This is a genomic window from Methylobacterium hispanicum (assembly GCF_022179285.1).
Classification (GTDB): domain Bacteria; phylum Pseudomonadota; class Alphaproteobacteria; order Rhizobiales; family Beijerinckiaceae; genus Methylobacterium; species Methylobacterium hispanicum.
The window spans coordinates 1-163091 of the sequence record NZ_BPQO01000013.1 but is presented as its reverse complement, the minus strand read 5'-3'; the positions used below and the strand labels follow the sequence as shown (position 1 = coordinate 163091).

Genomic DNA, 163091 nt, shown 5'->3' with positions numbered 1-163091 from the left:
GCGCTTCGTGACGCCCCTGCAGGGCCTGCCCAACGTGATCCTCACCCCGCATATCGGCGGCTCGACGGAAGAAGCGCAGGAGCGCATCGGCTCCGAGGTCGCCCGCAAGCTCGTGGACTATTCCGACATCGGCTCGACGGTGGGCGCCGTCAACTTCCCGCAGGCCTTCATCAGCACCCGGCCCGGCGGGGCGCGCTTCGCGCACCTGCACCGCAACCTGCCAGGCGTGCTGGGCCGCATCAACGACGTGTTCGCGCGCGCGCGCATCAACATCGCCGGCCAGATGCTGCAGACCGACGGCGATCTCGGCTACGTGGTGATCGACACCGATGCGGGGCTGGCCGACCCCGACGCGGTGCTGGGGGAACTGGCCGCCATCGAGGGCACGGTGCGGGCGCGCCTGCTCTACGAGCGGGGCTGAGGCGGCTTGCCGGGTGAAGCGTTCGGGTCCGCCGAGCGCTCGCCTTCCGCGCCGATCCTCTCCGGCTCGAGCGCGGGTCCCCTCTCCCGTGCGGGAGAGGTCTGCTCTCGCAGAGAGCCGGGTGAGGGATGAGAACTGTCAGAATCGGGTGCGACAGGCCCGCTCGGCAGCGTCTCGCCCTCTCCGTGGAGTTCTCGTCCCTCACCCCAACCCTCTCCCGCACGGGGGAGGGAGCGCGTCGCGGTTCGCGCCGGAGCTTCCGAACCGATCGGTCGGCGGCCGTACCAGATGGCCGGAGGCAGGCCGCCCCCACCCCTCCGCCGCGTTGACAGCACCGGGCCCCGCGGCGGATACCGCCCCGGCCCATGCTGCCGCGCCCCGCCAAGAGTCCTGCCAAGAGCCACGCCAAGACCGCCGTGATGGTCGTCCACGACCTCGTGGCGACCGCGCTGGCCGTGCTGCTCACCTTCTGGTTCCGCTTCACCGGCGCGCAATTGGACGAGCGCCTGCACGCGCTGCCGCTGCTGCTGCCGCCCTTCCTCCTGCTCGCGGGCCTCGTCTACGCGCGGCTGCGGCTCTACCGGACCAAGTGGCGCTTCGCCTCGCTGCCGGACTTGGCCGCGATCGTGCGGGCGGCGAGCGTGCTGGCGCTGGCGCTCCTCGTCACCGACTACGTGCTGGTCTCGGCCGACCTCTACGGGTTCTACTTCTTCGGCAAGATCGCCATCGTCCTCTACTGGGTGCTGCAGATCTTCCTGCTCGGCGGGGCGCGGCTCGCCTTCCGCTACCTGAAATACACCCGCTCGCGGCAGTCGAGCGCGCGGGCCGCCACGGTGCCGACGCTGCTGCTCGGGCGCGGCTCCGACATCGACGTTCTGCTGCGCGCCATCGAGTCCGGCTCGGTGAGGAAGCTCGCGCCCAAGGGCATCCTGTCGCCCCGCGCCGACGAGACCGGGCAGATGATGCGCGGCGTGCCCGTGCTCGGCGGCTTCGACGACCTGGAGCGCGTGATCGCGCGGCTGGCCGAGCGCGGCCAGCCGGTGCGCCGGCTCGTCGCCACGCCGAGCGCGCTGGAGGCCGAGCCCGACGCGCTGGTGGCCCAGGCCCGCCGCCTCGGCCTGCCGCTGGTGCGGGTGGCGAGCCTCGGCGAGGGCGCGCGCGAGGCCGAACTCGCGCCGCTCGAGATCGAGGACCTGCTGCTGCGCCCGACGGTGGCGATCGACCGGCCGCGGCTGGAGCGCTTCCTCGCGGGGCGGCGCGTGATCGTGACGGGCGGGGGCGGCTCGATCGGCTCCGAGATCTGCCTCAGGGCGCTGGCCTTCGGCGCCGCCGAGGTGCTGGTCTTGGAGAATTCCGAGCCGGCGCTGCACGGCATCCTGAGCCACCCGCTGGTGCTCGCCGCCGGGGGCCGGGCTCGCGGCATCATCGCCGACATCCGCGACGCCGCGCGGGTCCGGGCGATCTTCGAGGGTTTCGCGCCGGACTACGTCTTCCACGCCGCCGCGCTCAAGCAGGTGCCTTACCTGGAGCAGGACTGGAGCGAGGGCATCAAGACCAACGTGTTCGGCTCGATCAACGTGGCCGACGCGACCGTCGCGGCGGGCGCCCGCGCGCTCGTGATGATCTCGACCGACAAGGCGATCGAGCCGGTCTCGCAGCTCGGCGTCACCAAACGCTTCGCCGAGATGGTGGCCCAGGCCCGCGACGCTGAGCAGGCGGCGCTCCCCGGTCACCCGACCCGGCTCGTCGCCGTGCGCTTCGGCAACGTGCTGGGCTCGGTCGGCTCGGTGGTGCCGGTGTTCAAGGCGCAGATCGCCCGCGGCGGGCCCGTCACCGTCACGCACCCTGAGATGGTGCGCTACTTCATGACCGTGCGGGAGGCCGCCGACCTCGTCCTCACCGCGGCCTCCCACGCCGACGGCGAGGCCCGGGCGCCGGGCGAGGATGCCGACGACCGGCACGCGGCGGTCTACGTGCTGAAGATGGGCCAGCCCGTGCGCATCCGGGATCTCGCCGAGCGGATGATCCGGCTCGCGGGCTTCGAGCCGGGCGAGGAGATCGAGATCGCCTATTCCGGCGCGCGGCCGGGCGAGCGCCTCAACGAGATCCTGTTCGCCCGCGAGGAGCCTCGGGTCAGCCTCGACGGGATCGACGGGGTGATGGCGGCACGCCCCGTCTTCGCCGACCGCGCCCGGCTCGACGCCTGGGTGGCGCGCCTCGCCGCCGCGGTCGAGGCCGGCGACCGGGCGGCGGCCGACGCGGTCTTCGAGGCCGCGATCCCGCATTTCCGCGAGCGCGGCGTGGGGCGGGCGGGCGCGGCGGCCGGGATCGTCGCGGGCGAGGCCGCGCCGCTGCCGGCCGTCCCGTAGGGCGCGTGCGGCCGCTCACCGCGGCGCCTCCGCCGGCCCACGATGATCCGGCGCGTCACGGGGGGCGAGGACGATGGACGGGCTCACGGATCCGGATCCCGAGGTGCGGCGCGTGGCCCGCGCCCTGCACCGCTTGGAGGCGCTCGCCGCCCGCCGCCGCCTGCGGGTGCGGGTGATGCGGGGGCTGCGCGGCATCCTCGGCGGCGGCGCGACGCTCGGCCTGCTGATCAAGGCGAAGGTCGCGGGCTCGCTCGGCCTGAAGGTCGCGCTGGCGGCCCTGGTGGGCTTGGGGCTCGCGTGGCCGGCGCTCGTGCTGCTCGTCCTCGGCCTCGTCGGCGTCCTGCTCGCGATCCTCAGCCTGTTCGACGGCGGCGGCTCCACGCCTCTCGATTGCGACTGCCCCTGCGACTGCAAGCGCAAGGAGGAACGGGCGCTGCGCCTGAAGCGGATGATCGCCCGGCGCCGGGACTGGCTCCAGGCCCGGCTGGGCCCCGCCCCCGGCCGGGAGGCGCCCGCGCGCTACGCGCCGCGGGTGTGAGGGCGTTTCCGGATGATAGTTCCGCATTCCCGCGCATCCCCCTCTCCCCGCCATGCGGGGAGAGGGGGATGCGCGGCGCCCGCTTCGATCGAACGGCGACGGGGATGAGGGGCTTCACGGTCCCGCGCCCGCTTGCGGCGACCCGTCCCGATGCGCCACCGTTCGGTAGAGCCCCTTCACGCGGGCGGTGGGAGGTGACGTGTGACGACGATCAGCCGGCCGGGTCGCCTGCGCCGGGCCATCGCGGGCACCGTACCGCTCGCCCTCCTGGGCCTCGCGAGCGCGGCCGAGGCGGAGGAATCCTGCCGGGCGAGCCTCGGCCCGAGCCGGGCCGCGACCCTGGTCGCCCGCTGCGTCGCCGTCTCGCCCACCCCCCTGCCGCTCTGCCACGCCGGCAACCCCTGCGCGCTGATCGAGGCCGAGATCGCCCGCGGCTGCGACGACCTCGACGAGGACGCGCCCGACTTCTGCCTGGCGTACCGGAACCGCTGAGCGGTCAGCCCCCGTCCCGGGCGAGCCGCGCCAGGCCCTCGGGCGTCGTCGCGGCCGGGCGCCAGCCGAGCGCCGCGAGCCCGTCGGCGCGCGCCACCAGCCCGCCGCCGAGCCGCGCATAGGCCTCCTGCCGGCCGGCGAGGCGGCAGGCGAGGCCGAGGAGCGCCGCCGGCACCGGCACGAGGCCGGGCGCGCGGCCGAGGCCGGCGCGCAGGGCCGCCACCATCTCGGGCAGTGTCTGCGGGTCGGGATCGGCCGCGACGAGCGCCCGGTTCAGGGGCGCTGGCGCCCGCAGCACCGCATCGACCGCCGCCGCGAGGCTCTCCGCCGAGATCAGCGAGCGCCGCGCCGCGAGCGCGCCGAGCGGCAGCGGGTAGGGCGTGCGGGCGAGCCGCAGGAGCGCCGCCATGTTGCCCTTCACGCCTGCCCCGTAGACGAGGACGGGCCTGAGCGCCGCCCAGTCGAGCCCGGTCTCGGCCAGCGCCCGCTCGGCCTCGAGCTTCGAGCGGCCGTAGGCATCCGTGGGGGCGGGCTCGTCGGAATCGGTGAGCACACCCGGCGCGCTCGCCCCGCACTGCGCCCGGATCGAGGAGAGGAAGACGAAGCGGCGCACCTTGGCGCGGGCGGCGGCCTCCGCAAGGCGGCGCGTCGCCTCGGTGTTGAGGGTGCGGTAATCGTCCTCCGGCGCGCCCGACATGGCGTGGGCGAGCCCGGCCGAGTGCACCACCGCGTCCACGTCCGAGAGGGCGGCGGCCATGTTCATCGGCCGCGTCAGGTCGCCGACGACGGCGCTCGCGGCCCCTTCAGGTACCTCCACGGGGCGGCGCAGCAGCACCCGCACCCGGTAGCCCCGGGCGGTCAGGCTATGCAGGAGGTGCCGGCCGATGAAGCCCGTCGCCCCGGTGAGCGCCACATGACGGATCTCGTGACTCACGGTCGGTCCTGGCTCCGGGCGCGGGCGAAACGGGCGAGCAGCCCCGCGACGAGGATCGCGCCGAGGGCGAGTGCGGCCACGGTGACGGGCCAGTTCGGCCAAAGCAAGGTCGCGGCCGCGAGCCCCGCCAGCGCGAGGTTGAGCGCGAACACGCGCCCCACCACGCCGGGCACCGAGAGCCCGTTCACGGTCGCCCGCTGGTAGAAGTGGCTCCGGTGCGCCTCCCAGACCCGCTCGCCGGCCCGTATCCGCCGCAGCAGCGTCAGGGTGGCGTCGGCGATGTAGTAGAGCGGCAGCAGGATCGCGGCGGCCAAGCCCCCGTCGAGGGCGAGCCGATAGAGCAGCCACGCCACGATCAGCCCGATCGGCAGGGAGCCGACATCGCCGAGGAAGAGCCGCGCCACCGGCCGGTTGAACGGCGCGAAGCCGAGCATCGCCCCGAAGAGGCCGGCCGCCACCAGGGTCGGCAGCACCGGCAGATGGCCGAGCGCCCCCAGCGCGAGGAGCGCGCCCGTCACCGGAACGATCTCGGCCACCGTCATCCAGTCGAGCCCGTCCATGAAGTTGACGAGGTTCACGAACCAGAGGCCGGCCAGCACCGCCAGCGCCCGCTCGACGGGCAGCGGCAGCCACGGGAGGAGGTGCCCGCGCAGGGTGGCGACCAGCGCGGTCACCACCGCGGCCTGCACCGCGAGCCGCAAGGCGGCCGGCAGCGGCCGGATGTCGTCCACTGCGCCGAGCACGGCCAGGACCGTGGCGCCGCCGGCCAGCGCCAGCCACTCGCCGACATCGCCCACATCCGAGGTGCGCAGAACGCCGGCCGCGAACAGGGCCGCCGTCACCACCGCGATGCCGCCCCCCTGCGGCGTCGGCTCGGCGTGGCTGGAGCGGGCGTTCGGGCGGGCCAGCGCGTAGCGCACCAGGAGCGGGCGCAGGCGCACGATCAGGCCGGCGGAGAGCGCGGCGGCGAGCGCCACGGCGACGAGGGGGCTGAGCATGGCCTGGCCGATAGCGCGGAAACGCCGCGTCGGCGAGCCGGAACGACAATGACGCTTGCAAGCTGATTGTGCACAATTAAAGTGTTTCCAGGGGAGCCGCTCCCCGCCGCCCATCCGCGGCACAACGACATCTGGGAGACGCTCATGACTTGGCTCCGCACGCTCGCCGGTCTCGCCGCCGCGACCGCATGCCTGCAGACCGCCGCCCGCGCCGAGGAGACCGATCCCGGCGCGATCGTGGCCGCCCAGTTCGCGGCCGGCGGCAACCAGGCGGGCGTGCGCGCCAGCGGGGCGAAGGGCGTCTGCCTGAAGGGCGAATTCGCCCCCGCCCCCGGCGCCGCCGCCCTGTCCAAGGCGCCGCACTTCACCAAGACCGTGCCGGTCACCGCCCGCTTCTCGATGGGCGGCAGCAACCCGAAGGTCTCCGACAAGGCCAAGCCCGTCACCCGGGGCTTCGCGATGCGGATGGAGGATCCGGCCGGCGACATGGTGTTCGTGGTGATCTCGGCGCCGGTCTTTTCCACGAAGACCCCGGCCCAGCTCCTCGAATTCCTGCAGGTCCGCGCCCCCGGCCCGGACGGCAAGCCGGATGCCGAGAAGATCAAGGCCTTCTCGGCCCAGAACCCCGAGACCACCCGTCAGGCGGCCTGGCTCAACGCGCGGCCGGTGCCGGCGAGCTACGCGGGCGTCGATTACTGGGCGGTGCACGCCTACACGCTGACGAACGCGAAGAACGAGGCGAAGGTCGCCCGGCTGAAATTCGTCTCCGCCGACAAGGCCGGCCTCACGGACGACGAGGTGAAGGCCAAGCCCGACAGCTTCTACGTGGACGAGCTGAAGGAGCGCCTCGCCAAGAGCCCGGCCCGTTTCGACCTGGTGGCGATCCTGGCCGAGCCCGGCGACCCGACCGCGGACCCGACCGCCTCCTGGCCCGAGGAGAGCCGCAAGACGGAGACACTGGGCACGCTCAGCATCACAGCGATCGCGCCGGATGCCACCTGCGATGCCCGCACCTTCGATCCGGTGGCGGAACTGCCCGAGGGCGTCGCCGGCCCGACCGACGACCCGATGTTCGCGATCCGCTCGCCGGCCTATGCGGTCTCGGTCTCGCGCCGGGCGAACTGAGGATCCGCAATGCCCGTCGGCCTGTCCAGGCCGGCGGGTATCCTTCGTCTCAGGCCGCGTCCAGGTCGCAGGCGGCCCGGCGGAGCGCGTCGTTCATCCGCGTCTGCCAGCCGGGGCCCGTCGCCTTGAAGGCCTCCACGATCTCGGCATCGAGCCGGATCGTGACCGGCACCTTGCGCGACTCGGATCTTGGGCGCCCACCGCGCCGGAAGGCAGCCGCCATCGCGGGCGGCATCCCATCGGTGCCCCGGCGGGCTTGGCCGAGTTCGGCATCGGTCAAAGCGGGATTGTCCGACACCGCGTCCCAATCCGCCTGCGTGTAGGCAGCGTTCGGCACGTAGCCGGGGGCGTGCTCAGGCTTCGGCATAGAAGGCCCTCTCCTTCGCGTTGGCGGGCCGGACGCTGACGGTATCGATCGCCTCCGACCCGAGCGGTGAGACGATGGCGACAACGACTACCCGGCCTTGCCAGGATCCGATCAGCTTGTACCGGATCCGTCCGGTGCGGCTCGGCTTCGTCGGAATGTTGAGGAAGCGGTCGAAGCTGAAAGAGCCCTCAAACTCAGCCTAGTCGATGCCGTGCTTCGCGATATTCGCTTGCCGCTTCGGCTCGTCGTACGTGAACCGCATGCGCACGTACAAAAACCCTGGGTGTCAAGGTTTTTGTACGTACGAGAAGGGGGTGCCGCGCCGCTCTCAGTACACCTGCCCCCCCGCCGCCTGCGCCCCCTCGCCCTTCTGCCGCCCGTCCAGCGCCCGCTCCACCACCTTGGCCAGCCCCACCATGATCTGGTCGATGGCGTAGTCTTTCGGGGTGTAGACGGCGCGCACGCCCATGTTCTTCAGGACCAGCTCGTCGTCCGGCGAGATGATGCCGCCGACGACCACCGGCACGTGGTCGAGGCCGGCCTCCCGCATCTTGGCCCGCACGTCCCGCACCAGCGGCACATGGCTCCCCGACAGGATCGACAGGCCGACCACGTGGGCGCCCGTCTCCTTCGCCTTGGCGACGATCTCGGCGGGCGTCTGGCGGATGCCGTCGTAGGTCACGTCGAAGCCGACGTCCCGGGCGCGGAGCGCCACCTGCTCGGCGCCGTTCGAGTGGCCGTCGAGGCCCGGCTTGCCGACGACGAGCCGCGGCGTCTCGCCGAGGCGCTCGCCGAGATCGGCGATCAGGAGCTTGGCCTCCTCGGCCGCGCCCGACGAGACCGTCTCCAGGGTCACGCCGGTCGGCGCCCGGTACTCGCCGAAGACCGCGCGCAGGCAGGCCCCCCACTCGCCCGTGGTCACGCCGGCCTTCGCGGCCTGGATCGAGGGCGGCATGATGTTGGCGCCGGAGCGTGCCGCCTGCTCCAGGTCTTCCAGGGCCCGACCGACGGCGCGCGCGTCGCGCTCGGAGCGCCAGGCGCGGATGCGGGTCTCGGCCTCCATCTCGACGGTCTCGGAGACCGTGAAGATCGCCCCCTCCCCCGCCGTCAGCGGCGAGGGCTCGCCCTGCTGCCACTTGTTGACGCCGACGACGATCTGCTCGCCGCGCTCGATCGCCGCGATGCGGCGGGCGTTCGACTCGACCAGCGCCCGCTTCAGCTCGCCCGCCTCGACCGCCGTGACCGCGCCGCCGATCTCGGCGATGCGCGCCAATTCGGCCCGGGTCTGCGCCTTGAGCTCCGCGACGCGGGCCTCGATCACCGTCGAGCCGTCGAAGATGTCGTCGTATTCCAGGAGGTCCGTCTCGAAGGCGAGGATCTGCTGCATGCGCATGGACCATTGCTGGTCCCAAGGGCGGGGCAGGCCCAGCGCCTCGTTCCAGGCGGGCAGCTGCACGGCCCGCGCCCGGGCGCGCTTGGAGAGCGTCACCGCCAGCATCTCGATCAGGATGCGGTGGACATTGTTTTCGGGCTGCTGTTCCGTCAGTCCGAGGCTGTTGACCTGCACGCCGTACCGAAAGATCCGCTTCTTGGCGTCCGTGATGCCGTAGCGCTCCTGGGCGATCTCGTCCCAGAGCTCGGCGAACGCCCGCATCTTGCAGATCTCGGTGACGAACCGCATGCCGGCGTTCACGAAGAACGAGATCCGGCTGAACACGTCGGCGAAGCTGGCCTCGTCGAAATCGGGGTCGTCCCGCACCGTGTCGAGCACCGCGATCGCGATGGCGAGCGCGTAGGACAGCTCCTGCACCGGCGTCGCCCCCGCCTCCTGCAGGTGGTAGGAGCAGACGTTCATCGGGTTCCACTTCGGCACGTTCCGGGTCGTGAACAGGATCACGTCCTTGGTGAGCCGCAGCGAGGGCGCGGGCGGGAACACGTAGGTGCCGCGCGAGAGGTACTCCTTGATGATGTCGTTCTGGGTCGTGCCCTGCAGGGCGGCGAGCGGCGCGCCCTGCTCCTCGGCCACCGCGAGGTAGAGCGACAGCAGCCACGGCGCCGTGGCGTTGATCGTCATCGAGGTGTTCATCTGGGCGAGCGGGATCTGGTCGAACAGCGCCCGCATATCGCCCAGATGCGCGATCGAGACGCCGACCTTGCCGACCTCGCCGCGCGACAGCTCGTGGTCCGGGTCGTAGCCGGTCTGGGTCGGCAGATCGAAGGCGACCGAGAGGCCGGTCTGCCCCTTGGCGAGGTTGCCCCGGTAGAGTTCGTTCGAGGCCGCCGCCGTGGAATGGCCCGCATAGGTGCGGATGATCCAGGGCTTGTCGCGCTTGGTCTCCGCCGGCTTGGTCTCGGCGACAGCTGCCTGCCCGCTCATTCTCGTCCGCTCCCGATCTTGGTCGCGCGGGCAAAACCCCGCCCGCGGGCGGGGGCCGACGCATCTTTGGGCCGTAACCTAGAGCGGATTCCGCCGGGACGGAATCGACTTTCCTTGCCCGGTCCCGCGCGTTTTCTTCAACATTGGTCCTATGCGCCCGCTCCGCCCGGGTGCGGCGGATGATCGTCGGTTGGTATAAGGTCTACCAAGATTTCGGTGCCGCGCGGGCCGTCGGATCGCGGGTGGCGGCGTCCGAATAGCGGCGGACAGCGGAATAATTCTGCAGTGCACCGCAAATTGGATTTGATTCCGCCCGGCCCGCGCAGGGGGCGGGCCCCGAAAATCGGTTCTATCCTGCCGTGTTGGCCTTTCGGCCCACTTGGAGGCTTACCGCATCGCAGCTATAGCGCAGGAGAGCGAGAGCGCGGCCCTTTGCGAGAGGAACCGCGCCGGACCGACGAGGAGAACGACCATGGCAGCCAGCGCGGCGGTGCAGACGGGGACCGAGGTCAAGGACCTCTACGAGATGGGCGAGATCCCGCCGCTCGGGCACGTGCCGGCCAAGATGTACGCCTGGGCGATCCGGCGCGAGCGCCACGGGCCGCCGGAGCAGTCCCACCAGCTCGAGGTCCTGCCGGTCTGGGAGATCGGCGACGACGAGGTGCTGGTCTACGTCATGGCGGCCGGCATCAACTACAACGGCGTCTGGGCGGGGCTCGGCGAGCCGATCTCGCCCTTCGACGTGCACAAGGGCGCGTACCACATCGCGGGCTCGGACGCGTCGGGCATCGTCTGGAAGGTCGGCGCCAAGGTGAAGCGCTGGAAGGTCGGCGACGAGGTCATCATCCACTGCAACCAGGACGACGGCGACGACGAGGAGTGCAACGGCGGCGACCCGATGTTCTCGCCGACCCAGCGCATCTGGGGCTACGAGACCGGCGACGGCTCCTTCGCGCAGTTCTGCCGGGTGCAGTCGCGCCAGCTCATGGTGCGCCCGAAGCACCTCACCTGGGAGGAGGCGGCCTGCTACACGCTGACGCTCGCCACCGCCTACCGCATGCTGTTCGGCCACGCGCCCCACACCGTGCGCCCGGGCCAGAACGTGCTGATCTGGGGCGCGTCGGGCGGCCTCGGCGTGTTCGGCGTGCAGCTCTGCGCGGCGTCCGGCGCCAACGCCATCGCGGTCATCTCGGACGAGTCGAAGCGCGACTACGTGATGAGCCTGGGCGCCAAGGGCGTCATCAACCGCAAGGACTTCGATTGCTGGGGCCAGCTGCCGAAGGTCAACAGCCCCGAGCACCATGCCTGGACCAAGGAAGCCCGCAAGTTTGGCAAGGCGATCTGGGACATCACGGGCAAGCAGGACGTCGACATCGTGTTCGAGCATCCCGGCGAGGCGACCTTCCCGGTCTCGGCGCTGGTGGTGAAGCGCGGCGGCATGGTGGTGTTCTGCGCGGGCACCACGGGCTTCAACATCACCTTCGACGCCCGCTACGTCTGGATGCGGCAGAAGCGCATCCAGGGCTCGCACTTCGCCCACCTGAAGCAGGCATCCGCCGCCAACCAGTTCGTGCTCGACCGCCGCATCGACCCCTGCATGAGCGAGGTCTTCCCCTGGGACAAGATCCCTCAGGCCCACACCAAGATGTGGAAGAACCAGCACCCGCCGGGCAACATGGCCTGCCTCGTCAATTCGCCGCGCGCCGGCTTGCGCACGGTCGAGGACGTGATCGAGGCGGGGCCGCTGCGCCGCTGAGAGCAGGCTGCCGAACCTGACGACGAAGGCCCTCGTCCCGCCCGGGACGGGGGCCTTTCCGCGTCATGGGCCCCTCAGCGGCAGGACCGGCCGTGCGCTTCGCCCCCTTGCCTTCGCCCGGCCGGAGCGCGACAAGAGCGCGCATCCTGCGAGGAACCTGAGCTTGGCTGGCGACGACGACGCTTACGTGTACGACGAGGCGACCGGCGAGTGGCGCCCGCCCAGCGCGGTAGCGCAGGCCCCCGCGCGCCCGGAGGTTCGCGACGCCTCCGGCAACCTGCTCGCCGACGGGGACGCCGTCACGCTGATCAAGGACCTCAAGGTCAAGGGCGCCGGCCAGACCCTGAAGCAGGGCACGGTGATCCGCGCGATCCGCCTGACCGACGACCCCGCGGAGATCGACTGCCGCCACGAGACGATCAAGGGCCTCGTCCTGCGCACCGAGTTCGTGCGCAAGCGCTGAGTGCGTCAGCGCCGCCGCGGCTCCTCCTGCGGCAGGTGGCGCCCGTAGGTCTCCTGCTTGCTCTCGCGCTCCTTGATCAGGTCGGCGTAGGCCTGCCGCATCTCCGGCGACACCGCCACAGACTTGCCCTTCAGCGGCTTGCGCTTGGGCGCCCGCTTGAAGGTGTTGTCGCTCTCGCTCATGCCTGCCCCCTCCGCTCGGAGCCGGCAGGATAGCGCCATCCCGCGACGCGGGCGAGACGGTCCTCAGGCGCGCGGCACCGGCTCGATGCCGCCGCGGTCGAGCTTGGCCAGGGCCGCCGTCACGCTCTCGCCGCCGATGACGAGGTCGGGGGCGATCTCGGCGAGCGGCACCAGCACGAAGGCGCGCTCGCGGACGAAGCGGTGCGGCAGGATCAGGCGCTCGTCCGCCACCGTCGCCCCTTCGTAGGAGAGCACGTCGATGTCGATCACCCGCGGGCCCCAGCGGCGCTCGCGCACCCGGCCGAGCGCGCGCTCGACGTCGAGGCAGGCGTCGAGGAGCGCGTGCGGGTCGAGGTCGGTCTCGACTCCGAGCGCCCCGTTGAGGAACCAGTCCTGGTCGGTGTCGCCCCAGGGGGGCGTGCGGTAATCGGCCGAGCGCGCGGTGACGCGGATGCCGGGGCGTGCGTCGAGGCCCGCCACAGCGGCGTCGAGCATCGCGGCCTTGTCGCCGATATTGCTGCCGATCCCCAGATAGGCCTGCGTCACGGGCGCGTCTCCCGCTGGCGGGTGATCGAGACGCCGACGCTGTCGAGGATCGCCGGCACCGGCGCGCTCGGCTTGTCGACCGCCACCGTGATCGCCCGGATCCGCGGGAAGCCCGCCAGGATCTCGGCGGCGACCGTCTCGGCGAGTGCCTCGATCAGAGCGAAGCGCCGCTCGGTCGCGACCGCGACGACGATCGCCGTGAGGTCGGCGTAGCTCACGGTCTCGGCGACGTCGTCGCTCCGGCCCGCCGCGGCGAGGTCGAGTTCAACGTCCAGCGAGATGTAGAAGCGCTGGCCGAGCCGCGCCTCCTCGGGCAGCACCCCGTGGCGGCCGTAGACGGCGATCCGGCTCACCCGGATATGATCGCTCACGCGCGCGTCTCCGGCCGCATCACCGCGTCGACCACGCGCATCGCGTCGACGTGGGCGGCGACGTCGTGCACCCGGACGATGTCGGCCCCGAGGGTCGCTGCCAGCGCGTGGGCCGCGAGCGAGCCGTGCAGCCGGTCGGCGGGCCGGGTCTCGCGGTCGTGCAGGCGCCCGAGCAGGGATTTGCGCGAGACGCCGACCAGCAGCGGGAAGCCCAGCGCCCGGATCTCGGGCAGCCGGCGCAGGGATTCGAGGTGCTGCTCCCAGCTCTTGCCGAAGCCGATGCCGGGGTCGAGCACGATGTCGGCCTCCAGGATGCCGGCGGCCCGCGCGATGCCGAGCGAGCGCTCGAAGAAGCGCAGCATGTCGGCGACGATGTCGATCGCCGGGTCGATCGTCTCGCGGTTGTGCATCACGATCACGGGCGCGCCGTGCTCGGCCGCGACCCGGGCGATGTCGGGCTCGCGCTGCAGGCCCCAGACGTCGTTGACGATCGTGGCGCCCGCCTCCAGCGCGGCCTTGGCGGTCGAGGCCTTGTAGGTGTCGATCGAGATCGGCACGCTGAGCCCCGGCGCCAGCGCCCGGATCACCGGCAGGACGCGGGCCTGCTCCTCCGCGGCGGGCACCGGCGTGTGGCCAGGCCTCGTCGACTCGCCGCCGATGTCGAGGATCGCGGCGCCCTCCCCGACCAGCCTCTCGGCCTGCCCGCGGGCCGCCGCCTCGCCCTGGAACAGGCCGCCGTCCGAGAAGGAATCCGGGGTGACGTTGAGGATGCCCATCACCAGCGTGCGCCGCCCGAGGCCGGGCAGCAGGCGGGCGAGGGCGGATTGCGTCTGGCTCACGCGGGCAGGTCCTGGCTCGAGTCCCGGCTGACGGGAGCCCGGGTTTGTCAGAGGCTCCGCCCGCGCGCAACAGGATCGGTTCAGCGGTTCATGGTGCGGAAGCGGCAGACCCTGCCGGTATCCGTAAAGCCCGCCGGGCAGCGGCCGACGCAGGCGCCGGCCGCGTATTTCAGCGGCGGCCGGCAATAGCTCTGCTTGAAACGGGTGTCGCCCCGGTCGCGCGGCGCGGCCTCGGCTATTGCGAGGGGAAGGACGGCGAGCGCGAGGGCGAGCAGGCGGCGGGACATCGGGGGCTCCGGACCGGATCGTCCGTCAACGCCGGTGCCCGGGTTTCGCTGCGGGATCGGCCGGATGTCCGTCGATGCCGGTAGGCGCCCGGGACCGCCTGTGACATGGTGCCGGCCGATGCCGATACCGGGCATGCGTGAGGTCGCCGCGATGGCCATCGGTCCCGTCACCCTGTCCGGGCGGCATGTCGAACTCGTCCCGCTGTCGCCCGCGCACGCCGACGCCCTCGCCGAGGCGGTGCGGGACGGCGAGGTCTGGCGGCTCTGGTACACGGCCGTGCCCGCGCCGGAGCGGATGGCGGCCGAGATCGACCGTCGCCTCGGCCTGCAGGCGGCGGGCTCCATGCTCCCCTTCACGGTGCTGGACGGCCCCGGGGGCCGGCCGGTCGGCATGACCACCTACATGAACATCGAGCCCGCCGGGCCGCGCCTGGAGATCGGCTCGACGTGGTACGCCGCCCGCGTCCAGCGCACGCCGCTCAACACCGAGGCCAAGCGCCTGCTGCTGGCGCACGCCTTCGACGGCCTCGGCTGCCTCGCCGTCGAGTTCCGCACGCATGTGATGAACCACGCGAGCCGGCGCGCCATCGAGCGCCTGGGGGCCCGGCTCGACGGCATCCTGCGCCATCACCAGCGCCTGGCGGACGGCTCGTTGCGCGACACCTGCGTCTACAGCGTCACGGCGCCCGAATGGCCCACGGTGCGCGCCCACCTGACGTGGCAGTTGGAGAGGCCGCGCTGAGCCGGCCACGGGGCGAAGGCCCGCGGCCGAGAAGGCCTCAGCCCCGGTAGCAGCGGATCTCCGCCTCGGCCTGGGCCCGGCGCAGGTCCGCCACCTTGTCGTCGAAGACCTTGGTGGAGCGGAACTCGTTCGAGCGCTGGCCGATGCCCTGGCGCATCGACAGGATCGTGCTCGCCTGCACGTACTTGTCGTAGGGCAGGATCGCGGCGAGCTGGTCGAGCGAGCACGCGCATTTCTGCATGTTCTCGCGGGTCTGGCCGTTGGCCGCCATGCAGGCAAAGACGTAGTCGACGCGCGCGTCGGTCGGATAGTCGTTCTCCTCGGCGCGCGCCGCGAGGGTGAGCCCCGCCAGCGCCAGCACCGCGAGGGCCGCGCCCTCAACCCGCCTTCTGATCATAGCTCAGCTTCTCTTCCAGCAGCTCGCCGCCCTCGGGCGTCTTCGACTGCGCCTCGATCGAGACGATCTCGCCGGGAACGCTCGGGGCCGTGACGAAGGTGTAGGTCATGTTGGCCATGCCGCGCATGCGCTCGGTCATCGCATCGCCCTCGAAGGGCTTGGTCTCGACGCGCCAGGCATCGACCTCGCGCCCGCCCACCGTGACCTTGGTGGCCGTCACCGTGGCCCGGTCGCGCAGGCCCTTGCGGATGGCGTTCTTCAGGTAGCGCGGGTTGGCCTCCAGCACCTTGGCGAGGCCGCGCAGGTGGTTCTCGAGGAACAGCGAGATCACCGGATTGCCCGGCATGTCCTCGAACGGGCCGGCGGGAACGCGGTTCATGCCGGAGAACATCTCGACGCGGATGTTGCGGGCGGCGGCGTCCTTCTGATCGTTGGCCGCCTCGACCCGGAAGGTGATCGTGTCGTTGAGCGGCGGCCCGAACGGCCCCTTGCTGATCCCGGAGCGGCGCAGGTAATCGTAGGTGAGGGTCGAGCCCGGGCCCACGTTCTTCATCTGCGGCTGCTCGAAGAGCAGGTCGGCGGCACTGGGCGGCGCGGCCGCGTTCACCTGTGTGGGCGCCGGAGCGTCCTCGGCAGAAGCCGGGGCCGCGGCGAGCGCGAGAGCCAGGACCGAAATCGCGAGACGCGTCACAGCGGGGCTTCCTCCTTGAGCGGTGAGCGGACGTTGCTGCCGATCGTCCGGTAGACGTAGTCGGGCGGGTTCTCGGCGGCCTCCTCGACCGCGAGCGCCCGCACCTTGGCGTGGAGCGGCGAGAGCGAGCAGGCCGGGTCGGTGGCCGCCGCGTCGCCGGCCAGCGCCAGCGCCTGGCAGCGGCAGCCGCCCCAATCCTTCTCGCGCCGGTCGCAGGAGCGGCAGGGCTCCTGCATCCAGTCGGTGCCCCGGTAGGCCGTGAAGGCCGGGGAATCCGCCCAGATCTCGGCGAGCGAATGGTCGGTGACGTACCAGAACTCCAGGTTCGGGATCGTCTCGGCGGCGTGGCAGGGCAGCACCTTGCCCTGGGGCGTCACGTTCATCAGCTTGCGGCCCCAGCCGCCCGCGCAGGCCTTCGGGTACTTCGCGTAGTAGTCCGGCACCACGAGGTCGATGACGAGCTGGCCCTTCAGGCGTTCCCGCGCCGCCTCGACGATGCGGATCGACTGGTCCACCTGGGCCTTGTTCGGCATCAGCGCCGCTCGGTTGACGTAGGCCCAGCCGTAATACTGGGTGTGGGCCACCTCCAGCCGCTTGGCGCCCATCTTCACGGCGAGGTCGATGAAGCCCTCGACCTCGTGGATGTTGCCGCGGTGGATCACCGAGTTCAGCGTCAGCGGCAGGCCGAGCGCGACCACCTTCTCGGCAAACACCATCTTCTGCGGCTGGGCGTTCTTCAGGCCGCCGATCTTCTCGGCGTTTGCCGCGTCCACACCCTGCACCGAGAGCTGCACGTGGTCGAGGCCGACGTCGTAGAGGGCCTGGAGCTTGTCCAGCGCGCCCCCGACGCCCGAGGTGATCAGGTTCGAGTACAGCCCGAGCTTGGCGCAGGTCTGCGTGATCTCGACGATGTCCTGCCGCGCGGTCGGCTCGCCGCCCGAGAGGTGGACGTGCAGCACGCCGAGCGCCGCAGCCTCGGTCAGCACCCGCTGCCAGGTCTGCGTGTCGAGCTCGCGCGAGCGCCGGTCGAGTTCCAGCGGGTTCGAGCAGTAGGGGCAGCGCAGGGGGCAGCGGTGCGTCAGTTCCGCCAGCAGCCCGACGGGGGCCGGGGCGGCCGTCCGCTGCGGCGTGACGGCGTTCATCGTTCCAGGACTCGCTTCTCGGCCAGGTCGTTCAGCATGACGAGGATGTCGGTCTCGATGACCTTCGCGTCGGCCGCGTAGGTCTCGGCCAGCTGCTCGGCGATCCGCGTGACGCTGCGCTGGCCGTCGACCAGCGAAAGCACCGCCACCGCGTTGTCGTCGAGGTCGAAGGTGCGCTCGGGGGCGAGCAGCACGTGCTTGTCGCGGGCCTGATCGAAGCGCATTCGCACGCCGCGGGGCAGGCGCGGCACGTCGCCCGCGACGAGCTTCACCGCGCCGCCGGGCGCCCGCACGGGTGCCGTTTCCTGCACCAGCCCCTCACCCGGTTGCCACGCGTCCGGCGGGATCATGCCGGGGGCGACGTAGGCGAAGTACAGGGCGTCGAGCTGCGTCCAGAGCACGGTGCACTTGAAGGTCAGCGCGCCCATCGCGGCGCGCTGCAATTCCGGCGTGGTGGCGTGGCGCTTGACGTAGTCGAGGGCGAAGTCGGCGTCGCGCGGGGCCTGGGTCAGGCGCTTGTCGAAATAGGCCAGCGTCTCCTTCGTGATGAAGTCGTAGTTCTTCAGCATCCCGGCGACGCGCTCCGAGATGATGGTCGGCGAGAACATCTCGGTCAGCGAGGAGGCGATGGCCTCCAAGAGGCTGCGCTCCGAGACGAAGTGCACGTAGGCATCGACCGAGAAGCGGGTCGCCGAGAGGATGCCCTTCGTGGAGAGCACGTAGTCGCGCGCGAAGCCGACGCCCTCGGCGAGCTTCAGCCAGCGCTCGATGCCGCCGTCGCCCTCGTGGTCGCCGTCGTGATCGACGATGCGCTGGCGCCAGATCCGGCGGAGGCTCGCGTCCGGCAGGCGGGCGAGCAGCGCGGCGTCCTTCACCGGGATCATCGCCTGGTAGTAGTAGCGGTTGAGCGCCCAGGCCCGGACCTGATCCTTGCTCAACTTGCCATCGTGCAGCAGCCGGTGGAACGGGTGCAGGTTGTGGTAGCGCCGCGCGCCGATGTCGCGGAGCGCCGCCTCCAGCTCCTCGGGGCTGAGGAGCCGCTGGGTCTCGTCTGCGCCGGGATTGGGGAAGGCAGCGTTCATGGCGTTTCCGGACGTCCTCTCGCGCGGTGCATTATTGTTCTGTCGCCGGTGCCTGAACACCACCGGCGCGTCGGATCAGAGATAGGACCGCCCCGACCCGAATGCCACCCGGTAGCGGGGATTCCGAAGGGGCGAGCCCCTTTCGGCGCCCAAGGGCGCTGCAGGCGGAGTCTGGGGCGGAGCCCCGGGATTGGCCTCGCCGATCCGGCAAGGCCGGTGAGGCCAAACGCAGGGCTCTGCCCTGCACCCGCGAAAGGCCTGAGGCCTTTCGAAACCCTGACCTTGGGCCGCTCGCCTTCAGAGGCTGAGGGTCAGCCCATCATGCGCGACGGTCCAGCCCGCCGCCTCGACCGCGGCGCGCTCGGGCGAATCCTCGACCAGCACCGGATTGGTGTTGTTGATGTGCACGAAGACGCGGCGGCCGAGCGCCACCTCGGCGAGCGCCTCCACCGAGCCGCCCTCCCCCCGCATCGGCACGTGGCCCATGCGCCAGCCGGTCTTGGTGCCGACGCCCGCGCGGATCATGTCGTCGTCGTGCAGCACGGTGCCGTCGAACAGCAGCGCGTCGACGCCGGCGATCCGCTCCTTGAGCTTGTCCGTGACCCGGGCGCAGCCCGGGATGTAGGCGAGCCTGCGGCCGTTCGCCTCGATCATCGCGCCGACCGTGGTCTCGGTCTCGGCGCCGATCTCCATGGTCTCGTCCTCCAGCCAGAGCGGCACCTTGCCGGGGACCGGGAACAGGGTGACGGTGAGGCCCGGCAGCGGCGCGAAGGTGCGCTCCATCGCGATGGGTTCGCGCGCGACGACGCCCTCGGCCATCACGTCGAAGACGCGGTTGGCGTTGACCGAATCGAGGATGCCGGCTGTGCCGTAGAGGGTGAAGGTTTGGCCCTCGCGCAGCGTCAGCAGGCCGGCGACGTGATCGACGTCGCCGTTGGTGAGGAGCACGGCCTTGATCGGCGAGTGGCGTAGGCCCGCCTGCGGGTGCATCGCCGGGTTGTCGAAGAGCTGCTGCCGGATGTCCGGCGAGGCGTTCACCAGGAGCCAGTCCGTTCCGTTCGGGGAGACGGCGATGCTCGACTGGGTGCGCGGGCGGACGCGGTGCGGCTCGGTCCGCGCCAGCGTGCAGATGGGGCAGCGGCAGTTCCACTGGGGCAGGCCGCCGCCGGCGGCCGAACCGAGGATCACGACGCGCATGGGCTCGCCCTCGCTGCCTGCAATCCCCGGCCCGGCGCTCACACCTCAGTTGAAGGTGTCGATCTCGGCGGACTCGTACGAGGTGACTTCCATGCCGACGCAGATCTCGGAAACGACGGGAGCAGCCCACTTCATGGTGTTTCTCCTGAGACTTCGCTTCACCACGCCAGGGCAACCTTAAGGGAACCCTAAGACATTGATGGCGCACCTGTTTTCGGGCGCCGGGCAGGTATCGGCCAATCCGGCGCCCGCTTCAAGCACTAAATTGCCGGATCATCCCAAATTTTTCGTGATTGCCTCGTGCGCGATATAAAAGCGCGCTTGATATTGTGGGCGCCCTTGCTGCGACAGGGCGCGCCCTTTTCCCGGACGCCCGGAGCGTCAGCGGAGGGTGATCCGGGACCCAGAGGGAGAAGTGCCGCGCAGCGGCGCGATCTCGGGCGCCGTCGCGGGGGACGGGCGCTTCGCGTCTCCTTGTGCTGGGTCCCGGGTCGCATTCCGCTGGCGCTTCATGCGCGCAGGCCCGAAGGGCCCGGAAAGGGCGCGCGCGGCCTCGCGGAATGACGGAGGGGAAGCGGCGCCGTCGTGCGGCCTTCCCCACCCTCAGTGCCGGAACTCCTGACCCTTCACTTCCAGCATGAAGCCGCGCCCGCGCACGGTGGTGAGCACCGGGCCGCCGTGTCGGACGAAGTCGGACATCTTCGAGCGCAGGTAGCCGATATAGACGTCGACCACGTTGAGCGAGAGCCCGCCCTGGCTCGCCCAGAGCTTCTCGAAGATGTCGGCCCGCGAGACCGGGCGGTTGGTGCTCTCCATCAGCATGGCGAGGAGTTCCGCCTCGCGCGGGGTTAGCCGCACGGCGGCCTCGCCGCAGGAGGCCTGCCGGGTCTCGAGGTCCAGCACCAGCTTGCCGGCGCTCACCGTCTGGCGCGGCGCCTCGGCGTTCCGCCGCCGCATCAGATGGGTGCGCAGCCGCGCCACCAACTCGTCGAACACGAAGGGCTTCACGATGTAGTCGTCGGCGCCGAGCGCCAGCCCCTCGACCCGGTCGCGCACCTCGTCGCGGGCGGAGAGGAACAGGATCGGCCCCGGATAGCCGCCCGCCCGCAGGGAGCGGCAGACGTCGTGCCCCGAGCCGTCCGGCAGGGTGATGTCGAGCACGACCGCGCCCGGGGTCTCGGCGCGCGCGGCGGAGAGCGCGTCGTCCACGCAGGCCGCGGTGCCGACCTCGAACCCCTCCGCCTCCAGCCCGCGGGCGAGCATGCCACGGATATCGATGTCGTCCTCGACGATCAGGACCCGGGTCATGCGGCGTCATCCTTCTGCTCGTGAGACTGGGCGTGGGCCCGGGCGGGGTCGAGGGCCGGCAGTTCGAGCCGCACCTGCGCGCCGCGCCCGTCCGGGCCGGGGCCGAGGCGGATCGTGCCCGCGTGCTGCTCCACCACCCAGCGGGCGAGCGCCAGCCCGATGCCGAAGCCGCCCTCCCCCGGCCGCGCGCCCCGGCGGAAGCGCTCGAAGAGGGCCTCCTGCGCGGCGCCGAAGCCCGGTCCGTCATCCGTGACGGTGACGATGGCGGCGGGCGCCCCCGCCGCCTCACCGGCCTCCAGCGCGACGGTGACGCGGGAGAGCCCCGTCCCGTGCCGGAGGGCGTTGTCGATCAGGCTCTCCACCACCTGCCGCAGCCACTCGCGGTCGGCGGAGATCTCGACGTCCTCCCGGCCCGGCTCGAAGATCAGCGCGACGCGGCGGCGCGCGGCCTCGGAGGCGGCGTTGTCGATCGCCTCGGCCAGCACGGAAGCCGCGCCGAGCGCCCGCCGGTCGAGCTCGATCTCGCCCGATTCCGAGCGGGCGACGCGCAGGAGGTCCTCAACCCGCAGCTTCAGCCGCTGCGCCCGCTTGCGGATTGTGGCGAAGGCCGGCCCGTGATCGACCGGGCGCTCGCCCGCTCTCGCCGCCGTGCGGGCGGCGAGGTCGCACTCGCCGAGGATCACGGTGAGCGGCGTGCGCAGCTCGTGGCTGACGTCGGCGAAGAAGCGGCGGCGCGAGCGGTCGACCGCCTCGAGCCGGGCGTTGGCCGCCCGCAGGTCGGCGGTGCGGGCCTGGATCGTCTCCTCCAGCGCCGCCCGGTCGGCCGCGACCCGGGCCTCGCGGCGGCCGAGCCGCGCGGCCATGCGGTTGAAGCTCGCGACCAGCAGGCCGAGCTCGTCCCGGACCGCGACCGAGAGCCGGATGTCGAGCTCGCCCCGCCCGACCGCGATCGCCGCCCGCCGCACCGCCTCGATCCGCGCGAGCGTCGGCCGGATCAGGCTGCGGTAGAGCACGAGCAGGATGGCCAGCGCCGCCCCGACCGCCAGGGCCGCTGCCAGCCGCAGCCGGTCGGCCAGCGCTCGGGCCTCCTCGGAGCCCAGCACCATGCTGCGCCGCTCCGCCTCGATCAGGAAGGAGAGCGGCTGCCCGGTCATCGCCCCGAAGCCGTTGAGCGCCCCCTTGATGGCGTTCTGGCGCTGCTCCGGCTCGGCTGCGCGGCGGGTGATCTGCTGGACCTGCCGGTCGAGGATCGCCCGGGCGGCGCGCAGCTGCGCCATCGGCCGGGTGCGGGCGGCGTAGGCCATCCGGTCCTTCGGGTCGTCGCTGACCTGGATGCTCCGGGCCAGGGCCTCGTCGACGGACGCGAGCGCCTTGTCGGCGTTGGCGCGGGCGATCGCCATCGCCTCCGGCTGCGCGTCGGGGCTGCCCACCGTCTCGACCGCCGCGAGGCCGAACTGGGTCAGCCGGCCGGAGAGTTCGGCCAGCAGTTCCAGCCGCGCCTGCGCCGCGAGCGTGCGGTCGATCGTGCGCTCGGCGGCCGCGATCGAGGCGAGGACGCCGAGGGCGGCCAGCACGACCAGCAGGGCTGTCGCGCCGAGCAGCAGCGCGAAACGGACCTTGAGCGAGCGCATCGTCCCCTTTCGGGCCGCCTCGCGGGCGGCTCACGCGGAGCATGGCATCCGGGGCGGTGCGGGCCAAGGGGGGGGCCGGGAGGGGGGCCGGGAGGGAGCGCCGGAGCGATCGCCCATGGCCCCAACGGCGCAAGCGGCCCGGCCGCGGTGGTCGATTCCGGCAACGGCGCCGGCCGGGAGGCACCGGGAGGACCGTCCCGCATGGACCTTGACGGGTGAGCGCCGCCGGGCAATCGCGGCCGAGATCGGGGGAGGCGGAGCACGGGATGGCCGAGAAGACCGGGATGCCGGGGCAGGACGCCGGACCGCCAGGCTCCGCCGTACCGCCAGGCTCCGCCGTACCGAACGGCTTCGCCGCCGTGCTCGGCTTCGTGGCCGGCTTCGTGGACGCGGCCGGGTTCGTGGCGCTGGCCGGGCTGTTCGCCGCCCACGTCACCGGCAACTTCGTGCTGATCGGCGCGGCGCTCGTCGGCGAGGCGGGCGGCCTCGTGGCCAAGCTCCTGGCGCTGCCCGTCTTCGTGCTCGCGGTCGCGGCCGCCCGCCTCGCCGCCCTCGGGCTCGAGCGGGCCGGACGGCGCCCCCTGCCCTGGCTTCTCGCCGCGGAGGCGCTGCTGCTCGCGGGCTTCGGCGGCGCCGGGGTCGTCCTCTCCCCCTTCGCCGGGGCGGACAGCCCAGGTGCCCTCTTGGTCGGCATGCTGGCGGTCGCCGCGATGGGCGTGCAGAACGCCCTCGGGCGCCTCTGCCTGCCGACCCTTGCGGCCACCACGGTGATGACCGTCAACGTCACCCAGGCGGTGATCGACGCGGTCGACTTCGCGCTGGGCCGTACGGCGGACGCGGCGGCGCGGGCGCGCCTGCGGCGGATCCTGCCGGCCGTGCTCGCCTTCGCGGCCGGGGCGCTCGCGGGCGCCCTCGGGGTCGCCTACGGGGCGTTCTGGTGCGCGATCCTGCCGGTCGTGCTGCTGGCCGGCCTCGCGGCCGCGGCGGCGCGGGGCCTCACACGAGGCGCAGTTCCCCCGGCTTGAGCTTGAGCCGGCGCACCATGTCGCGCGAGAGGCCGCCCACCACCTGCAGGCGGGCGCTCTCCACCGCGTGCTCGCCGAGCGCGGCGAGCGCCTCCGCCTCGGAGGCCGCCACCACGGCGTAGATCCGCGCGGCCTCGCGCCGCTGCGCCACCGCGACGAGGTAGGCTTGGCGTTTGCTCCGCTTCCCCTTGGTCGGCATGGGGCGCCTCAGGCCGGGGCCCGGCGGGGTCTCGGCGGGAGACGTGTACCCGTAGGCGGAGCGCCGCGCACCGCCCGTGCCGCCGCGCCCGCGCGCCCGGAGGCGACGTCCTGCGTCATCCGTGGTCTCCCGCGCCCGTCGCGCAGGGCCAACCGGGCCGCGCATACGCGGTTCCGGCTATGGTTAGCCGGCAGAGCAAAGGCAAGGCGATATTTCGCCTCTCGCCCGACCACCGATTGGGCAATCCGGCGCGGGCGGTTCCGCCCTCCGGCGGCGCCCCAACGGCACGGCCCGCGCCGGGGACTGGCGCGGGAGGCGCTTTCGTGTATGGTGCGCGCGGCCTCGAGCCCGGCGACGGGCGGGGCCTGAAGCCGCTTGGGCTCAACGACCGTGCTGGACGACATCCCGGCACCGGCCCCGCCCAGGCTCATGCAGGCGCGCTGCGTCAAGGCAGCCGCCTCCCGCACATCCCAGAAAGGCCACGCGATGTCGATCACGGCAGAGCGCAAGACCGCGCTCATCAAGGAATACCGCGTCGATCCCAAGGACACCGGCTCGCCGGAGGTCCAGGTGGCGATCCTCACCGAGCGGATCTCGAACCTGACCCAGCACTTCAAGACCCACGGCAAGGACAACCATTCCCGCCGCGGCCTCCTGAAGCTGGTCTCCTCGCGCCGCTCGCTGCTCGACTACGTCAAGCGCAAGGACGAGGCCCGCTACCGCTCGCTGATCGAGCGCCTCGGCATCCGCCGCTAAGGCTCCGTGCGGGGCGCCTCCTTCCCGAGCGGAAGGGTGCCCCGGCCACGGCGGCCTCAGGGCCGCCGCAAGCGCGACCGCGCGCCGCCGCCCGTACGGCGGACCGCCTCCGGTGCGACAGCATCGGAGGTAACCAAGGAAGACCTTCGGGGTGCCGGAATGGGTCCGGCCTCCTGAACACCCGGGGCGACTTCGAGGCGCCATGTGCCGGGGACAGGATCGCGCGTCCCTCCGACGGGAGGGACGCGCAATCTTGCCCCTGGCGGCGCCGGGTTCGCCCACCCGCGGCCGGGAAGGCCCGTCCGCGGGATATGCCAAGGATGAGAGAGACACGCATGTTCGACGTTCAACGCGAAGAGCTGATCTGGGGCGACCGCAAGCTCGTGCTGGAGACCGGCAAGGTCGCCCGCCAGGCGGACGGCGCCGTGATCGCCACCTACGGCGAGACCTCGGTGCTCGCCACCGTCGTCTCGGCCAAGGAGCCGAAGGCCGGCATCGACTTCCTGCCGCTCACCGTGAACTACCAGGAGCGCGCCTACGCCGCCGGCCGCATCCCGGGCGGCTACTTCAAGCGCGAGGGCCGTCCCTCCGAGAAGGAGACGCTGGTCTCCCGCCTGATCGACCGGCCGATCCGCCCGCTCTTCGTCGAGGGCTGGCGCAACGACACCCAGGTCGTCGTCACCGTGCTGACCCACGACCTCGAGAACGATCCCGACATCGTCGCGATGGTGGCGGCGTCCGCCGCGCTCACGCTCTCCGGCGTGCCCTTCATGGGCCCGATCGGCGCGGCCCGCGTCGGCTACGTCAACGGCGGCTACAAGCTGAACCCGCTCGTCACCGAGACCAAGGACGATTCGACCCTCGACCTCGTCGTGGCCGGCACCCAGGACGCCGTCCTGATGGTCGAGTCCGAGGCGAAGGAACTCTCCGAGGACGTGATGCTCGGGGCCGTGATGTTCGGCCACAAGCACTTCCAGCCGGTCATCGAGGCGATCATCCGTCTGGCCGAGAAGGCCGCCAAGGAGCCGCGCAACTTCTCGCCCCCGGAGAACGCCGAGGTCGAGAAGGCGGTGCTGGAGATCTGCGAGGCGGAGCTGCGCGACGCCTACAAGATCACCGTCAAGCAGGACCGCTACGCGGCCGTCGACGCCGTGAAGGCGAAGGTGGTGGCCGCCCTCTGCCCGGCGGACGGCGAGCAGAAGTTCAGCCCTGAGAAAGTCAAGGCCGCCTTCAAGGAGGCCCAGTCGAAGGTCGTTCGCTGGAACGTCCTCGATACGGGCTCGCGCATCGACGGCCGCGACGTGAAGACGGTCCGCTCGATCGTCTCGGAGGTCGGCGTCCTGCCGCGCGCCCACGGCTCGGCGATCTTCACCCGCGGCGAGACGCAGGCGCTGGTCGTGGCGACGCTCGGCACCGGCGAGGACGAGCAGTTCATCGACGCGCTGGAAGGCACCTACAAGGAGCGCTTCCTGCTGCACTACAACTTCCCTCCCTATTCGGTCGGCGAGACCGGCCGCATGGGCTCGCCCGGCCGCCGCGAGATCGGCCACGGCAAGCTCGCCTGGCGCGCGATCCGGCCCGTGCTGCCGCCCGCCCACGAGTTCCCGTACACGATCCGCGTCGTGTCCGAGATCACCGAGTCGAACGGCTCGTCCTCGATGGCCTCCGTCTGCGGCGGCTCGCTCTCGCTGATGGATGCGGGCGTTCCGCTGCGCCGGCCCGTCGCCGGCATCGCCATGGGCCTGATCCTCGAGGGTGAGCGCTTCGCGGTGCTCTCCGACATCCTCGGCGACGAGGACCATCTCGGCGACATGGACTTCAAGGTGGCCGGCACGGACGAGGGCATCACCTCGCTCCAGATGGACATCAAGATCGCGGGCATCACCGAGGAGATCATGAAGATCGCCCTCGCCCAGGCGAAGGACGGCCGCGCCCACATCCTGGCTGAGATGGCCAACGCGCTGACCGCCGCCCGCCCCGAGCTCGGCGAGTACGCGCCGCGCATCGAGACGATGCAGATCCCGACCGACAAGATCCGCGAAGTGATCGGCACGGGCGGCAAGGTGATCCGCGAGATCGTCGAGAAGACCGGCGCCAAGATCAACATCGAGGACACCGGCATCGTGAAGATCGCCTCCGCCGACGGCAAGGCGATCAAGGCGGCCTACAACTGGATCCGCTCGATCGTGGCCGAGGCCGAGGTCGGGGTGATCTACGACGGCACCGTCGTGAAGACGATGGAGTTCGGCGCCTTCGTGAACTTCTTCGGCGCCAAGGACGGCCTCGTCCACATCTCGGAACTCGCCGCCCAGCGCGTCGCCAAGGTGACGGACGTCGTCAAGGAAGGCGACAAGGTGAAGGTGAAGTTCCTCGGTCAGGACGACCGCGGCAAGATCCGCCTCTCGATGAAGGTGGTCGATCAGCAGACCGGCGAGGACCTCACCGAGAAGCTCAAGGCCCAGCGCGACGCCGAGCGGGCCGAGCGCGGCGAGGAGCCGCGTGAGCCCCGCGAGAGCCGCGAGGGCGGCCGCTCCCACCGGGGCGAGCGCCGCCGCGACGCGGGCGAGTAAGCCTCTCCTCACAACTGAATGATTGCGAAGCGCGGCCCTCCGGGGTCGCGTTTTTCATTTGGCGGTTCCTGTTCTCCCGTCACGCTCTCGGATGCGGTTGGGGAGATGACGAATCACGCGCGCTTCCATAATCAGAAGTTGCATAGCTTGGTCTATGCGACGATTGTTCTGGAGGTGGACATGCGGGTCGGGTTCTGGATTTTCGGTTGCTGTCTACTGGTCTCGCCGGCGCAGGCCCTCGACACCAAGGACATCCTCGGCACGTGGCGTCTCGCGACGGCGCAACGGACGATCGTCGATACGGGCGAGGTCGTGGATTCCTACGGCGGCCCGCGGCCGAACGGCTGGATCAACTACGACGCGTCCGGCCGCGTCATGGTCGTGGTGGCCTACCAGGGGCGGGAGAAGCCGGCGGGCGCCGCGCCCACCGACGCCGAGCGCGCGCGGCTGCACCGCTCCTTCTTCGCCTATGCGGGCACCTACACCTTCGACGGGAAGAGCATCACCCACGCCATCGACACGTCTTGGAACGAGGCCTGGACGGGGACGTCCCAGGTGCGCGACGTCGCCTACGCGGACGGCAAGCTGGTCTACACGACGCGCCCCGCGCCGTTCAGCGGCGACGGCAAGGTGAGCGTGGTCACTCTCGTCTGGGAACGGCCGAACTGAGGGATCGCCGCGGGGGCGTGACGGGCCGCTTCCCGGGCGCCCCCGCATCTGCTTGAACGCTCCCGCCGGGGACGAATCGCCGGCAGGGAGGCCAGATATGAGCGAAGACCTCGTCCTCTACACCACGCCCATGTCGCGCGGGCGGATCGCCCGCTGGATGCTGGAGGAGGTCGGTGCGCCCTACCGCGCCGAGATCGTGAGCTTCGGACCCGGCATGAAGGACGCCGCCTTCCGGGCGATCAACCCGATGGGCAAGGTGCCGGCTCTCCGCCACGGTGCCGCGGTCGTGACCGAGACGGCAGCGATCTGCGCCTACCTCGCCGACGCCTTTCCCGAGGCCGGGCTCGCCCCGCCGCCGGGCAGCCGTGAGCGCGCGGCCTATTATCGCTGGCTGTTCTTCGCGGCGGGCCCCGTCGAGGCGGCGGTGACCAACAAGGTCCTGGGCGTCACCGTGCCGGACGATCCGCGCATGCGCGGCATGGTCGGCTACGGCTCGCTGCCCGAGGTGCTGGACGTGCTGGAACAGGCCGTCGCCGGCACCGACTACCTCGCGGGCGAAAGATTCTCGGCGGCCGACCTCTATGTCGGCGCGCATCTCTCCTGGGGCATGGCCTTCGGCACGATCGAGCGGCGGCCGGCCTTCGAGGCCTACACCGCCCGCCTCACCGGGCGCCCCGCCGCCGTGCGGGCGCGGGAGATCGACGACGCTCTGCTCGCCGAGCGGGAGCAGGCCTCCGGCTGAGGCCGGTGGTGCGGCGCGGCACGGTGGCCGGGAACGCGGCCCCGCGCCCCGCGTTCGCCCGGCGATACCCCTTCACGGAGACGAAAGAAGCCCGATGGCGACCCAGATGATCAACGAGATCGCCCACGATATCTTCAGCGGCGAGCCGAACCTCACCACCACGGAGCGGGCCGTCTCGGTGGCGCTCGGCCTCGGCATCGCGGCCGCCGCCGCGCAGCCGCGCCCGAACAAGCTGCTCAGCCTCGCCGCGCTCGTGGTCGGCGTCGGCCTCGCGCTGCGGGGCGCCACCGGCCACTGCGCGATGAAGGCGGCCTCGCAGCGTCTGTAAGGCCTGATCCTCGATCCAGCCTTCGGGGCCCGCCGTGCATCAGCGCGGCGGGCCCTCGTTTTTGGTCACGGTCCGGGCGCAGAACGAGGCCCGTGCCTCTGAAGAGCCTCAGCGCCGAAACAGGCTTGCCGCCAACAAGAAAGGGCGCCCTCGCGGGCGCCCTCCTCCGTCCGACCCGGCTGTGCTGATCAGTAGGTCGAGGTGCGGCTGCTGCGGGTGGCGATGAAGCCGTAGATCGCCAGCACGATCACCGCGCCCACGATGGCGCCGATGAAGCCCGCGCCCTGGTTCGGTCCGTACCAGCCCACCGCCTGGCCGATGAAGGTGGCCACGAAGGCGCCGACGATGCCCAGGATCGTGGTGAGGATGAAGCCCGCGGGCTCCTTGTCGCCCGGCATGATGAACTTGGCGATGACGCCGGCCAGGAAGCCGATGATGATGGTCCAGAGAATTTCCATGGCAAACCCCTGCGCGTAGGTGCGAATGTCCACTGAACGCATCAGCGGGGCGGCAGGTTGCCGCGGAAAGCTTGGGCGGACGGATTTTTCGTACCGGAAGCTTTCGGCGCTTCGCCGGGGCCGGTCCGGGCTGCCCGCGCTCGCCGCCGCCGATAGGGATTGGCAGGCTTGGGCGCTGCCGATAGTGCTGGCCGCCGCAACGGAATGGGGAGTGGTGTGATGACGATCGAGCGGGTCGAGCCGGGCAAGCGCATGTCGCAGGCGGTGGCCTACGGGGAGACGGTCTACCTCGCGGGCCAAGTCGCGGCCGACACGGTGGGCACCGGCGTCACCGCGCAGACCCAGCAGATCCTCGGGCAGATCGACCGTCTGCTCAACGCGACCGGCAGCGACAAGGAGCGCATCCTCTCGGCCACCGTCTACCTCGCCGACATCGCGACCTTCGCCGAGATGAACGCCGCCTGGGACGCCTGGGTCTCCACGGAGAACCCGCCGGCCCGCGCCACCGTCGAGGCGAAGCTCGCCGGGCCCGAGTATCTCGTCGAGATCGTCGTCGTCGCGGCGCGGACCCGGTGAGCGGCCGGCTCCTCCGCCGCGCCCTGCTGGGCGCGGCCCTCGGCGGGCTCGCCCTTCTGGGCGGCGCCCGGGCGGAGGAGCGCGTCGTCAACATCTACAACTGGTCGGACTACATCGACCCGAAGGTTCTGGAGGCCTTCACCCGGGAGACCGGGATCAAGGTCGTCTACGACACCTACGACAACAACGAGATCCTGGAGACGAAGCTGCTCGCCGGCCGCTCCGGCTACGACGTGGTGGTGCCCTCCGGGCCCTTCCTGCAGCGGCTGATCCGGGCCGGCGCCTTCCGGCCCCTCGACAAGACGAAGTTGCGCAATCTCGGCAACGTCTGGCCCGAGATCGCCGGGCGGCTCGCCGCCTACGACCCCGGCAACGCCTACGCCGTCGATTACATGTGGGGCACCACCGGCATCGGCTACAATCTGGGCGCGGTGCGCGAGCGCCTCGGCGCGAACGCCGCCCTCAACTCGTGGAGCGTCGTGCTCAACCCGACCTCGGCCAACAAGCTGAAGGAGTGCGGGATTATGATGCTCGACAGCCCCGAGGACCTGATCCCCGCGATGCTGCCCTTCTACGGGCTGAAGAGCGACACCCGGCGCTGGGACGACATGACCCAGGTCACGGACGCGCTCTACAAGGTCCGCGGCGCGGTGCGGAAGTTCCACTCCTCCGAGTACATCCAGGCGCTGGCCAACGGCGACCTCTGCGTCGCGGTCGGCTACTCGGGCGACGTGATGCAGGCGAGGAAGCGGGCGGACGAGGCCAAGACCGGCGTCGAGATCGGCTACGTCGTGCCGAAGGAAGGCTCGATCATGTGGTTCGACGCCTTCGCGATCCCGAAGGACGCGCCGCACGCGGCCGAGGCCCACGCCTTCATCGACTACATGCTGCGCGCCGACGTGGCGGCGGCCAACAGCAACTTCGTCTCCTACGCGAGCGGCGTGCTGCCCGCGAAGGCGCTCGTGAAGCCCGAGATCCTGAACAACCCGGGCATCTACCCGGACGAGGCGACGATGCAGCGGCTCTCGGTGAACACCGCCTGGGACGACCGGACGCAGCGCTTCATCACCCGGCTCTGGACGCGGGTGCGGACCGGGCGGTGATCGCCGCATTCCCCCTCTCCCGCAGAGGGGCGAGGGAGGGCCGCGCGCTCACCAAAATCCCTCCCCTCCCCGGCGCGATCGTGTAAGACGGCCGCCATGACTGCGCATTCGAACCGCGACGCGAAGGAACGGCCCCGCGTCGCCGTCACCGGCATCGGGCTCGTCACCTCGCTCGGCCAGGGCCAGGCCGACAACTGGGCGGCGCTGACCGCCGGGCGCTCGGGGATCCACGCGATCCGGCGCTTCCCCACCGATACCTTGCGCACCCGCATCGCCGGCACCGTCGACTTCCTCGACACCGAGCCGCTGGTCGCCCCCCTCCTCTCCGAGCGCTTCGCCGCGGAGGCCGCCGAGGAGGCGGTGGCGCAGGCCGGCATCGGCCGGCGGGGCGACTTCCCCGGTGCCCTGTTCATTGCCGTGCCGCCGGTCGAGATGGAGTGGCCACAGCGGCAGGCACTGGCCGAGGCGTCGGGCCAGAACGGCGAGGTCAGCTACGCGGGTCTCCAGGCGGCCGCCGCCACGCGCCGCTTCGACCCCTGGCACGACCTCTTCATCTTCGGCACCGTGGCCGAGCGCATCGCCGAGCGCTTCGGCACCAAGGGCTCGCCGATCTCGCTCTCGACCGCCTGCTCGTCGGGCGCCACCGCGATCCAGCTCGGCGTCGAGGCGATCCGGCGGGGCGAGACGCGGGCCGCGCTCTGCATCGGCACGGACGGCTCGGTGAACCCGGAATCGCTGATCCGCTTCTCGCTGCTCTCGGCCCTCTCGACCCAGAACGACCCGCCTTCGGCCGCCTCCAAGCCCTTCTCGAAGAACCGCGACGGCTTCGTCATGGGCGAGGGCGCCGCCGCCCTGGTGCTGGAGGACGCGGACGCGGCCCTCGCCCGCGGCGCGACCATCCTCGGCTACGTGCTGGGCTGCGGCGAGAAGGGCGACGGCTTCCACCGTACCCGCTCGAGCCCCGACGGGGCGCCGGTCGTCGCGGCGATCCGGGCGAGCCTGGAGGATGCCGGCCTGTCCCCGGAGGACATCGACACGGTCAACGCCCACGGCACCTCGACGCCGGAGAACGACAAGATGGAGGCGCTCGGCCTCGTCGCGGTGCTCGGCGAGCGCGCGGGCCAGGTACCCGTCACCTCGAACAAGTCGATGATCGGCCACACCCTGACCGCGGCCGGGGCGATCGAGGCGGCGTTCTCGCTCCTGACCATCCGGCACGGGCGCATCCCGCCCACCATCAACCACGCGGTGCCCGACCCCGCGATCCCGCTCGACATCGTGGGGCAGGCCCGGGACGTGCCCGTCTCGCGCGTCCTGTCGAACTCCTTCGGCTTCGGCGGGCAGAACACCTGCCTGATCCTCGGGGCCGAGCCCGCATGAGCGCCGGGATGAGACGCGTCCTCGTCACGGGGGGCGCGGCCGGCCTCGGCGCCGCGATCGTGCGGGCGCTGGCGCAGGCCGGCCACGGGGTCGACTTCACCTACCGCGCCTCCGGCTCCGAGGCCGAGGCGCTGCTGGCGGAGCTGCGGGGGGCGCATCCGGGCGCGGCCTTCGAGGCGCACGCCCTCGATCTCGGCGACCGGGCGGCGCTCGACGCCTTCTGCGCGGCGGCGGAGGAGCGGGGCTATTACGGCCTCGTCCACAATGCGGGCCAGTCGGCGGACGCGCTCGCGCTGATGCTCGACCAGGACCGGCTGGAGGCCGCCATGCAGGTGAACTTCACCTCGCTGACCCGGCTCGCCAAGGCGCTGACGCGCGGCATGATCCGGGCGCGGACGGGCCGCGTCGTGGCGATCGGCTCGGTCGCGGCGCTCAGGGCGAATGCCGGCAACGCGGCCTACGCCGCCACCAAGGGCGCGCTGATCGCCTATTGCCGCACGCTGGCGATCGAGTCGGCGAAGCGCGGCGTCACCGTCAACGTGATCGCGCCGGGCTTCGTGGATACGCGGATGATGGCGCCCTACGCGGCGCATCGCGCGGGCATGGAGCGCCAGATCCCGGCCGGCCGCTTCGCCGACCCGGCGGAGGTCGCCGCGCTCGTCCGCTTCCTGATGGAGGACGCGGCCGGCTACATCACGGGCGCCGTCCTGCCGGTCGATGGCGGCCTCACCGCCATGATGGGCGTGCACCGCGCCTGAGACGCCGCCGATGCGCCCCCTCCTCCTCGCCGTCCTCGCCGGCTCCCTCGCCGCCCCTGCCGCGGCCGACCCTCAGGCCTACCGGGTCGAGGGACTGCCCCGCGGCGAGGCCCTGAGCGTCCGGGCCGAGCCCGATCCCGCCGCCGAGCGCGTCGGCGAGGTCCGCGGCCGGGTGCTGGTCTTCGGCTGCACCAACGAGACGCCGAGCCGCACCACGTGGTGCCGCGTCAAGGACGGCCGCACGCTCGGCTGGGCGAGGCGGCGCTACCTCGCGCCCGAATAACCGCGCCTTGATCGGGACATAGGCTGTCCCTAAGGCGCCGACGTGCCCCTCATCGGAGAGGGCCGTGCCACCCTATCGGGCCGTCGGAGCCCCGGGAACGATCGATGCGAGCCCTGCAACTCTTCGGCGACCGCGACCTGCGCCTGACCGACGTGGCGGACGCCCCCGCCCCCGGGCCCGGCGAGGTGCGGGTGCGGGTGCGCGCGGTCGGCCTCAACTTCATCGACGTCTGGGGTTTTCGCGGGATGGCCTTCGCCAAGCGCCGGCTCCCGCTGACGGTGGGCGCCGAGGCGGCCGGCGAGATCGCCGCGCTCGGCGAAGGCGTCACCGGCCTGCGAGAGGGCGATCCCGTGGCCCTCTACGGGGCGAAGACCTGCGGGCATTGCCGGGCTTGCCGGGAGGGCCGCGACAACCTCTGCGAGGATGTGGGCGGCGTCTACGGCTTCCATATCGACGGCTTCGCGAGCGAGTTCGTCACCGTGCCGGCCCGGCTCGTGGTGAAGGCGCCCGCGGGCGTGAGCTTCACCGACGCGGCCTGCGCAGGGATCGCCTTCGGCACCGTGCAGCACATGCTGTTCGACAACGCGCGGCTCGAGCCCGGCGAGAGCATCCTCGTGCATGCCGGCGGCTCGGGCATCGGCACCAGCGCGATCAAGATGGCCAAAGCGCTTCAGTGCACGGTGTTCACCACGGTCGGCGACGACCGCAAGGGCGCGATGGCGGGCGAGCTCGGCGCCGACCACGTCATCAACTACCGCGAGGAGCGCTTCGAGGGCGAGGTGCGGCGGCTGACGAAGCGGAAAGGCGTCGATGTGGTCTTCGAGCATGTTGGGCCCGACACCTGGAACGGCTCGCTGCTCTGCCTGAAGCGCGGCGGTCGGCTCGTCACCTGCGGCTCGACCTCGGGCGTCTCCACCACCATGAACCTGATGCAGCTGTTCCAGCAGCAGTACCGCATCACCGGCTCGTTCGGCTGCCGCATCGAGAACATCCGGCAATCGCTGGACAAGATGGCGACCGGCATCACGCCGGTGATCGACACGGTCTATCCGCTCGGCGACTTCGCGGCGGGGTTGGAGCGGCTCGAGTCACGTCAGGTCTTCGGCAAGATCCTGGTGAGCCTCTGAATGCTTCCCCTGCTCACGCGGAAATGATCTAAGGCGCTTGAATCGCGGCATCCCGGCTCCGGCCCTGCCCGCCGCCGGAGCCCGAACCGCTTGCTGCGTCTCGCCCTCGTCCTGAAGCGCTCGTTCCCGCGGCTCGCGGGCTACGCGATGCTGCCCCTGATCGCGGCCGTGTTCCGCCTCGCCCGCGGGCTCGGCCCCGAGCGGGCCGGCGCCTGGGGGGCGGCGCTCCTGCGCGGGATCGGCCCGTGGCTGCCCGCGCACCGGACCATGCTGGCGAACCTGCGCGCGGCCTATCCGGACCTCCCGGAGGCCGAGCGCCGGGCGATCGCGGCCCAGGCCTGGGACAATCTCGGCCGCACGGGGGCCGAGTACGCCCATCTCGACACGCTGTTCAGCTTCGATCCGGACGATCCCGCCACCCAGCGCATGGAGGTGGTGGGGCTGGAGCACTTCTACGCCCTGCGGGACGACGGAAAGCCCGGCCTGATCTTCTCGGCCCATCTCGGCAACTGGGAGCTGCCCGCGATCGCGGCGGCGAAGTTCGACCTGGAGGCGACCGCGGTGTTCCGGGCGCCGAACAACCCGGCGGCGGCCCGGCTCGTCCAGGCGGTGCGGCAGAAGACCATGGGGGGGCTGGCCGCCTCCGGCCCCGGCGCCGCCTTCGCGATGCAGGGCGTGGTGGAGCGCGGCGGCCATCTCGGCCAGCTCATCGACCAGCACTTCACCCGCGGCGTGGTGGTGACGTTCTTCGGGCAACCCTGCCTCGCCAACCCGCTGCTCGCCAAGCTCGCCCGGAACACCGAGTGCCCGGTCCACGGCGCCCGGGTGGTGCGGCTGCCCGGCGGCCGCTACCGCCTCGAACTGACCCCGCCCCTCGACCTGCCCCGGGCCGCGGACGGCACCGTCGACGTGCCGGGCGCCATGCAGGCGATGACGGCGGTGGTGGAGGGCTGGGTGCGCGAGAATCCCGGCCAGTGGCTCTGGATGCACCGGCGCTGGCGCCCCGCGATGCTGCCGGCCGGTCGCGCGCCGGCCCGCGCCGACGCTCTCAAGCCAACGTGATTTCCCTCGGCACGTCCGCCGGCGCTGTGATGCGATGATGGTTCCGGTTCCCCGACCCGTCACCCGACCTGCCGCCCGGCTCGGCGCCGCGCTCCTCGCCCTGGCGGGGCCTTGCGCCGCGCCCGTCCGCGCCGAGCCGGTTCATGCGGAGGCGGTCCGTGCGGAGCCTGTCCGTGCGGAGCCTCTGCGGGCGGTGGTCGAGCTGTTCACCAGCCAGGGCTGCGCCGCCTGCCGCGGGGCCGACCCGGTGTTCCGGGACCTCGCGGGCCGGCCCGGCATCGTGGCGCTCACCCTGCCGGTGACCTACTGGGACTATCTCGGCTGGAAGGACACGCTGGCCCAGAAGCCCTTCACCGAGCGCCAGCACGCCTATGCGGGCCCGCACGGCATCCGGCAGGTCTTCACGCCGCAGGCCATCGTCAACGGTGCCGCCTCCGTGGTGGCCTCCGACCGGGCCGGGCTGGAGCGCGCCCTGGCGCGCGAGGCGGTCCAGCCCGGCGGCCTGTCGGTGCCGGTCCGCGGCGAGGAGCGCGGCGACCGCATCGTGATCGATGTCGGGGCGGGCGGCCAGCGGGGCGAGGTCTGGCTCCTCTCCGTGCTGCGCCGCCGCCCGGTCGCGATCGAGCGCGGGGAGAATCGGGGCCGCACGGCGACCTACCTCAACGTGGTGCGCGGCATACAGCGGGTCGGGCCGTGGAGCGGTCAGCCGGTCCATTACGAGGTGCCGCTGCCGAGCGCCCGCGCGGCCGACGCCGATGCCTGGGTCGTCGTGCTGCAGGGGGCGAGCAACGGCAAGCCGGGCCGGATCTGGGGCGCCGCGAAGGGGCCGGGGCTGTGAGGGGGCCGCGAGGCCCGCGCGACCCGTGACGGGACGCCCGGCCCGTGAGATGCTGACGGCCCGCTCCCCCGATCCCCGTCCCGAGAAGTCCCGATGTCCCTCTACGCGCTCGACGGCCACGCCCCGATCCTCGCCGATGCCAGCGTCTGGGTCGCGCCGGGCGCGCACGTCATCGGGCAGGTGCATCTCGGAGCGGGGGCGAGCGTCTGGTTCGGCGCGGTGCTGCGCGGCGACAACGAGCCGATGCGGGTGGGTGCGGGCAGCAACATCCAGGACGGGGCGGTGCTGCACTCCGATCCCGGCTTCCCCCTCACGATCGGCGAGGGCGTCACCGTCGGGCACCGGGCGATCGTGCACGGCTGCACCGTCGGCGACGGCACCCTGATCGGCATGGGCGCCACGATCCTCAACGGGGCGCGGATCGGCCGCGGCTGCATCGTCGGCGCCAACGCCCTGGTGAAGGAGGGGGCGGAGTTTCCCGACGGCAGCCTGATCGTCGGCATGCCGGCGAGGGCCGTGCGCAGCCTCGGCGAGGCGGGCGCCGCGGATCTGCGCCGGCTGGCCGAGCACTACGTCGCCAACGCCCGCCGCTTCGCCGCGGGGCTCGTGCGCCAGGACTAGCGCCGTTCCCGATCGGGTTGCCATCGGGCCGATCGGGTTGCCATCGGGCCCGATCGGGTTGCCATCGGGAACGGCTCCAACCTCTTGTATGAACGCGCTCCCTTGCGCCGAACCGGCGTCCGCTTCGGCGCAAGAGCGCTCCAGGCGGCGGACGCGAGGAGCCCCCGCCTCCGCCCCGGTCGTCCCGTTCTCAGGCGAACCAGCCGCTCTGGACGGAGCTTGCCGCGACGCCGTCGAGTTGCACGGTCCCGCCGCCGGACAGGAGCAGGATCGTGCTGCCGTTGCTGTCGAAGGCGGTGGCCGTCTGGCCGTTCAGGGCGATGCGGTCGCCCTCGCCCGCGTTGAAGTCGGTGATCCGGTCGGCGCCGCTGTTCTGGCCGAAGGTCGCGCCGGCGAACACGAACCGGTCCGCGCCGGCGCCGCCCGTGAGGATGTCGTCACCGAGGTTGCCGAAGAGCGTGTCGGCGCCTGCCCCGCCGTTCAGCACGTCGTTGCCCTGGCCGCCGAAGATCCGGTCGTCCCCGGCGCCGCCGCGCAGGATGTCGTCCTGCATGTTCCCGTAGATGATCTGCGCGTCGCTGAAGGCGGAGTAATCGACCAGATCGTTGCCCTGGCCGGCGTACACCGTGTCGCGCCCCAGGGAACCCGCGACCGTGTCGTTGCCCTGGTTGCCGTAGATCAGGTCGTCGCCCTGGCCGCCGTTGAGGTAATCGTTGCCGAAGCGGCCGAACAGCGTGTCGTTGCCCCGGTTGCCGTAGATCATGTCGCTGCCGTCGCCGCCGTCGAGCACGTCGTTGCCGTCGCCGCCGTCGAGCACGTCGTTGCCGTCGCCGCCGTTGATCCGGTCGTCGCCGCCGCCGCCGACGAGCAGGTCGTTCCCAACCAGGCCGTTGATCAGGTCGCCGACGGCCGACCCGAGCTGCAGGTTGACGCCGGCATCGACGGTGAGCGTGTTGCCCTCCGGGGTGAGCAGGCTGGTGAGCCCGTTGACCGTATCGGCGACCGGCAGGTTCTCCAGGACGCCGACGTCCAGGACGGTGTTGCTCGTGTTGCTGTTGGTCCCGACGCTGACGAGATCCAGGATTTTCGTGCCGCCGAGAAGATTTCCCGGCAGGCCAAGATTGATGAGTGCCACTGCTGTCTCCTCCTTGAGCCTGTACAGTGACTAGGTAGGTCGGGATCCTGGCGGGGGTGGAGATGGATTTCGGGAAAGCACCTTTCCATTTCTGGGCGATCCGGTTCGATGCGCTCTCGAACACGGATTGCCGTGGGAAAAATTCGATCCGGATACTGCCTAACGGAAGCTTTCCAAGATGCACGACGCAGCCGTGGGGCGGCTCCCCGTCCGCCCGGCCGCCCCCGTATCGCGTCCTGCCGGATACGAGGGGATGCGACAGCCGGGGCTTCGCGTCCGTGGACATCGAGCGGCCTGAAGGTCCGCGCGTTGCATGTCTACGCCGAGGGGGCCATCGCGGCCGCAGGATACGGCGCGGCCTGATCGGATCCGGGGCGTGTTCCGGGGCCCACGTCGGACGAGCGCCGCCCCGCGTAGAACGCTTGACGGCAGATTGTCGGCGACGCAGTAAATATCTTCTCCATAAAAACGGTTCGGGAGGATATTTCGCGTGTTCGAGTCGAGAAGCCTGCATCGACGACGCTTCCTCGCCGGCACGGCCGCGGGGGCCATCGGCGCCGCGTCGTCCGTGTCCTGCGTGTCCGCCGCGCGCGCGCAGGCGCCCGCCGGGGATGCGGTCAAGCCCGAGGCCAAGCTCGAGGCCAAGCCGCTGCCCGGCTACGTCGCCTGGAAGGACCCGAACGCCTTCATCGTCCACTCCAACCAGACCGTGGAGACCAAGCGCGGGCTCGTCGGCAGCGGCGTCGTCACGCCGATCAACCGGCTCTTCATCCGCAACAACGTCAACCCGCCCCCGGACAGCATCGTCGCCGACCGGGACGCGTGGCGGGTCGAGATCGCGGGCGTGGCCGGCCCGAGGACGCTGACGCTGGCCGAGCTGAAGCGCATGGGCCTCGCGAGCGTCGCGACCGTGCTGCAATGCTCCGGCAACGGCCGGAAATACATGCAGGACGCGCTGCAGCCGGGCCAGAAGATCTCGGGCACGCCCTGGACGGTGGGGGCGGCCGGCTGCGTGATCTGGAGCGGCGTGCCGCTCAAGGCCGTGGTCGAGGCGCTCGGCGGCCCGGTGGCCGGGGCGAAGTTCGTCACCGGGACGGGCGGCGAGGAGCTGCCCGCGGGGCTCAAGCCGAAGGACGTGATCGTCGAGCGCTCGGTGCCGATCGCGACCCTCGACACGGTGCTGCTGGCCTGGGAGATGAACGGCGAGCCCATCCCGCTGGCGCATGGCGGGCCGTTGCGGATGATCGTGCCGGGCTACTCGGGCGTGAACAACATCAAGTACGTCAAGACGGTGGCGCTGACCGAGGCGGAGACGGACGCCAAGATCCAGGCGGCGAGCTACCGCATGCACGGCGTCGGCGAGAAGGCCGGGCCGGCCCAGCCCTCGATCTGGGAGCAGCCGGTACGCTCGTGGATCACCGCCCCCCTGGAGGGCGGCGCCGCCGGCCGCGTGCTGGTCACGGGCGTCGCCTTCGGCGGCACGAACGCGGTGGCGCGCGTCGAGGTGTCGGCCGACGGCGGGCGGACCTGGACCGATGCGCCCTTCGTCGGGCCCGACCTCGGGCGCTACGCCTGGCGGCTGTTCGCGCTCCCGCTCGACCTCCCGGCCGGGACGCACGTCCTGGTGAGCCGGGCGACCGACGCGGCGGGCACCGTCCAGCCCGAGGATACGGCCCCGAACGGCGGCGGCTACAGCTACAACGGCTGGCGCGGGCCGGCGGTCACGCTCAGGACCGCCTGAGCCGTCCCCGTCCTCCCCCGGCCCGCGTCACGGCGATGCGGGCCGCCCGACCCACGGCCTCGCGAAAGCCCCCGATGCACGCTCCCTGCCTCGTCCCGAGCCTTGTCCTGAGCCTTGTCCTGTCCCTTGCCGCCGCCCCGGCCTTCGCGGATCCGGCGCGCCTCGAACTCGGCAGGCGCGTGTTCACCGAGCTGGCCGAGCCGCGCTGCGGGGTCTGCCACACCCTGGCGGATGCCGGCACGACGGGGGAGGTCGGACCCGTCCTCGATACGTTGAAGCCGTCTGCCGACCGGGTGGCGACGGCGGTCGCGAACGGGATCGGGGTGATGCCGGCCTTCGAGGACCTGACCCCCGAGCAGATCGAGGCCGTCGCGCACTACGTGGCGAGCGTGACCGGCGCCAAGTGAGCGATCCGGCCTCCCGCGCGGCAGCGACGCGGCAGCGCCCGGGCCTGCAAGATCGCCGTCGGGCCGGCCCACCGGTTCCGACCCGCGCGCCCGCCCGGCGCGTGGTCACCGTCGATCGGGCTTGATGAACTTGCACTTCCCCTCGAGAGACCAGGGACCCTCGACCGCGAACGCCGCGCAGAAGTCGTCGACCGCGCGGGTGACGCCGGGGAAGCGGCCGCCGAGGCGATCGTAGTCGTCGGCGACGAGCAGGCCGCCGGGCCGCAGCACCGGCCACCAGGCCCGCAGGTCGGCGGCGACGGAGGCCTCCTCGTGGCCGGCATCGAGATGGATCACGTCGGCCGCGACGCCGCGCAGGCGCATCAGCGCGGCCGCATTGACCGAGTCGAGCGGCAGCGGCACCACGCGCTCCGCCAGCCCCTCGCGCAGGACGTTGGCGAGGAAGGTGCGGTACAGGCTCGGGAAGCCGTGCTCGGTCGCGAGCTCGGCGAACAGCTCCTCGTCCGCCCAGTGATCGACGGCACCGAGCCAGGTATCGACCGCGATCACGGTGCCGGGGATGTCGCGCGCCGCCATGGCGCGGGCCATGGAGAGCGCGCTCGCCCCCTTCCAGGTGCCGACCTCGACGACCACGCGGGGGCGGAACCGCTCCACCGCCTCCTCGAGATAGGGGTGTTGGCTGCGCCAGCCCTGCAGGTCGAGGGGACGCAGCGCCTGCGGCGGGTCGGCGAAGGGGTCGCGGCCGTGCCAGAGCGCGGCGATGAGGTCGTGTCGGGTCATGTCCGGCTCGGGCTGCGTGAGGATGCGCGCCGGAGGGGCCGGCGCGGTCGGGAGCGCGTCAGGCCTCGCGGGCCCGAACGTAGAGGGCCTCGCACCGGTCGAGCCAGCGGTCGCGGGTGAACAGGCGCAGGACCCGGCGGCGCGGGACCGCGCGCGGGATCGCCAGCGCTTCGACGGCGGCGCGGGCGAGGGCCGCCTCGTCCCCGGGGGGAACGAGACGGCCGGCCTCGCCGACGACCTCCTCGGCCGCCCCCCTGGCGAACCCAGCCACCGGCAGGCCGCAGGCCATCGCCTCGACCGCCACGAGCCCGAAGGGCTCGTCCCAGCACGGGGTGAACAGGAAGACGGAGGCGCGGCCGATCTCGCGGGCCAGCGCCGCGCCGCCGAGATGTCCGCCGTAGCGGATCGCGCCGCCGAGCCGCGGGGCGATCTCCTGCGTCCAGTAATCCGGCTCCTCGACCGGGCCGAACAGGGTCAGCGGCAGGCCCGCCCGCCGGGCTGCCGCGACGGCCAGATGCGTGCCTTTGACGGGCGCGATGCGCCCGCACCACACGGCGCTGCCGTCGCCCTGCTCCTGGAAGGGCCAGGCGGCGGGATCGATCCCGTTGTGCAGGACCGACACCTCCGGCGGCGCGCCGGACGGCCACCACGCCCGCGCGTGCGCCCGCGACGTCGCGGTGATCCGATGGCCGGGGGCGAGGCTGTCGTGCACGAACCAGCGCAGGGCGTCGTAGGGCGGCACGTGCAGCGACGTCACCGTCGGCACGGCGGCCGTGCGGGGGCGCTCCAGCGGCAGCCGGCTCAGGCTGTTGTTGTGCAGCACGTCGAAGCCGCCGGCGGCGATCCGGTCGCAGGCGGCACCGTAGCCGGCATCGACATGCGCCTTCAGGCCCGGGTCGCCCCGGTGCTCCATCCCCGGAAAGCCGTGCTCGTGGTGCACCGGGATCACCGGGTCGATCGCGAAGCGCCGGTCGCTGTCGCCGGCGGCGAACAGCACGACCGCATGGCCGCGCGCCGTCAGCCCCTCGGCGAGGGTCCAGGTATAGGCCTCCAGGCCGCCGGCGAAGGGCGGCGCGATCGGGTGGCGCAGATGGGCGAGGAGCGCGATCCTCATGCCGTCCTCATGCCGTCTCCGGCACGGTCGGCGGCTCTGCCGCGTCCCGCTCGCGCGCCTCCAGATGCCGGATGACGGAGGCCGCGTTGGTGTAGGGCTGGTGGGCCTGCTGCCCGGTGAGCGCGAGATCCGCCGCATCGGGGCGGCGCAGGATGCGGATCGGCCTGTCGGGCGTATCGTCGATCAGGCCCATCGCCTTGAAGGCGTAGAGCCAGTGGCCCATCGTGCGGTAGCCCCACTTGGCCTCGAACAATTCGGCGTTGCGCACCACGCTGTCGAGGTGGTGGATCGGCGGCATGTGGTGCGGGTGGTACTGGTGATAGGCCAGCGCGCCCTTCATCCAGGCGATGGGAATGCCGCGCCGATCGAGGATCTTGCCGAAATCGGTGTCCTCGCCGCCATAGCCGGTATAGCGCTCGTCGAAGCCGCCGACCGCCTCGAACGTCGCCCGCCGGATCGCGAAGTTGAGCGACCAGAAGCAGCGGTAATCGGTGCAGATCTCGAGCCCCGAGGCCGGCGGCCCGCGCCGGTCGGAATGCTTCTCCGCGACCCGCGCGAGGTCGGGATAGTCCCACGCCCCGAGGGTGGCGCGCTCGGGCAGGTGCAGCACCTCGCCCATCAGCAGGCCGTCGAGTTCGCCGAGCCCCCGCGCGTAATCCGCCACGAAGCCGGGCGTCGGGATGCAGTCGACGTCGAGGAAGGCGATCATCGCGCCGGAGGCCGCCGCCACGCCGGCATTGCGCGCGGCGGCGAGGGGAAGTTCGGCGCTCCTCACCGGGATCTGCCGCACGGGAAAGCCGACCTCCGGCAGGTCGTAGGGCGCGTCCTGCATCACCGCGACGATGAACTCGGCGGGCTTCTGCGTCTGGCGCTCCAGCCCGCGCAGGACGTTGCGCAGATGGGCGGATCGCCCCTTGGCCAGGGTGACGACGGAAACGCTGGACATGCGGCGCACGGGCTCCGGCAATCGGGGGGACGAGATTGGCCGGTCAGCCGGCCGCGACGGCGCGCGGCGGGGCCGGCGCCTCGGCGGCCGGCCAGCCCTGCCAGAGCGCGTCGGTCAGCCCTTCGAGCCAGCCGGCCGCGCGCACGGCCGCGTCCGGCGCGTAGAGGCCGCGCAGGACGCTCCCGTCGAGGCCGCGGGCGCGGTCGAGGAGGTCGCGCCAGCCCTGGAGGTCGCCGGGCCATCGCGGCGCCTCGACCGCGGCGCCGAGGCGGACCAGCGCCTCGGCCTTGCGCGTCTGCTCGCCGAAGTAGCGCCATTCCGGCATGACGACGAGGCGCCCGCCGACCCGGGCGACCTCGTGCACGGTGTTGTCGCCGGCCGACGCCACCACGATGTCGGCGGCCGCGAGGTAATCGGTCACCGAGGGCACCCAGCCGAGCTCGCGCAGGTTGGCGAAATCGGTCTCGTGACCCTCGCGATGGGTCGGGCCCAGCGTCAGCCAGAGCGCGTCGGGCACGGCGCGGGCGGCGACCGTCAGCGGCGCGTAGGGCGTGCCGCTGCCCCCGCCCCCGGTGACGGCGACGACGATCTCGCGCTCCGGGTCGAGGCCGAGCCGGGCCCGGGCCTCGGCGCGGTCGGGCACCCGGTCGAGGCTGGTGCACAGGCCGCCGCTGTAGAACGTCTTCCGGCGCAGATGCGCCGGGTAATCGTCCTGCTCCAGCCGCTCGTCGAAGGGCGCCAGCATCCCCACGCAGGCCTCGTAGGCGCCGACATGGCCGATGTCGTTGCGGTCGCCGTGCATCCGGATCTGCACCGCCGGCACGCTGGCGATGCGCGCGAGCAGCGCGATCTCGGCCGAGACGTCGACCACGAACAGGCCCACCTCGCGCTCGTCCAGGTGGTCGAGGATCCGCCGCATCGTCCGGCGCATCTCGGAGAGCCCCAGCGGGACGCAGTGCATCACCGGCGGGGTCGGCTCGGCGTGGAGGCGGCGGGTCGGCACCACGGCGCCGATCATGTCCGGCAGCGCCACGATCTCGACGTCGCGGGAGAAGCCGTCGAACAGGTGCGGCCCCGCGGTCAGCACCGAGACCGGGCGGTCGCGGGCGAATTCGGCGGCCACCGCCATCGTGCGGTTGGCGTGGCCGCGGCCCTGGTGATGGACGAAGAACGCGATGGGCTTCTTCATGGTCTCGCTGTCGTCAGGAGAAGAGGGCGTCGGGCCGGAGCGCGGCCGCGACCTCGTCCGGGCGCGGTGGGCGAAGGAGGCGGATCGCGGGGGCGGCGGCGTCCCAGTCGATCAGCCCGGCGGCGCGGAACTGGTCGAGCCAGTAGGTCATGCACCAGCGGCCGTGGCGCGCCCGGAAGCGCTCCGCGTTGGCGAGGATCGCGTCGAAATGCTGGAGCGGGGGCACGTGGACCGGGTGATGCTGGTGGTAGGCCCGCGCCCCGGCGACCCAGAAGGTCGGGAGCCCGGTCCCCGCCAGGCGGGCGGCGAGATCCGTCTCCTCGCCGCCGTACCCGACATAGGCCTCGTCCATGCCGCCGACCGACCGCCACGCCCGCGCCGGCAGGGCGAAGGACAGGCCCCAGAGCTGCCCCGCATCGGGCTCGGGCCGCAGGCCGGATTCCGGGATCGGCGGCCGGGCCGGGTGAGCGCGGCCGAGCCGGTCGAGCGCGGCCGGGCCCGGCGCCGCGCCGCCCGCGGTCGCCTCGGGCGGCAGGTAGACCACCTCGCCCAGGAACAGGCCGGTCCCCGCCGCGGCGGCCGCCGCGTAGGCCGCCACCAGGGTCGGACCCGGTATGCAATCGACGTCGAGGAAGACGAAGACCTCGCCGGCGGCCGCCGCGGCCGCCCGGTTGCGCGCGGCGGCGAGCGGCATCGGCTCGCCCGGCACGTGGAGATGGCGCACCGGGCAGCCGGGATCGGGCAGGTCGGGCGCCCGGTCCGGCTGCATCCAGGCGATCACCAGCTCGCCCGGGGGCACGCTCTGCCGGGCGAGGCCGCGCATCAGGTTGCGCAGCCGGTCGTCCCGGCCGCGGACCAGGGTGAGCACGCTCGTCGCGTCGCCGGAGGGCGCCCGAGGACGGGTCACGCCGCCGCCCGGTCGTGCCGCCTACGGGGCATAGGCCACGGCCCGGCGAAAGTGCAGGACGCCCTCGATGATGCCGCGGGCATGCGACGCGCGGGCGACGTAGGAGTGCTTGAGCGCCGCGTTGGCGGCGAGCCCGTCGGAGTAGTTGGCGACGATGATCGCCTGGGCGCGAGCGCGCAGCATCTCGACGTCGTTGCCGGAATCGCCCGCCACGTACACGGCCCGCTCGGGCAGGCCGTAGAGGGCGCGCACGTGATCGACCGCCGTCCCCTTCGAGGCCGTGGCCGGCAGCACGTCGAGGTAGCGGCCGTGGCTGTGGATCACGTTCGCCGCGAGGCCGGCCTGCGCGAGGCGCTCGCGTACCCCGCGGGCGGTCGCCGCGTCGCCGAAGAAGCTGAGCTTGTGCGCGCGCTGCTCCAGGGGGCCCTGCGGCACGAGCCCGTCGAGACGGCGCAGCGCCGCGCCGACGGCCGCCCGGTCCCAGGCGCCCGCGACCGTCCCGCGCCACGCGGCGTCCGCCGTGTAGGTCACGCCGTTGGCGTCGAGATGGTAGATCTCCGAACCGACCGAGGTGATCATCACCTGCGGGCGCGGGCTCGCCTGCTGCTCCAGCACCGCCATGGCGCTGTGGAAGGAGCGGCCGGTGGCGACGCCGAAGGCCAGCCCGGTCTGGCGGCTGCGCCAGCGCCGGAAGGTCGCGAGCGCGGATTCGCAACCCACCAGCGTGTTGTCGATGTCGCAGATCAGCAATTGGCGCGGTTCCCGCAGGGGCGGGTTGCGGGCGAGCAGCGCGCCGAGAAGGTCGTGGTAGCGCGCGGCGTGCCGGTCCCAATCGTAGGCGGCGGCCGCGCGCGCGCCGCCCGCGACGCAGGCGGCGCGGAAGGCGGGTTCGCTCAGGATGCGCAGGCAGGCGGCCGCGATCGAGGCGGGCGCGCGCGGATCGACCAGCAATCCGTTGCCGCAGGTCTCGACGATGTCGTTGGGCCCGCCGCTGTCGGTGGCGACCAGCGGCAGCCCGGCGGCGGAGGCCTCCAGCAGGGTCAGGCCGAAGGGCTCGTTCAGCGCCGGGTTGACGAACAGGCCGCCGCGCTCCCGCGCGTAGGCGTAGATCGCCGGCACGTCCTCCGGGCGGTGCGTCTTCGGGTAGGCCACCCGCCCGTAGAGGTCGTAGCGGTCGATCAGGACGAGCAGGTCGCGCAGGGTCGCGCCCATGTCGCCGTCGAGCCGGTCGATGTCCTCGCGGGTGCCGGCGACGATCACGAGGTTGGCGCGCGCCTGCAGTTCGGGGCTCTCGCCGTAGGCCCGCACCAGGGCCGCGAGGTTCTTGCGCGCCACCGGACGGGCGAGCGCCAGCAGCGGGGGCTTGCCCGGATCGTGCAGGAACCGGTCGATCATCGCGTCGACCCGCGGGTGGGGACGGCCTTGGGCGAAGCGGGCGAGGTCGCTGCCCGGCGGAAGCACGCGGGCGCGGCCGGGATCGTAGGATCCGTAGCCGGCATACTGCACCTCCGCCTCGTCGCGCGACGAGGCGATCACCAGGCTCGCCCGCGCCAGCGCCGCCTCCTCGGTCGCGATCCGGCGCGCGAGTTCCGGCGCGCGCGCGGCCGCGCCGCCGAGCAGGGCCGCCTTCACCCGACCGAGGGAATGGGCCGTGAACACGAAGGGGATGCCGAGCCGCGCCTCGACGAGCGCGGCGACCGCGGCGGCGTCCGCGTAATGCGCGTGGACGACGTCCGGCGCGCGCGCCTGACGGCCGATCCAGGCGATGAGGTTCTCGGCGAAGCTCGCGACCTCGCCGTGCATCTCCTCCTTCGACCGGTAGCCCGGCGACGCGCTCGCGAGCCGCACCAGCTCGACCTTGTCGGAGACGCGCTCTTCGGGCACGGCGTAGTCGGGACCGGGCGGCCCCTGGAACCGGCGCGTCGCCATCACGATCCGCGCGACCCGGGCATCCTGCGCGGACGCCCCGACCAAGTCGAGCAGGTACCGGATGTGACCCCCGGTATCCGAGGTGAGGCCGTAGGCGACGTCGCGGCCGCGCAGGCAGCCTTGAAGCGCGATGTGCAGGACGAACATCAAGCGCGCGCCGGATTTTTCGCACGCATCCGAAAAACTAACCTAGGTAAAGAGAAGATCGTGATTCGTGTCGCCCAGGTCGCGCCCAACATTTTTCCCGTGCCCCCAGAGCATCATGGCGGCACGGAGCGGGTCATTCACGACCTCAGCTCGGCACTACGAAGCTTGGGTGTTGACGTAACGCTGTTCGCGCCCTCGGACAGTGCGACAGACTTGCCGCGGGTCGGCGATCACCTGAGCCTCGCGGCTCTGGAACGACGCCACGGGCGCGTCGCACCCGGGGTCCCGGCCGCGCTCGACGCCCTGCAGCTGGAGGCGCTGCGCCTGCGGCGCGACGATTTCGACATCGTGCACTGCCACGGCGAGTTCGCCCACGCCGCCCTGCTCGGCCCGCGGCGCCGCCGCAGCCTGACCACGGTGCACTGGCGCGTGGACGAACTCGACCGGGCCCTGTTCTTCGCGGGCTTTCCCGACCTCCCGGTCGCGGCGATCTCGGCCGCGCAGGAGGCCGGCATCCCGGCCTCGAACCGGGCGGGCATCGTGCATCACGGCATCGCCCGGGACCGTTACGCCCTGCGCGCCGAGCCGGGCGCGCACGTCGCCTTCGTCGGCCGGATGACCGACCAGAAGCGGCCGGACACCGCGATCCGCGTCGCCCGCGCCGCCGGCCTGCCGATCCGCCTCGGCGGCACGATCGACGTCGGCAACCCGGACTATTTCGAGCGGCGGGTGCGCCCCCTGCTCGGGCCCGGCGCGGACTATCTGGGGCCCGTGGACGACGCGGCGAAGGGCGATCTCGTGGGGGGCGCCCGGGCGCTGCTGTTTCCGATCGACTGGCCCGAACCCTTCGGCCTGGTGATGATCGAGGCGATGGCCTGCGGCACGCCGGTGGTCGCCTGGAACCGCGGCTCGGTCCCCGAGATCGTCGAGGACGGGGTGACGGGCTTCGTCGTCGCCTCCGAGGCCGAGGCCGTCGCGGCGCTCGCCCGGATCGACCGGCTCGACCGTCGGCTGGTGCGGCGCCGCTTCGAGGCGCGCTTCACCGCCGAGCGCATGGCGCGCGACTACCTCGCGATCTACCGGCGCCTGCTCGCCGCCTGATGCGCACCGCACTCCTGGCCTGGGACTACCCGCCGGCGCCGAGCGGGCTGTCGAGCGCGGCCCGCGAGATCGCCGAGAGCCTCGCGGAATCCGGCGCCGACGTGACCGTCTTCACCCTCGACCGCGGCGGGCGGGAGCGCGTCGGCGGCGTGACCGTCGAAGGCCTCGCCCTGCCGCCCGGCGGCGGGCTGGCGCGCCTGCGCGGCTGGGGCTCGATTGGGCATCTGGCCGCCCCGCTCGCCTTCCGGCGGGCGGTGCTGGCCGCCCACGCGCGGGCGCCCTTCGCGGTGATCGAGGCGACGAACTGGTACGCGCCCGCGGCGCTGCTCGCGGGCCGCCGCGGCCTGCCCCTGGTGACGCGCAGCTCGACCCCGGCCGCCCTCACCCGCGGGGCCGTGTGCGGCCCGCGCGACCGCCTCGACGGGCTCACGGCCGACGCGCTGGAGCGTCGGCAGGCGCGGGGCAGCGCCGGGCTCATCGCCAACACGGCCGCGCACGGGGCGGCGATCGCGCGGGCCTATCGGCTCTCCGGGCGGCAGCCCTCCGCGGTGATCGGCCTCAGCCTGCCGCCGGAGATCCTGCGCGGCGCCCGCGCCGCCGCCTATCCGGAAACCGACGCCCCGGTGCGCCTGCTCTTCGTCGGGCGGGCGGAGGCGCGCAAGGGCTTCGACGTCCTGCTCGACGCGGTCGCGATCCTGGCCGAGGAACAGGCGCGGGGTGATCTGCCGCCCTTCCGCCTCGACCTCGTCGGGGTGCCGCCGGGGGATCTACCTCCGGACCTGCCCGCATCGGCGCGCCGGCGCATCCGCGCCCGCGGCCGGATCGACGCGGCGGCGCTGGCGCGGGCCTACGCGGACGCCCACGCGGTGCTCAGCCCCTCGCGCTACGAGAGCTTCGGTCTGGTCTACCAGGAGGCCATGGCCTACGGCCGCCCGGTGGTGGCCTGCGCCGAGGATGCGAGCGCGCGCGCCTTCGTCGGCGCGCCGGGGGCCGGGCCGCTCGCGCGGACCGCGACCGGCCCGGCGCTTGCCGAGGCCCTGCGCCCGCTTCTCGTCGATCCGGGCCTGCGTCGCGCCTACCGCGCCCGCGCCCTCGCGGCGGCCGGGCGCTTCGACCGGGGGAGCCTCGGGCGCGAGACGCTGGCGCTCTACGGGGCCGCGATCGAGGCCGCGCGCGATCGCTGACCGGCTTGGCCGGACCGCCGGGGCTCCGCCCCGGACCCGGCGGGATCGCGACCCCCGGAACCCGGATTCAGTCGCGGTAGGGCCGAAGCAGCGCCGCCGCCTCCTCCGGGCGCCCGCGGCCGGGGTCGAGGGTTTCGTAGCGGTGCGAGCGCGCCTCGACATGGGCACGGCGCAGGCGATGCTCGATCGCTCCGTGCAGCGCGATGAAGCTCTCGGGCCAGCCGCCCGCGAGGCGGGGCCGCTCGTGCACCCGGCCGGCATAGGCGACGTCCGCGCGGTTCAGCCGGTACTGCACGTCGGGAAACATGTCGGACAGGACGCCGTCGACGCGGTTGCGGCGCGCCAGGCCGACCGAGCGCACGGCGCCGGCCTCCGCCATGGCCGCAAGCGCGGGCAGCAGGCGACCGGCGGCGGGGTCGAGCGCCTCGTCGGCGTCGAGCTGCAGCATCCAGGGACGGCGGGCGAGCGCCTGGAGCGCGTTGCGCTGCGCGGCGAAATCGCCGGCGAGCGGCCGGGCGGCCACGCGCACCGCCCCCTCCGGAAACCCGGGCACCGCCGCCGACCGGGGGGGCGCCGCCTCCGCATCGAGCAGGATCGCGACGTCGGCGGTCCAGCCGCCGTGCGCCGGCAGGGCGGCCAGCACCGCGTCCCGCTCGGCCGGGCGGCAGAGCAGGCCGAGGGAGACGGCGCAGGTGTCCGCCGCGTCGAGGTCGTACAGGTCGGCCTGCGCGGCGCGCTCCGCGTGGGGATGCATCAGCGCCGCGCGATCCTGCGCGTCGATGGGCCGGATCCCGCGCCCGAACCGGGTCGCGGCGATGCGCAGGGTGTAGAGGTCGAGCCCGTACGGCGCTTGCCGGTCGGACACGAAACGCCGTGCGGCGAGCGCCCCGGCCAGATGCGCGCGGCAGTCGGACGCGTTCGCCCCCGGTTCGAGCAGAACGCCGCAGGACGCGCACGCGAGCGGGAACGGGCGCCGACGTCCGCCCGGAAAGATCAGGTGCCGCCCGCTCGGCGCGAGCATGTCGGCCGCGCAGACGAAGCAGCGGCGAAGAATCGTCACGTCGAAGAGCCCTCTCGCGGCGCGGCTCTGGTCGCGTCGGACCGGCGCCTTACCTTGGCGGTTGCTCGAGCGATACCCGCAAACCCCCGACGCAAACCCCCGACGCAAGTGCCCGCCGACATCGATCGCTTCCGAGCCGGTCCGGCGTGTTGTGCCGCCACCGCATCCCTGGCCATCGTCGGCAACGCGCCGGAGACCGGCGCGGCGGAGGCGATCGACGCGGCGGCGTGCGTCGTGCGCTTCAACAACGCTGCGGGCTTCGGCGGTCGCACCGGCTCCCGGGTCACGCATCTCGCCCTGGTCAACCGCGGCGGCCAGATGCGGGAATGGCTGCAGGACCGGTCTTTCCTGGACCGCCCGGTGGTCCGCGCGGCGCAGGCCTTCATCCTGCCCTTCCCGATGCTGCCGGCCGCGCAGAACGGTCCCGAGCCGATCTGCTGGACTCGGGAGGCCCTGGCGCTGCTGCGCCCCTCGGGCCGCCCGATCCACATCCTGCCGGAGGCGCTCCATGACCGGGCCCGGCATCTGCTCGGCCCCCGCACCCGGGGGCGCCCGAACCCGAGCACCGGCTTCCTCGTGACGCTGGCGCTGATGCTCGGCCGCGCCGCCGACGCGGACCCGGCCCGAGCCTACGGCTTCGGGTTCGACGGTTGGCCCGGCCACCCATGGGCGGCCGAGCGCGCGTGGTTCGCCGAGGCGCACGCCGCCGGGCGCCTGCATCTGCACCCCCTCGAAGGATGAGCCGCGCCCCATGTCCACACTGATCACGGTGCTGAAGGGCGGCGGCCGCTACGACGCGTGCTGGGTCGAGCGGCTGGCCCGGGGCGTGCGGTGCCACGCCCCGGCCTTCACGCGGATCCTCTGCCTCACCGACGGGCCGCTCGCCCTCGACGGGGTCGAGCGCGTGCCCCTGCGCCACGATTGGCCGGGCTGGTGGGCGAAGATGGAAGCGTTCCGCCCCGGCCTCTCGGAGGGCACGACGCTGCTGTGCGACCTCGACACCGTCTTCACCGGCCCGGCCGACGCCCTCTCCCGGCCCGGCCTCGCGGCGATGGAGGACTACTTCCACGAGGGCCGCCTCTCCAGCGCCCTGCTGCGCTGGGACGGCGATGAACTCGCCGGGCTCTATGAGCGCTTCGCGGCCGAGCCCGAGCGCTGGATGACCGCCGGCTCCTGCGGCCCGGTGCCCAACGCCGTGCACGGCGATCAGGTGGTGATCGATCACCTCCTCCGCCGAGAGGGCGTGCGCCCGCGCTTCTTCCAGGAGATCGCGCCGGGTCTGCTCGACTTCTACGATCCCCGGCGCGACGCCCACGGACCGGTCGTGATCTTCATCGGCGAGGCCAAGCCCGACACCGCCCGCGGTTCGGTCCACGCGGCCTGGGCCGGCGCCTGAACGGCGCGGCCCGTCCGCATCGCGCCCGGCCTCCGACGGTGCGGCGCCAAGCGCCGGTCCGACCGGGCTGGCGGACCGGCTCGACCGCGGCCGGAACGGTGGGTCGGCCATTGCGGTCGAGGGAAGCGGGCTGGCTCCCGACAGCCCTCCCCGGCGAGGCCCGTTAGCACCGGGTCGACGGAGACGGCGTGCGCCATGGTCGAGCATCGGCGCGACCTGAACTGTCATGCAGGCGATCGGGCCGTGTCACATGACTTTGCAGGGACCCCCGAGAGCGCTCTCCGACGAAGTGGACGCCGGTTCGGCACAAGAGAGCGCGTTCATACGAGAGGCTAGAGCCGTTCCCGATTGCAACGCGATCGGGAACGGCTCTAGCCCGAAAGAAAAATTGCCAATCGAGGGTCGTTTCGTAGCTTTCCAAAGAGCAGACGAACGGGGCGACGGTCCGTCGGCGCCTGATCGGTGGTCGGGGCGTGCCAGCCTGCCGGCTTCGATTGCCTGACGGATAGAATCACCCTCGCCAGAGACGGAGCCGCCCATCGCACTTCTCCCTTGCGTCCCGGAGCGCGTTCGTCTCCGGCCTCAAGGCATTTTTGTACAAGTGCTCCGGAGTGAGGATCGAACGAGATGCGATGATAGTGGGTCCTATAAAAGTCGATTACACATTGTCGTATGACGCCCTCTCGTCGATCGCCATCGGACAGGGCACCTATATCGGGCGAGATTTCAGGGTATCCACGTACAAGAGCGAGATATCCATAGGGAAATTCTGTCAGATCGCGTCCGAGGTAAGCCTGGAGACGAATACGCACGCGATCGAAGAGCGAAGCGGCCCTTACCGCGTTCGTATCCAGAAGCCGATCGTCATCCATGACGGTGTCTGGATCGGTTCGAGAGCCCTGATCCTTCCCGGCGTCACGATCGGTCGAAACGCCATCGTCGCCGGCGGGTCCGTCGTCACGAAGGACGTTCCGGACGATACGTTGGTCGGAGGATCCCCGGCCAGGATAATAAGGAGCCTGCAATCCGCCCGGGTGGATCCCTGCGAGCTTCGAACGCCGGCCCGGTTCTAGCGCGCGAACGACATGCCTCCCCGCCGCCGAGGCGCCGCCGTCCCGCGTCGGCCGGAGTCCGGGACCGGGCCTTCTGTCACAGCGCGAAAGCGGGCCCGGCCGACCATCTTCCGGCCATGCGATCAGCCCCCTTCACCATCGTCATCTCCGGCAAGCGGTACGAGTGCCGCGTGGCCGGCGACACCGAGTCCGAGGCCGCCGACACGGCCGAGCGCATCCTGCACCAGCTCCGACGGGACGACCGGGTCTGGCCCGCGCAGGTGAACATCGACTGCGCGGACTTCGAGGCGGGAAAGCGCCTCGCCGCGTACTTCGCCGCCATCACGGTCGAGCCCGACCTCGACTGATCCTGCCGCGATGCGGCCGGATGCCGCCGCGGCGCAATCGCCGGGGCGCCTTCACAGTGTCGCCGTGTTCCGGGCGCCTCATCGTCCGGTGGGCAAGCCATCGAAGCCGGGTTGGCCCTTGGCTCATCAGAGAGTGCGCGCGTTGATCAATGCCCTGGCCGCGGTCCTCACCGTCATCGCCGTGCTCCTCCTGCGAGCCGTGCTGAAGCTGGCGCTCCTCCCCTTCCGCGCCCTGCGCAGCCTGTGGCGGGGGCGAGCGGCACCGGCCTGACATCGCCCGGGCGTGACGCCCCGACGGCGTGGTCGTCGGTCATGGTGGGCCGACACGGCGCCCTCCCGCACCCGGGCGGGCGCGTCGCCGCAGCCGCGACGGGTCGCCCCGCTGGCCGTCCACTCCGGACAAGCGACCCTGCGAAGCGGGGGGCGGCCTCGCCATCAGGCGAAGTCGCCGAGCTTGTCGCCCGCGTCGCCGGCCTTCGTCAGCGCATCCGAGCGGCCACCCTTCGCGGGCGGTGTCGCCGGCCCGGGCGGCGGATCGCTTTCGGGTGCCCGGGGCGGCGCCGGCGGATCGCCGGCCGGCTCGGGCGTCTCGTCGGGCCTCGGGGTGTCGGATCCGTCCAGCATGGTGGTGCACCGTGGCGATAATCGGCGGGAACCAAGCCGTGCATCGCATCTTCGTTCCGGCAGATCGCGCGCCCGACCGGTTGGCGAGCGGTTGGCGAGCGGTTTCGAGCTGAACCGTAGGGGGGACGAATGCGGCGACCCATCCCCTTGCCGGTCGGCCCCGGCCAGGAAAGCGTGTGGGACTATCCGCGCCCGCCGCGCCTCGAACCGGTGCCCGAACGCCTCCGGGTGATCTTCGAGGGCGTGACCATCGCCGATACGGTGCGGGGCTGGCGCGTGCTCGAGACGAGCCACCCGCCGACCTACTACCTGCCGCCGGGCGACATCCTCCCCGGTGCGCTCGCATCAGCGGGCGGCGGCAGCGTCTGTGAATGGAAGGGGCGGGCGGCCTACTTCGATGTCGTCGGGCCGCAGCGGCGTGCCGAGCGGGTCGCGTGGGCCTATCCGAAGCCGACCGAGCGCTTCGCGGCGCTCGCCGACCACGTCGCCTTCTACGCCGGCCCGATGGATGCCTGCTTCGTCGGCGAGGAGCCCGTCATCCCGCAGCCGGGCGGCTTCTACGGCGGCTGGGTCACAGGGCGGATCGTCGGGCCATTCAAGGGCGAGCCCGGCACGATGGGGTGGTGAGGGACCGTCCCGACCGGCCGGGCTGGGAAGTCCCGGGCGCGCCTCGCGCGATGCGAGCGCGGTCCTCGGCGGCCGGCACGAGCGGCCGCATCAGCGCCGGCCGCGCTCATGCGTGGGCGGGGACGAACGATTGCCGACGGCGCGCGTTTAGGGCCATGCTTGCGCGACCTCCCATCCGATCACCCTACGCCACGGCTGCCGGGCCGGCCAATCGCGTCGAGGCAGCCGACGTCGCGGCCGGACTCAAGCTTGCGCGCGCGAAGGATCATCCCGCCGTGCGCGCGCTCGCACGAGCGAGCGAGGTCGGAAGCTGGCAATCCCTGCTGGCTCTCTCCGCCGGCACCCTGGCCTGGGGCATGGTGGCGCGCGATCGCCGGCTCGCCGAGGCGGGCCGGCACATGCTGCAGGCCGGCATCCTGGCCGGCATCGTGAAGACGAGCCTGAAGCGGGCGGTGCACCGGACCCGCCCGAACGTCCTCATGGACGAGGGAGTCTACGCGCGCGGGTTGCGGGGGACGGGCGTGGGACCGTGGCAGTCCTTTCCCTCGGGGCATTCCGCCCTGAGCGCGGCCGTCGCCCGTGCCGCCGCTCGCGCCTATCCGGACCTGAGGGGGCCCGCCTATCTCGCCGCGGCCGGCGTCGTCTCGGCTCAGGTCGTGCGCGGGGCGCACTTCCCCGCGGACGTGCTGACGGGTGCTCTGATCGGCGTTGCCGCGGAGGCGGCCGCCCACAGGCTCGCGCGCCGACGGCCCGGCGCCGGGACGTCCGGCCCCGCGTAGCCGGCCGGCGCGGGGGTCCGATCGAGCTTCACGACCCAGACCGACGCGCCCGCGACGCGCGGCCATCCTTCGGGCCTCGTCCGCTAGGCGCGGCCCGATCGCAGGCGTGCGACCGCGTCGGCCCCGAGTTCGAGGTAGAGGCGGATCGCGTCGTCGACCAGGGCGTCCGGCGTGACGCCCGCCGCCTTCGCGGCCCGGGTGACCTGGAGGCCGAGCGCGAGATCGACGCGCAGGACGGCACCCTGGGCCGGCGGAGCCGGTGCGGCGGCAGGGGCAGGGGCGGAGCTGTTCCGCGACTCGAGCTTGCCGAGCTTCGCTTCGCGACGGCCCCGGTGGACGAGCGCGTCGGCGCGCTCATTGAGCGGGTCGCCGGCATGACCCCGGACCCAGGTCCATTTCACGTCGCGCGCCGCGTTCAGCACGTCGAGGCGCTTCATCAGATCGACGTTCTTCACCTCGCCCGTCGTCGTGCGCCAGCCCCTCGCCTTCCAGCCGCGCATCCACTCGGTCACCGACTTGACGACGTACTGGCTGTCGCACCGCATCTCGATCGCGGCTCCGGCCGGGAAGTGCTCGAGGCCCCTGATCGCCGCCGTCAACTCCATGCGGTTGTTGGTCGTTGTGCCGGGCTCTCCGCCGAACAGCTCGACCGTGCCGTCCGGGGCCGCGATGACGACCCCCCAACCACCCGGCCCGGGGTTCGGGTCGCAACCGCCGTCGGCATAAACGATCGTTCGCATCGTGGCGTCGGCTCTTCCGTGTGGGATGGTCGATGGAGATCGCCATCGATGCCCGAAATTGACTGACAGATGGTATCCCCGCCCCGGGCCGCCACCGCCCGAGGGGCGAGCCGGGCACCGCATCGCCCACCCGCGCCCGGTCGCGCCCCTGGTCCGTGCCGCCCAGGACAGGCCTCACGGTTCCGTCGCGGGTCGATCCCGCCGCGAAGCCGTGTGGGGGCCGGATCTCCGCCCGCGCCGGGTGCGGGGCCGCCCCGTATGCCGCCTGCCGGGATGCGTGCATCCGCCACGCCCGCACGCGCGCGGATCGGTCCTTGATTTCGGCGCCGACGGACAGATTTCGCATCGGCGCCGGGGCCGATAGGTCGGGGCTCCTAGGGTAAGCATCGCAGGTCGCGCACCGTGCGGGGCGCGACTCACATCGAACGAGGGAAGCCATGAGCGAGATGGCGGCAGACAAGACCGATACCGCGACCTTCAGGATGGAGGGACGGTGTCCGTTCGGCGGCGACCGGATCGGCGGTGCGCTCGGCGACCGCCCGGCCCTGGAGAACTGGTACCCGCACCGCCTGAGGGTCGAGCTCCTTCACCAGAACGGCCTGGCGGCCGACCCGCTCGGACCGGACTTCGACTACGCGGCCGCGTTCGCGACGATCGACTTCGCGGCGCTGAAACGCGACATCAAGCAGTTCCTGACCTCGTCCGTCGCGTGGTGGCCGTCCGACTACGACAATTACGGCCCGCAGATGATCCGCATGGCCTGGCACGCGGCGGGCACCTACCGCATCGCGGACGGCCGCGGGGGCGCCGGCACCGGCATGCAGCGCTTCGCGCCGATCTCGAGCTGGTGGGACAACGGCAACACCGACAAGTCGCGCCGGCTCCTGCAGCCGATCAAGCACAAGTACGGCAACGCCCTGTCCTGGGCCGACCTCATGGTCCTGACCGGAAACTGCGCCCTGGAGATCATGGGCCTGCCGACCTACGGCTTCGCCGGCGGCCGGCTCGACGCCTGGGAGGCGGACAACGCCACCTACTGGGGCCCCGAGGTCGTGGACATGGGCGAGGTCTCGAGCTTCGACGACATGGTCAACCGCGACAAGCGCTGGCGGGGCCGGAACGGCGACGCCGACTACGACCTCGAGAACCCGCTCGCCGCCTCCCACCAGGCGCTGATCTACGTCAACCCGGAGGGCCCCTACGCCAGCGGCGACCCGCTGGCCTCGGCGCGCGACATCCGGATCACCTTCACCCGCATGGCGATGAACGACGAGGAGACGGTCGCGCTGATCGCGGGCGGCCACGCCTTCGGCAAGAGCCACGGCATGGTCCCGGCCAAGGAGATCGGGCCGCCGCCCGAGATGGCGCCGATGGAGGCGATGGGCCTCGGCTGGCACAACCCGAGGGGGACCGGCGCCGGGCGGGACACGATGACGAACGGCATCGAGGGCAGCTGGACGCCGGATCCGACCCGGTGGGACAACGCCTATCTGGAAAACCTCTTCCGGTTCGACTGGGAACAGACGCGGAGCCCCGCGGGGGCGCTGCAGTGGAAGCCGAAGGACGCGGGCGCCCCCAAGACGCCCGACGCGCACGTGCCCGGGCAGATGCACGACCTGATGATGATGACCTCCGACATCGCCCTCAAGGTCGATCCGGATTACCGCAGGGTCTGCGAGAAGTTCCTCGCCGACTTCGACGCCTTCACGCAGGCCTTCTCGAAGGCCTGGTACAAGCTCACCCACCGCGACATGGGGCCTAAGCACCGCTACCTCGGCCCGGAGGCGGTGATCGAGGACGGCCTGCTGTGGCAGGATCCGCTGCCCGAGCGCGACTACGAACTCGTCGGCGAGGCGGAGGTCGCGGCGCTGAAGCGGGCGATCGCCGCCACGGGGCTCACGGTCTCGGACCTCGCCTTCACGGCGTTCTCGGCGGCGGCGACCTACCGCGACAGCGACAAGCGCGGCGGCGCCAACGGCGGCCGCCTCGCCCTCGCGCCGCAGAAGGACTGGGCGGTCAACCGCCGCGCCGTGCCGGTCGTCGAGGCGTTGCGCGGCGTCATGACGGCGTTCAACGACGGGCGGGACGACGGGAAGCGGATCTCGCTGGCCGACCTCATCGTGCTCGGCGGCTGCAGCGCGGTCGAGACCGCCGCCCGGGATGCCGGCATCGACGTCGCGGTACCGTTCACCCCCGGCCGCGTCGACACCACGCAGGAGCTGACGGACATCGAGATGTTCCGGTGGCTCAAGCCCGTCGTGGACGGCTTCCGCAACTACGTGGACGACGAGTTCGCGCAGATCACGCGCCAGGTCTCCCCGGAGGAGCTGTTCCTCGACAAGGCCAACCTGATGACGCTGACCGCGCCGGAATGGGCCGTCCTGACCGGAGGTCTGCGCGCGCTCAACGTCAACCACGACGGGTCGAACCGGGGCGTCTTCACGGACCGGGTCGGGGTGCTGACGAACGACTTCTTCCGCAACCTGACCGACACGGACCTCGTCTGGGAGAAGGCCGACGCCGACGGGATGGCGTTCGTGCTGAAGGACCGCGCGAGCGGGGCGACGCGGTTCGAGGCGACGCGCAGCGATCTCGTCTTCGGGGCGAACGCCCAGCTCCGCTCGATCGCCGACGCCTACGCGGGAAGCGACGGCCACGGCCGCTTCGTGGCGGACTTCGTCAAGGTGTGGGACAAGGTGATGATGCTCGACCGCTTCGACGTGAAGGGCCACCGGCGCTACGGCGCCATGGCGGCCTGACCGCCGCCGGCGGGACGCTTCGCGTGATGGACCCGCCGCCCGACCGGGCGACGGGTTCGCCACGACCTATCCGTGGGACCTGCTCCGCGCCTCCGGCCGGCCTTGGCGATCAGGGCCGCGTCGCGCCGCGGCGGACCGGCGACGAGAGGGCAACGGGCCGGACGCGTGCCCGGAGTGACACATGCGCCCGGCCTCGCGGCCGTGCCGAGCCCTGATCGGGCGAAAGGCCCGGCACAACCTCGGAAACGTGCGGGCCGCGGACATCCCGCGCGGCCGACGAGGCCTATGTGGAGCCGGGCCGCTCCGGTGTGATGAGACGGGCGTACCGGTATCCGGCCTTTTTCCGGGCGCGGGCCTCGCCGGCCCCGCTCCGCCGTTCGTGCCGCCGCAGGCGCGGGATCTTCAGGGTCGAAGCCCCGCCGAGGCCCGCCGACAGAGGGCGCCGCTACGCCAGCAGGGCTTCCGCTGATGCGTCGATCGCACGCGCGTACCGCGAAGACTGGCTACAAAATACAACTTCGAGATAGTATTTACGCGGTCGGTCCTGGGGCGGGCGGCCCGTTTCCAAGGTTGCGCGCGCCGCCTTCGTGCCTTGGTCGATGGCATGCCAATCGTATCCAGATCTGCCTCCGCGCTCGTGGCCGGGATCGCGCACGAAGATCCTGCAGGCGCGCGCAACGTCTGCGCCGGGCCGGTCCCTGGTCGATAACGTTTGCGTCAATAATGCACCTATACCAGTGAATGCGTGAGATCGGGTGGAACCGGCTTGGGCGCAATCCGTTTGTGCACCGCTGCCGACCGGGCAGCGGAGCGGACGAGGGAGCGCTGCGAACCGTGACGGCGGACATCGATCGGCATCAGCCCCGACAGTCCATCGCCTGCGCCGACGCGGCCGCCCTCGCCACGCAGGGTGCCGCCTCCATCGACGCGCCCGGCTTCCAAGAGGGCGCCGGGCCCGGTGGTAAGAGCGGATGTCGAGCCGCACGTCCGATGAATGAATCCTATTCTACTGGTACGAATGCATCATTGAACGCACTGAACAGGCCCACATCTGCCTGAAGGTCCAGGGTCTTCTCACGCACGACGAGGTGCCCATGACCGACGACAAGACTTCAGCGTCCGCCGAGCAGCTCAAGGGCTCGGTGAAGGAGGCCATCGGCAAGCTCATCGGGGATGCCCGGGTCGAGGCCGAGGGCCGGCGTCAGAAGCGGGAGGCTCCGCCGCGCGGAGCGGGCGCGGTGCGCGGCCGCTGATGCGGCACCGTCGGGCGCCTTCCCGTCCAGCAAACGCGTCCTCACGCGACAGGAACACAGGAGAACGACATGATCGACACGAATCGCATCACGGGTGCCGCCAAGGAACTCGGCGGCAAGGTGCAGGGCGCGGCCGGCGACCTGACCGGCTCGAGGCAGGATTCGGTCGAGGGCCGCCTGCGCGAGGCGGGCGGCCGGGCCGAGAACCTCTACGGACAGGCCAAGGACGCCGTGCACGACGCGGCCGAGCACGTCGCCGACACCGTCCGCGACCTCGGCGGCAAGGTCCGCGACGCGGTCGGCAACCTCGCCGGCTCGGACGACGTCGCGGATCGCGCCCGCCGTGCCCAGGGCGCCGCGGAGGACCACTACGTCCGCGCCGAGCGGGCCGTGCGCCGGGTGGCCGACGAAGCCTACGACGAGGCCGAGGACGCCTACGAGCGCGGCGGCCACTACCTGCGCCGGGGCACCCGCGAGGTGAGCCATCAGGTCGCCGAGTACCCGCTGGCCTCCCTGCTGATCGCGGGCGCCGTCGGCTTCGGCCTCGGCCTGCTCGTCAACGCATCCCGCGACTGACCATCCCGCGACTGAGCTTCCACCGCCTCCACGACGAACCAGCAACCCACCGGAGTGAAAGTGTGACCATCCAGACCACCACAGCCCCCCTGGCCACCGCTGCGGCGCATGCCGACACGCGCGCCGTCCTTCTCAACGAGGTATCCTGGGGGGCGATCTTCGCGGGCGCCGTCACCGCGCTGGTGACGCAGGTCGTCGTGAATCTCGTGGGCGTGGGCGTCGGGCTCGCCTCGGTCGGCCCCACGGCCGCCGACAACCCGGCCGCCTCCACCGTCTCGCTGGGCGCGGGGCTCTGGTTCGTCGCCTCGGGCATCGTCGCCTCGCTCGTCGGCGGGGCCATCGCGGGCCGCCTCTCGGGCAAGCCCCTGCCGGGCGCGGCCGCGCTGCACGGGCTCGTCTCCTGGGCGGTGACCACGCTGGTGGTGCTCTACCTGCTCACCTCGGCCGCCACCGGCTTGGTCGGCGGCACCCTCGGCACTGTCTCGGGCGCGCTGGGCGGCGCCGGCAACCTCGTGGGCGGGACCTTGCAGACGGCCGCCCAGGCCGCGGCGCCCTCGCTCGCGAAGGTCTCCAACCCGCTCGACGGCATCGAGCAGACGGTGCGCCAGCAGGCGGCCGGGCAGGACCCGCAGGCGGCCCGCGACGCCGCCGTGGCGGCGGTGCGCGCGGTGCTGACCGGCGACCCGGCCCAGAAGGAGCAGGCCAAGACCCGGGCCGCCGACGCGCTGGCCAAGGCGCAGGGCATCGCGCCCGACCAGGCCAAGGCGCAGATCGACGATTACCAGAAGCAGTACGAGCAGGCGGTCGCCACCGCCAAGCAGAAGGCCGAGGCGGCGGCGCTGACCGCGAAGTCGGCCGCGACCCAGGGCGCGTTCTACGCGGCGCTGGCGCTGATCCTGGGCGCGGCGGCCGCCTTCTTCGGCGGCCGGCTCGGCGCCCCGAAGCCCGCCACGCTGCTCGGCGCCTACGACGCGCGCCGCATCTGATCCCGCAGATCGGTCCCCGCCCGCGGGCGGGGGCCGTCCCCGGGCCGGCACCGCCGGCCACCACACCGAGACACCAGAGAGGAGCAACCCGATGAGCAGCACCACCGACAAGATCAAGGGTCTGGCCAACGAGGCTGTCGGCAACGTCAAGCAAGGCGTCGGCAACCTCACCGGCAACGACAAGCTCGTGGCCGAGGGCAAGGCGCAGGAGCTGAAGGGCGAGGCGCAGAAGACGGTCGGCGACGTGAAGGACGGCGCCCGGAACCTCGCCGACAAGGTCACCGGCAAGCGCTGACCACCCCTCGGAGGCGCCGGGTCCGACCGGCGCCCCGGCCTCCGACAGGCTCGTTCAACCCCACGGGAGACCCACATGAACCGCGACCAGATCCGCGGCGCGTCCCGTCACCTGAAGGGTCGCGCGCAGACCGCCCTCGGCGGCATCGCGGGCGATCCGGCACGCCAGGTGCGCGGCGCCGTGAACCAAGTGGCCGGCGGCGCGCAGTACGCCTACGGCCGGGCCCGCGACCGGGCGGACGACCTCGTCGAGGACGGGCGTCACCTCGCCCGCGAGGGACGCGATCTGGCGCAGGAGGCGCGCCGGCGCGGCGCGGCCTACGGCCGCCGCGCGGTCCGCTACGCCGACGCCAACCGCACCGACACGCTCGTGGGTCTCGCCGTGCTCGCCTTCGCGGCCGGCTGGCTCGCCCGCCGCACCCGCTGACGAGGAGATACCGTCGATGCTGCGCAAGATCCTGACGGCGTTCATCGTGCCGAAGGTCATCGCCTATATCGGGCGCCGTTACGGGCGGCGCCCGCCCCGGCGGACCTACTGAACCGCCGGATCCCTGCCCGCCGGGTTCCTGCCCGCGGGAGGGCCTGACCGTCACGGCCTCCACGGACGGGGGCATCGCCACCGCGGTCCCGCCGTGGACGCGGTGGCGGCGCGGGTTCCTCGCCTCGCGGAGCGCGGCGATCATCCGCCGGAAGGGCGCGTTGTCTCGGCGCCCGCGCAGGATCGCATTCATCCGGGCCGGGCGGCCCTGTGCTGCCGCCGTGGCGCGGCCGGGATCGAGGACGAGGGCGGCAAGGTCGCGCGCCCCGTCGGCGGATGCCGCCCGGGCCAGGGCGGCGAGGTCGGCCGCGCAGCGCTCGTCGTACCCGCCGGTCATGGGCGCCCCGTGCGCCTCGCCAAGCCCCTTCCCCCATCAGACGCCGGCGCCCCGGGCCGCCCATCGATGGCCGCGGGCTCGCGCCGCGTCATGCGCCGCACCCGGGCGCCGCCTCAGCGGCCGACGATGCGCGGCGCCACCGCTCGCACAACGGTCTCGCCGGTGAAGCCGGCATCGGCCCCGACGACGAGCTGGTGCTCCGGCCCGATCCTGCGCCTCACAAGGTCGCGGTTGCGGGAGAGCGCCTCCAGTCCGTAGCCGTTGGAGCGGCCCTCGCGCACGCCGCGGCGGGCAGGCCCGGGCCGGTCGCGCGAGACGGCGCACGGGCGCGCCCTTGACATATATGCAAAACGCGTCTTAGTTATTCGCACGATGCGAATAAGAGGGCGCCATGCACGAGGACGCGTTTCTCGCCGCCTACGACCCGACCCCCTACGGACGCCTCGCCCTGACGGTCGACGCGGTCCTGCTCGGGCTGCTCGAGGGTCGCCCCGCCGCGCTGCTCCTGAAGCGGGACGAGCCGCCCGGGGCCGGATGCTGGGCGCTTCCGGGCGGCTTCGTCCGCGTCGACGAGACGCTCGATGCCGCGGCCGAACGGGTGCTGCGCGAGAAGGCGGGGCTCGCCGGCCTCCACATGGAGCAGCTCTACACCTTCGGCGCGCTCGACCGCGATCCGCGCATGCGCATCGTCTCCGTGGCCTATCTCGCGCTGCTGCCGGAGCACGTCTTCGCGGCGGCGGCGCGCAACGGAGCGGGCTTGCTGCCGGCCCCCATCGACGTGCCGTGGGCCGGCGAGGCGGGCGGTCCCGTCGCGGTGCTGCCGCCCGCGGGGAGCGCGGAGAGCGGCCCGCTGCGGCTGGCCTTCGACCACGCCGACATCCTCGCCCTGGCGATGCTGCGGCTGCGGGGCAAGCTCGACTATTCGGAGGTCGGCTTCGCGCTGCTGCCCGAGCGCTTCACCCTGCGCCAGCTCCAGGACGTGCACGAGGCGATCCTCGGCACCGCGCTCAACAAGCCCGCCTTCCGCCGCCGGATGCTCGACCGCGGCTGGCTCGAGCCCACCGGCGAGCGCGAGGCCGGCACCTCGTTCCGGCCGCCCGAACTCTATCGCTTCCGCAAGCCCCGCTGATCCCGTCGAGGAGAATGCCATGGCCACCATCCGCACCATCGGCCCGGTCGCCCAGCTGAGGAGCGAGGCGAGCCGTCACGTCGTCCGATACCGGAACGGGCGCCTCCGCCAGAGCGGGCGCGGCCTCGTCTTCTGGTTCCGCCCGGAGACGGCGAGCATCAGCGAGCTGCCGATGGACGACCGCGAGATGACCCTGTTCGTGCGCGGGCGCAGCCGGGATTTCCAGGCCGTCGCGGTGCAGGGCACGATCGGCTGGCACGTCGTCGATCCCGAGCGGCTGGCGAGCCGCGTCGACTTCTCGATCGACCTGCGGACCGGGAAGCTCCGGGGCGAGCCGGTCGAGCGGATCGAGGCGCGCCTCAGCGGGATCGCGGGGCAGGCGGTGCTGCACCACCTCGGCGCGAGCCCGGTCCGCGCCCTGCTCGACGCAGGGCCGGATCCCCTGCGGCTGATCCTCGAGGCGACCCTTGCGGAGGCTCCGGCGCTCGCCGAGATCGGTGTCGGTCCGGTCTCGGTCCGGCTGACCAACCTCGCGCCGACGAGCGAGCTGGAGCGCGCCCTGCAGACGCCGACCTTCGAGGCGCTGCAGCAGAAGGCAGACGAGGCGACCTTCGCCCGGCGGGCGCTGGGGGTCGAGAAGGAGCGCGCCATCGCCGAGAACGAGCTCGCAACGCGCACCGAGCTGGCCCAGCGCGAGTCGCTGCTCATCGCCCGCGAGGCGGAGAACGCCCGCGCCCGTGCGGCGGCGCTCGCGGAGGCGCGGGGCCTGGAGGCGGCGGCGGAAGCCGGGCGCATCCGCCTCGTCGAGGGGGCGCGCGCCGAGGCCGAGGCGCAGCGCGTGGCGGTCTACCGCGACCTCGCCCCGGCGACCCTGCTCGGGCTGGCGGCGCGCGAGCTGGCAGGCAAGCTGGAGACGATCGAGCACGTGAACGTGACGCCGGACCTTCTGGCGAGCCTCGTCGGCGAGGTCCGCCGGGCGGCCGCCCCGCTCGCCGCACCCCGCTGAGGCGCGGACGATGGCGGCGATCACCCCGCGCGCCGTGTTCGTCACCCGCGACACGGATTACGAGCTGCTGCTCGCCCGGCACGCGACCCGCGGGCAGGCCAAGTTCTTCCTCGAGAGCCGCGGGCAGTCGCTCGGCGAGGTCGAGGCGCGCCACGCCCGCTTCCAGGCGGTGCTGGCCGAGGCGCGCGCCGCGGTGCCGGCGGGCTGGCGCCAGACGCTGGCGCGCCGCGCCGACCTCGACCGGTTCCTGTTCGCGCCCGAGGACGTCGTCGTCGCCGTCGGGCAGGACGGGCTGGTCGCCAACGTCGCCAAATACCTTGACGGGCAGCCGGTGATCGGCGTCAACCCGGCGCCCGACCTCTACGACGGCGTCCTGGCGCGGATCGCCGTCGCGCGTCTCGGCGCGCTCCTGCCGGCGAGCGTCGCGGGCGCGGCCCGCATCGAGCGGCGCACCATGGTGCAGGCGGTGCTCGACGGGGGCGAGCGGCTCCTGGCGCTCAACGAGATCTTCGTGGGCCATCGCGGCCACCAGTCCGCGCGCTACCGGATCGAGACGGGGGAGGCGGCCGAAGACCAGGCGTCGAGCGGGGTCATCGTCGCGTCCGGCACGGGGGCGACGGGCTGGGCGCGCTCGATCAGCGAGGCGACCGGCCTCGGCGTCCCGCTCGGAGCCGAGGAAGCCGCGGTCGGCTACTGGGTGCGCGAGCCCTTCGCCAGCGTGGCCACGGCGGCCCGGCTGCGGGCGGGCAAGCTCGCCGCGGCCACGCTCTCGCTGGTCTCGCGGATGAACGAGGGCGGCGTGGTGTTCGCCGACGGGATCGAGCAGGACTTCATCGCCTTCGACTGGGGCCGGCGGGTGGAACTCGGCCCTGCCGCGCGCGGGCTCAACCTCGTGGTCCAGTAGAGCGCTCTCCTCGACGTGGACTCCGGTCCGGCCAGGGAGAGCGTGTCGAGACACGGGCCCGGGGACGGGTCCGATCGCGTTGCGGTCGGGAACGGCGCCGGCCGTGGTCGCCCCGGATTTTCCGAACTCCGCGCGGCCGTGCGAGGATGGCGGCCGGAGGACGCGACATGCACGAGACAGGCGACGGCCACACGCACCACCACGACCATGAGCACGCGCCCGACCGCGGGCAGGACGTCCCGGCCGAGCGCTGGAAGCACGACGGCGTGCGGGTGATCCCGGGTGACCGGCTCGACCCGAACACCGCCCAGACGCCCGGCATGTTCCGGCAGGCGGCGGTCAACGCGGCGCGGGTCGGCGCGCAGAGGATCTGGGCCGGCACCGTGGCGATCGAGCCCGACGCCAAGACCGGGGTGCATCACCACGGCGCGCTGGAGAGCGTGATCTACGTGGTCTCGGGGCGGGCGCGCATGCGCTGGGGCGAGCGGCTCGAATACGTGGCCGAGGCGGGGCCGGGCGACTTCATCTTCGTGCCCCCGTACGTGCCGCACCAGGAGATCAACGCCTCGACCGACGAGCCCCTGCACTGCGTGCTGGTGCGCTCCGACAACGAGGCGGTCGTCGTCAACCTGCCTGACGTCGCGGCGGCCGAGCGCCCGGAGGCCGTCTACTGGGTCGATCCCATCCACGCGCGTCCGTGACCCCGCAGGCCGGGGACGGAGGCGTCCGTCGGTGCCATGGCCGGAACGTCCGGGGTGGCCGAGTATCCGGAGCGGGGTTCCCGCGCCGAGCAAGGGTGTCCGACAGAATGGCCGACGGCTCCCCCCGGGACGAGCTTCACCGCCGCCTGCGGCGGAGCGAGGAGCTGCGCCGCATCGCGCTCGAGGGCGGCGGGATGGGCGCCTGGCGCTGGGATACGCGCCGGCGCCTGGTCCGGGCAGACGACGTCTTCCAGGGCCTGTGGGGCGTCGCGTTCTCCGACCGGCCGCACCCGGTCTCGGTCTACGCCGACCTGATGGAGCCGGACGGCGCGGCCTTCCTCGAGGCCGTGATGACCCGGGCGATCGCTCCCGCGGAGCATTTCCACGATCAGGTCAAGGTGGCCGCCGGCCCGGCCGCCGGGCGCTGGATCCAGTGGCGCGGCCGGGCCGAGCGCGAGAGGCCCTGGATCATCAACGGGGTGAGCTTCGACATCACCGCGCAGAAGCTGGCGGAGCAGCGGCTGCGCGAGAGCGAGGAACAGCTCCGCCTCGCCACCGAGGCGGCCGAAATCGGCCTCTGGGACGTGGACGTCGTCAACGACACCCTGTTCTGGCCGCCCCGCGTGAAGGCCATGTTCGGGATCTCGGCGGACGTGCCGGTCTCCATGGCCGACTACGACGCGGGCCTGCACCCGGACGACCGCGCCGCCACGCGGGCCGCCTACGCGGCCGCGGCCGACCCCGGCTGGCGCGCCGTCTACGACGTCGCGTACCGCACCGTCGGGAAGGAGGACGGCGTCGTGCGCTGGGTCTCCGCCAAGGGACGCGGCGTCTTCGAGGGCGGGCGCTGCGTCCGGATGATCGGCACCGCCATCGACACCACCGCGCGTCGGCGGACCCGGGCGGCGCTCCTGGAGGGGGAGGCCCGCCTCAAGGCCGTCTTCGCCCAGGCCAGCGCCGGGTTCGCCCTCTGCGACCTCGACGGCCGCTTCACGGAGGTGAACGACACCTACTGCGCCCTCGTCGGGCGCCCGCGCGACCGGTTGCTCGGGCGGCTCATGCAGGAGATCACCCATCCGGACGACCTCGCGCGCAACCGGCCCCTGTTCGAGGCGGCGGCGCGCGACGGGAGGGCCTTCGACATCGAGAAGCGCTACCTGCGCCCGGACGGCGACGAGGTCTGGGTGCGCAACAGCGTCTCGGCCGTGCGCGCGGACGACGGCACGATCGCCGCGATGCTGGCCGTCAGCGTCGACATCACCGGCCGGGTCCGCGCCGAGGCGGCCCTGCGCGAGAGCGAGGCGCGCCAGCGCGCGCTGATCGAGGGCGTTCCCCAGCTGGTCTGGCGCGCGGCGGGCGACGGGCGGTGGACCTGGGCGAGCCCGCAATGGACCGCCTATACCGGGCAGCCGGAGCCGGAGAGCCGCGGCCTGGGATGGCTCGAGCCGATCCATCCGGACGACCGGCATCGCGCCCTGGCGGCTTGGTCCGAGGCCCCGCGGCGGGGGTCACTCGACGTGGAGTACCGCCTGCACAGCGCGGACGAGCGGCGCCACTGCTGGTTCCAGGCCCGGGCCGTCCCGGTCCGCGACGCGGGCGGCGTGATCCGGGAGTGGCTCGGCACCGCGACGGACATCGACAAGCTGCGGCGCCTGCAGGAGCAGCAGCGGGTGATGGTCGCCGAGCTGCAGCACCGCACCCGCAACCTGATCGCGGTGATCGCCAGCATCGCGCACGAGACCCTGGCCCGGACCGGGCCGGGCGCGTCCTTCGTGGTCCAGTTCGACGACCGGCTCGCCGCGCTCTCGCGCGTCCAGGGCCTGCTCTCCCGCTCGGCCGAGTCTCCCATCACCCTCGAGGCGCTGGTGCGCATGGAGCTGCAGGCGCTCGGCATCGGCGAGCGGCCCGTCGGCCTCGACGGGCCGCCCGTGGTGCTGCGCCGCTCCACGGTGCAGACGCTGGCGCTCGCCATCCACGAGCTGGCGACCAACGCCCGCAAGCACGGCGCGCTCTCGACGGCGCGGGGCAGGCTCGCGGTCGGCTGGCACACCCGCGTCGCGGACGAGGGCGGCGGGTCCCGGCGCTGGCTGGTCATGGACTGGGTCGAGACCGGGATACCGGACGGGGCCGACCGGCGCGCCTATCGCGGCTACGGGCGCGAGCTGATCGAGGAGGCCCTGCCCTTTGCGCTCGGCGCGCGCACGCGCTACGAGCTGGATGCGCGGGGCGTGCTCTGCCGGATCGAGCTGCCGCTCGACGGACGCGGCGCCACGGGGACGTACGAGTGACCGCCTGTCCTGCTGCTTCTCCTCCCGCCGCGCTCGCGGGCCGGGCCGTCCTGCTGGTCGAGGACGACTACTTCATCGTGAAGCAGCTGCGGCGGTGCTTCGAGCAGGCGGGGGCGCTCGTCCTGGGGCCGGCCTCGAACGTGCCGGACGCGCTCGCCATCGTGCGCAGCGCCCCGCGCATCGACGGGGCCGTCCTCGACGTCAACCTCCAGGGCGAGATGGTCTTCCCGGTCGCCGACGCGCTCGCCGAGCGCGGCGTCCGCTTCGTGTTCGCCACGGGCTACGATCCGGTCGAGATCCCGCCGCGGCACGGGGCCGTCCGGCACTGCGGCAAGCCGGTCGATGCGGCGCGCGTCGCCGAGGCCCTGTTCGGCTGACCGGGCTCAGGCCGGGCCGAGATCCTCCAGGACCCGGCCGACCCGCTCGGCGAGCGGGAAACGGATCGTGCAACGCAGGCCGTCCGGCTCGTAGGCGAGGGTCGTGGCGGCCTTGAGCTCGTAGCGGATCGTCTCCGTCAGCACCTCCGTGCCGAAGCCGCTGCGGCCGGGCTCGGCGATGCCGGCACAGCCCGCCTCCTTCCAGATGAGCGTCAGCGGCAACCCACTCGCCTCGGGCTCGACGCTCCAGCGGATCTCGAGTGATCCGCTCGGCTGGCCGAGGCAGCCGTGCTCGATCGCGTTGATGGTCAGTTCGTGGACCGCGAGGACGAAGGTCTGGGCGGCGGCGGGCCGCAGCCGCACCGCCGGTCCCGTGAGCGTCGCCTGTCCGCCCTCGTGCACAGTGTAGGCCAGGAGCTCGCTCCCGATCAGGTCCGCCAGATCGACCTGCCCGAAGATGTCGATGGCGGCCTGCACGCGCGCCACCGCGTCGAGCCGGTCCTCGAGATGCGAGACGTAGGTCTCCAGATCCTCCGCCGGCTCGGCCGAGGAACGGATGAGCATGCGCAGCATCGCGAACGTGTTGCGCTGCCGGTGGCGCAGCTCGCCCGGCGCGTTGCGCGCGTCGAGGAGTTGCCGCAGGCGCGCGTTGTCGGCCTTGAGCGCGGCAAGCTCGGCCTCCAGCGCGGCCGTGGGGTCGGGTTGCGCGTCGTGTGTCATGCGGTGTCCCGGTCTGCCTTGTGATCAATCCGTCCGGCCCCGCAGCGTTCAGTGCGCGGCCGCGGGGAGCGCCCTCCGGTGAGGCCGCCCGCCGGCGCCGGAGCGCATAGGCAGACGATTTCATATTGATCGGGCCCCACATGATGTGGCGTGTCGGCCCGCCGTCCACGTCGTGCCGGCAGCGTCCCGCCGGGTCGAATGAGCATTGCACCCCCCGTCCGTCTCGATGAGGTCGTCTACCGGGTCGGCGCGCGCACGATCATCGACCGCCTCGACGCGGCGATCACCGCGCCCGGCATCACCGCGCTGATCGGTCCGAACGGCGCCGGAAAGAGCGTCACGCTCCGCCTGATCGACAACCTCCTCCTGCCCGCCTCCGGCACGATCCGCATCGGCACGGGCCGGGCGCACGTGCGCCGGGCCTTCGTGTTCCAGCGCCCGGCCATGATCCGGGCGAGTGCCGCCTACAACGTCGCCCTCGGGCTGTCCGATCTCGGCCTCACGCGGCGCGAGCGGGACGCGCGCGTCCGGGCCGCGCTCGCGCGGGTGGACCTCCTGGCGCGGGCCGACGATCCCGCCACGAAGCTGTCGGGCGGCGAGCAGCAGCGCCTCGCGCTCGCCCGCGCGCTGGCGAGCGCGCCGCATCTCCTCCTGCTCGACGAGCCGACGGCCAACCTCGACCCCGCGGCGACCGAGGTGATCGAGGGTCTCCTGCGCGAGGCCGCGCGCGCCGGCACCAAGGTGCTGCTCGTCTCGCACAACCTCGGCCAGGTCGACCGCCTCGCCGACGACGTCCTCGTCCTGTCGGAGGGACGCGCCGTCGAGCACGGCCCGACCCGCCAGGTCCTCTCCGCACCCCGCTCCGCGGAAGCCCGCGCCTACATCAAGCGAGAATTGCCATGGACATCCTACGCCGCAGCCTTCTGAGCGCCGCGCTCGCCCTCCTGGCCGCCGGGCCGGCGCGGGCCGAGCCGCAGGCGACGATCACCGTGGCCTCGACCACCTCCACCGAGCAGTCCGGCCTGTTCAAGCACCTGCTCCCCCGCTTCACCGCGAAGACCGGCATCGGCGTCAAGGTCGTGGCGCTCGGCACCGGCCAGGCCCTCGATGTCGGCCGCCGGGGCGATGCCGACGTGGTCTTCGTCCACGACAAGGCCGCCGAGGAGGCGTTCGTGGCCGAGGGCGCGGGCGTGCGCCGCCAGGAGGTGATGTACAACGACTTCGTCGTGGTGGGCCCGAAGGCGGACCCGGCCGGCGCGAAGGGGCAGGACGTGACGGCGGCCTTCACCCGCATCGCCGCCGCCAAGGCGCCCTTCGTCTCGCGCGGCGACCGGTCCGGCACGCACGCGGCCGAGCTGCGCTACTGGAAGGCTTCCGGCATCGAGCCGGGGACCGGGCGGGACGACTGGTACAAGGAGATCGGCCAGGGCATGGGGCCGGCCCTCAACACCGCCTCCGCCATGAACGCCTACCTGCTCAGCGACCGCGGCACCTGGCTGTCGTTCAAGAACCGCGGCGACCTCGCCGTCCTGGTCCAGGGCGACCGGCGCCTGTTCAACCAGTACGGCGTGATGCTGGTGAACCCGGCCAAGCACCCGCAGGTGAAGGTGAAGGAGGGCCAGGCCTTCATCGACTGGCTGGTCTCGGCGGAGGGCCAGCAGGCGATCGCCGACTACAAGATCGACGGGGAGCAGCTGTTCTTCCCGAACGCCGAGGCCGTCGGGAAGCCCTGATGCGGGCGATCCTGCGCGCCGTCCTCGGCCTCGCGAGCGCCCTCATGGCCTCCCTGCCATCGCCCGGGCAGGCGGCGGACGCCGTCCGGCTCCACGCGGCCGGGAGCCTGCGCGCGCCGCTGACCGAGGTGGCGCGCGCCTACGAGGCGGCCGGCGGTCCGCGGGTGGACGCGACCTTCGGCGCCTCCGGCCTGCTCCGCGACGCCATCGTCGGCGGGGCGCCCGCCGAGGTCTTCGCCTCCGCCAACATGGAGCACCCGCGGGCGCTGGCCGAGGCCGGGCGCGGCGGTCCGGCGGTGCTGTTCGCCCGCAACCGCCTCTGCGCGCTCGCGCGTCCCGGCTTGGCGACGACCGGCGCCGACATCGTGGACCGCATGCTCGATCCGCGGATCAAGCTGGGCACCTCGACGCCGGGATCCGACCCGTCCGGAGACTATGCCTGGGCGGTCTTCCGCCGGATCGACGCGCAGCGCCCCGGCAGCCTGGCCGTGCTCGCCGGCAAGGCGCTCCGGCTCACCGGAGGCCCGGCGAGTCCGAAGCCGGCCACGGAGCGCAGCGTGTACGGCACCCTCGTCGAGCGGGGCGAGGCGGACCTGTTCCTGACCTACTGCACGAACGCGCGCGTCGCGGCGCGCGAGGTCGCGGGCGCCCGGGTGGTGGACCTGCCGGAGGCGATCGCGGTGGGGGCCGATTACGGCCTCGCGGTGATGAACGGCGCCGCCGAGGGGGCCTATCGCCTCGCCCTGTTCATCCTGTCGCCCGAGGGCCAGGCGGTCCTGGCGCGGCACGGCTTCACGGCACCCAACACTCCGATGGAGGAGCGATGACGATGCGGCGTCCGACCAGCCTCCTGCGCGCGGCCCTCCTTTGCGCGGCAGGCTTCGCCGGAGCTCTCGTGGGGCTGCCGATCCTGTCGGCGGCCCCGGCGGTGGCGCAGGAGGTTCCTGCCTGCGAGCGCTTCGCCTGGTCCGTGCAGCGCGAGCTGGCCGCCTTCGCGGAGCCCAGCCTTCCCGTGCTCGCGCCGGGGGCGTCGCTGCCCGCCGGGACGATGGCGGTGAGCCTGCGGCTGAGGCCCGCCGCCGAGGCGAACTTTCCGGTCCCGCCCGAGCGCGCGCCGAAGCCCGACACCTTCGGCGGCTTCGTCACGGCGCCCGCGGTGCCGGGCGGCGTCTACCAGGTGACCGTCTCCAGCGAGGCGTGGATCGACGTCAGCCAGGACGGGCGGACGTCGCTCAAGTCCCTCGGCCAGAGCGGGCAGAAGGGATGTCCCTCGGTCCGCAAGAGCCTCCGCTTCCGGCTCGAGCCCGGGCCGGTGACGATCCAGCTCAGCGGCGCCCCGGTCGATCAGGTCGCCGTCGGCCTGTTCCGGGCCGATTGATGGGGCAGGCCCTCCCGGCCCGCGCCGCCACGGCGCACCCTCGCCCACCATCATCGACCTCTCAACGGAAGGCGTGTTCATTTCGAGCACGTAGAATCTGTCTTTCACGACCGGATCGCCGGGCCGGGGGGACGGTCGCGCCCGGTGCCGGGCGGCGGCCGGAACGCTCCCGTCCCGTGGTGCGGCGCGTATGAATCAGGTTCACGTCGCCTCCCAGATCGATCGCGACGCCGACGGCCGCGCGCCGCGGACGCTACCACCTTCGCGCAGGTCGCCCTTGCCCTGAACGAAGGCGGCGCGCCGAGCGCGCGGCGACCGCTGGTACCCGTCGTCGCAGGTGCGCCGGGTCGCGCAGCACATCGCGTCGGTCGCCTGAGCCGATCCTCCGCACCGCTCGCCGCGGCAGGTGCCCGGCGCCTGCCGAGCCCGAGGCTCCCGCCGGCGGGCGGAACCGGGATCTTCCCCGATCGCGGGCGGTCAGCCGAGCGTGGGAAGGCGCCCGTCCGGCGAGTAGCGGTCCACCGCCGCGGGCAGCTCGCGCGACAGCCGCGCGAGCAGCTCGCTCCGGCTCAGGCCGGTCCGCTCCTCGAGGGATGCGAGCGTCTCCGGCCCGATGACGCGCTCCAGCTCCGCCGCCCGGATGTCCCGGTTCGGCCCCGGGTTGATCCAGGACTGCGCGGTCTCGCCGTGGCCGCCCTTGCTGAAATGATCGACGAGCTCGCCGAGACCGCTCGCGATCAGGCTGCCGATGCCCGCCGATCCGACGCCGCCGAGCAGGCGGTCCAGGTTCGCCGGCATGCCGGTCGCGGGCGCGGCGTTCGGCACCTGCGGCACGGGCGAGCGGTGCGTCTCCCCGGCCTTGCCGCCGAGCCATTCGGCGATCTTGTCCCGGTTCTGGTAGCCGGCCACGGCCAGCAGGCCCAGCAGGGCGGTCATCGACGGATATCCCTTGCTCATCGGGTCGCCTCTCTCGTGTTTCGGTGTGGTTTTCGGTGTGGTGGCCGGCGGTGCCGGCCGGGGGACGGCCCCCGCCCCGGGGCGGGGACCGGTTCGCGGGATCGGATGCGGCGTGCGGCGCACGCGACGATCCTCCCCGACGACATCGCGTCGAGATGGATCGTGCGGGCATCGCCTGCGGCGACGGGGAGGCGCCGGACGTCGGTCTCACGCGGGTCGTCCGGTCCTGCGCGGGTCCTCCGGTCCCGTGTCGGGTCGGTGGCAGTCGGACGGGAGGGCGTGCGTCAGAGCTTGCTGACGAGCAGGCCGAGACCGAAGCCGACGAGGCCGGCCACGAGCAGCGAGGCGTGCGGGTAGGCGGCGGACCGGTCGTGGCCCTCGCGCAGGTAGTCGCGGCCGCGCTCGTAGGCATCCTCGGCGTGGTCGTAGGCCTCGTCCGCCGCGTGGCGGACCGCGTCCTTGGCCTGACCGTAGAGGTTCTCGGCCCGGCCGCCCGCCTCGCGCAGGCGGCCCTCGACCGAATCCTGCCTCGAGCCGGCGATATCGCCGACGGCGCCCTGCACCGCACCCCCGAACGCCTTGGCGGCACCCGTGATCCTGTCGGTATCGATCATCTCGTTCTCCTCTGGTGTCGATCGGGGACGGCGGCCGGAGGCTCCGGATGACGCCGCCCGGCCTCGCCCCGGGCATTGCCGGTGCACTGGCCGATGGCCTGCTCCGCCGAGCACCGGAGCGGCTCGGCGGAAGCGGATTTCGCGTGCGCGATCACGGATGCCTCCTGCCGCGAAGGGGGCCCGGATAAGCCTGACGTGTGCGCGATCCGCGGATGGTCAAGGATACGAAAATACCAGTTCCATGGACTTCAGAGGCTGCCGACCTGATAGGGGAAGCCGTTCTCGCGTCCCCAGACCACCGCTTCCGTACGCTTGTGGATGCCGAGCTTGCGGTAGAGCGCGGCGCCGTGGTTGCGCACGGTGTTGCGCGACAGGCCGAGCTTTCTGGCGATCGCATCGTCATCGAGACCGGAGCAGATCAGGTTCAGGATCTGGCGCTCGCGCACCGTGAGGTTGGGGGCCGCGGCGTCGCCGCTCTCGCGGCCCGGACGGCGCAGGTTCGCCAGCTTCTCGATCAGCCCGCGACTGAACCACGAGGTGTCGGCCATCACCGTCTCGATGGCCTCGAACAGCTCGCGCTCGCCGTGCTTGCGCTCGGTGATGTCCTGCAGGACCAGCAGAACGAAGACGGCGTCGCCGATCTCGACCCGTTCGGCCGAGACCAGGCAGTCGAGCTGGGCCCCGCTCTCGTGGCGCAGGCAGACTTCCGCGCCGAGCACGTGGCCGGCCCGCGCCAGGGCGGCCTCGAAGGACTGGCGCTGGGTCTGCGCGACCCAGAGCCCGGTCTCGACGAGGGTGCGACCGACTATCCCGTCCTCGCCCAGGCCGAAGACGCGGGTGAAGGCCTCGTTGATGCCGGTGACCTGGAGGTCCTCGCAGCGGGCCAGCACGGTCGGCACGGGGGTGAGCCGGAAGGCCTTTGCGAAGCGCTCCTCGCTCTGGCGCAGGGCCGTCTCGGCCTTCCTGCGCAACTCGAGGTCGGCGAAGGTGAAGAGCATGCAGGGCTCGTCGCCCATCTCGATGGGCTGGCCCGCCACGATCACGAAGCGGCTGGCGCCGTCGGGCAGGTCCAGGCACGCTTCCATCTGCGGGATGGTGCCCCCCTGGTGCAGGCGCGAGACCGCGAGATCCCGGTTGCGGGCGTTGGCCAACACGTCAACCTCGTAGACGCTGCGGCCGATGACGGCGTCGCGGGTGTGCCCGGTCATCTCCAGGAAGCCCGCGTTCACCTTGACGTGGCGCAGGTCGGAGAGCCGCGTGATGACGGCGGGCGCCGGGTTGGCGTTGAAGGTCCGCTCGAAGCGCTCCTCGGCCTCGAACTGGCCGGAGACGTCCTTGAGGATGAGGGCGAGGCAGCTCGGCTTGCCCGCCCGGTCGGTGGCGACCAGGCTCCTGAGCGAGTGCACGAAATCGACATCCGGCCGGTCGGGGCGGGTCACCTCGACGACCACGTCGTGGAAGCGCTCGCCGGCCACCACCCGCTCCATCGGGTAGGCGTCGGGGGCCCGGTTGTTGCGGTAGCGCAGGCAGAAGCGCTCGCGGTAGGCATCCACCGTCGCCCCGAGCTCGTCGATCGAGGCGGCGCCGTGCATGGCGAGGGCGGCCGCGTTGGCGTAGGCGATGGTCTGGTCGGGCTCGACCAGGATCACGCCCTCGCTCAGGCCGGCGATGATCTGCCGGAGTTCATGCCGGTCGACGTCCGCCGTCACGGTTCGCAGCGCTCCCTCGTCCGCAACGCTGCCCGGTCGGCAGCGGTGCACAAACGGATCGCGCCCATGCCGGTTCCACGCGGCTTCAGTCGTTCACTGGTATAGCCGTATTATTGACGCAAACGTTATCGACCAGAAATAAGTCGTCGCCCGGATGGAACCCCGGGGCCCGAGACGGGCGCCCTCTTCCGGTCCGCCACGAGTGACCTTCCCGTGATGCAGAGCGACCAACAGGTGCCGGAGCCCGCCGAGCGCGGTGCCGTGATCCCGATCGTTCGCGCCCGGCTCGGGCAGGAATTGCGGGAATACTATCCAGAGGTTGTTTTTTTAGAGATTGATTCTCGTCTTGGGCGAGTCGTCGAGCGCCTGTCGGGCGCCCTCGACGCGGCCGAGGCCGAGGGACAGGTGCGGGCGGGTTTCAAGGACGCGCTGATCGGAGCGCTGCCGCGGCTGCGCCGCTACGCGCTCGCCCTGACGCACCCCGACCTCGCGCAGGCCGACGACCTCGTCCAGACCGCGCTGCTCAGAGCATGGGAGCACCGGCGCGGGCTCCCGCCCGGCGGCAGCCTCGTCGCGTGGCTGTTCACCGTCCTGCGGGCCGCCTTCGTGGACGGCAGACGCGGCGGCCGGCCCGAGGCCCTCGGTGGAGCCGCGACGCCCGCCGGCTCGCCCGGGCAGGAGGCCGGGCAGGAGGCCGGGCAGGAGGCCGGGCCGGATCCGCGCGACCTGCGCACGGCCCTCGACCGGCTCGATCCCGCGCAGCGCGAGGCGCTGCTCCTGATCGTGGTCGAGGGCCTGTCCTACGAGTCCGCGGCCGCCATCATCGGCTGCCCGTCCGGCACGGTGAAGAGCCGCGTCAGCCGGGCGCGCGAGCGCCTCGCCGCCGAACTCGGCCGGGCGTGATGCCCGCCCGGAACCGATGACGGACCGGCGGCCTTCCGGATGCATCCGGAAGGCGCCGGCCGCGTTGGCGCACGCACATTCCCCCCTCAGCACGTCGAACCGAAGGATCCCGATGACCCGCCACGCCCTCTTCCCGGCGCTCCTGCTCGCCTGCGCGTCCGTCCCGGCCCTTGCCCAGACCTCTGCGCAGACCCCTGCCCAGCCCGCTCCCCAGACCCCTTCCCAATCCCAGGCCTCGGACGCCGTGCCCAGCGCGCCGGCGACGTTGGACGACGACCTGAAGGCGAAGTTCGTGGCCCAGGCACCCGAGGACGTGGTCGCCTCCAAGCTCATCGGCACCAGCATCCGCAACGGCGCCAACGACACGATCGGCTCGGTCGCCGACGTCGTGTTCGACGACAAGCGCGCGATCAAGGCCTATGTGGTCAGCGTCGGCGGCTTCCTTGGCCTGAACGCCAAGTACGTGGCGGTGGCCCCCGACACCCTGCGGCTCGCGCGCAAGGACGGCGGGGCGCTCGACGCTGTGATCGAGACCGACAAGGACCAGCTGCGCGCCGCGCCGGAATACGTCTATCTCGGATCCCAGCCGAAGCGGTGAGGCGGCCGCACGCGGGCCCGAAAATCTTCGCGTACCGGTAGATCCTGCTCAGGGCGGGCGGCCCCGGCATGCCTACCTACGACGGATGGGGGCCGGAGCCGCGTCCCCGCGAGGCGGCGACGCGGTCGTGCCGGCCCCGCATGCCCGTCCGGGAATGCGGCCGGTCCCCGATCCCTGTCCTGGAGACGAGGAGCAGCGATGGCCGAGCTGGGCCAGCCGAACCCGTCGCCGGCCGAGCCCGGCCCGCGACCTCTCCCGCGCGATCGCCCGCTCGGTCCGGACGAGCCCTGCGCGCCGGTGGACGTCCCGCCGGAGGCGCCGCGCCCGGGCATCGGACCGGACGTTCCGCCCGGCGATCCGAGCGGATCCGACATCCGTGCCTGACGGCGTCCCCGGGAAGGGCCGGTCCGGCGCGGAGGCGCGGCTCTACGCCGACCGCGCCATGCGGGAGGCGACGGAGGCCGGCCTCACGCCCGGCGAGCTCGCCGACCTGCTGCGGGGCGGTGCCGTCACCGAGGCCGTCCCGCCCTGGCCGGGCGAGGATCCCGACGCCTACGCGGACCGGGCCACGAGCGAGCTGCTGACCCGCTATCTCGCCGCGGGCGCTGACGATCCGCCGCCCCGCCCCTGATCTGCCGCAGGAAGGGCGGCGGCCCGACGCCGCCGTGCCGGCGAGGGTCCGCTCGCGCGGCCGGCAGCGGCCTTCACGGGTCCGTCCGGTTTTGATCTGGCTCAAGTGTCCCTGCGCGCGGCGGGTCTAGCCTGTCGATCGGGCGGACAATCCGATCGCCCCCATGATGTCGCACGCCATGATGGAGGTGTCGTTATGAGCGGCACGGCAACCTTTGGGAGCGCGCCGGCCGGCGCGGGGCGCGGGCGTGGCTGGTTCGTTGCCGTGGGCAGCGTGCTGCTGTTGCTCGGCATCGCCGGCCTGTTCATGGTGGTGACCCTCACGATCGCCAGCACGCTGTGGTACGGCGTGCTCCTGCTCGTGGCCGGCATCGTCGAGATCGTCGAGGCGCTGGCCAAGCCCGGGGAGAGCGAGGCCTGGCGCTCGCGCGCCGTGCGGTTCCTCGCCGGCCTCCTGTACCTCGTCGGCGGCCTCTACGCGGTCTTCCAGCCGCTCGCGGCCTCGCTCGCCCTCACGCTCGTCCTCGGCCTGACCCTGATCGCCTCGGGCGTGGCCCGGGCGATCTGGGCCGTCGCCCACGACGCGCAGATCTCCCGCGCCGCGGTGATCCTCTTCGCCGTGCTCTCGGTGCTGCTGGGCGCCGCCATCATCGCGCAATGGCCGTATTCGGGCCTGTGGGCGATCGGCCTGTTCGTCTCCTGCGACCTGATCGCGGCGGGCCTCTCGTGGTGCTGGGTCGGGCTGTTCGGGAGGCCGCCGGTCCCTGCGAACCGCTTCACGCCCCGCGGCGGGGTCGCGGCGCGCTGAACGGCCGCTCGCGGCGGGAGACAGGCCTCCTGCCCTCGCCCCCTGCCCTCGCCCCCTGCCCTCGGCCGGACGCCGGCATCCGACACGGGAGGATCATCATGGGACCGCTGCATCGTCGATCGCCGTCTCGTCGCGCCGTGCTCGGAGGCTTCGGCTCCGCGCTCGCGGCCGCCGCCGGCCTGGCCCTGATGCCGGGCGCCGCCGAGGCGGTGCTCCTGAGGGCGGGACCCGTCGGCGACGTCCCCCTCGGCGAGGCGCCTCCCGGCGACGCTCCCGTCGCCGCGGACGACGCGCGCGTCGAGAAGGCACAGGTCGTCGTCGTCCCCCGCCGCCGCCGCCGGGTCTGCTGGTGGCGGCGGGGACGGCGCGTCTGCGCCTGGCGCTGACGGCCTCACGCGGGGTTGCGCGCCGCGACGACGCGAGGCCCGTCGAGATCCGCCTTGCCCGGAATCTTGCCCGGGATGGAGTTCGGCCGATGGCGACGAGACGCGCGTTCATCAAGACGCTGCCCGGCGTGGGGATGGGCATGGCCCTGGGGACGGCGTTGTCGGTCCCGGGCTCCTTCACGGCGGAGGCGGCCCCGGACCGGGCGGAGGCGGGCGAGGAGGCGGGCGGGCAGGTGGGCGCGGCCCTCGCCCCGGGGCAGCACTTCCATCCGCGGGGCAAGCCGCCGTCGGCCTTCACCCGCGAGGTCCTGGCCCGGGCCCGCGCGAGCCTTCCGTTCGCGGACGAGCGGGACTTCGAGGAGCAGCGCCGGGGGCTGATCGCCCCCATGAGGGCCATGACCATCCCGGCCGAGGCCGGCCACGCGGCCTGGGACATGGAGCAGTTCCGCTTCCTCGACGAGGCGGACGCGTTCGACAGCATCCATCCGTCGCTGGCCCGCATCGGGCGGCTCAACAACAATTACGGTCTCTACGAGGTCGTCCCCGGCATCTACCAGGTGCGCGGCCTCGACCTGTCCGATCTCACCATCGTGCGGGGCCGCGCCGGGTGGATCGTGTTCGATCCCCTCGTCAGCCGGGAGACCGCGCGCGCCGCCTGGGCGCTGTTCCAGGAGCATGTGGGCGCGGGACGGCCGATCTCGGCGGTGATCTACTCCCACACCCACGCGGACCATTGGGGCGGCGTGCGTGGCCTCGTCGACGAGGCGGACGTGCGCTCGGGCCGCGTGCCGGTCATCGCGCCCGCCGGCTTCATGGCCCACACCGTGGCCGAGAACGTGTACGCGGGCAACGCCATGAACCGGCGGCTCTTCTACCAGTACGGCCTGCTGCTGCCGGCCTCACCCCACGGCTATGTCGGCCAGGGCCTGGGACAGCGCGTCTCGGCCGGCGCGGTCGGACTGATCGCCCCGACGCGCTCCGTGGCGGAGCCGATCGAGGAGATCGAGGTCGACGGCGTCCGGATGGTCTTCCAGAACACGCCCGACACCGAGGCGCCGCGGGAGATGAACACCTACATCCCCGAGATGAAGGCGCTCTGGATGGCGGAGAACGTCGTCGCGTCGCTGCACAACATCTACACGCTGCGGGGCGCTCCGGTGCGCGATCCGCTCAACTGGTCGAAGTACATCAACGAGGCGCTCCACCGCTTCGGCCTGGAGGCCGAGGTGATGTTCGCCTCCCACCACTGGCCGCGCTGGGGCAACGCGCGGATCCAGGAGGTGCTGCGGGCGCAGCGCGACCTCTACGCCCACATGAACAACCAAGTGCTCCACCTCGCGAACCGGGGCGTCACGATCAACCAGATCCACACCGTCTACGCGCTGCCGAGGAGCCTGCAGCAGACCTGGCATTGCCGCGGCTACCACGGCTCCCCGGAGCACAACAGCCGCGGCGTCATCCAGCGCTACCTCGGCTTCTGGGACTGCAACCCGGCGACGCTCATCCCCCTGCCGGCCGCCGAGAGCGCGCCCCTCTACGTCGAGATGATGGGCGGAGCGGACGCGATCCTCGCCCGGGGACGGCGCCTGCACGAGGCGGGACGGTATCTCCTGGCCCAGGAGATCGTGAACACGCTGGTCCAGGCGGAGCCGCGGAACGAGGCGGCCAAGGACCTCCTGGCCGACATCTTCGAGCAGATCGGCTACCAGCAGGAGAATCCCGGCCTGCGCAACAGTTTCCTGGCCGGGGCCTACGAGCTCCGGAGCGGCATCCCGGAGGGGGAGACGGCGCGTTCCAGCAGTCCCGACGTGGTCCGGGCGATGACGACCGAGATGTTCCTGAACTTCCTCGGCATCCGCATGGACAGCCGCAAGGCGGAGGGGATGCGCTTCACCATCAACCTCGTGACGCCCGACACCGGCGAGCGCTTCATCGTGGAGATGGAGAACGCGACGCTGACCAACATCGCGGGCTTCCAGGCCGAGAAGCCCGACCTGACCCTGACCATCGACCGCGCGGATCTCGAGCGGACGATGGCCGGCGCCACGACCCTGGAGGCGCAGATCGCCGACGGGACCGCGACGGTTCAGGGCGACGCGCGCATCCTGGCACGGCTGGCCGCGACGATGGTCGATTTCGATCCGCGCTTCGAGATCATGCCGGGCACGCGATCGGCCCCCCGGGAACGCGCGTGCGCCGACGCGTACCGGGCCGATCCCGGCCGGGCGGTCGCCGAGTAGCCGAGGCCGGCCCGATGGCGGGGATGCTCCCCGTACGATCCCGATCCGGGCGGGGAGCATCCGCTCCAGGACATCCGGGCCCCGTCCCCGGATGGCAGGATCGCGTCTTGACGTGAATCAACGCGAAAGCGCGGTCGGCGGGGATGCTGGCCTTGCCGGGCGCATCGTCCTCCAGGGGCGCGCCCGACAGGCGCGACGGCGCCGGTCCCCGGGCTCGAGAAGGAGTGAGGGCACATGTGCAAGATCGACCGCAGGATCCGCGCGCTTCTGGCCGCGGGCACGATCCTGGTCCTGCCGATGCTCGCGACCGCCGCGCCGGCTCTGCCGGCCGGCCCCGCGCCCGCGGACGGGGTGGCCGGGCGGAGCCTGTCCACGGCCGGCGTCACCGTCGGCCGTTCCAGGGCACTCCCGAACAAGAAGCGCCTCCATCAGGAGCGCAAGGCGCGGTCCTGAGGCCGGCGGGCCACGGGGCGCGTCCCCGGCCCGACCGGGCGAGATCGCCGCCGGATCGGCCGGGCGCCGCCCGAACGCGCCGGTGTCCGCGGCCGGAAGCGAGGTCGGGAGCGCGAGGTGACGATGCGAGACGCCGAGCCCGTGCCAATCGAGCCCGCCGCGACCGATCCCGGCCGGTCGAGTCCGGACGGCCCCGGTAGCCGCCGGCCGGGGCGCCGGGGACGGGGCCGCGCGCTCGCCGCCGCCGGGCTGCTGCTCGTCGCAGCCGCCGGGTTCGCGCTCGCCCACGTCTGGTCGCCGCACGCCAACCTGCGCATCACCACCGGCCCGCCCGGCAGCACGGCCTACCGCTTCATCGCCGCCTTCGCGTCCGTCTCGAGCGTCCAGCATCCCCGCGTCAGCCTGACCCTCGTGCAGGTCGACGACCTCGCGGGCAGCGCCAAAGCTCTGGAGGAGGGCCGGACCGACCTCGCCATCGTACGCAGCGACGCGGGGCCGCCGCCCAACGCCCAGACCATCGTGATCCTGCGCAGGGACGTCGTCGCCTTCGTCCTGCCGCCCGGCAGCCATGTCGGCTCCGTCGCGAACCTGGCCGGAAAGGCGGTCGGCATCCCGGCCGGACCGCTGCAGGAGGCCAACGCCCGGGTCCTCGACGCGGTGCTGACCTACTTCAACATCGCCGCCGCGGACGTCCGCCGCGTCGTCCTGCCGCCGGACGAGCTGGCGCAGGCCGTCCGGCAGAAGAAGCTCGCGGCCATCCTCGCGGTCGGCCCCGCGGCTCCGGGCGAGGCCGTGGACGCGGTCGCCGCGCTCGCGCGCGCGACGAAGGGAACGCCGGGCCTCCTCGCGCTCGACGAGGCCGAGGCCATCGGCCGGCGCTTTCCCGGCTTCGAGCCCATCGACGTGCCGGCCGGAGCGTTCCGGGCGAGGCCCGCGGTGCCGCACGACACCGTCACAACGCTGGCCGTGACCTACCGGTTCGTCGCCTCGGAGCTGATGCCCGACGTCGTCGCGGCCGCGATCGCGCGCTCGATCCTGACCACGAAGGCCAAGGTCGCGGAGGTCTCGCCCCTCGCCAACCAGATCGAGGCGCCCGATCCCGACCAGAAGAGCCCGATCCTGCCCATCCATCCGGGCGTGGCGGCCTACCTCAGCAACGGGGACCAGAGCTTCTTCGACCAGGTCCAGCGCTACCTCACGGTCGGCGGCCTCGTGCTGAGCCTGGCCGGGTCGCTCTTCGCCGCCGCGGCAGCCCGCTGGACCCGGCGCCGCTCGGAGGCCGACTGGCGCCCGGTTCGGCGGCTGGTCGAGATCGCCGAGGCCGCGCCCCGCGCCGACCGGGACGGGCTCGCCGCGCTGGAGGACGAGTTCCACGGACTCGTCTCGGCGGTGCTCGCCGGCTCGCCCGCGGCCGGGAGCCCGGAGCGCATGTCGGCCTTCTCGACGGCCCTCGTGCACGCGCGGCACGCCCTCGACCGGCGGCGCGCCGGCCTCGGGCCGGAGGCGGGACACCAGGCCGGCCCCACCCTCGTGGTCGCCCGCTGAGGCCGCACGAGCCGGGCGGCCCTCGCTCGACCCGCACGCGCGCCGTCCCGTCGCGCTTCCCCTGCCCTTGCCCCTTGCCCGTCTAGCCGGACTCGCCCTCGCCGAACCTCTCGCCACGCCCCTCGCCAAGCCCCTCGCCACGCTCCTTGCCGAACAGCAGGGCGCGCAACCTGTCGGCACCCAGGGCACGCCCGAGCGCCCGGTAGGCGAAGTACGGGACGAGCGCGACGAACATCACCCAGGCGAAGGACGCGAGGCCGCGCGGGCCGCCGGCCAGCTCCGGCAGGACGTCGCGCGGCGAGCGTCCGCGCCAGGCCCCGAGCACCACCTCCTCCAGCACGTAGGCGGCCACCAGCACCACCGTGAACAGGAGGGCGCGGTACAGGATCGCGTAGGCGAGCGGCCCCCGATCCAGGCGCCGGCCGATGGCGAAGGATCCGAGCTTCGCCGCCTCGGCGATCAGCATGAACTTGGCGAGAACCAGGGCATTGATCAGCCCGATCGCGTAGAAATGGTGGCGCGGATAGTGCTGAACGTCCCGGTCCGCGCGCGCGTAGACGTTCAGGCTGAAGAGGATCAGGGTGCCGAAGATCACCAGCAGGTAGGCGGCGAGGCCCAGGTAGCGCTTCGTCTCGGCGGCCACCCGCGCGGCGATCGAGCGCTGCCCGTGGGCGGGTCGGTCCCGGTAGGCGGCGGCGAGGGGCGGGGTCGCGTCGCCGTCGCTGCGGGGGGCGGGGCGTGGGGCAGGCACTGGCAACCTCCGGTCGATCTCGGGTCGGTGCGTGCGCGGCCAGCCCCGGGCGGCCCCGGGTCCCGGCTGCCCCGGCGCGCCGGCCTCACATGCCGTCGGCCGCCTTCGCGGCGGGCGGATTCCAGCTGCCGTCGAGCACCTCCGGCCGCGGCCAGTAGAGGCGCAGGTTCAGCGTGAAGGGGCCGGCGGCTGGGGCCGGCAGCCAGTTCGCTTCCTTCCCCGCCCCGGGGCTCTCGCGCTGCACGTGGAGATCGAGCGAGCCGTCGGGGTTGTAGGTCAGGCGGTCGCGGTCGCCGATGGCGTAGCGGTCGATCGGGTTCTGCGCGAAGAGCTGGCGCGCGTCGTACAGGGTCAGGGACCAGAATCCGCGCGCCGGCGGGATCTCGCCCTTCTCGAAGTGGATGGTGTAGCGCCTGTCGCTGTCGAAGGGCCTGCCGTCCGCATCGACCAGCCCGGTCGGGTAGACCGCATCCTCGATCGTGTTGGCGCCGAGGCCCGCATAGGCCACGCCGGCCCGGTGGACGTAGTCCGCGCCGTAGGTGCCGATCGCCGTGTAGTTCGTGCGCCAGCCGTTCACGAACCGGCCCGCGGTTCGGAACACGCCCTTGATGCGCGCCAGGGCCGGCGCCTTGGCCTCCGCGAGGGCCTGGAGCACCTCCGGCCGCAGGCTCCGGGGATCGATCGCGCCGGGAACGAGGCCGATCCGCCGCATGCGGTCGAGGATCGGGTGATCGACGGCGTGCGGCGGGTTGGCCTTCGCGACCTCGCTGAAGAGGGCGAAGAAGGCCGGCGCTTCGAGATCCTCCACCTGCTCGACCGGCGGCTTGTCGCTGCGCGGGGCCGGGCTCGCGGGGCCGGGCGGCGGGGTGCCGCCCCCCTCCCACGCGCTGAGGGGGGCGACCCGGATCGCCCGCTGGAACCGGTGCACCGCCGCGTAGTCGGCGGGACCGTCGGTCCGCGTGCGTCCGATGATCCAGCCCATACCGGTGGGGCTGCGCACGCGCTGGACGCCCTCGGGCAGGGTGCCGTTCCAGTCCGGCCCGACGAGCGCGAAGGTGTGAGGGGCGTTCCCGGTCGTGCGCGAGCCCGGCGATGCGAACACCTCCGTCCACATGTCGAGGATCGGCAGGAGGACGTAGCGGCCCTCCGGGTTCGGGATGCCGATGACCAGGGGCTCGGCGGTCACGTCGAACCAGAGCGAGGAGTAGAGCGTGTCGGCGTTGGGCCGCACCACCGCCGTGAACCGGGGATCCGGGAAGGCCTCGAGATGCGCGAAGCGGTTGACCGGTGCCGCCAGCGCGGTGGTCGCTTCCGCGACGCTCGTCGTCTGACGGCGGGTGAGTTCCATGAGGACCAGCGGGTAGGCATAGATGTAGGCGTCGGCGGCGATCTCGCGGACCTCGTCGGACGGCGGCAGGGCGGGCGGTGCGGAGTCCGCGCGCGCGCAAGTGCCGACGAGCAGAAGGCCGAGGACGCCCGGCGCGGACAGGATCGGCCATGTGCGCATCCGTCTCTCCATGGGGCGCGGGGCGGTTCGGCGACGCGCCGAGCACCCGCCGGATCATGGCGGTCCCCCGCGGGAGCGGGGCTGATCCAGATCAAAGGCCTGCGCACCCATGCGAAGAAGCCCGCTCCGGCGGAGGCCGGGCGGGCTCTGGGACGGCTCCCGGCCGCCGCGGACGAGCCTCCGGAACCCGTCGGGTCCGGAGGGGCGCTCCTCAGTTGCAGCCTTCCTTGTGGACGGTCTTGGAGTTGCCCATGCCGTCCTCCTTGTGGACGGTCTTCGAGCCGCAATCGACCGTGCCGGTGGTGATGTCGCGCCGCTCGACGACGCCTTCCCGGCGCTCCACGGAGACGCTCGGAGCGCTGTCGCGGCGGATCACGGTGGTCTCCTCGGCCGTGGCGGGCGCGGCCAGGCCCGCGAGGGCGGCGGCGACGAAGCCGAGGGTCATGACCTTGCGCATGGGGAAGTCCTTTCCTGTACGGATGCTGGAGGACGATGGACGCCCAGGAACAACGAGCCCGGCGATACGGTTCCGTGCCGGTTTCGAGGCGGCCCGGTCGGCACCCAAGACTTTATGAATGCTGTCCGGGCCTGCGCCGGAATCGTCGCCGGCCGCCTCGCGGCCGCGGGCTCACCCGCGCGCCTCGTCGCTTCTCGACGTGCCGTCCGGCGGCGAGCCGGCACCGGGACCGCCCCGCCCATCGACGGCCGACCGCGGAGCACCGCTGGACGGACCCAGCGGCGGCGCCCGCGCAGGATCGGCGGCGACCGGCCGGCCTCTCACCGCCCTGCGGCGGATCGACACATCAAGGTATCAACTTGAAAGAAACTTGCGCGATTTGGATCAAATCTTTGTCACGAGAGCCGTCATCTTGGGAGATTCAGGGCTTGATAACGCCGTCTAGGCTATGACTGCCTCTGAGCTCTAAATAATTTAACACAGGTTGCCATGCTCAGGGTCGTCGGTTGCTTCGTGGGCGCGCATGACCTGTGGCTGGTCGGCTTGGCCGCCCTGGTCTGCGGTCTCTCCGGCGTCGCCTGCGTCGAGCTCCTGCGCCACGCGAGCCGGGCGGCCGGGCGGCTTCGTGCGACCTGGCTGTGCGTCGCGGCCGTGGCGGGCGGGTCCGGCATCTGGGCGACCCACTTCATCGCCATGCTGGCCTTCGAGCCGAGCGTGCCGAACGGCTACGCCCTCGGCCTCACCGCGCTCTCCCTCGCCTACGCGATCGTGCTGACGGGCGCCGGCCTCACGCTCGCGCAGCATCGCGCCGTGCCGCTCGCGCCCGTGCTGGGCGGCGGCGTGCTCGGCGGCGGGATCGCCGCGATGCACTACACCGGCATGGCCGCCTACGAGGTCGCCGGCCATCTCCGGTGGGATCCGGCCCTGGTCGCCGCGTCGCTGGGGCTCGGCGTCCTCTTCGGCGGGGCCGCGCTGCAGGTCGCCCTGTCGGGCCGGACCGGTCGTGCGCGCGGCGCGGGGGCGCTGCTGCTGCTGGTCGCCATCTGCAGCCACCACTTCACCGCGATGGGCGCCGTCACCATCGTGCCCGATCCCGCGATCCCGATCTCGGAGAGCGCCCTGCCCTCCCGCTGGCTCGCCGTCGGCATCGGGCTCGCGAGCCTCGCCATCCTGCTCCTCGCCTGCGCGGCGCTCGCCCTCGACATCCGCGAGCGGCGCCAGGCCGCGCTGGAGCGCGAGCGGCTGAACAGCCTCGCCAACGCCGCCGTCGAGGGGCTGGTGGTGTGCCGGGGCGACCTGATCGTCAGCGCCAACGACAGCTTCGGCCGGCTCGTCGGCCTCGCCGCGACCGCCCTGCCCGGCATGGCTCTGTCCCGCTTCCTGCCGGCGGCCCGCGCCGGCCAGGGCGGCCCGCCGGACCAGCCGGTGGAGGCCGAGCTGCACCCGGAGGCCGACGGCCCGATCCCGGTGGAGCTGATCATGCGGCCCGTCACCTACGGCGACCGGCCGCACTACGCCGTCGCCGTGCGCGACCTGCGCGGCCGCCGCAAGGCCGAGGGGCAGATCCAGTTCCTCGCCCATCACGACGCGCTCACGGGCCTCGCGAACCGGGCGAGCTTCAACCAGCGCCTCGACCACGAGCTGCGGCTCGCCGAGGCGACCGGGCGCAAGCTCGCCGTCCTCTGCCTCGACCTCGACCGGTTCAAGGAGGTCAACGACCTGTTCGGTCACGCCGCGGGCGACACCCTGCTGGTGAGCGTCGCCCAGGCGGTCACCGCGCTCCTCGACGACACGCAGATGATGGCCCGCCTCGGCGGCGACGAGTTCGCCATCCTGGTGCCCTGCGAGCAGGCGGTGGCGGCCGGCCGCCTGGCGGAGCAGATCCTCGAAGCCCTGCGCGGCGGCGGCACGGACGCGGCCGGCCCGGTGATCGCCACCAGCATCGGCATCGCGCTCTATCCGGACGACGCGGAGGAGCGCGCGCTGCTCCTGAACTACGCCGACACGGCCCTCTACAAGGCCAAGTCGGAGGGGCGCGGCACCTACCGCTTCTTCGAGGCGAAGCTCGGCATCCAGGTCCGCGAGCGCCGCCTCCTGGAACACGACCTGCGCCACGCCATCGCCCGCGGCGAGATGCACTTGGTCTACCAGCCGCAGACCGACGTGCGGACGGGCGCCACGACCGGGTTCGAGGTTCTGCTGCGCTGGCAGCATGCCGAGCGCGGCCCGATCTCGCCGGCCCTCTTCATCCCGATCGCGGAGGAGAGCGGCGCCATCCTGCAGATCGGCGAATGGGTGCTGCGCGAGGCCTGCCGCGAGGCCGCGGGCTGGCCCAACCCGCTCGCGCTGGCGGTGAACGTCTCCGCCGTGCAGGTGCTGGCGCCGCACTTCGTGCAGATGGTGCACGAGGTGCTGTTCCAGACCGGCCTCGCGGCCGCGCGGCTGGAGATCGAGATCACGGAGACCGCGCTGATCCGCGATCCCGCGCGCGCCCAGTCCACGCTGCGCCAGCTGAAGGCGCTGGGCCTGCGCATCGCGATGGACGATTTCGGCACCGGCTACTCGTCCCTCTCGAACCTGCGCACCTACCCCTTCGACAAGATCAAGATCGACGGCTCCTTCATCCGCTCTGTGGACGGGAGCGAGCAGACCAAGGCCATCGTGCGCTCCGTGCTGGGCCTCGGCCGCGGCCTCGGATTGCCGGTTCTGGCCGAGGGCGTCGAGACGGCGGCGGAATTGCGCTTCCTCGCCGAGGAGCAGTGCGAGGCCGCCCAGGGCTACCTGATGGGCCGCCCCGCACCGATCGAGGCGTTCGCGCAGCTCACCCATGGCGGCCGGGCGCGGGACGCCGCCGAGCCGCGGGGGCCGGAGGAGTCCCGCGCCGGGCCGCCGGACGCAGCGGGATCCGGACGGGACGCAGCGGCCGCCTAGCGCGTCGTCCTGCACATCGGATCCAGGACGATCCTCCAGGCCGCGGCGGGCCCCGGGCGGCCCGGTTCCGGGCGGTGCGTCAGGCCGGCACCCGCGCGGCGACGTGCTCGGCGATCGCGCCCGCCGTGGTCAGCCAGACGGCCTCACGCCGGGCCGCGATGTGGGCAAGCGCCTCTCGGAGCGGGCGCAGGCGGTGCGGCTGGCCGACGATGTAGGGGTGGAGCGCGATGCCCATCACCAGCGGCGCGGTGCGGGACTGTTCCAGCATCTCGTCGAAGCCGTCCACGATCGCCTCGGCGAACTGGCGGCCGGTGTCCTTGCGGGCGACGATGGCCGGGATGTCGTTGAGTTCCTGCGGGTAGGGCAGCGCGAGGATGCGTCCGCCGCCGCGCGTCGCGAACCAGGTCGGCTGGTCGTCGTGGCACCAGTCGAGCAGGTAGCGGTAGCCGGCCTCGGCCAGCAGGTCGGGTGTGACCCGCGACTGCGAGATCCAGGGGCCGAGCCAGCCGGCGGGCGCCCGGCCCTCCTCCAGCGCCAGGATCGCGGTCGCCTCGGCGATCAGCGCCCGCTCCTCGGCCTCCGAGAGCGTGCCCTGGCGCTCGGCGTTGGTGCGCCCGTGCCCGACGATCTCGTCGCCGCGCGCCCGGAAGGCCTCGATCAGGCCGGGGCAGTCCCGGTAGAGCCGGCTGTTGACGAGGACGCTCGCGGGCACGCCCAGGCCGTCGAGCAGGTCGCGCAGGCGCCACGCGCCGACCCGGTTGCCCCAGTCGCGCCAGGCGTAGTTCAGCACGTCCGGCTGCGGACCGCCGGGCGCCAGCTCCGCCCCGAGGCCGGAGCCGAAGTCGAAGGTCTCGAGGTTCAGCGCCACGTAGACCGCGAGGCGCCTTCCCCCCGGCCAGTCGTAGACCGGGCGGTCCGGCAGGGCGGAGTAGGCGTAGCGGCCGTGGCCGGCCGGATCTGGCGTCGTCATCGGGGTCCCGGTGTGCGTGTCGTGGATGGCGTCGTGGATGGCGTCGTGGATGGTGTCGTGGGCAAAGTCGCGAGGCGTCAGGCGGCTCCCAGATAGGCGGCCTCCAGCCCCGCATCGGCCCGGAGCTCGGCCGCCGTGCCGGAGGCCGCCACCCGCCCCTGCTCCAGCACGTAGCCCCGGTCGGCGACGGTCAGCGCCAGCGCCGCCATCTGGTCGACGATCAGGATGGTGGTGCCCCGGTCGCGCAGCTCCGCCACCACCGCGTAGAGGTCGTTGATGATCGCCGGGGCGAGGCCGAGGGAGGGCTCGTCGAGGAGCAGGATGCGCGGGCGCGCCATCATCCCGCGGGCGATGGCGAGCATCTGCTGCTCGCCGCCCGAGAGCAGGCCGGCCCGGCTCTCCGCCCGCTCGCGCAGGCGCGGGAAACGGTCGAGGAGCGCCTCGACCTCGGCCGGATCGACCCGCCCGTCCCGGCTCCCGGACCGGCTCCAGGCGCCGAGCCGGATGTTCTCCACCACGGTGAGTTCGGGGAAGACCTGCCGGCCCTCCGGCACGAGGGCGAGGCCGAGACGGGCGACCGCGTGGGCGGGGAGCGCCCCGATCGCGGCGTCGGCCAGCACGATCGATCCCTCGACCGGGCGCAGCAGGCCGGCGAGCGCGCGCATCGCCGTGGACTTGCCGGCGCCGTTGGAGCCCAGCAGCGCCACCGCCTCGCCCGGCCGAACGGCGAGCGCGATGCCGTCGAGGACGGGGGCGGCGCCGTAGCCCGCCCGCAGGCCGTGGGCGGCGAGCACCGGGTCGGCCGGCCCGGTCCAGGGCTCGGCCCGCGGCCGGGCCGGGGTGTCGGCGGCGCCCAGATAGGCCCTGAGCACGGCCGGGTTCCGGCGGATCTCGGCGGGCGGTCCCCAGGCGATCGGGCGGCCCGCATCCATCACCAGGATGCGGTCGGAGACGCCCATCACCAGCGGCATGTCGTGCTCGACCAGGATCACCGCGATGCCGCAGGCCGCGATCCGGCGCAGCAAGGTCCCGAGCCGATCGGTGTCGGCCCGGGCGAGGCCCGCGGCCGGCTCGTCGAGGAGCAGCACGCGGGGGGCGCCCGCGAGCGCGCGGGCGATCTCCACGAGGCGGCGATCGACATGGGCGAGCTCGGCGGCCGGCCGGTCGAGGGCGCCCGCATAGCCCACGAAGGCGAGGAGCGCGGCGGCCTCGGCCCGGTCCTCCGGCCCTGCCCGGCGCAGCAGCCGGCCGGGGGCGCGGGCGAGCGTCACGTTCTCGATCACCGAGAGCGAGCCGAACAGCCGCGTGGTCTGGTAGGTGCGGGCGATGCCCGCGCGGGCGACCGCGTGGGCGGGGGCGCCGGCGAGGTCGCGGGATCCGAGCCGGATCGTGCCGGCGCTCGGGCGATAGAACCCCGAGACCATGTTGAGCACAGTGGTCTTGCCGGCCCCGTTCGGGCCGATCACGCTGGTGACGGCCCCGGGCGGCGCTGCGAAGGCGACGCCGTCGGCCGCCCGGATGCCCCCGAAGGCGATGCCGAGGCCCTCGACCGCGAGCGCCTCGCGCTCGGCCCGGCGCAGGAAGGCCGGCGCCCCGGCCCCGGAGGCGGGCGCGGGGGCCGCGCCACCGCGCGGGAGCAGCCGCGCGAGGCTGCCGACGAGGCCCGCGGGCACCAGCCAGAGCACGACCAGCGTGGTGAGGCCGAAGAAGAGCAGCCGGTACTCGGCGAGCCCGGCCAGAGCCTCCGGCAGCAGCACCGTCACCAGGGCGCCGAAGAGCGGGCCCAGCACCGTGCCGGCCCCGCCGACCACGACGGAGAGCACGAACAGGATCGACTGCGAGAAGGGAAAGGAACTCGGCGCGATGAACAGCATCAGGGGCGGCAGCACCGCGCCCGCGAGCCCGGTGAGCGCCGCCGAGATCGCGAAGGCCGCGGTCTTCACCCGCACCGGGTCGAAGCCGAGGGAGGCTGCGGCGACGTCCGCGTCGCGCACCGCCCGCATCGCCCGGCCGAGGCGGGCGTCGCGCAGGCGATGGAAGCCGTAGAGGCTGAGGCCCGCCGCCAGCACCGCGAGGAGCGCCAGTTCGCGCTCGCCGAAGGTCTGCCCGAACAAGCTCGGGGGCGCGGCGGCGACGAGGCCGTTCTGGCCGCCGGTGAGGTCGCCGCCCTCGATCAGCGCGTGCTCGACGAGGAAGCCGAAGGCGATCGTCACCATGGCGAGGTAGGGGCCGCGCACCCGCATGGCCGGCACGGCGAGAGCCGCGCCCACGAGGCCCGAGAGAGCGGCGGCGGCCGGCAGCGCCGCCCAGAAGCTCACGCCCTTGAGCGTCAGGATCGCGCTCGTGTAGGCGCCGACCGCGTAGAAGCCCGCATGGCCGAACGAGATCAGTCCGGCGAGCCCGAGCAGGACGTTGAGCCCGGTGCCGGCGACCACCGTCAGCGCCACGAGCGCGATGACGAAGTGGCTGTAGCCGCTCGTCGCCCCGACGAGGCCGAGGCCGGCGAGCGTCAGGGTCAGGATGGCCAGCGGCATCGCGGCCGGCGCGCGGGGGGAGAACGCTGGGCGCATCGGGTCAGACCTTGTTGACGGCGGCACGGCCGAGGAGGCCGTTCGGGCGCAGGGCCAGCGCCAGGATGATCACCGAGAACACGACGATCTGGGTGGCGCCGGAGCCGAGGGTGGCGGTGACGCCGGCCTCGACGAGGCCGTAGAGGAGGCCCGCCAGCACCACGCCGGTGGCCGAGCCGATCCCGCCGAGGATCGCCACCGCGAAGGCCTTGATCCCGAAGAGTGCCCCCATCTCGGCCGAGACCGAGAAGAGCGGCGCGATGAGGAGCCCCGCCGTCCCTGCGAGCACCGCCGAGAGCGCGAAGGCGCAGGCGATCGTGCGACCGACATCGATGCCCATGAGGCGCGCGGCCTCGGTGTTCTGGGCCACCGCCAGCAGCACGCGGCCGAGCTCGGTCCCGCGGAACACCGCCCGGATGGCGAGCGCCGCCGCGATCCCGACCGCGGGAATCGCGAGCTGCAGGGGGTAGATCCCGGCGCCGAGCACCTGGACCGGCGCCGCCACCAGGGCGGAGGGGAGGCTGCGCGGCTCCTTGCCGAAGGTGAACAAGAGGGCGTTGTCGAGGATGATGCCGCCGGCCACGGTCGCCAGCAGCCACGCGTCGGAGCCCCGCGCCACGAAGGGGCGCACCAGCAGGCGCTCGACGGCGAGCCCCAGCAGCGCGCAGCCGGCGAGCGCGGCCGCCGCCGCCAGCGGCATCGGCCAGCCGAGCCGCACCCCGAAGGCGTAGCCCAGCACCGCCCCCAGCGTGACGGCGCTCCCCTGCGCGAAGTTCACGGTGCCGGAGACCGCGAAGGTGATGTGGAAGCCCAGCGCCACCAGCCCGTACATGCTGCCGAGGCCGAGCCCGCTGACGAGGATGCCGGTCAGCATGACGCCCGCTCCCCGTCTCGTCCGCCGCGCCGTCCGCCGGGCCCCGTCATTGCGCCACCGCGACGATCTCGCCGTTGCGGAAGCGGGAGAAGACGTAGTCGGCGGGTCCCAGCGCGTCGTGCCGGCCGGGCGCGAAGGGCGTCTCGTAGGTCTTGATCAGCCCCGGATAGGGCGCGACCTTGTAGAAGCCGTCGCGGAGCTTGGGGCCCTCCGTCGAGCCCGCCGCCCGGATGGCCAGGGCGATCAGGTGCGTGGCGTCGTAGGCGTTGGCGATGCCCACCGCCGGCGTGACGTCGGCCATCGACTTGATCGCCGGGTACTTGGCCTTCAGCGCCTCCAGCACGGCCTTCGCCTTCGGGTTCTCGTTGCCCGCGAAGGTGAAGGTCTGGACGAAGTGCACCCGCGCCGCGCCGGGGCCGGCAAGCTCGTCGAAGCGCCCGCCCGCCGGGCCCCAGTGGGAGACGACCGGCACGTCCCAGCCCATCCGGTCGAGGGACTTCACCACCTGGGCCGAGGGGCCGACATTGCCGACGAGGAAGAGCGCGTCGGCGCCCGCCTCGCGCAGCCGCGTGAGCTGGGGCACCATGTCGAGGTCGTTGGCCTCGTACTTCTCGATCCCGGCTGAGGGCAGGCCCGCGGCCTTCAGCGCCGCGACGATCCCCTGCTGGTTCGACTCGCCCCAGGCGTTGTTGACGAGGATCGCGCCGGGCTTCTTCGCCCCGTAGGTCTTCTGCGCGTAGGCGACGAGCGCCTCGTCCACCAGCGCGTCGACCGCCGAGACCCGGAAGACGTAGTTGTCGGCCGCCCCGTTGCGGGTGATGCCGGTGCCGGCCGCCCAGGGACCGACGAACGGCACCTTCATCTGGTTGGCGATCGGCACGATGGCCATCGAGACCGGGGTGTCGAGGCCGCCGATCAGCGCGACCACGCCCGCGCGCTGGATCAGCTCGCGGGCGGCGAGAACGCCCTTGGAGGGGTTGGCCTCGTCGTCGCGGGCGACGAGTTCGAGCGGGCGCCCGAGCACCCCGCCCTGCTTGTTGATCTCGTCGATGGCGAGCCCGATCCCGCGGGAGATCGCCTCGCCGGACTTGGCCGACTGGCCGCTCAGCGCCGTGACGAGACCGATCCGCACCGGCTCGGCGGCCCGGACGGGGCCGAGGTCGAAGCCGAGGCACGCGACTCCCGCCAGCAGGGTGCCGAGGGCGAGGCGACGGGTGAGGCGGGCGGCGTGGGGGCGCTGGGGCATGGCGGTCCGGGCTCGTATGTGGTCGACCGGGTTCCGCAACGCCCGTGCCAGGGTGCTCGCCCCCACCTCGCGGCCATCGCTGCGCGCGAACCGCCCGATCGGCGCGCAGCGTGTGCACAGGTCCGCGCCAAAGTGCATACACTTTCTGCATGCATGCCGCGCGCGCCTCGGCCATGCTGGGCGCCGACCGAAAGACGGAGCCGGAGCGATGAGCGTGGATAGGGAAGCGGCGGAGCGGGCGGAACGCGACGCGGCGGTGGTGACCGCCTATCTCGAAGCCTCGATGGTGCCGGACCCCGAGACGGCGGCGCGCCACATGGCGCCCGGCATCGCGATCGTCTTCACGGGAGGGCGCGTTTTCCGGCACCCGCGCGAGGTCACCGCCTTCAACGCGGGACGCTACGCCTGGGTGAAGAAGCGCATGGAGCGCCTCGACGTGGTGTTGGGCGACGGCATCACGACGGTCTACAGCCTCGGCACGCTCTACGGCGCGTGGCCGGACGGGGAGGCCTTCGAGGGCAACCGCTACGTCGATCGCTTCACCGTGCGGGACGGGCTGATCGTCTCCATGGAGGTCTGGAACGACTCGGCCGAGCGCCTGCTCGACCGGCAAGCGCGCTGACCGCTCAGCCCTCGACGTAGGGCGCGAGCAGCCGGATCAGGTCGCGCTCGCGCCGGGGTTCCGAGACGATGCGCGCCCGCTCGGCCACGGCGTCGAGATGGTGGTCCATCAGCGCGGTTGCCCGCTCGGCGTCGCCCGCGACCAGCGCCGCCACGATCTCCCGGTGCTCGCTCACGGCGCAGTCGGAGGAGTGCGGCCGGCTGTAGAGCGAGAGGATCAGGGCGCAGCGGTAGCCGAGCTCGGCCACGTAGCGGGCGAGCACCGGGCTCCCGGTCATCTCGGCGAGCAGCAGGTGGAACTCGGTGGCGAGCCGGATCGAGCCGGCCTCCGGGCCGCCGCTCGCCCGCGCCTCGCCCGCGATATGGGCCTCGAGCGCCGCCCGCTGCGCCGCGTCGAGCCGGCCCGCGAGCCGCCGGACGACGAGCCGCTCCAGGCTGATGCGCACGTCGAAGGTGTCGCGCGCCTCCTCCCAGCTCGGGCTCGCCACGACCGCGATGCGGTTGCGGCGCAGCTCCACCAGTCCTTCGCCCGCGAGCTGGCCGAGCGCCTGGCGCGCGATGGTGCGGCTGACGCCGAAGCGCTCGCCGAGCGCGTCCTCCGGCAGACGGTCGCCGGGCGCCAGCGCCCGCTCGACGATGGCCCGGCGCAGGGAGCGGCAGATCGCGCCGACGCGATCGCTTCCGCCATTCGCCCCCGCCTGCCTCATCGCGCTCGGGACTTCCGCGGCAAGGGATGCTCCAAGAGACGTTTCAAGGGACGTTTCAAGGGACGCTCCGCGCTGGGTCCGGTCGGAGGCGGATGCGGATGCAGGGACGGTGCCGGAGGCGGGTCCTGCGATCCGCGCCCGGGGGCCCGACGACGACGCTCGCGCCGGAGCGCCGACGAAGGGCGTGCACGGCCGTCCGGGATGTCCGCCGCGCGGCGGCGACGGCATCCTGGAGACCGACCCGGTCGCCCGCTCAGATCTTCCGCACGGCGCCCTTGGCGGCGCTGGTGGTCAGCGCCGCGTAGGCCCGGAGCGCCGCGCTCACCTTCCGCTTGCGCGGCTGGGCCGGCTGCCAGCCCCGCCGCTCTTGCGCCTGCCGCCGCCGCTCCAGCTCGGCCGGATCGACCGCGAGGTGGATGCGCCGGTTCGGGATGTCGATCTCGATCGGATCGCCCTGCTCGACGAGGCCGATCAGGCCGCCCTCGGCGGCTTCCGGCGAGACGTGGCCGATCGACAGGCCCGAGGAGCCGCCCGAGAAGCGCCCGTCGGTGACGAGTGCGCAGGCTTTGCCGAGACCCTTCGATTTCAGGTAGCTCGTGGGATAGAGCATCTCCTGCATGCCGGGGCCGCCGCGCGGGCCCTCGTAGCGGATCAGCACCACCTCGCCGGCCTTGACCCGGCCGTTGAGGATGCCGTCGACCGCCGCGTCCTGGCTCTCGAAGACGTGGGCGGTGCCGGTGAAGGAGAGGATCGAGGCGTCGACGCCCGCCGTCTTCACGATGCAGCCGTCCTCCGCGAGGTTGCCGAACAGCACCGCCAGCCCGCCGTCGCGCGAGTAGGCGTGCTCCGCGTCGCGGATCACGCCGCCCGCCCGGTCGAGGTCGAGCTCGTCCCAGCGCGCCGCCTGACTGAAGGCGACCTGGGTCGGCACGCCGCCGGGCGCCGCCCGGTAGAACTCGTGCACCGCGGGGCTCGCGCTCTGCCGCACGTCCCAGCGCGCCAGGGCCTCGGCCAGGGTGCCCGCCGCGACGTTCCCGGCGCGGGCGTCGAGGAGGCCGGCCCGGTCGAGCTCGCCCAGGATGGCCATGATGCCGCCGGCCCGGTGCACGTCCTCCATGTGGACGTTGGCCACCGCCGGGGCGACCTTGCACAGCACCGGCACGCGCCGCGAGAGCCGGTCGATGTCGGCCATGGTGAAGGGCACCTCGCCCTCGTGGGCGGCGGCCAAGAGGTGCAGCACCGTGTTGGTCGAGCCGCCCATGGCGATGTCGAGCGTCATCGCGTTCTCGAAGGCCGCGAAGCTCGCGATCGCGCGGGGCAGCACGCTGGCGTCGTCCTGCTCGTAGTGGCGGCGGGCCAGATCCACCACGAGGTGGCCGGCCTCGACGAAGAGGCGGCGGCGGTCGGCATGCGTGGCCAGCACCGAGCCGTTGCCGGGCAGCGCCAGCCCCAGCGCCTCGGTGAGGCAGTTCATGGAATTGGCCGTGAACATTCCCGAGCACGAGCCGCAGGTCGGGCAGGCCGAGCGCTCGATCGTCGCCACGTCGTCGTCGGAGACCCGGTCGTCGGCCGCCGCCACCATGGCGTCCACGAGGTCGAACTTGCGGGTGATGCCGTTCATCACGACCTTGCCGGCCTCCATCGGCCCGCCCGAGACGAACACGCACGGGATGTTGAGGCGGAGCGCCGCCATCAGCATGCCGGGGGTGATCTTGTCGCAGTTCGAGATGCACACCATCGCGTCGGCGCAGTGCGCGTTGACCATGTACTCGACCGAGTCGGCGATCAGCTCGCGGGAGGGGAGCGAGTAGAGCATGCCGTCGTGGCCCATCGCGATACCGTCATCGACCGCGATGGTGTTGAACTCCTTGGCCACGCCCCCCGCCTGCTCGATCTCGCGCGCGACGAGCTGGCCCAGATCCTTCAGGTGGACGTGGCCCGGCACGAACTGCGTGAAGGAGTTGACCACCGCGATGATCGGCTTGCCGAAATCCGAATCCTTCATGCCGGTGGCGCGCCAGAGGCCGCGGGCGCCGGCCATGTTGCGGCCGTGGGTGGTGGTGCGGGAGCGGTAGGCGGGCATCGGCGTCTCGGGGAGGGATTTTTGTTGGAGGAATTCCAGGCCTTCTCCGGCTTCGGGCGGCCGGGTTCAAGCGTCTTCCGGGCGGTGCGGGCATGCAGCGTGACCGGGGGCCGTTCCGGCGGCTCGGGTCCGCGCGTTCTCCCTCCCCCCTCTGCGAGGGAGGGTGGGCCGGCCGTCAGGCCGGGTCGGGAGAGGGGAGCCCGGCTTCCGGAGAGGACGCGACCGGCATGAAGGGCCGAGCCCTGTTCTGCACCGTCGCTCCCCTCTCCCGTCGCCCTTCGGGCGCCACCCTCCCCCGCAGAGGGGGGAGGGAGAGCGCGGGCGCCACCGTCGGCCCGTGTCGGGCGACGGGCGCATCTCACTCGGCAGCGCTCAGCGGTCCGGTCGCAGCGGCGAACTGGGCCGCGTGCAGGCGGCGGTAGTAGCCGCCGCGCGCCAGCAGGGCCTCGTGGCGGCCCTCCTCGACGATGCCGCCCTCGGTCACCACCACGATCCGGTCGGCGTGCCGGACGGTGGCGAGGCGGTGGGCGATCACGAGCGTCGTGCGCCCGGCCGACAATTCGGCGAGCGCCGCCTGGATCTCCCGCTCGGTCTCGGTATCGAGCGCCGAGGTCGCCTCGTCGAGGATCAGGATCGGCGGGTTCTTCAGGAAGACCCGAGCGATCGCCATGCGCTGCTTCTGCCCGCCCGAGAGCCTCACGCCCCGCTCGCCCACCACCGTGTCCAGCCCCTCGGGAAGCCCCGCGATCAGGTCGCCGAGGCGCGCGCGGCGGGCCGCATCGAGGATCTCGGCCTCGGAGGCGTCGAGGCGGCCATACGCGATGTTCTCCCGGATCGTGCCGGCGAACAGGAACACGTCCTGCTGCACGATGCCGATCTGACCGCGCAGCGAGGCCAGCGTCAGGTCCCGGATGTCGTGCCCGTCGATCGTGATGCGGCCGGCCTCGACCTCGTAGAAGCGCGGGATCAGCGAGCAGAGCGTGGTCTTGCCCGCCCCCGAGGGACCGACGAGCGCCACCGTCTCGCCGGGCGCGACCGCGAGGTTCAGCCCGCGCAGCACCAGCCGATCCGGGCTGTAGCCGAAGGCGACGTCCTCGAAGCGGATCGCGCCGGCGAGCGGCCCGGCGGCCACCGCGCCCGGCCGGTCGGCGATGTCGGGCTCCGTGCCGATGAGGCCCATGTAGCGCCGGAAGCCCGCGATGCCCTTCGGGTAGGTCTCGACCACCGCGCCGATCTTCTCCAGCGGCCGGTAGAACACGCCGACGAGCAGCAGGAACCCGATGAACCCGCCCGCCGTGAGGTCGCCCCGGACCACGAAGGCGGCGCCGCCGAGGAGCACCACGATCTGGACGAGGCGCATGCCGAGGTAGTTGATCGACAGGCTCGCCGCCATGATGCGGTAGGCCTCGAGCTTGGTGGCGCGGTAGCGAGCGTTGTCGGCCGCGAAGAGGGCGCGCTCGTGCGCCTCGTTGGCAAACGCCCGCACCACGCGCACGCCGCCGACATTCTCCTCGATGCGGGCGTTGAAGGCGCCGACGCGCCCGTACTGGGCCTGCCAGTTCCGGGTCATGCGCCCGCCGTACCGCAAGGTCACGAAGGCGATCACCGGGAGGATCGCGGCCGTCAGCAGGGCGAGCGGCGGGTGGACCCAGGTCATCAGCCCGAAGGCGCCGACCAGCGTCATCACGGCGATGAACAGGTCCTCCGGCCCGTGATGGGCGACCTCGCCGATCTCCTCCAGGTCCTTCGTCACGCGGGCCACGAGGTGGCCGGTCTTCTGGCCGTCGTAGAAGCGGAAGGAGAGCTTCTGCAGGTGGTCGAAGGCGCGGGCCCGCATCGTGGTCTCGATGTTGATGCCGAGCACGTGGCCCCAGTAGGTCACCACCACCATCAGGCCGGCGTTGGCGACGTAGAGGGCCGCGAGCCCCGCGGCGGCCAGCACGATCAGGCCCCAGTCCTGCTGCGGCAGCAGCCGGTCGACGAACAGCTTCACGGCGATCGGAAAGCCGAGTTCGAGCAGGCCCGAGAGCACGGCGCAGCCGAAATCGACCAGGAACAGGGTCCGGTGGGGCCGGTAATAGGCGAGAAAGGCCTTCAGCATCGGGGTCTCGCGAGGGGCGCGGGCCCCCCTGATAGGGGCAGACGGCCCGGCTGCCCAGCGCACCTGCCGCCGCGCCCGCTCAGCCCTGCGCCTTCAGACCGTAGCTCTTGAACTTCTCGACGTTGCGGGCGATCTCGTCGTCGGGCAGCACCACCGGCGTGCCGACCTGCAGCGCCACCGCGTATTGCCGGCACAGCGTCTCCAGCTCCACCGCGAGCCAGAGCGCCTTCTCGAGATCCGGCCCGGTGGCGATCATGCCGTGGTTGGCGAGCAGGCAGCAGGTCCGGTCCTCCAGCGCCGCCAGCGCGTGGGCGGAGAGTTCCTCCGTGCCGAAGGTGGCGTAGGGCGCGCAGCGCACCGTGGGGCCGCCCGCCGCCGCGATCATGTAGTGCACCGCCGGGATCTCCCGCCGACACATGGCGAAGGCGGTGCAGTGGATCGGATGGGCGTGCACCACCGCGTTGACCTCCGGCCGGGCCGCCAGGATGTCCCGGTGGAAGCGCCATTCCGAGGAGGGCTTGAGCGGGTGCTCGTGCGTGCCGTCGAGGCGCATGAACACGATGTCGTCCGGGCTCATGCGGGCGTAGGGCAGGCCGGACGGCGTGATCAGCAGCCCGTCTTCCCAGCGCTGGGAGAGGTTGCCCGATGTGCCCTGGGTGAGCCCGAGCGCGTCGAGGCTGCGGGCGGCCTCCACGATCGATTGCCGGACCCGGAAGGCGTCGTGGCGCGCCATGCGCGTTCCCCGCGAGACGAGAAGACGTGACGAGAAGACCCGGCACTGCCACGGGCGCCGGGACCCGTCTAGGGCCGTTCCCGATCGCGCTGCGATCGGGAACGGCCCTAACCTCTTGTCTTGACGCGCTCTCTCGCGCCGAACCGGCGTCCACTTCGGCGCAAGAGCGCTCTAGCCCGGGACCCGCGTCGTGCGCTGGCCCGCGCGAGCCGCTGGACGAAGGCTTCGACATTTGGCATTCCAAATGCCAATATGCGCTGTCCACGAATGCCGCCGTTGTGGGCACCCGGTCGGGGCGGCTTTGAGTTGTCCGCGCTTTCGGCTAGGTCTCGGTGCAGGAAGCGGCGCGGCAGCCGGCGAAGTCTGGATTCAGGATGTCCAACAGCGACCAGTTCAGCATCAAGCCGATCGTCGCGAGTTCGAGCCTGCGCACGTTGGCCTACGAGGCGCTGAAATCCGCCATCACCAACATGGACCTCTACGGCCGCCCCGACGAGGTGCGGCTGGACGAGCGCAAGCTCTCGCAGGATCTCGGCGTCAGCCGCACGCCCGTGCGCGAGGCGCTCACCGTGCTGGAGCAGGAGGGCTTCGTGCGCTCCGAGGCGCGCCGCGGGATCTTCGTGATCAAGAAGACCCGGGCCGAGATCGTCGGCATGATCCACGCCTGGGCCGCGCTGGAGAGCATGGCGGCCCGCCTCGCCTGCGAGCGGGCGACCGATGCGCAGCTGCAATCCCTGCGCACCGAGTTCCCGGAATTCTACGAGGGCCGCCCCGCCGAGCATCTCGACGAGTACTCGGACGCCAACATCCGCTTCCACCAGAAGATCATCTCGCTCGGCCAGTGCGAGGCCATCGCGAGCCTGTCCAGCAACCTGCTGATGCATGTCCGCGGCATCCGCAACACGGCGTTGCGCCAGGGCGAGCGGGCCGAGAACTCGATCCGCGAGCACGTGGCGATCATCAAGGCCCTGGAGGCCCGCCAAGCCGAGCTCGCCGAGCGGCTGGTGCGCGAGCACGGCCTGGGCCTCGCCCGCCACGTGGACACCTACGGCCACTATCTCGACTGATCCGGCGGCAGGGCCTGCAGGCCGCCGGGACCGGTGTCATGCGGTTTCCGAGGGAGGTGCGGGTCCCCTCTCCCTATGGGCAGGGCGATCGCATATGGCGGGGGTCGTCTCCTCGATCGCCACTGGAACCGCACCGCGCCCCCTCTCCCATAGGGAGAGGGTTGGGGTGAGGGGTATGACCTTTCAGAGCTGAGCACGCCATCGACGCGCGTTCAGCACCGCGTTTATCCGGAAGCCTCATACCCCTCACCCGGCTTTCTGCGAAAGCAGACCTCTCCCTATGGGAGAGGGGACCCGCGCCTGACCGGGGTTAGGCTCGCTCGGCATATGCGATCGCCCTGCCCTGTGGGAGAGGTGGCACGGCACGGTTCACCGCACGCGGCCGAACCGATCGACCGGAGGCCGTGTCACGCGTCCTGCGCGCCCCAGCCTTCTCGGATACCGGAATCCCGTAACACACCCAGAGGTCGGGCGATCATCCATGCGCCGCGGGCATAATTGGCATGCCAAGCTTGGCATGCCAAAGTGCAATGCAGCATGCGATTACGGCGGTGCAACATCACCGCTCAAGCACGCTCGGTCCGAACCCATGTTCCTTGCCCTGCCCTTCATCCTCGCCGCGCTCGCCGTCCTGGTCGTCGGGGTCCAGATTCTCCTGGTCGTCAAGGTGGCCGACCTGTTCGAGGCGCCCCGGGACGAGCGCCAGGACGTGCGCAAGGTTCACGCCCGCTACCCGGCCGTGCCGGCCGGCCGCTACGCCTGACGCCACCGGACACCGCGAAGCGCCCGCGGGGACGGGCCGAGCGCTATCACGGCGCGCTCGGCGCAAGGTTTCGCTCACCATTTTGGTGATAGGGTCAACAAATCGTTGATCCAGGCGACCCGAGGGCGCTGACGTGGCACTGGGCGCCCAGATCCCGGACGAAGGTTTCGTCCTCCTGCTGTCGGATCGCCCGGCCGAGCGCCGGGCGCTCGCGCGGGCGATCGGGCTGGTCGCGGCCTGCCGGGCCGCGGGATCGGGCGACGGCCTGCCGCCGGGCCGTCCGCGCCTCGCGGTGCTCGACCTCGACACCTCCGCCCTCGCGGCCGCCGACGCGGCCCTCGACCGGGCCGTGCCCCGCCTCGTCCTCGCGCGCGGTCCCGGCGGACCGGCGGCGCCCTCCCCGACCGCCCGGATCCTGCCCCCGAACGCCCCGCGCGAGACGGTGCTCGCCGGCATCATCGCGATGCTGGAGAGCGTCGCCCTGGCGGAGCGGACCCGCGCCCGCGCGCTCGCCGCCCGCGGCGGCGCCGCGACCGCGCTGGTGGCCGAACTGTTCGACAGCGCGGCGCTCGGCGCCCGGATCGACCCGGCCGAGATCGAGCGCGGCACGGAGATCGTGGTGGAGGCCGTGGCCGAGGCCGGAATCCGCGACTGGCTGCACACCGTGTGGCGGCACGATGCGGGCGTCTACCAGCACACCCTGAGCGTGGCGGGCTTCGCCGCGGCGTTCGGCGCGGTGCTGGGCCTCGGCGGGGCCGACCACCGCCGCTTCGCCCGCGCGGCCTTGCTGCACGACATCGGCAAGTCGCGCATCCCGGCCGAGATCCTCAACAAGCCCGGCCGCCTCACCCCCGAGGAGTGGCGGCTGATGCAGCGCCACCCTGCCATCGGTGCCGACCTGCTGGAAGAACAGGGCGGGACCGAGCCGGAGGTGATCGCCGCCGTGCGCCACCACCACGAGCGCCTCGACGGCGCCGGCTATCCCGACGGACTCGCGGGCGCGGCGATCGCGGACCTCACCCGCCTCGTGGCGATCTGCGACGTGTACTCGGCGCTGACCGAGCGGCGCGCCTACCGCGCCCCGATCGCGCCGCTCGCCGCGCTCGCCCAGATGGCCGGCGAGCGCGGCCATCTCGACCCGGCCCTGCTCGCCGCCTTCCGCCCCGTCGCGCTGGCACACGCGGGGTAGCCCGCGGATCCCCGAGGGTGTCAAATCCCTTCGGCGCCTGAAGGCGCTGCAGGCGGGGTCCGGGGCGCGCAGCCCCGGGGTCGGCTCCCCTCGCTCGGCGGAGCCGAGCGAGGGGAGCCGGCGCGGGCTCTGCCCTGCACCCGCCAAAGGTCTCGACCTTTGGGATCCGGGACCACCCGTGGTTCCGGTGCCACACCGGGCCGCGATCCGTGCACCGACGGAGCGTCCGCCCCGGTTTCGCCGCAGGCGCGCCGGAGGCAGGCGTCCCGCCGCAAGCCGTGACCCCTGCCGTGCCGATCCGACCCTTCGCCCGCATCGCCGCGCTCGCCCTCCCGCTGATGCTCGCCGCCTGCGGCACCTCGGCGATCCTGCCGGAGGTCACCGCCCCGACCCTGCCGGTGATCCTCGACGAGACGGCGGCGGCCGCCGCGATCTCGCGCTACCGCGCCCAGCACGGGCTGGGGCCGGTGGTGGTGGATGCGGGCCTGACGCGGGCCGCCGCCTTCCAGGCCGGCAACAACGCCCGCGCGGGCCGCCTCAGCCACGATCTCGGCGGCACCTTCACCTCGCGCATGGCCTCGGCGGGTCTCGCCCGCGCCTACGCGGCCGAGAACCTCAGCGCCGGCTCCGAGACCTTCGACCAAGTGCTCGCCCGCTGGAAGGCCTCGCCCCAGCACAACGCCAACATGCTGATCCCGCAACTGCGCCGCATCGGCGTCGCCCGGGTGGACGCGCCGGAGACGCGCTACCGCCGCTACTGGGCGCTGGTGATGGCGGGGAACTGAGCCCCTACTCGACCCGGTTCGGCTCGACCACGTTGCCGGTGCCGTTGTCGCCGTCGTCGGCGCTGCTGCCGAAGGGGTAGCCGCGGTCCTCGCCGCAGTAGAGCCGCCAGCCGCCGCGGGAATTGACCACCACCGGCGCCGAGCCGAACAGCCCCCGCCCCCGGAAGACGTTGCCCGTCACCACGTTGTCGGAGGGCGTCTGGTGGCGCACCGTGCCGCCCTCCCCGCAATTGCGGTAGAGCCGCACGCCCCCCTGCCCCCGCAGGTCGAAGCGGTTTCCGGTGATGCGGTTGCGGGCCGAGCCGTCGACCGCCACGAGTTCGCGCCCCGTCTCGGTCGCGATGGCGTTGTCCGCGATCCGGTTCTCGGCGCTCTCCGCGTCGAGGTAGAGCGCGGTCGAGCGCGAGCGGCCGTCGAGCCGCGAGCCCTGCAGCGTCACCCGGGTCACGCCGGGCCCGAGATAGAGCGGGATGTGCCCGAGCGCGGTGATCGTCGTGCCGAGGATCGCGACCTCGGTCGGCGCGGCAGCTTGCGCCCGCTCCGTATGGCCGGGGCCGTGCGAGGATTCGCGCACGGCCGCGCCCTGCCCGTTCACCCCCATGCCCCAGATCCGCACGTGGCCGAGGATCCGGCAGTCGCGCACGGTGATGTCCGAGGGCCGCTCGAAGCCGCCGCCGGGCAGCGGGCGCGAGCGGATCGCGATCGCGAAGGCGTCGGGAGCGGGCGGCGGCTCGGCCTGCCCCAGCGTCGCGCCCGCGCAGTCGAGGGTGATGCCGGAGGCGGCCGCGCCCTCCAGCACGATCCGCTTCGTCACCCTATCCTCGGGCCCGAGCCGGAGGCTGCAGGCCAGCGCCACGCTCTCCGCGCCCGGGGCCGCCGGGGCGAGGACCCGCGCGCGGGTGGCGGCGTCGCAGGGGGCGGCGGCCGCGCGGACGAGGGCCGGCGGGTCCGGGGGCGGCAGGGGCGGCGCGAGGAACGGCATGGGGCCGCTCTGCCGCGCGAGGCCGGCATTTTCGGGACGCCGACGAAAATCCGCCCGACAATCCTCCGCATCCCGGCATCGCGCGGCCGTCAACGCGCCTATATCGAGCCGGCCCCTCCCGTACCCGGTCGCGTGACGTGTTGAGTTCCTTCGAAGACCTGCTGCTCCGCTGGCTCCAGCCCACCGCCGCCCTGCGGGCCGACATGCTGGCGGCGGTCGGCACCGCGCTCGCGGTCGCGGTGACGCTGCACGCCCTCCTGCGCAAGCGGCGCGTCAGCGTCGCGGTGGCCTGGGTCGGGCTCGCGTGGCTGTCGCCGATCTTCGGCTCGGTGCTCTACCTGATGTTCGGCATCAACCGGGTGACGCGACGGGCGCGCAGGCTGCGCACCAAGCCCTCGGAGGCGCTGGAGGCGCCGAGCCTCGAGGACGCGACCGTGCCGCACACCCTCTGGCCCCTCGACCGGGCGGTGCGCCGCATCACCGGCCTGCCCGCCCTCGTCGGCAACCGCGTCGCGCTCTTCCGCAACGGGGACGAGGCCTATCCGGCGATGCTCGCGGCGATCGCGGAGGCCCGCACCAGCCTCGTCCTCACCAGCTACATCTTCCGCGACGACCCGACCGGGCGCCTGTTCGGCGCGGCGCTCGGTGAGGCGCGGGCGCGCGGCGTCGCCGTCCGGGTGATCATCGACGGGATCGGCGGCGGCTACTTCCGGGCGAAGGCCTACCGGCGCCTCAGCGCCGCCGGGGTGCCGGCGGGGCTGTTCATGCACTCGGCGCTGCCCTGGCGCATGCCCTTCCTGAACCTGCGCAACCACAAGAAGCTCCTGATCGCCGACGGGCGGGTCGCCTTCACGGGCGGCGTCAACATCTCGCAGCCGAACCGCCTCGCCACCCGGCCGGACCACCCGATCCGCGACACCCATTTCCGGGTCGAGGGCCCGGTGGTCGAGCAGCTGATGGCGGCCTTCGCCAGCGACTGGGCCTTCGTGGACGGCGAGATCCTCGACGGGCCGGACTGGTTCCCGGACCTCGCGCCCGTGGGCCCCACGGTCGCGCGCGCCGTGACCTCGGGGCCGGACGCCGACATCATGAAGATCGAGTCGGTGATCCTGCACGCGCTCAACGGTGCCCGCGAGCGGGTCGCGATCGTGACGCCCTACTTCCTGCCCGACGAGGTGGTGATGGCGGCGCTGGCGCTCGCCGCCGAGCGGGGCGTCACGGTCGACGTGGTTATCCCGCGCCGCTCGGACCACGTCTTCGTCGACTGGGCGACCCGCGCGCACGTGATGCCGCTCCTCAGGAGCGGCGTGCGGATCTGGCTCGACGAGCCGCCCTTCGACCACTCGAAGGCGCTGGCCATCGACGGGGTCTGGTGCTTCGTTGGCAGCGCCAACTGGGACATGCGCAGCTTCCGCCTGAACTTCGAGCTGAACGTCGAGCTCTACGACGCGCGGATGGCGGAGGAGATCGAGCGCTTCATCCGGGCGAAGATGGAGACCCGGCTGACGGAGGACGACCTGCGCGCCCGCCACCTGCCCGTACGCCTGCGCGACGCAGCCGTGCGACTGCTGCTGCCATACCTCTGACCGCCCGCGCCGGCGATTCCGGCGCCGGGCGCAGGTGCACCACGATCGGCCGGTGGTCGGAGGGCCCGCGCGGCAGCACCGCGTGGCGCTCGCAGACGAGGCCGCGGGCGAGGCAGCGGTCGAGGCGCAGCGGCACCATCCGACCCATGGCGTGGGTCGGGCTGCGCGGGCCGACATCGTGGAAGCCCGGCATCAGGGCGGGGCCGACGATGTTGTAGTCGCCCAGCACCGCGGCGCGCTCGGAGAGCGCCCCCATGACCCGGCGCAGCTGGCGCCGGTTCAGCATCTGCCCGTGCGAGAGGTGGACGTTGGCCACGGTGAAATCGCCGAGATCCAGCACCTGCGAGACCCGGTGGAACATCGCGCCCGAGGGCAGCGGCACCACCAGCGGCGGGCTGTCCCAGGGCTTGGGCGCCCACATGGCGAGCCCGTGGATGCGGTCGGGCAGCTGCGCCCAGGCGTAGACCCCGCCGACGCGCTCGCGGAGCGCCGCGATGCCGCGGGTGGCCTCCTGCATCAGCAGCAGGTCGGGCTGCTCCTGCTCGATCAGCGCGACGAGGTCGGTGACCGCCGCGCCGGTGCGGCGCAGGAGGTTCCAGCTCACGATCTTGACGGTGCTGGCCTTCCGGTCGGCCCGCGCGAGCGGTTCGCCGGCGACGGAGCCGAGGCCGGGCGGCCGATGGGGCGCGGGATCGAGCATGCCGGATTCGGGATGGCCTTGAGACGGACGGGGCGCGGGACAACGCGGCACGGCCCGGCCCGTTCGACGGGGGCTAGGGACGAATCGCGGCCGAACGGTGATCCGAGGGCGGGCGCGCCGCCCCTACCCGGCCATCGTCTTCTTCACGGTCTCGACGAGCTGCTTCAGGCTGAAGGGCTTGGGCAGGAAGTTGAAGGCCTCGCCCTCCGGAAGGTTCTTGCGGAAGGCGTCCTCCGCGTAGCCCGAGACGAAGATCACTTTCAGGTCCGGCAGGTGCTTGCGCACCTCGCCGAGCAGGGTCGGCCCGTCCATCTCGGGCATCACCACGTCGGAGACGATGAGGTCGATCACGTGGTCGCCGGAGCGGACGATCTGCAGCGCCTCGATGCCCGAGGCCGCCTCCAGCACCGTGTAGCCGCGGGCGGCGAGCGCCCGGCTGTTGACCGCCCGGACCGGATCCTCGTCCTCCACCAAGAGGATCGTGCCCTGCCCAGTATGGTCCGCCGAGGGCTTGCGCGGGGCGGGCCTGGGCGCGGACGGCGCAGGGGCGGTCTCGGCGTCCTTGGCTGCCGGGTAGCTCGCGGGGGGCAGGGTCGGCACGGCGACCTCGGCCGCGCCGGACCCGGCCGCCCCGGACCCGGCCGTCCTCGATCCGGCCTCGCGCGCGCGCTCCGGCGGAGCCTCGGGCAGGGCCTCCGGCACGATGTCCGGAACGACCTCGGGGACGTGGCGCGGCAGGTAGATCTTGAAGACGGTGCCCTCGCCCACGACCGACTGCACGTCGATCGTGCCGCCCGATTGCTTGACGATGCCGAACACCGTCGAGAGGCCGAGGCCCGTGCCCTTGCCGATCTCCTTGGTGGTGAAGAACGGCTCGAAGATCTTCTCCATGATCTCGGGCGGGATGCCCTCGCCCGTGTCCTGCACCTCGATCAGCACGTGGTCGCCGGGCGGCGGCCCGCCGCGGCCGTCCGCGACGGCGTCGGGGCCCGGATCGGCCACGTTGGTGGTGCGGATGAAGAGCTTGCCGCCGCCCGGCATCGCGTCGCGGGCGTTGACCGCGAGGTTCACGATCACCTGCTCGAACTGGTTGACGTCGGCCTTGACGGGCCAGACCTCGCGGCCGTGCTTCAATTCCAGCCCGACCCGCTCGCCGAGCAGCCGCTTGAGCAGCAGCGTCAGCTCGGAGAGCGACTCGCCGACGTTCATCACCTCCGGCCGCAGGGTCTGGCGGCGCGAGAAGGCCAGCAGCTGCCGCACCAGGCCCGCGGCCCGGTTGGCGTTCTGCTTGATCTGCATGATGTCCTGGAAGGCCGGGTCGGTCGGCCGGTGGCTCGCGAGCAGGAGGTCCGAGTAGCCGATGATCGCCTGCAGCACGTTGTTGAAGTCGTGCGCGATGCCGCCCGCGAGCTGGCCGACCGCGTTCATCTTCTGCGACTGCGCCACCTGCTGCTCGAGCTGGCGCTGGGCCGTGGTGTCCAGCGCGTAGAGGATCACCGATTCGCGCTCGTCCTCGTCGAGCGCCTCGCCGGTGCCGCCGGCGGTGATCAGCCAGACCCGGGCCGAGCGGTTGCCCGGTCCCTTGAGGCTCACCTCGATCGGCGCGATCTCGGAGAGGCCGCCCGCCGCCTTGGCGAGCGCCGCGTCCACGCCCTCGCGGTCGGCGAGCGCGTCGGTGACGTTCGGCTCGTGGGCGGGATCCAGCGCGGTCTCGTCCGCCTCGTCCACCGGATGGCTCGGCAGCGTGCCGAAGAGCCGCGCGAAGGAAGCGTTGGCCCGGGCGATCCGGCCCGAGCGGTCGAGGGTGGCGATCGCGATCGGCGAGTTGTTGAGGAAGCGGGCGAGGCGCACCTCGGCGGCGCGCTGCGGCTCGTCGAACTCGGCGCCCGCCGAGCGGTTGATCACGAAGGTGCGGGAGGCGCCGGGCTTGCCGTCCTTGCCGAAGGCGATCCGGTGGTAGAGCCGGGCCGGCAGCGGGTGGCCGTTGCGGCGGCGCAGGTCCAGGTCGAAGCGGTCTGTGCGCACCTCGCCGGGCAGGCCGACGCTGCGGGTCAGAACCTCGGCGCCCGGCGCGATCTCGGAGAGGTGGGGCCCGCCCGAGCCGACGGTGGCGAGGTCGTATCCGAGCCAGGCGGCCAGCGTCGCGTTCATGTAGACGATCGAGCCTGCCGGATCGATCGACAGGAAGCCCGCGGGCGCGTGGTCCAGATAGTCGATCGCGTGCTGCAGCTCCTGGAAGACGTTCTCCTGGCGCTCGCGCTCGGCGGTGATGTCGGAGACCGTCCAGAGCGCGGTGGCCCGGCCCGGCCTGGGCAGGGGGCGCACGTGGATGCGGTACCACGCGAAGTCCCGGGCGCCGCCCCGGGGCGGGGGCGCCATGCGGACCTCCTCGGTGTGGCTGCGCCCGTCGCGCGAGGCCTGGGACAGGCGGTAGACCGCCTCCGACACCTCCGGCGAACCGACGAAGACCCGCTCGACCGAGCGCAGGTTCGAGAAGCTGTCGCCGCCCGCGACCTGCAGATAGGCCTCGTTGGCGTAGATCAGCCGGCCGCCCTCCTCCGCCACCAGGGCGGCGTCGGGCGAGCCGTCGACGATCGCCTTGGTGATGTCGTCGCGCGCGCCCTGCCCGGCGAGCTGGAGCGCGCCGATCGCCAGCGCGAACAGGAAGAACACGCCCGCCATGGCGAGGAGCGCCAGCAGCCAGACGATCAGCGACTGGGCCTGCTCGTTGGCGACGAAGGAGAGGCCGATCGCCGCGCCCACGAGCAGCCCCGCCAGGACGAGCAGCAGCCCGACCCGGCCGGGCCGCTCCGACCGGTCGATCGAGCCCGGCACGGGAGGCGCGACGGGCGTCGTGGGTCCAGACAACTCGGCCATCACGCATCAATCCAGTAACCGGCCCCGGTTAGGCCCCGGGCCCGGCGACGGCAAGGGGTGCCGCGACCAAGCCCGTCTTACGGGAAAAGTGTGCATGCGCGGTAGCCTGCGCGGGATCGTGGGATGCCCCGGCGTGCGCCCTACGCGCCCGCCTCCTCGGGGGCGGGACCGCCGAAGCAGCGGCGCACGGCCTCCCAGAAGGCCTGCCGTTCGTCGGGCGTGCAGAGGTCGAGCCGGGCGCGCACGAGGCGCAGTCCCGCGGCCGCGTCCGGGCTCTCGCGGATCTCTGCCTCGCTCGGGGCGTGCTGTTGCGCGGTCGTCATCGTCGGCATGGACTCGAGCCCTCCGGCACCCCCTCGCGCGGCCAGCGGGCGTGCGGCGCCCGCCTGGCCCGCGAGGACACAGGTCGGGACCTACGCCGGGACGCCCCGTTCCGTTCCGCCGCGCGATCGGGCAAGAGGCGGGGCGTGAGGGTCGGACACGGCGTCCGGCCGCGCGAGCGGGGGCGGGCTTTTGCGGCTCAGCGTCGAGGATCTGGCCTGTCGGCGCTCGGGGCGGCGCGTCTTCGCGGGCCTGTCGTTCGCGCTCGGTCCCGGCGAGGCGCTGGCGGTGACCGGGCGCAACGGGGCCGGCAAGTCGAGCCTGCTGGCGATCCTGGCCGGCCGACTGCGGCCGGATGCGGGCCGGGTGGCGGTCGCCGATGTCGGCGAGGCCGCCCTGTCCGAATGCCTGCACGCGGTCGGCCACCGGGACGGGCTGAAGGCGGCGCTCACGGCCGGCGAGAACCTCGCCTTCGCGCAAGCGCTGCTGGGCGCGCCCCGGATGGCCCCGCGCCCGGCGCTGGAGCGCCTCGGCCTCGGCCACGCCCACGACTTGGCCGTCGCCTACCTCTCGGCCGGGCAGCGGCGCCGGGTGGCGCTCGCCCGCCTCCTCGTCTGCCACCGCCCGCTCTGGCTCCTCGACGAGCCGACGGCCGCCCTCGACGCGGCCTCGCAAGGGCTGCTCGCCGGGCTGATGGCCGAGCACCGGGCGGCGGGCGGCCTCGTGGTGGCGGCGACCCATCAGGCGCTCGGCCTGGAGGATGCCCGTGCCCTGGCGCTCGCCCCGGCGGAGCCGGGGGCGGCGCCCTTGCCCGCGGACGTCGATCCGGAGGAGTGGGCGTGATCGGCATCGTCTCGGCCCTCGTCGCCCGCGACCTCGCTTTGGCGGCCCGCGTCGGCGGCTCCGGCGCGCTCTCGCTCGTCTTCTTCCTGATGATCGTGGCGCTGATCCCCTTCGCGCTCGGGCCCGACCTCAACCTGCTCGCCCGGATCGGCCCGGCGATCCTCTGGCTCGCGGCGGTGCTGGCGACGCTCATCGGGCTCGACCGCCTGTTCCAGGCCGACGAGGAGGACGGCTCCCTCGACCTGATGACCGCCGCCCCGGTACCCCTGGAACTCGTGGTCCTGGCCAAGGTCGTGGCGCACTGGCTGACCACCGGCCTGCCGCTGGCGCTGGCCTCCCCGCTCTTCGGCCTTCTGGTCGCCCTCGACGGCACCGCCATGGGCGCCACCGCCCTGACGCTGCTGGTGGGCACCCCGGCGCTGACCTGCATCGGCGCGGTCGGCGCCGCGCTCACCGCCTCGATCCGCCGGGGCGGGCTGATCCTGGCGGTGCTGGTCCTGCCCCTGATGGTGCCGACCCTGATCTTCGGCGTCTCGGCCACGGAGGCGGCTCTGGGCGGCACGGTGCCGTTCACCACGCCGCTGGCGATCCTGGCGGCCCTCAGCCTGATCGCGGCGGTCGTCGGCACGCTCGCGGCGGCGGCGGCGCTCCGCTGGTCGGAGTAGCGCGGCCTTTGACGGTCCGGGGCGGAGGGCGTATCCGGCCGCGGCGAGGGGATCGTCGCGGGGCGAGCGGGGGCACATGCCGGCCGGGATCAGGCGCTGCACCGAGGTCGAGGGCGCCTGCGCGATCCACGAGGCGCCGCCGGACATCCGCCTCTGCACCGACCTGCTCTACGTGCCCGTGGAGTACGGCGCCCTCTGGGGGCTCTACGAGGGCGGGGTGCGGATCGACCGCGACGCGCCGCTCGACGCCGACGCGGCGCGGCAGGTCGCCGATCTCCGCGCCTCGGCCGCGCGGGTCGATGCGCGCTTCCACTATCTCGGCGACGTGGTCGATCATTTCGGCCACTTCGTCGTCGGCAGCCTGTCCCGCCTCTGGCCGCTCGCCGCGGGCGGCGGGGCGGGGACCCTGCTGCTCTATCACGGCGCGCAGGACATTGAGCGGCTGCGCGGCCTCGGCTTCCTGGAGCCGATGCTCGGCTCCCTCGGGGTCGGCCTGGATGCGCTGCGGAATTTCCGCGTGCCCGTCCGACTGGCCGAGGTCGTGGTGGCCGAGCGCGCCTTCCGGGAGAACCACGCGGCGAGCCGGGCCTACGACGAACTCTGCAAGGCGATCGGGCGGCCCTGGCTGGCGGGCGTCGCGGTCGATGGCGAGGCGCGGCCGGCCTATCTCTCGAAGCTCAGGCTACCGCCGGGCAGCCTGCACAAGCTGGAGAACGAGGCCGACCTCGTGCGGGAGCTGGAGCGCCGGGGCGTCGACGTCGTCGTCCCCGAGGAACTCGACCTCCGCGCGCAGGTCCGGCTCTTCGCCGAGCGGCGGACCGTCCTCGGCCTCACGGGCTCGGCCCTGCACGTCTGCCTCTTCGCCGCGCCCGAGCGCCGGATCCTCGGCCTCAACTGGTGCCGCCGCCTCAACGCGAACCTGCCGCTCTTCGATGCCCTGAACCGGAACCGGGCGCACTACTACTACGCCGACGGGGTGACCTGGATCCGCAACGACGCCTACGCCGCGGAGCGCGACTACTTCCTGCGCTGGTCCCTGCCGGATCCGGCCTCCGTCGCCGCCGCCCTGGCGGAGCGCGCGGCGGATGTCGACGGCATCGCCGCGCGGGACGCCCGGGAGGCGGCCGGGCGGGCCGGCGGGCTGCTCGCCCGCTCCGTGGGTGCGGCCGGGCGCGGGGCCCGGGCCGGGCTGCGCCGGCTCCTGCGTCCCGACGCGCCCTGACCGCCCAGGGTGCGCGCCCGCCCCGCATTGCCGCTGCACCGCACTCGACGCTAAAAGCCAGGCCAGGAGCCCCGCCCCGCGCGGGATGTCACGGAAACAGGCAGGCCGCCGGGGCACCCCGCGCGCGCCCTCAGGCAGGCAGGATGTCCTCGGCCCCGATCTCCCTCTGGACCCGGCTGTCCAACCCCAGCCACTTCATGCGCTGGTCGGGCACGCTCGCGCCGTGGCTCGCCGGCCTCTCCGGTCTGGTGCTCGCCCTCGGGCTCTACCTCGCGTGGTTCGTCGCCCCGCCCGACTACCAGCAGGGCGAGACGGTGCGGATCATGTTCATCCACGTGCCAGCGGCCTGGCTCGGGGTGTTCTTCTACGGCGCCATGAGCCTGTCGGCGGTGGGCACGCTGGTCTGGCGCCACCCGCTCGCGGACGTCGCCCAGCGCGCCGCCGCGCCGATCGGGGCGGCCTTCACGCTGATCTGCCTCGTCACCGGGTCGCTCTGGGGCAAGCCGATGTGGGGCACCTACTGGGTCTGGGACGCGCGCCTCACCTCGATGCTGCTGCTCTTCCTGATCTACTGCGGCATCGTCGCGCTCTGGCGCACGATGGAGGACCCGAACCGGGCCGCGCGCGCGGTGGCGATCCTGACGCTCGTCGGCGCCGTCAACCTGCCGATCATCAAGTTCTCGGTGAACTGGTGGTCCACCCTGCACCAGCCGGCCTCGATCCTGCGCATGGGCGGCCCGACCATCGATCCCTCGATGCTCTACCCGCTCCTCGTGATGATCCTCGCCGCGACGCTCGGCGGCACCACGCTCCACCTCTACGCGATGCGCACCGAGGTGATGCGCCGCCGGGTGCGCACGCTGACCATCCGCGAGGCCGAGCGCCTGGACGCGGGGCGCGTCGCCGTGACCGCTCCGCCCGACGCCCTCCCCCAGGCCCTCTGAGGACCCGACCATGGATCTCGGACCCCATGCGGGCTTCATCCTCGCCTCCTACGCCTTCACCGCGCTGGTGATGGGCGCCCTGGTGCTCAACGCCGTGCGCGACCGGCGCGCGCAGGCCCGGGCCCTGCGCGGTTTCGAGGCGCTGCGCGGCTCCGGGGAGGGGCGCCGGTGAGCACCGAGGCCCCCGCGCCGGCCCGCCGCTCGCTCCTGCTGATCCTGCCGCTCGTCACCTTCGCGGTGCTGGCCGGCGTGTTCCTCCTGCGCCTGCGATCGGGCGTCGATCCCGCGGCCATCCCCTCGGCGCTCGTCGGGCAGCCGGTCCCGGCCTTCGCGCTGCCCCCGGTGCCGGGCTTGACCGCGGACGGCGCCCCCGTGCCGGGGCTGACCTCCGCCGACCTCCGGGGCCAGGTCACGGTGCTGAACGTCTGGGCCTCGTGGTGCGCCCCCTGCCAGATCGAGCACCCGATGCTGATGCGGATGGCCCGCGAATCGGGCTTCCGCCTCGTCGGCATCGCCTACAAGGACGCGCCCGAGAAGGCCCGCGCCTTCCTGGGGAAGCACGGCGTGCCCTTCCGGGCGGTCGGGCTCGACGAGACGGGCCGCGTCGGCATCGATTTCGGCGTCTACGGCGTGCCGGAGACCTTCATCATCGGCCCGGACGGGGTGATCCGCGACAAGCTCGTCGGCATCGTCACGCCCGAGAACCTGAAGGACGTGCTGGAGAAGATCCGCCGCGCCGGGCAGGTCGCCTCAGCGGGCTGACGCGCGCTCCCCCCTCCCCGCAGAGCGGGGAGGAAAAGATCCGGCGCGGCTACTTCTTCGTCAGCCCGCCCAGCACGTTGCGCAGGATGGCGTCGCCCACCTGCTTGCCGACGCTGCGGGCCATCGAGCGGGCGGCGTTCGACACCACCTGCTCCACGATCCCCGGCCGGGGGCGGCGCCCGGTCCGCGCCGTTCCCTTTCCTTTCGACGCTTCCTCGCCGAGCAGGCTGCCCAGCACGCCGCCGAGCAGGCCGCCGAGGCCGCCCTCGCTCTCCTTGGCGGCCTCCGCCGTGTCCGCGTCGAGGCCCTTGCGGGCGGCCAGCATCTCGTAGGCGCTCTCGTTGTCGACCGCCGCGTCGTACTTGCCGCGGAGCGGGCTCTTCGCGATCACCTCGGCCCGCTCGGCTGCCGTGAGGGGACCGACGCGGCCCTGCGGCGGCGCGATCAAGGCCCGCTCGACGACCGAGGGGGTGCCGCGCGCCTCCAGGAAGCTCACCAGCGCCTCGCCGACGCCGAGCTCCGTGATGGCCTTGGCGACGTCGAAGCCCGGGTTCTGCCGGAAGGTCTCGGCGGCCGCCCGCACCGCGCGCTGGTCGCGGGGCGTGAAGGCGCGCAGGCCGTGCTGCACCCGGTTGCCGAGCTGGCCCAGCACCGTCTCGGGCACGTCGAGCGGGTTCTGGGTGACGAAGTAGACGCCCACCCCCTTGGAGCGGATCAGCCGCACCACCTGCTCCACCGCGTCGAGCAGTGCCTTCGGGGCGTCGTCGAACAGGAGGTGCGCCTCGTCGAAGAAGAAGACGAGCTTGGGCCGGTCGAGGTCGCCGACCTCGGGCAATTGCTCGAACAGCTCCGAGAGCATCCAGAGCAGGAAGGAGGCGTAGAGCTTCGGCCGCTGCATCAGCTTGTCGGCGGCCAGGATGTTGACGAAGCCCCTGCCCTCCCGGTCCCGGCGCATGAAGTCGGCGAGGTCGAGGGCCGGCTCGCCGAAGAACGCGTCGGCGCCCTGATTCTCGAGAACCAGGAGCTGGCGCTGGATCGCGCCGACGCTGGCCGCCGAGACGTTGCCGTAGGTGCCGGAGATCTCGCGCAGGTTCTCCGAGCAGAAGTTCAGCAGCGCCCGCAGGTCCTTCAGGTCGATGACCGGCCACCGGTTCTCGTCGGCGACCCGGAAGGCGACGTTGAGCACGCCCTCCTGGGTGTCGTTGAGTTCGAGGAGGCGGGCCAGCAGCAGCGGCCCCATCTCGCTGACCGTGCAGCGGATCGGGTGGCCCTGCTCGCCGAACAGGTCCCAGAACACGGTGGGGAAGCGGTCGGGCTCGTACGCGATCCCGAGTTCCTCGGCGCGCTTGACGAAGACCGGCTTGGCCTCGCCGGCCGCGGCGAGCCCCGACAGGTCGCCCTTGATGTCGGCGGCGAACACGGGCACGCCCGCGTTGGAGAAGCCCTCGGCCAGCACCTGCAGGGTCACGGTCTTGCCGGTGCCGGTGGCGCCCGCCACCAGCCCGTGCCGGTTGGCCAGCCGCAGCGCCAGCACCTCGGGCTTGGCGCCCGGGCCCACGCTCCTGCCGACCGAGATGGTGCCGTCCCCGCTCATCGCCCGCTCCCCTCGTGCCACCGCGCCGGCGCAGGTTACGCCGAGGCGCCTCCCGAGTTCCAGAGCGGCCGGCCCGGCTTGATTTCCCAGCGCCCAGGCCCGACAGACGGGAGCAACTCTCTCGGGAAGGCCCCATCGATGGAAGAACTGATCGCCCGCGTGACCAACCGCACCGGCCTCGACGCCGCCACGGCGCAGACCGCGATCGGGCATATCCTCGCCTTCCTGCAGAAGGAGGGGCCGGCGACCGAGGTCGCCCAGCTCATGGCCGCGATGCCGGGCTCCGAGGCGCTCGTCGCCGAGTCGAACGCCGCGGGCGGCGGCAGCGGGCTGATGGGCATGCTCGGCGGCATGATGGGCGGCGGCGTGATGGCGCTCGGCCAGAAGCTGATGTCGGCCGGCGTGCCGATGGGCCAGATGCAGCCGCTGGGGCAGGAACTCTTCGCCTACGGCCGTGAGAAAGCCGGCGAGGACGTGATGGGGCCGATCGTCGGCTCGATCCCCGGGCTGAACCAGTTCGTCTGATCCCGGTTCGCAGTAGCCGGCGCGACAGCCGCGTGCGGCTGTCATAAAAGCGTGCGCGCTTCGTGGTCTTGAGTGGGTCCGCGAGGCGCGGGCCGCGCCGTCCGGGCGGACGGCGGCCGCGGGCCTCCGGAGCGGGCTTCGACGATGGTCGCGAACTTCACCCGTGGGGCCGGGGCGGCCTTTGCGAGCGGCTGGGACCGGGGCGTGGCCGAGCCCATCGCCAAGCTCAAGCGCCGGGGCGCCGAGGCCGGCATCCCGGGCCTCGGCGGGCGCAGCCTCGTGCCGCCGGGCGCGACGCCGATCCGCTTCGCCGAGCGCTTCAAGGCGCCGCTCGCGACGCCCGGCCTGGGGCCGAGCCTCGGCCGGCTCGGCACGCTGGAGGTGCGGCTCGCCGTGAAGAACGGCGAGGTGCGCCGGGCCCAGCGCCTGCGCTACGGCGTGTTCTACGAGGAGATGTCGGCAGTGCCGACCGGCATGGCGGCCTTCTCGCGCCGCGACGCCGACGAGTTCGACGCGCTCTGCGACCACCTCCTGGTGATCGACCACGCCGCGACCGAGGCCAAGCCCTTCCGGAAAGCCCGGCCGAAGGTGGTGGGCACCTACCGGCTGCTGCGCGGCGAGGTGGCCGAGCGCAACTTCGGCTTCTACTCGGCGGGCGAGTACGACCTCGCGCCGCTGCTCGCCGCCCAGGCCGGCAAGCGCATCCTGGAACTCGGCCGTTCCTGCGTGCTGAAGCCCTACCGCACCAAGCGCACGGTCGAGCTGCTCTGGACCGGCATCTACGCCTACCTCCGGCACCACCGGATCGATGCGCTGATCGGCTGCGCCAGCCTGGAGGGCACGGATCCGGACCGGCTCGCCCTGCCCCTGAGCTTCCTCCACCACCACGCCCGCGCGCCGGAGGGCTGGTGCGCGAAGGCCCTGCCCGGCCGCCACGTGCCGATGGACCGGCTCGTCCGCGGGGCGGTCGATCCGAAGGCGGCGCTCCAGTCCCTGCCGCCGCTGATCAAGGGCTACCTGCGGGTCGGCGCCACCTTCGGCGACGGGGCGGTGGTGGACCACCAGTTCGGCACCACCGACGTCTTCGTGGTGCTGCCGGTCGAGGCGATCGCGGCGCGCTATCTCGGCCATTTCGGGCCGGCGGCGAACCGGCACGCGGCCTGACGGACCGATCGGGCGATCACAGCCGCTTGGCGAGTTCCGCCGCGCTCTGGTCGGCCGGGCGCATCAGGTTGAGCGCGCCGAGGAAGCGGTTCTTGCCGTCCATCACGTAGACGAGCGCGGTGTGCTCCATCGTGTAGTCGCCGTCCTTGGTGGGCACCTTGCGGCTGTAGGCGCGGTAGCCCTTCACCGCCGCCGCGACCTGCTCGGGCGTGCCCGTGAGGCCGACGATGCGCGGGTCGAAGCTCGTGAGGTAGGTCTTGAGGTCGGCCGGCCGGTCGCGCTCCGGATCGACCGTGATGAAGGCGACCTTCATGCCCCGTCCCTTGTCGCCCAAAGCCGCCAGCACGTCGGAGACCTGCTGCAGCGTGGTCGGGCAGATCTCCGGGCAGTGGGTGAAGCCGAAGAAGACGAGGTGCGTGGCGCCCGCGAAGGCGCGCTCGGTCGTGGGCCGGCCGTCCTGATCGACGAGGCTGAACGGGCCGCCGACGCTCGCCACCGCCTCCTGCCGCGCGGGCATCAGCGTGAACCAGGCCGCGCCCGCGATGCCCACGAGGCCGATCACGAAAGCGGCGAGGGGGACGAGGGCCCGGTGCAGGGTCCGGGTGCCGGAGGCCGCGCTCACGCCCGGACGTCCTTGCGCTCGTAGCGGGTGAGCAGCGGCGTCTGGGCGAGCGCGAACGCCACCGTGATCGGCATGATGCCGAAGACCTTGAAGTTCACCCAGAAATCCTCCGTCTGCGTGCGCCAGACCACCTCGTTGAGCGCGGCGAGCGCCAGGAAGAACAGGCCCCAGCGGAAGGTGAGCTTGCGCCAGCCCTCGTCGGTCAGCGCGAACATCGAGTCGAGCACGACGGCGAGCAGCGGCTTGCCGAAGGCGAGGCCGCCGAGCAGGACCACGCCGAACAAGGTGTTCACGATGGTGGGCTTCACCATGATGAAGGTCTTGTCCTGCAGGTAGAGGGTCAGGCCGCCGAACACCACGACGACCACCCCTGAGACCAGCGGCATCACCGGCAGGCGTCGCACCAGGGCGTAGTGGATGGCCAGCGCCGTCACGGTCGCGGCCACGAACGCGCCGGTGGCGACGAAGAGCTTCTGGTCGGCCGCGATCCCGAAGCGCTCGGCGTAGGCGTTGCCGAGGAAGAACAGCACCAGCGGCCCCATCTCCAGGGCGAGCTTCAGGAGCGGCGGCAGGTGGCGGTGCGGGGGGACGGATTCGATCTGCATGGGCCCCGATATAAGCGCTTCCCGCAAATCTGTATCGGGGATCGCCGCGGGCCGCGACGACGTCGGCCTCTCGGCTCAGCCGGCCTCCGGCCGCGCCCGCCGCCCCGCCTCCTGCGCCAGCAGGTAGAGGCCCGAGCCGATCACGATCATCGCGCCGACGAGCGTCCAGCCGTTCGGCACGTCGCCGAAGACCAGGAAGCCCAGCGTCACCGACCAGACGAGCTGCGTGTAGATGAAGGGCGCCAGCACGCTCGCCGGGGCGCGGGCGTGCGCGAGGATCAGCAGCCAGTGCCCGAAGGTGCCGATGAGGCCGATGCCGACGAGCAGCGCCCAGACCTGCGGGGTCGCGGGGCTCGACCAGATCCAGGGCAGCACCGGCAGCATCACGGCAAGGCCCGACAGGCCCGAGAAGAACAGCGTCGTGCGGGTCGAATCGTGGGCCGCGAGCTTGCGCGTCAGGATCACGTAGAAGGCGTAGCAGACCATGTTGCCGAGGCTGAACAGCACGGCCGGGTGGACCGTGCCGAGGCCCGGCCGCACGATGACCAGCACGCCCAGGAACCCGACCGCGATGGCGGCCAGCCGGTCGCGGGAGGACCGCTCGCCGAGCAGCGGCCCGGCGAGGAGCGCCACCGCGAGCGGCGCGGCGAACTGGATCGAGACCGTCTCGGCGAGCTGGAGATAGCGCAGGGCCAGGAAGTTGAGCGCGGTGGTGCCGAACAGCAGCAGCGAGCGCAGGACCTGCAGGGTGAGCCGGCGGCTCCTCACCACCTCGGGGTGGCGGACCGGGTTCAGCACCAGGGTGATCAGCGCCACGTTGACCGCGTAGCGCATGAAGGTCGAGACCAGCGGGTCCACCCCGAGCCCCGCCAGCGTCTTGCCGCAGGCGTCGAGGCTCGCGAACGAGGCGACCGCGCCGCACATCAGCGCGATGCCGACGAGCCGGCGCCGGTCCGGAACGGGGCGCGTCGCGGGGCCGGTCACAGCATGAGCCTGGGGCACTTCAGGTCTCTCGGGATCTCTCGGGCGATGCGCCGCGCGGCCGCCGGAGCGTCCGATCAGAGGTTGCGGCGAGGATCGCTTCCTAACCCGTGATCGCCGTCGGCGTGAGGCCGGCGGGCGCAGGGCTGCCCTGCCGGACGCTCGGTCGGCCCCGCCGTGCTCAGCGGCGGGCTTCCCGCGTCGTCTCGCGGGCGCTGGCCTTCTGCACCCGGGCCTTCTCGCCGCTGTGACTGGCGATGAGCGCGCCGAGATGCTGCTGGTCGAGCCCGCGGGCGGGCGCGGCGACCGCGGCGGCCGGACGCTCGGCCTCGCGCGGCGCGATCGAGCCGGTCGTGGTCGGCTCGGGGATGGCGGTCGCGCGGGCGACCGCCGTCGGCTGCTCGCGCTGGACGCGCAGGGCCCAGTGGGCGGCGGTGGAGAGGGCGGCGATCGCCAGGATCGCCTTGATCCCGCCGGTGAGGAGGCGTCGCATGGTCGTCAGGCCCGAAGAAACGCGGTGGCACGCGGCCGGTTCCCCGGCCCACCTTTATCCTTACCGGGCGACGTGAACGAAGCGACAAGGGCCGGTCCGGCACCTGTCCCGGAACGGGTCAGGCCAGGCGGACGGCCTGGGAAATCTTGTGGGCCATGCGCCGGATCCGCGGTTCCTGTTCCCCGCGCCTCCGACACCCCTGCAGCCGCCCGGCCCACTGGGTCTCACGGGAGCGGCCCAGAGAACTGGTCCGGACCGCCCCGTCACTGCCGACCCCGCTACCATGCCGGCCCGAGCGGGCTCGCGAAACCTTCAGGCGCATCGGCCACGGGGACCGCCGATGTAGAGGGCGGGCGGGCGCCAAGCAACCGCGGCGATCCGTCCTCCCGCCCGCCTGCGCCGCATGGACCCGCTTGGCGATCGCGCGGCACCGCGGCGGGGCGCCGTCTCACCGCGTCAGCGCGTAGATGTTCACCTCGAGCTTGTCGTCGGCGCCGTCCGCGAGGTCGGTGACGTATTCCTCGACGAAGCGGTCCTGGACCATGATGTCCTTGGCGTCGAGGTAGGCGGTCAGCGTCTCGTAGGTGCCGTCGATGCTCTCGTAGGAGCCCTTGTGCGAGAAGCGCAGGGCCTTGCCGGAGGGCGTGGTGCCGAAGCGCAGCTCGCCGTCCGGGGCCCGCTCAGGCGCCTGGGCGACCGGGATCATCGCCTCGTACTGGAAGCCGTCGTCGTCGGTGCGGGTGAAGACCGCGATCGGCCGGCCGGCCGGGGCGATGCCGGCCTTGGCGAGGTCGGCCTCGATCCGGGCGAAGCTCTGGCGCAGGCTCTGGGGCGCTTCCTCCCACTTCGCCTTGCCGGCGAGGATCGCGGCGGGCTTGGCCGGCAGCGAGACCTCGTCGACGTCGCTCGCGTCGCCGGGCGTCTCGACCAGCGTCGGGCGCGCGGAGGCCGCGTTCGGCCGCGTGTCCGCGGGCGGCACGGCCGGGGGCGTCAGCGCCTTCTCGGGCTGCGGCGCGGCGGAGCGCTCCGGGTCCTGGGGCGGGTTCGGCGCCGTGGTGGTCGGCAGCGGGTTCGTCTGCGCCGGGGACGGCGCGGTCGAGGGCGGCGGCGGGGGCTGCTGCTGCGCGAGCGCCGGCTGGGCGAGGACGAGGGCGGCGAGCAGCGTGGGGCGAAGGCCGATCAAGGGTACGCTCCGGCAGGGAAGGTCCAACCCGTCCCGGTTGCGAATCGTCCGGGCCTGGCCGCGCAAGGTAGTGACGAACCGGCGCTCCCGCGAGGGCAGGAAAGCCGCGCAGGGCCGCTTCCCGCCCGGCCCCCTCGCGCCGGGGAGCCGGGTTTGCCATATAGCCCGCGGATCCCGCCCCCGCATCCGAGACACCCGCCCCGCAGACGGCATGAGCGCACTCGCGAATCGACGTTTCCTGAAGATGCACGGCGCCGGCAACGCCATCGTGGTGCTGGACCTGCGCGGCAGCCAGCACCGCGTCGCGCCCGAGGAGGCGCGGGCCATCGCGGCCGATGCCGGCTCGCGCTTCGATCAGCTCATGGTCGTGCACGATCCCGTGAGCCCCGGCACCGACGCCTACATGCGGATCTACAACACCGACGGCTCGGAATCGGGTGCCTGCGGCAACGGCACGCGCTGCGTCGCCTACGCGATGTTCGACGACCCCGCCATGGCGCGCCCCGCCGAGGGCGGCCGCCTGACCCTGGAGACGGTGGCGGGCCGGGTCGGCGTGCGGCGCGTGGCCGAGCGCGCCTTCACGGTCGACATGGGCCGGCCGCGGCTCGCCTGGGACGAGATCCCGCTGGCCGAGCCCTTTCCCGATACCCGCCGGATCGAGCTGCAGATCGGCCCGATCGACGATCCGGTCCTGCACTCCCCGGGCGTCGTGAACATGGGCAACCCGCACGCGGTGTTCTTCACCGAGCGCGACCCGGACAGCTACGACCTCGCCCGGTTCGGGCCGCTGCTGGAGAACCACCCGATCTTTCCGGAGCGGGCCAACATCTCGGTGGCGCAGGTGACGGGGCGCGACACGATCAAGCTCCGGGTCTGGGAGCGGGGCGCAGGCCTGACGCTCGCCTGCGGCACGGCCGCCTGCGCCACGGTGGTGGCGGCCTCGCGCCTGCGCATGGTCGGGCGCCACGCGACGGTCAGCCTGCCGGGCGGCGACCTCGTCATCGAGTGGCGCGCCGACGACCACGTGCTGATGACCGGCCCGGTCTTCCTGGAGGCGGAGGGCACCTTCGCGCCGGAGCTGTTCGCCGGGGCCGCCTGATGGCGGTCGAGACGCTGACCTTCGGCTGCCGGCTCAACACCGTCGAGTCGGAGGCGATGCGCGCGGCAGCCGGCGCGCATCCAGGCGACCTCGTCATCGTCAACACCTGCGCGGTGACGGAGGCCGCCGGACGTGAGGCCCGCAAGGCCATCCGGCGGCTGCACCGCGAGCGGCCGGCCGCGACGATCGCGGTCACGGGCTGCGGCGCGCAGGTCGAGACGGCGGCCTACGCGGCGATGCCCGAGGTGGCGCGCCTCGTCGGCAACGCCGAGAAGCTCGATCCCGCCGCCTGGGCCGCCGCGCCCGCGCGGGACGTGTCCGACGTGATGGCGGCGCGCGCCGCCGCGCCGACGCGGATCACCGCCATGGCCGGGCATACCCGCGCCTTCTTGGCCGTGCAGAACGGCTGCGACCACCGCTGCACCTTCTGCGTCATTCCGTTCGGGCGGGGGAACTCGCGCTCGGTGCCGGTGGCGGAGGTGGTCGCGCAGGTCGCCCGCATCGTCGAGGCGGGCGGGCGCGAGGTGGTGCTGACCGGCGTCGACCTCACCGCCTACGGGCGCGATCTCGGGGATCTCAGCCTGGGGCGCCTCGTGCGGGCGATCCTCGCCGGGGTGCCGGATCTGGCGCGGCTGCGCCTCTCCTCGATCGATTCCGTCGAGGCCGACCCGGAACTGGTGCGGGCCTTCGCCGAGGAGGCGCGGCTGATGCCCCATCTCCACCTCTCGCTCCAGGCCGGCGACGATCTCGTCCTCAAGCGGATGAAGCGGCGGCATCTCCGCGCCGACGCGATCCGCTTCTGCGCCGAGATCCGGCGCCTGCGGCCCGACACCGTGTTCGGCGCCGACCTGATCGCCGGCTTCCCGACGGAGACCGAGGCGCAGTTCGTCCGCTCGCTCGACCTCGTGGCGGAATGCGGGCTGACGCACCTGCACGTCTTCCCCTACTCCGCCCGCCCCGGCACGCCCGCCGCCCGGATGCCGCCGGTGGCTCCGGACGTGATCCGGGAGCGCGCGGCGCGGCTGCGGGCGGCGGGCGCGGCGGCGCTCGCCCGCCACCTCGACGGCGAGGTCGGCCGCACGCACCGGGTGCTGGCCGAGCGCGGCGGTACCGGCCGCACGGAGGGCTTCACGCCGGTCCGCCTCGCGGCCGAGCCCGGCACGCTCCACACCGTGACGATCGCCGCTCACGACGGCCGCGCACTGATCGCGGCCTGAGGTCATGGGATCCCAAAGGGCCCGAGGCCCTTTGGCGGGGTCCGGGGCGCGCAGCCCCGGGATCGGCTTCCTCGTCCTGGCAGAGCCAGGGCGAGGAAGCCGACAGCAGGGCTCTGCCCTGCACCCGCCAAAGGTCTCGACCTTTGGAATCCAGAACTTATTCGCGCCAGCCGCAGCCCGTGAGGGCCGACCGCATGTGCTGCGGGGCTGGCGCCTCGGCCCGGATCGCGTCGCGCTTCGGGTAGAGCGGGATCGCGAGCGCGCGGGCATGGAGATGCAGCACGCCGTCGCGCGGGCCGCCGCCGTAGATCGGGTCGCCCAGGATCGGCCAGCCGGACTCGGCGCAGTGCACGCGGAGCTGGTGCGTGCGGCCGGTGACGGGCTTCAGCTCCAGCCAGGTCCGGCCGGCCGCCGGGTCGCGCCCGAGCACGCGCCAGTGCGTCAGCGACGGGTCGCCCGCCGGGTCGGCCTTCATCCACCACGAGCGCGGATCGGGCGAGCGCCGGGCGAGCGCGAGGTCGATGCTCCCGGCCTCCGCATCCGGACCGCCGACCACGACCGCCCAGTAGGTCTTCTCGATCGCCGAGCCTGCGAACAGCTTGCCGAGCCGGGCCAGCGCCTTGGCGTGGCGCCCGAGCGCGAGGCAGCCGGAGGTGTCGCGGTCGAGGCGGTGCACGGCCTCCGGCCGGCGCGGCAGGCCGAAGCGGAGCGCGTCGAGATGGTCGGTCAGGGTCTCGCCGCCCTTCGGCCCCGGATGCACCGGCAATCCCGCCGGCTTGTCGATGACGAGCAGCAGGGCATCGCGGTAGAGCAGGCGCGCGCCTATGTCAGGCAGGATCGGGGCGGACATCTCTCCCCGCTAGACCATTCCGGCGCGCCGGGACACCGGGCGCCAGCAAGGACGTGACGATGAGCGAGGACAAGCCGGGCTGGTTCGGACGCCTGTTCGGGCGGAAGGGCGCCGAGAAGGCGTCGGAGCCGCCCGCGGAGGAGACGCCGTCGCCGGACGAGGCGGCCTCGCTGGTCGATCCGGCCTCGCCCGCGGAGGGACATCCCGACTTCGCCACGGCGGCCGACGACGTCGCGCACGTGCCCCTGCCGCCGGAGGAGCCCGCGCCCGAGGCCCCTGCACGCAACACGGTGCCGGACGTCGTCGAGGGCGCCGACCTCATGCCGATCGAGGGACAGGAGGAGCGCCCGCCCGCCGGCACCGCGGGCGACGACCCGGCGCGCGGTGCCGAGCCCGCCGACACCACCTCCCAGGCGCGGGAGCCCAAGACTGGCGAGCCCGAGACCGGCGAGCCTGAGAGCCCGGACGAAGACCCGGCCTCCGTCCCCGACATCCAGCCGGTCGATGCGGCCGCCGCGCTCGCCTTCGACGCCGGGGCCGAGCCGCAGCGCGAGCCGGAGGCCCGCGGCTGGTGGAGCCGCCTCACGTCGGGGATGAAGCGCACCTCGTCGAACCTCTCGGAGCGGGTCACCGGGCTCTTCACCAAGCGCAAGCTCGACGCCACCACCCTGGAGGATCTGGAGGACGCCCTGATCCAGGCCGATTTCGGCGTCGAGACCGCGACCCGGATCTCCGACGCCGTCGGCAAGGGCCGCTACGAGAAGGGCATCTCGCCCGACGAGGTCCGGGCCATCCTGGCGACCGAGGTGGAGCGGGCGCTCGATCCGGTGGCGCAGCCGCTCGTCATCGACGCGTCCAGGAAGCCCTACGTCATCCTCTGCGTCGGGGTGAACGGGGCCGGCAAGACCACCACGCTCGGCAAGCTCTCGCTGAAGTTCCGGGCGGAAGGGCGCTCGGTGATGCTGGCGGCCGGCGATACCTTCCGGGCCGCGGCGATCGACCAGCTCAAGGTCTGGGGGGCGCGCACCAACACGCCGGTGATCAGCGGGGCGCAGGGCGCGGACGCGGCGGGCCTCGCCTTCGACGCGCTGAAACAGGCGCGGGAAGCCGGCACCGACGTGCTCCTCATCGACACCGCCGGCCGGCTCCAGAACAAGGCCGGGCTGATGGCGGAACTGGAGAAGATCATCCGGGTGATCCGCAAGTTCGATCCCGAAGCGCCGCACGCGACGCTGCTCGTGCTCGACGCGACGGTGGGCCAGAACGCGCTGAGCCAGGTCGAATTGTTCTCGCAGGCAGCACCCGTCTCGGGGCTGGTGATGACGAAGCTCGACGGCACGGCGCGGGGTGGCATCCTGGTGGCGCTCGCCGCGAAGTTCGGCCTGCCGGTGCACTTCATCGGCGTCGGCGAGGGCGTGGAGGATCTGGAGCCTTTCGCGGCCCGGGATTTCGCCCGGGCGATCGCCGGGCTGGAGAAGGCGTGAGCCGCACCGCGCTCTCCCTCCCCCCTCTGCGGGGGAGGGTGGCACGCGAAGGGTGACGGGAGAGGGGAACGACGGTGCAGAATGGGGCTTTGCCCTGGATGAAGGCTGCACCTTTTCCGGGAGCGGGGGGCCCCTCTCCCGACCCCTGCTGACACAGGGGCCACCCTCCCCCGCAGAGGGGGGAGGGAGAGCTGCGCGGCCTTCGGCCGGTCAGCCTCCGAACAGCCCGCGCAGCTTCGCCAGGAAGCCGCCCTGCTGCGGCTTCGCCTTGCCCGCCACCTCCGTGGTCGTCGGGATCCGCGCCCCGCCATCCGCCTTGCGCGGCGCCTGGACCAGACCGAGGGCGGCCGTGTCCGTGGTCTCGCGGTCGATCAGGATGAGGCCACCGGTCTCGCGGTTCTCCGCGTAGGCGTCGAAGGCCACCGGCCGATCGAGGGTCAGCGTCACGTCGGCGATGTCGTTGGCCGTGAGCTGCTCGGCGGGACCCGGCTGGCCCGTCTCCGGATCGATGCGGGTGCGGATCGCCGTCACGGTCGCGTTGGTCGTCACCGTGCCGATCTTGGCGAGCAGCGCCGCGCCCGGCGCCAGCGGGCTCTCGGAGGCCCAGAACAGGCGGACATCCAGTGTGTCCGAGACCTGCATCGGCCGGTCGGTCGCCGCGATCACGTTGCCGCGGGACGCGTCGACCTGATCGGCGAGCACCAGCGTCACCGACTGATCCTCGCCCGCGACCGCGAGGTCGCCGTCCGCCGTGTAGATGCGGGCGACCGTCGAGGTCCGGCCGTTCGGCGCGATCGTGACGCTGTCGCCCGGACGCACCTGGCCCGACGCGATGCGGCCGGAATAGCCGCGGAACTCGGAATCCGGCCGGTTCACCCACTGCACCGCCATGCGGAAGGGGGCGGCCAGCGCCTCCTCGTGCACCGGCACGTCCTCGAGATAGGAGAGCAGCGTGCCGCCCGCGTACCACGTGGCGGCGGTGCCCGGCAGCACGACGTTGTCGCCGTTCTTGGCCGAGAGCGGGATCGCCCGCACTTCGGCGAAGCCGAGATTCTTCGTGAAGTCCGTGAAGCCCGCCAGGATCTCCTCGAACTTCGTCTGCGACCAGCCGACGAGGTCCATCTTGTTGATGGCCAGAGCGATGCGCTTGATGCCGAGCATCGAGACGAGGAGCGCGTGGCGGCGCGTCTGCCGGGTCAGGCCCTGGCGGGCATCGACCAGGATCACCGCGACGTCGGCGGTCGAGGCGCCGGTCGCCATGTTGCGGGTGTACTGCTCGTGGCCGGGGGTGTCGGCCACGATGAAGGAGCGCTTCTCGGTCGAGAAGAAGCGGTAGGCCACGTCGATGGTGATGCCCTGCTCGCGCTCGGCCTGCAGGCCGTCCACGAGGAGCGCCAGATCCATCTCCTGCCCCTGCGTGCCGTGCCTGCGCGAGTCGCGCTGCAGGGCCGAGATCTGGTCGTCGAAGATCTGCTTGGTGTCGTGCAGCAGGCGCCCGATCAGGGTCGACTTGCCGTCGTCCACCGAGCCGCAGGCGATGAAGCGCAGCACTTCCTTGCGCTGGTGGGCGGCCAGGAAGGCCTCGTAGCCGAAGGCCTCCGGTGACTGGTGGATCGTCATCAGAAATAGCCCTCCTGCTTCTTGCGCTCCATGGCGCCCGCTCCGTCCTTGTCGATGACCCGGCCCTGCCGCTCCGAGGTGCGGGCGGCCAGCGTCTCGCCGATGATCTCAGGCAAGGTCGCGGCCGGGCTCTCGACCGCGCCGGTCAGCGGGTAGCAGCCGAGCGTGCGGAAGCGGACCCGGCGCATCTGCGGGGTCTCGCCGGGGTTGAGCGGCAGGCGCTCGTCGTCGACCATCAGCAACTGGCCGTCGCGCTCCACCACCGGCCGCTCCTTGGCGAAGTAGAGCGGCACGATCGGAATGTTTTCCTGCTCGATGTAGAGCCAGATATCGAGCTCGGTCCAGTTCGAGAGCGGGAAGACGCGCAAGCTCTCGCCGCGCTTCTTGCGCATGTTGTAGAGGTGCCAGGGCTCGGCGCGCTGGCGCTTCGGGTCCCAGCGGTGCTGCGCGGTGCGCAGGGAGACGATGCGCTCCTTGGCGCGGCTCGCCTCCTCGTCGCGCCGCGCCCCGCCGAAGGCCGCGTCGAACTTGTGCTGGTCCAGCGCCTGCCGCAGGGCCTGCGTCTTCATCACGTCGGTGTGGACCTCGGAGCCGTGGCTGATCGGCCCGACGCCGCGGGCGAGCCCGTCCGGGTTGGTGTGGACCAGGAGATCGAGGCCCAGTTCCTTCGCGCGCTGGTCGCGGAAGGCGATCATCTCGCGGAACTTCCAGGTCGTGTCGACGTGGAGCAGCGGGAAGGGCAGCTTGCCCGGCGCGAAGGCCTTCAGCGCCAGGTGCAGCAGGACGGACGAGTCCTTGCCGATCGAGTAGAGCATCACCGGGTTCTCGGTCTCGGCGACCGTCTCCCGGAAGATGTGGATGCTCTCGGCCTCCAGGCGCTGCAGATGCGTCAGCCGGTCTTGGGCGAGGTTGCGACTCGGCGCGGCATTCACCGCTTGGGCGGCGCTCATCGGGCCATCTCCAGATTGCGTTGGGTCTCTGTGGTCGCGGATTGCGGTTCGAACACGGCGGCTTCGCGGCCGGGCTCGACGTTCGCGTCGGGCGAGCCGGCCGTCCGGCCGACATGCAGGCCGCACTCCTTCTTCTCTTCCTGCTCCCACCACCAGCGGCCGGCGCGCTCGCTCTCGCCGACGCGGATCGCGCGGGTGCAGGGCGCGCAGCCGATCGACGGGAAGCCGCGGTCGTGCAGCACGTTGTAGGGCACGTAGTTGTCGCGCACGAAGCGGTCGACGTCCTCGCGCGACCAGTCCGCCAGGGGATTGAGCTTCAGGAGGTCGCGCTCGGCATCGTAGGCGGCGAGCGGGGTCGCGGCGCGGTTGGCCGACTGGCCCGCGCGCAGGCCGGTGAGCCAGCCGGCAGCGCCCTTCAGGGCGCGGGCGAGCGGCTCGACCTTGCGGAAGCCGCAGCAGGCCTGCCGGGCGGCGACCGAGTGGCGGAAGCCGTTGATGCCCTCCTCGGCCACGAAGCGCTCCTCGGCCTCGCGCTCGGGCGCGTAGGCGCGGATGCGGATGCCGTAGGCCGATTCGGTCTCGGCCCAGACGTCGTAGGTCTCCGGGTAGAGCCGGCCGGTATCGAGGGTGACGATCTCGGTCCGTCCCTTGGCCAGCGCGATGGCGTGGGTCAGCACCTGATCCTCGATGCCGAGGCTCGTGGTGAAGACCAGCCGGCCCGGCACCTCCGCCTCGATCAGGTGGATCCGACCGGGCAGGTCGCGCTCCTTCAGGGCGGCCGCGAGGGCGTCGGCGGCCTGTGGGTTGAGCAGGGTCATGGGTGTTCGGCGCAAAACTGCGGTTGTGTGAGGGTTGAGATGTTCGCTATAACGAACGAAGTCAAGGCGGGGCGGCTTTGCGCGGCGCGCATTCGCCCCGGCGGCGGGGGATAGCGGCGCAACGGTCCGGAGACGGGTTCGGTTGCCGCCACAAGGAAGATCCTTCTCAATCCCGCGTCGTCCCACCCGCCCGCACGTCACGCCGGAGGTCCCGTGGATTCGATCGATCTGAAGATCCTCGCCCTGCTCCAGACGGACGCGACCCTCTCGATCGCCGCGATCGGCGAGCGCGTGGGCCTGTCGCAGACGCCCTGCTGGAAGCGCATCCAGCGCCTGGAGGCGGACGGCGTCATCGACCGGCGCGTGGCGGTGCTCGATCCTGTGAAGCTCGGGCTCGGCCTCACGGTCTTCGTCTCCATCGAGACGGCCGACCACTCGAAGGACTGGCTGGAGCGCTTCGCCGACACCGTCTCGGCGATGCCGGAGGTGCTGGAATTCTACCGCATGGCCGGCGACGTCGATTACATGCTGCGGGTCGTCGTCGCCGACATGGCCGCCTACGACACCTTTTATAAGAAGCTCATCGCGACCCTGCCGCTCAAGAACGTCACCTCCCGCTTCGCCATGGAGAAGGTGAAGTCCACCACCGCCCTGCCCCTGCCCGCTCCACCGACGCACGGCCGGCATCTGCCCGGGACCGCGCCGACTCTGGCGGTGGTTGGAGAATAATATTTTCTTCTGCAACGCAACAGCAGACGGCTTCTTCTCTTCCTGCGTGGTTCTGTAAAAAGAACGTTCCCCGTTGACAGAAGCCTCGCGTACGACGACATGGTCACCTGATGTCACGCCAAGCCATACTCCCCCGCACCGCGCCCTTCGCCGACAACGAGCGCGCCAGCCTCGACGCGGTGCTCGGCGCCGCGACGCCCATCCAGCGCGCCTGGCTCGCGGGCTTCCTCGCCGGCCTCGACGCCGCGGGCGGCCAGCCCGCCGCGGCGCCGGCCGCCCCCCCGAAGGCCGCCGAGCCGCTGACCGTCCTGTTCGCCAGCGAATCGGGGAACTCGGAGAAGCTCGCGGGCGACGTCGGCAAGCTCGCGCGCAAGCAGGGCTTCAAGCCGAAGGTGGTGGATTTCGCCGACCTCGACCTCGCGACCCTGCCGAAGGCCGGCAAGATCGTGGCGATCGCCGCGACCTGGGGCGAGGGCGAGCCGCCGGCCCGCGCGGTGCGGGCCTACGGCGAGCTGATGGGTGACGCGGCGCCCCGCCTCGACGGCGTCGAGTTCGCGGTGCTGGCGCTCGGCGACACGAGCTACGCGGAGTTCTGCGCCATCGGCAAGGCGCTCGACGCTCGGTTCGAGGCGCTGGGGGGCAAGCGCGCCGCGGAGCGCGCCGACCTCGACCTCGACTTCGACAAGCCTGCCGCCGACTGGATCAAGGCGACGCTCAAGGCGCTGGCACCTGCGCCCGCCGACAACGTGGTGGCGGTCGATTTCGCCCGCGCGGGCGGGGCCGAGGACGAGGATGCCGAGCCGAGCCGCGAGCCCTACCTGGTCGAGGTGGTCGAGCACGTGAACCTCAACTCCTCGCGTTCCGACAAGGAGACGATCCACCTCGCGCTCGCCTTCGAGGAGGGCGCGCCGGCCTACGAGCCGGGCGACTCCCTCGAGATCTACCCCGAGAACGATCCGCAACTCGTGGACGAGATCCTCAAGGCTGCCGGCCTCGAGGGCGACGAGGCCTTGCGCAAGGCGCTGCTCTCCGAGCGCGACATCACCACGCTCTCGGCCGCCACGATCGAGCGCTTCGTCAAGGCGACCGGCCACGCCGACGCGCAGAAGCTCATCGACAGCGGCGAGGCCCGCGCCTGGATCGAGGGGCGCCAGCTCATCGACCTGATCGAGACCTACCCGGCCAAGCTTACGGGCGAGCACCTCGGCGCCATCACCCGGCCGCTGCCGCCGCGGGCCTACTCGATCGCCTCCTCGCGCAAGGAGGTCGGCGACGAGGTCCACCTGACGATCGCCGCCGTGCGCTACCAGACCCACGGGCGCGCCCGCTCCGGCGTCACCTCGGTGCACGTGGCCGACCGCATCCGCGACGGAGCCAAGCTGCGGGTGCGGCTGAAGCCCAACCGCCATTTCCGCCTGCCGCAGGATCCCGCCACCGACATCATCATGGTCGGGCCCGGTACGGGCGTGGCGCCCTTCCGCGCCTTCGTGCAGGAGCGCCGCGCGACGGAGGCTTCCGGGCGCTCCTGGCTGTTCTTCGGAGACCGCCAGTTCACCCACGACTTCCTCTACCAGCTCGAGTGGCAGGAGGCCCTGGAGGACGGTTCGCTGACCAAGATCGACGTGGCCTTCTCGCGCGACCAGCCGGAAAAGATCTACGTGCAGGACCGGATCACCCAGCACGCCGCGGAGCTGGTCTCCTGGCTCGACGGGGGCGCGCATCTCTACGTCTGCGGCGATGCCAAGAACATGGCGCGCGACGTGCGGGCCGCCGTGGTGAAGGCCTACGAGACCACGAAGGGCCTGAGCCCGGCCGACGCCGAGGCGCAGGTCGCGACGCTGGAGCGCGGTCACCGCTACCAGCAGGACGTCTACTGAAGACCGGAACGCCCGCCCCCGGCGCGGGTACATCCTGTTGCGGAGGCGGATGCCCCCGCCGCGGGAGCAGGGAGCGAACCTCCCGAACAGCACGCTCCACGCTCTCCCCCGCCCGCGGGCTCAAGGCCCCGGCGAGGGAGAGATTTACGCTTTCGACGATATTGGATTCGTTCCATGGACGACCACAGCCCCCGCGACGCCGCCGAGACCCCGGCCGAGCGCACCTACGAGACGCCCCCGACCGAGCGCCCGATCACCGATGCGGAAGCCGCGCGCGCGGCCGCACTCTCGGCCAACGAGCACATCAAGATCGCCAGCGGGTACCTCCGCGGCACGCTCGCCGACGGCCTCCTCAAGCATGCCACCGGGGCGATCTCGGAGGATGACGGGCAGCTCGTGAAGTTCCACGGGATGTACCTGCAGGACGACCGCGACATCCGGGCCGAGCGCACCCGGAAGAAGCTCGACAAGGCCTACAGCTTCATGATCCGCCTGCGCATCGCGGGCGGCGTGGTGACGCCGAAGCAGTGGCTGATCCTCGACGACATCGCCCGCACCTACGCGGGCAACGCGCTGCGCGCCACGACGCGCCAGACCTTCCAGTACCACGGCGTCATCAAGTCGAACCTCAAGCGCACGATGGCGGCGATCGACGCGGCGCTGCTCGACACGATCGCGGCCTGCGGCGACGTCAACCGCAACGTGATGGCGGCCACGAACCCGGCCCAGGCCGGCGCGCACCGGGAGGCCCTGAAGCTCGCCAAGGACATCTCCGACTCGCTCCTGCCGAAGACGAGCGCGTGGCGCGAGATCTGGCTCGACGGCGAGCGCGTGGTCGGCGGCGAGGACGCGGCCGAGATCGAGCCGGTCTACGGCCGGACCTACCTGCCCCGGAAGTTCAAGACCGTGGTGGCGGTGCCGCCCTCGAACGAGGTCGACATCTTCGCCCACGACCTCGGCTTCATCGCGATCCTCGACAAGAAGAACAAGCTCACCGGCTGGAACGTCACGGTGGGCGGCGGCATGGGCATGACCCACGGCGAGACCGACACCTTCCCGCGCACCGCCGACGTGATGTGCTTCGTGGAGCCCGCGGACGCCCTCAAAGCGGCGGAAGCCGTGATGACGGTCCAGCGCGACTGGGGCAACCGCAAGAACCGCAAGAACGCGCGGCTCAAGTACACGATCGAGCGCTACGGCCTCAAAGCCTTCCGGGCCGAGGTCGAGAAGCGCGTCGGCAAGCCGCTCGCCGACCCGAAGCCCTTCACCTTCACGGGCAACGGCGACCGCTACGGCTGGGTCGAGGGCGAGGACGGGCGCCACCACCTCACGCTCTACGTGCCGTCCGGCCGGATCAAGGACGTCGAGGGCGGGCCGCAGTTCCTGTCGGGCTTCCGCCGCATCGCCGAGGTGCACGAGGGCGATTTCCGCCTCACGGGCAACCAGAACGTGATCATCGCCAACGTGCCGGCGGCCAAGAAGGCCGAGATCGACGCGCTGGTGGCCGAGTACGGCCTCACCAACGGCGCGGGCGCGCTGCGCCGCAACGCGCTCGCCTGCGTGGCGCTGCCGACCTGCGGCCTGGCGCTCGCCGAGAGCGAGCGCTACCTGCCGGATCTCGTCTCGGAGCTCGAGGAGAGCCTGGCGAGCCACGGCCTCGCGGACGAGGACATCACGATCCGCTCGACCGGCTGCCCGAACGGCTGCGCCCGGCCCTTCATCTCGGAGATCGGCCTCGTCGGCCGCGGGCCCGAGCGCTACCACCTCTATCTCGGCGCCGCCTTCGACGGCTCGCGGCTGAGCAAGCTCTACCGCGAGGACGTCCAGGCCTCGGAGATCCGCGGCATCCTCGACCCGCTGTTCGCCGACTACGCGAAGAACCGGCAGCCGGGCGAGCATTTCGGCGACTTCGTCATCCGCGCCGGCCATGTGGCCAAGACGACGAACGGGCCGGACTTCCATGACCGGACGGGCGCGCTGAAGCCCGCCGCCTGAGACGGTTTCCGGTTGGTGGGTTCGGTCCAACGCATCGTCTCGGAACGAAGCGCGGGTCCCCTCTCCCATAGGGAGAGGGACAGGGTGAGGGGTATGAGGCTGCCGGAGGTGGCGCCGTACTGAATGCGCGTCGATGGCGTGCTCAGTCCTGTCAGGTCATACCCCTCACCCCGACCCTCTCCCTATGGGAGAGGGAGGCACGGCGCGGTTCACCGCACGCCGCCGAACCGATCAACCGGAGGCCGCCTGAGACGGGCGGGGGCGGTTCCCCGCCGCCCCTTCCGGCTATCCCCGCACCCTCTCCGCCACCGCCCGCGCGAGCTGCGCCGCCTGGTTGCGGATGTCGGGCACGGCCGTGCATTCCCAGAACACGCCGCGGATGAGCGGCCCGAGCGTCCAGAGCGGGGCCGGCAAATCGCCGGTCACTTCGCCCGCGACCGAGAGGTCGGGGTGCACGTCGAGCCCGATGCCGAAGGGACCGGGCCGGACCAGCCCGCGGCCGATCAGGCGGCGCAGGAGCGGGTCGGCGGTCTCGGCGACCCGGCCGATGCCGCGGGCGTCGAGGATGCACTGGACCGCGAAGGTCTCCGTCTCCCCTGCCCCGCGCGGCCGGCAGGTGACCAGCGCCTCGTCGGGCCGGTCCTCGATCGAGAGGAGCCGGGCTGCGCGGACCTCCAGCGTGCCCGCCGCGATCTCCGCGGCGATGGCCGCGCCCGCGGGCGGCGCGGCGCGGTGGCGGTGGACGTCCCAGAACGGGCGCAGGTGGCGAAGGAAGCGCGCCTTCTCGGCCTCCGGGAGGCCGAGCCAGAGCGTGTCGGTGATCGGCCGCAGGGCGTCCAGCACCCCGTGCCAGCCGACGCCGACGGCGGCTGCCGCCGCGACCTCCCGGCGGATGCGGGCGAGCAGCCGCGTGAGCGAGGCGCGCTCCCCCGCCGAGAAGTCCGGCAGCGGCCAGGCGCCGGCCGGCGCGTGCACGGTGGAGACTTGTCCCCGGCGCGAGAGCGCGACGATGCGGCCGGCAAAGCCGTGACGCCTGAGGTTCATCACCGCATCGACCATGCTGAGGCCGGTGCCGACCACGAGGACGGCGCGATCCGGGTGCAGGCGCCCGAACCCGTCCGGGTTCCAGGGATCGGCCCGGTGGCGGCTGGCCGGCTCCTCGGGGGCGGCGAGGTTGCCCATCGCCAGCACGGCGCCCGCGGCGGGAAAGCGCCGGCCGCCCTCGCTGCGCAGGACGAGGCGCCCGTCCTCCGGCGCGATGTCGGTGATCGCCTCGTTGACGAGCTGCAGGCGCGGGGCGCCCGGCCCGGTCACGGCGGCGGTGAGCAATTCGGAGAGGTAGCGCCCGTAGAGGCCGCGGGCCGCGAAGGTGCCGGCAGAGGTCCGGCGGATGCCCTCGGCCTCGTCGGCACCCGCCAGCCAGTCCTCGAACTGCGACGGCCGGTCGGGGAAGGCGCTCATGTTGGCGGCGCGCACGTTGAGGAGGTGGTCCGGGTTGCCCGTCGCGTAGGCACGCCCGCGCCCGAAGCGCTCGGCGCGCTCGCAGAGCAGCACCGGCCGCCCCGGCGGCAACTGCGCCAGGAGCTGGATCGCCGCCGCGGTGCCGCTGAACCCCGCCCCGATCACGGCGATCGGGAGCGGATGCGCCTCGGCGGGGAGCGGTCGGTCTGACATCGGTCTTTCGGGAACCCGGGTCGGTGCGGGAGCCCCGGCGGCTCCCGCGGAAGAGTAGCCTGCCGTACCCCGGGCCGCCATGGAAGGCACCTCCCTTCTCCGGGCGGGACGGCGAAGGTCGCGCCCGCCGCCCGCGCGGCCCGGAGACGAATCTTCGCCCGGCCGCTCCGGTCATGGATCCCAAAGGTCGAGACCTTTGGCGGGTGCAGGGCAGAGCCCGCATTGGCTTCCTTCAACCGGCGAAGCCGGTTGAAGGAAGCCAAACCCGGGGCTGCGCGCCCCGGACCCCGCCCAAGGGCCTGAGGCCCTTGGGGATCCCCAGGGCGCTCAGACGACCGGCGCAGCCACCTTCTGGCGCAGGCCGGTGATCACCGCCTTCAGGATCTCGGTGCCCGCGGCGGCCGGATCGGGGGTCGGCACGTCGCCGCGCGCCGCGTAGATGCGCTCGTGCACGAAGGCGAGCTTGGCGATCACCGCGGGCGTCAGCACGAAGGGGTAGAGGTCGCTCTGGCCCATGCTGCGCGAGAGCGAGTTGATCGCGTAGGTCAGCGGCAGCCACGCCGCGATCAGGCGGTCGAGGTCCGGCGTCCGGTAGGGGTCGAAGTCGATCACCACCGGCTCGCTCCGCCCCGTCCGGAGGCGCGGGCGCAGGTGCAGCTCGAAGGTCGAGGCGGTCTCCACCGTATCGACGATGTGCAGGTAGTGCGCGAAGGTCTCGGCGAAATCCTCCCACGGATGGCTCGTCGCGTAGGTCGAGACGTAGGATTCCTCCCAGTTCGCGGGCGCGCCGCTGGCGTAGTGCGTCTGCAGGGCGGCGGCGTAGTTCAGGCTCTCGTCGCCGAACAGCGCCCGGAACGCGTCGAGATGGGGGCTGTTCTGGACGAGCAGGTACCAGAAATAGTGCCCGATCTCGTGCCGGAAGTGGCCCAGTAGCGTCCGGTAGTGCTCGCCGAACAGCGTCCGGCGCCGTTCGCGCTCGACGTCGTCGGCCTCGGCGATGTTCATCGTGATGAGGCCGTTGAGGTGCCCCGTCATCACCGGGGGGCCGCCCAAATAGGTCTCGGAGGGATCGACCAGGAAGTCGAAGGCGAGGCCGTCCGTGTACTGGGCCCGGGTCGCGAGCGGCAGGTCGAGGCGCAGCAGCGAGTAGAACAGCCGGTGCTTGGCCGCCTCCACCTGCCGCCAGCGCGTGAGGTTCCAGGGAATCGTGAGGTCCGGCACCACGTGGTTGTGCCGGCAGGTGGTGCAGAAGATGTCGGGGGACTCGTCCGGCACCAGCCAGTTGCAGGCGCCGTGCCGGGCATTGGCGCAGAAGCGGTAGCGGCGGCCCGAATGCGCGTAGGCGTGGTAGACCGGAATCCCGGCCGAGCCCGGATGGGCCGAGGTGCCGACCGGCTCCAGCGCCGAGACCTCGTGCCGGTCGCAGACGTAGCCAAGGCGCCGCTCGCAGCTCTCGCAGGCGGTGGCCTCGAAGGTCACCGGCTGGTCGCAGGCCTGGCACTGGAAGATCTTCATACGTGGGTTCCGAGGCCGGCGCGTCCGTTGCGGCGGCCGGGCCGGGGACAGGCTTATCCTGTGCCACGCCCTCGACGCGTCAAAGTGTCTTGACGGACAAAGTTCCCTTGCCTCCTAACCGGGCCGTGCGACCGCCGCCCTCGACCCGCGGCGGGGCCGCACGGAACTTGCTTGCGGCGTCCCCCGTGTATCATCGGGCGTCGCCCCGCCGCGCGGCGGGATCGGGCGGCGTTCGTGCCCGGAATCGCTCAGACGAGACTGCCCGTGTCGATCAAAGCCGCCCTGCACCACGTCACGCACTACCGCTACGACAGGCCCATCAGCCTCGGGCCGCAGGTGATCCGCCTGCGCCCGGCGCCGCACGCGCGGGTGAAGATCCCGGCCTACGCCCTGACGGTGACGCCGCAGAATCATTTCCTGAACTGGCAGCAGGACCCGAACGGCAACTGGCTCGCCCGCCTCGTCTTCCCGGAGAAGACCGACGAGTTGAAGATCGAGGTCGATCTCACCGCCGAGATGGCGGTGATCAACCCGTTCGACTTCTTCGTCGAGGACTACGCGCAGGAGATGCCCTTCGCCTACGAGGCGGACCTGAAATCCGAGCTTGCGCCCTACCTCGCCCTCGACGAGGCGCAGGGACCCGAGCTCGACGCCTTCCTGGCCTCGCTGCCGGAGAAGACCGGGGGCGAGACCAACACGGTGCTGTTCCTCGTGGCGCTGAACCGAGCGGTTGCGGACGCGGTCACCTACGGCGTGCGCATGGAGCCGGGCGTGCAGAGCGCCGCAGAGACCCTGACCCTGGAGTCCGGGTCCTGCCGCGACTCGGCCTGGCTGATGGTGCAGATCCTGCGCCGCCTCGGCCTCGCGGCACGCTTCACCTCCGGCTACCTGATCCAGCTCGTGCCCGACACCACCGCGGTCGAGGGGCCGGAGGGCACCAAGACGGACTTCACCGACCTGCACGCCTGGGCGGAGGTCTACCTGCCGGGGGCCGGCTGGGTCGGGCTCGACGCGACCTCGGGCCTGCTCTGCGGCGAGGGCCACATCCCGCTGGCCTCGACGCCGCACTACCGCACGGCCGCGCCGATCTCCGGTCTCGCGGAGCCCGCCGAGACCGAGTTCGGCTTCGAGATGGGCGTGACCCGCGTCGCCGAGTCGCCGCGCGTGACGAAGCCCTTCTCGGACGGCGTTTGGGCCGACATGGACGCGCTCGGCGAGCGGGTCGACCGGGACCTTGCCGCGCAGGACGTGCGCCTGACCATGGGCGGCGAGCCGACCTTCGTGTCGATCGACGATTTCGAGGCGGAGGAGTGGAACACCGGGGCGGTCGGGCCGACCAAGCGCCACCTCGCCGACCAGCTGATCCGGCGCCTGCGCGACCGCTTCGGCGCGGGCGGCCTGCTGCATTACGGCCAGGGCAAGTGGTATCCGGGCGAGAGCCTGCCGCGCTGGGCCTTCGGTCTGTACTGGCGCCGGGACGGCAAGCCGGTCTGGTCGAACGCCGACCTGATCGCGCCGGAATCGGGCACGGGCGCCACCATCACGCAGGCCCGCAGCTTCACCGAGGCGCTGGCCGAGCGGCTCGGCCTGCGCGCCTACGTCATCCCGGCCTTCGAGGACACCGAGCACTGGGAGAAGGAGCGCGAGCGCCTGCCCGTCAACGTCACGCCGATCCGTGCCCAGAGCGGCTCGGCCGAGTACGATGCCCGGATCAAGCGGGTCTTCACCCGCGGCTTCGGCGAGCCGACCGCCTACGTGCTGCCGCTGGCAAGCCTCCCGATGGGGGGCTTTTCCGAGCGGGCCTGGATCTCGGAGGCCTGGGACTTCCGCCGCGGCCACGCCTTCCTGGTGCCGGGCGACTCGCCCGCGGGCTTCCGCCTGCCGCTGGGCTCGCTGCCGCACGTGCCGCCCGAGAGCTACCCCTACTACCAGCCCCAGGACCCGCTGGAGGCCCGCGGCGATCTCGCCGACCATCCGGGCCGCGCGGCCCCGCGCAACGGCGGCGGGGTCGAGGGCGTGGCGGTGCGCACCGCGCTCGCGGTCGAGCCCCGCGACGGGGTGGTGCGGGTGTTCATGCCCCCGCTCCAGCGCATCGACGAGTATTTCGAGCTCGTCGGCCACATCGAGGCGGCCGCCGCCCAGTGCCGCCAGCCCGTCCACATCGAGGGCTACGAGCCGCCCTACGACCCGCGCGTCAGCATCGTGAAGGTCACGCCCGATCCCGGCGTGATCGAGGTGAACGTGCACCCGGCCGCCTCCTGGCGCGAGGCGGTGGCGATCACCACCGGCCTCTACGAGGAGGCGCGCCTAACCCGGCTCGGCGCCGAGAAGTTCATGACCGACGGGCGCCACACCGGCACCGGCGGCGGCAACCACGTTGTGGTGGGCGGCGCGACGCCCGACGACTCGCCCTTCCTGCGGCGCCCCGACCTGCTGAAGAGCCTCGTGCTCTACTGGCAGCGGCACCCGTCCCTCTCCTACCTGTTCTCGGGCCTCTATATCGGCCCGACGAGCCAAGCCCCGCGCATGGACGAGGCGCGCCACGACGGGCTCTACGAGCTGGAGGTGGCGCTGAACCAAGTGCCGGAGCCGGACGCGCCCAACATCCCGCGCTGGCTCGTCGACCGGATCTTCCGCAACATCTTGGTGGACGTCACCGGCAACACCCACCGGGCCGAGATCTGCATCGACAAGCTCTACTCGCCGGACGGGCCCACGGGGCGCCTCGGCCTCGTGGAGTTCCGCGCCTTCGAGATGCCGCCGGACGCCCGGATGAGCCTCGCCCAGCAATTGCTGCTGCGCGCGCTGATCGCGTGGTTCTGGCGCGAGCCCCAGACCGGTGGTTGTGTCCGCTGGGGCACGGGGCTGCACGATCGCTTCATGTTGCCCCATTTTCTGGCGGCCGACTTCCGCTCCGTGCTGGATGACCTCGCCCGGGCCGGCTACGCTTTCGACCCGGCCGCCTTCGAGGCGCAGAGCCTGTTCCGCTTCCCCGTCTTCGGTCAGGTGGAGCACGCGGGCGTGCATCTCGAGCTGCGTCAGGCGCTGGAGCCGTGGCACGTGCTCGGCGAGGAAGGATCGAGCGGAGGGACCGTGCGCTTCGTCGACAGCTCCGTCGAGCGCCTGCAGGTGAAGGTGACCGGCTTCGTGCCGGGGCGCCACGTCATCGCCTGCAACGGCCGGCGCCTGCCGATGACCGCGACCGGCACCGCCGGGGAAGCGGTGGCGGGCCTGCGCTTCAAGGCGTGGCAGCCGGCCTCCTCGCTCCACCCGACGATCCCGGCGCATTCGCCGCTCACCTTCGACATCCTCGACGCCTGGAGCGGGCGGGCGCTCGGCGGCTGCCGCTACCACGTCTCCCATCCGGGCGGGCGCAGCTACGACACGCACCCGGTCAACGCCTACGAGGCGGAGGGGCGCCGCCTCTCGCGCTTCCAGCCGCACGGGCACACCCCGGGCCGGGTCGCGATGCCGCGCGAGGAGGTCAATCCCGAGTTCCCGCTCACCCTCGACCTCAGGACGCCCGGGCCGCAATGACCGCGCTCGCGGAGGTGAGGGAGAAGGCGGGCGGCCCGGCGCCGCTCGCCCGCTGGACGGACGGCTACGCGCCGCTGCCGGGCCGGCCCGACGAGTACCTCGCCCCCGACGGCACACCGCGCGACGCGTCGTGGTCGCACCTGCTCGACCAGCTCGGGCGCCTCGGCGAGCCCGAGATGATGGCCCGCTTCGTCTCGGCGGAGCGGCACATCCGCGATGCCGGCATCTCCTTCCGGGTCTATGGGGACCAGCGCGAGCACGCCTGGCCGCTCGGCTCCCTGCCGCTGGTGATCGGGGCCGCCGAGTGGCGCGCGCTCTCCGCCGGGCTGGTCCAGCGGGCCGAGCTGATGGAGGCGATCCTCGCCGACGCCTACGGCCCCGGCGACCTCGTGGCGGGCGGCCACCTGCCGGCCGCCGTGGTGGCGGGCTCGCCCGAGTTCCTGCGCCCGCTCCACGGGGTCGCGCCGCCGGGCGGGCGCTACCTCAAGCTCTACGCCGCCGATATCGGCCGGGGCCCGGACGGGCGCTGGCGGGTGCTGGCAGACCGGACCCAGGCCCCCTCCGGCCTCGGCTGGGCGCTGGAGAACCGGATGGTGCTGGCCCGCGCCTTCCCGGACATCTTCGAGGCCTGCCACGTCGAGCGCTTCCCGGCCTTCTTCCAGGCGTTTCGCGACGGCCTCGCGGCGGGTGCCGAGCGGGCCGACCCGCGCATCTGCCTGCTGACCTCGGGCCCCTACAGCAGCACCTATGTCGAGCAGGCCGCGCTCGCCCGCTATCTCGGCCTGATGCTGGTCGAGGGCGACGACCTCGTGATGCAGGACGGGCGCCTGCACGTCCGCACCGTCTCGGGGCTGAAGCGCTGCGACGCGCTCTGGCGCCGGATCGACGCCGACTATCTCGATCCCCTGGAACTGAACCCGGCCTCGCGGCTCGGCGTGCCGGGCGTGCTCGAAGCGCTGCGCAACGGCAGCCTCGTGATGGCCAACATGCCGGGCTCGGGCCTCGTCGAGTCGGGCGCGCTCGAACCCTATCTCGACGGCATCGCCCGGCGCATGCTCGGCGAGCCCCTGCGGCTCGCCGGCCCGCCGACCTGGTGGTGCGGCTGCCCGGACGGGCTCGCGCATGTCCGCGACAACCTCGATGCCCTGACGCTGCGCCCGGCGGCGACGCCCCAGCGCGGGGCCGGACGCGACGCGCTGCTCGGGGCGCAGGCGCTGGCCGCCGACCGGGCCCGCGCCGTCGCGACGCTCGGCGAGCGGCCCTTCGACTATGTGGGGCAGGCGCTCGGGCCCCTCTCGACCATGCCGGGCTGGGAGCGGACCGACGCGGGCCTGCGCCTCGTGCCGCGTCCCTTCGTGCTCCGGGTCTTCGCCGCGCGCACGTCCCAGGGCTGGCAGGTGATGCCGGGCGGCTTCTGCCGCGTCGCCGAGCGCGAGGACGCCGACCCGACCGAGATGCGCCTCGGCATCCGGGCGGCCGACGTCTGGGTCCTCTCCGAGACCCCCGTCGAGACCGCGACCCTGGTTCAGGGGCGCCCGCCCCGGGTGCGGCGGCTTGCCGGCCACCTGCCCTCGCGGGCCGCCGACGGGCTGTTCTGGTTCGGCCGCTACACCGAGCGGGCCGAGGGCGTGATCCGCCTCGTGCTCGCCCATCTCCGGAGCGTGGGCGACGCCGTCGTCACCGACATCGCCGGCGGCGCCTACGCGCCGACCGCCGCCCGCATCCGTCGCCTGATCGCCGAGTGGGGCGCGGGCAGCGCCGCCGACCTGCCGACCGCCGCGCTGGCCCAGGAGGCGCTCAGCGGGCGCACGGCGCCGGGCTCGGCCCGTGCCCATATCGAGTCGGCCCGCCGGAACGCCGCCAAGCTGCGCAACCGCCTCTCGGGCGAGGCCTGGCGCGTGTTGGCGGACCTCGTGGACCTGCTGGCCCTCGATCCGGGCCGGGCGTTTACCGAGTCGCAGCTCATCGGCCGGGCCGAGCGGGCGCTGAGCCACCTCGCGGCCCTCTCGGGGCTCGCCCATGAGAACATGAGCCGGGCGGCGGGCTGGCACTTCATCGATCTCGGCCGGCGCATCGAGCGGGCGATCAACACCTGCGACTTCGCCCTCGCGCTCGCCGACGACGAGGCCACGCCCGAGAGCCTCGGCGTGATGCTGGCGCTCTGCGACTCGCAGCTGAGCTACGGCTCCCGCTACCTGCAGGGCGTGGCGCTCGACCCCGTGCGCGACATGGTGCTGCTCGACCCCTACAACCCGCGCTCCGTCGCCTTCCAGGCGGAGGCGATCGCCCGCCACCTCGCCGACCTGCCCGCGCTCGCCGCCGACGGCGTGCCCGAGCCCCATTGCCGGCTGGCCGCGCGCATCGTGGCGGAGTTCCGCAGCGGCGAGGCCGCCGATTTCGACGCGGTCGGCATGGCACGGGTCGAGGGCGAACTGGAGCGGCTCGCCGACGCCATCGCCGGCCGCTACTTCCCGGCCGGCCCCCAGGCGGCGCGTCCGGAGAAGCTCGGGGGGCTCGGGTGATCTACACGCTGCGCCACCGCACCACCTACCGCTACGCCCGGCCCGTGCGCTTCGCCCGCTGCTCCCTGCGGCTGAAGCCGCGGGACGGCGACGGCCAGACCGTACTGGCGAGCGCGGTGACGATCGAGCCGAGCCCGGCCAGCGCGGTGACCCGGCGGGACTATTTCGGCATCGAGGCGCTCGGCATCTGTCTCGACACGCCGCACGCCGAGTTCGTGGTCGAGGCCAATTCCCGGGTCGCGGTCGACCGGCCCGCCCCGCCCGAGCCGGAATCCGGTCCCGCTTGGGACGCGGTGCGCGACGCCGTGGTGGCGAGCCGCGACCTCTCGGGCCAGGCGCCGGTGCACTTCCTCTTCCCGAGTGCCCGCGTGCCGCTGGTGCCCGCGGTGACGGACTACGCCCGCGCGAGCTTCGGGGCCGGCCGTAGCGCCTACGGGGCGGCCCACGACCTGATGCGCCGGATCCGCGCCGATTTCCGCTTCGATTCCGCGGCCACCGCCGTCGATACGCCACTCGCCGACGCGTTCCGGCTGCGCGCTGGCGTCTGCCAGGACTTCGCCCACGTGATGATCGCGGGGTTGCGCGGCATGGGCCTGCCCGCGGCCTATGTCAGCGGGTACCTGCGCACCACCCCGCCTCCGGGCCGCCCGCGCCTCCAGGGGGCGGATGCCAGCCACGCCTGGGTCGCGGTCTGGTGCGGGGAGCGGTGGCTCGGCCTCGACCCGACGAACGACTGCGCGGTCGGCAACGACCACATCGTGGTGGCGCGCGGGCGCGACTACGGCGACGTGTCGCCCATCGACGGCATCGTCACCGCCTCCGGCCGGCAGCGCCTGCGCGTCGAGGTGGACGTGATCCCGGAGGGTGAGGCCGCGCCGGAACTGGCGCTGGCGGTGTAGGGCGTGCCGCCTACGCGTCGTCGAGCGCCGCTCGCCAGTCACAGCCGGCGTAGAAGACGCGCAGGATCGTCACTTGAGATGCATCGACCGTGAAGGCGATCGTCAGCCGTCGAGCGAAGCCGACCGTCCGGAGGCCGGGCCGAATATCGTCGCGTCGCGTTCCACGCTCCGACGCGACGTCGAACCCCCTCAAGTACGTCTCGACGCGTTCGATAAAGGAGAGGGCGACCGTGGGCGATGCCGCCTCGGCGATCCAGGCGTAGAGATGGAGTAAGTCATCCCGCGCTTCAGGTGCGAGGACGACGATCCGGTGGATCACGCGTGGCCTTTCAGGCGCTCTGCATGATGAGCACGGATCTCGGAGAACACGCTCTCGGCGGAGAGGCCACGGGCAGGATCCGCCACCATCGCGTCGAAGGTCGGCGCGACCTCCTCGCGCAGCCAGCGCTCGACGGCATCGTCCCGCTCCCGGAGAGCCCGCAGGCCGGCACGGACGACCTCGCTGGTGGACGCATATGCGCCTGAGGCAACCTTTGCGTCGATAAAGGCTGCGTGCTCCGCCGGCAGACTGACGGTTCGCTTCTCGACTGTGGACATGGACGCCTCCGCACATCTCGGCATCCGCATGGTATGAACAATCCATACCGCCGTACAGTGCGCGGACCCCTACCCCCCGCCATCCGCGAAGCGCCGAAACGCCTCCAGCGTCTCGCCGCTGACGTGGTGCTCGATCCCCTCCGCGTCGCGCCGGGCCGTCTCGGGGCTGACGCCGAGCGCGCAGAGGAAGCGCTCGACCACTTGGTGCCGCTCGCGCGCTTGGTCGGCCAGGATCCGTCCGGCTTCGGTGAGGAACACGCCGCGATAGGGCCGCTGCTGCACCAGCCCGTCCTCGGAGAGGCGCTTGAGCATCTTGGCGACCGTCGGCTGCGCCACGCCGAGACGGGCCGCGATGTCGACCTGCCGCGCCTCGCCGCCGTCGCCGATCAGGTCGGCGATCAGCTCGACATAGTCCTCGGCGAGTTCCGAGCGCCGGGCCTCCCGGGCCTGCCGGAAGCTCGCGACATGGATCTCCGGATCGACGAGCGGGTCGCCCGCGGGGGCGGTCGTGCGGCTGGCCTGCATCGGTCGGGACACCTCGTCCGGGAGAGGAGTAGCGGAGGGCTGGCGGCCCTCATAGCCCAGGAGGCGCGCCGCCGGGAGCCCCCGGCCAGCCCTGGCCCGGCCTGTGCGGTCCGGCGACTTAGCTGTTCACAACGGTTATAGCAGGGGCTATATTGCGGCGCATGGGCCGGCCCGGCCCCCGAGGATCTTCGTGAACGTCAGCCCGCATCCCATTGCCCCGGACCCGAGCTGGCGCTCCGCCGAGGCGGCGGACGAGCCGAGCCTCGGCGCGCTCAACGCCAGCGTGGCGGTGCGGGCGAGCGGCTCCTGGCCGCGGCGCCTGCTCGGCTTCCTCGGGCCGGGCTACATGATCGCGGTCGGCTACATGGACCCGGGCAACTGGGCGACCGACATCGCGGGCGGCGCCCAGTTCGGCTACACGCTGCTCGCCGTCATCCTGATCTCGAACCTGATGGCGATCGTGCTGCAGGCGCTCAGCGCCCGGCTCGGCATCGCCACGGGGCGCGACCTCGCCCAGGCCTGCCGCGACGCCTATCCGCGACCCGTCGGCTTCGCGCTCTGGCTCGCCTGCGAGGCGGCGATCATCGCCTGCGACCTCGCCGAGGTGATCGGCACGGCGATCGCCCTGAAGCTGCTCTTCGGCCTGCCGCTCTGGCTCGGCGCCGTGATCACCGCCCTCGACGTGCTGGTGGTGCTGCTGCTGCTGCGCCGGGGCTTCCGGGCGCTCGAGGCCTTCGTGATCGGGCTGCTCACCGTCATCTTCGTCTGCTTCGCGGTGCAGATCGCGCTGGCCGCCCCCCCGGTCGCGGCGGTGCTCGGCGGCTTCGTGCCCTCCGCCGAGATCGTCACGAACCCGGCCGCCCTCTACATCGCCATCGGCATCATCGGCGCCACCGTGATGCCCCACAACCTCTACCTGCACTCCTCCATCGTGCAGACCCGCGCCTACCCGCGCGACCTCGCGGGCAAGCGCGAGGCCCTGCGCTTCGCGGTGGCGGATTCCACCATCGCCCTCACGCTCGCCCTCTTCGTCAACGCCGCGATCCTGATCCTGGCGGCCTCCGTGTTCCACGCCTCCGGGCGCACCGACGTGGAGGAGATCGAGCAGGCCTACGAGCTGCTCTCGCCGCTGCTCGGGGTCGGCCTCGCCTCGACGCTGTTCGGGGTGGCGCTGCTGGCCTCGGGCCTCAACTCGACCGTGACCGCGACGCTCGCCGGGCAGATCGTGATGGAGGGCTTCCTGCGCCTGCGCCTGCCGAGCTGGGCGCGACGCCTGATCACCCGCGGCATCGCCATCGTGCCGGTGGTCGCGGTGGCGATCATCTACGGCGATGCGGGCACCGCCAAGCTCCTCGTGCTGAGCCAGGTGGTGCTCTCGATGCAGCTGCCCTTCGCGGTGATCCCGCTCGTCAGCTTCGTCGCGGACCGGAGCAAGATGGGCGCGCTGGTGGTGCCCGGCTGGCTGAAATGGCTGTCCTGGGCCATCGCCGGCATCATCGTGATGCTGAACCTCAAGCTCCTGGCCGACACGCTGACGGGCGTGTGACCGGCCCCGCGATGGGATAGACGGGCGCCGTCGCCGGGTTGCCCCGGCGGGCGCGGCGATCCCGGATGAGCGTGCAGGCGAACACCAAGCGAACCTATGCCGGCCCCGATCTGCGCCGACTGGTCGAGGCGCGCGCCCGCGCCCTCGGCTTCTGCGCGCTGGGCCTGACCACCCCCGACGCGGTGCCGCTGCTGCCGGAGCGCCTCGCCGCGTGGCTCGCCGAGGGCGCGCAGGGCGAGATGGGCTGGATGGCGGAGCGCGCCGACCAGCGCGCGGATCCGGCGACGCTCTGGCCGGCGGTGCGCAGCGTCTGGGTGCTCGCCATGAGCTACCGGCCCGAGACCGACCCGCTCGCCCTCCTCGCCCGGCGGGATCGCGGCGCGATCGCGGCCTATGCCCAGCGGCGCGACTACCACGAGGTGCTCAAGGGCAAGCTGAAGGAACTCGGCGGCTACCTCTCGGCGAAGTCGGGATGCCCCGTGAAGGTCTTCGTCGACACCGCCCCCGTGATGGAGAAGCCGCTCGCCGAGGCCGCCGGGCTCGGCTGGCAGGGCAAGCACACGGTGCTGCTCTCGCGCGAGCACGGCAACTGGCTCCTGCTCGGCGCGATCTACAGCGCCGCCGCGATGGAGCCGGACACGGCCGGCGCGGGCCGCTGCGGCACCTGCCGGGCCTGCCTCGACGTCTGCCCGACGGCGGCCTTCCCCGAGCCCTACCGGCTCGATGCCCGGCGCTGCCTCTCCTACCTGACCATCGAGCATGCGGGCCCGATCCCCGAGGAATTCCGCCGCCCGATGGGCAACCGGATCTTCGGCTGCGACGACTGCCTCGCGGTCTGCCCCTGGAACAAGTTCGCGCGCACCGCCGCCGAGACCCGGATGAGCGCCCGCAACGACCTCGCCGCGCCGCCGCTGGCGGAACTCGCCGCGCTCGACGACGCCGGATTCCGGGCGCGGTTTGCCGGCACGCCGGTCAAGCGCACCGGCCGCGACCGCTTCCTGCGCAACGTGCTGATCGCGATCGGCAACGCGGGCGATCCCGCCCTCGGTGCGGCGGCGCTCGACCATCTCTCCGACCCCGCGCCGCTCGTGCGGGGCATGGCCGTCTGGGCCCTCGCGCGCTACCTCGACGGCGCGGCGCTCGATGCGCTGCACGCCCGGCACGGCGCGGCCGAGACCGACCCGCACGTGCGGGCGGAGTGGCGGGCGGCGCTGGCGCGCGATCCGGAGACCTGAGGACCCATGAACCTGTTCGTCTTCGGCCTCGGCTTCTCGGCCCGGCGCTTCGCGGAGGTCGCGCGCGGGCGCTTCGGGCAGATCCGGGCGAGCGTGACCGATCCGGACAAGGCCCGCGCGCTCTCGGACGAGACCGGCTTCTCGGTGCGCGCCTTCGGGCCGGAGGGGGATGATCCGCGCATCGCCGACGACCTCGCCGACACCGACGTGCTCCTCGTCTCGGTGCCGCCGCAGCCCGAGGGCGACCCGACGCTGCGCGCCTACCGGGACGTGATCGCGGCGAGCCGCGTCCGCTGGATCGGCTATCTCTCGACCATCGGCATCTACGGCGACCACGGCGGCGCCTGGATCGACGAGACCACCCTGCCGGCGCCGTTGAGCGCCCGTTCGAAGATGCGGCTCGCGGTCGAGAACGCCTGGTTCGATCTCGGGCGCGAGACGGGCAAGGCCGTGCAGGTCTTCCGGCTGTCGGGCATCTACGGGCCGGGCAGGAATCCCATCGTGAAGCTGCGCGAGGGCCGCTCGCAGCGCATCGTGAAGCGGGGGCAGGTCTTCAACCGGATCCACATCGACGACATCGCGGCGACGCTCATCGCCTCGATCGAGCACCCCCGGGCGGGAGCCGTCTACAACGTCACCGACGACGAGCCGGCCCCCCCGCAGGTGGTGACCGCGTACGCCGCCGGGATCGCCGGCCTGCCGCTGCCGCCGGAGGTCGATTTCGAGACCGCCGACCTCAGCCCGATGGCCCGCAGCTTCTACGGCGAGAACAAGCGCGTGCGGAACCGGCTGATCCGGGAGGAACTCGGCGTGGCGCTGGCCTTCCCGACCTACCGGGAGGGCCTGGCCGCCCTGAAGGACGCCGGGTAGGCGCCGCTCATCCGGAAGGCTTCCGCCCCGGCCGCAGCAACCCGCTTCGCGAAGTCCGGGCAAGCCCGTGCTCGGTCTTGTTCCAGCGGTTCGGCGCCCGCACCAGCTCGAGCACGGCAAGCCACGCCGCGAGGCTGACGCAGCAGAAATAGGCCGGCATCAGGGGCACCCAGACGGTCAGGTCGAGCCAGCCCCTCCGGATGCAGCCGAGCGCCGCCGGCAGCATCAGGGCGAGGAAGCCGGCGACGAAGAGCAGCACGGACAGGCCCTGCGGCAGGCGGGACAGCAGGGTCGGCGCCTCCGGCTGCGTGCGCAGGAACAGGTCGTAGACGGTCAGCACGAGGTAGAGCGGGTAGACCAGCGCCGAGAGCACGGCACCGGGCACCAGCGCCAAAGCCGCGAGCCCCCGTACCGGGCCGAGGCGCCGGATCGTCTCCAGGGGCGCCCGTCCGTGCGTCAGGCTGGTCTGCAGGAAGCCCTTGATCCAGCGCACGCGCTGGTGGAGCCAAGCCCGCCCGCGGACCGGTGCCTCCTCGATCGTGCCGCTCGGCAGGTCGCCCACATCGTAGCCCGCGAGCGCGAGGCGGACGCCGAGGTCGGCGTCCTCGGTGACGTTCCAGGCGTCCCAGCCGTGCAGGTCGCGCAGGGTGCGGGTGCGGAAATGGGTCGAGGTGCCGCCGAGCGGCATCGGCAGGCGCCAGCGGGCGAGCGCCGGGTTCAGCACCCCGAACAGGCCGAGATATTCGAGCGTGAAGAAGCGGGCGAACCAGGAATCGCCCGGGTTGTCGATGAGCAGCCGTCCCTGGAGCGCGGCGGTCGTCGCGGGCGAGCGCGCGAACAAGGCCGCGGCGAGCCGGAGCTGGTTCTCCGCCGGCACGTCCTCGGCGTCGTAGACCACGAGCAGGCTGCCGCGGGCGAGCGGCAGGGCGGCGTTGAGCGCCCGCGGCTTGGTCCGGGGCAGGCCCGGCGGCATCACCACCGTCTCGAACCGGGCCGGGAACGGATAGCGGGCGAGCGCCCGCGCGGTCTCCGCGTCGTCGGCCTCGATCAGGAACTTCACGTCGAGCTTCGCGAGCGGATAGTCGAGCCGGGCGAGCGCCCGGACGAGCCGGTCCACCACCGCCCCCTCGCGGTACATCGCGATCATCACCGTGTAGGTGGGCAGTTCCGCGTCCGCGAGCGGCCGCACGCGTGCCGCGATCACCCCGGCCCCCAGGAAGGCCGCGCCGATGCGCAGGCCGGTCATCGCCAGGAACACGAGCTGCACCGCGACCGTCACGGCCAGCGCCAGCATCGGCGGCAGCGCCGCGAAGAGGCAGAATCCGGTGCAGGCGAGCAGGAAGAGGAACAGCAGCCAGCGGTTGGCGGGCTCCCGCCCGAAGGCCCAGTGGGGCGCGCGGGCCTGGAGGTTGTCCGCCGCGTAGGCCGCGACCTCGGGCCCGCGCGCCGCGAACACCGCCTCGCGCAGCCGCGTCGGCGTGGTGATCGCCGGCATGCCGCGCCGGTACCCGGTCTCGAGGAGTTCGGCCACCTGCGGCCCGCGGGGCGCGAGCACGCAGGGCGCCACCGCCCCCGTGGCGAGCGGCGCGAGCCCGGCGACGAGGCTGTCGGGGAAGCGCAGGCCCGGCCCGAACGGGATCGCGCCGTCGAGGAAGGGCGCGCCGAGCGCACGGGCGAGCGCCCGGTAGTAGTCGTCCTCGTGGATCAAGCCGGCGTTGAGCATCGCGGTCGCGGCGTCGGTGCCGCTCGCCCGGGCGAGGTCGGCGGTCCGGGCGAGGCGCGCGGCCGGCACGCCCGCCCGGAGCAGGAAGGCGATCTCGGGTGGCAGCGCCCGCGCGTCGGAGGCGGGCATGGGTGGGCGAGGCAGGAACGACACGGATCCCCCGCTCCCGCGGCCCGCGGAACGTGCTAGACAGGCGGGCGAGCCGAGCCGCCTGACCGGGGCCAGCGGACACTAGGACTGTTATCCCGTCAAGACGCGTTCGGCATGATCTCAAGATTCCGGTTGATCCTTGCGGCAATTCTGTTCTTCGCGCCCGCCGCGCAGCAGATCCGTGCTGAGCCTGCTCCGTCCGAGAGCGTGAGGATCCCGAACTTCTGGAACCCGCGGGCGCGCGGCGAGCGGATCGAGGCGCCCCAGACCGGCCGCGCGGTCCGCTTCCTCACCGACGACGAGTTCCCGCCGCTGCACTTCGCCGGCCCGGACGGGGCGCCGACCGGCTTCGCCGTCGAGTTGGCCCGCGCCGTGTGCGAGCGCCTCGCGATCCCCTGCACGGTGCAGGCCCGCCGCTTCGACACGCTGCTCGACGCGCTGAACGAGCGCCAGGGCGACGTGGTCGCCGCGGCGATCCCGCTGACCCCGACGCTCCGCGAGAAGTTCCTGGCGACGCGGCCCTATTTCCGCTGGCCCGCCCGCTTCGCCGCCCGCACGGGCGCGCGCCTGCCGCCCCCCTCCCCCGAGGGGCTGGCGGGCCGCAGCGTGGGCGTGATCGCGGGCAGCGCCCACGCCGCCTATCTCCGCGCCTTCTTCCCGAAGGCGCAGGCGAAGGACTTCACCGACCTCGCCGCCGCCGAGGGCGCGCTGAAGCGCGGCGAGACCGACTACCTGTTCGCGGACGGCGTCAACCTCGCCCTCTGGCTCGGGGGCCAAGAGGCTGCCGGATGCTGCGCCTTCACGGGTGGCGACTACCTGGAGAACCGCTATTTCGGGGAAGGGATCGGCCTCGTGACGAGGCCCGAGGACGCCGCGCTGTCCCGCGCCCTCGACGACGCGCTCCAGCGCCTCTGGGACGACGGCAAGTACGCGGAGCTGTACCTGCGCTTCTTTCCCGTGAGCCCGTTCTGAAACGGCGGGGCATCCACTATGTTTCGGATCGGGGTTCCGCAGCGGATGAATCCGTCATGGCACGCATGACCCGGTTCGCGGAGGTCGCCGCGGTGCGCGGCGCGGAACGGCACCGCCGGGCCAGGGGACTGGCCGAGCGTTGCCTCGAGGCGCTCGGCGTGCTCGGCTATCGAGCCGCCCTGATCGGCTCCCTTGCGACGGACCGCTTCCGCCTGCACTCGGACATCGACATTCTGGTCGAGAGCAGGGTCGATCCGGCCGAGCGGGCAGAGGTCGAGCGCGTCGTCGCAGGCATCATCCGCGGCGCTGGAATCCCCTACGACCTGATCTTCGCCTGCGATCTCACGCAGGAGCAGCGGGAGGCTTTCGAGCATGATCGCGTCGTCGCATCCCGCCTTCGCGAAGCTCGGGCCGAAGCTTGAGCGGGCCGCGCGCGAACTCCGGAACCTCGATGCCTTCCTCGGGCAGTACGATGCCCTGCCGCCGGAGGCCGTCAACGCCTGGGGCCGCATGACGGCGATCGCCGCTGCAATCCACAACGTCTACAACGGCATCGAGGACACGCTGCTCAGTCTCGCCAATGATATCGACGGCTCGGTCCCGACCGGCGAGACCTCGCATCAGGATCTGCTCGATCAGATGCGCGCCGCCGTCCTGGGTCTGCGTCCCCCGCTTCTCGATGACGCTCTCTACGTCGCACTGACCGAGCTGAAGGGCTTTCGGCATAGGGTTCGGCATCGGTACGGTTTCGATCTGGATCCAGGCAAGACCAACGAGAGTCTCGATCGGATGCGGGCGACATTCCCGGCCTATGTCGAGGCCGTGCGCGGGCTGGAGCGCGACCTCGCCGGCGATCCTGGCGTCCCTTCCAGCGCGGATCCGGCATGAGCCCCCCGCGTTGACCCGTCCGGCGCCCCTACCGTAGTGAGGCGGGTTCTCGGCACATGCTGGAACGTACCGCTTCATGCCCGCCCCGCTCACCCTCGACCCCGACCTGATCGAGGCGGCCGCGCACGCCGCCGCCTGGCCCTTCGAGGAGGCGCGCAAGCTCGTCGCGCGGCTGGAGCGGAAACCCAAGAACGAAGTTCTGTTCGAGACCGGCTACGGCCCGTCGGGCCTGCCGCATATCGGCACCTTCGGCGAGGTCGCCCGCACCTCGATGGTGCGCCACGCATTCCGGGTGCTGACGAAGGACGCGGTGCCGACGCGCCTGATCGCCTTCTCGGACGACATGGACGGCCTGCGCAAGGTGCCGGACAACGTGCCGAACCGCGAACTCCTGCAGGGCGCCCTCAACCTGCCGCTGACGCAGGTGCCCGATCCATTCGGGACGCATGACAGCTTCGGCGCGCACAACAACGCGGAGCTGCGCCGCTTCCTCGACGCCTTCGGCTTCGACTACGAGTTCCGCTCGGCCACCGAGTGCTACCGCTCGGGCGCCTTCGACGCGACGCTGATGCTGGTGGCCGAGCGCTACCAGGCGGTGATGGACATCATGCTGCCCTCGCTGCGCGCCGAGCGCTCGGCGAGCTACTCCCCCTTCCTGCCGATCCACCCGGTCACCGGCCACGTGATGCAGGTGCCGATCGATCGCGTGGACGCCGCGAAGGGCACGCTCGCCTGGCGCGACCCCGCCACGGGCGAGGCCTACGAGACTCCGCTGACCGGCGGCCACGCCAAGCTGCAGTGGAAGCCCGACTGGGCGATGCGCTGGGTGGCGCTCGGCATCGACTACGAGATGGCAGGCAAGGACCTGATCGACTCGGTCAAGCTCTCGGGTCAGATCGCCCGCGCGCTCGGGGCCGAGCCGCCGGAGGGCTTCAACTACGAGCTCTTCCTCGACGAGCGGGGACAGAAGATCTCGAAGTCGAAGGGCAACGGGCTCACCATCGACGAGTGGCTCGCCTACGGTACGCCGGATTCGCTCGCGCTGTTCATGTTCAGCAAGCCGCGCGAGGCCAAGCGCCTGTTCTTCGACGTGATCCCGCGCCACGTCGACGAGTACCTGAACTTCCTCGACCGCTACCGGAGCCAGGACGCCAAGCTGCGCCTCGGCAACCCGGTCTGGCACCTGCACGCCGGAACGCCGCCCGAGCCTGAGCGCGTCGAGGGCGGGGGCGTCAACTTCGCGATGCTCCTGAACCTCGCGGCGGTGGCCAACACCGAGGACAAGGCGGTGCTCTGGGGCTTCATCCGGCGCTACGCCCCCGGGATCGGGCCCGAGACGCACCCCTATCTCGACCGGCTGGTCGGGCACGCGCTGGCCTATTTCCGCGACTTCGTGCGCCCGGCCAAGACATACCGGGAGCCGACCGCCGAGGAGCGCGCGGCGCTGGAGGATCTGGCCGCGACGCTGGCGCCGCATGCCGGCTCGACCGATCCGGAGGCCTTGCAGGCCGCGGTCTACGAGGTCGGGCGGCGCCACTTCCCCGACCTCTCCGGCAAGGCCAAGAGTCCGGACGGGCGGCCCGGCGTGTCGCAGGCGTGGTTCTCCACGATCTACAACGTGCTGTTCGGCGAGGCCCGCGGCCCCCGTTTCGGCTCCTTCGTGGCCCTCTACGGCGTCGAGGAGACCCGGGCCCTAATCGCCGCGGCGCTCTCGGGCGCGCTGATGGCCGACCACGCCGCCTTCACGGCAGGCCGGTCGGCGGCCTGAACGCGTTCTCCGGTCGGCGGCGCCGGAGGGCGCGGATCTCCCTCTCCCCCGTATGCGAGGAGAGGGGGGCGGCCTCAGAACGAGCGCGGCAACCCCAGGATGTGCTCGGCCACGTAGGACAGGATCAGGTTCGTGGAGATCGGCGCGACCTGATAGAGCCGCGTCTCGCGGAACTTGCGCTCGACGTCGTACTCGGCCGCGAAGCCGAAGCCGCCGTGGAACTGGATGCAGGCGTTGGCCGCTTCCCAGCTCGCCTTGGCGGCGAGGTACTTGGCCATGTTGGCCTGGGCCCCGCAGGGCTCGCCCGCGTCGTAGAGCCGGCAGGCCTCGTAGCGCATGAGGTTGGCCGCCTCGACCTCGATGAAGCTCTCCGCGATCGGGAACTGCACGCCCTGGTTCTGGCCGATCGGGCGGCCGAACACGGTGCGCTCACGCGCGTAGGCCGTGACCTTGTCGATGAACCAGTAGCCGTCGCCGATGCACTCGGCCGCGATCAGCGCCCGCTCGGCGTTGAGCCCGGTGAGGATGTACCGAAAGCCCTGCCCCTCCTCGCCGATCAGGTTCTCGGCCGGGATCTCGAGGTCGTCGAAGAACAACTCGTTGGTCTCGTGGTTGACCATGTTGAGGATCGGGCGGACGGCCATGCCCTTCGCTCTCGCCTCGTGCAGGTCCACGAGGAAGATCGAGAGCCCCTCCGACTTCTTGGCGACCTGATCGAGCGGCGTGGTGCGGGCCAGGAGGATCATCAGGTCGGAGTGCTGGATGCGCGAGATCCAGACCTTCTGCCCGTTGATCACCCAGCGGTCGCCCCGGCGCGAAGCCGTGGTCTTGATCTTCGTCGTGTCGGTGCCGGCCGTCGGCTCGGTCACGCCCATCGATTGCAGGCGCAGTTCCCCGGCGGCGATCTTCGGCAGGTAGTGCCGGCGCTGCGCCTCCGAGCCGTGCCGCACCAGCGTGTTCATGTTGTACATCTGCCCGTGGCAGGCGCCGGAATTGCCGCCCGAGCGGTTGATCTCCTCCATGATCACGGAGGCTTCCGTGAGCCCGAGGCCGGAACCGCCGTAGGCTTCCGGGATGAGCGCGGCCATCCAGCCGGCCCGGGTCAGCGCGTCCACGAAGGCTTCCGGGTAGCCGCGCGCCGCGTCGACCTCGCGGTGGTACGCGGGCGGGAACTCGGCGCAGAGCGCGCGCACCGCGTCGCGGATGTCCTGGTGCTGCCCGTGGTCGATCGTCCGCATCGCGTCCTCCCCGCCGTCACGACGATCTACGGGGGCGCGGCCGGGGCCACAAATACAGCTTGCGTCACCGGGCCATAGCGTTCCGCTATAGGGGCGGCAGGGCCTACCGCAGGTAGGCCGCCATCATCTCGGCGACGGCGCGGGTCGCGTAGGCCGGCGGGGTCTCGCCGCGGCGGACCGGGAAGGCCTCGACCACCCGGCGGCCGGCCAGGATCGCGTCGACCTCCTCCGACAGGAGCCCGTCGTCGAGGGCCGCCGCCAGGGCGGCCCTGCCGTGACCGCGGTCGCGCGGCGCCCATACGACGGCGTCCTCCTCCGGAAGCGCGGGCGTATCGAGGAGATCAAGGGTCGCGTCGAGATCGAACATCGTCGTCATCCTTCCGTGCGGGGGCTGTCGCGGGGAGGCGGCCCGTACACGGAGGGCGCGGGGACGGTTCCCGCGCCGCATCGGTCCTGTTGAAATCGATCCTGTTGGCGTGTGTCCTGTCGCTCGAAGCCATCGTGCCTGTCCGCGGGTCGGATGCGCGGCGCCCGTAAGCACCTGCGTCACGATGGAAATCTACGCCGTCACCCGCGGAATGTGCTTTCAAAGATCCGGTGCGCCGCAGGCGGTCCCTGTCGGCAGGCGGTGCCGGCTTGGAAGGTTGCCGCCGGCCTCAGGTCCGCGCGCCCAGGAGCCCGGCGGCGGCGAGGTTGCGGCGGACGCGCTCCAGCGGCACCTCGGCCGGGTCGGGCAGCACGAAGCGCTCGCCCGTGATCCGCTCGTAGGCGCCGATGTAGACGGCCGCCGTCTCCAGCACGACCTCGGGCGGGATCTCGGGGATCGGATCGCGGTAGGGGTCGCAGCGGGCCACCACCCAGTTGCGCACGAAGTCCTTGTCGAAGCTCTCGGGCGCCGTGCCCGCGGCGAGCCGCTCCGGGTAGCTCGCAGCGAACCAGTAGCGGCTGCTGTCGGGAGTGTGGATCTCGTCGGCCAACACGATGCGCCCGTCCGCGTCGGTGCCGAACTCGTACTTGGTGTCGGCCAGGATCAGGCCGCGCTCGGCCGCGAGCGCCTGGCCGCGGGCGAACAGGGCGAGCGCGGCCTCCGACACCGTGCGCCACTGCTCCGCCGTGAGGAGCCCCGTCTCCAGGATCTCGGCCTCGGTCAGCGGCTCGTCGTGGCCGCCGTCGAAGGCCTTGGTGGTGGGGGTGATGATGGGCCGGGGCAACCGCTCGTTGGGGCGCATGCCGTCGGGGAAGCTGTGGCCGTACATCGTCCGCTCGCCGGCCCGGTAGCGGGTCAGGATCGAGGTCGAGGTGGTGCCGGCGAGATAGCCGCGCACCACCACCTCGACCGGGAGGATGTCGAGGCGCTTGGCCACGACGACGTTCGGGTCCGGATAGGCGAGGACGTGGTTGGGGCAGATGTCGGCCGTGCGCTCGAACCAGAAGCGCGCGGTTCGAGTCAGCACCGCGCCCTTGAAGGGGATCGCGGCGAGCGCCCGGTCGAAGGCGCTGATCCGGTCGGTGGTGATCAGGATGCGGCGCCCGTCCGCGAGATCGTAGTTGTCGCGCACCTTGCCGCGGTAGCGGTTCGGCAACTCGGCGATGTCCGCCTCCTGCAGGACCTGATGGGCGTGCGCGGCGAGGTCGGCCGGGTTCATCGACGGGCGCTCCATGGGCGGCGGCTTCCCCGCCGGAATCTGCCGTCTTGTGCGCGCAACGCCGCCCGAACACCAGCCTTCGGGCCGCCGGCAGCCTGTCTCAGTGGGCCTCCTGCCAATCCAGGGGCGCGCCGCCCGGGGGCGGGTTGCCCCGGCCGCGCCGGGCATCCGGCCGCAGGGCGGCGAGGCAGGCGGCCCCGGCCGTGACCGCGCTCGCGCCGAAGGGGGCCGCCACCAGCGCGAGCGCCGGGCCGAGCGGCTGCCAGAGGGCGGCCAGGGTCAGGGTTCCACCCGCCCAGGCGGCGGACACGTACAGCAGCATGGCGGCCTTTTCTCGAAGCTCCTGGCCGATGCTGAGGCCTTTGTCTTAAGATCCCCTGGACGGCTCCGCCCGCGTTACGCCCTGTTCCGTGCAGGTACGAGGCCGCCGGCTCCACCGAGTTCGGTCCGGATGGTCGTGGACGTGGTACAGTTCCATGCAGTCAGGACATGACACCATCCCCGGATCGGGGGATGGTGCGGCGCAACATGACGTGTCACAACGCTTGTGCACGATCGCGATGGCGTCGCGGTCGCGCAGCCCTCTTTTGGGCGTTTCCTCCCTAGACTTCGGGCCGCTCCTTCGGGAGTGGCCTTTTTTCTTGGTCCGGCTTCTCGGTCCGGGGCTTCTCGTGCGCTCCGGTTGCGAGCCGGGGACCGATGATGCATCGGGGACGCATCGTGGCGCGGCCGGCTTGCCGCGCGCCGTCGGCGGGCAATATCCTCTCCATGACGCCCTCACGCGACGCCCCGGATGACGGCCCCGTGCTCGACGCCCTGGCGCGCGAGCGCCTCGGACGCCAGCTTCAGGCCCTCTACGAGCCCGTTCTGGACGAGGGCCTCGATCCGCGGCTCGCCGAGCTGCTGCGGCAGCTCGACCGCGACCGCCAGGGCGAGGAGGGCTGAGCCGCGACGGTCCCGGGCGCCGGAACGACCACGCGGATCGGCGCGGAAGCCCCGGTCCGATCCGCCGGCGGTACGGCGGCACGGCGAGGGCGATCCGCCGGCTTGGAGCCTCTCGCAGGACGCCCGCTGAACCGTCACGTGCGGAGGGAGGGCGCCCGGTGAGCGGGCGTCTTGTGAGAGGCTCTCAGCCCTCCGTCTGCGCCCAGTCGAAGGAGCGCTTCACGGCCCGTCCCCAGGCGGCGTAGATCCGGTCGCGGTGGGCCGCCTCCATGCGAGGCTCCCAGCGCCGGCCGACGCCCCAGTTGCGCACGAGGTCGTCCTGCCCCCGCCAGTAGCCGGTGGCGAGGCCGGCCGCGTAGGCGGCGCCGAGCGCCGTGGTCTCGGCCACCTCCGGGCGCACCACGGCCACGTCGAGGATGTCGGCCTGGAACTGCATCAGCGCGGTGTTGGCCACCATGCCGCCGTCCGAACGCAGCTCGCGCACCGGGATCCCTGAATCCGTCTCCATCGCCTCCAGCACCTCGCGGGTCTGGAAGGCGGTCGCCTCCAGGCAGGCGCGGGCGATGTGGCCCTTGTTGGCGTAGCGGGTGAGCCCGATGATCAGGCCGCGGGCGCCCTCGCACCAGTGCGGCGCGTAGAGGCCCGAGAAGGCCGGCACGAAGTAGACGCCGCCGTTGTCCTCGACCGTGGCGGCGAGCTGCTCGACCTCGGCGCTGTCCCGGATCAGCCCGAGATTGTCGCGCAGCCACTGCACCAGGGCCCCCGTGATGGCGATCGAGCCCTCGAGCGCGTAGATGGCGGGATTGCCGTCGAGCTTGTAGCCGACGGTGGTGACGAGGCCGCAGCTTGAGGGGACCGGCGTCTCGCCGGTGTTCATCAGCGCGAAGCAGCCGGTGCCGTAGGTGTTCTTGGCCTCGCCCGGGTTGAAGCAGGTCTGCCCGAAGAGCGCCGCCTGCTGGTCGCCCAGGATGCCGGCGATCGGCACGCCCGCGAAGGGCGCCCGCGTCTCGCCGTAGACCTGGGAGGATGAGACGATCTCGGGCAGCATCGCCCGGGGGATGCCGAAGGCGGCGAGCATCGAGGCATCCCAGGCGAGGCTCTCCAGCCCCATCAGCTGCGTGCGGCTGGCGTTGGTGACGTCGGTGATGTGCAGGCCGCCCGCCGGCCCGCCGGTCAGGTTCCAGACCAGCCAGGTGTCGATGTTGCCGAAGAGCACGTCGCCGGCCTCTGCCCGCTCCCGGGCGCCCGCCACGTGGTCGAGCAGCCAGCGCAGCTTCAGGCCGGAGAAGTAACTCGCCAGCGGCAGGCCGGTCAGGGTCCGGAAGCGGTCGCGCCCGCCGTCCCGTTGATACTCGGCGACCAGCCGGTCGTTGCGGGTGTCCTGCCAGACCAGGGCGTTGTGCAACGGCGCGCCCGTGCGCCGGTCCCAGATCAGCGTGGTCTCGCGCTGGTTGGTGATGCCGATCGAGAGCAGGTCCCGGGGCGTGAGACCGGCCGCCTCCAGCGCCTCGCGCATCACGGCTTGCGTGTTCGACCAGATCTCCAGCGGATCGTGCTCGACCTGGCCGGGGCGCGGGTAGATCTGCGCGTGCTCGCGCTGCCGGCAGGCGATGACGCGGCCCTCGCGGTCGAACACGATGAAGCGGCTGCTTGTCGTGCCCTGGTCGATCGCGCCGACATACTGGCTCATGGTCTCCTCCCTGGCTGGTCCGTGTCGGGCCGGTCTTCCTGCCGGCTCAGGGTCTGGAATTCCTGAGGGCCCGAGTCCCTTGGGCGGGGCCCTGGGGCGGTGCCTCAGGTTGGCCTCACCGTCCCGACGCAGTCGGGACGGTGAGGCCGAATACAGGGTTCCACCCTGCACCCGCCAAAGGTCTCGACCTTTGGGATCCATGAAATGCTAGCGGCTTTTCGGGTGGTCGGGCAGCGCCCCGCCTCGGGTTACGCACCTCCCGTCCCGCGGTCGGTCCCAGGCTTGTCCACCGCATTCGCTGGACCCCGGTAAGGTCTTGTTAGGGCCGGGGCCCGAGTTCTGAGGGCCCGGTCGCGGCGCTTCCCGTCGCGATGTCCCCCAAGGGAGAAGCCCGTGCCCGATCCGAGCGCAGCCCTGCTCGAACTGGCGAACGAGATCGTCGAGCTGCGCCTGCAACTCGCCGAGGTCCAGGACCAGTGCGTGGAGATGGCCGTCGATTCCGGTGAGCTGCAGGCCGAGGTCGTGGAGCTCCGCGCGGAGCTCGCGGCCGTGCGGCGCGAGCGCGACGGGTTCCGGGAGCGCCTTCGCCGCTGCGGAGTCGATCGGGTCGCGGCCTGACGCGGCGAAACCTCTCAGGGCCGAGCCGCAGGGCCCTGCACCCGCAAATGGTGGTCGACTTTGAATCCGGAATGCTCAGGTCTGCCGGGCGGTGGGGTGATCAGCGGACCGCGCCGCGTATCCCCAGACCGGCAGTCCTCTTGCGGGCCTCGATCGCACCGATCAGGGCGCGGCCGCGTCGCTCGTGGACCGAGGCCAGGACCGTGAGAAGCTGGCGCTCCGCCGCAATCCGGCTGCCCTGCGCGCAGTCCCGCAGGGCCACGGCGTAGCGGACATGCTTGAACGCTTCTTCGAGCATGTGCGGCTCGCCCCTTCGTCGATGGAGCGGGCTTACGCCAATCAGGCCTAACAGGACGTTGCGAAGGTCCCCTCCCCGCGGGACAACGAAAGAAGCCGCCACGCAGAATTGCATGGCGGCTTCTTTCACGGATGATATGGTGGAGCTAAGCGGGATCGAACCGCTGACCTCCTGCATGCCATGCAGGCGCTCTCCCAGCTGAGCTATAGCCCCGAACTATTGCAGACGGCCTTTCGAACATCTGCGAAGCTCTTGGATCCGAGATCGTGTCGAGGGGGTGTGTCTGTCCTGTGTTTGGCGGGTCTGGCGGCGACCGACTCTCCCGTGTCTTGAGACACAGTACCATGGGCGCTGGTGTGTTTAACGGCCGAGTT

161 protein-coding genes, 1 tRNA gene and 1 pseudogene are annotated in these 163091 nt (G+C 72.6%); 91 read left to right on the top strand and 72 right to left on the bottom strand.

What is annotated here, in order from left to right; genetic code table 11:
* The 4 genes and pseudogenes from MFF56_RS16395 to MFF56_RS16380 form a co-directional block, all read left to right on the top strand.
* Positions 1 to 421 (top strand): annotated as a pseudogene (locus MFF56_RS16395) (phosphoglycerate dehydrogenase); the annotation flags it as partial.
* A 365-nt stretch (positions 422 to 786) separates the two neighbouring features.
* Positions 787 to 2790, top strand: a complete 2004-nt coding sequence (locus MFF56_RS16390; protein WP_066919885.1) for an SDR family NAD(P)-dependent oxidoreductase — start codon at positions 787 to 789, stop codon at positions 2788 to 2790.
* A gap of 73 nt (positions 2791 to 2863) precedes the next feature.
* Positions 2864 to 3328: a hypothetical protein gene (locus MFF56_RS16385; protein WP_066919887.1), complete on the top strand. Its 465-nt coding sequence runs from the start codon at positions 2864 to 2866 to the stop codon at positions 3326 to 3328.
* A gap of 201 nt (positions 3329 to 3529) precedes the next feature.
* The gene (locus MFF56_RS16380) at positions 3530 to 3820 is read left to right on the top strand and encodes a hypothetical protein (protein ID WP_066919889.1); all 291 of its coding nucleotides are present in this window, start codon (positions 3530 to 3532) and stop codon (positions 3818 to 3820) included.
* A gap of 4 nt (positions 3821 to 3824) precedes the next feature.
* Here the strand turns inward: MFF56_RS16380 and MFF56_RS16375 are convergent, their stop codons facing one another.
* On the bottom strand, positions 3825 to 4754 hold the full coding sequence (locus tag MFF56_RS16375) for an NAD-dependent epimerase/dehydratase family protein (RefSeq protein WP_066919892.1): 930 nt from the start codon (positions 4752 to 4754) through the stop codon (positions 3825 to 3827).
* Entirely contained in the window at positions 4751 to 5752 is a 1002-nt protein-coding gene (locus MFF56_RS16370) for an MraY family glycosyltransferase (protein ID WP_066919894.1), read from the bottom strand. Before MFF56_RS16370 ends, MFF56_RS16375 begins: the two co-directional genes overlap by 4 nt.
* A 144-nt stretch (positions 5753 to 5896) precedes the next feature.
* Here MFF56_RS16370 and MFF56_RS16365 point away from each other — a divergent pair, with 144 nt between their 5' ends.
* Complete coding sequence (locus tag MFF56_RS16365; RefSeq protein ID WP_066919896.1) at positions 5897 to 6877, top strand: catalase family peroxidase; 981 nt, start codon at positions 5897 to 5899, stop codon at positions 6875 to 6877.
* Between the two features lie 49 nt (positions 6878 to 6926).
* On the opposite strand, the gene MFF56_RS16360 is transcribed toward MFF56_RS16365, so the two are convergent.
* Both MFF56_RS16360 and MFF56_RS16355 read right to left on the bottom strand, forming a co-directional pair.
* Positions 6927 to 7244: a BrnA antitoxin family protein gene (locus MFF56_RS16360; RefSeq protein WP_066919898.1), complete on the bottom strand. Its 318-nt coding sequence runs from the start codon at positions 7242 to 7244 to the stop codon at positions 6927 to 6929.
* A 328-nt stretch (positions 7245 to 7572) separates the two neighbouring features.
* Positions 7573 to 9621 carry an ethylmalonyl-CoA mutase gene (locus MFF56_RS16355; protein WP_238230397.1) on the bottom strand — a complete coding sequence of 683 codons (2049 nt, stop codon included), beginning with the start codon at positions 9619 to 9621 and terminating at the stop codon, positions 7573 to 7575.
* Positions 9622 to 10093: 472 nt separating this feature from the next.
* On the opposite strand from MFF56_RS16355, the gene ccrA reads away from it, so the two are divergent.
* Together ccrA and MFF56_RS16345 are read left to right on the top strand one after the other, a co-directional pair.
* A complete protein-coding gene (gene ccrA / locus MFF56_RS16350) occupies positions 10094 to 11377 on the top strand; it encodes a crotonyl-CoA carboxylase/reductase (RefSeq protein ID WP_066920704.1) in 1284 nt (427 codons plus the stop codon).
* Positions 11378 to 11540: 163 nt separating this feature from the next.
* Positions 11541 to 11840 carry an alkylphosphonate utilization protein gene (locus MFF56_RS16345; RefSeq protein WP_066920706.1) on the top strand — a complete coding sequence of 100 codons (300 nt, stop codon included), beginning with the start codon at positions 11541 to 11543 and terminating at the stop codon, positions 11838 to 11840.
* A 5-nt stretch (positions 11841 to 11845) separates the two neighbouring features.
* Here MFF56_RS16345 and MFF56_RS16340 read toward each other — a convergent pair whose 3' ends face one another.
* From MFF56_RS16340 to MFF56_RS16320, 5 genes are all read right to left on the bottom strand, one after another.
* Positions 11846 to 12022: a hypothetical protein gene (locus MFF56_RS16340; RefSeq protein WP_197430513.1), complete on the bottom strand. Its 177-nt coding sequence runs from the start codon at positions 12020 to 12022 to the stop codon at positions 11846 to 11848.
* Positions 12023 to 12085: 63 nt separating this feature from the next.
* Positions 12086 to 12568: a 2-amino-4-hydroxy-6-hydroxymethyldihydropteridine diphosphokinase gene (gene folK, locus MFF56_RS16335; protein WP_066920708.1), complete on the bottom strand. Its 483-nt coding sequence runs from the start codon at positions 12566 to 12568 to the stop codon at positions 12086 to 12088.
* A complete protein-coding gene (folB, locus tag MFF56_RS16330; protein ID WP_066920710.1) occupies positions 12565 to 12939 on the bottom strand; it encodes a dihydroneopterin aldolase in 375 nt (124 codons plus the stop codon). The genes folK and folB overlap by 4 nt, the downstream gene beginning before the upstream one ends.
* Positions 12936 to 13715 (bottom strand): dihydropteroate synthase, encoded by a 780-nt coding sequence (folP, locus tag MFF56_RS16325; RefSeq protein ID WP_082772958.1) that lies wholly within the window; start codon positions 13713 to 13715, stop codon positions 12936 to 12938. Before folP ends, folB begins: the two co-directional genes overlap by 4 nt.
* Positions 13716 to 13858: 143 nt before the next feature.
* Complete coding sequence (locus tag MFF56_RS16320) at positions 13859 to 14065, bottom strand: hypothetical protein (RefSeq protein WP_066920714.1); 207 nt, start codon at positions 14063 to 14065, stop codon at positions 13859 to 13861.
* Positions 14066 to 14216: 151 nt separating this feature from the next.
* Between MFF56_RS16320 and MFF56_RS16315 the strand changes: the two genes are divergently transcribed.
* On the top strand, positions 14217 to 14807 hold the full coding sequence (locus MFF56_RS16315; protein ID WP_066920730.1) for a GNAT family N-acetyltransferase: 591 nt from the start codon (positions 14217 to 14219) through the stop codon (positions 14805 to 14807).
* A gap of 37 nt (positions 14808 to 14844) precedes the next feature.
* Here the strand turns inward: MFF56_RS16315 and MFF56_RS16310 are convergent, their stop codons facing one another.
* The 8 genes from MFF56_RS16310 to MFF56_RS16275 form a co-directional block, all read right to left on the bottom strand.
* On the bottom strand, positions 14845 to 15204 hold the full coding sequence (locus MFF56_RS16310; protein ID WP_066920716.1) for a hypothetical protein: 360 nt from the start codon (positions 15202 to 15204) through the stop codon (positions 14845 to 14847).
* Entirely contained in the window at positions 15185 to 15895 is a 711-nt protein-coding gene (locus MFF56_RS16305; protein WP_066920718.1) for a hypothetical protein, read from the bottom strand. The genes MFF56_RS16310 and MFF56_RS16305 overlap by 20 nt, the downstream gene beginning before the upstream one ends.
* The gene (pqqE, locus tag MFF56_RS16300; protein WP_066920720.1) at positions 15892 to 17037 is read right to left on the bottom strand and encodes a pyrroloquinoline quinone biosynthesis protein PqqE; all 1146 of its coding nucleotides are present in this window, start codon (positions 17035 to 17037) and stop codon (positions 15892 to 15894) included. The genes MFF56_RS16305 and pqqE overlap by 4 nt, the downstream gene beginning before the upstream one ends.
* Complete coding sequence (gene pqqC, locus MFF56_RS16295) at positions 17034 to 18119, bottom strand: pyrroloquinoline-quinone synthase PqqC (protein WP_238230395.1); 1086 nt, start codon at positions 18117 to 18119, stop codon at positions 17034 to 17036. The genes pqqE and pqqC overlap by 4 nt, the downstream gene beginning before the upstream one ends.
* 297 nt (positions 18120 to 18416) lie before the next feature.
* On the bottom strand, positions 18417 to 19316 hold the full coding sequence (gene pqqB / locus MFF56_RS16290) for a pyrroloquinoline quinone biosynthesis protein PqqB (protein WP_066920724.1): 900 nt from the start codon (positions 19314 to 19316) through the stop codon (positions 18417 to 18419).
* A gap of 45 nt (positions 19317 to 19361) precedes the next feature.
* Positions 19362 to 19451 (bottom strand): pyrroloquinoline quinone precursor peptide PqqA, encoded by a 90-nt coding sequence (gene pqqA / locus MFF56_RS16285; protein WP_007564431.1) that lies wholly within the window; start codon positions 19449 to 19451, stop codon positions 19362 to 19364.
* 468 nt (positions 19452 to 19919) lie between these two features.
* Positions 19920 to 20624: a response regulator transcription factor gene (locus tag MFF56_RS16280; protein WP_066920726.1), complete on the bottom strand. Its 705-nt coding sequence runs from the start codon at positions 20622 to 20624 to the stop codon at positions 19920 to 19922.
* Positions 20621 to 22255, bottom strand: a complete 1635-nt coding sequence (locus MFF56_RS16275) for a sensor histidine kinase (RefSeq protein ID WP_066920728.1) — start codon at positions 22253 to 22255, stop codon at positions 20621 to 20623. Before MFF56_RS16275 ends, MFF56_RS16280 begins: the two co-directional genes overlap by 4 nt.
* A gap of 266 nt (positions 22256 to 22521) precedes the next feature.
* Between MFF56_RS16275 and MFF56_RS16270 the strand changes: the two genes are divergently transcribed.
* Complete coding sequence (locus MFF56_RS16270) at positions 22522 to 23280, top strand: YoaK family protein (RefSeq protein WP_238230393.1); 759 nt, start codon at positions 22522 to 22524, stop codon at positions 23278 to 23280.
* Here MFF56_RS16270 and MFF56_RS16265 read toward each other — a convergent pair.
* Positions 23252 to 23479, bottom strand: coding sequence for a hypothetical protein (locus MFF56_RS16265; protein ID WP_066920255.1), 228 nt, complete (start codon positions 23477 to 23479; stop codon positions 23252 to 23254). The genes MFF56_RS16270 and MFF56_RS16265 overlap by 29 nt on opposite strands.
* A gap of 486 nt (positions 23480 to 23965) precedes the next feature.
* Between MFF56_RS16265 and rpsO the strand changes: the two genes are divergently transcribed.
* From rpsO to MFF56_RS16240, 5 genes are all read left to right on the top strand, one after another.
* On the top strand, positions 23966 to 24235 hold the full coding sequence (gene rpsO / locus MFF56_RS16260; protein ID WP_066920265.1) for a 30S ribosomal protein S15: 270 nt from the start codon (positions 23966 to 23968) through the stop codon (positions 24233 to 24235).
* Between the two features lie 335 nt (positions 24236 to 24570).
* Positions 24571 to 26805 (top strand): polyribonucleotide nucleotidyltransferase, encoded by a 2235-nt coding sequence (pnp, locus tag MFF56_RS16255; RefSeq protein ID WP_066920253.1) that lies wholly within the window; start codon positions 24571 to 24573, stop codon positions 26803 to 26805.
* Positions 26806 to 26910: 105 nt separating this feature from the next.
* Positions 26911 to 27474 carry a lipocalin-like domain-containing protein gene (locus MFF56_RS16250; RefSeq protein WP_238230391.1) on the top strand — a complete coding sequence of 188 codons (564 nt, stop codon included), beginning with the start codon at positions 26911 to 26913 and terminating at the stop codon, positions 27472 to 27474.
* A gap of 97 nt (positions 27475 to 27571) precedes the next feature.
* Entirely contained in the window at positions 27572 to 28216 is a 645-nt protein-coding gene (locus MFF56_RS16245) for a glutathione S-transferase family protein (RefSeq protein WP_066920250.1), read from the top strand.
* Positions 28217 to 28322: 106 nt separating this feature from the next.
* Positions 28323 to 28544 (top strand): YgaP-like transmembrane domain, encoded by a 222-nt coding sequence (locus tag MFF56_RS16240; RefSeq protein WP_066920263.1) that lies wholly within the window; start codon positions 28323 to 28325, stop codon positions 28542 to 28544.
* A 188-nt stretch (positions 28545 to 28732) separates the two neighbouring features.
* Here MFF56_RS16240 and MFF56_RS16235 read toward each other — a convergent pair whose 3' ends face one another.
* Entirely contained in the window at positions 28733 to 29002 is a 270-nt protein-coding gene (locus MFF56_RS16235; RefSeq protein WP_066920248.1) for a GlsB/YeaQ/YmgE family stress response membrane protein, read from the bottom strand.
* Between the two features lie 219 nt (positions 29003 to 29221).
* Here MFF56_RS16235 and MFF56_RS16230 point away from each other — a divergent pair, with 219 nt between their 5' ends.
* The 9 genes from MFF56_RS16230 to MFF56_RS16190 all read left to right on the top strand — a co-directional run bounded on the left by MFF56_RS16230 (position 29222) and on the right by MFF56_RS16190 (position 36750).
* The gene (locus MFF56_RS16230; RefSeq protein ID WP_066920259.1) at positions 29222 to 29578 is read left to right on the top strand and encodes a RidA family protein; all 357 of its coding nucleotides are present in this window, start codon (positions 29222 to 29224) and stop codon (positions 29576 to 29578) included.
* Complete coding sequence (locus MFF56_RS16225; protein WP_082772935.1) at positions 29575 to 30681, top strand: polyamine ABC transporter substrate-binding protein; 1107 nt, start codon at positions 29575 to 29577, stop codon at positions 30679 to 30681. Before MFF56_RS16230 ends, MFF56_RS16225 begins: the two co-directional genes overlap by 4 nt.
* Before the next feature lie 96 nt (positions 30682 to 30777).
* The gene (locus MFF56_RS16220; RefSeq protein ID WP_066920246.1) at positions 30778 to 32061 is read left to right on the top strand and encodes a beta-ketoacyl-ACP synthase; all 1284 of its coding nucleotides are present in this window, start codon (positions 30778 to 30780) and stop codon (positions 32059 to 32061) included.
* Positions 32058 to 32819 carry an SDR family NAD(P)-dependent oxidoreductase gene (locus tag MFF56_RS16215; protein ID WP_066920245.1) on the top strand — a complete coding sequence of 254 codons (762 nt, stop codon included), beginning with the start codon at positions 32058 to 32060 and terminating at the stop codon, positions 32817 to 32819. The genes MFF56_RS16220 and MFF56_RS16215 overlap by 4 nt, the downstream gene beginning before the upstream one ends.
* 10 nt (positions 32820 to 32829) lie before the next feature.
* Entirely contained in the window at positions 32830 to 33102 is a 273-nt protein-coding gene (locus MFF56_RS16210; RefSeq protein ID WP_066920244.1) for an SH3 domain-containing protein, read from the top strand.
* A gap of 104 nt (positions 33103 to 33206) precedes the next feature.
* Entirely contained in the window at positions 33207 to 34229 is a 1023-nt protein-coding gene (locus MFF56_RS16205; protein WP_066920243.1) for a zinc-binding dehydrogenase, read from the top strand.
* Between the two features lie 90 nt (positions 34230 to 34319).
* Complete coding sequence (locus tag MFF56_RS16200) at positions 34320 to 35291, top strand: lipid A biosynthesis lauroyl acyltransferase (protein WP_066920242.1); 972 nt, start codon at positions 34320 to 34322, stop codon at positions 35289 to 35291.
* Between the two features lie 37 nt (positions 35292 to 35328).
* Positions 35329 to 36129 (top strand): DUF1223 domain-containing protein, encoded by an 801-nt coding sequence (locus tag MFF56_RS16195; protein ID WP_082772934.1) that lies wholly within the window; start codon positions 35329 to 35331, stop codon positions 36127 to 36129.
* 93 nt (positions 36130 to 36222) lie between these two features.
* On the top strand, positions 36223 to 36750 hold the full coding sequence (locus MFF56_RS16190; RefSeq protein ID WP_066920241.1) for a gamma carbonic anhydrase family protein: 528 nt from the start codon (positions 36223 to 36225) through the stop codon (positions 36748 to 36750).
* Positions 36751 to 36940: 190 nt separating this feature from the next.
* On the opposite strand, the gene MFF56_RS16185 is transcribed toward MFF56_RS16190, so the two are convergent.
* Entirely contained in the window at positions 36941 to 37885 is a 945-nt protein-coding gene (locus MFF56_RS16185) for a calcium-binding protein (protein WP_066920240.1), read from the bottom strand.
* Between the two features lie 490 nt (positions 37886 to 38375).
* Between MFF56_RS16185 and sorT the strand changes: the two genes are divergently transcribed.
* Both sorT and sorU read left to right on the top strand, forming a co-directional pair.
* The gene (gene sorT, locus MFF56_RS16180) at positions 38376 to 39626 is read left to right on the top strand and encodes a SorT family sulfite dehydrogenase catalytic subunit (RefSeq protein WP_238230387.1); all 1251 of its coding nucleotides are present in this window, start codon (positions 38376 to 38378) and stop codon (positions 39624 to 39626) included.
* 74 nt (positions 39627 to 39700) lie between these two features.
* The gene (sorU, locus tag MFF56_RS16175) at positions 39701 to 40033 is read left to right on the top strand and encodes a SorU family sulfite dehydrogenase c-type cytochrome subunit (protein WP_066921187.1); all 333 of its coding nucleotides are present in this window, start codon (positions 39701 to 39703) and stop codon (positions 40031 to 40033) included.
* Between the two features lie 105 nt (positions 40034 to 40138).
* Here the strand turns inward: sorU and MFF56_RS16170 are convergent, their stop codons facing one another.
* From MFF56_RS16170 to MFF56_RS16145, 6 genes are all read right to left on the bottom strand, one after another.
* On the bottom strand, positions 40139 to 40813 hold the full coding sequence (locus MFF56_RS16170; protein WP_066921190.1) for a class I SAM-dependent methyltransferase: 675 nt from the start codon (positions 40811 to 40813) through the stop codon (positions 40139 to 40141).
* 58 nt (positions 40814 to 40871) lie between these two features.
* Positions 40872 to 41927 (bottom strand): glycosyltransferase, encoded by a 1056-nt coding sequence (locus tag MFF56_RS16165; protein WP_238230385.1) that lies wholly within the window; start codon positions 41925 to 41927, stop codon positions 40872 to 40874.
* 7 nt (positions 41928 to 41934) lie between these two features.
* The gene (locus tag MFF56_RS16160; protein ID WP_066919735.1) at positions 41935 to 42873 is read right to left on the bottom strand and encodes a glycosyltransferase family 2 protein; all 939 of its coding nucleotides are present in this window, start codon (positions 42871 to 42873) and stop codon (positions 41935 to 41937) included.
* Positions 42874 to 42916: 43 nt separating this feature from the next.
* Entirely contained in the window at positions 42917 to 44062 is a 1146-nt protein-coding gene (locus tag MFF56_RS16155; protein WP_066919736.1) for a glycosyltransferase, read from the bottom strand.
* 13 nt (positions 44063 to 44075) lie between these two features.
* On the bottom strand, positions 44076 to 44885 hold the full coding sequence (locus MFF56_RS16150; RefSeq protein WP_238230399.1) for a glycosyltransferase family 2 protein: 810 nt from the start codon (positions 44883 to 44885) through the stop codon (positions 44076 to 44078).
* A gap of 105 nt (positions 44886 to 44990) precedes the next feature.
* Positions 44991 to 47045 (bottom strand): HAD-IIB family hydrolase, encoded by a 2055-nt coding sequence (locus MFF56_RS16145; RefSeq protein ID WP_066919740.1) that lies wholly within the window; start codon positions 47043 to 47045, stop codon positions 44991 to 44993.
* Positions 47046 to 47105: 60 nt separating this feature from the next.
* Between MFF56_RS16145 and MFF56_RS16140 the strand changes: the two genes are divergently transcribed.
* Together MFF56_RS16140 and MFF56_RS16135 are read left to right on the top strand one after the other, a co-directional pair.
* Positions 47106 to 48146 carry a glycosyltransferase family 4 protein gene (locus MFF56_RS16140; protein WP_066919742.1) on the top strand — a complete coding sequence of 347 codons (1041 nt, stop codon included), beginning with the start codon at positions 47106 to 47108 and terminating at the stop codon, positions 48144 to 48146.
* Complete coding sequence (locus tag MFF56_RS16135; RefSeq protein WP_066919744.1) at positions 48146 to 49330, top strand: glycosyltransferase family 4 protein; 1185 nt, start codon at positions 48146 to 48148, stop codon at positions 49328 to 49330. Before MFF56_RS16140 ends, MFF56_RS16135 begins: the two co-directional genes overlap by 1 nt.
* A 67-nt stretch (positions 49331 to 49397) precedes the next feature.
* Here MFF56_RS16135 and MFF56_RS16130 read toward each other — a convergent pair whose 3' ends face one another.
* Positions 49398 to 50351, bottom strand: coding sequence for a glycosyltransferase family protein (locus MFF56_RS16130; protein ID WP_066919762.1), 954 nt, complete (start codon positions 50349 to 50351; stop codon positions 49398 to 49400).
* Positions 50352 to 50498: 147 nt separating this feature from the next.
* Between MFF56_RS16130 and MFF56_RS16125 the strand changes: the two genes are divergently transcribed.
* From MFF56_RS16125 to MFF56_RS32125, 5 genes are all read left to right on the top strand, one after another.
* The gene (locus MFF56_RS16125) at positions 50499 to 51131 is read left to right on the top strand and encodes a glycosyltransferase family 29 protein (RefSeq protein ID WP_066919745.1); all 633 of its coding nucleotides are present in this window, start codon (positions 50499 to 50501) and stop codon (positions 51129 to 51131) included.
* Between the two features lie 10 nt (positions 51132 to 51141).
* Positions 51142 to 51786 carry a hypothetical protein gene (locus MFF56_RS16120; protein WP_066919747.1) on the top strand — a complete coding sequence of 215 codons (645 nt, stop codon included), beginning with the start codon at positions 51142 to 51144 and terminating at the stop codon, positions 51784 to 51786.
* 632 nt (positions 51787 to 52418) lie between these two features.
* Entirely contained in the window at positions 52419 to 52859 is a 441-nt protein-coding gene (locus MFF56_RS32305; protein WP_066919749.1) for an acyltransferase, read from the top strand.
* Between the two features lie 116 nt (positions 52860 to 52975).
* Positions 52976 to 53206 (top strand): hypothetical protein, encoded by a 231-nt coding sequence (locus MFF56_RS16110; protein ID WP_066919751.1) that lies wholly within the window; start codon positions 52976 to 52978, stop codon positions 53204 to 53206.
* Between the two features lie 142 nt (positions 53207 to 53348).
* A complete protein-coding gene (locus tag MFF56_RS32125; RefSeq protein ID WP_280949059.1) occupies positions 53349 to 53477 on the top strand; it encodes a hypothetical protein in 129 nt (42 codons plus the stop codon).
* A gap of 164 nt (positions 53478 to 53641) precedes the next feature.
* Here MFF56_RS32125 and MFF56_RS16105 read toward each other — a convergent pair whose 3' ends face one another.
* Positions 53642 to 53830 carry a hypothetical protein gene (locus MFF56_RS16105; protein WP_066919753.1) on the bottom strand — a complete coding sequence of 63 codons (189 nt, stop codon included), beginning with the start codon at positions 53828 to 53830 and terminating at the stop codon, positions 53642 to 53644.
* A 129-nt stretch (positions 53831 to 53959) separates the two neighbouring features.
* On the opposite strand from MFF56_RS16105, the gene MFF56_RS16100 reads away from it, so the two are divergent.
* Positions 53960 to 54457 carry a DUF427 domain-containing protein gene (locus MFF56_RS16100; RefSeq protein WP_066919754.1) on the top strand — a complete coding sequence of 166 codons (498 nt, stop codon included), beginning with the start codon at positions 53960 to 53962 and terminating at the stop codon, positions 54455 to 54457.
* Between the two features lie 275 nt (positions 54458 to 54732).
* Positions 54733 to 55236, top strand: a complete 504-nt coding sequence (locus tag MFF56_RS16095) for a phosphatase PAP2 family protein (RefSeq protein WP_238230383.1) — start codon at positions 54733 to 54735, stop codon at positions 55234 to 55236.
* Between the two features lie 83 nt (positions 55237 to 55319).
* On the opposite strand, the gene rnhA is transcribed toward MFF56_RS16095, so the two are convergent.
* Positions 55320 to 55976 carry a ribonuclease HI gene (gene rnhA, locus MFF56_RS16090; RefSeq protein WP_066919758.1) on the bottom strand — a complete coding sequence of 219 codons (657 nt, stop codon included), beginning with the start codon at positions 55974 to 55976 and terminating at the stop codon, positions 55320 to 55322.
* 437 nt (positions 55977 to 56413) lie between these two features.
* Between rnhA and katG the strand changes: the two genes are divergently transcribed.
* The 6 genes from katG to MFF56_RS16060 all read left to right on the top strand — a co-directional run bounded on the left by katG (position 56414) and on the right by MFF56_RS16060 (position 62271).
* A complete protein-coding gene (gene katG / locus MFF56_RS16085; protein ID WP_066919760.1) occupies positions 56414 to 58735 on the top strand; it encodes a catalase/peroxidase HPI in 2322 nt (773 codons plus the stop codon).
* A gap of 1094 nt (positions 58736 to 59829) precedes the next feature.
* Positions 59830 to 59988 (top strand): CsbD family protein, encoded by a 159-nt coding sequence (locus MFF56_RS16080; protein WP_082772905.1) that lies wholly within the window; start codon positions 59830 to 59832, stop codon positions 59986 to 59988.
* A gap of 69 nt (positions 59989 to 60057) precedes the next feature.
* On the top strand, positions 60058 to 60564 hold the full coding sequence (locus MFF56_RS16075) for a CsbD family protein (RefSeq protein ID WP_238230381.1): 507 nt from the start codon (positions 60058 to 60060) through the stop codon (positions 60562 to 60564).
* A 62-nt stretch (positions 60565 to 60626) separates the two neighbouring features.
* The gene (locus tag MFF56_RS16070) at positions 60627 to 61550 is read left to right on the top strand and encodes a PhnA-like protein (RefSeq protein ID WP_066922569.1); all 924 of its coding nucleotides are present in this window, start codon (positions 60627 to 60629) and stop codon (positions 61548 to 61550) included.
* A 91-nt stretch (positions 61551 to 61641) separates the two neighbouring features.
* On the top strand, positions 61642 to 61845 hold the full coding sequence (locus MFF56_RS16065) for a CsbD family protein (protein ID WP_066922571.1): 204 nt from the start codon (positions 61642 to 61644) through the stop codon (positions 61843 to 61845).
* A gap of 75 nt (positions 61846 to 61920) precedes the next feature.
* Positions 61921 to 62271: a CsbD family protein gene (locus MFF56_RS16060; RefSeq protein WP_238230379.1), complete on the top strand. Its 351-nt coding sequence runs from the start codon at positions 61921 to 61923 to the stop codon at positions 62269 to 62271.
* 561 nt (positions 62272 to 62832) lie between these two features.
* On the opposite strand, the gene MFF56_RS16055 is transcribed toward MFF56_RS16060, so the two are convergent.
* A complete protein-coding gene (locus tag MFF56_RS16055; RefSeq protein WP_156454064.1) occupies positions 62833 to 63060 on the bottom strand; it encodes a hypothetical protein in 228 nt (75 codons plus the stop codon).
* A 50-nt stretch (positions 63061 to 63110) separates the two neighbouring features.
* Here MFF56_RS16055 and MFF56_RS16050 point away from each other — a divergent pair, with 50 nt between their 5' ends.
* The 6 genes from MFF56_RS16050 to MFF56_RS16025 all read left to right on the top strand — a co-directional run bounded on the left by MFF56_RS16050 (position 63111) and on the right by MFF56_RS16025 (position 69124).
* The gene (locus MFF56_RS16050) at positions 63111 to 63848 is read left to right on the top strand and encodes an NUDIX hydrolase (RefSeq protein ID WP_066927911.1); all 738 of its coding nucleotides are present in this window, start codon (positions 63111 to 63113) and stop codon (positions 63846 to 63848) included.
* Between the two features lie 19 nt (positions 63849 to 63867).
* Complete coding sequence (locus MFF56_RS16045; RefSeq protein ID WP_066927909.1) at positions 63868 to 64854, top strand: SPFH domain-containing protein; 987 nt, start codon at positions 63868 to 63870, stop codon at positions 64852 to 64854.
* A gap of 10 nt (positions 64855 to 64864) precedes the next feature.
* Positions 64865 to 65758, top strand: a complete 894-nt coding sequence (locus MFF56_RS16040; protein ID WP_066927907.1) for an NAD(+)/NADH kinase — start codon at positions 64865 to 64867, stop codon at positions 65756 to 65758.
* A 167-nt stretch (positions 65759 to 65925) separates the two neighbouring features.
* Entirely contained in the window at positions 65926 to 66459 is a 534-nt protein-coding gene (locus MFF56_RS16035) for a cupin domain-containing protein (RefSeq protein WP_066927905.1), read from the top strand.
* Positions 66460 to 66554: 95 nt separating this feature from the next.
* Positions 66555 to 68747, top strand: coding sequence for a PAS domain-containing HWE histidine kinase family protein (locus tag MFF56_RS16030; RefSeq protein ID WP_238230377.1), 2193 nt, complete (start codon positions 66555 to 66557; stop codon positions 68745 to 68747).
* On the top strand, positions 68744 to 69124 hold the full coding sequence (locus MFF56_RS16025) for a response regulator (protein ID WP_066927900.1): 381 nt from the start codon (positions 68744 to 68746) through the stop codon (positions 69122 to 69124). Before MFF56_RS16030 ends, MFF56_RS16025 begins: the two co-directional genes overlap by 4 nt.
* 6 nt (positions 69125 to 69130) lie before the next feature.
* Here MFF56_RS16025 and MFF56_RS16020 read toward each other — a convergent pair whose 3' ends face one another.
* Complete coding sequence (locus MFF56_RS16020; protein ID WP_066927897.1) at positions 69131 to 69844, bottom strand: HWE histidine kinase domain-containing protein; 714 nt, start codon at positions 69842 to 69844, stop codon at positions 69131 to 69133.
* A gap of 198 nt (positions 69845 to 70042) precedes the next feature.
* On the opposite strand from MFF56_RS16020, the gene MFF56_RS16015 reads away from it, so the two are divergent.
* Genes MFF56_RS16015 through MFF56_RS16000 form a run of 4 tightly spaced genes read left to right on the top strand, consistent with a single transcriptional unit; the run spans position 70043 to position 72955 of the window.
* The gene (locus MFF56_RS16015) at positions 70043 to 70771 is read left to right on the top strand and encodes an ATP-binding cassette domain-containing protein (protein WP_066927896.1); all 729 of its coding nucleotides are present in this window, start codon (positions 70043 to 70045) and stop codon (positions 70769 to 70771) included.
* Positions 70744 to 71577, top strand: a complete 834-nt coding sequence (locus tag MFF56_RS16010) for an ABC transporter substrate-binding protein (protein ID WP_066927894.1) — start codon at positions 70744 to 70746, stop codon at positions 71575 to 71577. The genes MFF56_RS16015 and MFF56_RS16010 overlap by 28 nt, the downstream gene beginning before the upstream one ends.
* Complete coding sequence (locus MFF56_RS16005) at positions 71577 to 72404, top strand: molybdate ABC transporter substrate-binding protein (RefSeq protein ID WP_238230374.1); 828 nt, start codon at positions 71577 to 71579, stop codon at positions 72402 to 72404. The genes MFF56_RS16010 and MFF56_RS16005 overlap by 1 nt, the downstream gene beginning before the upstream one ends.
* A 2-nt stretch (positions 72405 to 72406) precedes the next feature.
* Positions 72407 to 72955 (top strand): hypothetical protein, encoded by a 549-nt coding sequence (locus tag MFF56_RS16000; RefSeq protein ID WP_066918962.1) that lies wholly within the window; start codon positions 72407 to 72409, stop codon positions 72953 to 72955.
* A 477-nt stretch (positions 72956 to 73432) separates the two neighbouring features.
* Here the strand turns inward: MFF56_RS16000 and MFF56_RS15995 are convergent, their stop codons facing one another.
* The 3 genes from MFF56_RS15995 to MFF56_RS15985 all read right to left on the bottom strand — a co-directional run bounded on the left by MFF56_RS15995 (position 73433) and on the right by MFF56_RS15985 (position 76235).
* Positions 73433 to 73912 (bottom strand): YidB family protein, encoded by a 480-nt coding sequence (locus tag MFF56_RS15995; protein WP_066918960.1) that lies wholly within the window; start codon positions 73910 to 73912, stop codon positions 73433 to 73435.
* A gap of 284 nt (positions 73913 to 74196) precedes the next feature.
* Positions 74197 to 74526, bottom strand: a complete 330-nt coding sequence (locus tag MFF56_RS15990) for a CsbD family protein (RefSeq protein WP_238230372.1) — start codon at positions 74524 to 74526, stop codon at positions 74197 to 74199.
* 248 nt (positions 74527 to 74774) lie between these two features.
* On the bottom strand, positions 74775 to 76235 hold the full coding sequence (locus MFF56_RS15985) for a helix-turn-helix transcriptional regulator (protein WP_066927097.1): 1461 nt from the start codon (positions 76233 to 76235) through the stop codon (positions 74775 to 74777).
* Positions 76236 to 76451: 216 nt separating this feature from the next.
* On the opposite strand from MFF56_RS15985, the gene MFF56_RS15980 reads away from it, so the two are divergent.
* From MFF56_RS15980 to MFF56_RS15945, 8 genes are all read left to right on the top strand, one after another.
* On the top strand, positions 76452 to 77138 hold the full coding sequence (locus MFF56_RS15980; RefSeq protein ID WP_197430743.1) for a sigma-70 family RNA polymerase sigma factor: 687 nt from the start codon (positions 76452 to 76454) through the stop codon (positions 77136 to 77138).
* A 112-nt stretch (positions 77139 to 77250) separates the two neighbouring features.
* Entirely contained in the window at positions 77251 to 77736 is a 486-nt protein-coding gene (locus tag MFF56_RS15975; RefSeq protein ID WP_066927096.1) for a PRC-barrel domain-containing protein, read from the top strand.
* A gap of 376 nt (positions 77737 to 78112) precedes the next feature.
* On the top strand, positions 78113 to 78367 hold the full coding sequence (locus MFF56_RS15970; protein ID WP_066927088.1) for a hypothetical protein: 255 nt from the start codon (positions 78113 to 78115) through the stop codon (positions 78365 to 78367).
* A 195-nt stretch (positions 78368 to 78562) separates the two neighbouring features.
* Entirely contained in the window at positions 78563 to 79174 is a 612-nt protein-coding gene (locus tag MFF56_RS15965; RefSeq protein ID WP_066927086.1) for an HdeD family acid-resistance protein, read from the top strand.
* 98 nt (positions 79175 to 79272) lie between these two features.
* Positions 79273 to 79560, top strand: a complete 288-nt coding sequence (locus MFF56_RS15960; RefSeq protein ID WP_066927082.1) for a hypothetical protein — start codon at positions 79273 to 79275, stop codon at positions 79558 to 79560.
* An 89-nt stretch (positions 79561 to 79649) separates the two neighbouring features.
* Complete coding sequence (locus tag MFF56_RS15955) at positions 79650 to 81800, top strand: alkyl/aryl-sulfatase (protein WP_238230370.1); 2151 nt, start codon at positions 79650 to 79652, stop codon at positions 81798 to 81800.
* 234 nt (positions 81801 to 82034) lie between these two features.
* Positions 82035 to 82253 (top strand): hypothetical protein, encoded by a 219-nt coding sequence (locus tag MFF56_RS15950; protein ID WP_066924269.1) that lies wholly within the window; start codon positions 82035 to 82037, stop codon positions 82251 to 82253.
* A 123-nt stretch (positions 82254 to 82376) separates the two neighbouring features.
* Positions 82377 to 83798, top strand: coding sequence for a TAXI family TRAP transporter solute-binding subunit (locus MFF56_RS15945; protein WP_066924271.1), 1422 nt, complete (start codon positions 82377 to 82379; stop codon positions 83796 to 83798).
* An 82-nt stretch (positions 83799 to 83880) separates the two neighbouring features.
* Here MFF56_RS15945 and MFF56_RS15940 read toward each other — a convergent pair whose 3' ends face one another.
* From MFF56_RS15940 to MFF56_RS15930, 3 genes are all read right to left on the bottom strand, one after another.
* Positions 83881 to 84549: a hypothetical protein gene (locus MFF56_RS15940; protein WP_238230369.1), complete on the bottom strand. Its 669-nt coding sequence runs from the start codon at positions 84547 to 84549 to the stop codon at positions 83881 to 83883.
* An 85-nt stretch (positions 84550 to 84634) separates the two neighbouring features.
* Positions 84635 to 86056 (bottom strand): DUF1254 domain-containing protein, encoded by a 1422-nt coding sequence (locus tag MFF56_RS15935; protein WP_238230367.1) that lies wholly within the window; start codon positions 86054 to 86056, stop codon positions 84635 to 84637.
* Positions 86057 to 86267: 211 nt separating this feature from the next.
* A complete protein-coding gene (locus MFF56_RS15930; protein ID WP_066924016.1) occupies positions 86268 to 86513 on the bottom strand; it encodes a hypothetical protein in 246 nt (81 codons plus the stop codon).
* Between the two features lie 489 nt (positions 86514 to 87002).
* Between MFF56_RS15930 and MFF56_RS15925 the strand changes: the two genes are divergently transcribed.
* A complete protein-coding gene (locus MFF56_RS15925) occupies positions 87003 to 89444 on the top strand; it encodes a bifunctional diguanylate cyclase/phosphodiesterase (RefSeq protein ID WP_082773132.1) in 2442 nt (813 codons plus the stop codon).
* A 79-nt stretch (positions 89445 to 89523) separates the two neighbouring features.
* On the opposite strand, the gene MFF56_RS15920 is transcribed toward MFF56_RS15925, so the two are convergent.
* The 4 genes from MFF56_RS15920 to MFF56_RS15905 form a co-directional block, all read right to left on the bottom strand.
* Entirely contained in the window at positions 89524 to 90414 is an 891-nt protein-coding gene (locus MFF56_RS15920; RefSeq protein WP_066924018.1) for a polysaccharide deacetylase family protein, read from the bottom strand.
* Positions 90415 to 90491: 77 nt separating this feature from the next.
* Entirely contained in the window at positions 90492 to 92984 is a 2493-nt protein-coding gene (locus MFF56_RS15915; protein ID WP_066924020.1) for a branched-chain amino acid ABC transporter ATP-binding protein/permease, read from the bottom strand.
* Between the two features lie 4 nt (positions 92985 to 92988).
* On the bottom strand, positions 92989 to 93858 hold the full coding sequence (locus MFF56_RS15910) for a branched-chain amino acid ABC transporter permease (RefSeq protein ID WP_066924022.1): 870 nt from the start codon (positions 93856 to 93858) through the stop codon (positions 92989 to 92991).
* Between the two features lie 46 nt (positions 93859 to 93904).
* Positions 93905 to 95104 (bottom strand): ABC transporter substrate-binding protein, encoded by a 1200-nt coding sequence (locus tag MFF56_RS15905; RefSeq protein ID WP_238230365.1) that lies wholly within the window; start codon positions 95102 to 95104, stop codon positions 93905 to 93907.
* A 208-nt stretch (positions 95105 to 95312) separates the two neighbouring features.
* On the opposite strand from MFF56_RS15905, the gene MFF56_RS15900 reads away from it, so the two are divergent.
* On the top strand, positions 95313 to 95726 hold the full coding sequence (locus MFF56_RS15900) for a nuclear transport factor 2 family protein (protein WP_066924026.1): 414 nt from the start codon (positions 95313 to 95315) through the stop codon (positions 95724 to 95726).
* A gap of 4 nt (positions 95727 to 95730) precedes the next feature.
* Here MFF56_RS15900 and MFF56_RS15895 read toward each other — a convergent pair whose 3' ends face one another.
* The 4 genes from MFF56_RS15895 to MFF56_RS15880 all read right to left on the bottom strand — a co-directional run bounded on the left by MFF56_RS15895 (position 95731) and on the right by MFF56_RS15880 (position 101349).
* Entirely contained in the window at positions 95731 to 96432 is a 702-nt protein-coding gene (locus tag MFF56_RS15895; protein WP_066924028.1) for a GntR family transcriptional regulator, read from the bottom strand.
* 253 nt (positions 96433 to 96685) lie between these two features.
* Positions 96686 to 98515: a dihydroxy-acid dehydratase gene (gene ilvD / locus MFF56_RS15890; RefSeq protein ID WP_066924030.1), complete on the bottom strand. Its 1830-nt coding sequence runs from the start codon at positions 98513 to 98515 to the stop codon at positions 96686 to 96688.
* Between the two features lie 358 nt (positions 98516 to 98873).
* Positions 98874 to 100616, bottom strand: a complete 1743-nt coding sequence (locus MFF56_RS15885) for an ABC transporter ATP-binding protein (RefSeq protein ID WP_066924032.1) — start codon at positions 100614 to 100616, stop codon at positions 98874 to 98876.
* Positions 100617 to 100695: 79 nt separating this feature from the next.
* Positions 100696 to 101349, bottom strand: a complete 654-nt coding sequence (locus tag MFF56_RS15880; RefSeq protein WP_066924034.1) for a class II aldolase/adducin family protein — start codon at positions 101347 to 101349, stop codon at positions 100696 to 100698.
* 374 nt (positions 101350 to 101723) lie between these two features.
* On the opposite strand from MFF56_RS15880, the gene MFF56_RS15875 reads away from it, so the two are divergent.
* From MFF56_RS15875 to MFF56_RS15860, 4 genes are all read left to right on the top strand, one after another.
* Positions 101724 to 102416 (top strand): GntR family transcriptional regulator, encoded by a 693-nt coding sequence (locus tag MFF56_RS15875; RefSeq protein ID WP_066924036.1) that lies wholly within the window; start codon positions 101724 to 101726, stop codon positions 102414 to 102416.
* Between the two features lie 589 nt (positions 102417 to 103005).
* A complete protein-coding gene (locus MFF56_RS15870; RefSeq protein ID WP_156453664.1) occupies positions 103006 to 103179 on the top strand; it encodes a hypothetical protein in 174 nt (57 codons plus the stop codon).
* A 133-nt stretch (positions 103180 to 103312) separates the two neighbouring features.
* Positions 103313 to 104368 (top strand): HD-GYP domain-containing protein, encoded by a 1056-nt coding sequence (locus MFF56_RS15865; protein ID WP_238230364.1) that lies wholly within the window; start codon positions 103313 to 103315, stop codon positions 104366 to 104368.
* A gap of 338 nt (positions 104369 to 104706) precedes the next feature.
* Positions 104707 to 105153 carry a CAP domain-containing protein gene (locus tag MFF56_RS15860; protein ID WP_066920493.1) on the top strand — a complete coding sequence of 149 codons (447 nt, stop codon included), beginning with the start codon at positions 104707 to 104709 and terminating at the stop codon, positions 105151 to 105153.
* Positions 105154 to 105157: 4 nt separating this feature from the next.
* Here the strand turns inward: MFF56_RS15860 and MFF56_RS15855 are convergent, their stop codons facing one another.
* A complete protein-coding gene (locus MFF56_RS15855) occupies positions 105158 to 106135 on the bottom strand; it encodes a right-handed parallel beta-helix repeat-containing protein (RefSeq protein ID WP_238230362.1) in 978 nt (325 codons plus the stop codon).
* A gap of 203 nt (positions 106136 to 106338) precedes the next feature.
* Here MFF56_RS15855 and MFF56_RS15850 point away from each other — a divergent pair, with 203 nt between their 5' ends.
* Positions 106339 to 107721: a phospholipase D-like domain-containing protein gene (locus tag MFF56_RS15850; protein WP_066920904.1), complete on the top strand. Its 1383-nt coding sequence runs from the start codon at positions 106339 to 106341 to the stop codon at positions 107719 to 107721.
* Here MFF56_RS15850 and MFF56_RS15845 read toward each other — a convergent pair.
* The 3 genes from MFF56_RS15845 to MFF56_RS15835 all read right to left on the bottom strand — a co-directional run bounded on the left by MFF56_RS15845 (position 107612) and on the right by MFF56_RS15835 (position 111630).
* A complete protein-coding gene (locus tag MFF56_RS15845) occupies positions 107612 to 108421 on the bottom strand; it encodes an endonuclease/exonuclease/phosphatase family protein (RefSeq protein ID WP_066920897.1) in 810 nt (269 codons plus the stop codon). The two genes, MFF56_RS15850 and MFF56_RS15845, sit on opposite strands and share 110 nt — an antisense overlap.
* Positions 108422 to 108544: 123 nt before the next feature.
* Positions 108545 to 111298 carry a hybrid sensor histidine kinase/response regulator gene (locus MFF56_RS15840; RefSeq protein WP_066920895.1) on the bottom strand — a complete coding sequence of 918 codons (2754 nt, stop codon included), beginning with the start codon at positions 111296 to 111298 and terminating at the stop codon, positions 108545 to 108547.
* Positions 111299 to 111438: 140 nt separating this feature from the next.
* On the bottom strand, positions 111439 to 111630 hold the full coding sequence (locus tag MFF56_RS15835; protein WP_238230360.1) for a hypothetical protein: 192 nt from the start codon (positions 111628 to 111630) through the stop codon (positions 111439 to 111441).
* A gap of 181 nt (positions 111631 to 111811) precedes the next feature.
* Here MFF56_RS15835 and ccmA point away from each other — a divergent pair, with 181 nt between their 5' ends.
* The 6 genes from ccmA to MFF56_RS15805 all read left to right on the top strand — a co-directional run bounded on the left by ccmA (position 111812) and on the right by MFF56_RS15805 (position 116055).
* On the top strand, positions 111812 to 112462 hold the full coding sequence (gene ccmA / locus MFF56_RS15830) for a heme ABC exporter ATP-binding protein CcmA (protein WP_066920893.1): 651 nt from the start codon (positions 111812 to 111814) through the stop codon (positions 112460 to 112462).
* A complete protein-coding gene (gene ccmB / locus MFF56_RS15825) occupies positions 112459 to 113127 on the top strand; it encodes a heme exporter protein CcmB (RefSeq protein ID WP_066920901.1) in 669 nt (222 codons plus the stop codon). Before ccmA ends, ccmB begins: the two co-directional genes overlap by 4 nt.
* A gap of 76 nt (positions 113128 to 113203) precedes the next feature.
* A complete protein-coding gene (locus tag MFF56_RS15820) occupies positions 113204 to 114349 on the top strand; it encodes a glycosyltransferase 61 family protein (protein ID WP_066920891.1) in 1146 nt (381 codons plus the stop codon).
* A gap of 143 nt (positions 114350 to 114492) precedes the next feature.
* Positions 114493 to 115293, top strand: coding sequence for a heme ABC transporter permease (locus tag MFF56_RS15815; RefSeq protein ID WP_066920888.1), 801 nt, complete (start codon positions 114493 to 114495; stop codon positions 115291 to 115293).
* Between the two features lie 10 nt (positions 115294 to 115303).
* A complete protein-coding gene (ccmD, locus tag MFF56_RS15810) occupies positions 115304 to 115465 on the top strand; it encodes a heme exporter protein CcmD (RefSeq protein ID WP_082772969.1) in 162 nt (53 codons plus the stop codon).
* Positions 115462 to 116055, top strand: a complete 594-nt coding sequence (locus MFF56_RS15805; RefSeq protein ID WP_066920886.1) for a DsbE family thiol:disulfide interchange protein — start codon at positions 115462 to 115464, stop codon at positions 116053 to 116055. Before ccmD ends, MFF56_RS15805 begins: the two co-directional genes overlap by 4 nt.
* A 49-nt stretch (positions 116056 to 116104) precedes the next feature.
* On the opposite strand, the gene MFF56_RS15800 is transcribed toward MFF56_RS15805, so the two are convergent.
* Positions 116105 to 117649 (bottom strand): helicase HerA-like domain-containing protein, encoded by a 1545-nt coding sequence (locus MFF56_RS15800; RefSeq protein WP_066920884.1) that lies wholly within the window; start codon positions 117647 to 117649, stop codon positions 116105 to 116107.
* 138 nt (positions 117650 to 117787) lie between these two features.
* Between MFF56_RS15800 and MFF56_RS15795 the strand changes: the two genes are divergently transcribed.
* Positions 117788 to 118174, top strand: a complete 387-nt coding sequence (locus tag MFF56_RS15795; protein WP_066920882.1) for a DUF2267 domain-containing protein — start codon at positions 117788 to 117790, stop codon at positions 118172 to 118174.
* Between the two features lie 144 nt (positions 118175 to 118318).
* The gene (gene olsB / locus MFF56_RS15790) at positions 118319 to 119338 is read left to right on the top strand and encodes a l-ornithine N(alpha)-acyltransferase (RefSeq protein ID WP_066920880.1); all 1020 of its coding nucleotides are present in this window, start codon (positions 118319 to 118321) and stop codon (positions 119336 to 119338) included.
* A gap of 16 nt (positions 119339 to 119354) precedes the next feature.
* On the opposite strand, the gene MFF56_RS15785 is transcribed toward olsB, so the two are convergent.
* From MFF56_RS15785 to MFF56_RS15765, 5 genes are all read right to left on the bottom strand, one after another.
* Positions 119355 to 119933: an SCO family protein gene (locus MFF56_RS15785; RefSeq protein WP_066920899.1), complete on the bottom strand. Its 579-nt coding sequence runs from the start codon at positions 119931 to 119933 to the stop codon at positions 119355 to 119357.
* 23 nt (positions 119934 to 119956) lie between these two features.
* Positions 119957 to 120565 carry a septation protein A gene (locus MFF56_RS15780; protein WP_066920878.1) on the bottom strand — a complete coding sequence of 203 codons (609 nt, stop codon included), beginning with the start codon at positions 120563 to 120565 and terminating at the stop codon, positions 119957 to 119959.
* A 75-nt stretch (positions 120566 to 120640) separates the two neighbouring features.
* On the bottom strand, positions 120641 to 121489 hold the full coding sequence (locus MFF56_RS15775) for a DMT family transporter (RefSeq protein ID WP_082772970.1): 849 nt from the start codon (positions 121487 to 121489) through the stop codon (positions 120641 to 120643).
* 238 nt (positions 121490 to 121727) lie between these two features.
* Positions 121728 to 122039: a hypothetical protein gene (locus MFF56_RS15770; protein ID WP_066926397.1), complete on the bottom strand. Its 312-nt coding sequence runs from the start codon at positions 122037 to 122039 to the stop codon at positions 121728 to 121730.
* Positions 122040 to 122487: 448 nt separating this feature from the next.
* Positions 122488 to 123222 carry a GyrI-like domain-containing protein gene (locus MFF56_RS15765; RefSeq protein WP_238230357.1) on the bottom strand — a complete coding sequence of 245 codons (735 nt, stop codon included), beginning with the start codon at positions 123220 to 123222 and terminating at the stop codon, positions 122488 to 122490.
* Positions 123223 to 123433: 211 nt separating this feature from the next.
* On the opposite strand from MFF56_RS15765, the gene dapF reads away from it, so the two are divergent.
* Positions 123434 to 124321, top strand: a complete 888-nt coding sequence (gene dapF, locus MFF56_RS15760) for a diaminopimelate epimerase (RefSeq protein WP_238230355.1) — start codon at positions 123434 to 123436, stop codon at positions 124319 to 124321.
* Positions 124321 to 125538, top strand: a complete 1218-nt coding sequence (mtaB, locus tag MFF56_RS15755) for a tRNA (N(6)-L-threonylcarbamoyladenosine(37)-C(2))-methylthiotransferase MtaB (RefSeq protein WP_066923866.1) — start codon at positions 124321 to 124323, stop codon at positions 125536 to 125538. The genes dapF and mtaB overlap by 1 nt, the downstream gene beginning before the upstream one ends.
* Before the next feature lie 157 nt (positions 125539 to 125695).
* On the opposite strand, the gene MFF56_RS15750 is transcribed toward mtaB, so the two are convergent.
* The gene (locus tag MFF56_RS15750) at positions 125696 to 126388 is read right to left on the bottom strand and encodes an RluA family pseudouridine synthase (protein ID WP_066927420.1); all 693 of its coding nucleotides are present in this window, start codon (positions 126386 to 126388) and stop codon (positions 125696 to 125698) included.
* 59 nt (positions 126389 to 126447) lie between these two features.
* On the opposite strand from MFF56_RS15750, the gene ftsY reads away from it, so the two are divergent.
* The gene (gene ftsY, locus MFF56_RS15745; RefSeq protein ID WP_066927418.1) at positions 126448 to 127872 is read left to right on the top strand and encodes a signal recognition particle-docking protein FtsY; all 1425 of its coding nucleotides are present in this window, start codon (positions 126448 to 126450) and stop codon (positions 127870 to 127872) included.
* Between the two features lie 210 nt (positions 127873 to 128082).
* Here ftsY and cysN read toward each other — a convergent pair whose 3' ends face one another.
* Genes cysN through MFF56_RS15730 form a run of 3 tightly spaced genes read right to left on the bottom strand, consistent with a single transcriptional unit; the run spans position 128083 to position 131260 of the window.
* Complete coding sequence (gene cysN, locus MFF56_RS15740; RefSeq protein WP_066924253.1) at positions 128083 to 129492, bottom strand: sulfate adenylyltransferase subunit CysN; 1410 nt, start codon at positions 129490 to 129492, stop codon at positions 128083 to 128085.
* Entirely contained in the window at positions 129492 to 130442 is a 951-nt protein-coding gene (cysD, locus tag MFF56_RS15735; RefSeq protein ID WP_066924251.1) for a sulfate adenylyltransferase subunit CysD, read from the bottom strand. Before cysD ends, cysN begins: the two co-directional genes overlap by 1 nt.
* Complete coding sequence (locus tag MFF56_RS15730; RefSeq protein ID WP_066924249.1) at positions 130439 to 131260, bottom strand: phosphoadenylyl-sulfate reductase; 822 nt, start codon at positions 131258 to 131260, stop codon at positions 130439 to 130441. Before MFF56_RS15730 ends, cysD begins: the two co-directional genes overlap by 4 nt.
* 213 nt (positions 131261 to 131473) lie before the next feature.
* On the opposite strand from MFF56_RS15730, the gene MFF56_RS15725 reads away from it, so the two are divergent.
* The 3 genes from MFF56_RS15725 (at position 131474) to MFF56_RS15715 (ending at position 135861) form a co-directional block, all read left to right on the top strand.
* Positions 131474 to 131989, top strand: coding sequence for an Lrp/AsnC family transcriptional regulator (locus MFF56_RS15725; protein ID WP_066924247.1), 516 nt, complete (start codon positions 131474 to 131476; stop codon positions 131987 to 131989).
* Between the two features lie 110 nt (positions 131990 to 132099).
* Positions 132100 to 133866, top strand: coding sequence for a diflavin oxidoreductase (locus tag MFF56_RS15720; RefSeq protein WP_066924245.1), 1767 nt, complete (start codon positions 132100 to 132102; stop codon positions 133864 to 133866).
* Between the two features lie 174 nt (positions 133867 to 134040).
* Positions 134041 to 135861: an NADPH-dependent assimilatory sulfite reductase hemoprotein subunit gene (locus MFF56_RS15715; protein WP_066924243.1), complete on the top strand. Its 1821-nt coding sequence runs from the start codon at positions 134041 to 134043 to the stop codon at positions 135859 to 135861.
* 285 nt (positions 135862 to 136146) lie between these two features.
* On the opposite strand, the gene MFF56_RS15710 is transcribed toward MFF56_RS15715, so the two are convergent.
* Both MFF56_RS15710 and MFF56_RS15705 read right to left on the bottom strand, forming a co-directional pair.
* A complete protein-coding gene (locus MFF56_RS15710; RefSeq protein ID WP_238230352.1) occupies positions 136147 to 137535 on the bottom strand; it encodes an FAD/NAD(P)-binding protein in 1389 nt (462 codons plus the stop codon).
* 327 nt (positions 137536 to 137862) lie between these two features.
* On the bottom strand, positions 137863 to 139050 hold the full coding sequence (locus tag MFF56_RS15705) for a zinc-binding metallopeptidase family protein (RefSeq protein ID WP_066925103.1): 1188 nt from the start codon (positions 139048 to 139050) through the stop codon (positions 137863 to 137865).
* Between the two features lie 264 nt (positions 139051 to 139314).
* On the opposite strand from MFF56_RS15705, the gene MFF56_RS15700 reads away from it, so the two are divergent.
* Genes MFF56_RS15700 through MFF56_RS15690 form a run of 3 tightly spaced genes read left to right on the top strand, consistent with a single transcriptional unit; the run spans position 139315 to position 146008 of the window.
* Positions 139315 to 142587, top strand: a complete 3273-nt coding sequence (locus tag MFF56_RS15700) for a transglutaminase family protein (RefSeq protein WP_082773240.1) — start codon at positions 139315 to 139317, stop codon at positions 142585 to 142587.
* On the top strand, positions 142584 to 145109 hold the full coding sequence (locus MFF56_RS15695) for a circularly permuted type 2 ATP-grasp protein (protein WP_066925109.1): 2526 nt from the start codon (positions 142584 to 142586) through the stop codon (positions 145107 to 145109). The genes MFF56_RS15700 and MFF56_RS15695 overlap by 4 nt, the downstream gene beginning before the upstream one ends.
* Complete coding sequence (locus MFF56_RS15690; RefSeq protein WP_066925112.1) at positions 145106 to 146008, top strand: transglutaminase family protein; 903 nt, start codon at positions 145106 to 145108, stop codon at positions 146006 to 146008. The genes MFF56_RS15695 and MFF56_RS15690 overlap by 4 nt, the downstream gene beginning before the upstream one ends.
* 10 nt (positions 146009 to 146018) lie before the next feature.
* Here the strand turns inward: MFF56_RS15690 and MFF56_RS15685 are convergent, their stop codons facing one another.
* From MFF56_RS15685 to mntR, 3 genes are all read right to left on the bottom strand, one after another.
* Positions 146019 to 146327: a type II toxin-antitoxin system RelE/ParE family toxin gene (locus tag MFF56_RS15685; RefSeq protein ID WP_066925114.1), complete on the bottom strand. Its 309-nt coding sequence runs from the start codon at positions 146325 to 146327 to the stop codon at positions 146019 to 146021.
* Positions 146324 to 146605 (bottom strand): type II toxin-antitoxin system ParD family antitoxin, encoded by a 282-nt coding sequence (locus MFF56_RS15680; RefSeq protein WP_066925116.1) that lies wholly within the window; start codon positions 146603 to 146605, stop codon positions 146324 to 146326. The genes MFF56_RS15685 and MFF56_RS15680 overlap by 4 nt, the downstream gene beginning before the upstream one ends.
* A gap of 69 nt (positions 146606 to 146674) precedes the next feature.
* Positions 146675 to 147130: a manganese-binding transcriptional regulator MntR gene (gene mntR / locus MFF56_RS15675; RefSeq protein ID WP_066925118.1), complete on the bottom strand. Its 456-nt coding sequence runs from the start codon at positions 147128 to 147130 to the stop codon at positions 146675 to 146677.
* A 211-nt stretch (positions 147131 to 147341) separates the two neighbouring features.
* Here mntR and MFF56_RS15670 point away from each other — a divergent pair, with 211 nt between their 5' ends.
* The 3 genes from MFF56_RS15670 (at position 147342) to MFF56_RS15660 (ending at position 150781) form a co-directional block, all read left to right on the top strand.
* Positions 147342 to 148676, top strand: coding sequence for an Nramp family divalent metal transporter (locus MFF56_RS15670; protein WP_066925123.1), 1335 nt, complete (start codon positions 147342 to 147344; stop codon positions 148674 to 148676).
* Positions 148677 to 148741: 65 nt separating this feature from the next.
* Positions 148742 to 149911, top strand: coding sequence for a tRNA epoxyqueuosine(34) reductase QueG (gene queG, locus MFF56_RS15665; protein WP_082773241.1), 1170 nt, complete (start codon positions 148742 to 148744; stop codon positions 149909 to 149911).
* Between the two features lie 6 nt (positions 149912 to 149917).
* Positions 149918 to 150781: an SDR family oxidoreductase gene (locus MFF56_RS15660; RefSeq protein WP_066925120.1), complete on the top strand. Its 864-nt coding sequence runs from the start codon at positions 149918 to 149920 to the stop codon at positions 150779 to 150781.
* Positions 150782 to 150788: 7 nt separating this feature from the next.
* Here the strand turns inward: MFF56_RS15660 and MFF56_RS15655 are convergent, their stop codons facing one another.
* On the bottom strand, positions 150789 to 152633 hold the full coding sequence (locus MFF56_RS15655; RefSeq protein WP_082773242.1) for a glycosyltransferase family 2 protein: 1845 nt from the start codon (positions 152631 to 152633) through the stop codon (positions 150789 to 150791).
* 135 nt (positions 152634 to 152768) lie between these two features.
* Between MFF56_RS15655 and MFF56_RS15650 the strand changes: the two genes are divergently transcribed.
* The 4 genes from MFF56_RS15650 (at position 152769) to MFF56_RS15635 (ending at position 156282) form a co-directional block, all read left to right on the top strand.
* Positions 152769 to 153626, top strand: a complete 858-nt coding sequence (locus MFF56_RS15650; protein WP_238230349.1) for a transporter substrate-binding domain-containing protein — start codon at positions 152769 to 152771, stop codon at positions 153624 to 153626.
* Between the two features lie 56 nt (positions 153627 to 153682).
* A complete protein-coding gene (locus tag MFF56_RS15645) occupies positions 153683 to 154048 on the top strand; it encodes a nucleotidyltransferase domain-containing protein (protein ID WP_066925884.1) in 366 nt (121 codons plus the stop codon).
* Positions 153999 to 154514 (top strand): ribonuclease toxin HepT-like protein, encoded by a 516-nt coding sequence (locus MFF56_RS15640; protein ID WP_238230346.1) that lies wholly within the window; start codon positions 153999 to 154001, stop codon positions 154512 to 154514. The genes MFF56_RS15645 and MFF56_RS15640 overlap by 50 nt, the downstream gene beginning before the upstream one ends.
* Positions 154515 to 154590: 76 nt before the next feature.
* On the top strand, positions 154591 to 156282 hold the full coding sequence (locus tag MFF56_RS15635; RefSeq protein ID WP_066925880.1) for a lysine--tRNA ligase: 1692 nt from the start codon (positions 154591 to 154593) through the stop codon (positions 156280 to 156282).
* 74 nt (positions 156283 to 156356) lie between these two features.
* On the opposite strand, the gene MFF56_RS15630 is transcribed toward MFF56_RS15635, so the two are convergent.
* From MFF56_RS15630 to MFF56_RS15615, 4 genes are all read right to left on the bottom strand, one after another.
* Positions 156357 to 157520 carry an acyl-CoA dehydrogenase family protein gene (locus MFF56_RS15630; protein ID WP_066925877.1) on the bottom strand — a complete coding sequence of 388 codons (1164 nt, stop codon included), beginning with the start codon at positions 157518 to 157520 and terminating at the stop codon, positions 156357 to 156359.
* Between the two features lie 103 nt (positions 157521 to 157623).
* A complete protein-coding gene (locus MFF56_RS15625) occupies positions 157624 to 157887 on the bottom strand; it encodes a hypothetical protein (RefSeq protein WP_066925874.1) in 264 nt (87 codons plus the stop codon).
* Positions 157888 to 158176: 289 nt separating this feature from the next.
* Entirely contained in the window at positions 158177 to 159166 is a 990-nt protein-coding gene (locus MFF56_RS15620; protein WP_066925887.1) for a phosphoribosylaminoimidazolesuccinocarboxamide synthase, read from the bottom strand.
* Positions 159167 to 159266: 100 nt separating this feature from the next.
* Positions 159267 to 159488 (bottom strand): hypothetical protein, encoded by a 222-nt coding sequence (locus tag MFF56_RS15615; RefSeq protein WP_066925872.1) that lies wholly within the window; start codon positions 159486 to 159488, stop codon positions 159267 to 159269.
* Positions 159489 to 159934: 446 nt separating this feature from the next.
* On the opposite strand from MFF56_RS15615, the gene MFF56_RS15610 reads away from it, so the two are divergent.
* Entirely contained in the window at positions 159935 to 160111 is a 177-nt protein-coding gene (locus MFF56_RS15610) for a hypothetical protein (RefSeq protein WP_156453433.1), read from the top strand.
* A gap of 184 nt (positions 160112 to 160295) precedes the next feature.
* Here MFF56_RS15610 and glpK read toward each other — a convergent pair whose 3' ends face one another.
* Positions 160296 to 161801, bottom strand: coding sequence for a glycerol kinase GlpK (gene glpK / locus MFF56_RS15605; RefSeq protein WP_066918090.1), 1506 nt, complete (start codon positions 161799 to 161801; stop codon positions 160296 to 160298).
* 393 nt (positions 161802 to 162194) lie between these two features.
* Between glpK and MFF56_RS15600 the strand changes: the two genes are divergently transcribed.
* Positions 162195 to 162419 carry a hypothetical protein gene (locus MFF56_RS15600; RefSeq protein WP_066918099.1) on the top strand — a complete coding sequence of 75 codons (225 nt, stop codon included), beginning with the start codon at positions 162195 to 162197 and terminating at the stop codon, positions 162417 to 162419.
* 100 nt (positions 162420 to 162519) lie between these two features.
* Here the strand turns inward: MFF56_RS15600 and MFF56_RS15595 are convergent, their stop codons facing one another.
* A complete protein-coding gene (locus MFF56_RS15595) occupies positions 162520 to 162717 on the bottom strand; it encodes a hypothetical protein (RefSeq protein ID WP_066918100.1) in 198 nt (65 codons plus the stop codon).
* Positions 162718 to 162854: 137 nt separating this feature from the next.
* A tRNA-Ala gene (locus MFF56_RS15590) sits at positions 162855 to 162930 on the bottom strand.
* Positions 162931 to 163091 lie beyond the last annotated feature (161 nt).

Excerpts from the sequence above, each read along its gene's own strand:
- MFF56_RS16385 (WP_066919887.1), top strand. The coding sequence starts at position 2,864 with ATGGACGGGCTCACGGATCCGGATCCCGAGGTGCGGCGCGTGGCCCGC.
- MFF56_RS15840 (WP_066920895.1), bottom strand. The coding sequence starts at position 111,298 with ATGGCCGAGTTGTCTGGACCCACGACGCCCGTCGCGCCTCCCGTGCCG.
- MFF56_RS15680 (WP_066925116.1), bottom strand. The coding sequence starts at position 146,605 with ATGTCCACAGTCGAGAAGCGAACCGTCAGTCTGCCGGCGGAGCACGCA.
- MFF56_RS16050 (WP_066927911.1), top strand. The coding sequence starts at position 63,111 with ATGCACGAGGACGCGTTTCTCGCCGCCTACGACCCGACCCCCTACGGA.
- pqqB (WP_066920724.1), bottom strand. The coding sequence starts at position 19,316 with ATGCGCGTCGTGATCCTCGGTTCGGCCGCCGGCGGCGGCCTGCCCCAG.
- mtaB (WP_066923866.1), top strand. The coding sequence starts at position 124,321 with ATGGCGGTCGAGACGCTGACCTTCGGCTGCCGGCTCAACACCGTCGAG.
- ccmD (WP_082772969.1), top strand. The coding sequence starts at position 115,304 with ATGGATCTCGGACCCCATGCGGGCTTCATCCTCGCCTCCTACGCCTTC.
- queG (WP_082773241.1), top strand. The coding sequence starts at position 148,742 with ATGAGCGTGCAGGCGAACACCAAGCGAACCTATGCCGGCCCCGATCTG.
- MFF56_RS16270 (WP_238230393.1), top strand. The coding sequence starts at position 22,522 with ATGGCCGAGAAGACCGGGATGCCGGGGCAGGACGCCGGACCGCCAGGC.
- MFF56_RS16105 (WP_066919753.1), bottom strand. The coding sequence starts at position 53,830 with ATGCTGGACGGATCCGACACCCCGAGGCCCGACGAGACGCCCGAGCCG.
- MFF56_RS15630 (WP_066925877.1), bottom strand. The coding sequence starts at position 157,520 with ATGCGGACGATCGACCACGGGCAGCACCAGGACATCCGCGACGCGGTG.
- MFF56_RS15850 (WP_066920904.1), top strand. The coding sequence starts at position 106,339 with ATGCTGGCGGCGGTCGGCACCGCGCTCGCGGTCGCGGTGACGCTGCAC.
- MFF56_RS15965 (WP_066927086.1), top strand. The coding sequence starts at position 78,563 with ATGAGCGGCACGGCAACCTTTGGGAGCGCGCCGGCCGGCGCGGGGCGC.
- MFF56_RS15720 (WP_066924245.1), top strand. The coding sequence starts at position 132,100 with ATGTCACGCCAAGCCATACTCCCCCGCACCGCGCCCTTCGCCGACAAC.
- MFF56_RS16170 (WP_066921190.1), bottom strand. The coding sequence starts at position 40,813 with ATGACCCGACACGACCTCATCGCCGCGCTCTGGCACGGCCGCGACCCC.
- MFF56_RS15730 (WP_066924249.1), bottom strand. The coding sequence starts at position 131,260 with ATGACCCTGCTCAACCCACAGGCCGCCGACGCCCTCGCGGCCGCCCTG.
- MFF56_RS16065 (WP_066922571.1), top strand. The coding sequence starts at position 61,642 with ATGAGCAGCACCACCGACAAGATCAAGGGTCTGGCCAACGAGGCTGTC.
- MFF56_RS16075 (WP_238230381.1), top strand. The coding sequence starts at position 60,058 with ATGATCGACACGAATCGCATCACGGGTGCCGCCAAGGAACTCGGCGGC.
- MFF56_RS16355 (WP_238230397.1), bottom strand. The coding sequence starts at position 9,621 with ATGAGCGGGCAGGCAGCTGTCGCCGAGACCAAGCCGGCGGAGACCAAG.
- MFF56_RS16230 (WP_066920259.1), top strand. The coding sequence starts at position 29,222 with ATGACGATCGAGCGGGTCGAGCCGGGCAAGCGCATGTCGCAGGCGGTG.
- MFF56_RS16060 (WP_238230379.1), top strand. The coding sequence starts at position 61,921 with ATGAACCGCGACCAGATCCGCGGCGCGTCCCGTCACCTGAAGGGTCGC.
- MFF56_RS15950 (WP_066924269.1), top strand. The coding sequence starts at position 82,035 with ATGTGCAAGATCGACCGCAGGATCCGCGCGCTTCTGGCCGCGGGCACG.
- dapF (WP_238230355.1), top strand. The coding sequence starts at position 123,434 with ATGAGCGCACTCGCGAATCGACGTTTCCTGAAGATGCACGGCGCCGGC.
- MFF56_RS15820 (WP_066920891.1), top strand. The coding sequence starts at position 113,204 with ATGCCGGCCGGGATCAGGCGCTGCACCGAGGTCGAGGGCGCCTGCGCG.
- MFF56_RS32305 (WP_066919749.1), top strand. The coding sequence starts at position 52,419 with ATGATAGTGGGTCCTATAAAAGTCGATTACACATTGTCGTATGACGCC.
- MFF56_RS15920 (WP_066924018.1), bottom strand. The coding sequence starts at position 90,414 with ATGACGACGCCAGATCCGGCCGGCCACGGCCGCTACGCCTACTCCGCC.
- MFF56_RS16245 (WP_066920250.1), top strand. The coding sequence starts at position 27,572 with ATGAGCGAAGACCTCGTCCTCTACACCACGCCCATGTCGCGCGGGCGG.
- MFF56_RS15990 (WP_238230372.1), bottom strand. The coding sequence starts at position 74,526 with ATGATCGATACCGACAGGATCACGGGTGCCGCCAAGGCGTTCGGGGGT.
- MFF56_RS15880 (WP_066924034.1), bottom strand. The coding sequence starts at position 101,349 with ATGGCGCGCCACGACGCCTTCCGGGTCCGGCAATCGATCGTGGAGGCC.
- MFF56_RS15870 (WP_156453664.1), top strand. The coding sequence starts at position 103,006 with ATGTTCCTTGCCCTGCCCTTCATCCTCGCCGCGCTCGCCGTCCTGGTC.
- MFF56_RS16020 (WP_066927897.1), bottom strand. The coding sequence starts at position 69,844 with ATGACACACGACGCGCAACCCGACCCCACGGCCGCGCTGGAGGCCGAG.
- MFF56_RS15635 (WP_066925880.1), top strand. The coding sequence starts at position 154,591 with ATGCCCGCCCCGCTCACCCTCGACCCCGACCTGATCGAGGCGGCCGCG.
- mntR (WP_066925118.1), bottom strand. The coding sequence starts at position 147,130 with ATGCAGGCCAGCCGCACGACCGCCCCCGCGGGCGACCCGCTCGTCGAT.
- MFF56_RS15935 (WP_238230367.1), bottom strand. The coding sequence starts at position 86,056 with ATGCGCACATGGCCGATCCTGTCCGCGCCGGGCGTCCTCGGCCTTCTG.
- MFF56_RS15615 (WP_066925872.1), bottom strand. The coding sequence starts at position 159,488 with ATGCTGCTGTACGTGTCCGCCGCCTGGGCGGGTGGAACCCTGACCCTG.
- MFF56_RS16100 (WP_066919754.1), top strand. The coding sequence starts at position 53,960 with ATGCGGCGACCCATCCCCTTGCCGGTCGGCCCCGGCCAGGAAAGCGTG.
- MFF56_RS15915 (WP_066924020.1), bottom strand. The coding sequence starts at position 92,984 with ATGCGCCCAGCGTTCTCCCCCCGCGCGCCGGCCGCGATGCCGCTGGCC.
- MFF56_RS15595 (WP_066918100.1), bottom strand. The coding sequence starts at position 162,717 with ATGCTCGAAGAAGCGTTCAAGCATGTCCGCTACGCCGTGGCCCTGCGG.
- MFF56_RS16150 (WP_238230399.1), bottom strand. The coding sequence starts at position 44,885 with ATGCGCGGCCTCGCCCGGCAGAGCGTGCCCCCGGGCGAGCTGGTGATC.
- MFF56_RS16015 (WP_066927896.1), top strand. The coding sequence starts at position 70,043 with ATGAGCATTGCACCCCCCGTCCGTCTCGATGAGGTCGTCTACCGGGTC.
- MFF56_RS16370 (WP_066919894.1), bottom strand. The coding sequence starts at position 5,752 with ATGCTCAGCCCCCTCGTCGCCGTGGCGCTCGCCGCCGCGCTCTCCGCC.
- MFF56_RS15875 (WP_066924036.1), top strand. The coding sequence starts at position 101,724 with ATGTCCAACAGCGACCAGTTCAGCATCAAGCCGATCGTCGCGAGTTCG.
- MFF56_RS15705 (WP_066925103.1), bottom strand. The coding sequence starts at position 139,050 with ATGAAGATCTTCCAGTGCCAGGCCTGCGACCAGCCGGTGACCTTCGAG.
- ftsY (WP_066927418.1), top strand. The coding sequence starts at position 126,448 with ATGAGCGAGGACAAGCCGGGCTGGTTCGGACGCCTGTTCGGGCGGAAG.
- MFF56_RS16055 (WP_156454064.1), bottom strand. The coding sequence starts at position 63,060 with ATGTCAAGGGCGCGCCCGTGCGCCGTCTCGCGCGACCGGCCCGGGCCT.
- MFF56_RS16240 (WP_066920263.1), top strand. The coding sequence starts at position 28,323 with ATGATCAACGAGATCGCCCACGATATCTTCAGCGGCGAGCCGAACCTC.
- MFF56_RS15795 (WP_066920882.1), top strand. The coding sequence starts at position 117,788 with ATGGAAGAACTGATCGCCCGCGTGACCAACCGCACCGGCCTCGACGCC.
- MFF56_RS16265 (WP_066920255.1), bottom strand. The coding sequence starts at position 23,479 with ATGCCGACCAAGGGGAAGCGGAGCAAACGCCAAGCCTACCTCGTCGCG.
- rnhA (WP_066919758.1), bottom strand. The coding sequence starts at position 55,976 with ATGCGAACGATCGTTTATGCCGACGGCGGTTGCGACCCGAACCCCGGG.
- MFF56_RS15620 (WP_066925887.1), bottom strand. The coding sequence starts at position 159,166 with ATGAACCCGGCCGACCTCGCCGCGCACGCCCATCAGGTCCTGCAGGAG.
- MFF56_RS16160 (WP_066919735.1), bottom strand. The coding sequence starts at position 42,873 with ATGTCCAGCGTTTCCGTCGTCACCCTGGCCAAGGGGCGATCCGCCCAT.
- pqqC (WP_238230395.1), bottom strand. The coding sequence starts at position 18,119 with ATGAACGCTGCCTTCCCCAATCCCGGCGCAGACGAGACCCAGCGGCTC.
- MFF56_RS15930 (WP_066924016.1), bottom strand. The coding sequence starts at position 86,513 with ATGCGCAAGGTCATGACCCTCGGCTTCGTCGCCGCCGCCCTCGCGGGC.
- MFF56_RS15710 (WP_238230352.1), bottom strand. The coding sequence starts at position 137,535 with ATGTCAGACCGACCGCTCCCCGCCGAGGCGCATCCGCTCCCGATCGCC.
- MFF56_RS15775 (WP_082772970.1), bottom strand. The coding sequence starts at position 121,489 with ATGTGCGGCGCGGTCGCCTCGTTCGCGAGCCTCGACGCCTGCGGCAAG.
- MFF56_RS16250 (WP_238230391.1), top strand. The coding sequence starts at position 26,911 with ATGACGAATCACGCGCGCTTCCATAATCAGAAGTTGCATAGCTTGGTC.
- MFF56_RS15975 (WP_066927096.1), top strand. The coding sequence starts at position 77,251 with ATGACCCGCCACGCCCTCTTCCCGGCGCTCCTGCTCGCCTGCGCGTCC.
- MFF56_RS16235 (WP_066920248.1), bottom strand. The coding sequence starts at position 29,002 with ATGGAAATTCTCTGGACCATCATCATCGGCTTCCTGGCCGGCGTCATC.
- MFF56_RS16110 (WP_066919751.1), top strand. The coding sequence starts at position 52,976 with ATGCGATCAGCCCCCTTCACCATCGTCATCTCCGGCAAGCGGTACGAG.
- MFF56_RS15660 (WP_066925120.1), top strand. The coding sequence starts at position 149,918 with ATGAACCTGTTCGTCTTCGGCCTCGGCTTCTCGGCCCGGCGCTTCGCG.
- cysD (WP_066924251.1), bottom strand. The coding sequence starts at position 130,442 with ATGAGCGCCGCCCAAGCGGTGAATGCCGCGCCGAGTCGCAACCTCGCC.
- ilvD (WP_066924030.1), bottom strand. The coding sequence starts at position 98,515 with ATGCCCGCCTACCGCTCCCGCACCACCACCCACGGCCGCAACATGGCC.
- MFF56_RS15960 (WP_066927082.1), top strand. The coding sequence starts at position 79,273 with ATGGGACCGCTGCATCGTCGATCGCCGTCTCGTCGCGCCGTGCTCGGA.
- olsB (WP_066920880.1), top strand. The coding sequence starts at position 118,319 with ATGGTCGCGAACTTCACCCGTGGGGCCGGGGCGGCCTTTGCGAGCGGC.
- MFF56_RS15815 (WP_066920888.1), top strand. The coding sequence starts at position 114,493 with ATGTCCTCGGCCCCGATCTCCCTCTGGACCCGGCTGTCCAACCCCAGC.
- MFF56_RS16045 (WP_066927909.1), top strand. The coding sequence starts at position 63,868 with ATGGCCACCATCCGCACCATCGGCCCGGTCGCCCAGCTGAGGAGCGAG.
- MFF56_RS15780 (WP_066920878.1), bottom strand. The coding sequence starts at position 120,565 with ATGCAGATCGAATCCGTCCCCCCGCACCGCCACCTGCCGCCGCTCCTG.
- MFF56_RS15625 (WP_066925874.1), bottom strand. The coding sequence starts at position 157,887 with ATGTTCGATCTCGACGCGACCCTTGATCTCCTCGATACGCCCGCGCTT.
- MFF56_RS16190 (WP_066920241.1), top strand. The coding sequence starts at position 36,223 with ATGTCCCTCTACGCGCTCGACGGCCACGCCCCGATCCTCGCCGATGCC.
- MFF56_RS16000 (WP_066918962.1), top strand. The coding sequence starts at position 72,407 with ATGCGGCGTCCGACCAGCCTCCTGCGCGCGGCCCTCCTTTGCGCGGCA.
- MFF56_RS16360 (WP_066919898.1), bottom strand. The coding sequence starts at position 7,244 with ATGCCGAAGCCTGAGCACGCCCCCGGCTACGTGCCGAACGCTGCCTAC.
- MFF56_RS15895 (WP_066924028.1), bottom strand. The coding sequence starts at position 96,432 with ATGAGGCAGGCGGGGGCGAATGGCGGAAGCGATCGCGTCGGCGCGATC.
- folP (WP_082772958.1), bottom strand. The coding sequence starts at position 13,715 with ATGGGCATCCTCAACGTCACCCCGGATTCCTTCTCGGACGGCGGCCTG.
- MFF56_RS16310 (WP_066920716.1), bottom strand. The coding sequence starts at position 15,204 with ATGATCAGAAGGCGGGTTGAGGGCGCGGCCCTCGCGGTGCTGGCGCTG.
- MFF56_RS16315 (WP_066920730.1), top strand. The coding sequence starts at position 14,217 with ATGGCCATCGGTCCCGTCACCCTGTCCGGGCGGCATGTCGAACTCGTC.
- MFF56_RS15910 (WP_066924022.1), bottom strand. The coding sequence starts at position 93,858 with ATGCTGACCGGCATCCTCGTCAGCGGGCTCGGCCTCGGCAGCATGTAC.
- MFF56_RS15770 (WP_066926397.1), bottom strand. The coding sequence starts at position 122,039 with ATGCGACGCCTCCTCACCGGCGGGATCAAGGCGATCCTGGCGATCGCC.
- MFF56_RS15905 (WP_238230365.1), bottom strand. The coding sequence starts at position 95,104 with ATGCCCCAGCGCCCCCACGCCGCCCGCCTCACCCGTCGCCTCGCCCTC.
- MFF56_RS15800 (WP_066920884.1), bottom strand. The coding sequence starts at position 117,649 with ATGAGCGGGGACGGCACCATCTCGGTCGGCAGGAGCGTGGGCCCGGGC.
- pqqE (WP_066920720.1), bottom strand. The coding sequence starts at position 17,037 with ATGAACGCCGTCACGCCGCAGCGGACGGCCGCCCCGGCCCCCGTCGGG.
- MFF56_RS15835 (WP_238230360.1), bottom strand. The coding sequence starts at position 111,630 with ATGCCGACGATGACGACCGCGCAACAGCACGCCCCGAGCGAGGCAGAG.
- MFF56_RS16220 (WP_066920246.1), top strand. The coding sequence starts at position 30,778 with ATGACTGCGCATTCGAACCGCGACGCGAAGGAACGGCCCCGCGTCGCC.
- MFF56_RS16390 (WP_066919885.1), top strand. The coding sequence starts at position 787 with ATGCTGCCGCGCCCCGCCAAGAGTCCTGCCAAGAGCCACGCCAAGACC.
- MFF56_RS16155 (WP_066919736.1), bottom strand. The coding sequence starts at position 44,062 with ATGAAGAAGCCCATCGCGTTCTTCGTCCATCACCAGGGCCGCGGCCAC.
- sorU (WP_066921187.1), top strand. The coding sequence starts at position 39,701 with ATGCACGCTCCCTGCCTCGTCCCGAGCCTTGTCCTGAGCCTTGTCCTG.
- MFF56_RS15995 (WP_066918960.1), bottom strand. The coding sequence starts at position 73,912 with ATGAGCAAGGGATATCCGTCGATGACCGCCCTGCTGGGCCTGCTGGCC.
- glpK (WP_066918090.1), bottom strand. The coding sequence starts at position 161,801 with ATGAGCCAGTATGTCGGCGCGATCGACCAGGGCACGACAAGCAGCCGC.
- cysN (WP_066924253.1), bottom strand. The coding sequence starts at position 129,492 with ATGACGATCCACCAGTCACCGGAGGCCTTCGGCTACGAGGCCTTCCTG.
- MFF56_RS16320 (WP_066920714.1), bottom strand. The coding sequence starts at position 14,065 with ATGTCCCGCCGCCTGCTCGCCCTCGCGCTCGCCGTCCTTCCCCTCGCA.
- katG (WP_066919760.1), top strand. The coding sequence starts at position 56,414 with ATGAGCGAGATGGCGGCAGACAAGACCGATACCGCGACCTTCAGGATG.
- rpsO (WP_066920265.1), top strand. The coding sequence starts at position 23,966 with ATGTCGATCACGGCAGAGCGCAAGACCGCGCTCATCAAGGAATACCGC.
- MFF56_RS16005 (WP_238230374.1), top strand. The coding sequence starts at position 71,577 with ATGCGGGCGATCCTGCGCGCCGTCCTCGGCCTCGCGAGCGCCCTCATG.
- MFF56_RS15925 (WP_082773132.1), top strand. The coding sequence starts at position 87,003 with ATGCTCAGGGTCGTCGGTTGCTTCGTGGGCGCGCATGACCTGTGGCTG.
- MFF56_RS16010 (WP_066927894.1), top strand. The coding sequence starts at position 70,744 with ATGGACATCCTACGCCGCAGCCTTCTGAGCGCCGCGCTCGCCCTCCTG.
- ccrA (WP_066920704.1), top strand. The coding sequence starts at position 10,094 with ATGGCAGCCAGCGCGGCGGTGCAGACGGGGACCGAGGTCAAGGACCTC.
- MFF56_RS16135 (WP_066919744.1), top strand. The coding sequence starts at position 48,146 with ATGCGCACCGCACTCCTGGCCTGGGACTACCCGCCGGCGCCGAGCGGG.
- MFF56_RS15645 (WP_066925884.1), top strand. The coding sequence starts at position 153,683 with ATGGCACGCATGACCCGGTTCGCGGAGGTCGCCGCGGTGCGCGGCGCG.
- MFF56_RS16195 (WP_082772934.1), top strand. The coding sequence starts at position 35,329 with ATGGTTCCGGTTCCCCGACCCGTCACCCGACCTGCCGCCCGGCTCGGC.
- MFF56_RS15855 (WP_238230362.1), bottom strand. The coding sequence starts at position 106,135 with ATGCCGTTCCTCGCGCCGCCCCTGCCGCCCCCGGACCCGCCGGCCCTC.
- MFF56_RS15860 (WP_066920493.1), top strand. The coding sequence starts at position 104,707 with ATGCTCGCCGCCTGCGGCACCTCGGCGATCCTGCCGGAGGTCACCGCC.
- MFF56_RS15885 (WP_066924032.1), bottom strand. The coding sequence starts at position 100,616 with ATGCTGAAGGCCTTTCTCGCCTATTACCGGCCCCACCGGACCCTGTTC.
- MFF56_RS16145 (WP_066919740.1), bottom strand. The coding sequence starts at position 47,045 with ATGTTCGTCCTGCACATCGCGCTTCAAGGCTGCCTGCGCGGCCGCGAC.
- pnp (WP_066920253.1), top strand. The coding sequence starts at position 24,571 with ATGTTCGACGTTCAACGCGAAGAGCTGATCTGGGGCGACCGCAAGCTC.
- MFF56_RS16280 (WP_066920726.1), bottom strand. The coding sequence starts at position 20,624 with ATGACCCGGGTCCTGATCGTCGAGGACGACATCGATATCCGTGGCATG.
- MFF56_RS16035 (WP_066927905.1), top strand. The coding sequence starts at position 65,926 with ATGCACGAGACAGGCGACGGCCACACGCACCACCACGACCATGAGCAC.
- MFF56_RS15650 (WP_238230349.1), top strand. The coding sequence starts at position 152,769 with ATGATCTCAAGATTCCGGTTGATCCTTGCGGCAATTCTGTTCTTCGCG.
- MFF56_RS15945 (WP_066924271.1), top strand. The coding sequence starts at position 82,377 with ATGCGAGACGCCGAGCCCGTGCCAATCGAGCCCGCCGCGACCGATCCC.
- pqqA (WP_007564431.1), bottom strand. The coding sequence starts at position 19,451 with ATGAAGTGGGCTGCTCCCGTCGTTTCCGAGATCTGCGTCGGCATGGAA.
- MFF56_RS16080 (WP_082772905.1), top strand. The coding sequence starts at position 59,830 with ATGACCGACGACAAGACTTCAGCGTCCGCCGAGCAGCTCAAGGGCTCG.
- MFF56_RS15610 (WP_156453433.1), top strand. The coding sequence starts at position 159,935 with ATGACGCCCTCACGCGACGCCCCGGATGACGGCCCCGTGCTCGACGCC.
- MFF56_RS16130 (WP_066919762.1), bottom strand. The coding sequence starts at position 50,351 with ATGCTCGCGCCGAGCGGGCGGCACCTGATCTTTCCGGGCGGACGTCGG.
- MFF56_RS16040 (WP_066927907.1), top strand. The coding sequence starts at position 64,865 with ATGGCGGCGATCACCCCGCGCGCCGTGTTCGTCACCCGCGACACGGAT.
- MFF56_RS16120 (WP_066919747.1), top strand. The coding sequence starts at position 51,142 with ATGTCCACACTGATCACGGTGCTGAAGGGCGGCGGCCGCTACGACGCG.
- MFF56_RS15980 (WP_197430743.1), top strand. The coding sequence starts at position 76,452 with ATGCAGAGCGACCAACAGGTGCCGGAGCCCGCCGAGCGCGGTGCCGTG.
- MFF56_RS15655 (WP_082773242.1), bottom strand. The coding sequence starts at position 152,633 with ATGCCCGCCTCCGACGCGCGGGCGCTGCCACCCGAGATCGCCTTCCTG.
- MFF56_RS16275 (WP_066920728.1), bottom strand. The coding sequence starts at position 22,255 with ATGCGCTCGCTCAAGGTCCGTTTCGCGCTGCTGCTCGGCGCGACAGCC.
- MFF56_RS16165 (WP_238230385.1), bottom strand. The coding sequence starts at position 41,927 with ATGAGGATCGCGCTCCTCGCCCATCTGCGCCACCCGATCGCGCCGCCC.
- MFF56_RS15900 (WP_066924026.1), top strand. The coding sequence starts at position 95,313 with ATGAGCGTGGATAGGGAAGCGGCGGAGCGGGCGGAACGCGACGCGGCG.
- MFF56_RS16215 (WP_066920245.1), top strand. The coding sequence starts at position 32,058 with ATGAGCGCCGGGATGAGACGCGTCCTCGTCACGGGGGGCGCGGCCGGC.
- MFF56_RS15845 (WP_066920897.1), bottom strand. The coding sequence starts at position 108,421 with ATGCTCGATCCCGCGCCCCATCGGCCGCCCGGCCTCGGCTCCGTCGCC.
- MFF56_RS16205 (WP_066920243.1), top strand. The coding sequence starts at position 33,207 with ATGCGAGCCCTGCAACTCTTCGGCGACCGCGACCTGCGCCTGACCGAC.
- MFF56_RS16365 (WP_066919896.1), top strand. The coding sequence starts at position 5,897 with ATGACTTGGCTCCGCACGCTCGCCGGTCTCGCCGCCGCGACCGCATGC.
- MFF56_RS15955 (WP_238230370.1), top strand. The coding sequence starts at position 79,650 with ATGGCGACGAGACGCGCGTTCATCAAGACGCTGCCCGGCGTGGGGATG.
- MFF56_RS16340 (WP_197430513.1), bottom strand. The coding sequence starts at position 12,022 with ATGAGCGAGAGCGACAACACCTTCAAGCGGGCGCCCAAGCGCAAGCCG.
- MFF56_RS15695 (WP_066925109.1), top strand. The coding sequence starts at position 142,584 with ATGACCGCGCTCGCGGAGGTGAGGGAGAAGGCGGGCGGCCCGGCGCCG.
- MFF56_RS15750 (WP_066927420.1), bottom strand. The coding sequence starts at position 126,388 with ATGTCCGCCCCGATCCTGCCTGACATAGGCGCGCGCCTGCTCTACCGC.
- MFF56_RS16210 (WP_066920244.1), top strand. The coding sequence starts at position 32,830 with ATGCGCCCCCTCCTCCTCGCCGTCCTCGCCGGCTCCCTCGCCGCCCCT.
- MFF56_RS15640 (WP_238230346.1), top strand. The coding sequence starts at position 153,999 with ATGATCGCGTCGTCGCATCCCGCCTTCGCGAAGCTCGGGCCGAAGCTT.
- MFF56_RS15715 (WP_066924243.1), top strand. The coding sequence starts at position 134,041 with ATGGACGACCACAGCCCCCGCGACGCCGCCGAGACCCCGGCCGAGCGC.